Genomic DNA, 230,686 nt, shown 5'->3' with positions numbered 1-230,686 from the left:
AGATTTCGGCTTTTCCTTCACAGGGAAATCCATAGAAACACTGGCTGCAAAATAAGATTTGTCATCAGAAGCTTTCTGCAGCAAAACACTGAAAGATTGATTTGCTTTTGGAATGGCTACTTTAAGACTTTCATTTGGGGTAAAGTTTTCTTTACTAATCTCAGCAACCCATTGATTTCCTTGTTTCTGAAAAGCAAAACTTCCATCCGGTTTCTCCGTGATTTTGGGAGTTATGAGACTTTCATTAACCAACACTTTCAGATTAAATTTTGGAATGCTAACTGCATTGGCAAAACTTAAAAAATAGTGATAATCTGAAGCAGAATTTTTTAGTTCCTGATGATAGGTAATCTTAATGGTTCTGCTGCCTTGCGCAGGAATCGGATAAATTCTTGTACGGAAATTATTTCCTCCTACTTTTTCAATAATCCCGGGATCTATATTTCTTTTTTCAATACTTTCAAATACCTCCTTAGCCCGTTCTTTAGGAACAGGAACTGCATCTCTTAATTTTCCGTTGATATCTAAAGCGTAGCCGCTTATGCTCACTCCTTCAGGTAACGGAATCGTAAGTTTGCCTTCTAAAATTCTGTCCCCCGGATTGTAAAATGTGTAAATGGCTGTTGTTGTGGCAAGATTCCCCAAAATTTTGGTTTCAATTTTTGCTTCCTGCAGAATGACCGGATGTTTTTTTAGATTTTCTACATCCAGAGTTGGGATTTGAGAAAAAACTGCACTAAATACCATTAATGCACATATAGTAAAAAGTTTATTCATATTAAAAAAAGTGATTTTTTATTTGATTACAAAGGAGAAAAACTAATAAATTCTTAAGAGGTTCTAATTAGAAAGTTCGAATATGTTTAGCAACAATTCCAAAATTAAAACCCTGTACCTCATCTACTCCGCTGAAATTGACCGCAATCAACTGACCACATTCATTAAATACCGGTGCGCCGCTGGCACCATGTGTCGAAGTGATGCTGTATTGAATTTTATTCCCGTCTGATTCTTTACTTATTTTACCATCATAAAGCTGCACTTTTATACCTGAATTTGTCTTTGCCAAATCCATCCCTAAAGGATAGCCCACCATTATTGCTTTTTGTCCCGGATTTAAAGAAGCGTCATCATCGACTGCATTGTCAAGATTGATGATGTTTACAACACTTTCCGGGGTTTTATGATCTGTTAGTCGTACAATGCCTAAATCAATATTGGTGTCTTCTGAAATTTTTTCGATCTCGCAACTAAGCCATTGGTCATCCGAATCATGAAGTGCTACCGCAATATCTACCGTTTTTACATATACCTCAATATCTTCTTTCGATACATATTCTTTAACCGGAATAGCAGCTGCAATATCTGTTGTTACTGTTGTTGTATCTTCTTGTGTATCATTTGAACTAACAAATTCTTCACCCGCTGGCTCTTGGCTTGTTTCTTCACTTTCGCCTTCACCTTCATAATCACCTTCGCTTTCACTTTCGTCATAAGCAGATGCAACTTTCCAGTTTGTTTCTATAAAACTTTGATACTCCTCTTCTGAAACATCAGTAGTAAGAATTGAAGCAATTTTCAATCCTAGATTTCTTATAGTAGTATTTGTTTTTTCCTGCTCTTCATTTGATGAATTCCATGGCTGTAAAACATGGCTGTTAGTCAGTATTTTTCCATCTCTGTCTACGAAAAAACCTGTTCCGAAAACCGTTTCTTCTTTTGCATCCTCAGTAGTAAGCTGAATTTCTTTTCCTTTAATTTTTGCAAAATAACCATAACTGTGTTTTATCAGAACAACTGCTCCTTTATATTCGTCGTAGATTTTTGTATCTGAGTCTAAACAAATAGTGGCAGGTGGCTTTTTAAAATATTTAAAACCAAGAAAAGTTGCTGTTGAGAGAATGATTATCGAAGCGAAAATAATTTTGTAAAGATTTCTTTTTTTATTATTGCCGTCATGTAAATCATTGTTGGTTCCGATTTTTCTAATTTTCATTTGTAAACAGGTGATTTTTATTAATATTTTTCTAGAGTGTCAATTGACAAAATTATTGATATTTGCCGTTTTTTACGGTCCGAAGGTAGTAATTTAATTGTTAAATTACATTGATAAAAATACTATTGTACACCTGATTTTTCGATTTCAACACCATTACTATCTGTAAAAACATTTGGGCTACTCTTTATGTTAAATAATTAGATCAAAAGATAATCTCTTAGGTTACAATCATAATTACCATCAGAAAATCGCAGACAACTGCCTGGCAAATATTGATGAATCTCACGGGAGAAAAGACTGGGAATGGAAACATTCTTTTGATTCGAAATCGTTGACTATGATTGAAAATTTGAGTTAAATCTTCATTGCCCTAAAATAAAAAAGTCCCGCTTATTAATTTAAACGGGACTTTTTTATTTTCTAATTTGAAGATTATTTCACTTCAAAAACATTATTGGCAGGCTTTATATCAGCCATTAATCCGCTTGGATCTATTGTGATTTTTTTGATTGCCGTTTTGTTTTTATCAATTGTAAAACTGTAATTTGATTGTGCCCAGGCCCAGTCGTCCAAAACGGTTCTTTTTTCGTTTGGATTTGGATTCGGTTTAATGAAATTCATCATTCGTAACGGAATATAGAACGTTTCAGAAGTACCATCTGTATAATCCACTTTTAAATCAATTGGCATTGGCATTCTTCCGATTCTTTCCAAAGTAACCGTTGTTTTTCCTGAATTATCAGCAACTTCTTTTATTCCGTAATCAATCGTATTGGTTGTTTGTGCCCAATCTGTCAAATACCAGTCTAATTCTGCCCCGGAAACTCTTTCAGCAGATCTTTTGATATCATTTGGAGTTGGGTGTTTGAATTTAAAATCGTTGAAATATCTTTTTAAAGTTGCATCTACATTCTCTTTTCCAATTACATATTCTAATTGTGATAAAAAGATACTTCCTTTAACATACGATGAAATGCTGTAAGGACGATTTTCATCATAACGATCACCGTGTGTAGTTTGAGGCTGTTCTTTACCGGAATTCACCAATTGATAGTATGCCGCATAATTTCCTTTAAACGGATTTTCTACTTTTTTATCTCCGGCTAATTCATTCAAAGCACTGTCTTCGATGTAAGTTGTAAAACCTTCGTCCATCCACGGGTGTTTTGATTCGTTTGAAGCTAAGATGTGCTGAAACCAGGAATGACCCAATTCGTGCGTAGCTGTTCCAAGAATACCTTCAAGAGTTCCGTTTCCTAACATCAAAGTACACATAGCATACTCCATTCCGCCATCTCCGCCCTGAATGAATGAATATTGTTTGTAAGGATATTGACCCACTCTGTGGTTGTAATAATCCATCACTTTTACCATTAAAGGCTCTAACTGTTTCCAGTTTTCTGTCGTTTTTGGATTGTTTTTGTAGAAGAAATGCAAATCGACATCATTTGGTCCTTTTACAATATCATGCGTATATTCTTTGTCAGCTGCCCAGGTAAAATCGTGAACGTTTGGTGCGATAAAATGCCATGTTAGAGTCTTAGTTTTTTTTGGATAAACCACTTTTACGCCTTCATCTTCGTAACCGTGACCAATTGAGTTTTTATCCTGTAAATATCCTGACCCTCCAATCGTGTAGTCTTTGTCAATAGTGATTTTTACATCAAAATTACCCCAAACGCCGTGAAATTCTCTTGCAATGTAAGGATCTGCATGCCAGCCTTCAAAATCAAATTCGGCTAATTTTGGATACCATTGCGACATTGAAAGTTCAACTCCTTCAGAATTATTTCTTCCTGAACGGCGAACCTGAACCGGAACTTGTCCGTCAAAATCTAATGTAAAAGTGGATTTAGAACTTGGTAAAATTGGCTTAGCCAAAGTTACTTCTAAAATGGTTCCTGAAACTCTTGTCTGAGCAACAGCACCATCTTGTTTGAAGTTGGTAATTTTTAAGAATCCGATTTCGTTTGGTTTCAAAGATTCAATACGGCTTTGTTTTACCTCTTTTCCGTCAGCTCCTTTTATTTTAGTTACCATTCTTCCGTCCGGATCTTTTATAAAATGCAAACGGGCATCCATTTCGCTTCCAGGCTGAAAAGCATTAAAAAATAAATGATAGTATACTTTTTTTAAAGTATCCGAAGAATTATTGGAGTAAACCAATTCTTGTTTTCCTTTATATTGATAGTTTTTAACATCCATCGTTACTTCCATTTTATAATCGGCATGTTGCTGCCAGTAAGAAGTACTTTGAGCAAAAGAAGTATGGAAACTTAAACTTAAAAAATATAGTAAAATAATTTTTTTCATTTGAATTGCTGTGGTATTTAAAAAATTACAAGTTTACAAAAAAAGATTTTCTGTAAACTTGTAATTTAAGTTTTTAAAATTTTAGCTTTTATTTTTTAGACATTTTTTCGGCCAATAGTAAAGCATTATAAGCATTGACCATTTTAGCCGTTTTTGATGATTCAGCAGATGAAACTGCAACAGGCTCCTGATTTGGATCTGAATTTTCACCTAATACAACCTTAACAGGAAGAGCAACTCCGGAATCCATCAAAATTTGTTTTACCTGTGAAGCTTTTAATTTAGGATAATAAGAACGAATTAAAGTCGCAACTCCTGCAGCATTTGGAGATGCCATTGAAGTCCCCTGCAAATACTTATATTTATTGTTTGGAACTGTAGCGTAAATTTCTTCACCCGGTGCAAAAACATCAACATTTAATTTTCCGAAGTTAGAGAAATTAGCAACTACATTTTGTCCATAAGCCTTATTAATCGCTCCAATTGTTATTAGATTATCTGCAAATTCTTTGATATTATCTTCAGAATCATTAGGATAATTAATGTTTTGCTTTTCATCGATATTATAACCGTCATTACCCGCAGCATGAACAATTAAAACGTCTTTTTTCTTTGCATATTTTATTGCATCGTATACCCATTTTTTATGTGGAGAAAAGCTTTTTCCGAAACTTCCGTTAATTACTTTTGCTCCATTGTCTACAGCATAACGAATTGCCAAAGCAATATCTTTGTCATATTCATCTCCATCCGGAACCGCTCTTACGGTCAGAATTTCAACGTTATTGGCAACACCATCTCCACCTAAATTATTACCACGAACCTGCGCAATAATACCTGCAACGTGAGTTCCGTGTAATGCCTCTTCCTTATCTGGTCCAAACACAATATTATTTCCGTATTTAGTGCTTTTTATATCTTCTGCATTATCCCCTAAAGGTTTTCTTCCGTCAAAATCTTTATTTAAATTAAAATTCAGTTCGTTATAAACATGCTCTCTGTAATCTTCTAATTCTGCTTCAGGATCAAAAGTTGGTCCTGCATTTGTAAAAATCTGAGTCATTACCATTTTACTTCTCGTCACTTTTGGATCTGTTGAAGTAATAGTTGCTAAATCCTCAACCTTGTAAGTTGTTTTATTTAGCTCTTTCTTAATTGTATTGTGAACATCTAATAAAAAGTCAACCTGTTCCTTATCTTTTAAAGCTTTCTCATACTTTTCAGTATACTGTGCCAAAGCATCTTTATATTGTTGAGAACCGTCGTCTCCTTTTTTAACAATACGTGTCATTTCAAGGTTTTCCTTCACAACATCTCCCAGAAAATTCCATCCGTGAATATCATCAATATACCCATTTTTATCATCATCGATTCCGTTGCCCGGAATTTCCTTTGGATTTGTCCAGATCATTCCCTGCAAATCTTCATGCTCGATATCAACTCCTGAATCTACGACCCCAACAATTACTTTTTTACCTGTTTTTCCTTGTAGTAATTCAGCATATGCCTTGTCTACACTCATTCCAGGAATAGAATCTTTGATTAAATCAAGATGACTCCATCTTTTTAATTCATTTTCAGTAACCGGTGCTTTTTTAACAATAACTAAAGGAGCGGTAATAAATTCTTTTTGAGTTGAGACTTGCGCTTGTAAAGTGGCCCCGCAACTTGCTAAAACAAGTACTGCCCAAGCAGATAAATTAAGAGGTTTTATAGGACTCATGTATTTAATTTAATGTAAAGTTAAAGATGGGACTAAATTATACTTTTTTGTTACAAAAAAACAAACCGTTAACACTGTGTTATGAAATTTATACCTCAAAATATATTTTACGTACTAATAAAATTACAAATGAATAATATTCCATAAAATATTCGACGATTTCGATTCATTTTATTGTTCGATTTGAGCACAAAAAATTTCTAAATGATTTTAATAATTGCAATAAAAACGGGAGGTGTGAATAAGTAAGATATTTTATATAAAATCAATAAAATTGTGAGATAAATTTTATACTATTGCACCACTTTAATTTTAAAAATTTTATATGAAAACAAAATTACTCCTTGTATGTGTTTTATGCACATTTAATTTATTCGCCCAAACTAATTTAGTACCAAATGGAGGTTTTGAAACCTGGACCAACAGCACGACTTTGTCAAACTGGTCAACAGAAAACAATGTTTCTCAAAACACTCAATATTATTCAGAGGGAACAAAAAGTGCAAAATTAACTATTGCAAACAGCAGTACCAGGCCAAAAATTTTGGCTCAGGTCCCTATGTTAGCTGGTACAACGTATACCGTAAAATATAAATACAAATATCTTAGTTCCAACTATAACGGATTACATCCTATAAGCTTAAAAATGGAGAAAGCCGGAAGTGCATCGTATCTTTCCAGTAATTCTTTTGCCTCAAACAATGACTGGACACAAAAAGAAACTACTTTTACACCAGACCAAAACATATCTTATGATTTGAGTATTTCTGTAACTACATTTGACAGTGAAGGATTTGACGTTTTAATTGATGATGTTCAAGTGTATGTTGAAGGAAGTTTAGGTCTTGAAGATTCTGTTTTTGATAAAGCAGCACTCTATCCAAACCCTACCAAAGATCAAGTCAATATCACAAATATAGCATTAGAAAAAGCAACTGTTTATAATGTATCAGGACAATTAGTAAAATCATTTACACTAAACCCTGACAACACTAATAATACAATTAGCTTATCGGGTTTACCATCAGGAATATACTTTGTATATTTAACAAATAAAAATGCTGCTACTGTTAAAAAAGTAATAGTGGAATAGTTATAAAATAAATAAACTAAAAATCCCGTTTCATAACCTGACAACGGGATTTTTTTATGCATCTGTTTTTTCTGTAAATAACATTCATAGTTTTATTGTTTATCAAACTTTCATTTGTTTACCATTATGACAACAAATTCAAAGAACGGATCATCAAAAACGATTACGCTTTTCAAACCATTTTTTGGTTGGAAATTAAATTAAAAAAACTTCTTTAAATGAACCAATTCCTTAATTACTTACCATTATAAACTAATTGCCCTTGGTATTGATTCCGGTAGCCCCGATCATCAGGTACTGACTGACAATATTGATAAATTAACTGATCTTGATATTTCAAATAGCGCAATTACTGATTTGACAGGTATTCAGAATTTTGTCTCATTAACAAGTTTAAACTGCCACAATAATCAATTAACATCATTAGATGTATCTAAAAACATTGCTTTGCAAAAATTAGTCTGTTCTTCTAACCAATTAACATCTTTGAATACTTCCATGAATGTAGCCTTGGAAAATCTTGAGTGCAATTCAAACCCTCTTACCTCATTAGATACAGCTGCTAATACAGTTTTGAAATATTTATCTTTCTCCCATAGCAATTTAACATCATTAGATATCTCTAAAAATATTACTTTAGAAAGTTTAACTTGTATTTCCAATCAATTAACATCATTAGATGTTTCTAAAAATATTGCTTTAGAAAGTTTAACTTGTACTTCCAATCAATTAACATCATTAAATGTTTCTAAAAATACCGCTTTAGGATATTTATCTTGTTGGAGTAATCAATTAACATCATTAGATGTATCAAAAAACACCGCTTTGAAACATTTATCTTGTTCGATTAACCAATTAACATCACTAGATGTATCAAAAAACACCGCTTTGGAATTTTTATCTTGTTCGGTTAACCAATTGACAACATTAGATCTTTCTATGAATATTAATATTAAGGAAATACAATGTGAACAAAATCAATTAATCAACTTAAATTTAAAAAACGGCAACAACACTATTTTAAACTATATGGATTGCTCCTCAAATCCTAATTTAAGTTGTATTCAGGTAGATGATGTATCGTATTCAAATACTAGCTGGTCTTTAAATAAAAATTCTACAACAACTTATAGCTTAAGTTGTCCGTCGTTAGGAATAGCAGAAACAGTTTTTGACAAAATAGCTGTTTACCCTAATCCTGTCAAAGGAGAGTTGCATATTGACAATAGTACTGTTGAAAAAGCAACTGTATATGATACACTGGGAAAACTAATAACAACAACTAAGTTTACTAATGGTTCAAATAATAACACTATTAATTTAGCAGGATTCCGAAGTGGTCTTTATTATCTTTATTTGGAAAACGAAGGAGCAACTATAGTTAAAAAAATTATAGTAGAATAAAACCAAAAGTCATTTTAAAATTAAAACCATATTTTCAGTAGTTTGAAAATATGGTTTTTATGTTTTATAAGACATCCTCGCAGGTAAAAACGTCTTTTAATCTCACTCCTTTTTCAGTATGTTCTACCGTAATAATTTGATTATGTGCATCATGTTCTAAAAACAAATAATAATTTTTATCAGCAGCAGCATTTAGCAATTTTGATTTCTCCGGCATTGTCAATAAGGGCCTTGTATCATATCCCATAACGTAAGGCAACGGAATATGTCCGGCAGTCGCTAACAAATCGGCGCAAAATACTATCGTTTTATCCTTATATTGAATATATGGAATCATTTGTTTTTCGGTGTGACCATCAACGTAGTAAATATCAAAGCCTAATTCTTTTGAGAAACCAAAATCACTTTGAGGTCTTTCAACAAAATTTAATTGCCCGCTTTCCTGCATCGGCAAAATATTCTCTGCCAAAAAAGAAGCTTTTTCACGGGCATTCGGTTTTGTTGCCCATTCCCAATGATTTTCATTTGTCCAGAATTTGGCATTTTTAAAAGCAGGTTCGTAACCGTTTTTATCAGAATTCCATTGTATACTTCCTCCACAATGATCAAAATGCAGGTGTGTCATGAAAACATCGGTAATATCGTCCCTATGAAAACCATATTTTAAAAGAGAACTATCCAGAGAGTGAGTTCCCCAAAGCGAATAATAACCAAAAAATTTGTCTGATTGTTTGTCTCCCATTCCGGTATCAATTAAAATCAGACGTTTTTCATCTTCGATAAGCAGACAACGAGCCGCAATATCAATTAAATTATTAGCATCGGCAGGGTTGGTTTTATTCCAGATTGTTTTAGGTACAACGCCAAACATTGCACCACCGTCTAATTTAAAATTTCCTGATTCTATTGGATAAAGTTTCATGAATTTGAATTCTAAGATTTAGACAAAGCTAAGAAATCCAATTTTTATTACTAAAGATCAATTCGAAACTTAAACAAATAATTATTTTAATGTAATAGAAGTACTGGCAATGATTTCATTTTTATCAAAGAAATTAATAAAATAAGTGCCTTTTGTAAATCCATTTCCGTCTGAATTTAAGACTCCATAAACATTTACTGGTTGTCCCTGGAAATCTATTGCAACTATAAAGCTATAAACCAAAGCTTTGCCATTACTAAATTCAATTAGCTTATCGGCGCCTAAAACAGCATTTTTCTGATCTAAAACCTGAACATAATAAGCTCTTTTACCTGTCTTGGCTACAGGATTTCCCGAAATGGAGAAACTAGCCTTTAGTTTACTGGTGCTTTTTGCTTTGTCAGTTTCCAGTTCTTCTCCAGATTTTTTTTCGTGAAGCGCTATAACTTTAAAGTTATTTAATTCTAATTTTGAAGCTGATTTTAAAGTTGATTCCAGTTTTTTTCGCTGTAATGCCAATGTATCATTTTTGATTCTTTGCTGATACATAGCTGAATTTTGATTTTCAATCTCTGTCAACAGGTTTTTATTTTGGGCTTTGAGGTTTTTGATTTCAGAAACTTTTGACTGTAACGAAATATTCAAAGTAGAAAGTTGTTTTCGGTAAACTTGCAGTTGTGAAGAGGAAGGATTTTTTGAAGCCTTTATAATTTCCATTAAATTTTCAACATTTTTCTTTTCAAGTTCTAATTCTTGTGACAGAGCTGTTTTTTCTATTAAAGCCTCATCATAAGCTATCTTTAAAGTATTTAAGGAGTCTAATATGCTTTTTTGGGCAAATGATTTTTGATCAATTTCAGTCATATTTTTATTCTCAGCAGAATTAAATAAGCTAAAAGTATTCGTTGAAGTATTACTAAAAATATAAAATGTGATTCCAAATCCAAAGACAAATAATACTGCAATAATCGCTTTTATTGCCCCACTCTTATTGTATTTATTCATAAAGCTATTTTAATTTTCTGCAAAAATAGCGATATTTTACTACTAAAAGTAAGTACAAGTACGCTTTTTATATAATTAATACAAACAACCCGTTGGGTGAAATTAAAAATTAAGTGTCAGGCTGAGCGGAGTCGAAGCCCTTTCGTGTTCAAAAGCCTTCGACTCCGCTCTGGATGACATCAATTCCTTAAGTTATAAATGATGTTTTACTCCCGATTTTATACTTTTTATAATCAAATCAATCTTTTTAATCAATTTCACCCAACAGGTTATAAAAAATTATAACCTATTAAAAAAACATCTTGTATATCATAATGAAACTCACTAACATCCTATCAAAATAATTTATATCTATTTTAACATTTGTTATAATAATGTGAAGCGTTATGGAAAAAGGTTTTTAAGTCGTATCTTTGCAAATAATTTCATTTCGACATTGAAATTCAGTATTTTAAAAAGGGTAATTTTTTTAAAAAAACTCTGATTGAAAAATGAAAAGATAACAAACATAAAAACAATGATAAAAGTTTCTGATACAGCCAAAAAGAAAATCATCGATTTGATGAATGACGATGGTTTTGATGCTTCACATGACTATGTACGTGTAGGTGTAAAAAGCGGTGGATGCTCTGGTTTGTCATATGATTTAAAATTTGACAAAACCAAAGGAGATGACGATAAAGTTTTCGTAGACAATGACATACAAATTGCTGTTGAAAAAAAATCATTTCTCTATCTCGCCGGGACAATTCTTGAATTTTCTGGTGGATTAAACGGAAAAGGTTTTGTTTTCAATAATCCAAATGCAAGTAGAACATGCGGGTGCGGGGAATCATTCTCACTATAATTAATAAAGAATAACAAGACTAATAAAGAATAATTATTTGATTTTTTTAAAAATTATATCTTTAAATCTTTACATCAAAAATGAGTAAATACACAGAAGACGATTTAAAAATCGAACTCGAAACTAAAGAATACGAATACGGATTTTATACTAATATAGAGTCAGAGACTTTTCCTATTGGCTTAAATGAAGATATTGTAAGGGCTATTTCTCTTAAAAAAGAAGAGCCAGAATGGATGACCGAATGGCGCATTGAGGCTTTTCGTGCCTGGAAAGAAATGATTGAACCGGAATGGGCTAATGTCCGTTATGAAAAACCTGATTTTCAAGCCATTTCTTATTATTCAGCTCCAAAACAAGTAGATCCTAACAAAACTTTGGATGATGTTGATCCGGAACTTCTTGAAATGTACAAAAAGTTAGGAATTTCTGTAGATGAACAAAAAATGATGAACAATGTCGCAATGGACATTGTAGTCGATTCTGTTTCTGTAGCTACAACTTTCAAGAAAACATTAGGAGAAAAAGGAATTATCTTCTGTCCAATTTCTGAAGCTATCAAAGAACATCCTGAATTAGTAAAAAAATATTTAGGAACTGTTGTACCTCAAAAAGACAACTTCTACGCAGCATTAAACTCAGCGGTTTTCTCTGACGGAAGTTTCTGTTATATTCCAAAAGGCGTTCGCTGCCCAATGGAACTTTCAACTTATTTTAGAATCAATCAGGCCGGAACCGGACAATTCGAAAGAACTTTGGTTATTGCTGATGAAGGAAGCTATGTTTCGTATCTTGAAGGCTGTACAGCACCGAGCCGTGATGAAAACCAATTACACGCTGCTGTAGTTGAATTAATCGCTTTGGATGATGCTGAAATTAAATATTCTACAGTTCAAAACTGGTTCCCAGGAAATAAAGAAGGAAAAGGTGGAGTTTACAACTTCGTAACCAAAAGAGGTTTATGCGAAACAAACGCTAAAATTTCATGGACTCAGGTTGAAACGGGTTCTGCCGTAACCTGGAAATACCCTTCTTGTGTATTAAAAGGAGATAATTCGGTAGGAGAATTTTATTCTATCGCTGTTACCAATAACTACCAACAAGCAGATACCGGAACAAAAATGATCCATTTAGGAAAAAACACTAAATCGACTATTATTTCTAAAGGTATTTCGGCAGGGAAATCACAAAATAGCTACCGTGGTTTAGTACAAATCAGCCCAAGAGCTGAGAATGCACGTAACTTTTCACAATGTGATTCTCTTTTAATGGGGAACAATTGCGGAGCACATACTTTCCCTTATATCGAAAGTAAAAATCCATCGGCAAAAATTGAGCACGAAGCAACGACAAGTAAAATTGGAGAAGATCAGGTTTTTTATTGCAACCAAAGAGGTATTCCGACTGAAAAAGCGATTGCCTTAATTGTAAACGGTTTCAGTAAAGATGTTTTGAACAAACTTCCTATGGAATTTGCGGTTGAAGCTCAAAAACTATTAGAGATTTCTTTAGAAGGATCTGTTGGATAATTTGAAGATGGAAAATAAAAAAGTCATCATATTAGGTTCGTCAAGAAAAAACGGAAACACAACAAAAATTGTGGATGAAATTTCTAAAGAAAATAACCTTGATGTAGTGAATTTAAGTGATTATACTATATCCTATTATGATTACGAAAGCAAAAATATAGGGGATGATTTTCTTCCTTTAATTAAGAAGAATTCTCGAACAGTACGACACTTTAATTTTTGCAACGCCCATTTATTGGTATAATATGAGCGGCATTATGAAGGTCTTTTTCGACAGGATTTCAGATTTAATCCGAATTGAAAAAGAAACCGGAAGAAAGCTAAGAGGAAAAAAAATTGGAGTGATTACAAATTCACACGATAATGTAATTGAAGATAGTTTTTACATTCCGTTTCAAAAATCAGCCGATTATTTAGGCATGGAATATTTAGGACACGCGCATTTTAATGCCAATATCCTAAACCAACAAACAAAAATAGAATTGACATTTATATAAAATAAAAAACAATGTTATCAATAAAAAACCTTCACGCCGCGATTGGTGATAAAGAAATCCTGAAAGGAATCAACATAGAAGTAAAAGCTGGTGAAGTACACGCCATCATGGGACCAAACGGTTCTGGAAAAAGTACACTTTCTGCAGTTATTGCAGGAAACGAAAACTACGAAGTTACAGACGGAGAAGTTATTCTGGACGGAGAAGATCTTGCAGATTTAGCTCCTGAAGAAAGAGCACATAAAGGTGTTTTTCTTTCGTTTCAATATCCGGTAGAAATTCCTGGAGTTAGTGTAACTAACTTCATGAAAACGGCTATCAACGAAACTCGTAAAGCAAACGGACAGGAAGAAATGCCGGCTAACGAAATGCTGAAAGTTATTCGTGAGAAATCTGAATTGTTAGAAATTGACCGTAAATTTTTATCTCGTTCTTTAAATGAAGGTTTTTCCGGAGGAGAGAAAAAAAGAAACGAGATTTTTCAAATGGCAATGTTAGAGCCAAAATTAGCAATCCTTGACGAAACAGATTCTGGTCTTGATATCGACGCTTTAAGAATTGTAGCTAACGGGGTGAACAAATTAAAAAGCGACAAAAACGCTATTATTGTTATCACACACTACCAACGTTTGTTAGATTATATCGTTCCGGATTTCGTTCACGTTCTTTACAACGGAAGAATCGTAAAATCTGGCGGAAAAGAACTAGCATACGAATTAGAAGAAAAAGGATACGACTGGATTAAAGCAGAAAATTAATTCTGAGTCGTAAAGTTTTAAAGTCTAAAGTCATAAAGTCCAAAAACTAAATGAGTAAGTTCCGATCTTTTGAAGAAATAAATTCCTGGCAAAAATCTCGAATCTTCAATAAGAAAATATATTTGATTACTGAAAATTGTAATTTCAAAAAAGACTTTGATTTTGTTAGACAAATAAGACGTGCATCACTTTCTATATCATCAAATATTGCAGAAGGTTTTGAGAGAAATACAGACAAAGAGTTTATTTACTTTTTATATGTAGCCAAAGCATCTGCAGGAGAAGTTAGATCTCAATTATATTTAGCTTTTGATTTAGAATACATTATAAAAGAAGAATTTGAAATGCTTTTAGAATCGATAACCGAAATTTCGAAACTAATAAGTGGTTTTATTAAATATTTAAGTCAAAAATTATAAAGTCAAAAGTTGAAAAATTTTACACATTCAGCTTTCTTTATGAGTTATCACAAAATAGTCGACAATCTAAAGTCTTTCGACTTTCGACTTTCGACTTTAAGACTAAAAAAGAACAATGGATTTAAAAGAAAAATTAGTATCGTCTTTTATGGCTTTTGAAGAGCGTGTCGATGTACATTCAGATTTACATGACATACGTACAAATGCCTTAAAAAACTTCGAAAATAAAGGTTTCCCAACCAAAAAAGAAGAAGCCTGGAAATACACATCGCTAAATGCCATCTTAAAAAATGACTTTACGGTTTTTCCAAAGCAGGAAAATGCAATCGAATTCAATCAGGTAAAAAAATACTTTTTACACGAAATTGACACTTATAAATTAGTTTTTATAGATGGTGTTTTCAGTTCGCATTTGTCTTCTACAACACACGACGGAATTGATGTTTGTCTGATGTCATCGGCATTGACCAAACCAAAATATAAAATGGTAATTGATACCTACTTCAATCAAATTGCAAGCAAAGATGACAGTTTGACTTCATTGAATACTGCTTTTGCAATTGAAGGTGCCTTTATCAATATTCCAAAGAAAAAAGTAGCAGATAAGCCAATTGAGATCATGTATTTCTCAACAGGAAATGAAGCTGCTTTAATGGTTCAGCCAAGAAATTTGATTATTGTGGGTGAAAATTCACATGTTCAAATTATCGAGCGTCACCAAAGTCTGAATGAAAATCCGGTTTTAACCAATTCGGTTACAGAGATTTTCGCTCAAAAACGTGCCATTGTCGATTATTATAAAATTCAAAACGATAATAGCGAAGCAAACTTAGTAGACAATACTTATGTTTCTCAGCAACAAGAAAGTCATGCTTATGTTCATACGTTTTCATTTGGAGGAAACTTAACTCGTAACAACTTAAACTTTTACCATTTCGGAGAAAGATTAACGAGTACGCTTAACGGAATTTCTATCCTTAATGACAAACAACACGTAGATCATTATACTTTGGTAAACCACGCACAGCCAAACTGCGAAAGTTTCCAGGATTATAAAGGAATTTTCTCTGATCGTTCGACAGGAGTTTTCAACGGAAAAATTTTAGTTAACCAAATAGCTCAAAAAACAAATGCTTTCCAAAAGAGCAATAATATTTTATTGAGCGACAAAGCAACAATCAATGCAAAACCTCAGTTAGAGATTTTTGCTGATGATGTAAAATGCTCTCACGGATGTACGATTGGACAGCTTGACGAAACCGCAATGTTCTACATGCAGTCTCGCGGAATTCCACAAAAAGAAGCTAAAGCTTTATTAATGTACGCATTCTCAAATGCTGTTATTGAAAGCATTAAAATACCTGAATTAAAGCAAAGAATCACTAAAATCATTGCTACGAAATTAGGCGTGAATTTAGGATTTGATTTGTAAAAATTCTGATTCTATAAAATACAAAACCGACAAGTTAAAATTTGTCGGTTTTTTTTACACCAATTACTTCAAAACAAATCCTTAAATTATTTACAATTCAAAACTTTTCCCTTGTTCAGGAAAAATAAATTTCAATCCTAAATCATTCTGAGTTTTCAACTGTTCCTTAATTTTTATAATATTTTTTGCAGGTGGTTTTAAATGTGTAATTATTATTTTAAATCCGTTTAAAGAATTTTCCCCAGTTAATTCCTCTAATTTATGAAGCTCATCCGTCAGATATTTTGGTGTAAGATGCCCAAATAAAAACTGATCAGGCTGCTCATTCGGGAAAGAGACTTCTATAAAAATGCCTTTTAATTCTTTACTTCGGATTAATGGAGCAACCGCTGTCCATAACTCTTTTAAATTATTGTTTTTTTCTACTGCATCCGGACCTGTATCACCAAGATATAAAATGTAATTATTATTGTTTCTAATTAAAAAAGCAGTGCTTTCGTAGGGGTTTACATGGCTTAACGGAAAAGACTTTACCGTCATCGCCGTATTGGTAATTGGAATTTCTTCTCCTATATTTAAAGTCTGAAAATGATAGCGTTTGATGTGAAAACCAGGTCCCTCATCGCCAAAATTAGCCCAGGTCTGATCATTAAAATAATGGTTTTCCATCATCTCCATACATTTTTTTGTAGCATAAACTGTTTTTGAAGAATCTGCCGGGGAGTTAATTATCAAACCCGAAACATGGTCTAAATGAGCATGAGAAATTAAATATCCTTTAATATATTTTCGTAAAACTTCACTTGCTGAAACCTTGAATATCTTATTCTCAATAGCTTTTTCTATTCCTGAATTAATAGTTCCGGCATCCAGACAAATGTAATCTTTCGTATTAGAAGGTGCCAATAAATAGGCAGAAAGGTTTTTTTCATCAATTCCGCCCTTAACTCCCAAAGGAACAACCTGAAAAGATGACTTTTGAACTTTTTGGGAAAATGAATTAACTGATAGTAAAATCAAACAACCCAAAAGCATTTTTATAATTTTCATACCCATATTTTTATGATTACAAATTTCATCAATTAAGATGAATTTAGTTGCTTGTATTTTCGAAAATCCTGTAAAATAACGCTAAATTTACTTTGCACTCCAATGATAAAATTCAATCTTAAAACAATATCTTTACGTAAAAATATAACATTTTAAACTAAAAAAGTTACAATGACAACGATAGCGTCTCAATTTGGAATAAATGAAGCTCTAGAAAAATTGGGCATCAAATTTATAAATGAAGGAACCTCAACGGGTCTGGAAAATTTTTCATCCGGAGAAATTTTAGACAGCTATTCTCCAGTTGACGGAAAATTAATTGCATCTGTAAAAATGTCCACAGCTGAAGATTATGAAAAAGTTATGCAATCAGCAACTGAAGCTTTCAAAACATTTCGTTTGATTCCGGCACCACAACGCGGAGAAATTGTGCGCCAATTTGGAGAAAAATTACGCCAAAACAAAGAAGCTCTTGGAAAATTAGTTTCGTATGAAATGGGTAAATCATTACAGGAAGGTTATGGCGAGGTACAGGAAATGATTGATATTTGTGACTTTGCTGTAGGTTTATCACGCCAATTACACGGATTAACGATGCATTCCGAAAGACCCGGCCACCGTATGTACGAACAATATCATTCATTAGGAATTGTAGGAATCATTTCAGCATTTAATTTTCCGGTGGCTGTTTGGTCCTGGAATACTGCCCTGGCATGGATTTCCGGAGATGTTTGTGTGTGGAAACCTTCTGAAAAAACACCTCTTTGCGGAATTGCCTGCCAAAATATAATTGCTCAGGTTATCAAAGAAAATAATTTACCGGAAGGCATTTCATGTCTCATAAACGGTGATTATACTATTGGAGAATTAATGACAGCTGATAATAGAATTCCGTTAATTTCTGCAACCGGATCAACCCGAATGGGAAAAATAGTAGCTCAGGCTGTTGCCGGACGTTTAGGTAAATCATTATTAGAATTAGGAGGAAACAATGCTATTATTGTTACTCCCGATGCAGATATCAAGATGACCGTAATCGGAGCTGTTTTTGGTGCTGTTGGAACTGCCGGACAGCGTTGTACCTCAACCAGAAGATTAATTATTCACGAAAGTATTTATGACAAAGTAAAAGAAGCCCTTATTGCTGCCTATAAACAATTACGTATCGGAAATCCGCTTGACGAAAACAATCATGTAGGACCATTAATTGATATTCATGCTGTCGAAATGTATGCTAAAGCCCTGAACAGAGTTGTTGCAGAAGGCGGAACAATTTTAGTTGAAGGCGGTGTGCTTTCCGGCGAGGGTTATGAAAGCGGCTGTTATGTAAAACCCGCAATTGCCGAGGCAGAAAACTCCTTTGAAATAGTACAACATGAAACCTTTGCTCCAGTTTTATACCTCATAAAATATTCGGGTGAAGTTGATAATGCTATCGAAAAACAAAATGGCGTAGCTCAGGGACTATCCTCTGCAATTATGACAAACAACTTACGCGAAGCAGAACGATTTTTATCTGTTACAGGCTCTGATTGCGGAATTGCAAATGTAAACATAGGAACCTCCGGTGCCGAAATTGGAGGTGCTTTTGGAGGAGAAAAAGAAACGGGAGGCGGAAGAGAATCCGGTTCTGATGCCTGGAAAATCTATATGAGACGCCAGACAAATACAATTAATTATACCACAAGCCTGCCATTGGCACAGGGCATTAAATTTGATTTATAGTATTTAATTAAATCATAAAAGGCTTCCAAATTTCGGAAGCCTTTTACTTTTAAAAAATAATGGTTAGTTAGTTATTATTTCTTAATTATAATTTTTGTCGTCAAACTGTTTTCGGTATAAACTTTTACCAAATAACTGCCATTGGCAAGATGACTCATGTCAATTGTGTTATTATTTCCTGCTTGTGAATTTACCAGTGCCCCCGTCAAATTATACACTTCTACTTTTTGAATCGCTTTATCTGAATCGATATTCAACTCGTTTGAAACCGGATTTGGATATAAAGTTAGTTTAGCAGAAGCAACTTCTTCTTCTACTGAACCATGAGATGACATACGCGCCGTAGTGTTATATGTCGCACTAATGTAATACAGATTTGCTACAGAACCCTTTGTTATCGTATTTGCTCCTGCAGGAAGAGAAACTGTAACCACTCCTGATGTTGCCGTATAAGAGACATTATTAACTTTTATTGTTCCTGTAAAGTTAGAATCGAATACCAATGTTAATGTTGAAGCAGCAGTCGTTGTATAAGTTATAGCTGTACTGGACTCAATTTTTAAACGAGCTGTTAATGTTAATCCAGCATAACTTACTGAGCCCGAGGTAGAATTCATATTTCCGGTAATCGTGTAAAACGAACTTGTTTTTCCGGAAACTGTAAAATTATGTATTTGATTTCCTGAAGCAGTACCTGTAACAGTAATAGTACCTGATCCGTTTGCCGCTGTACCTGTTCCGGTCGTAACAATTGAATAAGACAAAGTTCCTGTTGGTGTTCCCGTTATGGTGATTGTTTTTGCTGTACTGTTTTTTACAAAAGTAATACCTGATGCAGGCAATCCCGTTACAGTGGCATCTGTTGCACTTCCTCCCCAGGTAAAAACTATTGAACTAATTGCTGTACCGCTTGTCACAGTTTGGTTGTTATTAGTCGTTGACGTAAGCGTCTGATTGCTGACAACACTTGTTTCACCCTGTACTGAAACTAATGTTCCTGCATAATTTGTAAGAGCCGATTTTAATGCTGTAATTACTGTAGAAGATACATCATCAACCGAATTATCAAAAGTCCATTTTAAATCTCCTCCGGAAACACGGCCTGAATACTGTGTTATTTTAGTTTGTGCTACCGCAGGCTGGTCTATTACCAGATTTTTAATGTATAATGCGGCATTGGTATCAAAGTTATTATAACTATTCCCTCCCAGTTTTGATTTTATACTGCTGCTAATAACTTCGCCTCTGGTTGCGGTTTCTATAGCATCAAACTCTACAGGATAATTAGTGGCATTATACGGAACGTAACGTGTCTGACCAGTCATAGTATTGTTGAATGCTTTAATTGTCCCACCGGCTTCGCCAGAAAAAGTCCCCGCAGTATCATAAAAGATATCTGTTCCTTGTTTAGACGTAAGCATAGGATATTTACAATTTCGGAAAACATTTCCTTCCATGAATAAAGAAGAACCCAATGTTGATCCGGCTCCATATTTTGAATTTCCATCATAATAATTGTTATAAATATGTGCAGAATAATAACGAACTCTTGGATGTCGAGAATCAGAATGATCAAACCAGTTATGGTGATACGTAATATATAAACCTGTTGTGGTTCCTTCACTCAAACCTAAAAGACTCGCTTTTCCACTATCCCAAAAATGATTATAGGACAATGTAATGTATGTTGATGACTTATTATCTAATGCGCCATCACCTTTTATCTGGTCAGCATCACTACCTGCATCTCCATAGAATAAATCGCAGTTATGAACCCAGATGTGATCATTGTCCTGTTGCATTCCAACATTATCTCCTGCTGTACTATTACAATTCATAAATCCAATATTACTAACTTCAATATTGGAGGCAGACTTAAGGCGTACTCCCCAGCCATTGGCAACTGCATCATTACCAATACCTTCTAAAGTCACATAACTTGATACATTATTGGCATTTTCGATAACGACATCTCCGCCTTCCATGACCGACATATCAGTAATATTTCCTAATAAGCGAATGATAAACGGACGAGTATCTTTCCCTTTTTTAATGGCATACAAAATATTTTGCAGACCTACACACGGATTTGCACTTGCTCCGGTAATATCAATTGAAATTGTATTCTTTGTATTTTGTGAAATGTATAGAATCACCGCTCCATCTTTAGGAGTACCATCGACTTTATATCCTCCGGGAACGCGGCCGCCATCAAAAGCAAAACCATTGCGATCCTGAGCTAATACCGTCAAAGAACCCGTTGTAGTCCCTGTTCCTTCAACTCCGGAAATAACCGGTTTTACTTTTACCGTATAAGTTCCTGCTTTTAGCCCTGGAATATCGGCACGATAATAAGCCCCATAGCTACGAATTAATTGATTATCAATTTTTTGGTCTATAAAACCGTTTCCGGTATAATAAACATTATAGGTTTGTGCATTACTTACGGGTTGCCATTTTACAAAAGCCGATTCAAGCCAGCCAACCGCTTCATTAATTTGCTGTGACCGTGTTTGTAGAGAAACAAACAAAATGGTCAATAAAAATAATTTTTTTCTCATGTGGTTTTGGTTAATTGATAGTTATAAAGTGTTTTTTATTTTTATCGACATACCATTTCAAAAAATGTAATCGATTACTCAAAAGTATATAAAATCTAATTATTCATAATATTTTTGTAATAAAAAAACATATTAAATAAAAATTATTACAGTTAAATAAATTAAATGTAATTTGTTGCATAAAATGTAATAAATTACATACATTAAAAAATCCTTATTTTACAATACTTAACAAACCATGCAAATTTTCTTTTTAACAAATAATAACTCAAATAATGCTTTTTGTTTTATAAATTTAAATCTGTTAAACATTTAAATTTGTATAAGAAAAATATTATTATTTATAATTTCAGAAGCTAAAAATCTATTCTTAAACTATGCTCAGACTCATTCTAAAAATATATTAAGTTATAAACAAAAAAGGCTTCCAATTGGAAGCCTTTACTGAAATTTAATTTTCAATTATTTTTTGATGATTTTTTTAACAACAACTCCTTCATCTGTAAATACTTTTACCAAATAATTGCCCGTAGCTAAATTACTTACATCTACAGAATCAACTTCACTGATAATACTTTTTACCACAGTTCCTGATAAACTATAAATAACAACGCTGCTCACTTTTTGATTCTCTGAAGAAATATACAATTGCCCTGAAACAGGATTTGGATACAAGAATAATTTAGAAGCTTCAACACTATCACCTAAACCCAATGTTGCATAAGATGTTTTGATGTAATATAAATTTGGATTTGAAGTAGACCCTTTGACAATTGTGTGCGTACCTGCAGGAATTGATGGTATAGTCGCAATTCCATTTACTATATTGTAATTATTTGAGTCAAGTTTAATATTTCCATTATAGGTTGGGTCAAATATTAAGATTAAAGTGGATACAGCAGTCGTTGTATAAGTGATGCTTGTTGCGGATTCAATTTTCAAACGTGCTGTTAAATTTTCACCATCATAAGACGTAGATCCAGCAGTACTATTCATGTTAGCTGTTGATCCAAAAGTATAAAATGAGCTAGTTTTTCCTGTTTTTGTAAAATTATGTATTTGATTCCCAGAAACAACTGCATTCACCGTAATAGTCCCAGATACCGCAACAGGAGTTCCCACACTACCCGAAGTAATTGCAGTAAAAGTAGCAGAACCAGTAGCGGTTGGTGTTCCAGATATTGTAATGGTTTTAGCAGCAACATCTTTTGTCGCTGTAAGACCACCATTCAATCCGCTAACATCAGAATCAGTAGCATCTCCACTCCAGGTTAGCACTATAGGAGCTATAGCAGAACCAACTGTTATTGTTTGGTTATTGTTACTTGTAGAAGTAAGCACTTGGCTGCTTGGAGGCAACATTGTGATTGTTCCTGAATCTGAAGCAGAAGTTCCGGTACTTCCGATAGTACTAACTGTATATTCCATAGTTTCAGTAGGGATTCCTGAAAGAGTTAATGTTTTTGCAGTAGTATTTTTTGTTGCTGTGATTCCATTAGGCAATCCCGTTGCAGCTGCATCCGTAGCGTCACCACCCCACGTAAATACAATATTAGTTATTGCAGTGCCACTTGATACTGTTTGATTGTTGTTGTTAGTAGTAGCAACTAAGGTTTGATTTCCCGGAACTGCAACTTCACCCTGAACTGCCACCATTGCCGAAGTATAATTAGTAAGAGCCGTTTTTAACGCTGTAATTACAAGTGAGGATTTATCATCAACCGAATTATCAAATGTCCATTTTAAATCACCGCCAGATACACGTCCGGCATATTGCATCACTTTTGTTTTTGCATCAGCAGGCGATTCAATTACCAGGTTTTTTACATATAATGATGCATTTGTATCAAAATTATTATACGTATTAGCGCCTGATTTTGATGTAACTGTAGCAGGAACAACTTCTCCTCTTGTTGTTGCCAAATAAGCATCAAAATCAGTTGTAGAACTAATTTTACCAGCAATATTATATAAAGGATTTGGATCTGCATAAGCCACAAAACGCATGCTATTAGTTCCTAAATCAATATCAAATGTATTATTAAATGCTTTTATACTACCTCCTGCTTCTCCTGAAAATGTTCCCATTGTACCTGCGTTATTTACCTGATTCGCAGAATCCCAAACATCAGTACCCTGAAGCGATGTCATCATGGGATTCTTACTATTACGATAATAATTCCCTTCAATAAACAAAGAAGATCCTAACGTTGAACCCGAACCATATTTAGAATTTCCATCAAAATAGTTATTATAGATGTGTGCAGAATAGTAACGAACACGAGGGTGTCGGGAATCAGAATGATCAAACCAATTGTGATGATAAGTAATATAATATCCGGTTGTAGTTCCTTCACTTAAACCTAAAAGACTTGCTTTCCCACTATCCCAAAAATGATTGTATGATAATGTGATATAAGTTGAATTTTTATTATCTAATGCACCATCCCCTTTAATCTGATCGGCATCACTACCGGCATTTCCATAAAACAAATCATTATTATGAACCCAAATATGATCATTGTCCTGTTGCATTCCAATATTATCTCCCGCAGTGCTATTACAGTTCATAAAGCCAAGATTACGAACTTCAATGTTAGAAGCCGATTTAAGACGAACTCCCATTCCGTTTACTACAGCATCATTTCCTACACCTTCCAATGTAAGGAAACTACTGGCATTGTTGTTATTTTCTATTGTAATATCACCACCTTCCATTACAGTCATATCTGTAATGTTTCCAATTAAACGAATAATAAAAGGACGTGTATCTTTTCCTTTTTTAATCCCGTATAAAATATTTTGTAAGCCAACACAAGGATTTGCACTTGCTCCTGTAATATTCATCGAAATTGTATTTTTTGTGTTTTGAGTAATATAAAGAATCTGAGCTCCAGCTTTAGGCGTTCCATCTGAATTATATCCTCCCGGAATACGACCACCATCAAAAGCAAAACCATTGCGATCATGAGCCAAAACAGTTAAAGAGGATGTTGTTGTGCCCGTTCCTTCAACATTAGCCGTAACAGGTTTTACCGTCAAGGTGTACGTACCAGCTGCAATACCAGGGATATCTGCACGAAAATAACTACCATAACTCCGAATAAGAGGCCCATCAATCTTTTTGTTTGTTTCTCCGCCACCTGTATAATAAACATTATAACTGTCTGCTCCTGCAACAGCAGACCATTCAACAAAAGCAGACTCCAGCCATCCTGATGATTTTGTAATAGTTTGCGCCTCAATTTTTACCGAGATAAAAAGTAAAGCCATGTAAAGTAAAATTCTTTTCATAATTGTGGTTTAGTTAGATAGATAATTTAAGTAGTTTAAGAGATCAAAAAACACTATTAAATGTAATCGATTACACGAAAATAAATAAAATTCTCTAATTCAAAAAAAAATTATAATAAAAATGTATATAATTAAAAAAATACAATTAATAAATATAAATACCATATCTATAACGTTATAGTCAAAACTAAATGAAAAAGCCCGTAAATAAAGTCATCCCTAATAAAAACTGAATTTTATTTTAAAAATCCATTTGGAAAATGAAAAAATTCAAACAACAGAATATTCCTATTTATAATTTCGTCTTAAAGCAAATCAATTAAATCATCGTTTTATTATTTAATTCTAAATCTAACCTGTCTAAGTTTTTGGAATTAAAAAAGGCGACAATTTGAAATTTCAAATTGTCGCCTTTTTATAAGAAAGCTGCTTTTATATTATTCCTTATAAATTAAAGGATGCTCCCAAACTAAAAGTAAACTGATTATTTAAGTGATCAAACATATCATTATCATCACTATATTTTGCAATTGGAAACCCAAGTTCAGTAAAAACACCAAATCCTTCAGTAAAAAGGTAACGGCCTCCTACGTGACCTCCAAAATTTTTAAGCCCTAAACTTAGTCCGGGATAAATGTCTAATTTTTCATCGACATTAAAAACATTTCCAATATTAGCATTTATTCTGAATTTTGCATCGAAACGATCTTTAAAATCTGGTTTTACATTATTATATGGAGTTTCACTACCATTATAAAATCCTGAAAATTCGTTTACTCCCAATAAATAAGAACCAACAAAACCATAAGAAAAATTTTCAGCCAAACCAAAATCAACTGAGCCCTGAATTCCTGAACCTCCATCCTGAATATTCGCACCTACATTAACTTTTATATCTCCTTTTCCTTTAAAAGCTTGTTGCGCTTGTGTAATTCCGAATAATGTCAGAAATAATAATGTGATAACTTTTTTCATAAACCTTAAATATTTTTTATTAGCAAAAATAGAATTTTACAACTTAATTTCTTCCTCTTTCATTAGAATACAATTCGTTTAAAGGCTCACTTTGCCAAAATTCTTTTGTATCCACATTCATTATTGTCAAAGGTCCTTTGAAAGCCGCCCCGGTATCTATATTCCAAACGCATGCTTTATTAACCGGAACTGTTTCTCCAATACGGCTAACCGGAGTATGACCTATAAAAATTTCCTTATATAAGGTAAATCTTTTGGGATAATATAAATCTTCTTTATTCATATTTGGATCTACCGAAAGAGCTGTTTCCCATAAAGTTCTGTCCCAATAAAATAATTTAGGGAAATATTCATAAGCAACACCATTTAAATTCGTAAAACCTGCATGTACGAATAATCGATTTTCTTCATCGAGATGATAATCCTGCAGTGATTCTAAAAATTTTATATGCACCTCTTTTTGTTTTTCATTTAATTTTGCATAAGCCAAAACTGTGGCTTCTCCTCCATGCTGATACCATAGTTCATTGTTTTTAGCATTTTTAAGCCATTCTAATAATAACTCATCATGATTACCTCTAATACAAATACAGTTTTGTTTACTTTGAAGATGAATCAAATAATCAATTACCTGTGGAGACTGACTCCAGCCATCAACATAATCTCCAAGAAATATTAAGGTGTCTTTTTCAGTAACTTCAGCTTTTTTCATCACTTGTTCAAGGGCAAGTAAACCACCATGAACGTCGCCAATAACAAATGTTCTCATTTTTAATTATTTAATCCGGAATACAAAAATATAGAAAATGATCTGCTTTAAACATTAACTCGTCAATCTAATTTATATTGCTAATATAAACGTAAATCCCGAGAACCTTATAAATTTGTTTTAGGTTCCCGGGATAATTTAGAATTTTATAAAAAAATTAAACGCCAAGTTTTTTTGCAATTTCTATTGGAATTCCTCCTTTATTTACCATTAAGGCTGTTGTTTTATATTTTACAAAATTTTTAGTTACGAAAAGGAAACCTCTATAGTCGTTTGTTTCCCCCCATGAATTTTTCACAATATAGTATTCCTTTCCGGTTTGATCTTTTGCCAGACCAATAATATGCATACCATGATCATCTGTAGTCTGGTAATTATCAAAAGCTTCCTGACGCATTTCAGGTGTAATTTCCGGTTCTGCTTTTGGGCCATTGAACATATCAGCTTTTTCATCTGCCGTCATGTCATCAAATTTTTTAGCAGAAACATAAGCAACACCGTTTTTCCAGCTAAAACTTTTTTCACTCACATCAGTTGCCCACGCTACTGTATAACCCTTCTTTAAAGCATTGTCAATAACATCAGTCATATCATTTACTTTAATATTGTAAACCTGATCAAAAGACCAGTTGTCCGGTACAGCCAAAAGTGTTTTTTGATAATAAGGAGCTGTAGTAAATGATGACATCTCAACATATTCATCTGGATTAATTCCTACCACTTCTTTTGCAAAACTTTGGGGTGTATAGTTTTTTCCTTTGTATGCAAAATTATCCGGAACTTTTCCTAAGTAAGAATCAATAACAGCGGCATACGCTTTTTCCCAGCTTGGCGTCAGCTGACCATTTGGATTTTTAACAACAGCCGTCAAGACTCCTTCAATAAGAGCTGCCATTTCTCCAAATTTATTTTTATCAGTTCCATAGTTTAGCCCTGTGTAAACTTCTCTTGGAACTGTTCCGTATTTTTTATACATGTTAATTACATCATGCAAAGATCCTCCGTCACCCAAAGTAACAGCTCCATGCATGCGTACATAATTTTTTCCTTTTTCAACATATACATTTCTTGCAGAAAAAATCTGAGACAATTCAACCGGCTGTTTTCCTAAACGAATCATTTCAGATTCCAGAAAAGAATTTGTAGAATAACTCCAGCAAGTCCCTGAAGAACCTTGTAATTTTACCGAAGTCGTTCCTAAATTAATCACTTCAGTGAACTTAAAATTTTCTTTGCTTTTATCACTTGCATTAAGCTTTAGTGAATTTACTAAAATGTCTTGTGCGAAACCGCCACTGACACCTGCCAAAAAAACAGACGCAGCAAAAACTGATTTCATCGTAATTTTATACATAATCAAATGATTTAAATAGTTGACTCATTAGTAGCCCTTATTTTATTTTTGTTACAAATCAATTAAATATTAAGTAAAAAAACTATTATTTTTCAGTTAATATTTATACAATGTTTTTATTAAGCAGCCAAACCTTACAAATTCTTCAAAAAGCAACCATTAATCAAAAAAGTCCTTTTTTAATATTTTAATTTCTTAATAAATAGTATTTTTAGTTTTTAAATACCATCAAAAGTCCACGAATGTACGAGCTCGAAAAGGAGAAATATTTAGGCAATACGAAAAACATTTTCAACACCACACAAGGTATTTCAGTGGTCGAAACTGAGTATCAAAATAAAGTTTACGAAGGTTGGCATTCACATAATAATGCACATATTACACTTTTTCTGAAAGGCGGAACAACCGAAAAACGAAAAAATTTTAGTGAAACAGTAGGTTCGGGCTCATTATTATTTTATCACAGTGATGAACTACATCTAAATCAAAATACTCTTTTTCCGTCCAGGAATATTAATATCGAAATTGAAGAAAATTTTCTTAAAAACCTTCAATTAACTGAAAACATTCTCGAAAAAGCAATTCAGAATTCTGTACTTACAAAATTTTTAATTTTAAAAATTTTTAAGGAAACAATCACTGCGGATGCATTTTCCAGCGATAGTATTACGATGTTATTTTCTCAATTATCGAATACTCATAAGCATTTAGACAGATATGAAAAAAGTCCGTATTGGGTAAAAAGCCTAAATGAATTATTAAACGATTGCTGGAATGAGAATCCAAACCTTCATGATCTGGCACAGGTTTTACAACTAAATCCGATTACGATATCCAAACATTTTCCAAAATATTTTGGGTGCACGCTGGGTGAATATATGCGACGAATCAAAATAAACCGTTCACTTTCACTTATACAGTTAAACCAAAGCAATTTAACTGAAATTAGCTTAGAATGTGGGTTTGCTGATCAAAGCCATTTTATCAGAACCTTCAAAAACCTAACCGGATTTTTACCAAAGCAATTCCAAAAACTATAAGGCAGGCAAATTTCATTCTATTTTTTGGTTAAGCATCGATCTACATTTGCTTCAAATTAATACTTAAACCAAATCGAAATGGAAACCCTTACTACAAAACAAAAAATATTTAAATCACCTGTAACCAAGATGATTCTTGCATTACTTGTTTTTATGACAGTTGTTATTATCGGACAGCAGATTGCTTCAAAATTACTTGCCCTGACTCCACTAGACAAAGACTATAGAAACCTTTTAAAGGGACTTTTTGTTTCGACATCATGTGTGTTAAGCTATATTCTTTTCTTTAAAAAATACGAAAAAAGAACTGTAACAGAATTTGCTTCAAAAGGAATTGCAAAAAATCTTATCATTGGAATTTCGGTTGGCTTTATACTGCAATCGTTAACTATTTTAGTAATTTACCTAAACGGAAGTTATAGTGTTACGGCTGTAAACCCGGTTTCATTTATCCTGATTCCTTTTGCCATTATGTTTACAGTGGCTATTATAGAAGAAATATTGGTTCGCGGAATTATATTTAGAATTTTAGAAGAAAAACTGGGAAGCTATATTTCGCTTACCATTTCATCAGTTCTGTTTGGTGTTTTTCATCTGGCAAATCCTCACGGAACTTTGCTTTCGGGAATATGCATAACCACCGCAGGTTTTTTATTTGGAGCTGCTTATATTTACAGTCGTAGTTTATGGCTGCCAATTGCTTTACACTTTGCCTGGAACTTTACACAGTCGGGAATATTTGGCGCCATTACATCAGGAAACGAAAAAACAAATAGCTTACTTGAATCCAAAATACAAGGTGCTGAATATATTACAGGTGGGGAATTTGGTCCTGAAGGATCAATTCAGGCTATTGCCTTCTGTGTGGTTGCAACAATAGTATTTTTAATTTTAATTCATAAAGAAAATAAAATTATTAAACCCTCCTGGAAAAGATAGCACTTATAATTCATATCTCACAAATTACCTATGAACCCCAGATAATTAAAAATTATCTGGGAGTTTTTATTTCATCATGTCTAATTTTTTTTCCTAACAAAAAAATCCACCCGATAACCGGATGGATTTTAAATATCTATTTTGAAAAAAATTATTCTATTTCAGAAACTCTCATGGTATTTACCATTCCTTTATCTTTGATTGGCATAGCAGCAAGATTAATTAAATAATCTCCCTTTACAGCATAACCTTTTTCTACAGCAATTTGATTTACATCAGTTACTGTATCATCAGTACTATTTTCATTATCATAGAAAAATGATTTAACTCCCCATAATAAATTCAATTGTGTTAGAATTCTTCTGTTTGAAGTAAACACTAAAATATGTGCCGATGATGGTCTCCAGGCCGAAATTTGAAAAGCAGTGTAACCACTATTTGTCAATGTACAAATTGCTTTTGCCTGAATTGTATTAGCCATTAAAGCCGCTTGTTGGCAAATTGTTTTAGTAATAAAACGTTTTGTTTTTATTTGTGGTGTGTTTTGTGGAACATGAATAAGCGGAGAGTTTTCAACAGCTTCACAAATTTGAGTCATTTTTTGAATTACCTGTACAGGATAGTTTCCTGTAGCAGTTTCTCCTGACAGCATCACCGCATCAGCTCCATCCATTACAGAGTTTGCAACGTCATTTACCTCTGCTCTTGTTGGTGTTAAGCTTGTAATCATTGTTTCCATCATTTGAGTAGCAACGATAACAGGAATTCTGGCAGTTTTAGCTCTTCGGATTAAGTCTTTTTGAACTAATGGTACTTCATGCGCAGGAAGTTCAACTCCTAAATCTCCACGAGCCACCATTAAAGCATCACAATATGCTACAATTCTATCCATGTTCTCTAAAGCTTCCGGCATTTCAATTTTAGCAACGATCGGAATTTTAACATCTGAATGTTTAGCAATTAATTCCTGTAAGTCTTGTAAATCACGAGGCGTTTTTACAAACGAAAGCGCAATCCAGTCTACTTTTTGCTCAATAGCAAAAATAGCATCTGCAATATCTTTTTCTGTTAATGCCGGTAAAGAAATCTTTGTATTTGGAAGATTAACTCCTTTTTTAGATTTTAATTCTCCACCCTGAATAACTTTAGCAACAACTTCTGTTTTTTTATCCGTTGAAACGATCTCAAAAATAAGTTTACCATCATCAAGTAAAATACGCTCTCCTTCATTCACATCATTTGGAAAGTTTTGATACTTCATAAATACTCTTTGAGCATTTCCTACAATATCTTCTGCAGTTGTAAAAGTGATTAAATCACCATCGTTAACTGTAGTTCCTTCTTCCATTACTCCTACTCTAAGTTTAGGCCCCTGCAAATCTCCTAATATTGCAGTAGTATAACCAAACTCTTCATTTAAGCCTCTAATAATATTAATTTTCTCTTTTACACCTTCATAATCAGCATGCGAAAAGTTAACTCTAAATACATTTACACCTGCGTCGATCATATCTTTAATGATCTCTTTCGTTCCACATGCAGGTCCAAGTGTGGCTACAATTTTGGTTTTTTTGTTTGTAAGCATTTTTTTTAAAAAATTAAATTGTTTTTTGATTTTATTTTATTGATATCTACAGCATAAATAGCTGCGATACTCTCAATTGTATTTAGCTTTTGCTGTATTTCTGAAAAGTTTATAGCCTCACCGCTATTATCTATTTTCAGGAAAAAATCTACTTTTTTGAATTCAGGAAGTAAATGAATTGTTGTTGAAACCTCACTATTTTCATTGGAAAACAAATTCTGAAAATCATTCGTACTCACTGAAATGATTTCATTTTTATTCTGAATCAAATTCCATGAAAGGGCTTTGTCGGTGTCATAATAATAGAATCTGGAAAAATTTGTCTCGCCCTCCTTAGTCTGAGCATGAATCTCGTTTTTGCTCTTACTTAAGTTTATCGGAAGCTTTTTATTAATAAAATAAGCCAATCTATAATCTTCTAAAGAAGTATGGATCGCCATTAAATAATAATCAATTTCGTCAAATTCGTCTAAATCTAATCTATGAATAGCCATTTCATAAAATATCAAGCTGTAAATATACTATTTCTATCGTAGCATCAATAGTTAAGAACAGCATGTTTTTGTTAATTTATAAACGAAAACGTTATAGCATTAGGAATATTACACTACTTTTCGTGTTATTTCTTATCCATTTTTTCCTGAAATGCAAAATATGCACGTTGCGAAGCTTTCTCTTCTGCTTTCTTTTTTGAAGTTGCTCTTGCTCTTGCAATTATTTTATCGTCTATACTTAATTTAACGCCAAACAAACGCTGCCCATCAATTCCGTTATCTTCAAAAATATCATAATGAAAGATTCTCTTTTCTTTTTGACACCATTCGATAACCAGACTTTTATAACTAATTACTTTTCCTTCAAGTCGTGCTATATCAACATAGGGTATAATGACTCTTTTTTGAATAAATTTTTCACAAAAAGAGTACCCCCTATCTAAATAAATAGCACCTATAAGTGCTTCAAAAATATTTCCGTGAATATTTTCACCAAAATGCTGAATAGGCACTTTACTCTCAACAAACCTTACTAAATTTAAATCTTTTCCCAGTTCGTTCAAGTGTTCCCTGCTTACAATCTTAGAGCGCATTTTAGTCAAATAACCCTCATCACCGTTTGGTGCTTTATTAAACAAATGTGCAGCAATAACAGAACTTAACATAGCATCACCTAAAAATTCAAGTCTCTCGTAATTAATTGGATTACCTAATTCATCTAATTTATTAGAAGAGCGATGTGTAAATGCTTTCTTGTAAAATTCCATAGTAATTGGCTGAAAACCAAGAATTTTCTGAATAGTGTCAAAAAAAATCCCGTCTTCTTGAGAACGGGATTTTGAAAATATTTTTTTGATAATATTCATAGACAAGACTAGTCAACTAATTTTTTAAACAACACACAAGCATTGTGTCCACCAAAACCAAAAGTGTTACTCATTGCAACATTAACTTCTCTTTTTTGAGGTTTGTTTAAGGTAAGATTCAATGAAGGATCAATATTTTCGTCTACGACAGTATGATTAATCGTTGGGGGAACAATACTGTGCTGCATAGCTAAAATCGAAGCAATTGCCTCAATAGCACCAGCTGCACCAAGTAAGTGACCAGTCATTGATTTTGTTGAATTTATATTGATGTTTTTTGCATGGCTTCCAAACACAGCACTGATCGCTTTTAACTCAGCTACATCTCCAAGAGGAGTAGAAGTTCCGTGTGTGTTGATATGATCAACATCTTCCGGGTTCATTCCTGCATCTCTTAAAGTGTTTTTCATTACTGCAATAACTCCAATTCCTTCAGGATGCGGTGCAGTTAAGTGATAAGCATCAGATGACATTCCACCGCCGCCTATTTCGCAGTAAATTTTTGCGCCTCTTGCTTTAGCATGTTCGTATTCTTCAAGTACCAATGCTCCTGCTCCTTCCCCTAAAACAAAACCATCTCTGGTAGCATCAAAAGGTCTGGAAGCTGTTTCCGGGCTTTCGTTTCTTGTAGATAAAGCGTGCATGGAACTAAAACCTCCCATACCTGCAATAGTAACTGCTGCTTCTGAACCTCCAGACACAATAACATCACACATTCCTAAACGAATATAGTTGAAAGCGTCAATTAAAGCATTTGCAGAAGAAGCACAAGCTGAAACAGTTGTATAATTAGGCCCCATATAGCCATTACGCATAGAAATATGTGCTGGTGCAATATCGGCAATCATTTTAGGAATAAAGAAAGGATTGAATTTTGGAGTTCCATCCCCTTTTGCATAATACATTACTTCATCCTGAAAAGTTTCCAAACCTCCAATTCCGGCTCCCCAAATAACTCCAACTCTTTGTTTGTCGATATTTTCGTCTGTTAATCCAGCATCTTTAATAGCTTCATCACTGGCCGCAACTGCATATTGAGCAAATTTATCTAATCTGCGCGATTCCTTGCGGTCCATATAATCTTCAATATTGAAGTTTTTTACTTCGCAGGCAAACTTAGTTTTATGTTTCTCTGTATCATAATACGTAATAGGGGCAGCACCGCTAACTCCATTAATAAGTGCATCCCAATATTCCTGGATATTATTTCCAATAGGAGTAAGAGCACCTAGTCCTGTAACAACAACTCGCTTTAATGCCATAAAAATGTATTTTGTGTCTTTAACAAATAAAACCCATGCTTTCTTAACTATAGTATTTACTTAAGAGCCATGGGCATTACAATATAAATATATCTTTTGATTGTATACCAATCTAAATTTAAATTTTAAAAAAAATAATAACACCCGGTTTATACCATATAAACCGGGTGTATATTTATTATTTTTTAGCTTCCTCGATATAAGAAATAGCTTGACCAACAGTAGCAATGTTTTCTGCTTGATCGTCCGGAATTTGAATATCAAATTCTTTTTCGAATTCCATAATAAGCTCAACAGTGTCTAATGAGTCAGCTCCTAAATCATTAGTGAAGCTTGCTTCTGTTACAACTTCGTTTTCGTCAACACCTAATTTGTCTACGATAATCGCTTTTACTCTTGATGCAATGTCTGACATAATCTTTAATTTTAGAATTTAATTTGTTGGCAAAAATAAAAAACTTTATTTTAAAACAACTATTTAGTTAATAAATGTGTTACTAATTTATAAAATTAATTTCAAGAAAGGTCTTTTAATACTATTTATTTTGATTTTTTATTCCGTTTTTTGCATTCTCAAAATAAATTTGATTATGAAAAAAATTGTTGTTTTTGCCTCAGGTTCAGGAAGTAATGCAGAAAATATTATCAAACACTTTAAAGAAACCAAAATTGCAAAGGTCGTTTCTGTCTTTACAAATAATCCAAATGCAAAAGTCATTGAAAGAGCAAAAAATCATCAAATTCCTGTCGAAATCTTCTCAAAAAACGAACTTTTAGAACGAAATGTATTACAAAAAATACAGGAAATCAACCCGGATCTGATCGTTCTGGCTGGATTTTTATTGAAATTCCCTGAAAACATAATTGAACTGTATCCAAATAAAATTATCAATATTCACCCTGCACTTTTACCTAATTATGGAGGGAAAGGTATGTACGGAATACACATACACAGGGCTATAGTCAATAATAAGGAAAAAGAAACAGGGATTTCTATCCATTATGTAAACGAACATTATGACGAAGGTGCCATTATTTTTCAGGCAAATGTTGCCCTAACCGACCAGGATACTCCCGAAACAGTCGCAGAGAAAATCCATGAATTAGAACAAAAACATTTCCCTGAGATTATTCAAAGGTTATTAAGCGAATGAATACCAATCCAAAATAATTACAATACAAAAAATCAATTTTAGATTAGTTTAATCAATCTGAAATCTGAAATACAAAACAATGACTCACGAAGTACACATATATACAGACGGCGCTGCAAAAGGAAATCCCGGTAATGGCGGCTATGGAGTCGTTATGGAATTAGTTGGAACACCCCATAAAAAAGAGTTTTATGAAGGTTTTCGTTTAACAACAAATAACCGAATGGAACTTTTGGCTGTAATTGTTGGTTTAGAAAAACTGAAAAAGCCAAATATGAAAGTCCTTGTGATTTCAGACTCAAAATATGTTGTCGATTCCGTTGAGAAGAAATGGATTTTAGGCTGGGAAAAAAAGAAATTTGCAGGCAGAAAGAATCCAGATTTATGGAAACGGTTTTTAGTTGTTTATCGCAAACATCAGGTTGATTTCAAATGGATTAAAGGCCATAATAATCATCCTCAAAACGAACGCTGTGATCAATTGGCTGTAATGGCATCGATGCAGCCTAAACTTTCTGTAGACACATATTACGAAACCATTGGATCTAAAGAATAAAAAAACGCATCAAATAATTTTTGATGCGTTTTTTCGTTACTTACTTCATTTTTTTATCCTTCTTTATCAATATCTTTTGCTGTTTTAAAGCCAACCAAAAGTCCAATACCGGCCATTACAAAAATAATTGAAGGGTAAACCGCTCCATCATTTAATGAAGTGTAGGTTGTAATTAACAAAGCAATAAAAATTCCGACACCACTGCCTATTAACAAGAAAGCAAGATTTACAACAAAAATTTTCCAGGCAGAACCGCCTTTCCCTCTTCCTTTTAAAAATATACTGGCATCAACACCTTTTTCGATAAGAGCCAGACGTTCTCTGTTTCTTGTTGAGTAAATAAGATAGACAATCCCAAAGATTGTTGCACAAAAACTAAATGGTACTAATATTTCCGGTCCCATAATTTATATTGTTTTAATTGATTGATACTTCATATGACGATATCTTTTAAATTGAGGTTACAGGTTTTGGTGAAAAATTTCAATTTTTAAATTAAAAACTCGAAAACCTACTGATTTTCAGCTAATTTTAAACATCATTAAAAGCATTTAATTTCAAAATACGAGTCGAAATGACAAAACGCATGAACCATTTTATAAATGTAAGTTTTTGTCAAAGTTCAATCCTTAATTATATATGTAAAATATCGAAGTTGAAATTTTGGAAATTTAAAAAACTGGAATTTATTTTTAAAATTCTTGTAACCTCAAAGAACAAATTGTCGTCCTATATAATATGAGTACAATACCTGATCAACATTATATCGATAAAATCCTTCAGGGCGAAACAAGTTCTTTTGCCGTGCTGATTGACCGTTATAAGGATATGATTTTTACATTGGCCCTGAAAATGGTCAAAAACAGAGAAGAAGCAGAAGAAGTTGCTCAGGACACATTTATCAAAATATATAATTCACTGAGTAAATTTAAAGGCGTTTCTAAATTTTCGACCTGGATTTACAAAATAGCATATAACACCTGTTTAGATCGTCTGAAGAAAAGCAAAAAGGATGAAAACAATATTTCGATAGATGAATTTTCGGCACACTTAATTAAAACGATGGACAATGCTTTAAGTGCTTTGGAAGAGAAAGAACGAAAGCAGACGATTCAGAATTGTCTAAATTTATTACCAAGTGACGAGAATTTTCTCCTAACTTTATTTTATTTTGAAGATCAGAATTTAGAAGAAATAGGTAAAATCATGAATATTAATGCTAATAATGTCAAGGTAAAATTATTTAGAAGCCGACAAAAATTAGCTGTAATTTTGAAACAGCAATTAGAACCAGAAATAATAGAATGTTATGAAAGAAAATGATAAAGAAATAGAAAATCTAATTGAGAAAATGATGGCCGAAAACACTTTGGAATCGCCATCTGCCGACTTTACGTCCAATTTAATGTCACATATTCTTGTGGCTGAAAAAGCAAAAATTAAGCCTTATAAACCTTTGATTTCCATTTCAACATGGATTTTTATCGGAATTGCTTTGGCTGTTTTGGTCCTTTATAATATCTTTTTTGCCGGAGCAGAAAATAATATAGAAATTGGAAAATCGTATACCGATAAAATTTCGGCAACTGTTTCCGGGATTCATATTTCTAAAACTACATTGTATGCAATCTTAATTGTTCCTTTTATGATTTTGGTTCAGGTTGGGGTTTTAAAGAATTATTTTAATAAGAAATATCAGGTGTGAATTATTTAAAAGCATCTCCCCTTTTCCTTATGTAATCTTTTCCGATATAGCAATCCACGCTAACATCATATCTATTTAAAAATAACAAATATTTTATTGTCGAATATCCACCAGTCTTTATAACTGATTTATTCAGTTCTAGTTCATCTTTTCTAATTGATGGTTTCGAATATTTTTTTAAAAATTTATCAAATCCTAAATCTGAATATTCTTTTTCTATAACTGGGTTGAGTTTAAAACTTACCAGATAAATTCGCTTTTTAAACAATTCTTTATCCAAAACAAAATTTTTGTTTAGAACTGCGCTTAAAAAATCTTCAAAGGATTTAAATTTTTTAAAATAGTACTCTTTATAAAAAAAGAATAATTCATGATTGTTGGTTTCATAAACTTCATTGTTTTTGTAAAACCATATAAATCCAAGCCCAAATATATGGATGGTAATAATTTCCCATCTTTATATTCCTGCATAACTGATAATTTTTCAATCATATCTTCAGAAAAATTAGGTTCTTTTTTTTCACAAGAAAACAAAAAGCAAAACAGCAATAAAAATAAAATTTTCTTCATCGTTAGGATTCATATATAAACAAATCTAACTAAAAACATTTACAAAATATAAGTTGCATTTTAAATCAGGAAAACATATTTTAAGCTTTCTGAAAAAACAATTTTAAACAATTCATTTACAAGAGTTTTACCTCGAAATCGTTGTCGTTTTTTTATGAAAATTTTGAGATTACAAACCGTTGCAATATTGTAACTTATGAAGTATCTTTGCACCTTAATTCGAAATTCATAAAATGAATAAATTATTGATTGTTGGAACAGTTGCTTTCGACGCGATTGAAACTCCTTTCGGAAAAACAGATAAAATATTAGGTGGTGCTGCAACATACATTGGTTTATCAGCCTCATTTTTCAACCTGCAATCAGCCATAGTTTCTGTAGTTGGCGACGATTTTCCTCAGGAACATTTAGATTTACTGACTTCAAAAAATATCGATATCTCGGGTATCGAAATTGTAAAAGGCGGAAAAACCTTTTTCTGGAGCGGTTTATACCACAACGATCTTAATTCAAGAGACACTTTGGTAACAGAGTTAAATGTTTTAGCTGATTTTCAGCCAAAAGTTCCTCAAAACTTTAAAGATGCTGATGTTGTAATGTTAGGAAACTTACACCCGTTGGTACAAAGCAGTGTTTTGGATCAAATGGACAAAAAACCAAAATTAGTGGTTTTAGACACCATGAACTTTTGGATGGACTGTGCTCTTCCGGAATTACTGGAGGTTATCAAACGTGTTGACGTTATTACAATCAATGACGAAGAAGCAAGACAGCTTTCGGGTGAATATTCATTAGTAAAAGCGGCTGCTAAAATTCAGGAAATGGGACCAAAATACGTAGTGATCAAAAAAGGAGAACACGGTGCGCTTTTATTCCACAACAGAGAAGTGTTCTTTGCGCCGGCTTTACCGCTTGAAGAAGTTTTTGATCCAACCGGAGCGGGAGATACTTTCGCAGGTGGATTTTCAGGATTTATTGCGCAAAGTGAAAACATTTCATTTGGAAACATGAAAAACGCAATTATTTACGGCTCAAATTTAGCTTCGTTCTGCGTAGAGAAATTTGGAACCGAGAGGATGGAAACATTAAGTAAAGCCGAAGTAGCGATTCGATTACAACAATTTAAGTCGTTAACTCAGTTTGACATAGAAATATAATGCTTACGAGCCTCGGTAAAACGGGGCTTTTTTATTACGTTAATACACACAACTTACAACAACACAAATACAAAAACAATGAGCGACGCTTTAAAACACGAATGTGGTATAGCCTTAGTCAGACTTCTTAAACCGCTTGAGTATTACAAAGAAAAATACGGAACTGCTTTTTACGGAATTCAGAAAATGTACCTGATGATGGAAAAACAGCACAACCGTGGTCAGGATGGTGCCGGTTTTGCAAGTATCAAATTAGATGTAGAACCTGGTGAACGTTATATCAGCAGGGTTCGTTCAAACCACTCACAGCCAATCCAGGATGTTTTCAAACAAATCAATGAACGTATTAGTGAGGAACTAAAAGCAAATCCTGAACTGAATGACAATATAAAAGAATTAAAAGCGAACATACCTTATATAGGAGAATTGTTTTTAGGACATGTGCGCTACGGAACTTTCGGCAAAAACAGCATCGAAAGCGTACACCCTTTTTTACGTCAGAGTAACTGGATGCACCGTAATCTGATTTTGGCAGGAAACTTTAATATGACAAATGTTAAAGAACTCTTTCAAAATCTGGTTGAACTTGGACAACATCCAAAAGAAATGGCTGATACCGTTACTGTGATGGAAAAAATTGGTCACTTTTTAGATAAAGAAGTAATGCAATTGTATCAGGACTGTAAAGCAGAAGGATATTCAAAAAGAGAAGCCTCTCCGGTAATTGCAGAACGCCTGGATCTTGCAAAAATACTAACACGCTCAGCTAAAAATTTAGATGGTGGTTACGCAATGGCTGGTTTATTAGGGCACGGAGACGCATTTGTTTTTAGAGATCCGGCGGGTATTCGTCCGGCCTATTTCTATCAGGATGACGAAGTTGTTGTTGTAGCTTCAGAAAGACCTGTTATTCAAACTGTATTTAATGTTCCGTTTGAAAGCGTTAAGGAAATTGAACCTGGAAATGCCTTAATTATAAAGAAAAGCGGAAAAGTTACCATGAATCAAATTCTGGAACCAACCGTTAAAAAGGCTTGTTCTTTTGAAAGAATCTACTTTTCAAGAGGAAGTGATGCTGAAATTTACCAGGAACGTAAAAATTTAGGAAAATTAATTTTGCCTGCAGTTCTTAAAGCAATTGACAGCGATACAGATAACACCGTTTTCTCTTATATTCCAAATACAGCTGAAACCTCTTTTTATGGATTGGTTGAAGCAGCCCAGGATTTCTTAAACCAAAGAAAGAACAATTATATCTTAGAAAACAGAAATACATTAACCGCTGAGACACTTCAGGAACTTTTAGCTGTAAAAATACGTACAGAGAAAGTTGCCATTAAAGATGCGAAACTTAGAACCTTTATTACAGAAGACAGCAGCCGTGACGATTTAGTAGCTCACGTATATGATGTTACATACGGAGTGATTAAGCCAGAAGATAATTTGGTCATTATTGACGATAGTATTGTTCGTGGTACAACATTAAAAATGAGCATCATTAAAATGATGGATCGCTTGAAACCAAAACGTATCGTAATTGTTTCTTCGGCACCACAAATTCGTTACCCTGATTGTTACGGAATTGATATGGCAAAACTGGAAGGCCTTGTTGCTTTTAGAGCGGCTTTGGATTTATTGAAAGAAAGAAATTTATATCATATCGTTGATGAAGTATATGCAAAATGTAAAGCACAGGAAAATTACGCAGATACAGATGTTGTAAATTATGTAACAGCGATTTATGATCAATTTACTCCTGAAGAAGTTTCAGACAGAATTGCCGAGATGTTAAGCTCTCCTGAAATCAATGCCGAAGTAAAAATTATCTTCCAAAAAGTAGAAGACTTACACATTGCCTGTCCGAAAAATCTTGGCGACTGGTATTTCACCGGAGAGTATCCAACTCCAGGCGGAAATCGTGTTGTAAATAGAGCGTTTATTAACTTTTATGAAGGAAAAAACGCAAGAGCATACTAAATAAAAAGTTAAAAAATGCATTTCATCGGATTTTTATGCATTTCATCCTATATTTTTGGGAAAACTGCAATGCTAATATATCTTTGGAGAACCATAACATTAGTAGGTTAAGTTTATGGTAGATTTGGGGCAAAAAAGGTGGGAGCAATCTCACCTTTTTTATTGGGATAAATTTAAATTTTTAGAAACCAATCAGTTAATCGGATATTATTGCATTTAATCAGAAATATTTGAAATAAATAATATAGTACCATACATTTGATCTACCATAAAATTAAGTAGGTTAAGTATATGGTAAATTTGGGGCAAAAAAGGCGGAAGAGATTCCGCCTTTTTTATTTTCTTTTTTAGATAAAAAGAATAAAGATTATAGAATAAAGACTAGACTTATAAATAAAAAAAAGACGAGTACCTTTCGGCACTCGTCTTTTTTTATTCTTTACTTTATTTTCTTATTTATCTAAAGCAAATCTTCTTGCAACTTCTGTCCAATTAATTACACTAAAGAAAGCTTCAATATAATCTGGTCTTCTGTTTTGGTAGTTTAAGTAGTAAGCATGTTCCCAAACGTCCATTCCTAAGATTGGAGTTCCACCGTTACCAGCAACTTCCGGCATTAATGGATTATCTTGATTTGGAGTACCTACAACTTCTAATTTTCCTCCTTTTTGAACTGTTAACCAGGCCCATCCTGAACCGAATTGCGTTGCACCAGCTTTAGCAAATTTCGCTTTAAACTCTTCGAAAGTTCCAAAAGAAGCCTCAATTGCAGCTAACAAATCACCTGTTGGTAATCCGCCACCGTTTGGAGACATAACTGTCCAGAATAAATTGTGGTTGTAAAAACCTCCACCGTTATTACGCACTGCTGCGTTAGATTTATCTAAATTGATTAAGATATTTTCTATTGTTTTTCCTTCTAAATCTGTACCTGCAATTGCAGCGTTAAGATTTGTTGTGTAAGCATTATGATGTTTAGAATGGTGGATCTCCATTGTGCGTGCATCAATATGTGGTTCTAATGCGTCATATGCATAAGGTAATTGTGGTAATTCAAAAGCCATGATATATGATTTTATGATTTATAATAATTTATTCAAATTTATACATTTAACTTTGGAATAGAAAATTCTATTTCGTTATAATTGAATTTAGTTAAGTGATAATTGTTGTTTTTACACTAAAATCGATGTAAAAGCCTTTACTTCCCGTTAAAAGTTGTCATTGTATTTTCTAATCCTGCTGTACCAAAAGATTTGATAATTTCTGAAGCGACTTCGAGCCTTTCAGGTAATTTTGCTTTTTCCTCTTCATCCCAGTCTCCTAAAACGTAGTCAACCTGTTGTCCTTTTTTGAACTGATCGCTAATTCCGAATCTAAAGCGTGTGTATTGTTGTGTATTTAAAACTAAATTAATGTTTTTAAGTCCGTTGTGACCTCCATCGCTTCCTTTCGGCTTGATGCGGATAGTTCCGAAAGACAAGTTTAAATCATCTGTAATTATCAGAACATTTTCTAACGGAATATTTTCTTTGTCGATCCAGTATTTTACTGCTTTTCCGCTCAGGTTCATGTAGGTATTTGGCTTAAGCAGAAAAAAGGTTCTTCCTTTAAATTTATATTCAGCCAACGAACCCAATTTTACAGTTTCGAATGAAAGACTTTCTTTTCTGGCTAAAAAATCCAGGACTTTAAATCCGATATTATGTCTTGTGTTTACGTATTCGGCACCAATATTTCCTAATCCGACAATTAAATATTTTTTACTCACGCTTTTTATATTGTTTTTTTGGTGTTCGTGAACCTCCGGTTTCATATTCTCTTCTGTGTTCTCTTCTTTCGATGTTGATGAAAACAGGTTGTTTATCCATTTTATCATGTTTGCAAAAGTAAGGTTAATTAGGGAATTAGAAAATGTGTCAATTAGATAATTTCTGCTGGTTGTGTTTTAATCACAGAGTCAGCTTAAAAGGTTTCTCGAAGATTTTGCAGATGGAGCAGATTTATTGAATTCTAAAAATTCTATAAGGTCTTGACAAAAAAAGTTTTTCCTGGAATCTCATCATCTTAGAAAATTATGAAAAAGATACTGTCTTGCTAGCCCTGACAGGAGCGGTATCCTTTTTCCGGCTCCTTTAGCCGGGAAAAGATTTAGCGGATGGCAGGAACGTCACGTCTTATAAAAACGAATATTTTCTGCTTCTAAAACAACCCTGGGAAAAAATCTTAGTATCTCAGTATCTTAGAAACTTATAAGCTAAAAAAAAGCACCAACCTTTCGATTGATGCTTTTGTATTGATTTGAAAAAAATTATTTTTTCTTTCCTTTTGCAGGAGCTTTTGCAGCTTTTGCAGCTTCCTGAGCAGCTTTCATAGCAGCACGAGAAATTCTTACCTGAGCTACAACTGTGTTATCCGGGTGCATTACTTTGTATTCCGGAGAACCAACTTTAGTAACATATAATTTGTTACCCATTTCAAGTGGTGTAATGTCAGCTTCAACAAAATCAGGAAGATTTTTAGGCAAAGCTTTAACTTTTAATTTACGAGTGTTTAAACGTAAAACACCACCTGCAAGAACACCTTTAGATGTACCAACGATTTTCACAGGAACTTCCATTGTGATTTCTTTATCATCAAATAATTGGAAGAAGTCGATGTGTAAAATTTTGTCAGATACCGGGTGAACCTGAATATCCTGCAAAATTGCATTGAATGATTTTCCTTTTCCAAGCTCAATCACAACTGTGTGTGCATTTGGAGTGTAAACCAAGTTTTTGAACGCTGCAGCGTCTGCTGAGAAGTGTACTGCCTGATTTCCTCCGTATAACACGCAAGGAACCGCTCCAGCATTACGTAAGGCTTTAGTTGACACTTTGCCCACGCTTTCTCTTTCTGATCCTTTAATTGTAATCGATTTCATTGTAAAAAAAATATAGTTATTAATAAATATTCTGTTTCCTATAATGTATGTGTCGCAATGACTACATTATAAATTTCCCACTAATGGAATTGTTGTGGTGCACCATGTGCATAACTTCGGCAAAAAGAGGTGCACAACTCACCACTCTTATTTTATCTGAATGTCTCTTTAAAGGAATAGAATCTGTTACGATTAATTCGCTTAACTTAGAATTCTCAATTTTTTCGTAGGCTCCTCCTGAAAGAATAGCGTGTGTACAAATTGCTCTAACGCTTAATGCTCCTTTTTCGATCATTAAATCTGCGGCTTTCGCTAATGTTCCACCCGTATCGATCATGTCGTCTACTAATATTACGTTACGCCCTTTTACTTCACCAATCAGTTCCATAGTATCGATAACGTTGGCTGCTTTTCTTTGTTTGTAACAGATTACTACATCTGATTCTAAAAACTTAGAGTAAGCATATGCTCTTTTTGAACCTCCCATATCCGGAGATGCAATAGTTAAATTTTCTAATCCTAAACTTTCTACATAAGGTAAAAAGATGGTTGACGCAAATAAATGATCTACCGGTTTTTCGAAAAACCCCTGAATTTGATCTGCGTGCAAATCCATTGTCATTACTCTTGTTGCTCCGGCAGCATCTAATAGATTAGCTACTAATTTTGCTCCAATCGGAACTCTTGGTTTGTCTTTTCTGTCCTGTCTTGCCCAACCAAAATAAGGCATAACAGCTGTAATGTGTCTTGCTGATGCACGTTTTGCTGCATCAATCATTAGTAACAATTCCATCAAATTATCGGCGGTTGGAAAAGTCGAACACACGATAAAAACGCGTAATCCTCTGATTGACTCTTCGTAAGACGGCTGAAATTCTCCATCACTGTACGTTGACATCGTTACTTTTCCTAACGGAATTCCGTATTGTTCTGCAATTTTTTCTGCAAGATAAACACTTTGTGAACAAGCAAAAATTTTAGCTTCTGGTTCTAGGTGCGACATTATAATTTGTTGTTTTTGCTCCGCTGCTCTTTGTACAATTCGGCTTCACCATTTTCGGTAAAGCAAAATACATATAATTGCCTCGGGTGTAGTTAGTTGTGTGTGCTTCGTTTTAACGAGGTGCAAATTTAGAAAATTTATTGGACACTGAAAGGAAAAATTTAAGTATTTTTAGTAGCACTTTTAATTTTATTTTTTACATTTGCACCGTGTTAAAGGAATAAGCACAGTTATGACTTCATAATTACTTATTCTATTGCGTTAAAATAACTGATTTATTAGTTGTTTTTTCGTCTGCTAAGCCCGGATGGCGGAATTGGTAGACGCGCTGGTCTCAAACACCTGTGGGAAACCGTGCCGGTTCGACTCCGGCTCCGGGTACAAAAACCTCTTCTTAACGGAAGAGGTTTTTTTGGTTTTAATCAACTTCTAACTTACCGTATTTAATCCTTTGGTTTATGAATATGAGGCTTTAAAATTGGATGCTTTGGTTGATTTGGTGGCGTTACCCGCCTTCTTTCATCGGGTGTTCCGTCAGGTGTTTTTGGTTTTGGACCTGGCTTAATTGCTTGAACTTTTTCCATAATAATTTTTTAAATTAATATTTATAACAAATAACTTGATTTAAAATATACTCTTAATATGGAAAACCATAATCTCTTTTTTTCTTTCGATTAAAACTTCAAAAACCATTACTCTTAAACTAAAATTCAGCACTTCAACGACTTTAATAGTACTTCAACGCCAATACAAAAGACAAACAACACATAATCAGTATCTTTATACGTAATTTCACTGCTGTTCTCAACTTTTATTTAATTATCATGAAAGCTTATGCGATACATCTTATAGCAATTGCAGGTGTTTTTTCTTTGAATAGTTTTGGTCAGGTAAATGAGGTAATTACCAATGCAGATATTCGAAAAGCACCCTTAAAGTTTGACGACAAATCCGACGAAGATCTTGTTATAGAATCGTATTGTGTCGAAGAAGTAATCAATCTCGCTGTCGGAAAAAAAAGAATCACGACATACGAAGTCTCAAAACTCGACATGGTCAACACCTACGATTTAGGCCCCAATAACACCAGAACCGTAACAGCTATATACCGAAAAGCACATGTTAAAGCTACCGAACCTGTTGCATCCTCAAAAATAATAACTGTCAAAACCGACAAAACCATTCAGCCGATAAACATTAAGACAACCGTTCCTGCATACAGTAAAGACTCCATAAGCATTAATGTTTTAAACATATACACTAATGTTGTAGACAAAGGATACAAATCAGCAGACATGCTTAAAAAGGTTGCCGATAAATTTTATTTTGAAAATGATTTTGAAGCAGCGGCTAAATACTATTCAGAACTATTTAGTCTTGAAGAAAATTCAGAACCTGTGTATTATTTACGATGTGCAAAATCCCTGAAAGCAATCAATCAACCGGAAAAAGCTGAGGAGATGATTAAATTGTTTGAAAGTAAAAATACAGCTCTTGCAATGTCTAAAAAATAGAATCGGTTCGAAACAAAAAAAGACTATCATTTTCATGATAGTCTTTTAATAAGCTCCCCCTCTTGGGCTCGAACCAACCCCGAAAGCTTTCGGGGCTCTGATTAACAGTCTTTGTATTTTTCGAGTAATTTATTTATGATTTCAGGATATCGCAATAGGTTTTCAATGTAGATTTTGCTTTTCATATTTTTGATGTGCTTTTCAATCGCCAAAGCTTGCGACTTTGATTCGCATTCTATTCTCAGAAAAACAATCCAGTCATCTGCTTTATACGTGAATTTTCGTTCTTGCTCTGAATTCAAGTGAAAATCTAATCTTGTATCAAAATTTGCTGTAAAGCCAGTATAAAATCGACTTAATTTAGCAGAATGAAGAATATAAACGTAATTCATATTTTTAATTTAAAAAAAAAGACTATCATTTTCATGATAGTCTTTTAATAAGCTCCCCCTCTTGGGCTCGAACCAAGGACCCTCTGATTAACAGTCAGATGCTCTAACCAACTGAGCTAAGGAGGAATCACCTTAAAGGTAAATATGTTTGCTAAAAAAAGTTTGCTCCCCCTCTTGGGCTCGAACCAAGGACCCTCTGATTAACAGTCAGATGCTCTAACCAACTGAGCTAAGGAGGAAGTTGTTGCTCTTTTTAGCGAGTGCAAATATAATTGATTTTTTAGTTTCTCAAAAATATTTTAACTCTTTTTAAAAAATATTTTTTCTACTTGACAATTGCCTTGTAAATATCGTTCCCGTTGGCAAACAAAAGCAGTGCTATAAGTATTACGAAACCAACCATTTGGGCATTTTCAAGGAATTTATCACTTGGTTTTTTGCCACTAATAATTTCGTACAATAAAAACATCACATGACCTCCGTCAAGGGCCGGAATTGGCAATAAATTCATTACGCCAAGCATAATCGACAATAAAGCAGTGATTGACCAGAAAGCTTCCCAGCTCCAAGTAGGAGGAAAAATACCAAAAATTGATGCAAAGCCACCAACTTGTTTATACGCTTTTGTTGCCGGATTAAAGATCATTTTCAATTGTTTTCCGTAATCAATTAACTTGTTTTTACCTTTTTCAAGTCCAACCGGAATAGATTCGGCAAAACTGTATTCTTTTGTACTAACTTTATAGTATCCTAATTTCTCTAATGTTTTAATATCTAATTCACCAGGTTTTACTCCTAATAGCCCTGTATTTGATACTGTAAGAGTGATTGGTATTTCTTTTAAGTCACGTAAAATAACTGCCGAAATCTTTTTCCCTTTATTTTTATATAAAATGCTTGTTCTCTGATCAAAATATTTTATCTTTTCTCCATTTAGAGAAAGAATTATGTCTTTTGCTTTTAAATTTTTATTAGGTGAATCCTCTGCTATTTCTGCAACAACAAAAGGAATACGCGCAGCGATTAAAAACCCTTTCTCATGTTTGGATAGCTGATCAACAAAATCAGTCGGCATTTTAATTGTTTGTTGTTGTCCGTTTCTTTCAATTAAGACTTCTTTAGACATGATCACTTTCATGTTGGTATCATTGTCAAGATTTTCAACCTTTTGTCCATCGATAGAAATTATTTTGTCCCCTGTCTTAAATCCAACTTTTTTCAATGCCGGATTTTCAATCCATACACCATCTTTTAAATCAGCATTAGCAATATAGGTATCACCATATACAAATGCCATACCTATATATATAATAAAAGCAAGAATAAAGTTTACTGTAACCCCTCCTAACATAATAATCAAACGCTGCCAAGCCGGTTTCGAACGAAATTCCCAAGGTTGGGGAGGCAGGGCCATTTGCTCTTTGTCCATACTTTCGTCAATCATTCCGGAGATTTTTACATACCCACCAAGCGGAAGCCATCCAATTCCGTAAACGGTTTCGCCTATTTGTTTTTTAAACAAAGAAAATTTTACATCAAAAAACAAATAAAATTTTTCGACTCTGGTTTTAAATAATTTTGCAGGAATAAAATGCCCTAATTCGTGAAGAATAATAAGTAATGATAAACTCAATAGAAATTGAGAGAGCTTGATAACTATATCCATTTTGTATTTTTAGTTCTTAATTTAACGCACAAAAGTAACGTTTCTATTTTAATTTGAGAGCGCAATATAATACATAAGGTTTTAAATGTTTGTTAATTAATAAACATTTGAATTTCTACTTTTACAAAGATGCTTTAACTTTACTTTTTAATCGCTATCGTATTCAATTGGTAGCTTAAAACCATTAAAAGTTACAGATATGGCTTCATTATTATTCTCACCACTTACTATAAAAAATATTACGTTCAAAAACCGAATCGTTATTTCGCCAATGTGCCAATATTCTGCAGTAGACGGATTTGCAAATAATTGGCATTTGGTTCACTTAGGAAGCCGGGCCAGCGGTGGCGCAGGTTTGATTATTCAGGAAGCCACAGCCGTTTCTCCCGAAGCCAGGATTTCTCCTGCAGATTTGGGAATCTGGAAAGACGGGCACATCGAAAAACTAAAAGAAATAAATGATTTTATAGTTTCTCAAAATTCGATCCCCGGAATTCAACTCGCTCATGCAGGACGAAAAGCCAGTGTTTCGGCTCCATGGCTGGGAAATAAAAAGTTAGAGGAATCAAATATAGGTTGGCAAACTGTCGCTCCAAGCGCAATACCCTATCACGAAAATGAACCATTTCTTCCGGAAGCTTTAGATAAAACCGGAATTCAAAAAGTGATTTCTGATTTTAAAAACGCTGCTAAAAGAGCCGTTGAAGCCGGATATCAGGTTATCGAAATCCATGCCGCACATGGTTATTTATTACATCAGTTTTTATCGCCTTTAACGAATGTGAGAACAGATGAATATGGCGGAAATTTCAAAAACAGAAGCCGTTTTACTCTTGAAATCGTTGAAGCCGTTCAGTCAGAATGGCCTTCAGATTTGCCTTTGTTTGTCAGAATTTCAGCTACAGACTGGGCGGAAGGAGGCTGGAATCCTGAAGAATCTGTACAGCTTTCGCAACTATTAAAAGAAAAAGGAGTAGATTTAATCGATGTTTCATCCGGCGGATTGGTTTCACATCAAAAAATTGCTATTGGCCCGGGTTATCAGGTTTCTTTTGCAGAAAAAGTAAAAAAAGAAGCCGATATTTTAACCGGAGCAGTTGGTTTGATTACCGAAGCCAAACAAGCTGAAGAAATTTTAAATAACAGTCAGGCCGATTTAATTTTGTTTGCCAGAGAATCACTAAGAAATCCAAACCTGCCATTAGATTTCGCCGCAGCATTAAACGACAATATTCAATGGCCAAAACAATACGAAAGAGCTAAACTATAAATTTATTAGCCACGCTTTACGAATTATAGTTTTTAAAATAAATTCGTGGATACGTAGCAGAAAAAACATATAACAATGCAAAAAATAAAAACAGCACTATTATCATACGGAATGTCGGGAAAAGTTTTTCACGCTCCTTTTTTAGATCTTCATCCCGGTTTTGAATTATTAGGTTCATGGGAAAGAAGCAAAAAACTGATTCAGGAAGATTATCCAACTGTAAAAAGTTATCCTTCAATTGATGAATTATTGGCAGACGATGTAGATTTGGTTATCGTAAATACACCTGTTGGAACTCATTTTGAATATGCTAAAAAAGTGCTTTTGGCAGGAAAACATGCTGTTGTCGAAAAAGCATTTACCACAACCGTAGCTGAGGCTGAAGAACTGGCTCAAATTGCCAAAGAGAAAGGGTTAAAACTGGCCGTTTTTCAAAACAGAAGATGGGACAGCGATTTTAAAACGATCCAGAAAGTAATTAACGATGGCGTTTTGGGAGATCTGGTTGAAGCCGAATTTCATTTTGACAGATACAATCCGATATTAAGTCCAAAAGCTCACAAAGAAACTGTCAATGACGGAGCCGGAATCCTCAAAGATTTAGGGCCTCATTTAATTGATCAGGCCGTTTGTCTGTTTGGTTCTCCAAAATCTGTTTTTTCAGATATTCGTTATACCAGAGAAAACTCGGTAGTAGATGACTGGATCGATTTGTTATTGATTTATGAAGATTTCAGGGTACGTTTAAAAGCTGGTTTTTTTGTGAGAGAAGCACATCCTGCTTATACCATTCACGGTAAAAAAGGTTCTTTTTTAAAACAGCGTGGCGATGTTCAGGAAGACGAACTCAAAATAGGTAAAAAACCAAACCGTGACTCCTGGGGAACGGAATTAGACGGTTTTGAAGGACTCTTGCACACCGAAATTGATGGAAAACCAATCCGTGAAAAAATCAAAACACTTCAGGGCAATTATTTTGAATATTTTGATGGTGTCTATAATGCGATTGTAAATAATAAACCGGAACCTGTTACCGCTCAGGACGGTGTAAAAGTAATGCAGGTTATTGAAGCCGCGATTGAGAGTAATGTGCAGAAAAAAATTATTGATCTACAATAAATGTTATATAGAAATTATTACCGTACTTAATAGAATTGAAGGTTTTGATCTTAAAAGGGCTTCGACTCCGCTCAGCCTGACAACTGAATTTCAATTAAAACTAACTTGCTAAAAGACCTTTTTGTCATGAAAAACAAAAAAGAATTGTTACCGGAAGAACGTGATCAGCTGCTTAAAACTCTAAAAACCCGTTTTGAGAAAAACATAAACCGTCACCAAAATATGGATTGGGACAAAGTGCAGATAAAACTGGAATCTAATCCTGAAAAATTGTGGTCTCTTAATGAAATGGAGAAAACCGGAGGCGAACCGGATGTTGTAAGCTTTGACGAAAAAACATACGAATACATTTTTTTTGACTGTTCTGCAGAAAGCCCAAAAGGACGCAGAAGTGTTTGTTTTGACAGTGAAGCACAAGAATCAAGAAAAGAATTCAAACCAAAAAACAATGTTATTGACATGGCTGCCGCTATGAGCATTGAACTTTTATCCGAAGAACAATACAGGGAATTACAAAAGCTTGGAAAATTTGACCAAAAAAGTTCCAGCTGGATAAAAACGCCTCCTGAAATTAGAAAACTTGGCGGTGCGCTTTTTTGCGATTATCGTTATGAAACTATTTTTGTGTATCACAACGGAGCTGAATCGTATTATGCTGCAAGAGGTTTTCGGGGAGCACTAAGGGTTTAAATTCACAATTTATAAACAATAACGTTGTATATTTAATAAACAATTCGTTGTTCTTTAACTTTAAAATAGGAATTCCGTACCTTTGTATATACAAATTTAAAATGTATTTCTGTGATAGATTTCAATCCATTAGCCTTATTCCAAACCAAAGGAAAAATCAAAAAAGTCTATCGTGAGGCAAAAGCTTCCTATTTGAATAGAATTCGTTTTGCTGTTGGAATGTTTTATTTTGGAATGGGTTTGAGTTTTGCCACCTGGGCAAGCAGAATTCCGGATATTAAAACGGCTTTGCATTTAAGCGAGGGAGAATTAGGTTCTGTTCTTTTTGCACTTCCGGTCGGACAATTGATTATCATGCCTTTTTCGGGCAAAATGGTAACTAAATTTGGTAGTCACCGCATTTTGATTTTCTCTTTAATCATGTATGTTTTCAGTCTGACCAATTTAGGTCTGGCAGCAAGTGCGCTTCAGCTTTCCTTGGGATTATTCACCTTTGGTATATTTGGAAACTTGGCTAATATTGCCGTGAACACTCAGGGCGTTTATACTGAAACACTTTTCAAAAAAAACATCATGTCATCCTTTCACGGTATGTGGAGTTTTGCCGGATTTACAGGCGCTTTGGTAGGGCTGGGTATGCTGTCACTTCATTTAACTCCTTACCATCATTTTATAATTGTAGGAATTGTTGTTTTGTTGATGGTTGCTTTCAATTTTAAATTTTTGGTTAAAGCAAAAGAAAAAATTAAACCCAAGAAAGAAGGTAAAAAATTATTTACCAAACCAGACAGCTCCTTATTATGGCTCGGAATAATTGGTTTTTGCAGCATGGCAAGTGAAGGCGTTATGTTTGACTGGAGCGGAATTTATTTTAAAGATATCGTAAAAGCTCCGGGTGCTTTGGTAATTTTAGGTTACACTTCATTTATGATTATGATGGCCAGCGGACGCTTTATCGGAGATGCCATGAATAATAAATTTGGCCGAAAACGCGTCATGCAAATTAGTGGCTGCATGATTTCTTTGGGTCTTTTTACGGCTGTCTTCTTTCCTTACATTATACCTTGTACAATTGCTTTTATGATTGTTGGTCTGGGTGTTTCTACTATAGTCCCTACCGTTTACAGCCTTGCAGGTAAAAATCCGACTGTGTCAGCAGGCGAAGCCTTAACGATAGTTTCGAGTGTCAGTTTCCTTGGATTTCTTATGGGTCCTCCTGTTATTGGGTATGTTGCAGAAACCTTAGGGCTTAAATTTTCTTTTGCCTTTATTGGAATCTTTGGTGTTTTGATTGCTTTTATGGTTTCTAAAATAAAAGTATCAGCATAATCCAAATCATTTCTCAAATTTTATAGGACGATAATTCTGCATACAAGTAATTTTTAACAGGAAAAAACAAATAAAAAGTATTTTTGTAGTATCTTTGTAATATAATTCACACTTAACTTTAAAGTTATTAATGTTTGAAAAATTTTAATACCACTAATTCTCTTATTTTCAATCATTTATATTTCCAAACTCAATTTGATTTTTTTGACTAAAATTTCTGAAAATTCAAAGTTTCAGTCAAAAAACTATTTACACCCTTTTCCTTTTACAGGAAAAGGGTTTTTTTTAACAAATTTGGTTTCATGCATAAAAAATTATTGGTTCTTACTTTATTTATAACTTTCAAAATTGCTTCTGCTCAGGAAAAAACTATTTTTTCAGGGCTGGTTATCGATTCTAAAACTCAAAGTCCATTAGAAAACACCGTAGTCAGTGTTCAAAATTCAACATTGATGCAACTCACCAAAAAAGACGGAACATTTGAACTGCATTCAGTTCTTCCTGGTGAGCAATTACTTTTAGTACACACTCAGGGTTATAAAGATTTACTACTAAAAGTTAATTCCAATTTTGGGCAAAAAGTAAATCTCGGAATCTTAGTATTAGAAGAAGATCAAACAGAAAATTTACAAACAACTATTATTTCGCTTTTAGAAAGCGATTTAGAAGAAAATAATACCTCTTCTGAAACTACCTCCGGACTTTTACAATCTTCGAGAGATGCATTTTTACAGGCAGCAGCATTCAACTGGGGTCAGGCAAGATTCAGTGTTCGTGGATTAGACAGTGAAAACGCAACCATGATGCTTAATGGGATGAAAATGAATAAAATTTTTGACGGCAGACCACAATGGAATAACTGGGGTGGATTGAATGATGTACTCAGAAATCAGGACTTTTCAATAGGTGCAGCTCCTTCCGACTATACTTTTGGTGGTATTTTAGGTACTCAGCAAATTTTCACACAGGCATCTGCTTATAGAAAAGGAACCCGGATATCTTTCTCGGGAACCAATACAAATTATAACTGGAGAACCATGCTTACCTATGCTTCAGGAATGAAAACCTCCGGTTGGGCGTATGTCTTTTCTGTTGGAAAACGCTGGGCCGGCGAAGGCTATTTTGAAGGAACAAATTATAATGCGAACTCTTTTTTTATAAGTGTCGAGAAAAAATTAAACCCGCAACATTCTTTAAATTTTACCGGTTTTTACACCCCAAATGTCCGAGGAAAAAATGCTCCTAATACTAACGAAGTAATCAATCTAAAATCTGAGAAATACAATTCTTATTGGGGCTATCAAAATGGTGAAAAAAGAAATGCAAGAGTAAAAAATGTAGAAGAGCCACTATTAATGCTTAATCATTATTTTAAAATAAATGACCACACCAACCTCACTTCGGCTGTTATGTACCAATTCGGAAAAATCGGTAACAGCAATATTGATTATCAAAATGCAGACAGTCCTGACCCAACTTATTACAGGAAATTGCCCAGTTATTTTAGTTCACTTTATGCTGCCGACAATGGAGAATTTTCGGGAGAATTTACTCCTGATTACGAAAATGCGGCAATAAGTAAAACCTTGTTTTTAGAAAATTCGCAGATTAACTGGGATGCAATGTACAAAGCCAATCAAAAAGCTGTCGTTAATGAGGAAGGAATCATTACTGGATATGAACCTTCAAAAAGCCATTATGTTCTTTATGAAGACAGAACCGACGACAAGACTTTAGCATTTAATTCAAACCTTAATACCCAGCTTACAGAAAACATTTTTTTTAGCGGAGGAATACTTTTTAAGAATCTAAAATCACATAATTTTCAGAATCTTCTGGATTTATTAGGTGGTGAATATTTTGAGGATATTGATTTATTTTATATAGGAGACCAATCTCAATCGGATCTAAAAAACCCGGATCGTGAGGTAAAAACCGGTGATACTTATGGCTATAATTTTAATTTTTATGCTACAACGGCAGAAGCTTTTACGCAGTTTCGATTTGTGTACAGAAAAGTCGATTTTTACTTAGGAAATTCTTTTTCAACTTCAAAATACCAGAGAGAAGGTTTATACCAAAACGGCATTTATCCGGACAATTCATTCGGCAAAAGCGAAAAAGCAAATTTTGAAAATTTCGGATTCAAAGGCGGACTTAACTATAAAATTTCAGGAAAACAATGGTTGTTTTTTAGTGGAATGCATCAAACCAAAGCGCCTTCTCTCCGAAATACTTTTTCTAATTCGAGACTAAACAATTCAATTGTAAACGGAATCGAAAACGAAACTATAAGTAGTGCTGATCTCAATTATGTTTACCATTCCCCAAAACTAAAAATGCGTATTTCGGGTTATTATGCATTGATAAAAAATACCACAAAAACATCCTTCTTTTATGCCGAAGGAATTTTTGATGACGGAGCCGGCTATGACAATACAGATGCTTTTGTGAGTCAGACACTGACCAATTTAGACAAGAAAAACATCGGTGCCGAGTTAAGCCTTGAATATCAGGTTTCATCTACTCTTAAAAGTATTTTCTCAGCGGCTTACGGAAGTTACACCTATAGCAGCAATCCAAATGTTTTGATTACCAATGATGCCAATGCAGCGGTTGCAGATACAGAAAACACATTTGATTTTGGTAAATCCTTACTCAAAAATTACAAACAATCCGGTATGCCGCAACAGGCTTTTTCATGTGGAATAGAATATCGTGATCCTAAATTCTGGTGGATTTCTGCTAATCTCAATTACATTACAAACAGTTATGTCGATGTTTCTCCAATTTCAAGAACCTCCCGGTTTTATACCAATCCTGCCAGTGGTTTTAATTTTCCAGAGGCTTCAGAAGAACGGGCAAAAATGCTGTTAAAACAAGAAAAATTAAATCCGGTATCCCTCTTAAATATAACCGGTGGAAAATCCTGGCGCATTTACAATAAAACAATCGGACTTTTTGCCAGTGTTAACAATATACTTGATTTTAGATATAAAACAGGCGGGTTTGAGCAGGCAAGAAATTCAAACTTCAGAGAATTGAATCAGGATGTTTCCAGCGGAACTCCTTCTTTTGGACCCAAATATTTTTATGGCTACGGAAGAACTTATTTTGTCAATATGACTATTAATTTATAATTTAAAAATCCTTTTTTCAAATGAAAAACAGCAATAAAAGTTTCATATCAATATTATTCCTATTCCTTTTTTGTAATTGCAATGATGATGTCAACATTCCAAAATTAGAATGCACGCAGCCTGATTTAATCGTAAACAGAACCGTTGAAAATGTGCTGAAAACGGCAACCATTACTGCTACAAAATATGTTTACGATGATATAATTGAAGCTTATGTAATTTCAAGTGATGAAAACGGAAACTTTTTTAAAATCCTGTATCTTCAGACTCTGGCGACAGACACCAAGCCAGCTGTTGGATTCAGCGTTGCTATAGATGCGACAAACACTTTTATAGATTATCGTGTTGGAAATAAAGTGTACATCAAATTAAAAGACCAGTTTACCGATTTATTTTATGGAGGAATGCGAATTGGAAGTCTATATGAAGGCAATTCAGGAGCCGCTTCGGTAGGAAGAATTTCTCAAAATGATTATAAAAAAGTAGTACATGCTTCTTGTACGATGCTCGATGAAGATCAATTAGTCAATTCAATTTCTATTGAAGAAGCTTTAAACGACAGTAAACTAAACACACTTATTGAGTTGTCTGATGTTCAGTTTTTGGAAGCAGCTATTGGCCGTCATTATTTTGAAGAGGCGAATAATGTTGGAGGATCTACCAACTGGGGACTAAGAGATAAATCCGGAAATCAGATCATTTTCAGAACCAGTAGTTTTGCTGATTTTTCAGACCATTTAGTTCCTGAAGGCAGCGGAAAAGTACGCGGAATTTTAACCAAATATGCTTCCGATTATCAATTAATGATCCGTTCAGAAAAAGATGTTGTTATGGATGGAAAAAGCAATATTCCTTTTTTTACCGAAGATTTTCAAACGGTTACCAATAATGTCAATTTTGCATTACCAGATTGGAGCAATATCGTAGAAAAAGCTTCAAAATTATGGAGAACTATGGTTACCGCCGGAAACGGTTATGCAGAATTTAACACTACAAGCACAACAGCTGCACAAAATATTGCCTGGCTGGTAACGCCAAAAATTAATTTAACTCAATATAAAAATACGGTATTGTCTTTTAGAAGTGCACAACATGACTTAAAAGTCGATTCGGCTTTGAACACTTTAGAAGTTTACATCTCAACCAATTTTGACGGATCAAATGTAACCAAAGCCACCTGGATAAAACTAGACGCAAAAGTAGCATCACTTTCTACACCAACACGCCAGTTTATGAGTTCCGGTGGAATTGATTTATCTGCTTATTCAGGAAATGTAAATATTGCATTTAAATATACAGGATCAGGAAAAGATAAAACTCTTAACGGAGCATTTATGGTGGACGATGTGAAAATGTTTGGAGAAAAAAATTAGCTAATAACTAAACATCAAATAATAATTAATTCAAGTTGGTAGTTAATAGCTTTGTTTAATTGTAATCCAAAAACAAATAAAGTTAGTTAATAAATTTTTTAATCTGTATTTTAAAGAAGCAACCAAAATAATAAACACCCTTAAAATCAATAATAAACCAGTTAAAATTTAGAAAATATAATAGATTACAAAGTACAAATGGTTTATGAATTAATTTTAAAAATTATTTTAATCATAAATTGTTAATTTTTTATAGAATTTTGTATTTTGGTCGTCCCAAATCAATTGAAATACATATGAAAAAAATCTACTTGTTTGCCATCATTGCAATGGTTTCTACCAGTTTATTACACAGTCAGGACAGCCCAGTTCGCTTAAAACAAATTAACATTGTAAAAACAAATTACCAAAATTCTAAAGACGGTGAAATTGTAAACAAAACAGTTCTTTTTAAAGACGGAAAAATTGAAAGCATCACAACTTCAGATGTTATTCAGAAATTCTTTTACAATAAAAATGGATTATTGGATATGACCGTGAAGGATAAAATTGGGAGCGACTGGAAAGAAGTTATTAATTACACTTATAACGCAGATAACAATATTACAAAATTTGTAAACAAGTATCACGAAGGTAATGACTACATAACTAAAACCGTGACCTTTTCATACGATGGAGCAAGAATAAAAGCTATAACAAAGAAAAGTACAAATCACCAGAATATCCTTGAAGATATTGAATATATTGTAGAAAACGGCATTATTGTAAGACGCACCTCACGTGACAGAAATAAGGCCATTATTGGTAAAATTGAATATGTCTATGTAAATGACAACGTATCAAAACATAAGGGGCTTGTTGGAGATAAGATCTCTAAAACGTATACTTTTGATGATAAAAAGTCTGTAGATCAGTTAATCGTTCAGAATTTATTTGGCGATAATTATAAAATTATTGTTCCAATGATTTCATATCATGAAAATGAGTTTAGCTTTGAAACAATATCTTATAATAATGAAGTAAATTTCAGCCCTACTTCTACTGCTTTAGTTGCCGTAAGCAGAAAGTACAAATACAATAAATTAAATTTCCCTATTTCGTGCTCTCAAATTGAAGAAAACGGAATTGTAAAAACAGAAAAAACATTTATTTACGAATAAACACTGTATTTCAGTTTACTTTAAACCATTTAGAGAATTAATTTTCTAAATGGTTTTGTTTTTATACAAGGTCTGCAACAATTTCTTAAATAGAACTTAAAAACAATATTCTATAAGTGTTAGTAGTTTACAAATCATTAAATTTGCAACTTATTCAAAGCTATGTTAGAAAAAGAAGTTATAAATTTTGAGAAAACAGCTATTGTTGGTATTGTAACTCAAAATCAAAGTGAAGAAAAACTTAACGAATATCTGGATGAATTAGAGTTTTTGACTTTTACCGCCGGTGGTGAAGTGATTAAACGCTTTTCGCAAAAAATGGAACGCCCGAATCCTAAAACTTTTGTTGGTACGGGAAAAATAGATGAAATCAATCTTTTTGTAAAAGAAAACAGTATATCAACTTTAATTTTTGATGATGAATTAACGCCATCGCAGCAAAAAAATATTTCTAAAATTATAGATTGTAAAATTCTGGACAGAACCAATCTTATCCTGGATATATTTGCTCAAAGAGCCGAAACATCGTATGCAAGGACGCAAGTAGAACTGGCACAATGTCAATATTTACTACCAAGACTTTCTGGTCTATGGACACACCTTGAGCGTCAAAAAGGGGGTATTGGTATGCGTGGTCCGGGTGAAACTGAGATTGAAACAGACAGACGTATCGTGCGTGACCGAATTTCGCTTTTGAAAGATAAAATCAAAACCATTGACAAACAAATGGGTGTTCAGCGAAGCAATCGTGGTGCGATGGTCAGAGTTGCTCTTGTGGGCTATACCAATGTTGGAAAATCTACCTTGATGAATGCTATTGGTAAAAGCGATGTTTTTGTTGAGAATAAATTGTTCGCAACCTTAGATACTACGGTTCGAAAAGTGGTGATTAAAAACCTGCCATTTTTACTTTCGGACACGGTAGGTTTTATTAGAAAATTGCCAACTCAATTGGTAGATTCTTTTAAAAGCACACTTGATGAAGTTCGTGAAGCCGATTTATTGCTACACATTGTAGACATATCACATCCTGAATTTGAAGATCATATTGCCTCTGTAAATCAGACTTTGCAGGATATTAAAGCACATGAAAAACCGGTTATTATGGTTTTCAATAAAATTGATGCTTACAAACATCTGACGATTGATGAAGATGATTTAATGACTGAAAAGACGCCAAGACATTTTACACTTGAGGAGTGGAAAACAACGTGGATGCATCGTTTAGGCGAAGATAATGCTCTGTTTATTTCGGCTGCCAATAAAGAGAATTTCGAAGAATTCAGGGAAAGGGTTTACGAAGCTGTCCGACAGATTCATATTACGAGATTTCCTTATAATAAATTCCTGTATCCGGATTACAAGGATGCAATTGAGAAGGACGAAGAATAAAAATTCCTTCAATTAAAAGCAAGATTATCCCTTTTGAAAAAATCAAAAGGGATTTTTTGTTTAATACTATCCCCTATTTTATCCATTGTCTTCTAACACCATTTAGACGTACACCCATTTTTTCATAAAAATTATCAAAAAATCAGGAAACCATAAGACTGCTTTTTTTATAATTCTAAATGATACAAATCAAACTCATAATAATTTTGCAGAACCCACATTTACTTCGCTAAAGCAGTTTATATTAAAGATTTCATTTGTTCGATTTCTGCTTACAGAACAAAAAATATATATCTTTTTTTATATAAATATCACTAAAAGTGGGTATTGCTCTACTGACATCATAAGTATATTTTTACAAGTGTATATATTACAAATATTTACATTTTAACAATCTATAAATGGTTAAAAATATTCAACGTGAATCATCTCTCCCAATCTAATATCCTCTCTAAAGTCTGCTTTTTATTATCCTCTTTATTGTTTTTAAGCTGTTTAATCAATTTCAAAATATTTATATACAGTAGTTTCTTTAATTATTTTTCATTTGCAATAGGAAGCGGAGTAATTTTTACAATAGTTCTTATTTGGAAATATCGAACTATAAAGAATAGTACCGGAATTAAAATAACACTGCCATTTGTTCTTTTTTTAGCTTGGGCACTATTTGTCTTTGTGCAAACAGGAATAGCAGTCCAGTCTAAGAATTATCGTATTGCAATACTATTTGTGTTTCTTATTTCTTTTATAATTTTAAGAAAAAACCAGACAATCGTTTTTTATAGAGCTGTTGCCTTTATTGCTGCATTACAAGGCATCTGGTGTATCCTGCAATATTTAGGCAAAATTCCCAGTGAAAATGCCAGCTTTGAAGTTACAGGAAGTTTTGCGAATCCGAATGTGGTAGCCATGTATATGGCATTGTCTCTTCCGGCATTACTCTATTTATGCTTCAAAACGTCTGTTTTGTTTCTAAAAAACATTCATTATCTGATGCTTTTAACCGTATGCATTGGATTATTTCTTTTAGAATGCCGTACAGCATTATTAGGTGGTGCATTTTCCTCCGGACTGTTTCTGATATTCTATTTTGATATACTCAAACGCTATAAAATTAAATACGTTTTATTTGGAATTCTTGCTATAGGAATTTTATGTATCCCTATAGCAAGACAATTATACTTTGATAAAAAGGATTCAGCAGACGGCCGTAAACTTATCTGGACTATTACTTCACAAATGATATTGGATTCTCCTGTAAGAGGATATGGAACAGGAATGTTTGAAAAAGAATACAATCTTAAACAAGCTAAAGCCATACAGGAAGGAAAACTAAATCAAAAAGAGTTAAAAAATGCTTCGTTTGTATTAATGGCTTACAATGATTATTTAGAACAAGGCATAGAAGGCGGTATTCCTGCCATAGTATTGTTTATTACAATGCTAATTTCCTTTTTATATCCATCGAAAAAAAACAACGACATAGTCTTAGAAAGTGGTGCTAATGAAAATCTAAAAATACATTATGCTGCTTATGCCGGTTTTGCTTCCTTTACGTTAATGGCAATTTTTAATTTTACAATCGAAGCTATTCCCGTTATGCTGCTGTTTTGTTGTTACGCAGGAATTTTATGTACTAGCACCAATCAAAAAAAATTAGTTGAATTAAACATTGCACCAAGCAGATTCAAAACAGTACTTCTCATACTTATCTGCATTACTGTTTATATCACTTACAGCCAATTAAACCAGGCTAAAGCACATCGTCAGAATAAAAAAGCACAAGAGTTTCTAATGGCAGGAAATTTTGAGAAAGCTGAAAATTTGCTTTTACCGCTGAGAGAAACTCAGCAAAACTCTGTGAGTTTTTGTATAATTTATGGCAATCTTCTGTATGCGCAGCATAAATATGGAGAAGCTTTATACCAATTTAATTGTGCCAAAAAATTCAGTGCTAATCCTAAGCTTTATGATATGTCTGCCCGATGTCTGCTTAAATTAAAGGATAGAACAGGAGCAATATCAAATTTATATCAGCTTACAACACTTTCTCCAAAAACAATGAAATATAAATTCAATCTGATGCAAGTTTTGAGAACCGACAAACAAATAAAATTAGCCTGTATGATAGCGCGGCAGATTGTGAATATGCAACCTGTTCAACGCAATGAGTTAACTGAAAAATATCAAAAAGAGGCAAATCTATTTTTGAAAAGCTGCCAAAATAATACCGCAAATTCAATTTAAACTTTAAATCCAATCTCAAATTATGGGTAAAATTATAATGATGTTATTGCTTCTTTCGAGCCTGTATGTTCGCAGCCAAAATAACTTACCAAAAAATGTAACAGCAGTTTTAGAAAAAGCCGGCAAAAACCGCGGAGAACTGGAAAAAGTAATACAACGGTACAATCAAAATAAAGCAGACAGCCTGAAGCTAAAAGCCACTTATTTTTTGATTTCGAATATGGACATTCACTCTTCTGTCGATTATTACTGGACAGATGGAAAGGGAAAACGAATACCTTATAACGAAATGGATTATCCTGATTTTGTAAGTGCTGTCAAAGCCTTTGAAGAAATTAAACCCAAATATGAAAATATAAAGCCAGTACCCTATACTTATAAAGACATTGATACTATAAAAACTGATTTCTTAATCAGGAATATCGAAAATGCTTTTGCTGTCTGGAAACAGCCTCAATCCAAAAATATATCGTTCACTGATTTCTGCAATTACATATTACCTTACAGGGTTGGCTCAGAACCTCTGCAGGACTGGCGATCTGTTTATCATGAAAAATTTGGATGGATCCGGGATAGTTTAAAAACACAAAGCACCGAAGATGCACTAAATTATTTTGCAAAAGATATGAGAACATGGTTTGTCAATACGTGGGATCAGGAGCAGCGCAAAGAACCCTTACCTCATCTGGGTCCTATTCAATTACTAAACCGCAAGAAAGGAAATTGTGATGATATTGGTAACTTAATGACTTACACGCTTCGTTCTCAAGGATATTGTGCTTCACTCGAAAGCGTTCCCTATTGGGCAACATCCACAGGCACTCATTTTTTCAATAGTACTTTTTCTTCAGAGGGCGAATTAGTTCCTTTTGATGTTTCTACCGCTAATATAAAAATCGATAATTTTTCAAGAGAACCTTCAAAAGTCATACGCATTACCTATGCAAAACAGCCGGATGTATTGGCTAATATTATAGATCGTGAACAAATACCTCCCGGATTTATGCGAAACAAAAATTACATGGACGTCACGGCAAACTACTGGCAGACCGGCAGTCTGGAAACATCTCTTTTTACCATTCCGTCTCAACCATCTATAGCATACGTATGTGTATTTAACGGTATGAAGTGGAAACCTACCTGGTGGGGGAAAATAAATAAGGGCAAAGCAAAATTTGATAATTTATGTAAAGGAGCCGTTTTTTTACCTGCTTATTTCGTAAACGGAAAAATACAAGCCGCAGCATATCCAATTGCTTCCGGATACCAGCATCAGCTAACACTAAAACCTGATTTGGTAAATACCCGAAATGTAACTATTGAAGAACAGGACAAATACCTCAAATTTCGATTAGACAAAAAATATACCCTGTATTACTGGAATAATAACTGGATTGCGATGGGAGAAAAAACATTTGTAGAAGGAAATTCTTCCTTAGTTTTTGAAAAAGTTCCTAAAAATGCATTATTACTTCTAATTCCCGAATATTCGCAAGGTAAAGAAAGACCTTTTATTATAACTGATAACCAGGAAAGAATCTGGTTCTAATTCAAATAATCATTAACTATTTAACCATCAAACCATGAAAAAAACAATTTTTGGACTAATCATTAGTCTTGCTTTTTTTTCGCATTCAATGAATGCACAAAACAACCAAAAACAACCATTTAAAGATCAGTATTTGCAACAAGCCGAAAAGAATGCAGAAGCAGAAGCAAAAGCCCAGTTGGCCTTAATTACCCATAAGTACAAATTAGATCCTGAAACCTATAAAACACTTTACGAGACGTATTATAATCGTAGAATTGAACTGGAAAAAGCTATGATGTCTTCGGAGAAATCCAAAAAATCACAAAACAATCTTACCCATGTCATTTCAAAATACGATTCGATCTCTAATTATTATTTACAGGCGTTAAAAAATAAAAGCCTTATTGGAGATAAAGTACTACGCGCTGATGACAATTCAAAATTTGCCAGTGCTGTCAGAAGCAGGGAAAAGCTAAAACTGGACAAAACACAAATTGAAAATCTAATCTATCAAAGTAAGCTCATGGCTGAAAAAAAAGCAGAAAACGAATATTTGGATTTAAAAGATTACGAAAGAAAAATATTGCCAACCATTCTTACGGATGAACAATACACACAATTGTTAATCGATCTGAACAAAAAAACCGCCAATGCCTGGGCAAAAGGTTCCTGGCAAAAAATGAAAGAACGCGGAATTGACGAAGGACTTGACAGTACCAAAGTACAAAGTGAACTTTTCAATTACAATTTGGCCAAACTGGTAAAAAAAGAACGTTTTGGCAAGGATGTACCAAAAACAAGCGAAAGCATGCGCAAAATGAATACAACTCTTCCGGAATCCCTTAGAAGATTACAGTCTGATGAAACCCGTAATACTTCCAAAAAATCAGAAGAGACTAAAACCAAATTTGCTTGGTAAATCTAACGACTTTCTTTTAGAAAAAGTTACATACAAAATATATGGATTTCTTAACAATCATTAAAAAAATGATACATGAAAAAAATTATCCAAATAATAGTGCTCCTGTTATCACTACAGCCCTGGGCACAGACTAAAAATAAAGCTGTCATCACCTCACTGGATATGGCCAAAATGCAGCTCAATGAAAACCATACATTTTACAATCCTGAAAAAGGATTTTTTACCTGTAAAAAAGCTGCTGAAGAAGAAGCTATTCCTAAGGCAATGAACATGCTGGCTATTCTTTACAGTGAAGGAGTGGGAACAGCACAAAACCAGGAAACAGCATTGAGCTGGTTTCTTAAAGCTGCAGAAGCCGGCTATGCAAAAGCCTGGTTTAATGTAGGTACCATGCACAGAGAGGGACTGGGAACTCCTCAGGATTTTAAAAAAGCTTTTGAATACTATTCTAAAGGTGCAGCGATAAAAGCTACCACAAGTATGTTTGGCAAAGGCTATATGCTTTACAAAGGTTTAGGCTGCCAGCAGGATTATAACCAGGCGTTTGAATTGTTTAAAGAATCAAGCCAATACGGCAGTCTGGGTTCTATGTACCTTTTGGGAATATGCTATCGGAATGGCTACGGAACACCAAAAGATTTGGCAACCGCAAAACAATGGCTTACCAAAGCAGCCAATTATGGTTATAACCCTGCAGAAAACGAGATGATGGAAGCTGAACCTGAGTTTGCCGATTATAAACAAACGCTAACCTCATATTCAAAGAAAAAAGAAACACATCCGGAAGCTAAAAATCATTTTGAGACTGTTCAACATCAAATAAATAATGCTGAAACCCTAAACGGAAGTTATACCGGATACATTGTTACCTACGACTGGAGCGGCCAGCACATTATTGCTAAAGAACCCTTAACTGTCGATTTGAAATCGCAAAGGGATGGAACTTTTAGCGGTACCTGGACAGAAAACAACAAGAACAGTGTGGAGCTACATGGTAAAATTACCGATACCGAAGTAATGTTTGATAACACAGCTTACAGTAAAATTGATCATTATAGTGCCAAAAAACCGACTACATTTTTATTTAAAGATGCCCGTTTAAAAACTACAAACTATCAGGATACCCATTATTTGTCAGGAAATTTACAATTGTGGTCTGTAAGACAAAACGAACCTGAAAAACCGATATATATCAGTTTGGCCAAAAATAAACAGGATACTGGTGCCCCATCATTAAAAAATGATCCGTTAGTAATCTATCCTAATCCCTTTAACGACAGCTTTTCTTTTAACCTCAGTTTGAACGAAAAAAGTACCGTTGATATTGCTTTGTACTCTATGGCAGGAACTGTTTTATATACTGAAAAACTATCCCTGCCTGCCGGCAATCACACCCATACCATTGCAATAAATGTTGCTGATGGATCCTATGTTTTGAAAGTAAACTACAGTAATAAAAGTAAATCGACAATAGTAATTAAATCTAAATTGTAAAATGAAAAAAATACTGTTTTTAATACTATTTTTGACGGGCATAACGCCTGTTTTCAAAAATAATAGCCTAAATTTGGTTTGCTATCAATCGTATGCACAGGAAGATCCCTGGGGTGAAGAACTGGAAGACGTCATTATTTGCAACGAACCAGACGATATTACAGTTGATGATTATGGCAGTTACACTATAACAGAAACCTGCGTATGGAGCAATATAGATGGCATAGCTACCAACGATTGTGAGTGGAATTGCTCAACAGTTGTTGCTGATAAACCCGATGATGGCTCTGGTGGTAATGATGAACCAGACTGTAATGGAGATCCAGGCGGGTCTGCCTATTTAGCTAATTGTGGTTGTATAGGGGGATCAACAGGAAGAGAATCTTGTAATTCTGATCCTGATCCTGACCCTGGTTCAGGAAGCTCTGGTAACCCTTGCGGAAATCAAATCGTCTGTCCTAATGGTCAACAGCTGAATTACACAACCTGCAACTGCGAATGTACTAGAACATGTCCACCAGGTTATAGGCTAAACTTACTTTCATGTAATTGTGAAAAAGAAACACCCTGCACAACAACCTGTCCTGTTGGTTTTGATCTTATAGATTGCCAATGTAGAGTTAACCCTTGTTTGAATTCTGATTTAAGGCATAAAGAAATTTCTACAGATGTTAAAAACTTAATAGATCAAAGAGAAAAAACGGTTTTTATGAATGGTTCCTATGTTGATGTAAAGTTATTTGAAATACAGGAAATTGAAGATGGTTGGGGAGATATTAATCTTGATAAATACGCATTAAATATAACAAATTTGCCAAATGGTTACCAACCACAAATGTTGTTTGACGAAATTAGAAGAGATTTTTCTGATTTTGTAACTGGCGGTAGTATAGTCGGAACTTCAGTTAAATTGGAACCTTATTCTATCGCAGACGGCAATAAATGGGAATCATCTAATCCAATAGGTGCTGTAATGAATTTTAATAATTTTATGGATACCTCTACTGTAATATGTACAGAATACAACTACGATGAAATGTATTGGACGTTTACAACAGTACACAGTTTAGATCATCAAGGGCACTTTGTTAGTGGACATAGACAGTTTGGTATAGAAACTAATAGTGATGGCAGTTACTCTTTTTATTTGAGAGGAGCCGATCGTTTAGGTCAACTAATAGACTATTCTTTGAATGGATTCGATTCTGGACATGATTTTTTATTTAATAATGCCGCCGATGCTACCTGGAAAAATTTAATGTCAAATCTCGAAAAATTTATTAAATCTAAAACAGGAGCAATAATTAAGCCTTTTGATAAAAACAAGGTTTATGCTGAAAGATTTGAATATAATGAAAATGACTGTCCTGAATAATTAATTAAAAAATATTTATATATGAAAAATATCATTTTATTTCTTTTTATTACAATTAATGTGTTTTCAAAATCAATAGAAACGAAAAATAATTTTAAAGACATAATACAACCACAACCAACGATTGCTGAAGTTTATTACAATAGACTTGAAGTTTCTACCAGATTGCCTTATTTTACTAATAGATTTATTGATCGTAAAGCAAATGAAAGACCCGACGTACCAGTCACTGTTTGGCAAACAATAAAAGACAACTTAGATTATACATCATTTAAAATTTCAGCAATACAAGTGCTTAATAATAATTTTACAAGTACTCAAATGCAACAAACAATAACTAAGTATCAAGACAAACCATATATACCTATTCTTACTTTAAAACTTAGAGAAGAATTACAATTAGCTGGACTAGAATTTGACATTGTAGTGCTAAATCAAATAAATAATATTTTGGTCGCTAATGGTCATCAACCGATACAAAATCAATAAATCATGAGTGAAACTACAGATGATAATTTCGAAGAATTAAATATCTTAAATAAAGTACGTGTTTACAACGTATTTATTTTCGTTTTATTTAAATTGTTTATGTCGTTTAGTGAATTATTTGCACTTGCATATATATTTAATTTTCTGCATCTAGTTTTTAGTTTGATATTTATTATTTTTGAAATAGTTAATATTGTTAAAACCGAAAAAATAAAATATATTTTTACTAATTGGGTCGTATTACTTGGATTAATTATTTTTGTATTTGAAATAGTTATAATAATTTTAGATAAAATCTAAAGATTATCCGATCGTGCGGAAATGATTTCCTTGCGTTCTTCATAAAAGAAGCCGTCTACATTGTTAGACGGTCTTCTCTTTTTAATTTCAAAAGTAAAAAAATCCGAATGATAAACTATGCAATAAATAAAGTTCAGCAAAAGTATATACTATTACTGAGCATGTTTTTAATTTCCTGTACGGGAAAAGATGTTGAGAACATCACAATTAAAGGAACTGTTTTTAATAAACATACTCAAAAGCCTATAAAAAATGAAAACATCGTAATTGAGATAGAATGTTGGAAATATGCAAATAGTCCAGACGAAAGCTATGCAGAGCATGAAAAAAAACATGTTGAGACTGATCATAATGGAAATTATACAGTTAGTTTTAACAAAGGTGCTTTTGTAACTTTTAATTTAGGCACAAACGAACATGGTGGATACTTTGTAAATGCTAGTAATCTCTATATCAACAAAAGTGAAAATATATATAATATTTATTTAATCCCTATTCATTAGACTTACACTGAAAAGTCTATTTAATGAGGCTGTCCAAAAAACAAGGACAGCCTCTTTTGTCAATAACAATGAAGGATTTATTGAGTCTAATCATCGTGTCAATGAAAATACAACTGGTGAAGAACTGGAAGACGTCATTATTTGCAACGAACCAGACGATATTACAGTTAATGATTATGGCAGTTATACTATAACAGAAACTTGCGTACATGGTAATATAGATGGTATAGATACCAACGATTGTGAGTGGAATTGCTCAACAGTTGTTGCTGACAAACCCGATGATGGATCTGGTGGTAATGATGAACCAGACTGCACCGGAGAAATCGGAGGGTCCGCCTATTGGGCTAGTTGTGGTTGTATAGGGGGATCAACAGGTATTGAATCTTGTAATTCTGATCCTGACCCTGACCCTGGACCTGGCAACCCCTGTGGAAGTCAGGTAAGCTGTGATAGTGGTTATCAGTTAAATTACACAACCTGCAACTGTGTATGTACCAGAACATGTCCTACAGGATATAGATTGGTAAACTGTGAATGTGTTAAAATTAATACACCTCCGCCACCTGATCTGGATCCTTGTGCGGAATCAATAAGACAAGCATTTAATGGATTAACTCAACAAGGAAAGTTGGCAGAAATACTTGGCAAATTTAATGGACCAAATGCCAAATATAAAATAAACATAAGTATTGGTTCATTAGGTGGAGATGCAGATTTAGCAAGAACATCAAATAGTGGAATACCTCGAACATATAATATAGTTTTTAATGAAAATTACCCAAACGCAACTTCTTTATCTAAGGCAACTTCTTTAATTCATGAGTATATACATGCTTATTTTAATACACTTTATGATGATTGGAAGAACAATGGGAATATACACGCCTACGATGAATATCCTCCGTTAAAGGCTTTTTATATTGACGGAACTTATTCGAGTCCATATTCAAAAGATGCTCACCACGATGCTATAGCAAGTAGTTTTATAAATTTGATGGCCGCTACGATACAAGAATATAACACTAACATGCCAGTTGCCGTTGGAGCTGCAGACCAATTTTATATAGATATGGCATGGAGTTCTTTACAAGGTACTCCTGCTTATAACAATTCAAACTTGACTGAAGAAGCTAAAGATAGAATAGGCTCCCAAAGAGCAGTTGAAACATATAACAAACCTAGAGGCATATACCCAGTAGTTGGAACCCCTTGTAATAATTAAAAAAATGAAAAAATATTTAATAATACTTAGCATATTCTTTGTCTCTTGTTCTACAATTAAAATTGAAGAGCAAATAGTTCAGGACTTTATTAAAGAAAAGAATTTAAACCGCACACAAAACACAGATGCCTCCTACTTAATTGAAGAAGCAGGTTCGAATGAAAATGTTTTAGAATATTACAAAATAGCATATTTAGATCGGGATTCAATATTTCACAACAGAAGAATTGATTCTTCTCCTCGTAATTTAAAAGTATGGCCAATAAATATCGCTGAAATAGAAGAATTAAAATCAATTTATAAAAACGATACTTTAGGATATCATTGGAAGTTAAAAAACTTCAATTCTCTAGACATTCCAATAATAAAAAGAAAAGAATTCGATTCTAAAATTGCGAATCAAAGTTTTTCTTTAAATACATCAGGAAATGTTATTTCAAAACCTATTATTTCTGAAAATAAAATGTATGCCCTTCTATATTATTATAGTTTTGTACCAATGGCGAGCATCGATAAAAAAATATGTTTAGTTAAAAAAGCAAAGGATAAATGGGTTGTTATAGCTGAATTTTATGATCCTAATGTCTTTAACTAAAAAAAATCGACATCAAATTAGTTGGTGATGACCCTAACGGAAATACTATCATTATAATAAACGATTGCAAATAAACCAAAAAATGAAAATGAAAAAAATATTTTTTATAGTACTAATTGTTTTGGTTTCCTGTAAATCAAAACAAGAAGCCCTAACAAAACAAGATGTCACAATTGCGTCAAAGTGTAAAAATCCAAATCATAAAGAACTGAAAGAATTTCAGGGAGATACTTTAAAATACGTACAGACTAAAATTTTAGACAGAAAAGAATATTACATCGGTAAAAAATTTGAAGTTCTATTAAATGATTTAAACATACCTATTGAAAGATTCATGTACACTCCCAATTTTAATAACATAAAAAAAGTCAGTAATACCATTTTTGAAATTTATGATGGTTTTGAAACCAGTAGAAAATTAGAGAAAGGGGAGATTCCTGTAAACATCATAATAACCTGGCAGACACCACTTAATGCTGATGAAGTAGATAAATTAATAATAGATAGAACCAAACGAGCTGAATGGACTCCTGAAAAAGAAGCGTATTTTAAACAGCAAATTGTAGGTAATGTAGTGAGAACAAACTATAATCTTGAAAATTATAAAAAGAAATAGGCTGATTTTAGAAAAAAAGAAGCCGTTTATCATTTTAGACGGCCTTCTCTTTTTAATTTAAGAAATAAACAATCCGAATGATAAACTATGTAATATAAATGAAAAATTACAGTTGTTTTAAAATCAATATATTTGAAAAAAGCCCACATTTTAATTATCCGCGTTACAAACGCTTTATTTAGTTCACAGCAATAAGCTGGTACTGTTTGCAAACGAGCACGAGATGGATTCATATTACCAGATTCCCTTATAATAAATTCCTGATATTATAGTGCAAAAAAATAATTTATATTTTTATTAAAGTATAAACCAGATACAATATATAAAAACAAAAGGCTGCTGAAAAATTTTCAGCAGCCTTTTTATTATTGCTTTTAAAACTTTTAAAATCCGAAACTAATCCCTAGTCCAAAAACTTGTCTGGTTTGAAACCCCCTGAAAGCATTGTCATCGTAAATGGCCTGGAAAGAAAAATTGGCTGATAGATATTTATTAACTTTCATAATGATATTTAAAGAGTAATCCATATCAACATTCTGTGGATCTTCTAAATAGTTTGAGTAAACATTCAGCGTATTTTCTGCAGTTACGTTGGTCATAATAGCCAGTTTGTAATAAATCGAGGAATAAAAACCTAATTCGTAACGTACACTTTTATTAGCATCAACACCAAAATAAGTTCCATCTACGTAACCAGTTCCTGAAGTGTAAGCATTATCTACAAAAGTGAATTTTGAGGTTAATGGTGCAAAGTTTATTTTTAGATTGGCATCTTTTGACCAGTAAATACCAGGACCAGTAGTCAGATAACCCGGAGACAAAAACTTAGTACTTTCGGTTCTGATTTCTTTTCCGTTACTATCCTGACCATAAATATATCCTGTTGTGAACTGTGTCCTAAAATTCAAAAAATAGGAGTAATACCATTCTCCAAAAGCTTTTTTCCCTACAATAGAGTTAAATTCCAAACGGTCATCTGTCTTTTTTGCGAAATCAGCCGTTTTAGTCTGTAAAAGTCCGTAAGAAGCCAGGATTTTGTTATCCCAGGTTATATCGTCTTTTTTGTAATTGAAGTCGTAATTAATTCCAAGAGTCCCTGAAAAACTGTCTTCTCCTCCTGCAATCCAGTTGTTGAAACTCGATTGATTTAACAACAGTGATACGGTTCCTTTGGTTTTCCAGCCTTCATCTACAACAGTATCGTTTATAATTTTAACTGCTTTTTCGGTATTCTGAATTAATTCTTTTTCGGTGTTTTGTGCCTGAACTAAAGCTAAATTTGCTAAAACGAAGAGTAATACAAGTATCTTTCTCATGGTTGTTTAGTTTAAGTGTATTAACAAATATAGTACTAAAAACGCTAAAGCCCGAGAGTTTATTGGGTTATAAAGAAAGTTATTTCTTAGATTCTTTATATAAGGGTACCGCAGAACATGCCTCTCCATACATAATGCTTCTGGCAAAAGGCTGTAAATATGTTGTTGCCAAAATATAAGCGCGCATAGGTACCGGTTTTTTGGAACAGCCCTTTACAATAACAGGTTTGTTTTTGTATGCCGAATAATCAATTGTTAATAAAATTTCTTCGTACAAACTTCCGTCCAGATCTTCTATAGTTCCATTGACTGTTTTTTTGGCAAAAGGAGCTAATTGTACTGCTACTAAAATTAGAGCCCAGGCAGGTATTATAGCATCTGTACTGCAATGGACAGCCACATACTGATCCTGATATTGTGTCCAGTCATGATTTTTTAGATGTTCCCTAAAGTCTTTTTCTTTAAGTAAAAACCCTTCCAGAAGCCATTGCGAAATGTCAATCTGTACTCGCATTCCTTTGGGATAATAATCTTCCAGATCAAAAACTTCTAAGGCGCTGCTGGCAACTTTATTGATAATTTCTTCCATTTTTTTAGTCTGAAAGTCTAAGGTCGAAAGTCATAAAGTCTTTGTACTTTCAGACTTTATGACTTTCAACTTTACGACTATTTTTTAAAGCATTCCTAATTCTAATTTTGCTTCTTCGCTCATTAAATCTTTACTCCATGGCGGATCAAAAGTAATTTCTACCTCAACATCTTTTATGTGTTCGATTGTTTTTACTTTTTCCTCTACCTCTCTTGGTAAGCTTTCTGCAACCGGGCAGTTTGGAGATGTTAAAGTCATAAGGATTTTCACTTCGTAATCCGTATTCACCATTACATCATAAATCAATCCTAATTCGTAAATATCTACAGGAATCTCAGGATCGTAAATCGTTTTTAAAACTTTTACAATTGATTCTCCTAATTCGTTTGTGTCTATTTCTTGTTCCATTTTATTTGTTTTTTCTTTTTCACCATATAAGTGATATAAGTTCATTTAATTTGGGAGTGTTAAACTTTTTTGCTTATTATGATTTGATAAGTGACTAAGCTTATAATCTCTTCTATGAACTTATATGGTTTAAAAATATTTAGTTTTTGTTTTTTGAATCAAAAGCCAAAGCGTACATTTTGATGTTTTTTATCATTGAAACTAAACCGTTTGCACGTGTTGCAGATAGGTGTTCCTTTAAACCAATTTCGTCTATAAACTCCGTATCTGCTTTTATAATATCTTCTGCTTTTTGATTGGAGAAAGCACGAATCAGAATTGCAATAATTCCTTTGGTTAAAATCGCATCACTGTCTGCTGTGAAAACAATTTTATCATCATTTTGTTCTCCCTGAAGCCACACTTTCGACTGGCAGCCTTTGATTAAATTTTCCTCTGTTTTATATTCTTCTTTGATTAACGGAAGACTTTTTCCTAATTCGATGATGTATTCGTAACGCTGCATCCAATCGTCAAACATCGAAAATTCATCTATTATTTCGTTTTGTATTTCTTTAATTGTCATAATTATTCTTTAACAAAATCAGTCAGCAAATTTACCAGTTTTTCAATTTCCTTTGGTGGAAAACCATTGTCAAAACCCGGTGTCTCGTAGGTTTTCTGATTTTGGGTTATTTTTAGATTCCCAATTGCGGCACCGTCATAAAAACGTTTTTCAGTTGGTGCTTTTAAAGTTGGGATACTTTCTAAATTTATTTTTTCGAATTCCGCTACAATCTGTTTCCATTTTGCATCATCGATTTTATTTTCTACTGCTTGTACATCTCTGCCATTGATAACTGAAACGGACTGATTTTGGACCACTATCTTTTTAAAATAGCCTCTTGACATAGCCGAATATTCAATAACTGTTGACGTCATGTCTGTTTTTTTTTGGCTGGAACATCCCGTTCCGATAAAAATAACGAGGAGCAATAATGATACAATTCTCATAAGATGAATTTTAGCTTAACATGGTTTTTGCTTTTTTAACGGCCTCAACCATTATATCAATTTCTTCTTTCGTATTGTAAAAAGAAAACGAAGCACGAATCGTTCCCGGGATACAAAAGAAATTCATAATTGGCTGCGCACAATGGTGTCCGGTACGAACTGCAATTCCTAATTTATCGATAATAGAACCAATGTCATAAGGATGAATCCCGTCTATATTAAACGAAACTACCGAAGCTTTATTTTTTCCGTTTCCGTAAATTCTCAAACCTTCGATTTCTAACAAACGTTTTGTCGCATGTTCTAACAATTTGTTTTCCTGAAGCTGAATATTTCCAAAACCAATATTGTTTAAATAATCAACAGCCGTTCCTAGAACTATTCCGCCAGCGATATTTGGGGTACCGGCTTCAAATTTATGAGGCAGATCAGCATATGTTGTTTTTTCGAAAGTAACTTCTTTGATCATTTCACCACCACCTTGATATGGAGGCAGTTTGTTTAGCCATTCTTCTTTTCCGAATAAAATTCCGGTTCCGGTTGGCCCGCACATTTTATGCCCTGAAAAAGCGTAAAAGTCACAATCCAAATCCTGAACGTCCGGTTTTAAATGCGGAACAGCCTGTGCTCCGTCAATTAAAACAGCAGCTCCAACGGCATGTGCTTTAGCAATCATCTCCTTCACAGGATTGATTACACCAAGTGCATTCGAAATATGATTTACCGTAACGATTTTAGTTTTCTCAGATAATAAAGATTCATATTCGCTGATGATCAGTTCGCCTTCTTCGTTTATAGGAATCACTTTTAGTACAGCTCCTGTTTTTTCGCATAACATTTGCCAGGGCACAATATTACTGTGATGTTCCAGAGAAGAAACCAAAACTTCGTCTCCCGGTTTTAAAATAGAAGCAAAACCATTAGCTACTAAATTGATTCCGTGTGTTGTCCCCGAAGTAAATAAAACCTCGTGAGAAAATTTGGCATTGATATGATGTTGCAATTTTACCCGTGAAATTTCATAAGCGTCAGTCGCTAACTGGCTTAAAGTATGAACTCCACGGTGAATATTGGCGTTTATTTCCTGATAATATTTCGCTTCAGCATCAATCACGATTTGTGGTTTTTGCGAGGTTGCCCCATTGTCGAAATATATTAATGGTTTTCCGTTTACTTTTTCAGAAAGTATCGGAAAATCAGCTCTTATTTTTTGAATATCCAGCATAATTTATTTAGAAAAATTCTATTTACAAAAGTACTAAATCTAAATTGTTTTATCTGCCAATTCTATCATTTCCTTTTATAGTACTATCAAATTCAAAATTGTAATGCAGATTCCTCAAAAATTAATTCTTTTTTTCAGAGTTTCTTTCCAATAATTTAAAAACCAGCCTGATAAAATCCTGTCTATAAATTATTTATATTGCATTCAAAACAACTGCAAAAAATTATGAAAAAAGTCTTTCGTTTACTTGGCATTCTTCTTCTTTTAATAATTCTTTATTTTGGTTTTACCACTTACCCAAAACTGGATCTGATTTCAGGCTTTTCAGCCAAAAGTATTGCTTCGGGACATTTTTTGGATAACCGTTCGAAAGAGTTAATCGAAAAAACCGACAATGATATTAACCTCATCGACCTGGCAACAAACACAATTGATGATGCCGGAAAATTTGCTACTTCCAATGTCTACGGATTAAAGGAACGAAAAGCCATTTACCGTGAAGGTTTGGGAGCAACTTTAATAAATGATGATTTTGATGTTTCAAAACCCTATTTGCTTCCCAGAAGATTAAAATCTAAAACTTTGCCTTTCCCTTACGGAAACATCGAGCCAAAAGACACTATTTTTTCGAATATTGATTATAACCAATTAAAAAAAACAATCGACAACGCTTTTGACAAATCGGGTGGAAAGTTAAAACGAACCCGTGCCGTAGTTGTCTTGTACAAAAACAAACTGATTGCCGAAAAATACGATACCGGTTTTACGAAAGACAGTAAAATATTAGGCTGGTCAATGACAAAAAGCATTACAAGTTCGGCTTTTGGAGTTTTGGCGAAACAAGGAAAAATAGATATTTATAAACCTGCTCCTGTCGCAGAATGGCAAAATGACGAACGAAAAAACATCACTATCAATGATCTGCTTCACATGAATTCCGGTTTGGAGTGGGAAGAAAATTACAACACCATTTGCGATGCTACCAAAATGCTTTTTCAGGCAGAAGATATGGGGAAAGTCCAACTGGACAAACCCGCTGAATTTAAACCTAACACACATTGGAACTACTCTTCGGGAACGACCAATTTATTATCACTGATTTTAAAAAGACAATTTAAAACCCAACAGGAATATCTTGATTTTTGGTACAGTGCCGTAATCGATAAAATCGGAATGAACTCTATGATTGTGGAACAGGATATGAGCGGAACTTTTGTAGGTTCCTCATACGCATGGGCAACACCTCGCGACTGGTCAAAATTTGGATTGTTATATCTGAATAAAGGCAATTGGAACGGCGAACAAATCCTGGATGAAAGCTGGGTAAAATATACCGCAACACCCACCAATACTTCTGAAGGAAAATATGGAGCACAATTCTGGCTGAATGCTGGCGGAAAATTCCCGGACGCTCCACGCGACATGTTTTACTGCAACGGTTATCAGGGTCAAATGGTTGCGATTATTCCATCAAAAGATATGGTGATTGTGAGAATGGGACTGAAGGAAGATCCTGCTTTTGATTTTAATGGGTTTTTGAAAGGGATTATTGAGAGTGTGAAAAAGTAATTTATATTCTCTTTGTAATTTAATTTTGTACTTTTGTAAACATAAAAAATGACTACAATTATGGAAGAAGATATTCAAGAAACAAATGGTAATTCACTTTCATTTGAAGACTTCAAAAATGAGAATGGAATTACTTATTGGTGGGCTTCTGATTTGATGAAGATGTTAGGCTATCCTAATATGAAATCTTTTCAGAAAGTATTAGATAGAGCGACAAAAGCTTTTGTTTCTTTGAATATTCCTCATTATGAGAATATTATAGCCCAAATGAGAAACATAAACAGTTCTGATATTCAAGATTTTAAACTTTCTAGATTTGCTTGTTATTTAACAGTAATGAATGGTGATCCAAAGAAAGTAGAAGTGGCAGAAGCACAAGTTTATTTTGCTCAACAAACTAGAAAATTTGAACTTCATTTAGAAAATAATCAAGAAATCGAGCGAATTTTAATTCGTGAAGAATTAACTGAGGGAAATAAATCGTTAGCTTCTATTGCTAAACAATCTGGAGTAACTGATTTCGCAAAATTTCAAAATGCAGGTTATATTGGTATGTATAATATGCCGTCCTGGAAGTTAGAACAAAAAAGAGGGGTTAAAAAGGGAAAATTAATGGATCACATGGGTAGAACTGAATTGGCAGCAAATCTATTTAGAACTACGCAAACTGAAGAACGAATAAAAAACAAAGGAATTAAAGGGCAAGTAAATTTAGAACAAACTCACTTTCAAGTTGGAAAAGAAGTTCGAGAAATTATTGTGAAGAACGTTGGAAAAGCTCCTGAAAATTTACCTTTAGGAAAAGAACTTTCGGATGTCAAGAAAGAACTAAAACAAGGGCATCGAAAAATGCTAAAGGAAGATGATTCAAAAAAGAAAAAATAAAATCCAAAAACCGATAGACTTTTTTAAAGTTTATCGGTTTTTGGATTTTATAAATCTTTTAAAAATTATTTTTTAGCCACAAACCTCGGATCAGATTCCATAACGGTTCCGCAATTATCACAGGTTCTTAGTTCTTCTGAATTGTAGAAATGTTCAAAATGAGGGAGAAAATCTTTTTCGATATTGTGCAGTTCAAAAAACACTTCATATAATTTATGGTTACAGTTGTCGCAATGCCAAAGCAATCCGTCTGTGTAGCCCAATCCTGCACGTTTTCGCTCAATTACCAAACCAATAGATCCCTCTGAACGAACTGGAGAATGCGGCACTTTAGCGGGATTCAGATACATATCGCCTGCATTCAGAATCATTTCCTTGCGTTCGCCATCTTCCTGAATCACTACTTTTATATTTCCTTCCAGCTGGTAAAAAAGCTCTTCGGTTTCGTTATAATGATAATCTTTTCTGGCATTTGGGCCTGCGACAATCATCACAATATAATCGCCTGAGTCAACATATAAATTTTTATTTCCAACAGGCGGTTTTAGTAAATGACGGTTTTCGTCTATCCATTTAGTCAGGTTGAAAGGTTTTGATATGGCCATTTTTTTTAAGATTCTGAGTTGCTAAGTTTCTAACAGGCTAAGTTAAGGAAAATTTGTAGAGACGCACTGCAATGTGTTTATGGATCTACATTTCTTTTATCAGATAAATATAAACCGGAAAATGGTCACTGAAACCTACTTCATTTGTACTGTGCCGCAGCGGATATCCTTTGTATTTTCCTGAATTCTGGATAAGATACGGTTTATTGAAAATTCCGGCTTTCCAGAATTTAAACGATGAAAAATCAGGTTTTATAAGTGATTGCGTAATAATGATCTGGTCGAAAATATCCCAGGAATCCCGAAAAGCTGTTGTTCCCATACCGCGTTTTGCCATTTCTTCAAAGGGATTGTAAGTCCCAAATTCGGGAACTTCAGACTTTTTGGCTTTTGCTCCAAAGGCAGTTTTTATACTTTTATTATAAGGACCATCGTTTAAATCGCCCATCGTAATTACTTTTGCGTTTGGATTAATTTGTTGCAGCGAATCGATTATTTTTCGGTTTAATTTCCCGGCTGCTTCACGATATTCACTTGTCGCTTTTTCTCCACCGGAACGCGACGGCCAGTGATTGACGATAATGCTGATTTCTTCTCCTTCTAAAAAACCGGTTATCAAAAGCTGGTCTCGGGTAAAAACACGGTTGTTTTCCTTTTTTATTATTGCCTCTTCATCAGTTGATTCTTCTTTTTTCTCTTCTTCTACATTTTTATTTTTCAATATATATAAAGGTATGTTCGAGAAAGTAGTCGGTTTAAAAAATTTCTTCTGATACAATAAAGCCACATCTATTCCGCGTTTGTCGGGCGAATCAAAATGGATGATTCCGTAATCAAAAGACAATAATCCGGGCTGCTTGACTAAATCTTCCAAAACTCCTCTGTTCTCAATTTCAGAACCTCCAATAAAAACAGGCGCGTTTGGGTTTTCCGGTGTACCAATTTCTGATATTACTTTAGAAAGGTTCTGGAGTTTCTGATTGTATTTTTCTGTTGTCCAGTTTTGTGCTCCGTTTGGTGTCCACTCATCATCATTGGTATAAATATCATCAATAGTGTCAAAAAGATTTTCGAAATTGTAAAAAGCTGCCGTGTGTATAACATATTTTTTAGCCTGACCAAAAGACGTAATTGAAAAAAAGAAAATCAAAAAAAATCTAAGTACTATTATTTGCATAAAAATGTTTTTTTTAATCGCTGAAATTAATCAAATTTTACATTTGTAAGAAATTTCAATTAATTTTATTTTTTTAAATCTCTATCTTTGTTATCAATAAATCAAAAGCCAAAAAGAAAATGAATACAAGCAGATTCCTTCCTATAAACAGCCCTTTTGCTTTTTGTAAATTCGTATTCCTTATTTTTGCTTTACAATCTTTTACCTGTCAATCACAACAAAATATGATAACACCACCTTATTTGCAAAAAGGAGATACTGTAGCTCTTTTGGCAACAGCCCGAAAAAACATCGACGATAATTTAAAACCTACCATAGATTTACTAAAAAGCTGGGGATTAGAAGCCGTAATTGGAAGTTCAATTGGTCTGGATTACCATCAACTGGCAGGAACAGATGAACAGCGTGCTGCCGATTTTCAAAAACAGCTGGATAATCCCAATATTAAGGCGATTTGGTGTGTGCGAGGCGGTTATGGAACTGTCAGAATGCTGGATTTACTGGATTTTACCAAATTTAAACAACATCCAAAATGGGTTGTTGGTTTTAGCGATGTAACAGTTTTACACAATCATTTGAATACGATGGGATACAAATCGATTCACGGCGTAATGCCGGTTACAATTCCGCGTGCGACTCCTGCAGCCATCAGTTCGATGAAATCGGCTTTGTTTGGTGAGCCTTTGTCTTATTCGGTTGCGCCTCATGCTATGAACCGTTTTGGTCAGGGAACAGGTGAATTGGTGGGTGGAAATCTTTCTATCTTATACAGTTTATTAGGATCACCATCGGCAATTGACTGCAAGGACAAGATTCTTTTTATTGAAGATTTAGACGAATACCTCTATCATATTGATCGTATGATGATGAATTTACGTCGAAATGGCTGTATCGAAAACCTAAAAGGAATCATTATTGGCGGTATGACCAAAATGAAAGACAATGAAGTTCCTTGGGGGAAAAATGCACTGGAAATTATTGATGATGTGACCAAAAAATACAATATTCCGGTGATTTTTAATTTTCCGGCCGGACATATTCAGGATAATCGTGCGCTTGTTATGGGAAGTACGATTTCTATTGAAGTGAATGCCTCAGGAAGTACTGTTGTTTTTAAGTAAGGTTATGGATTATGAGTTGTAACTCTATTTAATGACTAAGCCTTAAATCTTAATCTCGAACTGACAATTGAAATAGTATATAAATCTATATGTTAGTAGCAAGTTTACCAAACTATATCTAAAAATGAGGTCGGAATTATATTATGGAAATATTTTAATTGGAAGTATCACTAATACAAAAAGTGATTTTCCAAATCTTTGTGGTCATTTTAATTTGTTATTAAAACCAATAGATATAATTTCTTCACAAATAACTGAATACATTAAATTCTCATCTGAATTACTTGAATTTTATTTAAACACATCCGATATTGATCAAAAAACTGAAGGTATTCTTTTGGAAAAAGAGAAGTTGTATAAAAATCTAATAGACTCAAATGATTGGAAATTAGTTGATTTAAACGGAGAAGAGACAAAAATCCTTATCCCTACTTTTGATAAAGAAGGAATAATAAATTTCAGATTTAATATATAACTGCAAGACAAAGTGCCATCTGATAAAAACGTTTTTTGTAACGACTGCTGGTTTTTAGTGAAATTACCATTATAATTTGTATTTTGTTTTATACTCGTTTTCAAAATTCTTAAACACGGCAAAGCGCTAAAATGGTATCTCTTAACTCAAAAAAATGGCTGAACACAACGAACTAGGAAAAAAAGGTGAAGATCTTGCCGTAGAATATCTGCTTCAAAATGATTATAAAATTTTAGAACGAAACTGGATTTTTCAAAAAGCCGAAATTGATATTATTGCTAAAAAAGATCATTTTTTGGCCGTCATAGAAGTAAAGACAAGATCGAGTTTAGATTATGGTTCTCCTCAGGATTTTGTGAAACCAAAAAAGATTCAGCTTCTCATAAAAGCAGTAAATGCCTACATAAACGATAGGGAAAAGGATTTTGATGATGATTTAGAAATTCGTTTTGACATTATTGCCATCCATAAAACCCAGGAAACATTTGCTATTGAGCATCTTACTGACGCATTTTATCATTTTTAACATATTTTTTTATTGTTATATTTGTAACAAATTGTTTTTTTATTTATCTTTGCGGAGATTTATAACATCAAAAACAACCAAACTAACACAATTACGTTCAAAAAACAATTAAAGATTATGAAAACCGTTTCTTCTATTGTAGAAAATTACATCAAGACCAAGCCATTTTTACTCAATGCTCTTTCTCTTGGAATTATTAATCTGACTTCTTTGTCGCGCAACATCATGACCGAACTGGAAAGCGAATTTGGTAAAGAAGTAAAACAAGGTGCTGTAGTAATGTCCTTAAAAAGACTGACAGAAGAGTTAGATTTTAAACTGAACCACAAAATCAACAAGGTCATTAAAAACATTGGAGAAATTACAGTTCGTTCTGAATTGACAGATTACACTTTTGCAGCTTCTGACACTGTTTTAAACAAACAAGCTGATTTGATTTCTGATATTAATGTGCTGTCTGATATTTTTTATACCTCATCACGTGGCGTAAACGAAACTAATATCGTAGTAAGCAGCAGTATCAACCATTTAGTTGAAAAACATTTTATCCGCGAAAAACTGATTCAAAAATTGGATAACCTGGCTTCAATTACCGTGAAATTACCAAAAGAAAATATTGTAGTTCCCGGGATTTATTATTTCATTTTTCAGCGTTTAGCCTGGGAAGGAATCATTATTAATGAAGTAATTTCTACTTCAAACGAATTTACAATTCTGGTAGGAGAAGAACAAGTTGATGTTGCTTTTAAAGTAATCAAAGACTTAAAAAATTAATTTCTTTTGCCAAAACCCCAATCAAAAAAAAAATAAAAAAAAGACAATATACGAAGAGACTGTTCATACAGTCTCTTTTTTTATGCCGTTTCGCAAGTAGCATTGTGCAGAACCGGAAAATTACATGAATTGGCTATAAAACACAATTGATTCGCTTTTATATGCAGATCTAAAGCTTCCTGCATTTTATCTGCATTTGCAATCTTCACTTTCGGATGTAAACGAACTTCTGTAAAGCGACCACTTCCATCGGCAGTAACTTCGAGTGTTGCTTCGGCATTATCGGTATATTCTAAAACTTCAATTCCGTTTTGGGAACACACATATAAATAAGACATCATGTGGCAGGAAACCAAACTGCTTAAGAGCAAATCCTCAGGATTGTATAATTCGGGATCGCCTTTGAAAGCTTTTGCGGCTGAAACGCCTAAAATTGGTTTTCCTTCGATTTTAATTTGATGGGTTTTGCTGTAGAATCTCTTAGTTGAATCTTCTCTATTTTGATTTAAAGACCATTTTGCCTCAGCTTTGAAAATGTGTTTCATTTTGCCTATTATTAAAAATATTCTCAACGAATTTACACTAATTAAAATGATCTTGACTTAACAGATTCCTGACTTTGACTTCAATACATTATCATTGTTTTGTGTATAAAAGGCTAAGTGCTGCGTTATTTAGATTAAGAAGTTTAATTTCTGTTGATGATACTTTTATAAAATGATATTCATGTGTTATGTCCCCTGTTGTATAAGAGAATTTGTATTCTGTGTTGTTTTTTACAGGCTCGCTTACAAAAGAAGAATTTGGAATCGCTAAGTTGCAGCCATCAACCACACCTTTAAAGCTGATTTGATTTTGGTATACATCCTTTTGAAAGAATTTATAAGTTACGTCACCTTTCCATGCACCTTCAATCCAGGAGGGTGGATTAAAATCCGAATTAGACGAATTCGTTTTTGTCGTGTCATCGGAGTTTGATGAGCAGGAAAATAATAAAATTGAGTAAAAAAGAAAAAATAGTTTTTTCATAGTTTTTGATTTGATATAATTGACCCAAAATTCATTAAAATAACAAGCGTAGATTTGTATATTCACTTCTTCTTCCAAGGTTCTGACAAAAAACTTGTGCAAAAAGATAAGCTACATTCATAACATGAGCATATTTTTGCTATAAGTCGTGTACACACAGAACTTGTCTGCTTTTGAATACAGAGATAAATAGCTAACGCTAAATGTTTTAATTTAAGTAAAAATAGATAATTTACTTGAACTTTACCCTTTTAGATGAATAATATTACAAATATAGTTGTATTCAATCCATAGAGAAATGATCCAGAAATGTTTCTGCTCCAAAATCTAAATGTTCCATCTTCAGAACTGAGAAGTTTAATTGCCTGGATTAGGTACAATTTATAGGCAATTTTTATTTTTTCTTTGACTGAATATCATTTTTTATAGAATCATTCTGTATTTCAGTACTCTCCATTTTATTATTAATCTCACTTTCGTTTATTGTATCGTTGCTTATTACTGCTGGTTCTCCATCTACAGCTGCTTTTCCCATGCAACTTGTTAAAGTAAAAACTAAACTCAATGAAAATAGTGCGATTTTTTTAATTGGTTTTATTTTAATTCGGCTAAATCTGCTTCTTAATTTATCATATTTAATGCTTTCTGCAGTTTCGATTTGATTCAATTTAAAATGCCCACAAATTCTTTCTTCGCCTGAATTTTCAGTGAAATATTTCTGAATTTCCGGGTTGTTCATTTTTGTAAAATCAATTACTGTTTTATTGCAAGAACTACAAAATCTACCGTTTTTATCTGGCGACATTGAATTCCAATTTTCATTACAAGGTTTTGGTATACTTATTTTATTCTCCATATTATTTTAAAAAAACGATTCAATTTCATTTGGCAAAAACTATTCCACTACCAAGTTTGCGGGCACGGATTACAAATTCGCACTATCTGGAACTATACATGAATTTATTTAAGCACTTAATTGTTTTTTAAACTTTATGTAGGTGCATTTTGATTTGTTTCAACTGTTTCCGTTTTTAATGGCTCTTTTTCATTATCAGTTCCTATCAAGTCTCTCGCATACGAATTAGCCTTGCGATATTTCTCAAAAAGTTCCTCAATAACTTTTTCTTCAATTTGTTTTTTTCCATCAACTACTAACTTTGACTGAATATATTTATAAACTAATTCTGCCCTAATGGTTCTCAATTCAAACAAGACAAGTTTGTATGTATTCTTTTTAGCATCTACCTGAAACAGAGTATCAATTGCCGTTACTGCTGTTGTAATGGCGCCTAAAATTAGAACAATTGTCGTATCCTCACTAAAGTTGTTATTCAGTCCGGAAATAACTGTTATTGTTCCGGCAAATAAAATCTGAATGACTCTAATCAAATAGAATAGATAAGTATGTAAATCTGCCTTTTTTTCAATTCTATTTATTTCTCTTTGGATTTGTAAATAGAAAGGGTTGTCTATAGTGTTGTCTTTCATTGTAAATATTTATTTTATTATTATAATTTTATCTCTGACGGTGAAACATAACAGGTAAGATTATGCTTGTATACAAAATAACATCTATACCTGAAAAATGGTTGAATATTAAAAGTAATTTTTCTGAATCCTTCAAATGTAAAAAACAATTACGCAAATTAATCCAGTATAAATACCCAAAAAACAAGACATAAAAAAACCTCGAAATCACAACTTTCGAGGTTTTTTGAATTGAACTAACAAAACTGATTAAACTTATTTTTTAACTGAAAACTTAAACGTTGTTTTCGTTTTATAATTTTCGCCAGGGTTTAAAACTGTCGTTGGAAAGTTTTTCTGGTTTGGAGAATCCGGATAATGTTCTGTTTCTAAACAGAAACCTGTTCTTTGTGCATAAGTTCCGCCGTTACGCATTGGTAAAGTTCCGTCAAGGAAATTTCCGGAATAGAACTGAATTCCAGGTTCGTCTGTGGTCATTTCTAAAACTCTTCCGCTTGCAGGGTGGTAAGCTGTTGCGATAACTGTTTTGCCTTTTTCTGTATTATTTAGTACCCAGCAGTGATCGTAACCTTTTCCTCTTATCAATTGTTCATCTTTAGCATCGATTTCTTTTCCGATTAATTTTGGTTTTCTGAAATCGAATGGCGTATTGGCTACATCCTGTAATTCTCCCGTTGGAATTAAAGTCGCATCTACCGGAACAATTTTATCGGCATTTAAAGTAATCTCGTGATCTAAAATCGTTTTAGAGAAATCCCCCGATAAGTTAAAATACGTATGCTGTGTTAAGTTGACAACGGTCTTTTTATCAGTGGTAGCTTCGTAAAGTACCTCAAGTTCGTTGTTTTTAGTTAACGTATAAGTCACTACAACTTTTAGATTTCCAGGATAGCCTTCTTCCATATCTTTGCTTAAGTAAGATAATTTCAAAACAGCAGCTTCCCCGGATTTCGCTTCTTCTGCTTTCCATACTGCTCTAAAAAAACCTTCCGGTCCTCCGTGCAGCGCATTAGGTCCATTGTTTGTAGCCAGTGTATATTCTTTACCGTCTAATGTAAATTTACCTTTTGCAATTCGGTTTCCGAAACGTCCGATCAATGCACCAAAGAACGGGTTTGGTTTCATGTATTGTTCCAGAGAATTAAATCCGGTTACTACATTTTCAGAAACACCGTCTTTATTTGGCACTTTCAAATCTGTAATAATACCTCCAAAAGTGATGATATCTACTTCCATCCCATTTTGGTTTTTCAGCTTATAGCTTTCAATTTTTTCTCCTTTTGGAGTTGTTCCGTAATCAGATTTTACAATTGTTACAGAATCTTTTGTGTCTTGAGTTGTGGTTGCATCCATTTTTTTATCGCTTTTACATTGAAGAGAAAGTGTTGTCAAACCGATTATTGTAATTCCGAAAGCACAACGTTTTAATACATTCATAATTTTTTTGGTTTAAAGTTGTAAAGTCAAAAGTCTTAAAGTCAAAAATCTAAGGTCGAAGTTACAAAATTTACCAAGGTTTCATTCGTTACATTGGCACTTTTAGACTTTCGACATTAGACTTTTGACTTAGTTTATATTACAATCCGTGTTGAAACGTATGGTAGTACGCTTCGTTGGCATTAATTTTATCTTTGAAATCTCTTATAGTTGTTTTTTCATCAATCACCAATAACTCAATTCCGGCGATATCTGCAAAATCTTCCATGAATTCCGTTGTTACCGACTGGCTGTACACAGTGTGGTGTGCTCCGCCTGCTAAAATCCATGCTGTTGCTGCAATATCAAGGTTTGGTTTACAATCCCATAAAACTCTTGCAACCGGTAATTTTGGTAATTCAGCCATTGGTTTTACGGCTACCACTTCGTTTACAATTAAACGGAAACGGTTCCCCATATCTACTAATGAAACGTTGATTGCTTCTCCTGCAGGTGAGTTGAATACCAAACGGACTGGATCTTCTTTTCCGCCAATTCCTAACGGGTGAACTTCGCAGGAAGCTTTTCCGTCAGCGATAGATGGACAGATTTCCAACATATGTGATCCTAAAACGTATGATTTTTGTGGTGTAAAGTGGTATGTGTAATCTTCCATGAAAGAAGTTCCGCCTTCAAGACCAACGTTCATTACTTTTAATGCTCTAACCATAGCAGCGGTTTTCCAGTCTCCTTCTCCACCAAAACCATAACCATCAGCCATTAATCTTTGAGTTGCAATTCCTGGCAATTGTTTCCATGCTCCCAGATTTTCAAACGTATCTGTAAAAGCTCCAAAACCTCCTTCTTCAAGGAAAGCTCTTAAACCTAATTCAATTTTTGCTGCTTCTACTAATGAACTTCTTTGTGCTCCTCCTTCTTTTAAAGAATCGGTTAAGTTATAAGAAGAGGCATAAACTGCCAATAAATCATTTAATTGCTGCTCTGTAACTTTCTCAATATGTTTGGTCACATCAGAAGAATCAAAACCGTTCACCGACATTCCGAAACGGATTTGAGCTTCAACTTTATCACCTTCCGTAACGGCAACTTCACGCATATTGTCTCCAATACGGGCTACTTTCAGATTTTGAAGTTCATCCCATCCTAAAGCTACTCTTGTCCAGATTCCTAATTTTTTCTGAACTCTTTCGTCTTCCCAGTGTCCTACAACCACTTTGCGTTTTTTACGCATTCTGGACATGATAAAACCAAATTCACGATCTCCGTGAGCTGATTGATTCAGGTTCATGAAATCCATGTCGATAGATCCCCACGGAATTTCAGCATTGTATTGGGTATGCAAGTGGCATAATGGTTTTTTCAAGATGCTTAATCCGCCAATCCACATTTTTGCAGGTGAGAAAGTATGCATCCAGGTGATAAGTCCGATACAGTTTTTAGTAGTGTTTGCTGCCAAACATACATCTAAAATCTGAGCCGGAGATTTTACCACATCCTTATAAACTACTTTTACAGGAATTTGAGACGATTCTCCTAACCCTTTTGCAATTATCTGAGAATGTTCTGCTACTTTTCTTAATGTTTCTTCACCGTATAATTCCTGGCTTCCTACTACAAACCATACTTCTTTTTGAGAAATGTCAATCATTGTTTTTGTTTAATTTTGTTTCACGTTTCAGGTTTCACGTTTGCTTCGCCTTAAAACTTGAATTGTTATGTTTATTATTTTTGTTCTGTCTGTTTCAGGTTTCAAGTTACGTTCCAAAAACTTGAAACTAAAAAAACATGAAACCTGAAACTAAATTTTTTTACTGTCCGTAATACGAATCTTTTCCGTGTTTACGGTTGTAATGTTTCTTTATCAATGAATCTTTGAGTCTAGGTGCATTCGGGTTTATTTGTAAAGTCAAATAGGCCATTTCGGCTACTACTTCCAAAACTTTACTGTTGTAAACCGCTTTTGCTGCATTTTTTCCCCAGGCAAACGGACCGTGGTTTCCAATTAAAACCATTTCAACTTCTTCGTATGAAAGATTTTTTTCTTTGAAACAATCCAAAATCTGAATTCCGGTATTGTGTTCGTAGTTACCTTCGATAAGCGAATCTGCCATTGGCGGCGCGCACGGAATATCAGCTGTTAAGTGATCTGCATGTGTCGTTCCAAAAATTGGAATATCACGTTGCGACTGCGCCCAAGCCACCGAATAGGTCGCATGTGTATGCGCAACACCTCCAATATTCGGCCAATTTTTGTATAAATAAGCATGCGTTTTTGTGTCTGATGACGGACGCATAGTTCCTTCGATAATATTATTGTCAAAATCAACAATCACGATATCTTCAGGTTTTAAATCTTCGTAAGGTACACCGCTTGGCTTAATGGCAAAAACACCATTTTCTCTATCGACCGCGCTTACGTTTCCAAAAGTATATACCACCAGATTCAATGCATTTAACTGCATGTTGGCTTCGTAACATTCCTGTTTTAAATCTTTATAAAGAGAACTCATTTTCTGTAATTTTAATAGATGGATCTGCGAAAGTGCTCAATTGGTCGTATGCCAGAAGTAATTTGTTGTAAGCAGCCACTTTGTCTAGTTCTGGTGTATATTCACTTTCAAAAGGACTTCCCATTTTTTGACTGGCTTCAATTACATTTGGATAAATTCCGGAAGCAACAGCGGCATAAATTGCAGCTCCCAAAGCCGGAGCCTGATCTGACAAGGCTACTTTAATTGGCTTGTTTAAAACGTTTGCCAAAGTCTGCATGATGAAAGGCGATTTACGCGCAACACCACCGATACCGATCACGCTGTCAATTTTTACACCTTCTTCTTCAAAACGATCTACGATTTTTTTAGATCCAAAACAGATTGCGTTTACTAAAGCTTTAAAAATATGAGGCGCTTTTGATCCTAAAGATAAGTTTGAAATGGCGCTTTTTACTTCCTGATTAGCATCCGGAGTTCTGCGTCCGTTGATCCAGTCTAAAGCGGTTGGTACACTTTCAGACAACGGAATCTTTTCAGCTTCTTTCGTCAATTCTACGATTAATTTATCACTGAATTCTTCTCTTAACTGTTCTTTTTGAGCGTCATTTAAAAGAGTTGAAGCACCTAATAATTGTTCTGTTGGCCACATCAGTAATTCTTTGTACCAGGCCAGTAAATCTCCAAAAGCAGATTGTCCTGCTTCAAGACCAACAAATCCTGGAATCACAGATCCGTCAACCTGTCCGCAGATTCCGCGAACGGTTTTAGTCCCTACTTCTTCATAAGAACCAACCAAAATATCACAGGTTGAAGTTCCCATTACGCGAACCAAAGTATTTTCGCCAATTTTAGCTCCTACCGCTCCTGAGTGTGCGTCGAAAGTTCCAACAGCTACAACGGTATCTGTAGAAAGTCCTAAGCGGTCTGCCCATTCTTTGCTTAATTTTCCGGCAACTAAATCAGATGTATAGGTTTCATCGTATAAATTTCCGCGAAGCTGTGCTAAATACGGATGTAATTTTTCTAAGAATTCAGCTGGCGGCAATCCGTTCCAGTCTTCGTGCCACATGGCTTTGTGACCAGCTGCACAACGGCTTCTTTTGAAAGTTTTTAAATCTTTGTCTTCAATTAACAAATACGTCATTAAATCGCAGTGTTCCATCCAGGTGTGCGCTGCATTTCGAACGGCTTCATCTTCTCTTGCAATATGCAGGATTTTTGCCCAAAACCATTCTGATGAATAAATTCCGCCTACATATTTTGTTACGTCTTCTCCTCCCCAACTTACGGCCAGTTCGTTGATTTCGTTTGCTTCACTGATAGCCGTATGATCTTTCCACAACACCATCATTGCATTTGGGTTTTCTTCAAAACCTTTTGTCAAAGCCAATGGAGTTCCGTCTTTTGTAACCGGCACCGGAGAAGATCCTGTAGTATCAATACAGATTCCTTTTATCAAAGATGAATCGACACCGCTTTCTTTTACAACTGTCTGAATCGTAATTTCCAGTCCTTCAATATGATCCAGAGGATGCTGGCGAAACTGATTGATCGATGCATCACAATATTGCTTAATCTTCCATCTTTTGTAATGAGAAACATTAGATGCCAATTCCTGCCCATTTTCAGTATCTATCAGCACCGCACGAACAGAATCTGTTCCGTAATCTAATCCTATAACGTAATTTTTCATCTTCGAAATCATTTTAATGAGACAAATATAATATAATTAATTTATAAGTGTACAAAAAACACTTAATAAAAATAAGCTTATTGTTTTTTACAGATAATGCATCAAAACAATGATTTAAGCTAAAAACAAAAAACAAACGTTAATTATACATTTATTCTGTTGCGATTATTTCATCTTTATTTTAAGAACAGTAGCTGAGTATGCCGGAAATTGTATTGAATTTGGTTTCCTTTCAGCTTAAACTCACTTTCTTTAGGGCTACTTTTGGTTGGCGCTGCCAAAGATTCCTCAACATTCCTATTCGGAGTTTTTAGTTAAATTCGAATATTGGTGTACCATTTTTATCAAATTTTAATTTCATCATTCTCGCATGACGATTAGGATCATATAACGGATCTGCAATAATTTCTTTCAACGGTCTTTTATCTGTCGCAGGCACAACTTTTGGATCACCAACAGCTTTTTCGTAATCCCTTGCATGATAAATCACTAATGGTTCTCCGTTTTCATCTACTGTGAAGGAGTTATGCCCTGGCCCATAAATATGTTTTGCTTCACTGGTTTTTAATACCGGATATCTGGATTTTTTCCAGGAATTTCTATCTAGTAAATCAGTATTTTCATCTGCTTCCATCATTCCCATACTGTAACAGGCACCAGTAGCACTTGCCGAAAAAGTAATGTAAATTTTCCCTTTGTTTTTAATAACTGCAGGACCTTCATTTACCCAAAAACCTATGCGTTCCCAGTCATAATCCGGAGTCGTTAACATGAATTGAACTGTTTTTAGTTTTACGGGTGATTCCATTTCGGCTAAATACAAATTAGAAGCTGCGAACTGCCCGCCGGTTTTTTCTGCCCAACAGAAATAGCGTTTATTTTTATGCTCAAATACAGTTCCGTCCAGAGAAAAATCGGTAAAGCTTTTTGGATCTGCGTCAGCTGCCTGCATTTGCCCAAGTTCAATCCACTTGTCATGTAAAGGATCCTGACCTGTACACTCCAAAACATAAGGTCTTAATTTCCAAATATCGTCTTCTTGGCTTGCTGCAAAATATACGTACCATTTTCCATCTAAATAATGAAGTTCCGGAGCCCAGACATGACGGCTCATGGGGCCACTTTTATGTTTTTCCCATACTCTGAAAGTTTCAGCTTTTTGAAGTTCATCAATAGACTTTGCACGTCTTAACTCTATAGCGTCGTAGGTTGGTACCGATCCTGTAAAATAGTAATATCCATCTGTATGCTTGTAGATAAAAGGATCTGCTCTTTGCAATACAATAGGTTTGTTCGTTAAGGTTGTTTTTGTAGTAGTCACTTGTTCTTTAGACAGCTCTTTTTCTGCTTTTTTATCTGTACAGGAAGCGACACTTACCAAAACAACGGCTGAAAGTGCCAGATTTTTTAATATGTTTGTTTGCATGTTATACTTTTTTGTTTGAATTAATTTATTTGTAAGGAACTCAGACTTTCAATATTTTATTCTTATTTTAAAACAGGCCATAAGTCACTATCCCATTGCATTTCTTTGACTACTAATCTTGGTGTTCCGTTCGTTTTCTTTTCGTAAGCATGATAAAAGATATAATCTTTTCCATCAAACGTATAGGCACTGTTATGGCCTGCGCCAAAATAATTTTCGTCGCCCTGAACCATTAGACTTCCTCCACCCTGGTTTAAAGGTTTTCCCTCTTTATCAACATAAGGTCCTGTGACATTTTTAGATCTTCCTACGACTACTTTATAAGTGCTTTTTTCGCCACGACAACATAAATCCCAGGAAAGGAATTGGTAGTAATAACCATTTTTCTTAAAAATAAAAGGAGCTTCAAGTGCGCCGTCGCCGGGATCAGCATCTGCTAATTCAAAGCTTCTTTTACGTTTCGAAATCGTGTGCCATTCCTGAGGCTGTGCAATCGATTTTAAATCCGGATTTAATTTTACCAGTTTTAGTCCTTCCCAAAAAGAACCAAATGAAAGCCATGGCGTATTGTTTTCATCAAAAATCAAATTCGGGTCAATGGCATTCCACATATCACGATTGGGTTGTGACTGAATTACAATTCCCTGATCGACCCATTTGTAGTTTTTATCAGACGGATCTAATGTTGTATTGGTCGTCACACCAATCGCCGAAGTATTTTTGGCGAAAGCAGAAACCGAATAATACAGATAATACATATTGTTATGAAACGAAATGTCCGGTGCCCAGATATGGTTTTTAAAATCGGCTGCAACACCGTCTGCCCAAACTGGTTTTTCTTTGAAAACCTGTGGCTGTTTATCCCATTTTTTTAAATCTTTTGAACTAAAAACACTGATTCCGTTTCCGGTACAATATAAATAATAAGTGTCTTTTTGTTTGATGACAACCGGATCGTGAACAACAATGTCTTGCGCTATTGCTGCGGATCCTATTAGAATAAACAGGAGCGTGAATACTGATTTTATTTTGGTATACAATTGCATGTTTTTTTTTATTTTACAATTCTTATTTGAGAAATTTTAGACGTTTTTTTGCCGTCTTTAGACTTAATTTTTAAATTAATAATTTGAGTATTGTCTAATTTGAATTGAATTATTTTGTCTTTTTTTGCGATAATCTCCGCAGGTTTTTCATTAATAAAAACATCAAGGTTATCCGTTTTAAAATCTCCTAAAAAACTAATTTCAATAAATTTGCCTTCTAGATTTTTATTTACCATTTGATAGGAAATATACGAGCTGGTATTTCTCCAAAAACCATCTTCCTCATAGCCAGAGTCACTCTTTTCTCCTTTGTAATGATGATCTACCTCAGGCTGTTGTTCTCCACAATTTATTTTATCGACCGTGTTAGCTTCAATAGCCATAGCTTCAATTTCCTGTTGCTTTAACAATGCCTGCTTTTCTTTGTATTCTTCTTGTTTATAGGTTTGAAAATACATCTGATAACGGGCATCGTGTATTTCAAAGAAGGGTTGTAATTCTAATGAATCTAACTTAAAGCGCATATTACCTAAATCTTTAAGTTTTGAAACATAAGTTCCCTCGTCTCCTACCAATGCATAAGCTTTGTCTAACGAAACGTATTTTCCCTGAGCAACATGTCCCATTCGGCTATCATCGGCAAACAAACCATCTAAATTTTCAGTAGAAGTTTTAGCGGCCAATACAATAGGACCATTTACAAATGCTGCCCAATTGGAGCCATCTGGCAACTTTTCTAAATGCGTTGAAGTCTTAAATGTAATGGTTATTTTATCTCCTGATTTCCATTTTCTTGCCAGACTAACATAATTAGCTGGTTTGGCTTGTATTTTTTGCAATTTTCCGTTGACTAAAATTTCGAAATTCGTTGCCCATTTTGGATAACGAATGTTCAAAACAAAAGATTTAGGATTCTTAAGTTTTAAAACAATCTCGCTGTTATTTTCATAAGGAAATTTTGTGGTTTGCTCTAATTCTATTCCTTTTTCTTTCCAGTTTAAAGTGGATGGAATAAAAAGATTTACAAAAATATCATGCTCTGAATGGCTATAAATTAATTCTCCATATTTAGAATGATTTTCAAGACCCGTCCCAACGCAACACCACATGCTGGTTTCTGGCTGCGAGTACACGCGATAATGATTTGGCCGAATTGGAGTAAAATATACAAAGCCACCTCTGTTAGGCTCCTGGCTGGAAAGAATGTGATTGTAAAGTGTACGCTCATAAAAATCAAGGTAACTCAAATCGTTTTTGTCTAAAAACAACGCTTTACTTAAACGTTCCATATTGTAGGAATTACAAGTTTCCGGACCTTGATTTGATTTTAACATTCCGCTAAAATCATCTATAGGATTGAAATGTTCTGCAACGCTATTTCCTCCAAAAGCGACAGTTCTTTTTTCGGTTACATTTTTCCAAAAAAACTGCGCGGCATCGGACCATTGTTTATTATCCGATAACTTTCCAATTTTCTCAAAACCAATAACCTTTGGTATTTGTGTATTCGCATGTAAGCCCGTTAGTTTATCTTCCTTTTTAATTAAGGGATCAAGAATTGCTTTTTGCGAAAGTTTTTCAGCCGTTTCAAGATATTTTTTGTTTTTTGTGATGCTATACAAATCCGCAAAAGATTCATTTATACCACCATGTTCTGTTTTTAAAATTTTTTGGATTTGTTCATCAGAAAGAGGTCGGATTAATTCGATAAACCAATCGCCTAATTTTATTACAATTTCTTTTGCCTTTTCATTACCAGTATAATTGTAGGCATCAATTAAACCTGCAAAAAGTTTATGAATGTTATATATTGGCACCCAGGTATTGTTTAAACCAAAACCACTACCGTCTATATCTCCTTTGTGAATTCTATTCCAAAAGACTTTTCCTTCAGGAATACCTCCAACATAACCAGTTCCATCCTTTTCCTGACAACGAGCTAATTCAGAAATCATATAATCCAAACGGCTTTTAATTTCTTTATTTCCGGTAGAAGCATACATCATTGCTAGTGCGGCTACATAATGACCTCCGATATGTCCGTCAAGGCCTATGTTTTCCCAGTTGCCATATCGATCAGCTTTTACAGGTAAGCCGGCAGCTATTAAATAAGGTGCTAATAGTCGGTCTGGATTTAGGTCTAATAAATATTTAAGATCAACGTTTTGTGCATTTTTGAAAGGACCACTCGTTAGTTTTATCTCTTGCAATTTAAATTCCTGCATCTGTGCGATTGAAGGGAGAGTAATTAAGAGAGCTGCGACTAAACAAAATAATTTAGTCGTTATTTTTTTCAAACTCACTTTAATATTGGAGAAAACCATGTGTTTAAAATATAATTGTTAAAAATGCTTCTTTTGTTAACCATATAAGTGATATAAGTAAATTTAAGTTTTGGTTAACTGAAAACTAAACACTAAACTATTGAATACCTTCAGATGTCATCACCACTCGTTTTATTGTTCCGTCTTTGTTATAAAATAATTTATCAACGCAGACTGATCTTCTAAAACTTCCGCCGTCTGGCTGTGAAGCTCCATTATGATAAATAAAATACGACTGTCCTTTAAAATCGATTATCGACTGATGATTTGTATTGCTGTTTCCGGCCAGTTCATTCAAAATTCCCTTAAATTCCCATGGCCCTGTAATGGATTTGCTCATGGCGTAGGCAATTTTCTCCGGAAACTGATACGCATACGACAAATAATACCAGTTTTTATGTTTGTGAATCCACGGTGCTTCGGTGAAATTGGGTAAATCAATTGTTTGGATTGAGCCGTCTAATTCCAGCATATTTTCTTTTAATTTGGCATAATGACAAATGGTATTTCCCCAAAATAAATACGCCTGACCATTATCATCAATATAAACTGTCGGATCAATATCGTCCCAGCTTATTTTGGTGTGCGTTGTCATATCGTTTGTAATTAAAGCTTTTCCAAGGGCATCTTTAAAAGGTCCTGTTGGGCTGTCAGAAACTGCAACTCCAATTGCTTTTCCATTAATTGTTCCGTGAGTAACGGTTACATACCAATAAAATTTTCCGTTTCTTTCGATTACCTGTGATGCCCATGCATCTCCTTTTGCCCATGGAAAATCGGTTACTTTTAACGGTACGGGATGTGATTCCCATTTTTTCATATCCGAAGAAGAATAAACTACCCATTCATTCATTTTATAAAAATGAAAATCTTTTGGAGCTTCGTCATGACCTGCATACAAATAGACTTTGTCTTTGTAAACCAATGCAGCAGGATCGCCTGTATATTGATCTTTTATAATCGGGTTATTAAATTTTGCCGGATCTATTTGTGCCACTACTGTTGTGCAGGAAACAATTAAAACTAAAAACGACAGGCTTGTAATTAGGTTTTTCATTATAGTTAATTTGCAACATTATTTTTTTGCAAAAGCCCTTCCGGCTATGAAAGGGCAATTGGATTTTTAATTATTTTTTTTTACCCCAAACCGGTAATCCGGCTGTTGTTAATCCTGAATAAGTTATAGTCACTTTTCTGCTAGCTGATTCCCAATCCCAGGCGTCACTTACTTTACATTTTACACCATTTATGGTTAATGTTTTAGCTGTGCTGTCATAGGACCAGGTACCTGTAATAGCCCCGCTCACTTTTTTATCAGCAGTTAAATAAATAGTAACTGATTTTTGAATAACCTCATATTGGTAATTCATTGTAATTTGTTCCCATGTTCCAATAAAAGAAGCCTCTGTTATAGTAGTTTCAGGTACAGCAGCATATCTTTCGGCATCAACTACGGGCCAGCCGTCTTCTGTCCATTTAATAGCTCTTACATGTCCCATCATGATTGCATTTGATACATTAATCCCTGAAACACCTACAGGTAAACGTGCCTGCGAAGCATAATACCATTGTTTGGTATCCGGATTTTGAAAAACAGAACAGTGAGCAAATCCAACCCATCCGGTATGATTATTAAAACTATAAGGATGCGTAAGCATTGGCCAGCAATCTGCTCCGTTCGTTACATTAGCACCGTTGATTCCTAAGAAAGGGCCTGTAATGCTTTTGGAACGACAAACTCTGGTATTGTAAGGGACTTCCAAACCATCATAAGCAAGGAAAAGATAATAGTATTGAGTCTCCGGATTGTATATAATTTCCGGTCCTTCTGAACCCTGCCAACGACTTGTTGAGCTTCGGGATGCTATGCGGGTTCCATAATCACTTAAGGTTTTCAACTGATCCGGTTTTCCGGTTGCCGGATTCAATTTTAATGATGCAATACCCGAATGCCAGGAACCGTAAATCAGGTACTGATCTCCCTGAGGTGTCTCTACAAAAGTTGGGTCGATTGCATTGAATTTGAAATAGGCATTTTCCCAATTTCTGGCTCCTGTATAAGAGTATGGTTTTACACCATCAGGTTCAGAGCATACCACCATCCCCTTATCTACCCATACATTTGTTGCTAAATCATCTGATTCTGCCAATCCGATAAAAGCTCTTTCTGACCATGAAGTTTCGAAACTGGTTCCGGTAATTGGTTCGTCAACAACAATACTATAATACAGTCGGTATTTGCTGCCTACTTTTTTGATATAAGGTGCCCAACAACCATATCTTGGATTTGCTATTGGCGGCAAAGCAGGAACCATTCTGGCCCTTTTATTATTTAACGAATCTTTTACCCAAGCCGGAACTGTAGCCATAGCCGATCCCATATATTCCCAGGTTACAAGATCTTTAGAACGTCTGTAAGGAAAATTTCCATGACCCACATGAGCATTTCCATAAGAAGCATCCGTCTGGTACATATAATAGTATTCTCCACATTTTTCGACTGTAGGATCATGAACGTTAGCCAAATTCCATTGTGCCCTGCTGTTCCACGAAGAAATAGGGCTATAATTATCTGAATACGTTGGTCCCGGGAATGCAGGCGGTGTAACAACCGGAGGTACTACTACCGGTGGATCTGTATCTTCCTTTGCAGGATCATCACTTGAGCAGCTTACTGTAGCAAGCGTCAATAAGAAAAATCCCAGACAAGAAGCAATTTTTAAAATGGAACTTGATTTTTTCATCTTTTTTATCTTTTATTTTCCTTCTAGAACAACAACTGAATAAGGAGGAATAGTGATTTCTAATTTCCCTTTTTTGTTTTCGAAACCTTTAAAAGCTGTTGGAACAATTTTATTTGGTGTATCGAATGAATTGTAATCCTGTAATTTTGCTGATGTAATTATGGTTCCTGTAAAGTTTTTAACTCCCAGGTCTTTCACATCAATCTCTATTTTATTTTTATTTTTTGCATCCACATTTACTAAAGAAATATGAATTGCTCCATTTTTATCTTTTGAAGCCGAAGCCGATACTGCAGGAAGTGTTTCTCCATTCACCGTATATAATGGCGACTGAAAACTTACAGGTAATAGTTTTGCATCCTGATGAACAGCATATATTTTCATTACATGATAAGTAGGTGTAGTAATCATTTTGGCTTTATCAGTTAAGATAACTGCCTGTAAAACGTTAACACATTGTGCTAAATTCGCCATACGAACCCTGTCAGCGTGGTTGTTAAAAATATTAAGGGTTGCTCCTGCTAAAACTGCATCTCTCATGGTATTCTGCTGATATAAAAATCCGGGATTTGTTCCTTTTTCAACTTCGTACCATCCACCCCATTCGTCAACCAGCATGGCTACTTTTTTCTCAGGATCATATTTATCCATTATAGCACCGTGTTTGGTAACCAATTCTTCCATTTTTAGAGCAGATTGCATGGTTTTGAAATATTGTTCTTCGGTAAAATCAACTCCGTCTCCTTTTTTATTCCAGTTGATTACAGCGTAATGATGTACACCAACTCCTCCTAACATATTAAGTGGAATGTTTTTCATTAAAACTTCTGTCCAGTTATAATCGGCACTGTTTGATCCTGATGCAATACGGGTAATGCCTCCGGTATTTTCCCAATCCGACATGAAAGTGGCAAATTTTCTATATTCTCCTGCATAATATTCCGCAGTCATATTTCCTCCGCAGCCCCATGCTTCATTACCTATTCCCCAGAATTTAACTTTCCATGGTTCTGTTCTGCCATTCTTTTTACGCAAATCACTCATCGGACTTTTACCGCTAAAATTGGTATACTGAACCCAGTCAGCCAATTCCTGAACGGTTCCGCTTCCAACATTTCCTGATAAATAAGGCTCAGTTTCAAGAAGCTCACACATATTCAAAAAATCATGTGTTCCAAAACTATTATCTTCTGTTACTCCACCCCACCATTTGTTTACGATAGTTGGTCGTTGTTCCTGAGGTCCGATTCCGTCTTTCCAGTGATACGTATCTGCAAAACAGCCTCCAGGCCATCTTAGGTTTGGAATTTTTAAATCTTTTAAAGCCGCAATAATATCATTTCGAACTCCTTTAGTATTTGGTATTTTTGAAGTGTCACCCACAAAAAAACCTCCGTAAATGCAGCGCCCTAAATGTTCTGCAAAATGCCCGTAGATATTTTTGTTGATAGTTGGAGCCTTGTCATCATTTTTTAATGTGACAATCGTAGTTTCTTTTTGTGCGAAAGTAATTTGATTACAAAATGTAAATACAAATAGAATTAAAAATGCTTTTTTCATGTTATGGTATAGATAGTTATAAAGAGGAAAATTAATCAATTTTCCTCTTTATATTAATTTTTAATAAGAAAGTGTTGGCCATCCTGATGACCATGTGAAGTAAACAATTTCCATTTTTGGATTTCCATTGTCTGCTTTATTGTAATAATGAACAGCCCCTTTTTGCGTTCCTGTAATTCTGGATAAATGTCCCGGTCCGATATAATCCCCTTGTGAAGCTAAAACAGTTGTTCCGCCACCACTTTTTAAAGACACCCCATTTTTGTCTACAAAAGGCCCGAAGGGACTAGTTGAACGGCCAACCACTATGTAATAAGTACTGTTTACACCATTGCAGCAGGTTCCGCGGTTTACGAACATATAGTAATAACTGCCTTCTTTAACAAGGCAAGGAGCTTCCCATGAAGCACTGTTTCCTCCGGCTACAACTGTTCTTGTTCCGGTTGGTTTTCCTGTAGAAGGATTAATCTGAACTACCCCAATTCCGGCATGCCAGGAACCATAGGCCATATAAACATTACTACCATCAACTAAAATAGAAGCATCAATTGCATTTACATCTGATGAAGAATTAGAAGAAACCACAACGCCTCTGTCTGTCCAGGTTGTCCCTGCACTTTGTGAAATTGAAGGAGCAGTTACTAACCCAATAGCAGAAGTTGCCGATCCGAAAGTAGAACATGAATAATACATGTTCCATCTGTTATTGAACCAGGCAACATCCGGTGCCCAAAATGTTTTAGTAAAACCAGGTACATATCCTGTTATCCAGCCTGGAGTTGATGTAAATACAGAGGTTCCCCATGTCCAGTTTGCTAAATCTCTTGAATATGTCATCGGAATATTATCTCCTGTAGTAAAAACATAATAATTGACCCCGCTTTTTACTATTGTGCTTGGGTCGTGTGAAGGCACATTTCCTACTACTGTTTTTGCTGTTAAATTTGTAATCTGAGAATCCTGAGTCACAGAAGCTGCTTCTTCATTTGGAGAAACAACATCTTCATTTTGACAACTTCCTAATAATATTGCTAATAAAACCAAACTTATAATTGTTTTCATTGTGATAATAATTTTAGTTACTGTATAAATTTAACTTCTCTGGTATTCTATTCTTTTAAAAAACATAATATCACATAGCAGTTTAAGCTGCCATATGATACTATGTAATCTCACTAATTCAATAAATATTTAATAACCATCATTTTGGATAGTCCCTGGATTGTAATCTTTTTCTTTTTGTGGTATCGGAAAATATTCTCTTCCTTTTACATAAGAATTGAATTCGTCATCTCTGGATTTTAACCATGCTAATTTTGTAAGGTCTTCTAACCATCCCCAGCGACGAATATCATCAAATCTGTGTCCTTCAAGAGCAAATTCCAAGAAACGCTCATGAGCTATTTGTTCTCTCATCGTTGTCTGTGTCAATCCTGGTTTTGCAGTTGCTAAATTTGGCAAATTAACGCGATCTCTTACTTTTTGAATATAAGTATAGGCTCCAGGTGTATCGCCTGTTTCGTTTAAACATTCTGCATACATAAGTAAAATATCTGCATAGCGTAATATTCTTTCGTTGATTCCGGATTTCCAGCCAAACTCATCTGTTTTGGTTTCTGAATTTTCGTATTTATTACAAAAAAGATCATTTAAATCCCCAGGGCTATTTGCATAATGAGTAGCGAAATCAACACCGTACAATGTAACACCTCCAGGTTTGTTGTACATTATTGTAGCAATTAAACGGGGATCTACCTCATTTGCAACTGTTTTTTCAATTTGAAAATCATTGAATAATGTTCGGGTAGGCTGAACATCTCTCCAGCCAAAACCTCTTGCTCCATAAGTAACAGCTCTTGCGCTTGCAAGATTCCATGTTGGTCCTGGTATACCTCCATGAGGAAAAATATTTGTCCCTCCTAAAGAAGAATCAAATTGAACCTCAAATAACGATTCAGAATTGTTTTCGTTTGCCTCGGTAAAATTATCACGATAGTTTGCTACTAAAGAATATACACCTAAATCAATTACTTGTTTGAAAGTTGTTTTAGCATTTTCAAAATCCTTAGTAAATAAATACGCTTTTCCTAAATATCCTAAAGCAGCTCCTTTTGTAGCACGACCCTTTACTCCTGCATCCAATCCAGTTACATTATTGTATGATGTTGGCAACAAATCAGCTGCCATTTTAAAATCGGCAATTACTTGTGCCCAGCCTTCTGCTTGTGTTTTTTGAGGATAAAAAGCGGCCGGTTCTGTTGGAACAGGTACATTTTTAAACATATTTACTGCATGAAACAAATATAATCCTCTCAAAAAATAAGCTTGTCCCAGTATTCTTTTTTTAAGTTCAGCATCTTCCATTGCAATTCCAGGCACTTTTGAGAGCACTTGATTTGCACGATTAATACCTATATAATAAGTTTCATAAGCCCATCCATAAATGTCAAAATTATAAACATCACTATTAAAACGTCCTACATTTAGCATTGCCCCCCAAGGACTTTCACTTCGTGAATCATCTGCTTTAAGATCTAAACATAATGGAGTACTTCGCTGATACGCACCATCTGTAACTAAAGCTGCATAAGTTGCATTTAAACCTTGCATTGCATCGGCATCTGTTTTCCAAAATGAACCTGTTGTTTCTAAATTAGGATCTGCCTGAACTAAATCTTCGTCGTTTACACAACTCGTTGCCAACACAAAAAGTGAAAGTGACAATGTAGCGTAACTTAATATTTTATATTTCATCTTGTTATATTTTTGTTTATTAACTAAATTAAAATTCAATCTCTACACCCATCGAAATTGTTCTTGGGTTTGGAAATGACCCTCCTTCGTAGGCTCTGGAAAATAATCCGTCACTAATGAAATCCGGATCATAACCTCTGTATTTTGTCAGAGTTAATAAATTTTGACCACTAAGATAAACTCTGGCTTTGTTAATAAATTTAGTATTTGCTAAAGAAATGTTATATCCTATTTGAGAATTTTGCAGTTTTATGTAATCACCGCTTTCGATAAATCGGTTAGAATCTCTACCGTTAGAATTAGGATCACCAATAATAGGTCTTGGTACATTTGTATCTGTGTTTGTTGGTGTCCAAAAATTTAACATATCGGTATGAGCATTAGAATATTGTCCAGCCATTAAGTCACGGTATGTTGAATTAAATATTTTATTTCCAGCGTTACCTTGCCAAAACATAGAAAAATCGAAATTTTTGTAAGAGCAGCTAAAATTTAAACCATAAGTATATTTTGGAATAGCAGATCCCTGAAAAGTTCTGTCTTCATTCGTAATTAAGTTGTTTCCATCTACATCTCTAAATTTAATATCGCCGGCTTTTGCATTATTTTGCGTTGGAGAAGATGCAACTTCTGCATCACTCTGAAAGATACCAATAGCTTCAAAAGCATATAATTCTCCTATTGATCTTCCTACTACTGTCTTTGAAGCGGCGCCATAAATTGGATCATTGTTTTTGTTTAGTTCCAGTACTTCATTTTTAAGTGTAGAAAAATTAGCTCCAACACTATACTTGAAAGCATTATCATTATTAGCATAGGATAAAGAGAACTCCAGTCCTGAATTTTTTACTTTCGCAACGTTTGTTGTAATAGATGCAGGGAAAGTTCCTGAAGATAAAGGTGTTGGTCCTTCTGCTAAAAGATCAGATGTTATTTTTTCATAAAATTCTCCTGTGAATTGTAATTTGTTTTGAAACAGTCCTAATTCTAAAGCCACAGAGCTGGATTTTGATGTTTCCCATTTAATATTTGGATCCTTTGCCGAAACAACAGTTGTTCCTGGTACCATTGTAGAAACACCTGCACTGCTAGTAAAAGAATAAGGGACGAAAGGATTAACCGTTTCAGCATAACTATATGGTCCAAGGGTATTATTACCTAAAATACCATAACCTCCTCTTAATTTAACTAAATTTACCCAAATAGGAAGTTTTATAAATTTCTCACTGCTTAACTTCCAACCAGCAGAAAAAGAATATGCATTTGCTGTATTATTTTTTTCAGCAAAGAGAGAAGATTTATCCTGTCTGAAATTACCCTGAATAAAATAACGATCATCATAACTGTAGTTTACTCTACTTATGTATGATTTTGCTGTTATTTTAGATTCATATTCACGAGTCGTTACCTCATCTGCATTTTCTAAATGTACAATCTCTCCTGTTGCAAATCCTAATCCACTTGAGATATGATTGTAATGATTAAAATTTTCCTGTGTTATACCTGCTAAAAGCTCAATCTTATGTTTATCTATGTTTAAATCATATGTAAGTGTGTTATCCAAAAATGTTCTGGTTTCGCTACCGTTACTGGCATCAAGTATTGCTTTTTCCTCATTTACAACAAAATACCAGCCTAAATCACTTGGGGGATTAAAATATCTGTTTTTGAAGTCTAATCGGTCTGCACTTACATTTACTTTATATTTTAAACCTTTAAGAATTTCTAATTGTGCCCAAATATTTCCAACAAAACGATTTCTTCTGGTTTCGTTTTGCAACAGATTATTAAATCCTATTACGTTTAAAGAAATTGCCCTCTGCGTGTTTGAGTCTGCACCTCCGTAACCTCCAAGTCTATTGGCATCATAGACCGGAATAGTTGGAATTGCTGTTACTAATCCGGATACTGCTGTACCAAAATAAGTGTTGAAGTTTTCCTTATCAGACTGTGTATAGCTAATTTTTGAACCATATTTGAATTTCCCTTTAGTTCCGCTCAAATTCAAATTATAAGCATATCTTTCGTATTGCTGAGGAGATTTAAGATAGCTGTCGTTTTTAAAATAATCCAAATTCAGATTATATGAAAGTGACTCTGCTCCACCTGAAACTGCTAATGAATGATTTTGAATTACACCTGTATCAAAAGCTTCATCCTGCCAGTTAGTATCTACATTATTTATATAATATGGACTAGTTGGATCATTACCAGGTGCAATATTTATTGCCACCCCATTTTGAAGATCTCTGTTTTTTTCTGCTTCATTTGCAATAGTCTGATATCCAACCCTATCTGTTAACGACCATCTTTTAGTTATATCCTGTATGCTCAGGATAGATTTGTATTTGATGCTCATTGCTCCTGATTTTCCTTTTTTGGTAGTAATAATAACTACACCATTTGCACCTCGAACTCCATAAATTGCAGCTGTTGAGGCATCTTTAAGCACTTGCATAGACTCTATATCACCTGTTGCAAAATCATAAGGACTGTCTACAATAACTCCATCAATAACCCAAAGAGGATTGTTATTAGTAAATGAACCAATTCCTCTAATTTTTATATTTACAAAACTACCAGGTTCTCCAGAAGACTGCACTGTAACACCCGCAACCTGACCTTGCAAAACTTTTGCAACATCATATGCTATTACCTTTTTAGCGCTTTCCATATTTACCACACCAATGGCTCCTGTAATGTCTCCTTTCTTTTGAGTACCATATCCTACTACAACTACTTCATTTAACTTATTGGTATCCTCACCTAATACAACATCTACTTTTGATTGATTACCAACTGTTACTTCCTGATTTTGATATCCAATAAATGAAAAAACCAATACATCAGTTGGCGATGCTTTAATAGAATACTGCCCATCAAATCCGGTTGTGGTTGATGTTTGAGTTCCTTTTATCATAATGTTCACTCCCGGCAAAGGCAATTTGTCTTGTCCTGAAGTAACAATTCCGCTAATCTCTTTGCCCTGAGCCGACATAAGATTAACAGAAAATACTAGCATAAATAATGCTACGAGCCATTCTCTTTTTGGCAATAAAAAATTGCAATAGAGAAACATTTTTTTGTTTGTTATCATACTGGTGTTTTTAAGTTAGTTAGTGTATAATTATAAGTGTTAATTTTACATTTGTAAATTTAAATAAAAAAAAAGTGCAAAAACAAATTAATCTAATAAAAAAAGTGAATAAAAAAAATACATATTGCAATTTAAGTGTTAAATCAACATTTAAAATTTGATGGTTTTTTAAAAAAAATGTCTTTTAATCGTTTTATTTGTGTAAAAACTACACTTTTTATCAAAAAGCAAACATTTAATCAAAAAAACAGATGTTAAGAAAAAGTTATAAATAATGTGTTTTGAAAGAATAAAAATTAATTAAGCGAGTATATTTGTAATAAAAAACTTAATTAGTAGCGTTAATTTTTACTTAAAATGTGTTTTATAAGGAATAAAACAATCTCTTTTTAGTACAAAATAGATTTAATTGTACTTTTACACATTTTTAATCTGAATTAAACATAAAATTTCAAGAAATTTTCTAAATGACTTTATTAAGTGTAAAATCGACATTAATAAATTATGAAACATATTGAGAAGTTTATATATTTACCGATAAAATATAAAATATGCTAAACAGTTATAGCTCTGCGGATAAGGTTTTATTAGCAGTAGATTGCATCATTTTTGGATTTGACCACCAGGGTTTAAAAATACTTTTGATTAAAAGAGACTTTGAACCTGAAAAGGGGAAGTGGTCCTTGATGGGAGGATTTTTAAAACGTGATGAGATACTAGACAATGCAGCCATTAGAATTCTGAATACCTATACCGGACTACACGATATTTATATGGAACAGCTGCACGCGTATAGTGAAATAGATCGTGACCCTGTAGACAGAACTATTTCTGTATCTTATTATGCCCTGATTAATATTGAAAACCATAATGAGGAATTGATTAAAAATTATCATGCAGAATGGTTTAGCATAGCTGATGCGCCAAATCTTATTTTTGACCACAATGAAATGGTACAACACGCCATTAGAAGATTACGTTACAGAACTTCAATAAAACCAATTGGCTTTGAATTATTACCGGAAAAATTCACCATGCGACAATTATTAGAATTATACGAAGCAATTTTAAGCAAAGAGCTCGACAAACGTAATTTTATAAGTAAAATCAATTCTTTGGAAATTTTGAATAAACTGGATGAAAAAGACATGCAGTCTTCCAGAAAAGGATCTTATCTGTATACTTTCAATAAAGAAAAATATGAAGAAAAATTACTTAACGATTTTGTCTTAAATTTATAAAAGCGAACCAGAAATTTTAGATAAACTACAAGTATCAAAAAAATAAAACCCTGAAAGCCATAAACTTTCAGGGTTTTTGCATTAAATAAAACTACTATTAAAACTAAACTAATTATTCTCTAATATTTAACTATTTCCTTTTTGGTAATCTGCCAGAAATGTAGCTAAACCAATATCGGTTAAAGGATGTTTCAATAAACCTTCGATTGCACTCAAAGGACCTGTGATAACATCTGATCCTATTTTTGCACAATTAATAATGTGCATTACATTTCGAACAGAGGCTGCTAGTATCTGGGTTTCAAATCCAAAATTGTCATAAATCAGTCTGATTTCTTCAATCAGATTCATTCCGTCTGTTGAAACATCATCCAGTCTTCCAATGAAAGGAGAAACATAAGTCGCCCCGGCCTTTGCCGCCAATAATGCCTGTCCTGATGAAAATACCAAAGTACAATTGGTTCTGATTCCTTTATTCGAAAAATATTTAATGGCTTTTACTCCGTCTTTTATCATCGGGATTTTTACCACGATTTGCGGGTGCAATGCTGCCAGTTTTTCTCCCTCGGCAATCATGCCTTCAAAATCTGTTGAAATTACTTCGGCGCTTACATCTCCGTCAACCAGTTCGCAGATTTTTATGTAATGATCAAGAATATTCTGTGCTCCGGTAATTCCTTCTTTTGCCATTAATGACGGATTTGTGGTAACACCATCTAAAACCCCAAGGTCATTGGCTTCTTTAATATCTTTTAGGTTTGCTGTATCTATAAAAAATTTCATGTCTTCTTTTTATTTTAATGAATTAAAAATTGTTTTCTTTTAAATATTTGCTGATTTCTTCAGCTGCATTTTTACTGGTAAATCCAAATTTCTGATCTAAAACTGAAGCCGGAGCAGAATACCCAAAGTGATCCAGACCAAATACTCTTCCGTTATTTCCAACCAGATTTTCAAGATTAACCGGAAGCCCTGCTGTAAGTCCGAAAACCAATCCGCCATTTGGAATCACGCTTTGCTGATATTCTTTTGATTGTGACCTGAATAATCCTTCAGAAATTATCGAGGCTACATTTATTTTTACCTGCATCGTGCTTTCCAGTTCAGCTGCCGCATCAATTAAAGTTGCCACTTCTGAGCCATTAGCAATTAAAGTGATATCCGGATTTTGAACTGATTTTACTAAATAACCTCCTTTTTTGGCTTCAGAGGCTTCTTCAAATCTTGAATTTCCATTAGTTGGAAGATCCTTAATATCCTGTCTCGAAAGAATCAAACCTGTTGGTGTTTTTTTATTCTCCAACGCCATTTGCCAGGCTACAGAAGTTTCAACAGCATCTGCCGGACGCAAAGCCAGTAAACTCTGATCTCCCGAATGGTTTTTAATTTTTTCCAATAATCGAATTTGTGCTTCCTGCTCAATTGGCTGATGCGTTGGTCCGTCTTCTCCCACGCGGAAAGAATCGTGTGTCCAGACATATTTTACCGGTAATTCCTGAATCGCTGCCAGACGAATTGCCGGTTTCATATAATCTGAAAACACAAAAAATGTAGCTACAACCGGAATTACTCCTCCGTGCAATGCGATTCCGTTGGCAATTGCTGCCATTGTTAATTCGGCTACTCCTGCCTGTAAAAAGCCTCCTTTAAAATTATTTTTCTGCAGAACTGATGATTTTTTTAGAAATCCGTCTGTCTTGTCACTATTCGATAAATCTGCAGAAGATACAATCATGTTCTCAACATTTTCAGCCAGATAACCCAAAACAGCCGCAGAAGCATCACGAGTTGCTGCATTTGCCTTTTGGGCAATACTACCAAAATCAAGATTTGGTAAATCATCCAAGAAAAATTGTTGGATTTTTTGAGCTAAAGCAGGATTTTGATTTTCCCACTCGGTAATTTTTGCCTTTCTGACTGCTGATGCTGCTTTTTTATCGTTTAGAATTCCAGCATAATGTGCTGCAACTTCTTCATAAACCGCAAATGAATCTTCAATATTTGCACCTAAATTCTGTAATGTTTTATTAAAATCAGCTTTGGTTGCACCAATAGGTTTTCCGTGCAGTTCACATTGTCCTTCATACATTGATCCGTCTGCTGTCACACATCCTTTACCCATTATGGTTCTTCCTATAATCAGGGTTGGTTTTTCAGTTTCGTTAGTGGCATCTGTCAGGGCTTTACGAATCTGGTCATGATCATGTCCGTCAATCGTAGTTACCTTCCATCCCCATGATTCGTATTTCATGGCTGTATCTTCTGTCGTAACCTCATCGGTCATTGACGAAAGCTGTACGTCATTAGAGTCATAAAACATAATAAAATTGTTCAGTCCCAAATGTCCTGCAATACGTCCTGCTCCTTGCGAAATTTCTTCCTGAACACCTCCGTCAGTGATGAATCCGTATATTTTATGATCGAATAAATTATCAAATCGTGCTGATAAAAATTTGGCTGCAATGGCTGCCCCTATTCCCATTACATGTCCCTGTCCTAAAGGTCCCGAAGTATTTTCAATTCCACGTTTCACATCAATTTCAGGATGTCCGGGCGTAACAGATCCCCATTGTCTGAAATTCTCTAAATCTGTTTTTTCATAATTCCCAAGCAAATGGTACTGTGCATACATCAAAGCCGAAAGATGTCCTGCATCCATAAAAAAACGATCCCTGAAAATCCATTGCATATCTAATGGATCGTATTTTAAATATTCAGTATATAAAATGTGAAGAAAATCTGCACCTCCCATAGCTCCTCCGGGATGGCCTGAATTTGCTTTTTCTACCATTGAGATCGCTAAAGCACGTATATTATCTGCCGATAACTGGTCTATTTTGTTGTTCATTCTTGGTTATTTTTGTAAAGTTTTTGTGGTTTTTTCAATAGAGTTTTCGACTTGTAAATAGCGGATTTGAAATCAAAATAATTTCAAAAATGATTGGGCAGAAACAAATCAAATAATAAGTGTAAAATTTACATTTACAAATGTATGTAAAATAATTTCACAAAAACAAAAAATATTTTGTTTATTTTTTTTACTAAATTTTTGAGGATTTATTAATCTAACGTAAAATATAATCCCATTTAGACAACAGAAAGAGAGAATACCTTAAAGTTAAATTTGAAAAATATTGCAATAGACTGATGCCAATGTCCAATGTTTTTAAGGCTTTATTCTGATTTGTGAACAATCATTTTAATGTTACCAAAAGCGTATTAATTGACGTCCTGCATTCCTCAAAAAAAAAGGTTCCAATCTGAACTTACAGAACTGGAACCTTCCTAAATCTCATAACTATTTATTTAAAAAATAGCCCCTTTAATTTTTTCCCGAATAGTCTTTTTATAATCTTTAGGGTAGGTTCTGGCTCCCATAAAAATATCGGTCATGGCATTGGATAGAACAGCACCATAATTTTTGGCAACGAAATTGCGCAATCTTTTTTTGCCATAGAAAATTTTGGCCAAAGTGACTCCGGCTTTTATTTCGGGTAAAATACCATTTTCTAATTTTTCGTGATACAGTTCTGATGACTTTACAGGATCAAGTTTACCTTCTATAATGGATTTTGCAGCTAAAACACCGCTTAATATGGCGTTTGAAATTCCTTCGGCAAGTACAGGGTCTGCAAATCCTGCTGAATCGCCAATTAAAAAAACATTTTTACGAACGAAAGTATCTGTTCGTGGAGAAACCGGAATGACAAATCCGTGGGCATCTTCTTTTACAATTTCTGTAATTCCTAATGTTTTTAAATAGTCTGCATAATATTTTTTCAAATCAATCTTCTGGTTCGCTTTTGTCAAAATGCAAACCCCTACAGATAAATGATTTTTTTTCGGAAAACACCATCCATAACCATACGGAATAGCATCTATGTCAAAGCGGACGTTTTTTGATAATCTTTCAAAATCAGCCAAAGGAACTTCAATCTCATATTCTAAAGCCGGGATAACCGTTCGGGTTTCTTCCCATCCTGCCATTTTTGCTATCGGACTTAATGCACCGTCTCCGGCAATAATAAATTTTGCCTGTACATCAGCTTCAGAAGTATGAATGGTTTGAATTTCTCCGAAAGTAATATTGGTAACTTTATGGTTCTGCAAAAGAGTAACACCATTTTCTTTTGATTTTTCGACTATTAGATTATCAAAAGCATCACGCATAATCATGCTAATTATCGGTTTGTCTCTTTTTGTTGTAAGCTTGATATTTGTATTTGAAAAATAAGTATCGACTTCATGGAATTCTTTTTCAATGACAGATGAAATATCAAAAGGAATATTGTTTCTTCCTCTGTGAACTAAACCGCCACCGCATGTTTTATATCTTGGCAGCGTTTCTTTCTCAATTATGACAGTCGTAATTCCGCTTTTCGATAATTCAAAAGCAGCAGAAGCTCCGGCCGGACCGCTTCCAATTATGGCTACATCAAATAATTTCATTGTTTTTTTTCCAAAACTAAAGGAATCATAGTAAAAAACAAAATTTGATTATTTTCTGAACTTAGCTAAAGTCTTGTTTACGGTCTGTATTCAATAAAAAATATTAATTTTTAGTCTTTTTCTTAAACTATTATTGATTACAATAATTTAAAAAAATCTATATATCCAAAATCGATTGAAAACTTAAAGTGAATTTCGCATAATTAGGGAAGACTTGTTTTCTATTTGTTCGTTTTTTCCTTTAAGAACCATATCTGCCAGTATTTTCCCCATGGCCTCAAAATGGGTAGAAATGGTGGTAATTCCGTTTGCAACGACTTTTTTCAAAGAAGTTTCATTATACGAAATAATTCCAAAATCAGTTCCTAATTTAAGGTTATGATTCCGTGCATTTTCAATTACCCCAACCAGGTCACGATCATTTGGAATCACATATAAATCTCCTATTGCGATTTCATGATCGGTAAACTGGGTAATAATTTCGTAATCAAAATGATGTTCTGTACAAAAATTTTCAAATCCGGTTTTCATTCCTAACGGCTCTCGGAAACCCGGGAAAATTAAAATCAGTTTTTTGTATTTGCCCAGTCGTAATTTTCCTTTTAAAAGTCCTTCAAAAATATCTTTTTGATGATTTTGATAAATAGCAGGATACATTTTTAAGTCGGGATTGGTCTGATCCAGGATAATCACTTCGTTTACTGGTAGGGTTTTTATGGTCTCAACTATCCCTGTCAGATTGGTGGGCATAATGATATATCTGGTATAATTGCCGTTTCCGTCATTTATTAATTTTTTGAAGACCGGAACATTGAAATGATGAAAAAAAATATCGACCTGAACGTTGTTTCCAATATTTTTTAAAAACGAATTATAGATGTCTTCTTTGAATATATTAAGCTCGTCAAAAAGTAGAAAAACCCTCTGTTTGATACTGGTTTCAACACTTTTAACGTAATAGCCTTTACCCGGAATGGCGTAAATTATCCCTCTTTTTTTGAGTTCATCATATGCCTGCAGCACGGTATCCCGCGATAAAGAGAAAGCCAGGCAGACCTTGTTGACAGAAGGAAGCCTGTCCCCTTTTTTTAGCTTCTCTTCATCAATTGCTTTTTCAACTGAAAGAATTATCTGTTTATATTTTGGTAAACCCAGATTATTTTGAATCGAAATTATACTCATGAAAAATATTTTTTTTGCAATAATACAAAAAACTGGTAGGTACTGGTATACAATAAGCTAAAATAAATATAATTTTGAATTTTCACTTTTGATAAAAATAACATGAAATTAAAACATATATCGCATTTCCATAATCACTCTAATTGCAAATTATTTGGTTTATCTTCCGATAACGAAGAAATTCATTGTTTTGAACTGATCAATAAAAATGGAATGAAAGTACAGCTTACCAACTATGGTGCAACTGTAACTTCACTAAAAGTCCCTGCATTAGATAGAAGACTGACAGATGTAGTTTTGGGTTTTGATAATGCTAATTCTTATATCGAATCGTATAATTTACCGAGTGCGCCCTATTTTGGCACAACAGTGGGACGTTATGCAGGGCGTATAAATAAAGGACGTTTTACTTTAAATGATAAAATATTTGAACTGGCCGGAAACAATAACGGAAACGCTCTACATGGAGGAAATACCGGTTTTGGTCAAAAGATATGGGATGTTACTGATTTAACAGACCAGTCGGTTACTTTTCATCTGATCAGCGGAAATTTAGAAGAAAATTATCCGGGAGAATTACAGGTTTTTTTAACCTATACTTTAACGGAAGAAAATGAGTTAAAACTTGAATATAAAGCAAGTTCTTCTGAAGACACCATTATAAATCTTACCCATCACAGTTATTTTAATCTGAATGGACATGATTCGGATGTACTGGATCAGGAAATGTTTATTGACGCGGATAAAATGCTGGAAACAAACGATGAGAGTATTCCAACCGGAAAATTCATTGCTCTTGACGGTCACAATTTCGATTTCAGAACTGCAAAAAACTGTCCGGCTTCTATTGACAATTCGTTTGTCATTAATTCAGATGTAGCAATTGCTGCTCAGTTATTGAGTCCGAAAAATAATTTAAAGATGAGCGTTTATACAGATCAGCCCAGCGTTCATATTTATGTGGGCGGAAATTGTTTTGATATTTTGAAAGGAAAAGAAAACGTAAATTACACTCCGGTCAGCGGAATTTGTTTTGAAACCCAAAATTTCCCTGATGCTCCAAATCACAATCATTTCCCTAATTCAGTTTTAAAAAAGGGAGACGAATACCAGCAGACTACCATTTATAAATTTGAAAATATAAAATAGAAATTATACCAAAAACAACTCAGAAAATTAAAAATAATGAACGAGATTTTAATACAGAATACCACTGCTTTTTTTGAGAAATCATTCGGGTCAGCCCCTCAAAAAATTGTACTTTCTCCGGGAAGAATCAATATTATCGGAGAACATATCGATTATAATGACGGTTATGTTTTACCAGCAGCAATTGACAAAATCATCTGTTTTGCTTTTGAAAAAAGCAATTCTAAAACATCCAAAATTATCGCTATCGATCTTAATGAAGAATTTGAAGTTGATCTGACTCAGGAAATTCAGTTAAGCGATGTAGTATGGACCAATTATATCCTTGGCGTTATCAAACAACTGCAGGATAATGGTTTTTCTTTCGAAGGTTTTAACTGCGTCTTCAGCAGTAATATTCCGGTTGGTTCAGGATTATCCTCATCTGCTGCCTTAGAATGCGGAATGATTTTCGGAATCAAAGAACTTTTCGGTTTAAAAATTGAGAAAGTAGATATTGCCTTATTAGGACAAAAAGCAGAGCACTGGGTAGGCATTAATTGCGGTATTATGGATCAGTTTTCAAGCGTTCACGGACTTGAAAACAAGGTGATAAAATTAGACTGCAACACGCTGGAATTTGAATATCACAATGCTGATTTCAAAGATTATTCACTGGTTTTATTTGACAGTAATGTAAAACACTCGCTTTTTACATCTGAATACAACAACAGAAGACTGGAGTGTGAAGAAGGACTTTCAATCATCAAAAACCATTTTCCCGAAATCAAAACGTTTAGGGATTGTACTGAAGAACAGGTTTTAAGCCTTAAGGATAAAATGTCTGAAGTGGTTTTTAAAAGAGTCCATTTTGTAGTTAAAGAAATTTTGCGTGTTACTGAGGCTTGCGAGGCTTTGGATAACGGAAATATTGAGCTTTTAGGACAATTGCTTTTTGATACCCATGACGGATTATCAAAGGATTATGAAGTAAGTTGTGCCGAACTGGATTTTATTGTAGAACAGGCCAAAAAAGAAGAAGCAGTTGTTGGTTCCCGATTAATGGGAGGCGGTTTTGGAGGCTGTGCAATTACTTTAATCAAAAAAGGATATGAAAACAGCGTAAAAGAAGCTTTTACAAGCCTTTATTTTGATACATTTGGAATTGATTTAAAAATTTATGATGTGAAGGTCTCAAACGGAACATCACTTTATACCACAAATTAAGAATGAGAAATTTTGATATTAACGAAGATCCGCACAGACGTTACAATCCATTACTAAACGAATGGGTTTTGGTTTCACCTCATCGTGCAAAAAGACCATGGCAGGGTCAAAATGAAACTATTTCTACCGAAAAATTACCGGAATACGATCCAACCTGTTATTTATGTCCTGGAAATGTTCGCGCCAATGGTGTGAATAATCCAAACTATGAAAGTTCGTTTGTTTTTGAAAATGATTTCGCAGCCATGAAGCAGGACGAAATCATGTTTGAAGACGACATCAGACAAACTTTTTTTAAGGCACAGCCGGAAAGAGGAATTTCAAGAGTAGTATGTTTTTCACCAAGACACGACCTTACTTTACCTGAAATGGAAGTTCCCGGTATCGAAAATATTATCCGCACCTGGCAAAAAGAATATACTGATTTAGGCAATATTGACTATATCAACCACGTTCAGATTTTTGAAAATAAAGGAAGCGTTATGGGATGCAGCAACCCGCACCCACACGGACAAATCTGGGCTCAGTCGTCTTTGCCAACACAGGTTGAAAAAACACAAAATAATTTAAAAAGTTATTTTACTAAAAACAACAGCAACCTGTTACAGGATTATCTTCAGGCCGAATTAAAAAAAGAGGAACGCATCGTGATCGAAAATGATCATTTTGCAGCATTGGTTCCGTTTTGGGCAATCTGGCCATACGAAACGATGATTATCAGCAAAAGACATATTACCAAAATCACTGATTTTACAGCTGATGAAGTTACTGCTTATGCCACTATCCTAAAACAGCTTACGACAAAATACGATAATCTTTTCAGTACTTCATTCCCTTATTCTTCAGGAATTCATCAGGCTCCTACAGACGGCGGAAAACATGAAGAATGGCAATTTCACATGCATTTTTATCCGCCATTATTGCGTTCTGCGACTGTAAAAAAATTCATGGTAGGATATGAAATGTTAGGCGAATCTCAGCGAGATATCACTCCTGAAAAAAGTGCTGCCATTTTAAGAGAGCAATCAGATATACACTATAAAAACAAATAAGATGAAAATAGTTGTTACAGGCGGATTAGGTTTTATTGGTTCTCACACAGTCGTAGAATTACAAAACGAAAATTTCGAGGTAATTGTTATAGACAATCTTTCTAATTCTTCGATTGAAGTTTTAGATGGTATTGAAAGAATTACAGGAAAAAAACCACTTTTTGAACAAATTGATGTAAGAGATAAAGCAGCCGTTGAGGATTTCTTCAAAAAATATAATGATGTTTCAGACGTTATTCATTTTGCAGCTTCAAAAGCTGTGGGCGAAAGTGTTCAGAATCCATTGCTGTATTATGAAAACAATATCAATTCTCTGGTTTACATTCTGCAGGAGTTAAACAAAAAACCCGAAGCAAACTTTATTTTCAGTTCTTCCTGTACCGTTTACGGTCAGGCCGAAAAGATGCCAATTGCAGAATCTACGGCAATCCAGCCGGCAATGTCTCCTTACGGAAACACCAAACAAATTGGCGAAGAAATTATTACTGATGTCACTAAAGTAAGTAATCTGAATGCAATTTTATTGCGCTATTTTAATCCGGTTGGTGCACATGAATCAAACGAAATTGGCGAACTGCCACTTGGCGTTCCGCAAAACTTAGTGCCCTTTATCACCCAGACCGGTGTTGGACTCCGAAAAGAATTAGCGGTTTACGGAAATGACTACCCTACTCCTGACGGAACCTGTGTTCGTGATTATATTCATGTTGTCGATCTGGCAAAGGCACACGTAATTGCAATGCAAAGATTGGTAAACAAAACGAATACCGATAAACTGGAGATTTTCAATTTAGGAACCGGAAAAGGAAGTTCTGTACTTGAGGTAATGCATGCATTCGAAAAAGCAAGCGGTCAAAAATTGCCTTATAAAATTGTAGACAGAAGAGAAGGCGATGTTACCGAGGCGTATGCCAATACCGACAAAGCCAATAATGTTCTGGGCTGGAAAACACAATTGAGTCTTGATGATGCCATTGCCAGCGCCTGGAAATGGGAACAAAAAATCAGACAATAAAAAGTTTAAATAAAAACTGATATTATATCTTTTTGTTATAAATGTAAAAAACACATTTATTTATGTTGACCGTAACTATTTTTACTTTACTTTTGATTTTCGATTTTTATAAAAAAAGCGCCAAATTAAAATACATATCGTATTTTTTTCGGATTAAAAGAATAAATTAATTAGTTTCGTAAGCATAATAAACTATTTTTGACATTTCACATTAAAAACAAACTTTAAAACTATCAAAAATCACTTTATATTAATTTCAAATATTACTAACAAATGAGCTCAAAACTTGCTTTTGCAGATTATGCAGTATTTATTATCTATTTTCTCGTTGTGTCCATTTATGGATACATCATCTATCGCAAACGCGAAAAAAACGAACACGATGCCAAGGCTTACTTCCTTGCTGAAGGAACTCTTACATGGTGGGCGATTGGAGCTTCTTTGATTGCTTCAAACATTTCAGCAGAACAATTTATCGGAATGAGTGGTGAGGGCTTCTTCCTGGGGATTGCAGTTGCTGCTTATGAGTGGATTGCCGCTATTGCTCTTATTATTGTTGCCGTTTGGTTTATCCCGGTATACCTGAAAAATAAGATCTATACGATGCCACAATTCTTAAAAACTCGTTACAACGAATCTACTGCTTTAATTATGGCGGTTTTCTGGTTGTTTTTATATGTTTTTGTAAACCTTACTTCTATTTTATATTTAGGAGCCGTTGCTATTAACGGTTTAGCAGGTGGAGAATATCTGCATGCTATTATGATTGGTTTGGCTGTTTTTGCTTTAATTATCTCTTTGGGAGGTATGAAAGTGGTAGCTTATACAGACGTTATTCAGGTAGCGGTTTTAATTATTGGAGGTTTGGTTACTTCTTATATTGCTTTGACTGTTGTAGCAGAAAGTTTTGGTTTCGGAAAAGACGCTCTTGCCGGTTTCAACTTATTGATGGAAAAAGCTCCTGAGCATTTCAAAATGATTATTCCTGAGCCAACGGCAGCTTCTACTCAAAACGATATTGACAAATACCTGACTTTCCCTGGAATGATGTCCTATTTGGCAGGTATCTGGATCATCAACCTTAACTATTGGGGATGTAACCAGTACATCACGCAAAGAGCATTGGGTGCTGATTTGCAAACTGCCCGTACAGGTATTTTGTTCGCAGGTTTCTTAAAACTATTAATGCCTGTTATCGTAATGTTACCGGGTATTGCAGCTTATGTTTTATACCAAAATGGTGATTTACCACAATTGGTTGGTGGAAAAGACGGAGCTTACTCAGCCATGTTGACATTCTTGCCAACAGGTCTTAAAGGATTATCTGTTGCCGCTTTAACAGCAGCTATCGTAGCTTCATTAGCTGGTAAAGTAAATAGTATTTCTACAATTTATACGTTAGACGTTCACAAAAAATACATTCAAAAAAATGCCAGCGACAGACATCAGGTAAACATTGGTAGATATGCCGTTTTCGCAGCGATGCTTTTGGCTGTTTTATTTACATGGAATGATGTTCTTGGAATTGGTGGTGTTGGTGGATTCACGTACATCCAAAAATATACAGGATTCATTAGCCCTGGAGTATTTGCAATGTTCGTTTTAGGTATGTTCTGGAAAAGAACTACAGGAGCTGCAGCTATTGTAGGTGTAATTTTAGGATTTGTATTATCTGTTTTATTTAATGAATATGCACCTGCATTGTTCGGAAACGAAACTTTATTGTACACAGCTTATAAAAATGCGAAGGGTATCTACGAAATTCCGTTCCACATCTGTATGGGATTATCATTCTTCTTTACAACCCTTGTAATGGTAGCAATGAGTTTTGCAGGACCAAAAGTAAACCCTAAAGCTTTCGAAACAGAGCCTGGAATGTTCTCTGTAAAACCACAAACTACAGTATTGATCGTAATTACTTTATTAGTTATCGTAGCTTTATACGTTAAGTTCTGGTAAAATAATTATATTTAAATAATTACAAAAAAAGACTGCTTTTAAAAGGCAGTCTTTTTTTTACATCATGCAAATAATTTGAGAGAAAAAACATATATTTGGCTACCCAAATGTCAACAACTATATGTCATATATTCCAGAGCCTTCTTATAAGGATTATTTAACCTATACCATTAAAAAAGGCGATACCTTAGTGAGTGTCGCTCATAAGTTAGGCCTTGATACTTATGCTCTTAGAGCTTATCATAATAGATTTTGCCCATTACAGGATTTGATAGAAGCTGATTTTCCATCGCGGCTTGAATACCTTATTTTACCTCCTCCCGAAATAGAACTTTCTGATGAAGAAAGAGAAAAACAGCGTAAAAAAGTAGTTTTTCATGAAGCTCCTTTCAAAATGTCTTTGAATAATGCACAAGTCAGCAACTCGTATGGTGTACTGTATATCATAGAAAACGGATCGGAAACGCATACTATAAAACAGGAAATTAGCGTTGAATGGAAAGCAAAAAACGAAAATGGCTTTTATTTTTTTGAAGTAGACAGAATTGGAAATATCTACATAAACGATACAGCCGCCAGCACTATGGCCGAAGAAATTGCCGAAAAAGCTTCTGCTGCCCTATACCCTTTATTGGTTGTTGTAGACCAAAACGGAAAATGGGTTTACATTAATAACTTTAGCCAGATTGAAGAACGCTGGCAAGAAGCCAAAAAGCAAATCCTGAAATATTATGAAGGAGATTATGTCGAAAAATACCTGTCTATTTACGACAGAAATTTAGAAGACAGCGATAACTTATATCTCTCCCTTTCAAAAGACTGGTTTTTAAATGCCTTTTTTAACGGACTCCATACTGAATACCCACTTTCATTATCGATTCAGAAAGAAATTGATTTTCCTCTTATTGCCAAAACTGAAAATATAAAATATCTGGTCGATCAAAAATTAGACGATCGTCTGGATGTTGATAACTTTTTAGTGATCGACGTTAATGGAAAACTTCATGATGAACGAACCAAAACCGATTTTGAAAACGAATTAAATTTACCTGTAAAAGAATATTCAGAGCAACAAGCTGTTGGCAGCTACAGGGCAAAATATTTTTTAAACCCTGAAGATTATATTCCCGAGAGCATTTTTATATCCTGCAATTTAGAACTCGATGTCCCGCAGAAATACTCGGTTTCGATTGCTAACTTAAACGAGCGTAAAGAAATCAGCGCAACACCGAAACAGGAATTATTTATCGAAGAAACCCAGCCTCAAAAAAAGTGGTGGCAATTTTAAACAACCTAAATTATGAGCGAAAAACATTTTGTAGTCCAGGGGGCTACCTGCAAATGCAAGTTTAGTGAAGACCCATCTAAAACAGATAAAATTAAGGTTAAATCACACAAAAAACATTTTGGAAATGATAAGGAAGGATCAGAAAAACTAATTGCTACTACTAAAGAAATTGGGCAGACTTTAGAAAAAAACACCTTTGGAAAATGCAAAAAACAACCTGCGGGCAATAGTTTTTTGCCCTGTCAGGCGGTAATAACAAAATGGAGCGGTTTTTATGAAAATGTAACCCTTAGCAACCAAGGCAAAATACTCCTGGAAAACAGCAAAGCAACCTGCCCCATGGGAGCTCCGGATTGTATCGAAATTACAGACCACGGACAAACAGCAGAGCCCGGCGAACAAAATTTTAAAAATGCAGAGCCCATGGTGCATAACCTCGTAAACCCAATGGTCGATGTTAGGGATATGCATGCAAAGAAAGCGAAGCATGAAGGTATAAGCGATATTTAATTATTAAAAAATATTTCAAAATGGTAAAAGGTGTTAAAAAAATAAAGTGGAGTGGCATAGGTGTTGTCAAAAAAGATTTGTCTACTCCTAATAAAAAAGTAGTTATTGCTCCAGACCAACAAGTTTTATTTGAAGTAGAAAAATGGTATGAAGCAACGCCTGAAACGGATAAAAAAAAGCACATCACCTGGATTTTTCAGGATCCGAAAACAAAAACGATAGTTTTACAAAAAACATTACCTTCAAGTAACCGATATGGGATAAAGATTCCAAAAAACTTGTGCGGACCATTTGAATATTATCTTGAAGCAAGTCTTTCAGGTAAAAGAGATGCGATAAATAAGACCGGTTTGCTAATAAGCGGTCATTGCCCTGCAAAAATAGTAAGCAGCAAATGGTGTATTACCAACGATGGAAAAGATGTTCGAAAAGAACATTTCTTTAATTATGGAGAAACAGTTTACTTGAATTTAAGAACCGAAGGGCTAAACGGAAACCTTAATTTAAGCGTGGATATTTTTAGAAAATCAGATGATAAGGAACCTATACAAAGATATACAAGTGTTGATGTAATTGATGGTGAAATAAATCTGCAAATCAAAAATACACTTGTTTGGCATACTAAACTTAAAGGCATAAAAGAAACGGAAGAGTTTTATGTAAAAGTTTTTGATCCAACCATAAAATTATATATCCCTAACGATAAAAATGAAACTAAACATGCCTCTTTTTTAAAAATTAATAAAAAAACTGTCCCTCAGGAAATAAAGCCTCCAACCAATATGTCTCCACTAAAAACCGGAGAACCAGATAAAAATGCTGTACGATTTGATCCTTGCAAGTTTGAAACTATAAGTATAACGGAACCTACGAAAACCACGTTGCTTTTTAATAAAGGTAAAAATTTACGCAGCGAAACAAACCCAAAAAAATTAATGCTAAAAACAGTACTGTTCGATTTTAACAAATCTGTACTGACACCTGAAGCAAAAACAATAATATCCAATGTGTTGCAATATGTATTGGGAATACAGAACTTGCGTATTAAGATTGATGGCCACGCTTGCGTTATAGGTAGAGAAGAGTACAACCAAAAATTATCTCAAGAACGTAGTGACGCCGTAAAAAAAGCATTTACTGATAGTGGCTTGGCATCTGACAGAATTATTGCAGTAGGACATGGAGAAGTAAATCCTACTGATGACAAAAAAGGGCGCGATAATATTAAGTATAAAGATGAAGAAAAAAATAAAGAAAATCGACGTGTAGATATTACGTTTGAAAGTTATGGTCATGATGCTCAGACTATACTTTTTGAAACAATAGCACCAAGTATCAAACAAGACGTTACAATAGATATTACTGAATATCAAAATACCGCTTGTCATAAAGAAATAGGTAAACATACAAAAAATATTAAAATTAATTCCCCAGAATATCCAAAGCCGATAGATAAAGTAGCTGATAAATTAAATTTTCCTATAAACTCCAGTATCGATATTAATAATCCTATGCCACTGCAATACATTTGGCCACGTTACAATCTAACTAAAATTGGAAGTGCAGAGAAAAGTATTGATTCAGCCACTAATTATTTTCTTGATGTACATTCGTGCCGTTATTTTTCAAATGATGCTAATCACACAATACATATAAAAGCATATCCCGATATAAAATGGCGTTTAGAGTTTTTTATAAATCTAACCAACGACCTAAGTGTAAAATGGGCAAATCAATCTGATTACAAATTAAAAGAATTGCAAAGTAAAGCAGGAAAAATTGGTGCTGAAAGAAGATGGAAACAAAAAGAAGCGTCAATAGGATTTAGCTTAGTAGCAAAATGGAATAATGACAAACGAAATGAAGAATTAAAGCACAAATACGACACTAAATTTAAAAAATTATATGATGTGTTTAATTCACTAGGTGCCTTATCTGATGGAATTACAAATAAAACCAAAGGAGCTGTTCGTTCTATTTCGCCTGAAGGACTTCCTGTTAGTTTTGTTGTAAAGCCACCTAATTTATCATTTACAGGAGATTGGTTTTTAAGCAACCCAGTAGATAATAAATTAATAATTGGAACAGATCTTAAATTAACCTTAAAAGCAGCACCTTTAATTGGTTTAGAAATTACTATAGATTTGCTTGGCGCAGCAGTTTTTGTCGCTGGTGATATTGTAAGTTTTGGAACAGCAGGACCTCAAGCGTTAAAATTATACAAAGAAATTCAAAAACAATTAAAAAAAGGTATCAATTTCGGCAATGATAAAGTAGGGGTTAAAACTTCTGTTGATATTTATATGGATCTAATAATTACGGGAACTATAGGCATGACCTCCGAATTTAAATTTAATACTGCTGGTAAAGCCAAAGATTCAGTTTTTAAATTAGCTTCTGAAAACAAAATAAAGGTTGAACTTAAAGTGGGCATAAAAATAAAAGGTGAAGCTGTCATAGTAATTGTTAAAGCAAGTGCCTATTTTGAGGTTGCAGGAACAGGAGCAGCTTCTATTACTTTTGGACATGGAATAAATTATGATGATAAAGGTTTATATTATAGACCAAAACTAGGTTTTGACGGTTTAGACATCACATATATTGTTCAAGTAAGTGCGAGCTTAGCAATAAAAATTGCGAAGGATGGTTATAAAATTGACGAGAAAAAAGAAGGAAAACATAAATTTGCAGAGGGTGAATTTATAGGATTTATACCTGCATTTGACGTAATCAAAGAACTAGAAGACTTATTCGACATAAGCGCAAATATTCCATTAATTAAAAACAACTAAAAAAATGAAAAAAGTATTTATCCTATTCTTTATGTGCACAACATTTATTTCTTGCAATTCGCAAACAGATTTAGAAACATTAAAATTTGATAAACCAATTCCTGAAGACATTAAAAAGATTAAAGATGTTGAAAAAGACGATAATGGAACCTATGGACTAAAGTCTTATAGAACTATTGAACTCGATCATTTTAAGTTTGGTGAGATTTCTTTTTCTAAATACGCTGTCCCTAACGGTTATGATGATGCATACAGTGACATTTATGTACATGTAGATAACTTTGAACAAAACAATTATTTAGGTTTTAGCATATCTTTAGCAAACGATCAAGAAGGTATTGCTTTGCTTAATTATTTAAAAAAGAAACTGGGTAAAGCCGAAGAAAGAACAAATGGACTAGATAAGGGCATTACTTTCGTATGGGAACTAAAGGAATCTAAGCAGTGGGTTTTATTAGAGCAAAATACCAAAAACACGAGAGATCGTAAAAAATACGTAAGAACTGAGGTTACAATTGTAAAACAAGGAACTCGAATGCTAAATTCAAAAAATCCGGAATGGCTTACTATTTTGGAAAACTTTAAAGGACCGGACGCGAAGAAAAATTAAGAATAAATTATTTCTATCAAATGAATCAAATATATTACGAATTAGATTGCAGCGCTTTTATGTGTTATTTTGAAGTACACATAAATGATGTATGTGTTTTTTCTTTAAACGTAGATGGGCAAGCCACAATGGATATTCCTATAAATAGTGGTATTTTAGAAAAAGGCGAACAAAATATAGAAATTAGAGTTTTTCCTCTATCTGGAGGCAAGGAACTTCATAAAGAATCCTATGTAAGATACAAAGTGATAGAATATGATGTAAGTTCTGGAGATTTTAAATTTGTTCAGCAATTCGAAAATTTTCAAACTGCTCCTGCTCAGAAAAACATTCCTTTTATAATTCATAAAAGTATTTTTATGGCTAATGTATCCTATAAACTAGATGCATGGCAAAATGGAGTAGATTTAAAAGATGTTGACTTTGATTTAAAAAAAGCTTTAATTAAAGAATACGAAGAAATAATTAATGCGTTGAATAACAAAGATTATAAGTTATTTACAGAAAAATTAGCGAAGAAAGAAAAAAATGCAGCTATCGCAATGTATCTAAATTCAGAGGAATCTAAAAATAGAATTTCAAAAATATTAGGTGAGTTGGAAGATGGCTTTAAAGCAATGCCAATTGATCAGAATGTTTATATTGAATATTCAGCACATAACAGATTAGCAACTTTAAAAAGATTAAATAGGATGCCGGCTTTGTATTTAGAAAATTCTAAAACAAATGAAGAAATCGTTTTAGATGTTCGCTTTTGCGGTATAAAAGGTAGTACTCATTTTGAGATTTTTTAACACCTTTTTTAATGTATTAAATTTTAAGAGGGAACCATACTTTATGAAACTACAGTAAAAACGAGAATTTTACAATAGACATTACAGAATATCAAAACAAGGCATGTCATAAAAATGTACACAAGAAAAATATTATAATAAAATCAACTGAGTTTACTACTAAGAATCAGGTTGCAGATAAATTAGACTTTCCGGTGAGATCTAATTTGTCCGTTCTGAATCCTTTGCAAATGCAATATATCTGGCCAAAAGTTTTTGCAAACGAATATAATATTCATGTGCATTCCTGTCGTTATTTTTCTAATGATGCTAATACGACTATACAGTTAATGGCTTATTCTGATATTAAGTGGGATTTTCATTTCTTTTTAAACCTTAGTAATGAACTAAGTGTAAAGTGGGGAAAACTACCTCCCGGAAAAGATACAGAAATGCGAAAAAAAGCCGGAAAAATTGGTGCTGAAAAGAGATGGAAACAAACAGAAATAGATTTTGGAGTCGTCTTAGAAGCAAATTGGAATAAAATTACCGACGATAAATATGACAATCATTTTGATGCTACCTTCAAACATGAAGCGAAAATTAAACAGTTATATTCTGTCTTTTCATCTTTAAAAGAATTTTCAAAAGGAGTTACTGGTGGTACAAAAGGAATTGCAAAAAAAAGTAATTTACCTTTCGATGTTCAAATGAAACCGCCTAATTTTTGTTTGGGTGCAGTATGGCAATTAGCACGGGGAACCAAAAAAGGAGTTCCTACTAAAGTGTTGGGCATGGAATATAAATTTTATTTTAAAGCTGAACCCCTTATTGCCTTAGTCCTAACGATAGACTTGCTTGACTTGGCAGTACAAACTGCAGGTACCCTTGCCGGAGGTCCAGCCGGTAATGAAGTTGCAAAACTAATATTAGATATAATTCAGGAGTGGGCAGCAAGAGACAGAGAGGTTGGGATTACTTTTTCAATTTTATTTGATTTAATATTAACCGGACAAATTGATGGTAGTGCAGATATGACTATTAATACCGAATCAGATGATAATAAAGGTAATGCAGAATTGAAAACAAAACTCTCTGCTGAAATAAAACTGGAGGTAAAACTAAAAGCCAAAGCAGTATTTCTTGAGGTTACAGCTTATGCCCTTGGTACTGCAAAAGCTTCGGCTAAAGCTTCCATTACTTTTGGACACACTTTACAATACAACCAAACTCAAAAATCTTTATATTACAGACCGGCAATGAATTTTGATACTGTAGAAGGAACCGTTTTAATAAAAGTAGAAGCAGGACTTAGTGCTAAAAAATTAGGTTTGGATCTTAAAGAAGATAAGGTAATAGTAAATAAATCTTATACATTTTGGGATGGATTTGATGTAATTAAACAATTTGAAAAGACAACTGGATATAGTACTAATATAAATTTAATATAAAAAAAATGATAAAAAAAATAATGTTATTGACAATAATTTGCATTTTAATGCAAAGCTGTAATTCACAAGAAAAAGATTTATCGAAAATTACTTTTACTGAAAAATATGATACTTTTTTTGGTGAAATTCCAAATAAGCTAGATAAAGATTATTCAATTATTGATCCACAATTATATAATTCGTACCAATCTGAATCAGAAAAAATACTTTATTTTAATGGAATTGATCTAAGTGGATATCTTGATAAAAAGGGAGAATTTGGTACTAATAACGTTAGGTTTGAATTTTCTAAAAAAGATCATTCTTTGCAATTTTATTATTTAAAATTATATAAAAAAAATAAGATCAGTCAATTAATAGAATCTATAAATGGGAAAATGGGAAAACCTGTTTATATAAGAATGCTTCAATCTAATCCAAAAAAAAACAATCCTGATGCACTATTATGGTCTGACAATACTAGCTATTATTTAATAACCGGAGCAACTCAAAATCAAGTTGATTTTATAGTTTTTGATAAAAAAAATATTATAATTCGAAATAAATGGATCTCAGGGGATTTTCAATATTATGGCGATTATTTAGATTATTTAGAAGAAAAAAACAAAACTAGTAAACAAATTTCTTATTATCAATATGCCAAACTTATGGAAAGCGAAGGAGATGAGCATTATATTAAAAGATATGTTAAACCTTAGTTATATGAGATCAATAATATTATCATTACTGTGTATCGTAATACAAGGCTGCAATTCACAAAAAAAAGATTTATCAAAAATCACATTTACTGAAAAATATGATACTTTTTTTGGCGATATTCCTAACGAATATCGAGAAGGTAGTTCTCTGATAGATTATAATTTGTATGATGTTTATCATACTGAATCTGAGATACTACTTAACTTTAATGGAGTTGACTTAAGCGGATACCGTGATAAAAAAGGAGAATTTGGCACTAACTATGTGAGTTTTGAATTTTCAAAAAAAGATAAAACATTAGCCTGCTACCATATAGCATTATTTTACAATAAAAATATAAACAAATTAATTGAGGCGATAAAATCAAAAATAGGGAAACCTGTGTATGTACCAAGCCCTTTTGAAGGCGATACCTTACCAGATGCTTTTTTGTGGGAGGACAAAACTAGTTTTTATACTCTATCAGGAGTTACCCAAAATCAAGCTAATTTTATCGTTTTTAAAAAAAACGATTTAACAGTTCGAAATCAAATGTTATCCGCTGGTAATTTTCAATATTATGGTGATTATTTATATCATCTGGAAAAAAATAATTTACAAAAAAACGTGTTTAGTTATAAAAACTTTGTTGACTACAATACAAAAGAAGGGAATGATTTCTATATCGATGATTATAGAAAACCGTAAAACAATATGAAAAAAATAATATTATTGGTAGCTGTTTGTATCTTCCAAAGTTGTAATTCCCAAACCCCTAAAAAAGAAAAAGAAGGTAAAAAACCATCGATATCAAAACCTTTTGATTTGGCTAATTTAACTTTAAATGAAGATATAAATGATGTTTTATTGTCTGAGAATCTTTCTCAAAAAGATACAATAAAAAATGATGAAGTAACTTTAATGGGCAATGCAAAACTTGTTTTCAATTCTGACAAATTATTAATTTTCAACAAAATTAAACTTGCTAACAAAAACAATCTAGGCATTAATAATGTCATATTTCACTACGGTAAAATTGATCCGGAAATTGGAGTCCTTAACAATGAAAAAAATAATGTTTTAGGAATGTATCAGATTAATTTATACACAAAAATTGAATCTGATATGCTGGCCGATAATCTCAAAATTTTATTTGGAAAGCCCAAGAATACTTATAGTTTAGGTTCTGTAAATACTTTTTTATGGGTAAATAATAATATGTGTTATTATTATTTTACAAAAGATAATGATGATTTTTATAGAGTCTTGTTTGTTTACAAAAAAAAGGATAAGGAATGGGTAGATTTTATTGGCTCATTAGGCTTTGATAGTGGAAATCTTAAATCAATTAATTAGCTTAATTATGAAAAAATTAATTTTAACACTAAGTCTAGCATTTTGTTTACAGTCTTGCTCTCAAAAACCTAATTTAAGTAAAGAAGAAATAATCTCAGAATTTACAAAAAACACACCCAATCCATCCATTTACAATACCCATCCTCAATACAGGATAGAACAATACAGCAGCAATTGTCGTTGGGAAATCCGACTCAATGATATGCCCCTTTTTTTAGGCGAAATGTCCCATACCAAAAATGGCAGTATTAGCAACAATTCCTTTTGGTTAAATATGAATATACTTCATTCCGGGAAGCAAATTATAACCATCAGAATATATCCTGTTGAAGGACAAAAAACATTGGGTGAGTTTGCTACTTTCAGGCTTATCGGGCTCGATTTTTATCCAGACAAAACTAAAAACAAAACAAACTATCAAAGATTACTAAGTTGGGAGTTGCCTGATAAAGATGTAAAATATTTGCCATTTCTGGTAATTAAAAAAGAGTTTGAAGCAGTTGTACCCTATACAAATGTTGGGTGGGAAAAATCTAAAGATTTAACTGAAATTAAAGATTTAGATAAAATGGTCATTGAGAAAATGAAAGATTTAGAAGAGATTATGAAAGATCAAAATGGCATAGGACATTTAAACCTGACTAAAAAATTTCTTCAGGAAAAATATACTTGTTCCTATTCAAATTCAAAAGAAATAGAGGCAGATTGTAATGAACTTGTCTCAAATTTTAATGCTGACATGAAGGACATTGAAGGAATAGAATGGTATCCTTATACCAATTATGAATTAGTCTTTTTTGGAAATGGCAGAGTAGTAAGCTTAAGAAGGAGAGGCAAATCACTTAATTTTTACGGACCTGCCTATAAAGGCAAATGGAAAGATGATAAGTCAGATGCGGAAATATGGCTGGATAAATTTTATCACATTCCTGAAGGGAGTGATGAACTGGAAATAATTAGATAGATGGATTTTACTGACAAATACTTTCTTTCAGGAATTTTATTGTTTAGCTTTATTGTGTCAATTCCGCAATTTAAGAGCCTGAAAGAAGAAAGTAATTTCCTGGCTAAACTAATTGCATTCTTATTTTTAATTATTAGTCGTTTCATACTGTATCTTTTCACATTAGGCATGACTTTCGGTATTTTTTCTATAGTGAAAAATTATTATAACGGAGATGTTTATGAGGCAACTATAGTTTCTTATCGCAGTTATACGAAACAAGAATCAGATTCTCGAATGAAAAGACGGTATGAGGTTACTTATAATGTTCCTATGTTTGAATTCTTTGTTAATAATGAGAAAATTAGAGTCGAGTCATCAGCCTACACTTCATCATCAGTTCCAATTATTGGGAGTATATTGAAAATTTCGTACTCAAAAGGAGGATTAAGAACGCAAGAACATAAATTTTCTGATTATTTAATTTTCTTTATTGTATTTGTATTTTCCACATTTTTGTGCTTTACTTCATTAATATATACAGCATATTCATTGGGATACCCATTGAAAAATAAAAAAGCAATATTTTTTATAATGGTAAAGACCCATTTTGTTTTACTGCAATTGTTTTTAATGTTTTGTTTGTATTTTATTTATATAAAGCTAATTGTGGTTTCCATATGGGGGGTATTAAGTATTATTATGTTTATCATCTTGAGTTTATTTTTAGCAATCCGTAGGTTTCAAAAAAATTAGATCATTACAAAGCATACGGAAAACTAGTTACTTTGCTACACTCAGCAGATGGAGAAGGAATTATTAGAATGCGAAACAAAGCAATCCAGATGAAAATATACATTTAGATTTTCTTTTTCAAAGAAAAGAAAAAGGACAAAAATTAACTGTAATATAATTATTAAAATAGATATGAAAAATAAATTATTGGCACTTGCTGCTTTTTTTGCATTAATAAGCTGTAAAAAAGAATTTAAAGTAAATGATTCTTTTAGAGAAGAAATACTTTCTAAGGTGCACATACAAAAAGACACTTTAGTCGTCTTTAATACATTATTAGATAGTTTAGATCAAAAAAAGATTTCGTTTTGTGAATATTTCAACTATTCACATTATGCTCTTTCTGATTCATGCACATTGATATTAGATAAAAAATATGAGGTAAGGCTGGGGAATTATTCTCCCGAATATTTTGAAGAACATCATAAAATGTTAAGTAATGCAATTAAAAACTATGAAAAAAGATTAGGAATTGATGAAAACTCAGCTAGAATTGGAGAATATATAGAGGTAACTAACGATATAATAAAAAATTATTGTATAAATCAGGATAAAAAATAGAAGATGATCCTAGTTAATTTTTGATTTTATCGTATTGTAATTATTGTACAAGTCTAATAAAAGAGTCATGAAGATACTAAATGAGCCTGCAGTAAGATTACCACACATTCTGATTGTACATTTTGTACAGAAGAATAATGTCAACAGTACTGTTCGGTTTTAATAATCCTTTCCATTTTTTTGTACACATATTTGAAAATTACATCTCTTCCCTTTTTATTTATAAAAATACTTAAACATCATTTTTAATTCCCCTAAAAACATAATGAATAAATTATTATTAAAAACAATATTTATAATTCTTTCACTATCTGTGTTTTCCTGTACACAGAAAGACGTTTCAAAAAACACTACATTATTTCTGACAACCAATAACGGAAACCTATGCAGCATAGATTTAGCAACCGGAAAATGCAATTGGCAAAACATAAAAAATATAGAAGATACCCGCAGTGACTCCTATTTTAAAATTGACAACAATACCATAATAAAATCCTATGAAAACGGAGAAATAATTGTGTTCAACAAACAGACAGGCGCTATCATAAAAAAATATCAGGAAAATGAGTCTATACCTGAAAGTCCCTCACTTTTTATGTTTTCGCAATACCCGCTTGTGTATGAGAGTAATTTTATTTTTTCTAATTTAAATGGAAAAGTAAAATCTATTAATGCTAATACAATGCAGCCAAATTGGGTATATGATGTAAAAAATAAAGTGTTTGTATCGCCAACTAGTATTGGAGATAAAATTATTGTAAACGCCGGCTATAATCTCTGTGCTGTAAATGCAAAAAACGGACAATTTATTACCAACCTGAAATTTGTTCATCCGTTACCGCATGAGCCAGTAGTAAGTGATGGAGAAATTTTTGTTATCGATGAAAACGGAAATGCTTTTTGTCTTGATCAGGAATTAAACACAAAGTGGCAATTTGAAGTAAATAATTATATAACCGACACACAATACGACGAGAACGCCAATACTAATGTGACTACAGATACCAATATTAACACCTTAACCAATCTTACTGCAGGAGAAAAACTAATCGTACTGGGAGATGCAGAACATATTATTGGTATTGATAAAAAAACCGGACAAATGAAATGGTTAGCGACTATACCAATTATCAATTGGGAGTCACCAGAGGATGTAGCTCAGGTTAGAAAGAACTTACGAGAAGATCAGGATCTCCATAGTATACTGAATGATAAAGTGGGAGTGCTGAAATCATTACAAATAATAGACGAAGAAGTTGTTGCAAATACTTCTTCCTGTATTGCGGTATATGACTCAAACAATGGTAATTTAAAAAGAAAAAAGTTTCTTTTCAACAACGAGATTGTCGGAGCAATAAAAGCTACTAATGATTTTTATTATTATGTACGTAAAGATGGAGTTTTATATAAACTCGACAAAACACTAAAAACAGAAACCATTGTTTATAAAGGAATAAAATACAAACCCGAGGATGAGTATACAAGCCCATATATGCAGATTGAATAAATAATAGTCTTCTCCGATAAGGGTTCCATTTAAAAAAATAATATTTATAATGAATAAACCTTTTGATCAAAAGTAAACAAAAACGCCTCAAACAATTGAGGCGTTTTTGTTTAGTATTATAAGTATAAGGTAAAAATTTACCAGCCCTTAACCGCCCCGCCCTTAAATTCGCGAATCGCTGCCTGCTCCACTTCTGCAGATTGAAAAGCTTGCAGAAACTGTTTTACTTTTTCCTCATTTTTATTGTCTTCTCTGCTCACCACAAGATTTACGTATGGAGAATCTTTATCTTCTACAAACAAAGCATCACGCGATGGAACTAATCCGGCTTGTGAAGCAAAAGTATTGTTGATAATTGCAATAGATACATTTTCATCATCTAAGGCTCTTGGCAATTGAGGCGCTTCTAATTCCAGGATTTTTAGATTTTTTGGATTCTCAATAATATCCGTTACTTTCGGTAATAAGCCTACTCCATCTCGAAGTTTCAATAAACCATTTTTTTGTAAAAGCAATAACGAACGACCTCCGTTTGTTGGATCATTTGGAATAATAATGGTGCTTTCATTTTTTAATTCAGAAAGGTTTTTGATCTTTTTAGAATACGCAGCAATTGGGTAAATAAATGTTTTTCCGATAATCGCCAATTTGTATCCACGTTGTTTAGATTGCTCATCAAGATAAGGTTTATGCTGAAACGCATTTGCATCGATATCTCCCTGGCTTAAAGCTTCATTTGGAATTACGTAATCATTGAAAGAAACCAACTCTACTTCAAGTCCGTATTTTTCTTTTGCTACTTTTTTAGCCGCTTCTGCCACTTTATATTCCGGTCCGGTTGCAACACCCACTTTTATAAAATGAGGGTCGTTATTTTTACTTTTTCCGCAACTAGCAACAACAAGTGATAAGGCTAGAATTCCAGCCGTTTTTAAAAATTTCATCTTAGTAATCATGCTCTGTTTTTTAATTTATAATTGACAATTATCTATGGTCAAATCGTTTCGATAAAGTATCGCCAATAAACTGGATCAGGAATACCAAAAGCACCAGCAAAGCAAGCACTGAATTCATTGTTACGGCATCATAACCAATGTATCCGTATTGATATCCCACTTGTCCTAAACCGCCTGCACCAACGGCACCGCCCATTGCAGAATACCCAACAAGTGTAATTAAAGTGATTGATGCTGCGTTTATTAGAGAAGGCAATGCTTCGGGAAGCAGTACTTTATAAACAATTTGAAATGGTGTCGCTCCCAGAGCTCTCGCTGCTTCAATTAGTCCTGAAGGCAAACCCAAAAGACTGTTTTCAACAAGACGAGCAATAAATGGTGCTGCACCAATACTTAACGGCACTAATGCCGCACTAACTCCTATAGAAGTTCCCACTAAGGCACGCGTAAACGGAATCATCCAGACAATTAATATAATAAATGGAATGGAACGAAAAATATTTACCAAAACCGATAAAGATCGGTTCAAAACGGGTTGATCTAATATTTGATTTTTTCGGGTAAGGAAAAGCAAAATACCTGTTGGAAGTCCTAATGCAAAACCAAAAAAACCAGACACAAATGTCATAACAATGGTTTCCCAGGTTCCTTTTAATAACAATTCAATAATGGAATCAGACATAACCTATAATTTCTGTTTTAATATGTTTTGAAATAAAATATTGGATTGCAGCTTCGTAATTTTCGCTTTTGCCTGAAAGTTCAATTAGCATAACTCCGAAATTAACCTCTCCGGCCTGATCCATTTGAGCGCTGATAATTTTAAAATCGATATCAAATAATCTTGAAACTTCAGAGATAACAGGTTCGTTAACGGATTTTCCGGTCATTTCAAGTCTTAATAACGGATTTAAATTTTCGCCATTTTCCTTTTGCAATTTTTCCTGATAGACAGATGGAATATCAAGGTGCAATGACGAAGAGATAAATTCTCTGGTAAGTTCATGTTTCGGATCTGCAAAAATTTCACCTACACTTCCCTGCTCTATCAATTCTCCGTGACTGATTACGGCAACCTCATCGCAAATTGACTTAACAACTTCCATTTGGTGCGTAATCAACAAAATAGTAATGTTTAAACGGCGGTTAATATCTTTTAGTAAATTTAAAATAGATCGTGTTGTTGCCGGATCTAATGCACTCGTAGCTTCATCACACAAAAGCACTTTTGGGTTGTTTGCTAAAGTTCTTGCAATCGCAACTCTTTGCTTTTGTCCCCCCGAAAGACTTGCAGGATAATCGTTTGCTTTTTCTTCTAAACCCACCAATTGTAGTAATTCTGAAACACGAGTTTTAATAGCTGCTTTTGAAGTTCCGGTAAGTTCTAACGGAAATGCTACATTCTCAAAAACAGTACGCGATGAAAGCAAATTGAAATGTTGAAAAATCATTCCGATTTGTCTTCTCTCAATGGCAAGTTGTGCATTTGACAATTGGATAAGAGATTTTCCATCAACAATAATTTCTCCTGAGGTTGGTCTTTCCAAAAGATTTACACATCGAATTAATGTGCTTTTCCCCGCTCCTGAAGTACCAATTACACCAAATATTTTTCCCTGCGGAACTTTAAGTGACACATCAGATAAAGCAGAAATAATTCTGTTTTTCTGATGAAAAGTCTTCGTTACATTTTTTAATTCAATCATTTTTTATATTCAGGTTTATTTGAGGCATTGAAACTTTAATTGATTCTGTCCTTTATAAAATTTAAAATAAAAAAGCCTTTCAAATTATTATGAAAGGCTTTTGATATAAATACTATATTTTTTATGTCAAAGCCGGATCACTTAATTGCATACTAACAACACAACACATTACCATGTTGTCGTTATAATTAGTATTTTGGTTGTTGTTTCTCATTTCTGTGGCAAATTTAAAGAGATTATTTGAATTATCTGCAAAAAACACAAAACTTTTAATATCCTATCAAAATAATAGACTAGTATGTCGATTATTTCAAGCAGGACAATTGGAATTGTATGACTTAAACTGATATATGTTACAGACTAACTGAAAATAAAAAATAAATCATAATTGTTACTGTCATATTTAGCAAAACATCAAAACTCCTGCTTTTTCTTGTTTTAATTAAAGAATCTGCTTTTATACAAATCAAATTCAAAGCTGAATATGTCAAGCACAATTTCATGGTTTAAATCCGGATGGCATAAATACAAACCCTCTTCTAATACCCGATCCGGAAAAGTATCAGAAAATGAACCACAGATGCTAAGATTATTAATAACCACAAATTTTGAATTATCATTTGTCAGCTTTATTCTGAAATAGCCATACAGATTATCACTGTATTCAACTGACAGAATTTCAAAAATAAAATTCGTTAATAAACCATGTTTGTCTGAGAAGTAACCCATATTTCCTAAACTTTCATTTTTTATTATTTTCATAATTACTGATGATTTTTTAATTTATAACTACGGTAATTTTTTTATTTGAATTAAATATTAATCTTTTGTAATACTGTCTGTCTTGTGTTTTTTGCCAAAAATTTCTTTTCTCCGCAATGTAATCTTCGTTTCTTCGTATAATCTTTTTTGATACAATTCAATGATGGCGTCTTCAATATCGTTATTCGTATTTCTGCCATTAAAAACATGAGTAATGTAAGAATTACTAAACGGCATCCCTTTTTTATTCCATATCGCTTTCTCTGCTAAAAGCTTTTGAACATCTTTTGAGTAGCCTGTTTTAAAGACTTTCTTCATTTTATTCCTTTGTCTGGCTGTAATCATAGATAAGTTTTATTTGAATCATATAATTATTGTATTTTTACTACGTATTTACTACGAAGTAACTATTTCAAATATATATCATTTATTGATATATTGTATCATTTTTAATACAAAAATTTAAAAAAAATGCGAACAGAAGGCGAAAGATTACGCTACTACATTGAAAGCAAGGAAGTTAACCTTAGGCAGTTCTGTATAGAAAATGACATATTATATACCTCTTTACATCCAATTTTGACGAATTCCAGGTCATTGGGAATGAATATTTTGAAGAAAATTATGCAGGTTTATCCTAATTTAAACATAAATTGGGTTTTAACCGGCATGGGCGATATGGAAATTACAGAAGATAATATTTTGCGTGATCCAAATTCAGTTTATCAAAATTCAGATCCCGGATATGTAGCTTTCTTAAAATACTTTGACAAAGAAGCCACTACAGATAAAATTATTGCCCTAATCGAAAAGAAATTAGAGGATAAGAAAAAGAAGTAATACAGAATATTTTGCGAAACGCATTCTACTAAAACAAATTAGTAAAACCACTCAAACTTTTTTGATCACATAAGTAACTATTCCCCAAATAATAAGCTGGTTGTCTTCCGTAACTTTTATGGGGCTGTAATTTGAATTTTCAGGCATGAGATACAAACAATCTTTTTCGACCTGAATGCGTTTTACGGTAAATTCGCCATCAATAAAACAAATCGCAATCTTATTATTTTGTGGTTCCAGGCTTCGGTCGACAACTAAAACATCTTTGTCATTAATCCCTGCATCAATCATAGAATTTCCTTTGACCCTAATGTAAAAAGTAGCCAGCGCATTCTCACTTAACTCCTTATTAAGATCAATACTGGTTTCCATAAAATCTGCAGCCGGCGACGGAAAACCTGCCGAAACGCCTTCAGTATTGTACGGAATCCTGATTTCACTTTCGAAATCAGCCTTAAAGAAGGTCAGTTTTTGTTCTTTTTTTACAGACATTTTACTTCCAATAATTTTTTGAAATCAGTAGTGTATTTAGGCGAGAGATAATTCTGATTCATGTTCCAGGTCAAACTAAGATCCTGTGAAGCCAGTTTAACTTTTCTTTTTCCAATTTTATCATTCAGCTGATCCATCACCTTCATCAAAGCCAGATGTTTTGGGTTTTCTTCTTCAAATAACTGAAACTGCTTTTTATCTTCATCAATCAATTCTGTCACTACAACTCCTGCTTTTTTAAACCTAATACTTTCATTTCCCTTGTGTAATTTCTTCAGTAATTCTACAGCCGCATTTGAAATTGTCAAAGTCGAATTACTGGCATAAGGGAGCGTTACAGCCATATTAAAGTAATATTTAGAACTTTTAATGGTATGTCTGTCAATAACCAGCATTACAATTATAGTATGACAGCACGAATTTTGCCTGCGAAGCTTTTCGGCACAAACAGAGGCAAAAGTAACAATACGCTCACGCAGCAAATCAAAGTCGGAAATTTGTTTGGGAAAACTTCTCGTAGTTGCAATGCTCTTTTTTTGTTCCGGCAAAGGTTCTAAATCCAAAACCGATTTTCCTTCGAGTTCATATTTCAGGCGAAGACCAATAACCCCCATTTCTTTTTTTATCCAGGCTTCGTGTTGTGGCTGAATAAAATCCAGAGCCGTATGAATATTTCGAAATTTGACTTTCTTTTTTGTTCGGTAACCAATACCCCAGACATCTTCAATTTTAGTCCATTTTAAGGCTTTGATTCTTTTTTCATCCGTATCAATTACATAAACGCCTTTTGTTTTATCTTGAAATTCCTTAGCAATTTTATTGGCTAATTTTGACAAAGCCTTAGTTTCGGCAAAGCCAATGCAAACCGGAAGCCCAACCCATTTTTGAATACGGGATTTCATTTGAAGGCCATAATCCTGATAATCTAAAACTCCAACACCATCAAAATTCAGAAAGGCTTCGTCTATACTGTAAATTTCTACATTGGGCGTAAACTGCTCCAGAATTTTCATCACCCGATCACTCAAATCTCCATACAAAGGATAATTCGAAGAGAACAATTTGACGTTTTTTTCTTTTACCAATTCCTTAATCTTGAATGCAGGCACACCCATAGGAACCCCAACAGCTTTAGCTTCATTGCTTCTGGAAATTACGCAGCCGTCGTTGTTGGATAAAATCGCAACCGGTTTTCCGTTGAATTCCGGCTGGAAAACACGTTCGCAGGAAGCATAAAAATTATTACAATCGACTAAAGCATACATCTTGCAAAATTACGCAATAGTGCAATATGCTTTTTGATAAGAAGCGTTAAATTTTATTTTAAGCAATACGCTTATCGTTGAAATAATTTAAGTTTTTTAGAATTAAAATTATTAAACTTATTTCTGCTTAATTGTTTTCAGGAAGAGTGTTTTTACCATACTATTGAATGCAAGTGTAAACACCTTTCCGGGGTTTAAAAAAATCAGAAAAACAAGAAAACTGACAATACGTAATTTTTAAATTCAGAATTAATAAACATAATTATCTGATTACAAAATACTTATATACAGAAAAACCATAAAGAATTGAATTACTGCAAAGCCAGTTTTTGAAAGCTTCGATACCATTAAATTAAAAAAAACAGAATAAAAATTTAATCTTTTAATTTAAATAAAAAACTTACATTTGAATTTTAACTTAAATACATTTTTTATGAAAAAAACAGTACTTGCATTATTGCTTTTTACAGGAATTACATTTGCTCAGGACGTAGATGTTGTAAAAGGAAGCTTTGATTTTTTAAAAGATCAAAAAGAAATCAACGTAGAATTTGATTATAGTGATTTTACTATGATGAAAGACAAAAAAACTGAGGCACAATATGTAGAAGAAAGAACTGCAGAATTAAATGAAAAAACAAAAGGAAACGGAAACATCTGGAAAAAGAAATGGGAATCTGCAAAAGAATTAATCTGGACTCCAAAGTTTTTAGAGCTTGTAAATATCGTATTAAGTAAAGAAAAGAAAGATGTTACTTTTCAGGAAGGATTAAGTACTCCTTACACTTTAATAGTAAAAACAGTTTGGTTATACCCGGGTTGGGATGTAGCAATGATGAAACAGCCTGCAAAAGTTACCACAAATTTAAAATTTGTTGAAACGGCTAACAAATCAAATGTATTATTAGAGATTACAAGTGAAGAGGCTCCAGGAGATCAATGGGGAAATAACTTCAGCAACGAATCAAGACTTGGCGAAGGTTATGCTAAAACAGGTAAATCACTTGCTAAATTACTTTTGAAAAAGGCTTACAAATAAAAAAACAAAAAACCCTGGTTCACACCAGGGTTTTCTTTTTTATTTCTTTTCCATATCAATAAGATAGGCCATATTTTTTATCACATTGTCATGTTTTTTAACAAACGGATTTTCTTCATTCCAGACATAACCTGCTAAAACAGAACAAATTTTTTCTTTAACATCCGGATTTTCAGGCTGATGAAAAAATAAGGTTTGCAGGTTTCCGGTGTACCATTCTTTTACATAAGTAGTAAAAACACCAATACCGCGTTTCATATATTCTGTAAACTCAACTTCCCAGTCAACTTCGATACCTTTTGATTCTTTAAGGTATAGTTTTGCCGCCAGCATTCCTGATTCTGTAGCAAAAGCAACTCCTGATGAAAAAACAGGATCTAAAAACTCAGAACTGTTTCCTGTTAACGCAAAACCATCTCCGTACATTTTTTTTACGGCTCTCGAATAATTCTCCAATTTTACAGGAGTGAATAAAAATTCCGTTCCCTTAAATCTTTTTATATAATAATCTGAAAGCTGAATTGCATTTCGCAGAGCCTCAGCATTGTCTTTGTTTTCAGAAAGCGAATTGATAAAATCTGTCGGTCCTACAACGCCTAAACTGGTGTTTCCGTTCGAAAATGGAATAACCCAAAGCCAAACCTCAGTTTCCAGAATATCAAAAGAAATCATGGTTCCCTCCTCGCCTTCCGGTCTGTTGATATCTTTTACGTGTGCAAAAATTGAAGAATGCGGATCTAATTTAGATGGCGTGTCAAGATCTAAAAGTCTTGGCAATACACGTCCGTATCCACTGGAATCAATAATAAATTTAGCATGGATTTCTTTTAGATTTCCATCCTTATCTTTTACAATCGTTTTAGAATTTTTTCCTTCAAATGAAACTTCCAAAACTTCTGATTCAAATTCTAGATCAATCCCTTTTCTGATCACTTCCTGGGCCATCGTATTATCAAAATCTGCCCTTGGAACCTGCCAGGTCCAGTCCCAGCCCTCACCAAATTTTTTACTGAAATCAAAAACGCAAATTTCTTCGCCACGAATAAAACGTGCTCCCAGCTTCTTTTCAAAATTCATTGCATCCAGGCTTTCAAAAAGCTCTGCTTCAGAAAAATGGTCCATAACCCGCGGAATAAGGCTCTCGCCAACCACAAGTCTCGGAAACTTTGTTTTCTCAACTACTTTTATTTTAACTCCATTCTTATATAGGTACGATGCCGACACACATCCTGATGGTCCCGCACCTATGATTAAAACATCTACAAACTCCTTTGTCATATTTTCGAAATGTTATGATTTATTTAACTTACATTTGCCATCATCAAAATAACTACATTTATTTTGATAAATAAAATTAAATTAGCACAATCAAAACAGGTTTAATGAATACAATTAATGAATATTTAAGTTTAGCAGAATTTGAAGCCATTATCTTTGGTAATAATAAAGTTGTTATCAGCGATATTGTTTTAAACAGAGTCAATGAAAGCTTCAATTTCCTGAAAGAATTTTCAGGAAACAAAGTAATATACGGTGTTAATACAGGCTTCGGACCAATGGCCCAATACCGAATTAAGGAGTCCGATCAGATTCAATTACAATATAATTTAATCCGAAGCCACTCTTCAGGAACAGGAAAACCACTAAGTCCTGCATGTGCAAAAGCAGCAATTTTAGCACGTTTAAACACTCTTTCGTTAGGAAATTCTGGCGTACATCCGTCAGTAATTCATTTAATGGCAGAGCTTATCAACAGAGACATTACGCCTTTAATCTTCGAACACGGTGGTGTAGGTGCCAGTGGCGATTTAGTACAATTGTCACATTTAGCCTTAGTTTTAATTGGCGAAGGTGAGGTTTTTTATAAAGGAAACCGAAGACCAACTCAGGAAGTTTTCGAAATCGAAGGACTAAAACCAATTCAGGTAGAAATCAGAGAAGGATTGGCATTGATTAACGGAACTTCAGTAATGACCGGAATTGGGGTTGTAAATGTACATCACGCCAATAAATTATTAGACTGGTCTTTAAAATGTTCTTGTGCCATAAACGAATTGGTTCAGGCCTATGATGATCATTTCTCTCAGGAATTAAACCAAACCAAACGTCATAAAGGACAGCAGGAAGTAGCGGCAAGAATGAGACAAAATCTTTCTGACAGTACACTGATCCGTAAAAGAGAAGACCACTTATATTCTGGTGAAAATACAGAAGAAATCTTCAAAGAAAAAGTTCAGGAATATTACTCGCTACGTTGTGTGCCTCAAATTTTAGGTCCCGTTTTAGAAACAATAAATAATGTCGCCTCTATATTGGAAGATGAATTTAACTCAGCCAACGACAATCCTATTATAGATGTAAAAAATCAACACGTTTATCACGGAGGAAATTTCCACGGCGATTATATTTCACTTGAAATGGATAAACTAAAAATTGTTATTACCAAATTAACAATGTTGGCAGAACGCCAGTTGAATTATTTACTGAATTCAAAAATCAACGAACTTCTTCCTCCGTTTGTTAATTTAGGAACTTTAGGTTTCAATTTCGGAATGCAGGGTGTTCAGTTTGTGGCGACTTCAACAACAGCAGAAAGCCAAATGTTGTCTAACCCAATGTATGTACACAGTATTCCTAACAACAATGACAATCAGGATATCGTAAGTATGGGAACAAACTCGGCGGTAATTACATCAAAAGTGATCGAAAACTCTTTTGAAGTATTAGCAATCGAAATGATTACAATTGTTCAGGCAATCGATTATTTACAGCAAAAAGATAAAATTTCGTCAGTAACCAGAAAATGGTACAATGATGTTCGAAACATAATTCCTGTATTTAAAGAAGATCAGGTAATGTATCCTTTTGTTCAAAATGTAAAAGATTACCTTATAAACAGTTAAACCATATATTATTAATCTTGAATCTTAAACCCATGAAAAAATCATTGCTTTTTTTATTGTTAGTATCTATTCAGTTTGTTAATAGTCAGGAATTGGCTTTAGTTAAGAAAAATGGCAAATTTGGTTATTTTACTAAAGCAGGAACATTCCAAATAGAACCTAAATATAAGGTTGCCAAAAACTTCTCAGAAGGTCTTGCCGCTGTAGAAGATAATGGAAAATGGGGTTTTATCGATGTAAAAGGAAATTGGGCAATCCCGGCCACTTTTAATGATGTCAAATATTTTAACAGCGGAATCTGTATTGTGTCCAAAGATAAAAACTGGGTTTACATTAATACAAAAGGAGAAATACTAAAAGCACCGGCTTCAGAAAAATTATTTGATTTTGATGGTGGTATAGCTTTTATAAAACAAGAAAACAAAGTAGGGTTAATCAATTCTAAAATGGCGGTTATATTAGAACCCAAATACGATTTGATCAAACCGTTTGAAAATGGATTTGCAAGAGTAAAGAATAATGACAAATGGGGAATTATCAATACAGCCGGAAAAGAAGTCGTTGAACCAATTTATGCCGAAATCGGAAATTATTACAAAACCACAACCTGGGCAAAAAAAGGAGAGGCTTTTGGATTAGTAACCGCCGGAAAATTTATTCCTGTAGACGGTGCAGATAAAATCTGGGATTTTGAGTCACAAGATATAACGTATGCAAGAAAAGGCGGAAAAATTGGTTACATTGACTTAAAAGGAAATTGGACAATTCTACCTATATATGATAAAGTAAAAGCTTTTTCAAAAAATTTAGCTCCGGTATGTGTCGGATCAAAATGGGGATATATCAATTTGAAAGCAGAATTCGTCATTCCGCCAACTTATAAAGATGCTGAAATTTTCAGTAAAAACGGACTGGCTCCGGTAAAGGAAAACAACTGGGGTTTTATTGATGAAAAAGGAAAATTGGTAATCCCAACACAATACGGAATTACCGCCAAGGGTTTTGCAGCATTGTTTACAGATCAGGGTAAAGGCTTTATCGATGGCATTGCAAGAGTACAAAACGAAGGCAAATGGGGTTTTCTTAAACCGGATGGCACGGTTTTAGGTAACCAATGGTTTGAAAATGCAGAACTTTTTACAAATAATAATAAACCAAAAATCTAATTCCGTTTTATTAATAAAAAACGGAATTCAAAAAAAAATATTTTTAATATATGAAATGTGTATTAGTAACGGGCGGTTCACGAGGAATTGGAAGTTCTATTTGTAAAAAATTGGCCACTGAATCCGATTATCATATCCTGATTAACTACCACTCCAATAAAACCGCAGCCGAAGAAACGCTGCAGGAAGTTCAGAAATTAGGAGCAACGGGGGAAATCTTAGGTTTTGATGTTTCGAATTTTGAAGAGGTCCAAAATACGCTAACAAAATGGCAGGAATCAAATCCTGAAGCTATAGTGGAAGCAATTGTAAACAACGCCGGAATCACAAAAGATGGTCTTTTTATGTGGATGACTCCTGAAGACTGGAATGGTGTTGTGAATACAACTGTAAACGGTTTTTTTAATGTTACACAGTTTTTTATGCAAAAAATGTTGCGTAATAAGTATGGTCGAATCGTAAATATGGTTTCGGTTTCAGGTGTAAAAGGAACAGCAGGCCAAACCAATTATTCTGCTGCAAAAGGCGCTATAGTTGCAGCAACAAAAGCATTGGCACAGGAAGTTGCAAAACGCAATATCACTGTAAATGCAGTTGCACCTGGTTTTATCAGAACCGATATGACAAGTCAGTTAGACGAAAAAGAATTACTAAAACTAATTCCGGTAAATCGTTTTGGAGAAGCTGAAGAAGTAGCCGATTTAGTGAGTTTTTTAATCTCAAAAAAAGCAAGTTATATTACAGGTGAAATTATCAACATAAACGGAGGAATATATTCTTAAAAAATTACTTTAAAAGAAGATGAACAGGAGAGTTGTAATTACAGGAATGGGAATTTATTCCTGCATTGGTACCTCATTAGAAGAGGTAAAGGAGTCTTTATACAATGGAAAATCAGGTATTCAGTTTGATCCTGAGCGAAAAGAGTTTGGTTTTCAATCTTCCCTAACAGGAATGGTTCCAAAACCTGATTTAAAAAACGCACTGACCCGCAGACAACGAATGAGCATTGGTGAAGAAACCGAATATGCATATATGGCAACTATCGAAGCCCTAAAAAATGCTAATATTGACGATTCTTTTTTTGATACTCGAGAAGTTGGAATTATGTATGGAAATGATAGTGTCTCAAAAGCTATTATTGATGCTACCGATATTATTCGGGAGAAAAAAGACACTGCTTTAATTGGTTCAGGAGCTATTTTTAAATCGATGAATTCTACAGTAACCATGAATTTATCTACTATTTTTAAACTTCGAGGAATCAATCTGACTATAAGTGCTGCTTGTGCAAGCGGTTCACATTCTATTGGATTAGCATATTTTTTAATAAAAAGTGGTTTTCAGGATATTATTATTTGTGGAGGTGCACAGGAAATTAACAAATATGCAATGAGCAGTTTTGATGGCTTAGGTGTTTTTGCTTCAAGAGAAAACGAACCTACAAAAGCATCAAGGCCTTTTGATGCTGGCCGTGATGGTTTAATTCCGAGTGGCGGAGGAGCAACCTTAATATTAGAAAGCTATGAATCTGCTATAGCCCGTGGTGCCACTATCATTGCAGAAATTGGAGGTTACGGCTTTTCATCAAACGGAGGTCATATTTCTACTCCAAATGTCGAAGGACCCTCAATTGCCATGCAAAGAGCACTTGATGATGCGCAGTTAAAACCAGGCGATATTGATTATATAAATGCTCACGCAACTTCAACTCCTGTAGGGGACGAAAATGAAGCCAAAGCGATTTTTGAAGTTTTTGGTGAGAAAAATCCGTACATAAGTTCTACCAAATCAATGACAGGCCACGAATGTTGGATGGCAGGAGCAAGTGAGGTAATCTATTCTATTATAATGATGCAGCACGATTTTATTGCCCCTAATATCAATTTAGAAAATCCTGATGAAGATGCATTAAAATTAAATTTAGTTAAAACTACGTTAAATAAAAAATTTGATATATTTTTGTCGAATTCCTTCGGGTTTGGAGGAACCAACTCTGCGTTGGTAGTTAAAAAGTTTAAATGAAGATGAACAAAGAAGAGATTATAAAGAGAATTAATGGTTTTTTGGTGGATGAATTTGAAGTTGATAACGACGAGATTCAACCAGATGCCAATTTAAAAGACACACTTGGCCTTGACAGTTTGGATTATGTAGATTTGGTCGTTTCTATCGAAGCAAATTTTGGTGTAAAACTTGTTGAAGTCGATTTTGTAGGAGTGGCTACTTTCGAGAATTTTTATGACCTTATCGACTCTAAACTAAAAGTTAAAGTTGCTTAATGAGTCAATGGGATGGCAAATCTAAAGGAACAGTTTTAGGTTATAGAATATTCGTTTTTTTAATACAAAAGGCAGGTATTAAAGCTGCCTATGTATTACTTTATTTTGTTGCTTCTTATTATTTTTTATTCTTAAAGAAAAGCAACAAAGCGATTTTTTATTATTTTAAAGAGAGACTTCACTATTCTAATTTCAAATCTAAAAAAATGGTTTTCAAAAGTTATTACACTTTTGGTCAGACCATCATTGATAAAATTTCCATTTCGGCAGGAATGCGAAATAAATTTACCTATGAATTTGATGGAATTGAAATTCTAAAAAATTTATTGGCAGAGAAAAAAGGTGGAGTTCTTATAAGTGCCCATGTTGGAAATTTTGAAATTGCCGAACATTTTTTTGGAGAAATCGATCTTGATTTTCAGATTAATCTGGTCACTACTGATTTAGAACATTCCGCTATTAAAAAATATCTGGAAAGTGTTACTCAAAAATCAGCTGTAAAATTCATAATTATCAAAGATGATTTATCTCATATTTTTGAGATAAATGCTGCTTTGGCAAACAATGAATTGGTTTGTTTTACTGGCGATCGCTATTTTGAAGGAACAAAATCACTTTCTGAAAAATTTTTGGGACAGGAAGCAAACTTCCCTGCAGGTCCTTTTTTAATAGCTTCACGATTAAAAGTTCCCGTAGTTTTTGTTTATGTAATGAAAGAACCAAACTTACATTATCATTTATATGCAAGAGAGGCAGCCGTAAAACATCGTGATGAAAAAGGACTCTTAAAAGCTTATGTTGAAAGTGTAGAAAATATTCTGCAAAAATATCCGCTGCAGTGGTTTAATTATTTCGATTTTTGGAAAAATAATTAAATAAAAAACCTCAATTAAAATTACAGACAGCTATTGTTTTTTATAGTTGTAAACTTAAAATAATGTATGGAAGAATTTGACTCGGTTATTATTGGTTCTGGTGTTGGTGGTTTAGGAACTGCAATTTGTCTGGCAAGGGCAGGACAAAAAGTTTTAGTACTCGAACAACATTATGTACCGGGAGGATGGAGTCATAGTTTTACCCTAAAAGGGCAGCGTTTTAGTCCGGGAGTACATTATGTTGGACTGCTGGATGAAGGACAATCAACAAACAAACTTTATCGTGGTCTGGGAATTGCCAATGATATGGTGTTTTTCAGAATGAACAAAAATGCTTTTGAACATTGCCTGATAGGTGATAAAACTTTCGATTTCCCCGCAGGAATAGATAACCTCAAAGAAACGCTTTCGGCACATTTTCCTTCTGAAAAAAAAAATATCAATGAATATCTTACATTAGTTGAAAGAGTAAGTTATGAACTTCAGCTAATTCCAAAATTAAAAGGGTGGTGGCAGAAAATAACCGTTCCTTTTCGAACCAAACACTTTGGAAAATTTGCCCTGTTTCCCTTAAAAAAAGTTATAGGCTGGCATATAAAAAATCCAATGCTAAAAGCTGTGCTGAATATTCAGTGTGGCGATCATGGACTTTCGCCAAACAGAGCCTGCTTTCCTGTACATTGCTCAGTAATGAGTCATTATTTTGATGGCGGATTTTACCCTATGGGCGGTGGAGGCGGAATTGTAAAAGCCATGACCAATGGAATAAAAAGACATGGTGGTGAAGTAAGGGTAGAGCAAAATGTAAAAAAAATAATAATTGAAAATAATAAAGCAATTGGTGTACAATTAGAAAACGGACATCAGATTTTTGCAAAAAATATTATTTCAAATGCTGATCCGTCAATTACCTATCTCAAGCTGATTGGCAAGGAATACTTAAGCAATTCGCTGCTGAAAAAACTGCAAAAAACAAAATATTCAGTTACTTCCCTAATTTTATTTTTAACTCTGGACTTAGATGTAACAAGCTACGGAATTGATTCCGGAAATATGTGGGTCATGAAAGATGAAAATGACGATGCCAATTTTGAGGATTTAATGAGCGACACTATTGCTGACGGAGATTCTTTCCCTGCTCTTTTTATGAGCTGCACAACACTCAAAGATCCCCCAAGTTTTAATGGGCGCTATCATAATTTCGAAATTGTAACGTATGTTAATTATGAACATATCCCTAATTTTTCAGACACAGAAGATTATCACAATGAAGAATACATTGCGTTTAAAGAAAAAGTCACTGAGAAGTTTATGAATAATGTGGAGAAAATTATTCCTGATGCAAAAAAACATGTCATTCAGGCTGAATTAGGAACTCCAAAAACAAATGAATTTTACATTAATTCGACCAATGGAAATGTCTATGGTACTGAAAAAACCTTAAATCAGGTGGGACCATTTTCATTTAAAAACAAATCTGAAATAGAAAATTTGCATCTTTGTGGCGCCTGCACCTTATCTCATGGTGTTACAGGAGCAACTTATTCAGGAATTGCGGCTGCAGCCTCAATTTTAAAATGTACTTCGGATGATTTAATAATTGAAGATGCGGATCAAAAAATACGTATTTATGATGCCGAAGACAAATCAACCTGGCCAGAATGGGTTCATACCAAACGAACTGATAAAATCCGAAAATTCGTTTAAAAATACTTACTTTTGCCACCGACCAAAGCAACCAACCAGATGAAAAATGTTCTCGTTATTTATTATTCACAATCCGGACAATTAAAATCTATTGCACAAAACATTGCAAAACCATTTTTAAATTCCGAAGAAATAAAAGTTACTTTTCATGAAATAAAATTAGAAAAACCATTTCCGTTTCCTTGGGACAAAACTTCTTTTTTTGATGCTTTTCCTGAAACATTTCTACAAATTCCGACAACATTAAAACCTGTTTCCGAAGAAATTCTAAATACAAAATTTGATTTAATTTTATTGCATTATCAGGTTTGGTATTTATCACCATCCATTCCAATGAATTCATTTTTAAAAAGTGATGAAGGTAAAAAAATCCTGAACAATACTCCTGTTGTTACCATTAACGGGTCTCGCAACATGTGGATTATGGCTCAGGAAAAAACTAAGGTTTTATTGCAACAGGCAAATGCCCAATTGATAGGAAATATAGCTCTGGTAGATCGTGTTGGAAACTTAATTAGTGTTATTACTATTGTTGAATGGATGTTTTCAGGTGTAAAGAAAAAATATTTAGGCTTCTTTCCGTTACCCGGAGTATCTGAAAAAGATATTCAGGAATCAACAAAATTTGGAGAAGTAATACTTTCAGAATTTAATCAAAATAATTTAGTTAATTTACAGCCAAAATTGGTAGCTTTGGGCGCTGTTAGAATTAGTTCATATTTAATTAAGGTTGACAAAACTGCAAATAAAATTTTTAACAAATGGTCTAAATTCATTTTTAAAAATCAAAACAACAGAAAGCAACTTCTTAAAATATTTTATATTTATTTATTCTTAGCTATATGGATAATCTCGCCAATAGTATATATATTGCACCTCATTACCTATCCCTTTAAACTAAAAACCATAAAAAGACAAACCCAATATTATCAAGGAGTTTAGAATCCTAATTTAAATTATGTTTGAAGTATATATTACCAAAGCTGCAAAGTATTTGCCAAATGAAGCCGTTTCGAATGATGAAATGGAAAACTATTTAGGACTCATAAATGATACTGCTTCAAAAGCAAGACGTATTATTTTGCGTAATAATAAAATTGCCACACGTTATTATGCTGTTGATAAAAATGGAAACAGTACACATAACAATACGGAACTGACCCGAAATGCCGTTGTACAATTGTTTGATGACAATTTTACATCTCAGGATTTGGAAGTCCTTTCTTGCGGTACTTCATCACCAGACGTTCTGGCTCCTTCGCACGCCGCTATGGTTCACGGTTTATTAAAAAATAAATCAGTTGAGTTGAATTCTTCGTCAGGAATTTGCTGCTCTGGTATGAACGCCTTAAAGTTTGGTTATCTTTCTGTAAAATCGGGAAATTCTAAAAATGCAATTTGCACCGGATCTGAAAAAGTTTCGACATGGCTTGCTGCCCAAAAATACAATCACGAAATCATCAATTTAAAAAACCTTGAAGAGCAGCCAATTATTGCTTTCAAAAAAGATTTTTTACGCTGGATGTTATCTGATGGTGCCGGAGCTTTTTTATTAGAAAATAAACCAAGAGAAGGTGCTGTTTCATTAAAAATTGAATGGATGGAATCTTATTCATATGCATACGAACTTGAAACATGTATGTATGCTGGTGGTGATAAATTAGCAAATGGAGAAATAAAACCATGGAGTGACTTTACTCCTGAACAATGGTTAAACGAGTCTGTATTTGCTGTTAAGCAGGATGTAAAATTGCTGGACGAATTTATTTTACCAAAAGGTGTTGAAAGTATGAGCCATGCAATGACAAAAAATAACATTACAGCAGAACAGGTTGATTATTTTTTACCGCACGTTTCTTCAAACTTTTTTGTTGAAGGATTGAAAAACGGGTTGAATGAAAAAGGAATCGTTCTTACTGATGAAAAATGGTTTATGAACCTTTTAAGAGTTGGAAACGTTGGTTCAGCTTCAATTTATATTGCCCTTGAAGAATTATTGTATTCAGGAAAATTAAAAAAAGGAGATCGTATTTTATTGTCAGTACCGGAAAGCGGAAGGTTCTCATTTGCTTATGCTTATTTAACGGTTTGCTAATGGAAACAACTTTACTTTTAGAAAAAAAATCTGTCGAAAATCTTTTACCGCAAAAGTTTCCTTTTGTAATGGTAGATCGTATGATTTCTTATTCTGAAACATCATTGGTCTCTGGTTTCGAAATTCAAAACGACAATATATTTTTAAAAGACACCTCTTTTTTAGAAGCGGGTCTGATTGAACATATGGCACAGTCAGTCGCACTGCATACCAGTTATCAGTTTTTTTTGAAAAATGAAATAGCACCAACAGGCTATATCGGTTCAATTAAAGATATTGAAATTAAAAAGTTACCCCAAATCAACGATACGATTCAATCGACAGTTTCGATTTTACAGGAGTTTGCCGGAATCACGCTGGTTAACATTGTGACTTTTTTAAATAATGAAGAAATTGCAAACGGGCAAATGAAAACCGTTTTAGCTAAATAAAACCAGATATGAAAGTCGGAATTGACATCCAAAATTACTTGCCTCATCGAGCTCCAATGCTCATGGTCGATTTGATTTTAGATATCGACGCCAACTTTGTAGAAACTATATTCTTAATCAAAGAAGACAATATTTTTGTCGACAAAAACATTTTTCTTGAGGCCGGTTTAATCGAAAATACGGCGCAGACTTGTTCGTCAATTGTGGGTAAAAAATACTTTTTTGATGAAGAAGGCACAGAAGACCAATATGTAAATGTTATAGGTTTTATCAGCGCTTTAAAAAATCTGAAAATACATTCGCTTCCAAAAGTTGGCGATACCATAACCACCAAAGCAACATTAGTTTCAAAATTTGTTGGCGATGGCTATACTTTATGCACAATGAGCTGTCAAAGCCTGCTCGAAGACAAAATACTTTTAGAATGCGAAATCAATTTGTTTATTCAAAAACGATTCCGGTAATAACTTAATTCTAATCGAAAATTAAACCGTCATGGAAAAAGAAAATGTACCTCAGCACGATGGAAATTTAAGCAAAAAAAACCTCAAAGAACTTGTTTATGCTACTGATGAAAATGGCAACTATACAACAGCTCTAAGCACGGGTTGGGAACCAAAAGCCATTGCACTTTCTAATGCCATCGACGATATAAAAGAACGCGCCGAAGAAGCCAGACAAAAAGTCCTGATTGGAGAAGTAAGTCCGATTTGCTATTATATGGAACTCAACAAAATGGATCTTACGATTCTTGCCGGTTATGTTGGAATGTGGAAATGGCGTGTAAAAAGACATTTTAAACCTATCGTTTTTGCCAAACTTAGCGACAAAATTTTACAGAAATATGCCGACGCTTTTGATATTTCAATTGCCGAATTAAAAAACAGTATCACAAAATAATGCAAGTTACTTTTACACATCATCAATCTGCTCATTGCGAAAATGGAGTAGCTTCAAATCTTCTAAAAAACAACGGGCTGAACATCAGTGAACCGATGATTTTTGGAATTGGCTCCGGACTTTTATTTGTGTATTTGCCTTTTATAAAAGTAAATCATGCACCGGCAATCAGTTACAGAACATTGCCAGGACAAATTTTTAATAAAGTAGCAAGCCGATTAAATCTTAAAATAAAAAGACAAAAATTTTCATCTGTTGTAAATGCTAACAAAGCTTTAGAAGAAAATTTAAAAAATAATATTCCAACCGGATTACAAGTTGGTGTTTACAACCTGAGTTATTTTCCGGATGAGTACCGTTTTCATTTCAATGCACATAATTTAGTTGTTTACGGAAAAACCGAAACAGATTATTTGATCAGCGATCCCGTAATGGAAACTGTTACAACATTGACACATGCTGAATTAGATAAAGTACGTTTTGCAAAAGGAGCATTTGCCCCAAGAGGCCAGATGTATTATCCAATTCAGATTCCAAAAGAAGTTGATTTGAAAAGCGCTATTATCAAAGGAATTAAAGATACATGTCGCGTTATGCTGGCACCAATGCCAATTGTTGGTGTTCGTGGTATTAAATTTGTTTCTGGCCGAATCAGAAAATGGCCTGCAAAACATGGTGTCAGAAAAGCAAATCATTATTTGGCACAAATGGTACGCATGCAGGAAGAAATTGGCACCGGAGGCGGTGGTTTCCGATTCATTTATGCCGCTTTTTTACAAGAAGCTTCAGTTGTTTTGGGTAATGAAGAATTGAAAAATCTTTCAAAAGAAATGACTAAAATTGGCGATTCCTGGAGAGATTTTGCCGTAGAAGCTTCCAGAATTTACAAAAACAGAAGCGCTAAAGAAGACGCATATAACGTTATTGCCGATGAGCTTTTGGACATCGCAAATCGCGAAGAAATCTTTTTCAAAAAACTAAAAAAAGCAATCAGCTAACTATATTTTGAATTCCATAATAAAAATAGAATCCCTTTCGAAAAAGTACAAAGACGCAGATATGTTTTCTTTGAACAATGTTTCGCTGGCGATAAACGAAGGTCAGGTTTTTGGTTTATTAGGCCCAAATGGCGCAGGGAAAACCACTTTAATTTCAATGCTTTGCGGATTGATTAAACCCACTTCAGGACATTTTACTATTGATGATCTGGATTATTCGCATCATTCGTCCAAAATCAAAAAAATCATTGGAGTTGTTCCTCAGGAATATGCCCTTTATCCAACATTGACGGCCCGTGAAAATCTGCATTATTTTGGAAGTATGTATGGATTGAAAGGTTCAGACTTAAAAGATAAGGTAATTGACGCTTTAGATCTGTTGGGTCTCCTGAAATTTGCTGATAAACGCATAGAAACCTTTTCGGGCGGAATGAAACGAAGAGTCAATTTGATTGCCGGAATTCTGCACAAACCAAAAGTTTTGTTTTTGGATGAACCTACTGTTGGTGTAGATGTACAATCTAAAAATGCTATTTTGGATTATCTAAAAGCACTCAATCAAAACGGAACGACAATTATTTACACCTCACATCATTTAGCTGAAGCTGAAGATTTTTGCGATACGATTGCCATATTAGACCGGGGAAGAATTTATGCTCAGGGCACTCCGTCAAATTTGATTGGATCTGTCGAAGAAGCCAGAAATCTCGAAGAAGTTTTTATTTCATTAACAGGTAAAGACTTTAGAGATGCTATATAAAATTTGGATGTCAATAATAAAAGAATTTTTACTGCTTAAACGGGATTTAGGCGGTTTGATTATTCTATTCATTATGCCCTTGGTACTTGTAATCACGGTAACCATTATTCAGGACAGTACTTTTAAAACCGTTAGCGACAATAAAATCCAGATTTTATTAGTTGATAATGACAAAGGTTCTGTATCAAAAACGGTTTTTGATAATTTGCAAAAAAATAATTTGTTCACTGTTGTAACACAAATCGATAATGAACCTGTAACAGAAGAAATTGCCAGAGAAAATGTTTACAAAGGAAAGTTTAAACTGGCCATTGTAATTCCGAAAACTCTAAGCATAGACTTGCAGGCTAAAATTGATCAGAATGTACAAAACATTTTGAGCAAAATGGGTATTACAGATTCTGTTGCCAAACCGAAAACAGCAAAAGTATTACAGCAAAAAGAGGTTAAATTATATTTTGATCCCGCAGTTCAGATGAGTTTCAAAACCTCTGTCATGAATGCTATCGATAAAATGATTTCTCAGATTGAAGCAAAGTCAATTTATACGACGTTTCAAAATCAATTGGGCGAAGAAAATGCCCAATTCGAACAAAAAAGTTTTATCACCTTCAAAGAAATAATTCCAAAAGTAAATAACAAAGAAATATTACCTAATTCGGTTCAGCATAATGTTCCGGCCTGGACGCTTTTTGCGATATTTTTTATAGTGATTCCATTGTCCATCAATATTGTAAAAGAAAAATCACAAGGAACATTTGTTCGTTTACTGACCAATCCTGTTTCTAATTTAATTGTCATTATTGGAAAAACCATTACCTATTTACTAATCTGTATGATTCAGTTTTATATGATGGTTGCTGTGGCAATTTTCCTTTTTCCACATATTGGTTTGCCTTCTCTAAATGTCGAAGGTCATTTATTTTTAATGAGTGTTGTTGCTTTATTTTCTGGTTTTGGCGCCATTGGATTCGGAATTTTATTGGGAACTATTGCCAGCACACAGGAACAGTCGGCTCCATTTGGTGCGACGAGTGTAATCATTTTGGCTGCAATTGGCGGTGTTTGGGTTCCTGTTTTTGCCATGCCAAAAATTATGCAGATTATCGCCAAATCATCTCCTATGAATTGGGGATTGGAAGCTTTTTATGATGTGTTATTGCGCAACGTATCTTTCTTTGAAATCATCCCAAAAATAAGTTTGTTATTTTTATTCTTTATCATCACAACTTCCATTGCCTTATTTTATGACAAAAAGAAAAGAACAGTATAACGAAGCCACTTTCTTAACCGTTTCGCACGAAATCAGAATTCGTTTTAACGAAACTGATCCGCTTGGAATCGTTTGGCATGGCAATTATATTACCTATTTTGAAGATGGAAGAGAAGCATTTGGCCGCCAGCACGGACTTACCTATTTGGATATTGGAAATACGGGTTACACCACTCCAATTGTAAAATCAAAGTGCGAACATAAATTGTCTTTGCGTTATGGCGATGTGGTAACGATAGAAACAACTGTTGTTGATACTCCTGCTGCTAAAATGATTTATCGTTTTAAAATAATTGATGCTAAAGGAGAAACAGCCTGCACCGGTGAAACCGTTCAGGTATTTTTAGATAAAGAAGGAAATTTAATGCTGACCAATCCTCCTTTTTATGAAGAATGGAAACGAAAAGTTGGGTTATTAAAATAAACGCAAACGCTCCTTCAAGGTTTTAGAAAACTTGTAGATGTAAATTCCAGACAGACCTACAAGGTTTTGAAAACCTTGAAGGAGAACAAAAATCACAAAATGATAAAAGAAGTATATATAAACGAAACGAATTGTATCACACCTCTAGGTTTTGATGTTGAATCTAACATCGAAGCGATTTTGCGTGGCGATTCAGGAATTCAATTGCACCAGGATATTTCCTTGATGCCGAATCCGTTTTATGCTTCTATTATTTCTGATGAAAAAATAAAAAGTGCTTTTGAAAAAATCAGTACTGAAACCAAATATTCCCGTTTAGAAAAAATGATGATTTTGGCTTTAGAGCCAATTATCAAAAATTCTAAAATAGAGCTAAATTCAAAAACAGCTTTTATCCTTTCAACTACAAAAGGAAATGTTACGGCTTTACAAGATCATTCTGAAGAAAGCTTTAATAACGCACATTTAGATGTTTTAGCAAAAAATGTTGCTCATTTCTTCGGATTTAAAACGCAGCCTATTGTAGTTTCAAATGCCTGTGTTTCGGGCATTTTGGCAGTTTCGATTGCCAAAAGAATGATTCAGTCAGAGCTTTACGACAATATATTTATCATTGCCGGCGACGAAGTTTCAGAATTTGTTTTGTCTGGTTTTAATGCTTTTCAGGCCATGAGCGATTTGCCTTGTAAGCCCTATTCTAAAAACAGAACCGGAGTAAGTTTGGGGGAAGCAGTTGCGGCTGTTTTAATTTCGGCGGAAGCCGGAAATGCTAAAATAAAAGTGATTGGAGACAGTTCAATAAACGATGCAAATCATATCTCTGGCCCTTCAAGAACTGGCGAAGGTTTGTTTCGAAGTATTCAGAATGCGTTGAAAGAAGCTCAAATTGACAGCAATAAATTAGATTATATTTCAGCACACGGAACCGCAACACCGTTTAATGACGAAATGGAAGCGATTGCATTTAACCGTTTAGGGTTACAAAATGTTCCGATAAATAGTTTGAAAGGATTTTATGGTCATACATTAGGTGCTTCAGGATTATTGGAAACAGTAATTGCAATTGAATCGACAAATCAAAATATGCTTTTTGAATCGAAAGGTTTTGATGAAATTGGTGTTAGTGAACCTATCCATGTGATTGAGAGAAATGAAGCAGCAACAATTAATTATTTTTTGAAAACGGCTTCCGGATTTGGAGGGTGTAATACAGCAGTAATCTTTGAAAAAATAATGTAAATGACGAAAACACTAAACTTTATAGTACTCTTTTTTTCGATTATCACTTTTGTTGGATGCAGAAAAAACGCTGATGAAATACAAAGACAATATTTTGTTGATGACTCAAAAAATGTTGAGATTTTGTCTGTTAACTATTGTGTAGATAATTTTGGAAATGTAAGTTCCGTAGCTATTATTCCTGAAAAAACAACTTATAAAAATAAAGAGAAAATAAAAGAGGTTATAGATGATCTTAAAAACATTTATTTCTCTCCGGATAGCGAACAAAGAAATGAGTGTCATGATTATAATTTTATATTTATTAATCCAAAATATGAAAATAACAAACTCGACTCTTCAAAAATTTCCAAATGTTACGAATTAAGAAAAGGCACTTATAAATATGTAGACGGTTCTTTTCCTGAAATTACAATTATACGTAATGATGAATTTCAGATAGAAAAAAATCAAAAGCAAACCTCTAAATTCAAAATTGAGTGGCCAAATGACACAAATTATATTTTAACCTATTTAACAGGCAGTAATAAAAGGCTGGATTTTTTTATTGGCAGAAAAATCTATGTCGAAATTATCGATATTCTTAGTGACGGAAGTTATGTTTACAGAGCTACTTTGACAGATGGCTCACTTGCAACAGGAATTTTAAAAAAAAATAATTCCTGATAATACTTTTTTCAAAAATGACTCAAAACACCTACATACATTCTTATATCAAAATCGAAAACAACGAAATTGTTTTGGACGGAGAGACGATATTCAAAATTGAACCAACCGATTTTGGCGATTTCTCTAAACAAGCTTATCGTAATTTTGAAATGCAGTACCCAAAGTTTTTCAAAATGGATGCTTTGAGCAAATTGGCTTTTTTAGGTGCAGAGTTGCTTTTGAGCCCAATAACTTCTTCTGAAGCAGAAAACAATATCGCTTTGGTTTTGGCCAATAAATCATCAAGTTTAGATACGGATGTGAAATATCAGGAATCTATTTCAGACAAAAAAAACTACTTTCCCAGTCCGGCGGTTTTTGTTTATACGCTTCCAAATATTTGTCTGGGTGAAATAAGTATCCGCCATCAGCTGAAAAGTGAAAATTCTTTCTTTATATTTGAGGCCTTCAATCCTGAATTTATGTCGAATTATTCAAACATTCTTCTAAATTCAAATAAAGCAGATACGGTTCTTTGCGGATGGGTTGAATTTTTTAATGACAGTTACAAAGCTTTTCTTTGCACCATAAGCAGTAAAGAAAACACAAAATATATAAACGAAACGATCAATACTTTATACATTAAATAATCATGGAAGCATTAAAAGCAGAATTAAAAAATAAAATTATTACAACCTTAAATCTTGAAGATATAGCAATTGAAGATATTGCCGATAACGATCCTTTGTTTGGAGACGGTTTAGGTTTAGACTCAATTGACGCACTTGAATTAATCGTAATTTTAGACAAAGATTACGGAATCAAATTAGTTGACCCGAAAGAAGGAAAATCAATTTTCCAGTCAATTGAAACAATGGCGGCTTACATTAATACAAACAGAACGAAATAGATCATTAGATGTTTAGATTTTTAGATTCTTGGATATTTTATTTAAGCAATTTGGAAGTCTGACAATCTTAAAGTCCAATAATCAAACAATCTAAAATGAAAGGTGTCGCAATAACCGGAATGGGAATTATCTCTTCGATTGGAAATTCAGTCGAAGAAAATTATATTTCGCTAATCGAAAATAAAATTGGTGTTTCCCGAATTCAGAATATTCCGACCGTTCATGCCGATATTATTAAAGTTGGAGAAATTAAAAAAACCAATGATGAATTGGTAAATGAATTGCAACTTACACCTGATAATAATTTTTCAAGAACAGCAATGATTGGTGCTTATGCTGCCAAACAAGCTGTTAAAGCTGCCGGAATTACATCGATAAATGAATTTAGAACAGGTCTTATTTCGGCTACCAGTGTTGGCGGAATGGATATGACTGAAAAATATTATTACGATTATTTCAAAGATGCTGAACTTATAAAATATATTAGTTGTCACGACGGCGGCGATGTTGCAGATAAAATTGCTGAGGAATTAGGTTTAAAAGGAATGGTTACAACGATAAGTACGGCTTGCTCATCTGCAGCTAACGCGATTATGTTAGGTGCCCGGTTAATCAAAACCGGAAAACTGGATCGTGTTATTGTTGGCGGAACTGATGCTTTGGCAAAATTCACCATCAATGGTTTCAAAACTTTGATGATTCTATCTGATGATTACAACAAACCTTTTGACAATAACCGTAAAGGTTTGAATCTGGGTGAAGCGGCAGCGTATCTGGTTTTAGAATCAGATGATGTTGTACTTAAACAAAACAAAAAAGTTTTGGCTCGCGTTTCAGGTTACGGAAATGCAAACGACGCTTTTCATCAAACAGCTTCGTCAGAAAACGGCGACGGTGCTTATTTGGCAATGAAAAAAGCCTTTGAAATTTCGGGCTTAAAACCTTCTGAAATTGATTATATCAACGTTCACGGAACCGCAACGCCAAACAATGATTTATCTGAAGGAAGAGCATTACTCCGAATTTATGAAAATGAAAAAGTTCCGGATTTTAGTTCTACAAAACCATTTACGGGTCATACTTTAGCAGCGGCAGCAGCAATTGAAGCCGTTTACAGTGTTTTGGCGATTCAAAATAATGTCATTTATCCTAACTTGAATTTCGAAACTCCAATGGAGGAATTTGATCTGAAACCACAAACTATTTTAAAAAACAAAAATATCGAACACGTTTTATCAAATTCTTTTGGGTTTGGTGGAAATTGTTCAACTCTTATATTTTCTAAAAGCTAATGAAAACATATATAAATGGAATAGGTTGCATTTCGACTCAAAAAACATTTGATACTGTTTTTTTAGAAGAGGCTATACACAATAATGATGAGAATGTTCTTAAAATAGTTTCTCCGGCTTATAAAGATTTTATTTCACCGGCAGCCAGCAGAAGGATGGCAAAAGGTATAAAAAACGGAATCGTAGCTTCGGCAATTGCCATGAAAGACGCGCAAATTGAAAAAGTTGATGCTATTATAACCGGAACCGGATTAGGATGTATAGAAGATTCAGAAAAATTCCTCAAAAATATCCTGGATAATAATGAAGAATTTTTAACTCCAACTTCATTTATTCAGTCAACACATAACACTGTTGGCGCTCAAATCGCTTTATTACAACAATGTAAAGGTTATAATTTTACCTACGTAAACGGAGCCGTTTCGTTTGAATCTGCCCTTTTAGATGCTAAAATGCAAATCGAAGAACAAGAAGCACAATCTGTTTTAGTTGGTGGTATCGATGAGAATGGTGAGTATACAACAGCACTTTTTAAATTATACGGGCGTATCAAACAAGATAATCAACAACCTTATAATCTTTTAGAATCCAAGACAAGCGGGTCAGTTTACGGAGAAGGTGCCAGCTTTTTTGTATTGGAAAATGAACGAAAAGATAACACTTATGCAGAAGTTCTTGATATTGCCATTATAAATACATTGGAAGAAAACGAAGTTGAAAGTGAAATTACTTCTTTTTTAAAGTCAAATCAGTTGGAAATTTCTGATATTGATGCTTTAGTTTTAGGTTTTGATGGAAATATCGATTTTGAAATTTATTATAAAAATCTTGCCGAAAATGCTTTTGCACAAACACCTGTTTTATACTATAAACATTTAAGCGGCGAATACGATACGGCTTCGGCTTTTGCATTATGGATGGCCTCAAAAATTATAAAAACACAGGAAATTCCAGAAATTATAAAAGCCAATTCAGTTGAAAAACCTGCTTATAATACTATTTTGTTATACAATCAATTAAACGGAAAAAATCATAGTTTTACGTTAATCTCAAAATGATAACGCATAAAAACATCTCACTATTTTTTATTTTTTTATTGCTTTTATTGCTTCTTCTGAACCTTTATACAGCAATTAATTTTTGGTGGTTTGCTATTATTGTTTCTATTTGGTTTGTATTTAATCTTGTCGGTTCATCTCTAATATCGTCAAACTATCATGTAAAAGCTTTTTGCAGGAATGCTTTAGAAAAGGAGAAAAAAATTGCCCTTACATTTGATGACGGACCTGGCATTTATACTTTAGAAATTCTTGATCTTCTTAAAAAATATAATGTAAAAGCGACATTTTTTTGCATCGGAAAAAACATTGAAATATATCCTGAAATTGTAAAACAAATTATAGACGAAGGTCATTTGATTGGAAATCATTCCTACGGACATTCTCCTTTTTTTGATTTTTATAATGCGAAAAAAATTATCGGAGAAATTCAAAAAACAGATATACTTTTAGAAAAATTAACTTCAAAAAAAATTAACTTTTTTCGGCCACCCTACGGAGTTACCACCCCATCGATTCGGAGGGCTTTAAAAATAACCGGCCACAAAGTTATTGGCTGGAATATCCGGTCACTTGATGGTGGTACAAAAAATAAAAAATTAATTTTCAACCGAATAATAAAACGGGTTTCTCCCGGCGGAATTGTACTTTTGCACGATACGGCTTCACACTCTGTTTTGGTATTGGAACAGTTTTTGCAATTTTTACAACAAAATAATTACAAAGTGATTTCGACCGAAGAACTTTTGAATCTTAAACCATATGAAGACTAAACTATTTTTACTTACTCTATTTTTCAGCATTTGTCAAACAGCTTTGATAGCTCAGGAACAAAAAATGACTGTTGCAGAAATAGCTTCATTTAAAGAAGATGTAAATGTTGTATCAAAGAAAATAAAAACCCTTAGTACTGATTTTATGCAGTACAAGCATTTGGACTTTTTATCTAAAGATATTGAAACATCCGGAAAAATGATTTTTAAAGAGCCAAATCTGCTTCAATGGCAATATAAAAAACCATACAATTACAGTATCGTTTTCAAAAACGGGAAAATCCTGATTAATGATGAAGGAAAGAAAAGTGCAGTTGATATTGGAAACAGCAAAATCTTTGGCCGCATCAATAAATTAATTGTGGGCAGTGTAAGTGGCAATATGTTTGATGACAAAGAATTTACGATTTCATACTTTAAACTGAAAGGACAAAATCTGGCTAAATTTATTCCAAAAGATGCGACACTAAAAAAATACATCAAACAAATCGAACTTACTTTTGATAAAGAAGAGGCTACCGTTGTGCAAGTAAAACTATTGGAGTCATCAGATGATTATACCAGAATTGTACTTAAAAATAAAGTGATCAATGCAAAAATCGACGATTCAGTATTTACTAATTAACAGCTTTTTGATGCTGGCCCTATTTTCTTGTAGCCCGTTCACAAAAAGTTATACACCAAAAAAATTAGACAGAACATCTTACGAGGTTCCTTATTTTTCAGATTCAAAAACAGATTATGTATATAAAACCAATATTACAGTTTATGGAAATGAATTGTCTGGAATTTTCATCGCCAAAAAAATAAATGATACAACACACCGGATTGTTTTTACGACAGAGTTTGGTAACAAATTGTTTGATTTTGAAATTTCCGAAACAACTTTTAAAATTAATTCGATTGTATCAGAATTAGACCGGAAAATTTTAATTAATACTCTAAAAGAAGATTTCCGTCTATTATTAAAAAAAGAATATTTAATTCAGGAACAATTTGAAAATGATTTTTTTAACATTTATAAATCTGCAGATAAAAACCGTGATAATTACCTGTTTCTGACCAAGAAAGACCAAAAGTTAGAAAAAGTGATTCACTCATCTAAAACAAAAGAAAAATTTACTGTTCTTTTTAATTCAGAAAACAATATTTTTGCTGAAAAAATTCAGATTATTCATCAAAATATAAAGCTAAAAATCGAGTTAAATTATTTTAAATCAGAAAATTAAAATCATTAATAAACTTTAAATCAATTAAAATGAGAAAATCAATCCTAATTGCATTTGTTTTATTTATAGGTATAACAGCACAAGCACAGATAAAAGTAAGTCCGGGAATAAGAGGGGGTGTAAACTTTTCTACATTAACCAATATTGACGACAATAGTACCAAAACAGATTTTTATCTTGGTGGATTAGTAAACATCAAATTCAATAAGTATTTTTCATTGCAGCCCGAATTATCGTATTCAAGACAAGGCGATAAAGTAGAATATTTTGATAATGGCAGTTATAGAGATATAAATTATGAGTTAAATTATATAACAGTTGGAGCCGTTGCTAAGTTTAACTTTAACGGAAGCGGATTTCACGTATTAGCAGGGCCATCTTTAGACTTCAAAATTGATGATAATTACATCAATTCTAATCCTGAAGGTTTTGACCTGGCACTAGTTGGAGGCGTTGGGTATACGTTACCAAACGGATTAACATTTGAAGCAAGAATTAAACAAGGTTTTATTGATATTTACGGTTATGATGGTGTTTATGATGATAATAATAACGGAAATTATGATGAAGTTATTTTAAATCAGGTACTGCAGATTGGTATTAGTTATACATTTAAAGGAAGATAAGAAATATGAAAAAATTAATTGCCATCGTTTTTATTTTATTCATAAACTCAATAAATGCCCAGGTAACATTTAAACCAGGTCTAAGAGCCGGAGCTGCTTTTTCAACGTTTTCAAATACACGTTCATCCTATAAAAGTGATTTTTATATTGGAGGGTTTGGCGAAATTAAATTAACGAGGATTTATGCTTTACAGCCTGAAATTACATATAGCAGACAGGGTTCTAATAACGTTAAAACTTTTGTTGGTTATACTAATGATGGCGAAGAAATTGTGGAATCAAAAAATTTAAACATTGATTATGTTTCGATTGCGATGATCAATAAATTCACTTTTAATGGCTTTCAGGTTCAGGCTGGTCCAACTCTGGATTTTAGAACAAGAGATAATTTACGCTATGAAAAGTCTGATGCTGATTTAGCTCTCGTTGTTGGTTTTGGTTATAAAGTGCCTTTGACAGGATTAACTATTGAAGCTCGTATCAAAAAAGGTTTAATTGATGTTATAGACAGTGATTATTACAGCAGCAATAATAACAGCGATTATTTGTTTGGAGATTATAATACAAATGTGAGTTTTCAATTGGGTGTTTCGTATGCCTTTGGTAAATAAAAAAATATGGTTTTAAAAAATTTTTACAAAATACTTTCAGAAGAAAAAACAGGAGATTCTAAGTACAATTTTACGATTTTGGTCAACGAAAAACATGAAGTTTTCAAAGGCCATTTTCCTGGAAATCCAATTATGCCCGGCGTTTGCATGATTCAGATTATTAAAGAACTTACTGAAACCATTACAAAAGCCAATTTGGTGATTCAAACACTTGCTAATGTAAAGTTCATGGCACTTATTAATCCTCAAATGACTCCCGAATTGCGTTTAGAACTTGATATTGTAACTACCGAAGATGATTTGGTAAAAGTAAAAAACACTACTTATTTTAACGACACCGTTGCTTTGAAACTAAGCAACGTGTATAAAAAAATGTAATTATGAAACTACTGCTAACATTTATACTATGGTTCAATTTTGCAGGAAACCCTGATTTGGCTTCCATTCGCAAAATGTATACTGACGTTTCGAAATCAGAAACCAATGCTAAAGAATTTTTAGACAAACTTGCCGGCATATCTGGCAATGATGACAAAATTTTGGTGGCTTACAAAGCCGCTTCTATTTTGCTGGATTCTAAATTTGAAAAAAAATTAGGCGCAAAAATGGAACGCTTTAAAGAAGGTGCAAAACTTCTTGAATCTACTGTAAAAATTGACCCCAACAATATCGAAATCAGAATGATCCGATTGAGCATTCAGGAAAATGTACCTGCTATTACGGGTTATAAAAAAAATATTAAAGAAGATAAAAAATTCATAACTGACCATTATGATGAGCAAAATAACTCTTTAAAAGAATATCTTAAAAACTTTATATTACAATCTAAAAGTTTCTCTGAAAAAGAGAGGCAATTTTTGAAGTAGGCAAAGAAAATACAATCAATGAAACCTATTTTATTACAGCAGGAGCTACTAAGTTTAACGCATTTTTGTGTAATTGTACCAACATACAACAATCACAAAACGTTAAAAAAAGTGCTGGATTCCGTTTTAGATTACACTACAAATATCATAATTGTTAATGACGGTTCGACTGATGAAACGAGTGAAATTTTAAAATCATATTCTCATCTGATTCAAATTCATCATCCTAAAAACTTAGGAAAAGGAAGGGCTTTGAGAAACGGTTTTCGAAAAGCGATTGAAACAGGTTTTGAATATGCCATTACAATTGATTCTGATGGGCAGCATTTTGCTTCTGACATCCCAAATTTTATTGCTGAAATTCAAGAAACACCTGATTCTTTATTGATTGGCAGCAGGAATATGACGCAGGAAAATGTACCTAAGAAAAGTAGTTTTGGTAATAAATTTTCAAATTTCTGGTTTTGGTTTGAAACCGGGATTAAACTTGATGATACGCAATCAGGTTTCAGATTGTATCCGTTAAAATTAATTCCAAAACAATATTACACCAATAAATTCGAATTTGAAATTGAAGTCATTGTTCGTTCTGCGTGGAAAGGTATTTTGGTAAAAAATATTCCAATTGAGATTTTATATGATCCTGCCGAACGTGTTTCACATTTTCGCCCTTTTAAAGATTTTACCAGAATCAGTATTCTAAATACTGTTCTGGTTTTAAATGCGCTTTTGTATATCAAGCCCAGAGACTTTTTTCGGAAAGCAAAAAAAAAAGGTTTTAAAAGGTTTTTTCTTGAAGACATTTTAGAGAGCAATGATTCTAATTTCAAAAAATCTGCTGCAATTGCATTAGGTATTTTTATCGGCATGTCTCCATTTTGGGGATTTCAAACCGTATTACTTTTTACTTTTGCTGCTTTACTGAGGCTCAATAAAGTCATCGCTTATCTGTCTTCAAATGTTAGTTTTCCTCCTTTTATTCCATTTATTATTTACGGGTCTTTAAAAATGGGAAGTTATTTTGTACCCAATGAAACATCTTTAGTTTTAGACAGTTCACTTACGCTTGACGATATTCAGCAAAATGCAACTCAATATATCGTTGGAAGTCTTATTTTAGCAACTGTTTCTTCGCTAACTGTAGGTCTTTTGAGTTATTTACTTTTAACCTTTTTTAGTTCAACTAAAAACAAAAAATAAACATGCATCACTATTTTTACGCCATTCATTTATTTGTTAACCGAAGAAAATCCCTGTCGGTTTTATTGGCTTTTTTGATGCTTTTTGTCTTTGGCTTTTTTGCTTCTCAAATTAAATTTGAAGAAGATATTACCAAACTTATTCCAACGAACGAGAAATCTGATGTTACGGCAAAAGTACTTAAGCAGCTTAATTTTGCTGATAAGATTACAGTTATTTTCAAGTTAGAAAAAAACGGGACCAGTGAAGATTTAAAAGAAATGGCAACCGTTTTTTCAGATAGTGTTTCTAAATCATGTAAGCCATACATAACGGGTATTCAGGGAAAGGTTGACGAAGAAAACATTCAGGAAACAATTGATTTTGTTTACAACAATCTCCCTCTTTTTCTTGAAAGTAAAGATTATGCCGCTATTCAAAACAAACTCGATAAAGATAGTATTGCAGGAACCGTTCAGGGAAATTATAAATCGATTATCTCTCCTTCGGGATTTGTTACCAAAGATTTTATTTTGCAGGATCCGCTTGGGATTTCTTTTATGGCGCTAAAGAAATTGCAACAGCTAAATGTTGGTGATGACTTTACACTTGATAATGGCTTTGTGATGACCAAAGACAAAAAGAAGTTACTTCTTTTTATTACATCAAATCTGCCATCAAGCGAAACTGAAAAAAATACGGTTTTTGCTGCAAAGCTAAAATCAATTCAGGATAATCTAAATCAGAAATTCAGGACAAAAACTTCAATTAGTTACTTTGGTTCAGCTTTGATAGCAGTTGCCAATGCCAATCAAATTAAAAGCGATATTATCTTAACGACAACAATCGCGATGATAACTTTGATGTTGATCCTGATTTTATTTTACAGAAAAATATTAATCCCATTAATCATTTTTCTTCCAACCGTTTTTGGGGCTCTGTTTGCCATTGCTTTTTTATTTTTTGTAAAAGAACAAATTTCCGCTATTTCACTAGGAATTGGTTCTGTTCTATTAGGAATCACGATTGATTATTCCATACATATCCTTACACATTACAAACACAACAGTGATGTAAAAACGTTATACAAAGACATTACTATGCCTTTGATTATGAGTAGTTCAACCACGGCTGTTGCATTTTTATGTTTGCTGTTTGTGAAATCGGAGGCGCTTAATGACTTAGGAATTTTTGCTGCTGTAATTGTTATGGCTTCTGCATTTTTCTCCCTCTTGATTGTTCCGCATTTATACAAACCGAAAGAAAACAATCTTGAACACAAGAAAAATGTAATCGACAAGCTGGCACATTTTTCATTTCATAATAATAAATTCCTAATTGGATTTTGTGTTCTGATTACGATTATCTGCTGTTTTACTTATAACGATGTTGGTTTTAACAATGATTTATCACAATTGAATTTTGTGCCTAAAGAAATAAAAGCCTCCGAAAAAGATCTTGAAGAGAGCACCAGTTTAACTTCAAAAACGATATATGTTGCATCATACGGAAAAAGTATGGAGGAAGTTTTGCAAAACAACACCCGCCTTTTTTCAGATTTATCTGCAGCAAAACAACAGCATAAAATATTAAATTTCAGTTCGGTTGGCGGTATTATGCTTTCGCAAAAAGAACAACAAGATAAAATTAATAAATGGAATTCTTTTTGGGATGCCAATAAAAAACAACTTTTAAAATCTAATTTAATTTCTGAAGGTTCAAAATTAGGTTTTAAACCTACAACATATACTCTGTTTTTTGACCATTTAGATTTTAATTTCAAACCTATTTCAGCAGCAGATTATCTAAAAATTCAAGCGCTGCAACTACATGAATTTGTAACCGAAAAGAATGGTTTTTTTACGATTTCAACTTTAGTAAAAGTTGCTCCAAAACAACGTGACGCATTTGTAAAATTGGCTGAAACGAAACAAAATCTGATTGCCATAGATCGTCAGCAAATGAATGAAACGTTTTTCAGTACTTTAAAAACCGATTTCAATTCGCTTGTAAATTATTCATTTATTGCCGTAATTCTGATTTTGTTTTTCTTTTTCCGAAGAATCGAATTGGTTATTGTAAGCTGCATTCCTATTGCCTTAACCGGAATTGTAACTGCCGGTATCATGGGTATTTTTAATATTCATATGAATATTTTCAGCATGATTGTCTGTACACTTATTTTTGGTCACGGGGTCGATTTTAGTATTTTCATGACGAGTGCACTCCAAAAAGAATATACAACCGGGAAAAATGAAGTTGCAATTTACAGAACCTCAATAATCTTGGCAGTAATTACTACCATTTTAGGAATTGGTGCCATGATTTTTGCAGAGCATCCGGCATTAAAATCTATTTCGTCAGTTTCATTAATAGGTGTTTTTGCCGCACTCATCATTACCTTTATCTTCTATCCGATTCTGTTTAAATTATTCATTTCGAACCGCCCAAAAAATGGCAATGCTCCATTTCAATTAAGAACCTTCATTCACGGTATAATCTCTTTTTTCTATTATGGATTTGGTGGTGTTTTAATGTCTTTTTTCAGCTTAGTCATTATGCCGATTCTTCCCCTTAATGAAAAAACTAAAATGAAAGGGTTTCGATATGCGATTTCAAAATTTATGAAATCGGTATTATATTCAAATCCGTTTCTTCATAAAAAAGTCATTAATCCCTTTAATGAGAACTTTGAAAAACCGGCTATTATAATTGCAAATCATTCTTCATTTCTAGACATTTTAATATGCGGAATGCTAAGCCCAAACATTATTTTTTTAGTAAATGACTGGGTTTACAACTCCCCTATTTTTGGCGCTACGGTTAGAAAAGCAGGATTTTATCCTGTTTCAGAAGGTCTTGAAGGCGGGGTTGAACATTTACGTCAAAAAATAAACGAAGGATATTCATTAATGATTTTTCCGGAAGGAACCCGTTCAGAAAGTAATGAGATTAAACGCTTTCATAAAGGTGCTTTTTATCTTGCTGAGCAGTTTAATTTAGACATTCTTCCTTTGGTTATTCACGGTGCATCTGAAGCAATTCCAAAAGGTGATTTTGTAATTCATGACACCAATCTTACTGTTTCTGTTTTGGAAAGAATTGCACCTGATAATCTTTCGTACGGAAAAAATTATACGGAAAGAACCAAACAATTGAGTTCGTTTTTTAAAATCGAATTTCAAAAAGTCCGTGAAGAATTAGAAGGTCCGGAATATTTCAAAAAAATGCTTATAAACAGTTATGATTACAAAGAAGCAGAAATTATAAATAGTATAAAAAGCAATTTAAAAACACACCTGGAAATCTATTACCATTTAAACAAGCATATTTCGGCTAAAGCGAAAATATTACATTTGTCTAATGATTATGGGCAATTAGATGTATTATTGGCTTTACAGCAACCCCAACGAAAAATATATTCTTATAATTCAGATGAAGAAAAAACATCTGTTGCAAAAAACAATTATTTCGTTACAAAAAGAAAAATTTATTATCAGGAAAATCTGGAAACAGCTATTCAAAACCAATATGATGTTATTTTGATTTCGGAAGAAAATTACAATAACGATATTGAAAAAATTGTTTATACCTCTTGCAATATAATCTTAGTGAATTGTCAAAGTTTAAAAACTACTTTGATTAACTTAGGTTTTGAATGTGTTTTAGAAGAAAATTCAATAGTCATATTAAAGAAAAATTAGGATGAAAAAGCATTATGACGTTGTAATTGTAGGCAGTGGTTTGGGCGGATTAGTATCTTCTATTATTTTAGCAAAGGAAGGCTATAGTGTATGTGTACTCGAAAAAAATAATCAATACGGGGGAAATCTTCAGACTTTTGTACGTGATAAAACCATTTTTGATACCGGAATTCATTATATCGGAGGATTAAGCGAAGGACAAAATTTGTACAAATACTTTAAGTATATTGGCATTATCGATCATTTAAATTTAAAAAAAATGGACGAAGATGCTTTTGATGTTATTTCGTTTGAAGATGAAAACAAAGAATATCCGCATGCTCAGGGCTATGAGAATTTTGTTGATCAATTGGTAAAACATTTCCCTGAAGAAAAAAAAGCTATTACCAATTATTGCGAAAAAGTGAGATCAACTTGTGATTCTTTTCCACTGTACAACTTACAATGGGAAGGAAAATATGATAGTGAAATCCTGACATTAAATGCCAAAGAAACTATTGATCAGTTTACTCAAAATGAAAAGCTAAAAGCTGTTTTAGCAGGATCAAATTTTTTATATGCCGGAATTGCTGATAAATCGCCTTTTTATGTACATGCTCTTTCTGTAAATTCTTATATACAAAGTTCATGGCGATGTATAAACGGAGGAAGCCAAATCACAAAACAGCTTTTAAAGCAACTTAAAAAACATGGCGGCGAATTTTATAAATACAAGGAAGTTACTAATTTTAGTGTAGAAGACAACAAAGTGACCTCTGCCAAAATGAAAGACGGAACTGAGGTTTCCGGAACCTATTTTATATCGAACATTGAACCTAAAACTACCTTGAAAATGGTAGGGGAAGAAAATTTCAGAAAATCTTTTTATAGCAGGATCCAGAGTCTTGAAGGTGTAATTTCTGCTTTTAGCCTCTATATTGTTTTTAAACCCGGAACTTTTAAGTATATCAATCATAATTTTTATCATTTTAAGAATAGTACAGAAGTCTGGACTGCTCACGAGTATGATGACGATTCGTGGCCAAAAGCATATATGGCTTCTATGAATGCATCAAAAAAAGAAGAAGAATATGCAGACGGCATGACTTTTATCACATACATGAAATATGATGATTTATTACCGTGGGTAAATACTTTTAATACTACTGCAGAAAAAAATGATCGTGGCGAAAGCTATGAAGAATTTAAATCCAGAAAAGCAGCCCGTTTTTTAGAAGAAATTGAAATAAAATTTCCAGGGATTAAAGATTGCATCAAATCTGTACATACCTCTACTCCGCTATCCTATCGTGATTATATAGGCGGGCATAATGGCAATATGTATGGTTATGTAAAAGATTCTAACAATCCGATGAAAACGTTTATAGCTCCAAAAACCAAATTAGATAATTTATATTTAACCGGTCAGGGAATTAACATGCATGGTGTTCTGGGCGTTACTATTGGAGCAGTTGTCACCTGCTCTGAAATTGTTGGAAAAGAATATCTGGTCAACAAAATTAATCAGGAATCTGAATAGAGATATGAAAAACCGAATTTACATCTATTTTCTTGTCGGTTTTTTAATGCTGCTTGTTGCATGCGGAACATCCAAGTCTATGCACCATCGGCCGGATATTACCAATTATAATACTGAAAAACCCTCTGTAATAAAACAATCAGATTCCGTTTTTATTTCTGGAAAAAATTCTTTTTCAAAAAACAAACAAGGCCTTTGGGAATTATATGTAGAAGGTGATCCGTTGGAAATTGGCCTGACAACCGGAGCCTTATCCGATTCACTGCTAAAAAAACAGCAACAGATTTTTTTTTCCAGAATTGAAGATATCATTCCTTCAAAATTTCAACAAGCTTTACTTCGAAGTTTTTTAAAATGGTACAACAGAAAATTATATCAAAATGTACCAAATGAATATCAAACAGAAATTTACGGAGTTTCACAATACACTTCTCATAATTTTGATAACATCGCCAATCAATACCAGCTTAGTTTGTACCTTCATGCTGCACATGATATTGGTCACGCTTTACAGGATTTGGCTTTGGTAGGCTGCTCTTCTTTTGCCGCCTGGGGCGAAAAATCTGAAGATGGTAATTTAATTCTGGGGCGTAATTTTGATTTTTATGTAAATGAGGCTTTTGCCGAAAATAAAATAGTAGCTTTTATAAATCCAAAAGAAGGACATCCCTTTATGATGGTAACCTGGCCCGGAATGGTTGGTGCTGTTTCCGGAATGAATAAAGAAGGTTTGACGATAACCATAAATGCCGGAAAATCTGAAATTCCATTGACTGCCAAGACACCTATTTCGATTCTGACACGTGAGATTTTACAATATGCTAAAAATATTGATGAAGCGATTGCTATTGCAAAAAAAAGAAAAGTATTTGTATCTGAGTCAATTATGATTGGAAGTGCTCAGGATAACAAAGCTATTTTGATTGAGGTTTCACCTGAAAAATTAGGTGTTTTCGATGTTCCGAACAGCAGTCAATTGATTTGTTCAAATCATTTTCAGAGTGAAACTTATAAAAATGACAAACGAAATGAATCGCAAATTATCAATAGCCATTCAAAATATCGCTTTGAAAGAATGCAGGAATTGTTTGTTGCGAATCCAAGAATTAATCCAAAAGTTGCTTCAGAAATTTTACGAAACAAAGAAGGTTTGCAAAACATAGCATTGGGTTATGGTAATGAAAAAGCACTGAATCAATTGATGGCACATCACGGAGTTATTTTTAAGCCGAAAGAAAAATTAGTCTGGGTTTCTTCAAATCCTTATCAGTTAGGCGAATTTGTGTGTTATAATTTAGATTCCGTTTTTAAAAACCCAAAATCGGGCTCTATTATTTCATTTCAAGAAAAAAACCTGAATATTGCCAAAGATCCATTTTTGGGAACTAACGCATTTAAGAACTATAAAAAATTCAGAATCGAAGATCAGAAAATGGATTCCTATTTAAAAAATAAAACGGAAGTTCCGTTAGATTTTATTCAGGATTATCAATCTTTAAACCCTGATTATTGGGTTGTATATTATAAAGCAGGGTTGTATTTTTACCAAAAAAAGAACTTTCTGTTTGCTCAGGAAAACTTTAAAAAAGCATTAACCAAAGAAATCACAACTGTTCCTGATAAAGAAGCAATTGAAAAATATTTAAAAAAAATCAAAAGAAAATTACAATGATTCCAGCAATAGAAAAAAATTCTTTAGAAGAAATTAAAATTTTTCAAGAGCAAAAATTAGCAGAGCTTTTAACTTATATTAGTCAAAATTCTCCTTTCTACAAAAGGCTTTTTGCCGCACAAAATATTGATATTTCGAAAATTAAAACTCTTGAAGATTTACACTATTTACCAGTAACTACAAAAGAAGATTTACAACAATACAACGATGATTTTGTATGTGTCCCACAGCATAAAATTATTGACTATTCTTCGACTTCAGGAACTTTGGGCGATCCTGTAACTTTTGGTTTAACTGATTCTGATCTGGACCGACTGGCCTATAATGAAGCTATTTCATTTGCCTGTGCCGGAATTGCAGAAGGTGATGTCGTACAATTAATGACTACAATCGACCGCAAATTTATGGCTGGGCTGGCTTATTTTTTAGGATTACGAAAACTAAAAGTGGGCGTTATTCGGGTAGGCGCAGGAATCCCGGAATTACAATGGGATTCAATTTTAAAATATAAACCTTCTTACTTAATAACGGTTCCTTCTTTTTTATTAAAGTTAGTTGAATATGCTGAAATTCATGGAATCGATTATCATAATTCGAGTATAAAAGGTGCAATCTGCATAGGAGAACCTCTAAGAAACCAAGATTTTTCGATGAATATTTTATCTAAAAAAATCACTGAAAAATGGAATATAAAGTTGTTTTCGACTTATGCTTCTACCGAAATGAGTACTGCTTTTACAGAATGTGAACATGGTCTGGGCGGTCATCATCATCCTGAATTGATTATTATTGAAGTTTTAGATGAAAATAATAATCCTGTAAAAAATGGCGAAATTGGCGAATTAACTTTTACAACTTTGGGTATAGAAGCGATGCCTTTGCTTCGATTTAAAACCGGAGATATTGTACAATTACATAGTGATGCTTGTACATGCGGAAGAAATACGGTACGTGTTGGCCCGGTTGTTGGGCGCAAAAAACAAATGATAAAATACAAAGGCACAACGCTTTATCCTCCTGCAATGAATGATGTTTTAAGCGATTTTGACAATATAGAAAATCATATTATTGAAATTTCAACAAACGATTTAGGTACTGATGAGATTGTGATAAAAATTGCAGTAAAAAATCAAACACCTGAATTTTTACAGGAAATTAAAGATCACTTCAGAGCTAAATTAAGAGTAACTCCAAAAATTGAATTCGCTTCAAAAGAAACTTTAAATCCTTTAGTTTTTAATCCGATGAGCCGAAAACCAATTCGCTTTTTTGATTACCGATAGTTTTAGGTACAAAGTTACAAAGGCTCAGAGAAACAAAGGTTTAGATTCTGAATGTAAAACCTTTGAGCCTTTGTAAATCTGAACCTTTAACCTCAATTTGGCACAAATTGAACTAAATGTTGTAATTTTGCAAAAAATATTGAAGATGGTCAAGATTGGCAACATAGAATTACCCGAATTTCCTTTATTACTCGCACCAATGGAAGATGTTAGTGATCCGCCGTTTCGCAGATTATGCAAAACGCACGGAGCTGACATGATGTATTCTGAATTTATTTCATCAGAAGGATTAATTCGTGATGCTATCAAAAGTCGGATGAAGCTCGATATTTTTGATTACGAACGTCCCGTGGGAATTCAGATTTTTGGCGGTGATGAAGAAGCAATGGCGCTTTCGTCTAAAATTGTTTCTACCGTAAAACCGGATTTAGTCGATATTAACTTTGGATGTCCGGTAAAAAAAGTAGTCTGCAAAGGTGCCGGAGCCGGTGTTTTGAAAGATGTCGATTTGATGGTTCGTTTGACAAAAGCCGTGATCAGAAGTACTGATTTGCCTGTAACCGTAAAAACACGTTTAGGCTGGGATGAAAGTTCGATTAATATTGACGAAGTTGCCGAAAGATTGCAGGATATTGGTGTTCAGGCTTTAACCATTCATGCCAGGACACGTGCCCAGATGTACAAAGGCCACGCCGACTGGTCGCATATTGCACGTGTAAAAAACAACCCAAGAATTACAATGCCTATTTTTGGAAACGGCGATATCGACAGTCCTGAAAAAGCATTACAATATAAAAACGAATACGGTATTGACGGCATCATGATAGGTCGCGCAGCGATTGGCTATCCGTGGATTTTTAATGAAATCAAACATTTCTTTAAAACAGGCGAGCACTTGCCTGCTCCAACGGTTATTGATCGGGTTGAAGCTGCCAGAAATCATTTGCAATGGTCAATGGACTGGAAGGGAGAACGTCTTGGAATTGTAGAGATGCGTCGTCATTATACGAATTATTTTAAAGGAATCCATTCCTTTAAAGAATACAAACAAAAATTAGTTACGACTGATGAACCTGAAAATTTATTCGAAATTATGAAAGAAATTGAACAGGTTTATGCAGGATATGAATTTGTTTAAAAGCGTAAAAAAGACCTTCGCAACTGAAGGTCTTATATTTTATTTATCATCATAATGAAATCGACATTGTAATATAATACACTTTTGATCAATTCCTTTGGTTCCCGAAACTTTATAAACCAACCGATGCTCTCCATTAATTCTTCTGGACCAAAAACTTTTTAAATCGTGTCTTAAAGGCTCTGGCTTTCCAATTCCTTTAAAAGGATTCTCTCGAACTGATTTAATTAATTCCTTTATTTTTAAAACTGTATCATTATCGTTTTCAATCCAATATTCAAAATCTTCCCATCCATTTTTTGTAAAACAAATATCCATATAAGATCATTATAATTCATCTAAGTTATAAGAAGTCAATTTTCCATTTTCTATTTGTTCAATAGATTCAGATAGTCGTTTTCTGTTTGCCTTAGTTGATAGTAAATGTTGTGTTTCTAATATTGAATTATACTCTTTCATCGAAATTATTACAACCGCATCTTCTTCAGAATTTCTTGGAACTACGATTATTTCTGAGGATTCTGATACTTCATCAAAATAATTTTTGATATTTTTTCTTAATGTTGAGATAGTAATTGCCTTCATAATTAAGTACTTTATATTGTACATTCAAATGTACAATATTTTACATTTGAAAACTCTATTTTCAGAATATTTAACTTTAAATATAAAAGACCTTCTTAGCTGAAGGTCTTTTATATTTTTTATACTTGTACTCGTTTCCACTTTCCTCTTTTATAGAAAAAGATTCCGGCTAAAGTAATCGCAGTTTCTGCAACCGGAATGGCAATAAAAACTCCAGTTGGTCCCATATTAAAATGTTTTGCCAATACATAAGCAAGCGGAATCTGAAACAGCCAAAACCCAAAGAAATTGATTCCGGTTGGTGTCCAGGTATCACCTGCTCCATTAAAAGTATTAATCAAAACCATCCCGATTCCGTAAAAAATAAATCCGATGCTCATCGTACGCAAGGCTTCAGCAGCAATTGTTTTGACCATTTCATCATTCGTAAAAAAAGAGATAATATAGTTGCCAAAAACTAATGTAATAATCATAATCGAAGCCATGAAAATCACGTTGTATTTTGCTGTTGTAAAAACCGATTTTTCAGCACGTTCGATTTGTTTGGCTCCTAAATTCTGTCCGACTAAAGTTGCCGCTGCATTACTCAATCCCCAGGCAGGCAGGATAAAAAACATCATAATCCGAAGTGCGGTCTGATAACCTGCCGACCCATGATCTCCTCCGGTTGTAGCTACCAATTTTGCCAGGAAAATCCAACTGCAGGATGCGATTACAAATTGTAAAATTCCCGGAGCTGCAATTTTTACCAAAGCTTTTATTTGTGTAAAATCCGGAGCGAAGTATGAAATTTTGATTTTTAAAATTCCGTTCCCTGAAAATAAATGATATAATTGATATATTACTCCAATACTTCTTCCGATGGTAGTCGCCAAAGCTGCACCAATTAATCCAAAAGCCGGAATTGGTCCTAAACCGTTAATTAAAATCGGGCATAAAATAATATTGCAAATATTAGCAATCCAAAGACTTTTCATTGCGATTGCAGCATTTCCTGCACCGCGAAATATTCCGTTTATTAAAAACAAAAGCATAATGCATAAACTGGAACCAATCATGATTTGGGTAAACCTGAAACCGTGTTCTGCAGATTCTAATGACGATCCCATAAGTACTAGAATGTCTTTCGCATACATAATTCCGAAAATGCTCAATACACTATTAACGGCAAAAGCAATAATAATGGCCTGCATTCCGGCTTTTGCTGCAGCGACCGGATCTTTCTCTCCAATTCGTCTGGCCACAACTGCTGTCCCTGCCATGCTCATTCCAATGGCAAGAGAATATATAATTGTCAAAACTGATTCGGTTAAACCAACAGTCTGAATCGCAAAACTACTGTGTTCCAAATGCCCTACGAAATACAAATCGACCAATGCAAAAACGGATTCCATCATCATTTCCAAAACCATTGGAATGGCTAACAGAATTACTGCTTTTTTGATGCTTCCGGATGTATAATCAAATGATTCGTCTCCTTTCAGCGCTTGTTTTAATGTGGTAAAAATTTTAGAAAATAGATTTTTCTTTATAACTGTTTCTGTCATGATATTTTAGGATAAATGATAAAATTGGTCCAGATGTATTAATCTGAACTGAAAAAAGTAAAAGCGTAAGTATCCTAAATTATTCTAAAAATAAAATTAGGATTAGGCAGAAACAATCATATGCTGTAGAATTTTTAAGGCAGTAAATATAAGTAATATTTTTGATGAAGAAATACTAATCTAACAGCTTTTTACTCACACGGCTACTGGCAATTAAAGAAGCTACAAAACCAAGAGTAACAATGGTTCCCATTACAATTAGTACATTTTCAAAAGAAAAAACAACGGGATAGGCCAAAGTTGGCGTAATCATAATCAATTCATATTGCTGCTGCAGCAGTACTAAAATCATACCTAAAAAAAGACCAATTATCCCTCCAAAAACACTTAACAAAGTTCCCTGAAGCAAAAATATTTTTCGAAGATAATTGATTTCGGTACCTAAATTAAAAAGGGTTTTTAAGTTTCCTTTCTTTTCTAAAATCATCATAATTAATGCCCCTACCAAATTAAAAAGTGCTACAATTATGACCAGCGTAAAAATCAGGTAGACAACAATATTTTCTGTGTTGAGCATTTTGTATAAGGACTCATTAAGCTGGGCTCTGTTTTTTAGCGTAATTTTATTTTTGAAAATGGTCTGGAGTTGAGAGCGTATTGCTTTCTCATCAGCATTTAATTTCAATTTGAATTCGATACCGGAAATCTGATTCGGTTTATACATTAATAATTCCTGCGTCAAGCCTAAATCTGCAAAAATATATTTAGAATCCAGTTCTTCACTAATGGAATAAATTCCGACAGGGAGTACATCTGTTTTATTGAAAGCTTCTTCGGGATTTTCGATTGCTCCTTTTCCTGGTTTTGGCGCAAATACCTGCAACGGATTTTCAAAGTCCAGAATTCCCATCGAAAAATCCTGTGAAATTCCATATCCAATTACAACCTGATAACTGTCCGGCTTTAGCCATTGACCATTAAAAAGTTTTTTTTTGATATTGTTAACCACAGGATAAAGGCTGTCAACACCTTTTAAATAAGTAACCTGCTGTTTGTCTTTAAATAAAAACAAAACGCGTTCTTCGATAATTTTGGTGTATGAAGCAACTCCTTCTATTTTTTTAATTTGATTTTCCTGAGCAGGCGTAATCAAAAATGACTTTCCGTAGGTGCTGGTCATTTTTAAGTCAGGATCAATTTCATTCGTGAATGAAAGACTGAAAACTTTCAATCCGCTAAAAACGGATAAAACCACAAACAAAGCCATGGTACCAACAATAATTCCGAGACTGGCAATTAAATTGATGATATTTATAGCATTATTTTTACTGATGCTAAAAAGATAACGTTTGGCTATGTAGAGAGGGAAATTCAATTTATGATTTTCTTCTTTTTTCTAAAAGATCACGGTTTTCAATTGGATTTTCTCTGTTGGCTAAAGCATTGTCAATTTTCTCAATATAGTCTAAAGAGTCGTCGATAAAAAATACCAGATTTGGTACACGTCGCAATTGCAAACGCACACGCTGAGATAAATCGTGTTTTATTAAAGTTGAATTTGATTTTATTCCTTCTAAAGTTTCTTGTGCTTTCTCTTGTGGAAAAATACTTAAATACACAGTCGCTACAGATAAATCTGTTGTAACACTTACTTTGGATACCGAAATTACTAAATTATTAATTCCGTTTTTTCTCACTTCACCTTGCAAAATATCAACCAAATCTTTTTGGATGACACCGCCTATTTTTTTCTGTCTGTTTGTTTCCATACTGCAAAAATACTATTTTTAATTTCAATCGTATAATTTCATATTCAACATTCAAATGATTTTTATACGATTAATGCTGCTTTCATCAAATTCTACTATTTGATTCTAAAATTAAAATCTTTTATTTCTATTAAAAGACATGAAAATCATCCGAAATGTTTTTTAGAGAATATCAAATCTCAAAAAAACAAAGCCTTAAAAAAGAAAATTTTCAAAATTAAAACCTCAAAAAACGAATCTGACATAAATTATAAAATTCACATAAAAAAGAAAACTAATCATCTTAAAAAGTTGTATTTTGGATTAAAAAAGTAAATAATTTTCATTAAATTACTTAAAATGGTATTTATTTAATAATTCAAGTATGGCGAAATTAGCACCTAGTTTAAATCATAATGGTTGGGATGAAATGTTTTCTAATAAAGGCGTGCGGGATTCTTATCGTCAGGTTTTTCAAACTTTACAAGGTTTGAATCATAAAACGCTGACAAGTAAACAAAAACAGGCTTCTGATTTATTCATGAATCAGGGAATTACTTTTACGGTCTATAGTGATGATGAAAACGGAATAGAAAGGATATTTCCGTTTGATATTATTCCCAGAATCATCACACAAGAAGACTGGTTGGAAATAGAATCAGGAATCAAACAGCGTTTATTGGCCTTAAATTTATTTTTGGAAGATATTTATAATGAGCAAAACATTATAAAAGACGGGGTTATTCCGGCCGGATTAATTGCTTCCTGTCCGCATTATATTCAGGAAGTTCAGGGTATAAAAGTACCTCATAATATCCATGTGCACATTGCCGGAATCGATTTGATCAGGGGAGCAAAAGGCGAATTTTATGTGTTGGAAGATAATTTACGATGTCCAAGTGGGGTAAGTTATATGCTCGAAAACCGTGAAATTACAAAACGAATTTTTCCGGATATGCTTTCGTCGAATCATGTGAGTATGGTAAGCAATTATCCGATGATTTTTCACAGTATTCTTGTTTCACTTTCACCCCGAAATGTTTCGAATCCAAATGTCGTTTTGCTGACTCCCGGAGTTTATAATTCTGCCTATTATGAGCATAGTTATCTGGCACGCCAAATGGGGATTCCGCTTGTTGAAGGTCGGGACTTGGTAGTTAACAATAGTAAAGTGTACATGAAAACCACTTCGGGCCTACAGCAAGTTGATGTGATTTACAGACGTCTGGATGATGAATATCTGGATCCTTTGGTTTTTAAACCAGACAGTGCGCTTGGTGTTCCGGGATTAATCAGCGCTTATCGTCAGGGAAATGTAGCCTTGGTTAATGCCGTAGGAAACGGAGTCGCAGATGACAAAGCCATTTATGCGTATGTACCCGATATGATCAAATATTATATGAATGAAGAACCTATTTTGAAAAATGTTCCGACGTATCGAATGGAAAATTTAGATGAGCGCGAACATGTTTTTGCCAACATGGAAAACATGGTTGTCAAAGAAACCAATCAGAGTGGTGGTTACGGAATGATTATGGGAAACAAGGCAACTCAGGAAGAAATCGACGAAGCTAAAATTGCGATCATCAACAATCCACGAAATTTTATTGCACAGCCTATTATTCAGCTCAGCACGGTTCCGTGTCTGATTGACGGAGAGCTTAAATTACGTCATGTCGATTTAAGGCCATATGCCTTATGTGGTCCAAAAGGAGTTCAGATTGTTCCGGGCGGTCTAACGCGTGTAGCACTTACTGAAGGTTCTTTGGTTGTAAACTCCTCTCAGGGTGGCGGAAGCAAGGACACCTGGATTATTAAATAATATAAACATTCAAAAAAAATTAAAGATATGCTTAGTAGAGTTGCTGATGGAATGTTTTGGCTTAACCGGTACATGGAAAGAACAGACGGAATGTTACTTACCTTAAACACTTCCTATATTTTATCTTTCGATAAAGAAATTAACGATTCTCAGGGCTACAAACCGCTCTTAGAATATTACACGAGTTTGTCAAAGGCTAAAATTCACTCCATACAATATGACACACCTCATGTTTTGAAATATATAATTTGTGATAACCAGAATGACAATTCGGTAAAAAACTTAGTCATTAAAGCACGAGAAAATGCCAGAGGTTCTCAGGATAAAATTACCAAAGAATTGTGGGAGCACATTAATTCGATGTATCATTTTATGAACTCTCCTGATTTACCCAAAAAACTCGAAACCTCTGATGCCTTAAGCGTAATCACAAAACTGAATAAGGACTTATTGCTCTACAACGGAATCCTTCAGGTAACTATGCCACGTGGTTTAGGCTGGTGTTTTTCGAGTATTGGCAAACATATCGAAAGATGCCTGCAAACTATATCGATGACTCAGGCTTACTTTGCTCCAATCAATTACAATCTAGAGGGCGAAGAAGATCTGATGTATTGGCGAAGATTACTGTTGTCACTTTCGGGATACGAATTATATCTGAAAAGTTACAGTAATATTTCTCATAATCGAAAAGTGATACATCAGGTAATTTTTAATATGGATTTTGCACACTCTGTAATCTATACCCTGGATTTCATTAATACTTACTTGGATTGTTTGTTTAAAGACACGAATTTAAGTGAAGCGCGAACATTGATGAACCAGTTTGGACGGTTGAAAAGTTATATTGAATTTACAGATTATCAACACCTGACCAATCAGGAATTAGAGGATGTTTTGCGAAATACCAAAAACCAGTTAATTCAGTTTTCGACCGATTTTTCAAAATTATTCTTTTCTTACACTTAATAATATGGCGCTTTTTAAAATAGTTCACCTTACAAAATACCAATATAATTATCCTATAAAAGAAAGTATTAACGAAATACGTTTGTTTCCTCATCATTTTGAAAACCAGGAAGTATTGCAATATCAGCTTTTAATTACTCATGCACCTAACGTTGATATCTCTCAGGATTATTATGGAAACCGTGTTGGCAATTTTAATGTGTTAGACACTCATACCGAAATGACCATTGAATCCCGAATGCTGGTCAGGGTAAATCATTCCCTTAAAATTCCCGAAATGGATTCCACTTCCGTGAAAGATATTCAGGCTGAAAAAGAAAAAAGTATTTTATTATTACGCCTTTGCTACATCGATAAAATTGAAAAACAAACAGAAATTGAAAGCATATTAGAAAAAATAGGTATAGAAAATAAATCTATAATTGAAATTGCTCAACAGTGCAATACGTATGTTTTTGAACATTTTATCTATACCAAAGGAATTACCAATATTGAAACTACTGTTGATGAAATTTTAATGCTTAAAAAAGGGGTTTGTCAGGATTTTGCCCATGTGCTATTACATCTTTTACGTACAGCCGGTATTCCGTCACGATATGTGAGTGGTTATATTTGTCCTAATGAAAGTGGGCTTCGAGGTGAGGGCGCTACGCATGCATGGGTAGAAATTTATACCAAAACTCAGGGTTGGCTGGGTTTAGATCCAACTAATAATATCTGGACAATGGACAATCATGTTCGTCTTTCGGTAGGGAGAAATTTTAGCGATTGCACACCCATAAAAGGAACTTTTAAAGGTCTGGCCAGACAAACGCTGTCTGTATGTGTTTCTATTGGATATGAAGACGGGCGGCATTTTGAAGAAATAAATGATGTACAATTACAGGAAGTTTCATCAAGGGTGCAGGAGCAATTAAATTACATGGATCAATTACAGCAACAGCAATGACAATATCAAGTTACAAATTTCAATAGCAAAATCTTAATTAACAAAACAGATAAAAAAAGGAGCTCGATGAAGCTCCTTTTTTTTATCTGTTTTGTAACCATCCTTCAGGGTTATTATTTGATGTGTTTTGAAGAATCAAAAACTTAATGATTGTTTTTCCTGTGTCACCACTTGTTCTTACTTTTCCAATACTTTGTTTAACTTTTACTTTATCACCTTGTTCAACAGATACTGAACTTAGGTTTTGATAAACGGTGAAATAATCTCCATGCTGAATAAAAACAGCTCTGTTTACAGGAGATAATGCTATAACTTTTGACACTACTCCTTCAAATACGGCACGCGCTGTTGCTCCTTGTTCAGTAGTAATTTCTACACCGGAATTATGAACAGTCAATGACGAATACAGTGGATGCGGCTGATCTCCGTAACCAAGAGATATAAATCCTTTTTCTACCGGCCATGGTAATTTTCCTCTGTTTGCCTTAAAGTCAGCTGCTAAAATTTTGCCTTCTGGTGTTAATGCAATTCTATCAGATGAGTAACTTTTAGCTGGAGCTGGTTCGCTGCTTTCAGTGGCTTTACCTTCTGCTATTCGCTTTCTTCTTTCTTCTTCCGCTTTTCTATTTGCTTCAGCAATAGCTGCACGAATCAACTGCTTAATTTTTGCATCAATTGCTTTAGATTCTTTCTGCTTTGCTTTAGTATCAGCAATAATTTTACTCTTGTCTTTTTTAATCGAATTAACTAGCTTTTGTTGTTCTTTCTTTTCAACTTCTAAGCTTTGTTTTTCTTTCTGATTCTCAGCAATTATCTTTTTCTTTACCTGTCGTTGACCATTCAGTTTCGCATTGTAATCAACTAATTCTGCTGTTTTAGATTGAATTTCTAACCCTTGGTTTTTTCTGAAATTGGTGTATTGTTTTAAATATTGTGCTCTTTTATATGCCTGTAAAAAACTCTCCGAAGATAAAATAAACATAGCCCTGCTTTGTTCAGAACGGCTTTTGTATGATTTAAGAATCATTTTAGAATAATCTTCTTTTAATACGGCCAATTCTCTTTTAAGCTTATTTACTTTCAATTGATTAATATACATATCATTGCTTAAAAGTCTTTCTTGTTTCGCTGTAGTATTGATCAACTTCTCTTTCAGTTTGATTTTGTTTTGCTGAATCAAAAAAACATTAACCGCTGATTTTTCTTTTTTCTTTACAGACTGGAGCATTTTTTCATTATCTCGGATTTCCTGCTGAATCTGAGCTTTTCGCTCTTCAAGTTTTTCTTGTTGCGAATCCTGTGCCCACACAAAAGTTGTGGCGCATATAAAAATTAGGCTTAGGAGAAATTTTGGCATCTTTCTGATATCTTTTTGCAAATTTACTTAATTATAATTTTTTTATAGCCACTTGGAACACTATATGGAAAAGAAAGTTCTTCATTAAACGAAATACTATTATAATTTAAATTAATATCTGTTTTACCTTTTGGCTGAATAGCATTAATTTCAATACTGGTTGGAAGCGTCCCCTGATTAAAAACCTTATTATCAGAATATTTAATTTCTAACATCATATTTTCTGAAGCTTGCGAAATCTGTTCTTTTTGCAGCAGATATTTTTCCGGCTCCAAAAAGAAGTTCTTTTTCAGGTTCGTTGCTTTTTCATCTTCTAAACGAATAAGGTTTTCTACAATGGTTTGCGTATATTTTCCTTTTCTTAAATCGTCTAAAGCTTCTCCAACTAATAAATTTTGCACTTTAGTATAATCCAGTTCTGTGCCAAGCCATTTGCTTAAACTTGTAAAATCACCTTCATAATAAGTACCATTTATTTTCTCATAATAACTTACGGCAGTAGGTGTAATCAATGCTTTTGCCATAGTAATCCCCAGAAAACGAACACTTACTAAAATTTGTTCATTGTTCTTGATTTTAATTTCGGCAGTAACATTTTGGCTTTGCTTTTCATCAACATATTTTGCACTTGCCTTGATATATAAAGTAGAAAAATCTAATTTGTTCTCGTAATGCTTCTCTATTGATTTATTATCAATTTTAGTTGGCGTTTCGGTATTATTATTTTGTACAGCAGCCGATTTTGTTTTACAGGAAATCATAAAGATTGCTGCCAACATTATTACTATATATTTTTTCATCTAAATTTTACTTTTTTTGTTTTAATAACTCATTTGCTTTCAAAAAGTATTCCTCTTTTTTCTTAGCATCTCCCAATCCATTGTACGCCTCTCCTAACTGAATATTAAAATTTGCTTCCATCTTTTTATCATCTACTACATAATCAAGTCCCATTTCTAAAACGGTTTTTGCATTCTTAAATTGCTTCAATTGATTATTTCCTAATCCCGCATAATAATAAAATTGCGGCTGACTTGGATATACCTCAATCATGGTCATCGCTCTTTTGGTCATTGGTTCAAATTGTTTAGCGAGGGTATATACTTCAAGCAAAAGCAAATTAGTTTCACGATCTGTATCTGAGCGGGCGCTTAAATTTTTCTCATAATATTTAATAGCATTCTCATATTGACCTTTGTTGTGATAAAATTTTCCAATTTCTTTAGCAACATCTACATTTGGATCATTGTCAAAATAACCGATAGCTTTTTCTAAATCTGAAGCATACTGAGGATTTTTATTCACATAAATCAAAAACTCATTCAGCGTTCTGTGCTTGATTTTCGAGTCAATTTTTGGATTGGATAAAATAAAATTCATTGATTTTATTGCGCTGTCTCCCTCATTTTTATCAATATATCCTTTAAACAAACTTACCTGCGCCCAATCTGATGATGGGACTTCCTTAGCCAATTGTTTTGCAACTTCCAAAGCTTTATCCGTTTCTTCTGATTGTGAATATAAAATAATCAGATTTACATAATTAGATTCTTTTTTGGGATTTTGTTTAATCTGATTGATTAAATTATCAATTTCAACATTCTGATGTTTTCCTTGAGATAAAATCTGCAATTTATATCTTTCGCGATCTTCAGATTTTCCGAACTTATCGTTCATTTCATTAATCGTCAAAAGCGCTTTGTCAAATTGATTAGTAATCATGTACAACGAAATCAGATCATCTTTATATTCTTCGTCAAAAGGAATAATTTTCTGAATCGTTTCAATTGCTAAAGAATAATTTTTGGTTTCATAACTTACATCATAAATCCCCAACCAGTACCATTTGTTTTTTGGATCTAATTGTGTCGCTTTTTCAAACGAATTTTGAGCCGCTTGGTAATCCTTTAGCTTTAAATAATTTTTACCTAATTCAAAATAAGCAACCGCATCATTGGGTTTTAGTTTAATGCATTTTTCTAACGAAACAATTGCTTTGTCATAATTTTCAATTCCTTTCTGTTTTAATGATTCATAAAAAGAGTCCTGGTATTCATCTGTAGCCATAGCAGTATCTTCCGGTTCAGTCTGTGCTGAAACCAAAGCCGAACTGCCAAGAAAAACGATAAATAAAAATACTACAACCCTTCTTTTCATCCTTTACATAATTTCATTAAAAATTACTATCTTATTCTAAAACAGAATAATCACCAATACTGATACTGGTAAACTTACCATCATAACTAACATGGTTTCCAATCATTGCATTATTCAAATCAGCATTTTTTATATGAGAATTTGTCTGAATCAAACTATTTTTGATTGTACTGTTTTCAACACGTGTTCCTTTTCCTAATGATACATTTGGCCCCACTGTTGCATTTTTCAAGACTACGTTTTCTCCAATATAACAAGGCGGAATAATGGTTGAGTTTTCTAAAGTTACATCATAATCAACTAAATGTTCTCCATCATTATGCAAAAACCCTAACATTCTGGTATTGGTTTCGACTGTTACGTCTTTGTTTCCGCAATCCATCCACTCGTCAACGCTTCCGGTTTTAAAAATTTTTCCGTTAGCCATCATTGCCTTAATACCGTCATTGATTTGATATTCTCCACCATTTTGAATATTATTATCCAAAACCCCCTGAAGTTCTTTTTTCAAATCGCCAACTTCTTTAAAATAATAAATTCCTATAACTGCTAAATCACTTACGAAGTCTTTTGGTTTTTCTACCAATTCAATAATTTCATTATTAGCGTTTAATTTTACAACGCCAAATGCTTCTGGCTGATCTACTTGTTTTACCCAAATTACAGCATCAGCAGCCGGATCCAATTCAAAATCGGCTCTGATTAAAGTGTCTGCATACGCAATTACTGCCGGTCCTGACAAAGAATCTTTAGCACACATAATTGCGTGTCCGGTTCCTAAAGGCAAATCCTGACGATAAATAGATGCTTTGGCGCCTAAACTTCCTGCCAGTTCTTCCAGGCTTTCAACTAAATCCTGTCCAAAAAAAGCTTGATCACCTAATATGAAGGCAACTTCTTCGATTGGTTCTTTTAAAATTTTAGCAATATCTTCGACCAAACGGTGTACGATTGATTTTCCGGCAACTGGAATTAATGGTTTTGGAACAGTTAAAGTATGTGGACGAAGCCTTGACCCGCGACCCGCCATTGGAACTATTATTTTCATATTTTTTTATTGAGATTAAAGATTGAAAAAAAGGCCGTTGAATCCTTAAATTATCAAAACTTTAAATTATTAAATTTCTATTTTACTCCTGTGCTTCCAAACCCGCCTTCACCTCTTGAAGTCTCAGATAATTGCTGAACTTCAATCCATTCAGCTCTTTCGTGTTTGGCTATAATCAATTGTGCAATTCGCTCACCGTTTTCGATTACAAAATCTTCATTAGATAAATTTACTAAAATTACCCCTATTTCTCCTCTGTAATCTGCATCAACAGTACCTGGAGAATTTAAAACGGTAACACCCTTTTTTGCAGCCAAACCACTTCTGGGACGAACTTGTGCTTCGTAACCTATTGGCAATTCAATAAAAAGTCCTGTTTTAACTATTGTTCTTGCTAATGGTTTTAGCGTTATTGATTCTGTTAAATTAGCACGCAAATCCATTCCTGCCGAAGCAATTGTTTCGTAATTAGGTAAATCGTGCTGTGATTTATTGATAATTTGTATGTTCATTTTAGTCTAAAAAATTAAAAAGTAAATTACTTTCTATTCATAATTCCTTTGATGGTCTCTTTTTCGTTATGATAAACAAAATACATGAAGCAAAGTAATAACGGAATTCCAACAAAATAATTTCCATCGAATCCATAAAAAGAAATCGCTGAAAACACAATTGAAATTCCTAAATATGCTCCAATTTTATTCATATCATACGGTATTGGATAGTATTTATTTCCTAAAACATAAGAAATCAGCATCATACTTCCATAAGCTGAAATTGTTGCAATCGCTGATCCGTAATAACTGTATTTTGGAATTAAAAAATAATTTAAAAGTAATGTTATAACTGCTCCAACAATAGAAATGTAAGCTCCTATTTTCGTCTTATCTGTTAACTTATACCAAACAGATAAATTGTTGTAAATTCCTAAGAAAAAATTTGCCAGAATAATTAACGGAACTACTTTCATAGCTTCCCAATAGGATTTATTATCAAGCAAAAGAAGTTTTAAAAGATCAGCAAAAACGATTACACCCAATAAAATGAGAGATCCCAAAATCACAAAATATTTAGTAATAACTGCATAGGTTTGCGGAGCATTTTCATTTTTTGCATGACTGAAAAAGAAAGGTTCTATACCGAGTCTGAAAGCTGTTGCAAACAAAACCATAAACAATCCTAATTTATAACAGGCAGAATAGGCACCTACTTCTGACTTTGCTAAATTTTCTGGTAATAAATAACCCAGTAAAATTTTATCAAAATGTTCGTTAACAGCAAATGCAATTCCGGCAACCAAAATTGGCAAACCATATTGCATCATTTTTTTCCAAAGTACTGGATCAAATCTTCTTCCAAGTGAAAGATAATTCGGCGAAAGCACAATAAATGTTGCCAAACTCGCCAAAAGATTTGCGATAAATATATAAGCTATTTGAAAATTTTCAACATATAAATTATCCCACACAGAATTTGGATTTTCAGTTGCAAGTTTTGGTAAATACAATAAGAAAAATACATTTAGTAGAAGGTTTATGATAACGTTTCCAATTTTAATAGCAGCATAAATCATTGGTCTCTGATTAGCTCTAAGTTTAGAAAAGGGTACTATAACCAAAGCATCCAATACTAATATCCAAACAGAATAGGTAACAAATTGTGTATCAACTTCAGCTAAATTGGCCAAAGTATTTCTAAAGATTAAAGCTGCAAACAAAAAACCAATTGAAGTCCAAAATATTGATATTGTAGCTGTTGCAATTACATTTTTTTTATCATCCTCAGCACTGTAAAATCTAAAAAAAGCGGTTTCCATCCCGTAAGAAAGTATTACGTTAAAGAAAACCATCCAGGATAATACAATCGAAACTTCACCATATTCAGCAGTTGGTAAAATACCAGTATATAACCTAACCAATAGAAAGCTTAGCATACGGGGCAATACTGTAGCTAATCCATAAATAGCTGTTTGTTTGAATAGATTTTTATATAATCCCAAAATAAAAAATAATAAGGTTTGCAAAAACAAAAATAACCAATTCTTTGGTTTATTAATGGTTTTAAAGGTTCAATAAAAACACTTTTACACTAATTTATTACTTTAATCTTTTTTATATTCTTAAAACAGAATTAAAATTAGGAGAACATTTACAATTCTATTAGATGTTGTCCGGTAAAATTTCATGCAACGAATCCAAACAATTACAGATCTAATTGAAAACTAACTACTTTTAATAAAATCTGAATTGTCAATTCTATTAATATCAAAAAATAAGTCATTCCTGATTTATCATTATTTAATTTTCTTGTAGCTTTTTTGAAAAAATCTCTTAACGTGTGAAATATATAAAAAATAACTAAAAATTATGTAACCTTTTTTTTATACTCTGTTCTTAAATTTGCTAAACAGGGATTGAGTAAAGCTAAATACAACCCTTATAAAAAAGAAAGCACTGGGACTAATAAAGCTAGTTTGTTCCCATAAAAGACAAAGCAATTGCAGATAATAATCTGTCCAGTAATTTTATAAAATGGTAGTGATTCTCACTTTTTTGGGGAAATTGAGAATCACCATTTTATAAGTAATATTAGAAAAATAAAATTTTAAATATATTAAAAGAGCCAGCTGTTAAATACTGGCTCTTTTTTCTTTTATTGTATCATCAATAATTTCAATTTCTGATTAACATATCCCAAATAGTTTAAAAAAAACAGCCAGTTTACTATTGGGTGAGTTTTTTTTCGTCCAATATCTTTACAAAATGAAATCCTCGTGGTGCAAAACCTTGGTTGTAATAAAAACGATGTGCCGGGAAATTACCTGTAAAAGCGTCCAAAACAATACTGCTACAACCTAAGCCAATTGCTTTTTTTTCAATATAATCCGTTAACAGCTTTCCTATTCCTTTAGATCTAAATTCGGGATGCACCACAAAATTATCTATTTCAAGATATTTACCTGTCCATAGTTTCGTTCCTGACCAACAGCCTGTAATTCCAAGACAAACATTATCTTCAAAAACGGCAATCTGAATATAATTATGTGTTATCATTTCTGATAAAAATGTTTCATATTTTTCTAATGAAAGTTTTGGATAAAGAAATCTGATTGTTTCGATTTGAACTAACATTTCTTTGATTGTTGTAAGTTCTTTTATTTCTAAATTCATTATAAATGTGATATGATTGTTCAATAATACGTTTTCTAATCTTTTCATTATCATCCTTAATTAGCTATAAATGTAACAAATAATGGTTTAGGTAATTAAATGCAGCGTTTTAAAAAATAAAGTTAAAAATCACTAAATGTGGGTATTGTGACATTAAGAATATAATTAAATATTTGTAATAATAAAAAGCAAATGTTTTTTATTAAAAAAATTGTAATAAACACAGGGAGTAATACAGCTGATATGTGACCCTTTAAAAAAACAGAGCTTTGGGGTGTATAAAGCTAATTGGCTCCCATAAAAAATCAAAGCATAGGGATTGAGCGTAGCTGATTTGTAACCCTTAAAAAACAGAGCATTGTAACCCTTAAAAAAACGGAGCATTGGGATTTAAAGCTATATTGTTCCCACAAAAACAAAGCAAGGGATTGAGCGTAGCTGAGTGTAACCCTTAAAAAAACGAAGCACTGGGATTTAAAGCTAATATTGTTCCCACAAAAACAAAGCAAGGGATTGAGTACAGCTGATATGTAACCCTTAAAAAAACGGAGCACTGGGATTTAAAGCTATATTGTTCCCACAAAAACAAAGCAAGGGATTGATAGAGCTGATATGTAACCCTTAAAAAAAAACAGAGCATTGGGATCTTATAAAGCTAGTTTGTTCCCATGAAAGACAAAGCAAAGTGGTATTTCCACTGACAATCTTTAAAATGGAACTGATTCTTGGGGAAAGAATTCTCAGGAATCACCATTTTAAAATTTGATTTAAGAATTATGGGGAATTCTTAAAACACAAAAAAAGAGCCTGCATTTGATTGCAGGCTCTTTTTTGTATTTATAATTTGAATCTAATTATCCATTCAAGGCTTCAGCACCACCAACGATCTCAAGGATTTCGTTTGTAATAGCAGCCTGACGAGCTTTGTTATATGTTAATTTCAATTGATTTCTTAATTCAGTTGCGTTGTCAGTTGCTTTGTGCATTGCTGTCATACGAGCTCCGTGTTCAGAAGCAAATGAATCACGAATACCTTTATATAATTGTGTTTTTAATGATTTTGGAATCAAAGTTAACACGATTTCTTCTTTTGAAGGCTCGAAAATATAATCCCCTGTAGAAACCACTACATCAGATTTAATTGGAGCTAATGGCAAAAATTGCTCAACCTGAACAATTTGAGTTGCAGCATTTTTAAACTGATTGTAAACTAATTCAATTCTATCGTATTCTCCTGATAAGAATTTTTCAGTTAATTTATCAGCAATTGCAGCAACATTTTCAAAAGTTAAATGATCAAAGATTGCATTATGATGACCGTGAACTTTATGAGATTTAGCTAAAACATCATTTCCTTTTTTTCCAATAGGAAAAACGTCAACTTGTTTTCCTGCGTAAAACTGAGTACGGTTTTTAATCTCTTTAATTACATTGGTATTGAATGCACCACATAAACCTCTATTTGAAGTTATAGCAACAAGCAATACTTTTTTTACTTCACGCTGTGTCGTGTAATCTCCTCCAACTTCACCATCAAGTGTAGCAGAAAGGTTTTGCAGCAACTCTGTTAATTTCTCGGCATAAGGGCGCATTGCAGTGATTGCATCTTGTGCTTTCTTAAGCTTAGCAGCAGAAACCATTTTCATAGCCGATGTAATCTGCATCGTCGATGAAACGGAAGTAATTCTATTACGGATTTCCTTTAAATTTGCCATGTATTATAGTTGTTGGTTGTCAGTTGTTAGTTGATTGTTATTGGAATTATCCCAGCAACAATCAACCAACAACCATCAACTAAAATTAGTTATATTTTGCTGAAATTTCTTTTGCTGCTTTTTCAATAACATCTGTAATGTTGTCATCTAATTTACCAGCTTTCAACGCGTTAAGCGTATCTTTGTGTTTACTGTTTAAGTAAGCTAAGAAATCAACTTCAAATTCTTTTACTTTATTTACAGGAACGTTTCTTAATAAGTTTTTAGAACCTGCATAAATAATAGCGACTTGATTTTCTACAGTATAAGGATCATTTAAGCCTTGTTTCAAGATCTCAACGTTTCTTTTTCCTTTTTCAATTACATTTAAAGTAACAGAATCTAAGTCAGAACCAAATTTAGCGAAAGCTTCTAATTCACGGAATTGAGCCTGGTCTAATTTTAAAGTTCCAGAAACTTTTTTCATTGATTTAATTTGGGCATTACCTCCAACACGAGATACTGAGATACCTACGTTGATAGCAGGACGAACCCCAGAGTTGAACAAATCTCCATCAAGGAAAATCTGACCATCTGTAATCGAAATTACGTTTGTTGGAATATATGCAGAAACGTCACCGGCCTGAGTTTCGATAATTGGCAATGCAGTTAATGAACCACCACCTTTTACGATAGACTTGATAGAATCTGGTAAATCGTTCATGCTTTTAGCGATACCATCATCAGCAATTACTTTACAAGCACGCTCTAATAAACGAGAGTGTAAGTAGAATACGTCACCTGGATATGCCTCACGTCCCGGTGGTCTTCTTAACAAAAGAGAAACCTCACGGTAAGCAACAGCTTGTTTAGATAAATCATCATAAACAATAAGAGCCGGACGACCAGAATCTCTAAAGTACTCTCCAATTGCAGCACCCGCGAAAGGAGCATAAACTTGCATCGGAGCCGGGTCAGAAGCATTAGCTGCAACGATAACTGTATAAGCCATTGCACCTTTTTCTTCTAACATTTTAGCGATTCCTGCTACAGTTGAAGCTTTTTGTCCAATTGCAACATATATACAGAATACAGGTTTTCCTGCATCGTAAAATTCTTTTTGATTTAAGATTGTATCGATACAAACAGTTGATTTACCTGTTTGACGGTCACCAATTACAAGCTCACGTTGTCCACGACCAACCGGAATCATAGCATCAACTGCTTTTACTCCTGTTTGTAATGGCTCTGTTACCGGCTGACGGAAAATAACTCCAGGAGCTTTTCTTTCTAATGGCATTTCGTATAAAGTTCCTCCAATTGGTCCTTTACCGTCAATCGGAAGACCAAGAGTATTAACTACACGTCCAACCATTTGCTCACCTACTTTAAGAGAAGCGATACGTTGTGTTCTTTTTGCAGTTGATCCTTCTTTGATTCCTGTTGATGGTCCTAAAAGTACCACACCAACATTGTCTTCTTCAAGATTCAATACAATAGCTTCAAGTCCGTTTTCAAATTCAACTAACTCACCATATTGTACATTAGATAACCCGTAAATACGAGCAATACCGTCTCCAACCTGAAGTACTGTTCCTACTTCCTCTAGCGTAGCACCAGATTCAAAACCTTCTACTTGCTTTCTTAATATTGCTGAAATTTCAGCAGGTTTGATTTCCGCCATCTTAATTTATAATTTAGACACTTTTATGTGTAATAAAACTAATTACTTAACTCTCTCTTTAAAACTTGTAATCTGTTTGCAACAGAAGCATTGTATTGCTGATCTCCAATTCTCAAAACAAATCCTCCAATAATTGCTGGATCTACAATGTTTTCTATTGTTATTTTTTTATCTGATAATGTTGCAATTTTATCTAAAACTTTTGCTTCCAAAGCAGAATCCATTGGGATTGCTGTCGTAACTTTTGCTACTTCAATGCCATTACTCTGATCAAATAATTTATTGTATTCTAAAGCTATTGCTTCTAGAATTTCAAATCTTTTGTTTTCAAATAACAGATGAAATAAACCTTTGGTTACTCCATTTGTATTTGCAAACACTTCTAAAAGAGCACTTTCCTTAATTTCAACTTTTGTTGTTGGATTCAGAATAAATGTACTCAATTCTATATTAGTGCCAATTGCCAAAGCAATAGACTTCATGTCATTATTGACAATTTCGGCAACACCTTTAGAGTTTGCCAAGTCCAAAATTGCTTTTGCGTAACGAATTGCTGCTCTTGTACTTGCCATAATCTTAGTTTAGCTTTACGTCACCTAACATTTTCTCAACTAATTTAGCCTGAGAATCTTTGTTAGATAATTCTTCTTTCAATAATTTTTCAGCGATTTCAAGAGACAATGAAGATACTTGAGATTTTAAATCTGCCATTGCTGCATTTTTTTCTACTTGAATAGCATGTTTTGCCTGCTCGATCATTTTTAAACCTTGCTCTTGTGCTTCTTTTTTAGAATCAGCAATGATTTGCTCTTTCATTTCACGAGCTTCTTTTAATAAAGCATCGCGTTCCATTCTTGCTTCCTGAAGAATACGTTCGTTATCTGCAGTTAAATTTTGCATTTCTCTACGAGCTGCTTCTGCAGATGCCAAAGCATTGTTGATAGATTCTTCACGGCTTTTTACAGCTCCTAAAATAGGTTTCCAGGCAAATTTTGCCAAAAGAATGAAGAAAACAATAAAGATAATTGTTGTCCAAAAAATTAAACTTTCTGGTGAAGTTAATTGCATAACATTATATATTTAAAATTGTTTTGTCTTTTTTAAAAAAACTTCCTGAAGCCAACCGCTGCAGGAAGTTTTGGATTTTAATTATTTTGCGATTAACGCAACAACTACTGCGAAAAGTGCAACACCCTCAATAAGTGCAGCAGCAATAATCATAGCAGTCTGGATTTTTCCAGCAGCTTCTGGCTGACGAGCAATAGCGTCCATTGCAGAACCACCAATTTTTCCAATACCAAGACCTGCTCCGATTACAGCTAATCCAGCTCCGATTCCAGCTAATACCATAATAATAAATTTATATAGTTAATAATTAATAAAACTCTAATTAATGATGATCGTGCTCTTCTACTGCCTGACCAATAAATAATGCTGAAAGCAATGTAAACACATACGCTTGTAAAGCAGCAACTAACATTTCTAAAACACTCATGAATAAAACAAATGCTCCAGAAACTGGCCCGATAGCAACTGTTTTAAAAATAAAGATCAAAGAAACTAAACTCAAAATAATAATGTGACCAGCTGTAATGTTTGCGAATAAACGAATCATTAAAGCAAAAGGTTTTGTAAGCATTCCTATAATTTCTACAGGAATCATAATTGGTGCCAACCACACAGGAACTCCAGGTGTATTGAAAATATGTCCCCAATAGTTTTTGTTTCCGCTTAAAGTTGTAACAACGAAAGTAATAAATGCCATTACGAAAGTAAAGTAGATATTTCCTGTAAGATTAGAACTGAATGGAAAAAAAGGAATTAAACCGATAAGGTTGTTAACCCAGATAAAGAAAAAGATAGTCAAAAGATACGGCATATATTTCGCGTATTTTTTTGTACCTATATTTGGTATTGCAATTTCGTCTCTTACAAAAGTTACAAGAGGCTCTAAGAAACCTGCTAATCCTTTTGGTGCATTTTGATTTTTCTTGTATGATCTTGCTACTGCAAAAAACACTAAAAACAAAATGATTGCAGACATTAACATTGAGAATACATTCTTTGTAATTGAAAAATCCAAAGGTCTCGCGTCAAATGCAAAAGCTCCATTGTCTCTTTCTTCTTCTGCCATTTGCCCAAATTTGTCAGCATAAAAAATAACTTCTTTATAACGAACTAATTTTTGACCGTTAACATCAATAACATGATGCCCTAAATTATCGTGATGAAATTTTTCTGATGAAAAAATCTCCAATCCATTTTTAGTCCATAAAATAACAGGTAAGCTAAAAGAAATTGGGTGACCGTCCCAATCAGCAATATGGAAATCATGAGAATCTCCAATGTGTGAATTAATCAATTCACTCGCATTAAATTCTTTTTCTATTTCGTGTCCAACACCTTCTACATGACTGCTTGTTTCTCCATGATGCTCCTCTGTTACCGCAGTATTTTCGTGTTCAACAGAAGCACTGTCAACAGTAGTTGAAGCGAAATTGATCGACGAAGTAAATGCGAATAAGGCAACTAGTAAGTACTGAACTGGTTTATTTGAACTTATCATTATTAAATCTGTATCTAATTTTAGGTTTCAAAAATTTTTTGCAAAGGTACATATAAAATTGAAAATCGAAAATATATCGATATAATTTTTAATATTTCATTTTTAAATTACGATTTACTTAATAATGAAGTAATTAACTTTTATTAATTAATCGAATTGTAAAATAGGTTTCAAAAAGCAAAAATAAAAAATAAGGGATAAAAAACGAGCTGACATCTGTAATTGGATTTTTCACATCCGATTTTATAAACGGAATTAAAAAAAGAACAGCTGCCATCATTCTAAAAAGACTCGCTCCAAGAAAAGTAAATCCGGTATAAGTCGGAAACGTTTTGTTTACATAAATCAGCAATAAATACACAGCGAAAGTAGCAACAACATTGAACATATAAATACTCCAGGCAGAATAAAAAAAATTAAATTGTGAGGATAAGGATTGCATCACTAAATATTGCGACGCAAACAATACAATTGAAAAAGGAACAAAGTACTTAATAAAATCTACAGTTCTACTCATTATTTGTTTAAATTTTTAACTTGTCTTATGACATTATAAAGAGCCAAAAAAACAGAGAACAAAGATAAAATTATTGTCCATACAGAAGATCCGTTTGAATATTTTTTATCAAACCACATCCCAAGATAAGAAAATGCAAAAATAATAATACCCATTTGAAATGGAATATTAATAAATGCCAGCCATTTATTTCTTCTATTATTATTCGGTTCCTCTTCCATCTTCCAACATAATTACTTGATTCGCTTGTGTCAACATTGTACAAGTAGCTGTAAAATCTGCTCCTGGCTCTATAGAAAGTTTTCCAACCGCAACTTCTCCATGAATTTTTGCAGTAGCTTTTATATTAAGGACTTCTAAAACTTTTAGTTTGCCCTGAAATTCTCCTTCAATATCAGCATTATGGCAAATAATATCGCCTTTTATAATTCCTGATGATCCGATAACGAGTTTGCCCTGTGACGTAAAATTTCCAATCAATTCTCCATCCAGCCTAAAATCAGCTTTAGAAACAATATCACCAATAATAGAAGTTCCTTCAACAATTCTGTTGGTTTTTCCTAAAAGCTCTGTGCCGCTTTTTTTTGCTTTTTCAAACATAATTATGGAGTTTTAGGTGATAAATAAGTCTGAAGATTTTTCTTCATCTGAACTATTTTATAATTATCACTTGATATAATAATTGCAGGATGTGTTATTTTATACTTATTATCTTCACGAAAAAGCTCCGAAAGATCTTTTGCATAAGCTTCTGACTTAATACCGTGAATTACAAAAAAACTTTCTGTCCTGTTATATCTATCTAAAGAAGTTGTTAGTCTTTCGAAATTTTCAACTAATAAAAAAACTTTAATAGCTTCTTCGATTTTTTTAGCGGTTTTGGTGTCACTGTTAGAAACCAGATATACAATTTTCCAGTTTTTTGCATCAACTGTGGTAAAATCAAGTTTTTCTAAGCCTGGAATTTGTTTTTCTAAAATTTCTCGGGCACTTTTACCTTCGTCACTATTTGGATAATTATCCGCTACTGTTTCCAGACCTTTTTTGTAGGCTTCCAAACCGTTTGCTTTTGCCAAAGTATTTGCTTTTAGCAATTCAAATTTAGAAACAATTTCATCACCTGAAAATTGGTTAATCAAATTATCAATATTATCTAAAACAAGATCATATTGTTCATCTGTAAATAATTTATACCATTTTTCATATTCTTTTTCGGGTGATAAGTTACCACTTTCAGGATTTGTATTGCCTAAAATTTGGGCATATCTCGAGTTTGGATAATTATTAGTAATATCAAACTTTATCCTTTCGGCTCTTGCGGGATTTGTAATTTGATAAATTTTATATAAATTATACATCGATGGAAGAATCCATTTTTCTTCAGGATTATTAAGCAGCAATCGCTCAAATTTATTGCTGGCCAAATCGTACTCCTTAAATTTTTCCTTATAAATTAATCCTAATTGGTAGTAGGCAAAATTGCGCTCTTTACCAATACTATCCATAGCAATCTGAGTTGTTGGAAGTTGTTTTTCGTAAAATTCTGTTGTGTACTTTTCGATAACGATTACCTCTTTCAAAGCATCTATCGAATCCTGTTTCCTATTCATTTCATCCTTAAGGGCTGTATCTTCATTTGATCTTGAAGCAGATAATCTCCAGTTTCCTGATAATGCTCTGTTGCCCCACATTTTTTTGAATTGCAATTTTCCGTAAGCTACCGTTGATGGGTTGTAGAAATAGAAAGTACTTGAAACATCATTTTCTATTGGCGGATTGAAACCTCCGGGTATACCAACAGGCGAATTATTTCCTGTTGATTGAGTATTTACGACTTCCTGAGCACTGTTAGAATTAGTGTTTTGTTCAATATTCGCTAATCGTTCTTTTTCTTTTTCTTCTAAGATTCGTTTCGCTTCATCTTTCTTTTTTAATTCTGCTATATAATTTTCAAAATATAATTTTCTCTCCGGATCCGAAAAGCTTTTTACCTCAATAATACTGTCATTTCGTTTTGCTATCGCTTCATATTTGATAACATTGTCCAAATTTTTTCGGTTTTTCTCAATAAAGGCAAACTCTCTTGTTTTAGGGTTTAATTTTATTAATGTGCTGTCATAATATTTGGCAGCCATTGTATAATCTGTATTCTTAAAATACATATTACCGATATTTCTGTAAGTCGATGCTATCAAATAAGAGTCTTTCGATTTTCTTGACAATGATTTATTATAAAATTCCAAAGCATTTTCCTGCTGCTTCTTTTTATCATAAAAAACCCCTATTTCATAAAACAGAACATCATAGTATGGTCGGTTTTCGCGGTCAGCAACTAACTTGTTATAAGTCTTTAAAAACAGAGTATCATTACCGCTTTCATAATCATACATCTGCGCTTTTTTAGCATACGCCTGCATCATATATTTTCTATCGGCTTTTCGATTCATATCGATTACGCCATTGTAAAAATAAACAGCACTGTCTTTTTTTTCTGCTTGCTGATACATCTGACCTAAAATAAAACGATAGCGTGCTTTGTCTTCATTTATTTTAGAAAACTTTTCGGCAATTTTAAGTTTGATAACGGCACTGTCTTTTTCTTCTAAATGTAAATATGCCTCTGCCAATAATGCATTTGCATCAGAAAATGTTTGTTTATCTAAATCTGTTTTTTTCAATAACAGTTTGATGTTTTTTATAACAATTGCGTCATTTCCTAAACGCATATTGGTTTTTTCACGCCAAATTTTTGCGGTATAAATATTACTGCTATTTGGATATTTGTATAAAATATAATTGAATGCTTCAAGCGCCGGAATGAAACGCTGATCATAATAACGTGCTTTTCCAAGCATTAAATAAGCCTCATCAATCTGACTGTTTTTTTCTCTTCCGCCAATATTCATTGAATGCTTCTGAATCGCTTTTGTTGCTTTTGTTTCAGCCAGTTCAAAATCGGGGTTTTTGGTTTTTTCCTTTTCAGAAATACTTTCATCGATTTGCATTTTTTCGATTGGAAGCATTTCCCAAAAATTATCCTGATCGTTATTTTGAATGGTTTTCAATCCTTTATCCAACGCTATTCCGCCATTATACAAAATGTTGTATTTGGTACTCAAAGCATGTGAGTTTCTAGCCAAAAAAGTATCTCTTTTGGTAGAACAGGCTATCAAAAAAAACAAAAAAACAAAAGGAAAACTATATTTCAGCGTATTCTTTTTCAATAGAAAAGAGTTTAGATCATTTAACTTCTAAAAAGGATTTTTAGTATAATGACTGGTAAAAATACGCTTCTTTTTGAAATATAGAAATTTATACCGCAAAAAACGATTCCAACTCTTGTAAGGTTTCTTTTGAGGTCTGAATATCTTTTACAATTTCTCCTTTATTCAAAGCTACAATTCTATCGCAAACCTCAACCGTATGCTGTAAATCGTGACTGGAAACGAGAACTGTAACGTTTGGATTTTCAGCTAATTCTTTAATGATTTTTTTTAACCGGCTTACTGTAGTTGGATCTAAATTGGCAAAAGGCTCGTCCAGAATAATTACTTCGGGATTACCAATAAGCGTTGCTATAATTCCAACTTTTTTCTGGTTTCCTTTTGATAAATCACGCAGGTACTTTTTATTTTTTAAAATTTCTCCGTTAAAAAATTCCTCGTGCTGGGCTAATAAAGCATCGACATCAGCTTTATTCTGATGACGCAAATCTCCGATAAAATAAAAATATTCTTCGGGTGTTAAATATCCAATAAGGAAACTTTCGTCCAAAAATGAACCTGTAAAAGATTTCCAGTTTTCACTTGTGTTTACCTGAATATTATTACTGCTAATACTTCCTGTTGAAGGCTGAATCAGATCTAGTAATAAACTGAAAAAAGTAGTTTTTCCTGCTCCGTTATTTCCCACTAAGCCAAAACTTTGCCCTTTTGGAATTTCAAGATTGTTTATGTTTAAAACTGTTGTTCCGTTATATGTTTTTGAAAGTTGGTTTACTTGTATCATGGTAATTTTAGATTTTTGAATTAAGATTATTTAATTGTCAATTAAAACTAATTATCTAATTGAAACATTTTCAAATTGGCTAATTAGTTCTTCTGTTTGTAAGCGCTGATCGTGCTGTATTTTTCGATTTTATATCTTTTTTCAATTATAGAAAAAACAGTATTTCTAAACACAAAACCTAAAACTCCTGCACCTGCAACCAGCAGCAATCCAAGGGTTTTGTTTCCTAAATATAGTCCGGTCCCATAAAGTCCTAATGGTAATAATAATTTTGGCAGTGTCAATAACATAGCGTTTATATTGAATGCCTTTTTATCTCCAAATGCACCTCCGGCATTACTTAAGTCAATTGGTGTTTTTGTAAATGCCCCGCCCAGAAGCACCAAATGCGAGTTGACTCCGATATTGTAAATTGCACCAACCACAATCGTCAGATAAACTTCCCATCCATAAAAAAGGTAAAATGATGCTAAAATGGTCGAAACAAAAGTAGCAATGACAACCAGCCACCATTTTGAGGTGATGTATCCCCGATAGGGAATATTCTGTGTCATCATGAGCTGATAATATGAACTGTCCCAACTTGGTACAAACTGACCAAAGACAAACATAAATCCGCCTGAAACAAATATTCCCGCAAAAATATGCATGATTTCCGGTTGATTCGTATTTCCAAAAAAGATCAATCCGTAAAATAAAAAGAGAATACTCATAAAAATTGTAGTTTTGGATCTTTTGTTTCTTTTAATGAGTTTTATATCATTTTTTAGAAATGTCCCTAAAGTTCCAAATTGATTTAACCAGACAAGGTTTTCAGTTGTAGCAATATCTTCTTTTTTAGAAAGGCCGGCATCTAAAAATAAATTGTTCTTAAAATATTTGAATGTAAAAATATACAAGCCAATTAATACCAAAACCGGAATTAAAAATAATCCTTTAGCATCATAAAATGACTGAAAAACTGGTCCGGTAAAAAACGTAATATCAAAGAATTTATAATATTGTGCAGCACCTAAAGCCAATGTGAGTACGATAAAAACAACGAATAATTTATCGATATTACTCAAAATAATATTCAAAAAATTGTTGATGTATACTAGGGAAAAAGCAGCTATCAGCCAAAAAAGAATTCCCAAAACATCATAGCCTTCAATAATAAGTACTACCGAAAAAGGAACAAAAAAGAGAGCATGTGCCCAATTAAAAAATGATATTGCTGTTTTACCTAATGAAAAATGGACAATCGTTGGTTTTTTGAAAGGCAGAACCAGTAATGGCTTGATATTTAATACCGGAATTGCCTGCATTAACAATCGAACTACTAAATCGAATAAAAAATAATAAATCAAAAATTTATTGACTGTGAGTAAGGGTTCGAGATTCATTTTCTTTAGGATGTAAAATGCTCCTATTCCCATTCCGACAAAAATGATGGAAAAATAGACCATTAAAAAACCTATCAGGATTTTCATTGCTAAATTAGCACCAAACGATGCCGATCTTGTAAAGGCTTTCCATTCGAGATAAATAAACTTTTTAATCATGGTTATTTGGTTTAAGTTTCGTAGTATGTAATCAAATGTAAGAAAACGTTACAAAATATTTTGAAGCTGATAAACTTCTTACCAAATTACAAACCGTGAGCTGAAATTTTAGATTAAAAATCTCTGAACGAATACGTAAAATCAAATGTTACAAAATCTTAGCTTGCAAAACTCTTTTCAAATTGTTTCTTTATTTTGAAATGTTTTGCTACTAGTCGAAAACTATTCAAATTATAAAATATAAAAATTATAACCAGAAAGATTGAATAACTGTCACTATAGTTGTTTTCTAAAGATGGTAAAATAGGAAAAGCTCCCAGAATAAATCCAAAAAAATAAACAATTGTTAAATAAAATCTACGCTTAAATATTTCTGAAAAAGTGGTTTTAAATTGATGTTTTTTCAGCATAATTCTTCCTGTTACTGTTATTATAAAAACAATACACAGTAAAGCTTTCAAAGCTATTATTGTAAAATTTGCGCTATCATCTGTAAACATTAAATCAAAATTTAATGCTTTCTGAATCATAAAAATTACTAATAAACAAAATCCTGCCTTATATTCATCTATAGTAAATTGTAAAAATCTATCCATAAAAATTTTGGCCCCTGAATAATTTCCAAGCCAAACGCCATAGGTTTTTAGTTTAAATTGCTCTTTCCAATTTTTGAAAACTTCTTTAAAAGCAATTTCAAAATCAGTTGCATTTTTGGTCATTTCATACTCGATTTCAGAAGCAATATGGTCTGTCATCTCTAATTTTATATCCTCATAAATAATTCCGTTTAACACTAAGGCTTCGTCTATTTTTGCAATTTGTTCGAGGGTTAATTTCATGTTTCCAAAAATTAAAATTCAAGTTTAGGATTTACTAAAGTTTGCATGTTTTTGATAAAATTCTCCAATTCTGTCAATCTGTTGATGGTTTCCTTTTGCCCTGATTCTGTCAGCTTGTAGTATTTTCTCATACGATTATCTACTTTTTCGATTTCAACATCCAGCAAACCATCGGCTTCTAATTTATGAAGAGCCGGGTACAAAGCACCTTCGGTAATATTAAGTTCACCATTTGTAATCAATTTTACTTTTTGGGTAATTTCGTAACCATACATCTTACCATTTTCTTCTAGTAATTTCATTATTATGGTGTTAAGACTACCTTTATATAATTGTGAGTTTTTCATTTTTATCTTAAATTTGACAAACAAATATACATAAGAAACTTATACATTTATAACTTATGTATGTTAAATTCAGCCTTTTTGTTTTCAGGAAACATTTTGTCTTTAGTATATTTGCATAAAATATCATATCATGCCTTCATTCTTAAAACTCATAATTAAAGAGGTAAAACGCGAAACTATTGATGCTGTTTCAATCCTTTTTAATGTTCCCGAAGAACTAAAACCAGATTATAAATTTATTGCCGGACAATATATAAATTTAAAATTAACTCTTGATAATCAGGAAATTCGTCGTGCTTATTCTATTTGCTCAGGACCTGAAAGCGGCGAATTGAGAATTGCTATAAAAGCAGTTAAAAATGGTTTGTTTTCGCAATTTGCCAATACCAGATTAAAAGCCGGAGATGTTCTTGAAGTGGGTCATCCTGAAGGAAAATTTACTTTTGAACCAGATGCTGAAAGACAAAAAAACTACGCAGCTTTTGTTGCCGGAAGCGGAATTACTCCTGTACTTTCTATCATAAAATCTGTTTTAAAAAGTGAACCAAAAAGTACTTTTGTATTGGTTTATGGAAACAAAACTCCTGAAGAAACTATTTTTCACCAGGAATTACACGACTTGCAGCTAAAATATGTAGGACGTTTTTTCATACATTATGTATTTAGTCAGGCTAAAGCTGAAAATGCTTTGTTTGGAAGAATCGACAAATCGGCGGTAAATTTTGTGCTGAACAATAAACACAAGGAACTGGAATTTGATAAGTTTTATTTGTGTGGTCCGGAAGAAATGATCAATACGGTTTCCGGAATTTTAAAAGAGAAAAACGTAAAAGACTCTGCTATTAAGTTTGAGCTTTTTACTACCTCATCTCAAGAACACGAAATAAAAACTTCCTTAGAAGGACATACAAAAATTACTGTTTTGGTTGATGATGACGAAGTTACTTTCGAAATGTCTCAAAAACAAACTATTCTGGACGCAGCCTTAAAACAAGGAATTGATGCTCCGTATTCTTGTCAGGGCGGAATTTGCAGTAGCTGTCTTTGCCGCATAACTCAAGGGAGTGCCGAAATGACAAAAAACTCAATCTTAACCGATAAGGAAATTGCTGACGGTTTAGTACTTAGCTGTCAGGCGCATCCAACTTCTGAAACTATTTATGTGGATTTTGATGATGTCTAGAAGGTAAAATCACAAATGGTAAAATCCCAAAATCCAATTTAAAGTTAGATTTTGGGATTTTTTTTGATTTTACATCTTTTTCAAAAATTCATTTATCAATTTTCAATAAATTACAAAGTGATTTCATACATTTAGCCCTTTAATTATACTATCTATGAAACCCTTTCTGTTTTTATTATGCTCCTTATACTCTGCTATTTGTTTCTCACAAACTGATTATAAAGCCTTTAACGATAAATATGAAGAATTTGCTTTTTATGCAAAGCCTAATAAAACAAATAAACTCTCCAAATATTTTGAAAAACAAATCAGTTCCAAATTAGTTAATGGCTACGATACTTACAAGACTAATGATAATATAACAAGCCTGAAAACTATTTCTTTAACTTTTAGATTTGACGAACAAAATAAAATAAAAAACATCATTGTAAATTCGCCTTATTCAGAATTAAATAAATGCATTCAGGAAGCTTTTAAGAATTATGATATTGAGGATTTAAATATTTCTGAAAAAAGCCCTCTTAATACATACGTATTACAAATACTTTCTTCAGAAGGTGATAAAATGGTAATTAATTGCAGCACTCATGTAGTATATGACAGAATTCCTATTGTTAAAGATTGCGAATCGTGTAAAGATAAATATAAACTATACAATTGTCTTAATAAACAAATTTCAGAACATGTTGCCAATACAATATCTCCTATTGAAATTAAGAAATCGAAACAATTAGGAATGATAAATTTAGAGGTCAAATTCTTAATTAATGAGCAAGGAATTATTGAACAAATAGATTGCAAAGCACCAACAGATAGTTTGACAAAGGAATTAAATCGAGTAGTTGGCTTATTTCCAAAAGTTAAGATTCCGGCGACTCGTAATGGTAAACCAATACATTTTATTTACAAAACAACAGTGAGTCTTCAAATAGATACTAATGATGAAAAATACAAAGAAGAAAGTTTAAAATACAAAGAAGAAAATTTAAAATTAATCGATACCTTATTAAATCTAAATAGTGAATTAGCCATTCATTTTAAAAACTATTTAAACCCAGAAGAACTTACAAAAGTTGTTTTTCCTTCAGGACAACGAGATATTTATTTAAGTTTTAATTTTAATAAAAATGGAAACCCAATAAATATTAAAACAAATTCGAATTTACCAGAGCTTAATAACAGACTTATTGAAATCTTTAAAAAATATTCATTCGAAAAATTAAATATTAGATCTACAAATATTTTAGAGTCTTACAGATATCCCATTATCGTTAAAAGATTTGATACTAAAACTATTAAAAGTACAGATAAGCCAACCGTTTTTATTCCACCAATATTTGATAAAAATTGTGGGAAATCCAAAAGCCCGGAAGAATTATCCGATTGTTTAGATCAAAATATTAAAGAAATAGTTGTTGGAAACTTTAAAAATAATATACGGCATAAAACTACATTAACAGGTATCATTCGAATTAGTTGTCATTTTCAAATAGATGCCAATGGTAATATTATAAACGTAAAAGCAACAGCTCCTAACCCATTAATCTGCAATGAACTTGAGCAAATAATTAAAAATATTCCCGCTGTATATAAACCTGCTTTTTTAAATGGAAAGGCTATAAAAACAAGTCACAATTATTCTTATCGTTTTAACAATGGAAAAATTGATGAATTTAAAAATCTAATTAGAACTTATTATAAAAGATGAGACAAAATTAATTAGTTTTTATTTATTTCCCAGGAATCTCATAAAACAATTCCTGGTTATAACAGGGTTTTATTTTTATTAGATTATTTTTTTAACTCTCTTTTAATTTTAGCAACAACTACCTCTGGCAATATTGACCTCATCGCATCATGATAACCCTCAACAATTTTATTTCCGTAAACAGAAGTTGGCAGTTTTGGATATTGGTTTCGATCTGAAGTTAATGCATTTTCCAAACTTTGGTTGAATGGTAAAAATCCGGCATATGGATGTGTGGCTCCCCAAAGTGTGACCACTTTTATACCCAACATTGCTGCAATATGGGCGTTTCCAGAATCCATAGAAAGCATGACATCCAGATTGCTTATCAATTGTAATTCCTGTTGGAATTTAATTTTACCTGCCACATTTATTACATTTTCAAACGGCTCTGAAAGTGAGTCCAGGATTTCGATTTCTTTTTTTCCTCCACCAAAAAGCAGGATTTTATTGTTTGGATTTTGTGCAAGTGCTGAAACAACTTCCTTCATTAAATCCAGAGGATAAACTTTAGAATCATATTGGGCAAAAGGTGCAATTCCGATTAGTTTTTGATAATTTTCTCCAATTAAATCTGTAATTTCTGCACTTAAAACAGCTTTTTCAGGGAAATCAGGATTTGATAAATCTAATGGAAAACCCAGTTCTTCAAACACTTTGGCATGCCTTTCAAACATCGTTGGCAATTGTTTGAAAATCTTCTTTTCTGCGCGGGTTAATTCTTTTTTTCCTTCACGTCCTTTATCAACAGTTGCTCTTTTTTTTCCGCTTAAAGCAAAAAGCAAACTCACAACCTTAGATCGTAAAACATTGTGAAGATCCGCAAAAGCATCGATTTGAAGCTGTTTCAAATCTCTGAATAATCTCAAAAGTCCGGGAAATCCTTTGTGTCTTTCTTTTTCATCAAAAGCAAAAAACTCCAGATTCAGAATTCCGTCAAAAAAAGGTTTAAAAAAAGGACGCGAAATAACGGTCAGTTTTACCGTTGGATATTGTTTTACAAACGCTCGTAAAACAGGAACCGTCATGGCGACATCTCCCATTGCGGATAGTCTCATGACGGCTATATGCTTGATTCTGTTGTTTGACAACTCTGCCAAATTATTTTTTATTTTGATATAAAACTGGATTCAAATCATCGTCGTTGTACATTTTCATTTGTTTGTACACTTTCATAAATTTCTCTCCATTTTCGATATCAGTAAGTAATTCTTCAATTGCTGTAGACAAGTCTGTTCTTTGCTCCAAAAGAATATTCAATTTTTCCTGACATTTATCTCTGTGTTCCTGTGTAGCTTCTGCACGAGTTGCTTCTTCGTTCATATGATAAATTTTCAATGCTAAAATTGACAATCTGTCAAAAGCCCAGGCAGGACTTTCAGAATTAATTTTTGCCCCGTCTTTTGCTTTGATATGACTGTATTTTTGCAAAAAGTAACTATCAATATATTCCACCATATCAGTACGTTCCTGATTAGAAGCATCAATTTTTCTTTTTAAAGTCAAAGCTGCTACAGGGTCAATTTGCGGATCACGTATAATATCTTCGTAATGCCATTGTACAGTATCTATCCAGTTTTTTAAATATAATAAATGCTCAAATTTGTCTTTAGGAAACGGATTGTTTATTGGTTGATCAACGCTGTCAAATTGATGATAATCTTTGATGCTTTGTTCGAAAACAGTATATGCTAATTTTGAAAACATGTCTTTATTTTTTAGAGTTACAAAGATACTTTTTATACTTTTATAGTACGATAAAAACCAATAATTTTTCGTCCCGGTATTCTTTACCGCTAATCATTCTAAAAACCTATTATGAAAATTCATAACATCTCTGAAAATAATAGTGTTCTAAATCACTTTTTAGGACAAATCAGAAACATAAATATTCAGAACGACAGTATGCGTTTTCGACGAAATATAGAACGAATAGGCGAAATTATGGCCTATGAACTGAGTAAAAATCTTTCCTATAAAAATGTCGAAATACAAACCCCTCTTGGTATCAAAAAAACTACTGAAATTGAAAATGATTTAGTCTTATGTTCTATTTTGAGAGCCGGACTACCACTTCATAATGGTTTTTTAAATTATTTTGACCATGCTGAAAACAGCTTTGTTTCTGCTTCCAGATATCATCCTAATAATGATGCTGAATTTGAAATTTTAGTCGAATATCAGGCACTCTCAAACTTAAACGATAAAACTGTCCTGCTTCTTGACCCAATGCTGGCTACAGGTCAATCTATAGTCGCAGTTCATGAAAAATTAGTTCAAAATGCTGTTCCAAAAGAGATTCATATTGTAGTCGTTATTGCCGCTCCGGAAGGAGTTGCATATCTTGAAAAAAAGCTTCCTGACAATTGTCATTTGTGGATTGCTGCCTTAGACGAAAAATTAAACGAGAAAAATTATATTGTTCCCGGACTTGGTGATGCCGGTGATCTTGCTTATGGAAATAAATTATAATTGAGAGAAAAAAGTAAACAAACTACAACAAATAAGTACATAAAACACAATTTCTTTATTTAGTTTTTGCTGCATATATTCAATATGGCTCGAGGCCATAATAGTCAACGGCGTAATACTAAACAATAATAAATCATTGCTTTTGTCTGGTGAAAGAATGAAAACAAAGACAGCAATAAAAAAACAAGCTACCACTTTTTTGTATGAAGTATGTACAATTTGAGGTCTGTCTGATAAGGTTGTTAACATTGAAACTACAAAAAACAAAACTACTGCAACATAGATTGAGAATGCACCATTTTCATAATTATTTTTAAAATACTCAATTCTTAAATCGAAAACTGCCCTATCCTGAATAAATTTTATGGCATCAAAATTAAACATTAAGGATGTCGTTAAAAATAATAATGCAACTCCTATAAGAGCAATAAAAGGTAAAATCCAATTTCTATAATCCCGGGATACATGAAAAATTATCGATATAAAAACCAATATCAGGAAAAGAACACACCAAAATTGAAATAACGAAGCCACTAAAATCCAAAAAGAAGCATCAAATATTTTTTCTTTTGAAGCCTTAAGCGATTGTAAAGAAATTAATCTTCGAAGTGCCAGCAAAATAAAAAAGTTAGCATATAATACATTTGGATTATTAAATATTGTTGGAAAAAACAATAAAAACAACAAATAGAAAAGTATAGCGTAACCATTGTCTTTACTGAGTCCGTTCTTTTTTACGATAAAATTTATCAGAAAAAAAGAAGCTAAAATAAAGCACAATAAACTTATTTTTTGAAACGCCAAAAAATAAGAACTCATCCATAATGGTCCCTGAATTTGAAACATAAAAAAGAAAACCAGTATCAAAATTACGACCAAAGAATAATTTAATGGCGTAGATTTTTTAAAAACACTTGTTATCATAAGGATATTTTATACTTTTGTGACTGTAAATATAATACTTGTTTAAAAAGGAAAACCAACAAGTTGAAAAAGATTCTTTTTGAATTTTGATTCAATGCGTTAAAAACAATAATAACATATAATTTTATAAATTATGACAGCTTTTTTCGAAGGAATTCAATACTTATTCGTTAACATTTTGTTTGCTCCTCTTGACTTTTTACGTCGTTTGGAATTAATTACATGGTTTGGTGCAAACACTATCAACTGGATTTTCATGATCATCTGTTCATGCGCAATCGTTTATTGGATTAAACAATTACGTATTTTTGATGATGCCGGGACAGAAAACCAAGATACAACAGCTCATTCATTTTTAAAATAAAAACCAAACCCTTTAATTAAAAAGGGCTTGTTGAATATTTTTAAAGTAAGTCGAAGCCGATATCTTTTCTAAAATACATCTTATCAAAGCTTAGTTTATCTATGTTTTGGTAAGATTTTTTTATGGCCTCCTGAAAATTATCTCCGTATGATGTTACTGCAATTACACGTCCTCCATTAGTAACGACATTTTCGCCATCTAATTTTGTTCCTGCATGAAAAACTATCGAATCTGTAATATTTTCTAAACCTGTAATCACTTTTCCTTTTTCGAAATCTTCAGGATATCCGCCAGAAACTACCATTACAGTTGTAGCACTTCTTGGATCAACTTCTAAATTAAAATCTCCTAATTTTTGATCTGCAACAGATAAAAACAATTCAACTAAATCAGATTTTAATCTCGGAACCACAACTTCCGTTTCAGGATCTCCCATTCTTACGTTGTATTCAATAACGATTGGTTCGTTTTTCACGTTGATTAAACCAATAAATACAAAACCTTTGTATTCGATTCCGTCTTTTTGGAAGCCTTCGATGGTTGGTTTTACGATACGGGTTTCAATTTTTTCCATTAAAACGGCATCCACATAAGGAACCGGAGAAACGGCTCCCATTCCGCCTGTGTTTAAACCTGTATCTCCTTCTCCAATTCGTTTGTAATCTTTTGCTGTTGGAAGAATTTTATAGTTTTTACCATCCGTTAAAACGAAACAGCTTAATTCGATTCCATCCAAAAATTCTTCTATAACTACTTTTGAACTTGCTGCTCCAAATTTAGCATGCACGAGCATGTTACGTAATTCTGTTTTTGCTCCTTCTAAATCCTGAATAATCAAAACCCCTTTTCCTGCTGCTAAACCATCTGCTTTTAAAACGTAAGGAGGTTGCAAAGTTTCCAAAAACTCGCATCCTTTCTCCACTGTTTCGGCAGTAAAACTGTCATAAGCAGCTGTTGGAATGTTATGTTTCATCAGGAATTCTTTTGCAAATTCCTTGCTTCCTTCTAATTGCGCCCCCAATTGAGATGGCCCAATAACCGGAATATTTTTTAAACTTTCGTCATTTTTGAAATAGTCGTAAATACCTTTTACCAACGGATCTTCAGGTCCTACAACTACTAAACTTATATTTTCTTTAAGTACTAAAGCTTTTACTGCTTCAAAATCTGTTGCAGATATTGCTACATTTTCAGCAATCGCAGCAGTTCCTGCATTTCCAGGTACTACAAAAAGTTTTTCGCAAAGCGGGCTCTGAGTCATTTTCCATGCAAATGCATGCTCTCTTCCGCCTGATCCCAATAATAAAATTGTCATGGTGTAGTTGTATTTAGTTGTGGTGCAAAAATACTTGCTTTTGTACGTAAAAAATAATTAAATCTTTAAAAAGTTGTTCGTTCCGCACTGTTAGTAAATCCTAAACATTATTTTTGATGAAAATATGCTGAAAAAATGATTCGCCTTTTTGATATTTCTCTTCAATTAAATGGTTTTCCAATAAAGAAAGCCAAAGCCGAATTGGATAAAATTATTCATTTTTCTGAAGAAGAATTTGCTTCGTTTCTGGAAAATAAAAAAGCAGAAATTGTTGATTTTCATCTCAAAAATAACTCTTTTTACGCAGCATTAGCCGGAAATACAATTGCTGAAAATTGGAAAAACCTTCCTGTTTTAAACAAACAAAATTTACAAAAACCTCTTGAAGAAAGACTTTCAAAAGGGTATTCTAAAAAAAACATTTACCTCAACAAAACTTCCGGATCGAGCGGAACTCCTTTTGTTTTTGCTAAAGATAAATATTCGCATGCTTTGACCTGGGCTTCAAATATGATGCGTTTTGGTTGGTTCGGTATTGATTTTAATCAATCGTATCAGGCTCGATTTTACGGAATTCCAATGGGTTTTATCGGATATCAAAAAGAACGTTTCAAAGATTTTTTAACCCATCGTTTTCGTTTCCCGGTTTTTGATTTATCTGATGCAGTTCTGGAAAAATTTCTGCAGAAATTCAAAACCAAAAAATTCGATTACCTCAACGGATATACCAGTTCTATCGTTTTATTTGCTAAATATCTGGAACAAAAAAATATGGTTTTAAACGAAATTTGTCCAACTCTGAAAGCTTGCTTTGTTACTTCAGAAATGCTTTTTGAATCGGATAAAAAACTTCTCGAAAGACAATTCGGCATTCCAATTATCAGTGAATATGGTGCCTCTGAACTGGATTTGATTGCTTTTGAAAATCCTCAGGGAGAATGGCAGGTAAATGCTGAAACATTATTTGTCGAAATTTTAGATGAAAATAATAATCCTGTTCCACATGGAACAGAAGGTAAAATTGTGATTACTTCACTCTTCAATAAAGCAAATCCATTCATAAGATATGAAATTGGCGACATTGGAATTTTGGATGAAAAGAGCACTCCTCAAAAACCAATTCTAAAAAAGCTCATTGGAAGAACCAATGATGTTGCCATTTTGCCAAGCGGTAAAAAATCCCCGGGATTGACATTTTATTATGTAACCAAAAGCATTATCGAAGATGATGGAAATGTAAAAGAATTTATCATCAAACAAACCAAATTAGATACTTTTGAAATTGAATATGTTTCTGAAAAAGAATTAGTTTCAGAACAAATTCAAAAAATAAAAGAAGCCATTGATTTATATCTGGAACCAAATCTAAACTTCACTTTTACCAGAAAAACTGTTTTAGAAAGAACCAATCGAGGCAAACTAAAACAATTCAAATCTTTTTTATAATATAAATAAAATCTTACATTTGTTTTTAATTTAAAAACTTATGGCTGATCAATCTTTACTCTCTGAAGAAACAATTTCTAATAAAATATACTTTATTCGCGGACACAAAGTGATGCTGGATAGCGATTTGGCTTCCCTTTATGATGTCGAAACTAAAAGACTAAATGAACAGGTTAAAAGAAATTTATCTTGATTTCCTGAAGACTTCATGTTTCAACTAACTGAAAATGAATACAATTCTTCAAGGTCGCAAATTGCGACCTTGAAGAATGGAAGAGGTTCAAATTTAAAATACCTTCCTTATGCCTTTGCCGAACATGGGATATTAATGCTTTCAAGTGTATTAAAAAGCGACAAAGCCATTCAAACCAATATACAAATCATGAGAATTTTTACAAAAGTAAGACAAATGCTTTTGGACACAACTGAAATTAAAGTTGATATTCTTCAGATTCAAAAGAAGTTAGAAAATCATGATAAAAATATAGAATTGGTATTTTCTTATTTAGATGAATTAACTGAAAAGAAAGAAAATGAAGAGGAAAGAGTAAAAATTGGATATAAAAAAGTAATTCTTTAAGGTTATAAATGTGTACTTAAAACTAAATCTTCTTTATATATCGGCGTTTTACAATCAACTGCGTATACAAAAACCTTATCATCAGCAAAACAGCAAACACAAAATTATATCCGTGGAATTGGCTGTAAACCCCAAAGTTATGTTTGATTAATTTGAATTTTGAAGAGGAAACAGAATCCTTTCTAATTCTATAAAAAGCCAGAGATTCCGGGACAGGTTTTGCCGTTTTTATTTGTTTTAAAATCGTAAGCCATATTCTCCAATCTTGCCTTTTTTGGGACGTTTCCAAAATAATTTTGCCAAAATAATCTGTGTCGTAAATGGCTGTCAAATTGCCAACATAGTTGCAGAAAAACAACTGTTTGTAAGTTAATGGATTTGGTGATTCAACTCTTCTGTTTAAATCATTTCCCATTTCATCAATAGAATCATAAAAACTAAATGTGAATGGCAGATTATTTGTTTTTAAAAACTGAATCTGTTTTTCTAACTTCTCAGGAAACCACAAATCATCGGCATCTAAGTAGGCAATATATTTCCCTGTTGCTTTTTCTAAAGCGGTGTTTCGGGCAAAACCATTTCCACGATTTTCCGGTAATTTATAGAGTTTTATTCGGCTGTCTTTTTGAGCAAATTCTTCAATTATGTAAATTGTGTGATCAGTTGATGCATCATCGGCCAAAATCATTTCCCAGTTTTGATAACTTTGATTCAGTACAGACTGCAGCGTTTCCCGAATATATTTTTCGGCATTATATGTGGGTGTTATGATAGAAACTAACTCACTCATCAATATGCTTTTTCATCACCTTTAATGATATGGTAAATCGTAATTACAATAATTTTCAAGTCTAATAAAATAGACCAGTTTTCGATATAAAAAATATCATATTTTACCCTGTTTATAATATCATAATCAGATTCGATTTCTCCACGAAAACCTTTTACCTGTGCTAAGCCTGTAATTCCGGGTTTTATAAAATGGCGCACCATAAATTTATCTACTTTAAGTATATATTCCTGATTATAGCTTACCATGTGCGGTCTTGGTCCGACTACTGACATCTCTCCCCGTAAAACATTAAAAAACTGTGGTAGCTCATCAATACTGGTTTTTCTAATAAACTTTCCAATTTTAGTAACTCTGGGGTCGTTTTTAGAAACCTGATTTGTATAGGTTTCATTGGTTATTTCCATTGATCGAAATTTATAACAATTGAATTCCTTGTTATTGAGTCCGTTACGCCTTTGTCTGAGTAAAATTGGTCCCTTAGATTCCAGTTTAATTAAAACTCCTAAAATTGGAAGAATCCATGAAAGAACACCCAAAATAATTACTATTGAAAAAGTAACATCGAAAGTTCGTTTCATTATTTTATACAAATTTTCATCTAGTCGAATACTCCTAAGTGCAATTACAGGAATATAATCATAATATTGTAAGATGAAATTTCTAAAAAATATTTGATTCCCATCAGGAATAAACTTTAATGTCTTCAAATTACTGTCAGCAAAATCAATAAGTGCATTCATCTGATCCTGAGATAATCCAATAATAGAACAATACATTTCGTCCATATTTTTATTCATCACGAATTCAAACATTTCTTCAATATGCTCATCTTTTACTTCTTCAAATTCAAAAACATGAATCAGTTCATATCCATAATCAGGATTCTCTGTAAAAAAATATTTTAAAGGCGAAATACTTGCTTTATTACCTAACAACACAACTCTCCTGTGATTTCCACCAAAAACAACGCGATAAGTCTGTAGGAAATAATAGATTGAAAACTTAATAAATAAGATAAGAATAAATATAAACCATAAATAAAACAACAACGTTCTAAAACTGGTTTGCTTAGCATAAAAGAAGGCAAGTGCAAAAACTACAAAACCAAATAAGCAGGCTTGTTTTAAAGCACAATTTAAAATTGCAATTACTTTTGTATAACGATATACTTCGTAAAAACCTAAATCAGAAGCAATACCAATCCAACCGACATTTAATACGATTAAAAATAAAATTTGATTTTCAGGAAAATGCGCTATATAAACCGCAAAAAAATTGATAATAAGCAAATCAATCAAATAGGAGAATGGCCGAATATAGCCTGAATATTTTCCTGTTTTTGTCCGCATTTATTTTATATAATTTGAAAAATCTTTATGCTCTTCTTTTGAAAGTTCTTCTTTTGAAAGTGATTTAAAATAATCATACGTAATTTTCATTCCTTCTGCGCGGTTTACTTTGGCTTCCCATCCTAATAATTCTTTTGCTTTTGTAGTGTCCGGCTGGCGTTGCAGAGGGTCATTAATAGGTAATGGATGGTAAACTACTTTTTGGTTTGTCCCGGTAAGTTTTATAATTTCTTCAGCAAAATCCTTAATAGTTATTTCATCCGGATTCCCAATATTAACCGGATATACATAATCTGAATGCAATAATCTGTATATTCCTTCAACCTGATCGTCTACATAACAAAACGAACGGGTTTGCATACCATCTCCAAAAATCGTTAAATCTTCTCCACGAAGTGCCTGACCAATAAAAGCCGGAATTACGCGGCCATCATTAAGACGCATTCTTGGTCCGTAAGTATTAAAAATACGAACGATTCTGGTTTCAACACCATGAAAAGTGTGGTAAGCCATTGTTATGGATTCCTGAAAACGTTTTGCTTCATCATAAACTCCGCGAGGTCCAATAGTGTTTACGTTTCCGTAATATTCTTCTGTTTGCGGATGGACTAAAGGGTCTCCATATACTTCAGAAGTAGAGGCAATTAAAATTCTTGCTTTTTTTACACGAGCCAAACCTAATAAATTATGAGTTCCTAATGATCCTACTTTTAAGGTTTGAATTGGAATTTTTAAATAATCAATTGGGCTTGCAGGCGAAGCAAAATGCAAAATATAGTCTAATTCGCCCGGAATATGTACAAATTTTGTAATGTCGTGATGGTAAAACTCAAAATGTTCTAACTTAAACAGATGTTCAATATTTTTAAGATCTCCTGTAATCAGGTTATCCATTCCAATAACATAATAGCCTTCTTTGATAAACCGATCACACAAATGTGATCCTAAAAATCCTGCAGCACCTGTAATAAGTATTCTTTTCATATTGATTTGTTTCCAAAAGCAAATTTACTTTTTTCAATTTTATAAAAATAAATTTAGCATTTATCTTTTTTCTATTATTGACTAAACTTTTGAATGTTGATTATTTATTATTAAAAATTTGTTCCAGAATTTTAATCGTAATTAGATAAGTTGGCTTTACTCCTGTAGTTCCTAATCCACCTGAAGCCAGTGTACTTCCTGTTTCCAACGGATTATCCGAAGCATAATAAGCATAACGAACTTTGATATCATGAGGGACACTTTTTCTAATTTTTGATGCCGACTGAATGGCCTTTTGGTAATAAGAGCCTTCCATTTCCAGACCAATAACACCCCAGGTCGATTCGTGGAAAAACTTAAGCAAATCTCTGTTTTGCAATGAAGTTCCTAAAACGGTAACCATTGCTCCTTCATAAACAGCAATATCGTTTCCTTCGAACATAGCGCCGGTTAATTCATTTTCGAAGAAATAATTATCTGCAGTTCCTTCATTTATATGTGCTGACGGAATCATGATATCTCCTTTTCCACCTTCCAGAATTCCGGCTTTACCCATAATCGAAACAGATTTTACGTTCAGTAAGGTTTCTTTTTTAAATGGTTTTAAAAGTTCATCGATAGTTTCATATGCCTGTTCGCCAAAAGCATAATCCATTACTATTAAAACAGGTTTTTCTTCGTCAATGTTTGCATAAGAAAATGCGGTTTTAGACCAGTCAATTTTGGCTGTATCAAAAATCTGTACATCAATATTTGTCCCTGATGTGTCAGGTAGTGAAATCATTCCGTTTTTTAAAGCTAATTCTTCAACCTGACTTCTAATTTCTTTTGATCCCGAACTGCTCAATTCTTCATAAATAAAGAAATCTGATTTGCCTTTATACTTTGCTGTTAACAAAGGTGTTGCAAAAATTGAATTCATTACGCTGTGCATATTCGCACTAATTACATGAATAGGACGTTTTAAAAGATTATTTGCTTTTAAAACTTCCTTAATATTTGTTGCCCAGATTTCTCCGTGAATATGGTGACCCAAACGCTCGCGTAAAACCGGACTAAAAGTTATTGTTCGTTTATTGTTTTCAATAATTTCTTCGATAGCTAATTTTCCAAGCCAATAAATTACATGAAGGAAACGATCCGGTGCATTTTCTGACCCAAAAGCGTCATAAATATCTAAAACTTCTTCGAATGTTCTGGCTAAAATATTGGCCACATGCGATATTGCTTTTTCCCTTTCTACCAGAGGCAGTTTTTTGGTTTGCATTACAGCTTGTTCTAATTTTAACCAGTCACGCGAAACTTCACCTCCGTCATCTAATAAAACCCTGTTTTTAATTTTATGAGATTCGATGAAAATAAAAGTTAAATGCGTTAAAATATCATAAATATCAGAGCGGCCTCGTGTGATTTCAACATTCATCTGTTCCTCATCAATGCGGTAGCAATTTCTTCTTCTTTTTGGAGGAACAATGGGCTGAAAATGTGATTTTGAATATCCTTCATCTGAAGTTAAATTAATAAAACGGCATTGCTCAATTCCTATTGGAAGACGTTCTATAACATATAAAAGCCCATTTAGTTCAACTTTTTCTTCACCAATATTTCCATAAATTTCAGGGCGTAAAGCCAATAATGATTCCCGCAGGCTATCGCCTGACACACCCATTGGCTTATAAAAACCACGATTGAATAAATGGCGCATTGTAATGTACATTTTTTCGATCGCTGCAGATGATTCCTGCGCTCTTGATCTTGATATATGTTTAGTTTCTTTCATGTTTTTTTATTTTTAAAATCCTCTTTAAAAAGAAGACTATTCAGGAACATAATGTAAGGAAAGTTATGAATTATCTGTTTAATTCATTCAAAATAGTTTTTATCAAATTGTTAGAAGAACTGTTTCTCTATTTCAAATTATCCGCTATATCCCTATTATTTGATAACCTTGGCAATTTATTCTGTCCGCCTAATTTTCCCTGCGATTTCATGTATTCCTGAAATCCGTTTTTAGAAACTTTGGTTATAACTACTTTCTGCAAAACATTTCCTGTAATTAAATCATCGTAATAAATGTTTTGTTTTCGCATCGAATCGTCGATTGCTTCTGCAAAAGATAGTATATTTTCCGGTTCATTTTCAAATTCTATAAGCCACTCGTGATAAGGCAATCCTTTTGATGGATTAATTTGTGGTGCTACTGTAAATTCGTTAATGACAATTTTGGTTCCTGCTGTCGCTTCTTTCATGGCATTTTCGACTTCGTTTGCAATAACATGTTCTCCAAAAGCAGAAATATAATGCTTGATTCTGCCTGACACAATTACGCGATGCGGAAATAAAGTCGTAAATTTAACGGTATCGCCAATATTATAACGCCAAAGCCCTGCATTTGTAGAAATAATCAAAACATAATTTACATCTATTTCTACTTCACCAACGGTATGACTTTTTGGGTTTTCTTCAAAAAATTCATCTGCTTTTATAAACTCATAGAAAATTCCGGAGTTAAGTAACAAGAGCATTCCTTTTTCTTTTTGAGAATCCTGATAGGCAAAAAATCCTTCAGAAGCAGGAAATAGCTCAATACTGTCTACTTTTCTGCCAATCATATTTTCAAATTTAGCCCGATAAGGCTCATAATTTACTCCTCCATAAATAAACAGGTTAAAGTTCTTAAATATATCACCTATTTTCTTTCCACCGCTTTTTTGCTGTAATCGCTCAAAATACATTTGTACCCATGATGGAATTCCGGAAATTACAGACATATCTTCTTTTATTGTTTCATCAACAATAGCATCAACTTTGCTTTCCCAGTCTTCAATGCAATTGGTTTCCCATGATGGCATTCTGTTTTTCTGCAGGTATTTCGGTACAAAATGAGCAACAATTCCTGAAAGTCTTCCAAAATTTATTCCGTGCTTTTCAGTCAAAATTGGACTTCCCTGCAAAAAGATCATTTTACCATCAACAAAATCTGCATTTCCTGTTTCGTTGATATAATGCAAAATAGCATTACGTGCCGCATTGATATGAGAAGGCATTGATTCCCTGGTTAGCGGAATATATTTGGCTCCGGATGTTGTTCCGGAAGTTTTGGCAAAATAAATAGGTTTTCCCTTCCAAAGAATATTTTCCTTACCTAATTTTACTTTTTCGATATACGATTTTAAATCTTCATAATCCCGAATTGGAACGTTCTTTTGAAAATCTGTAATTGTTTTTATAGTATCAAAATGATGATCTTTTCCAAATTCGGTTGCTTTGGCCTTCTCAATCAAAATTTTAAAAACTTTCAGCTGAGTTTCAACCGGTTTATTAGACCATACCCTTGTTTGATTGTATATTTTTCGTGCAAATATTTTTGCTGCTATAGATTTAATTGACATTTTGTGTGTATTATTTCTTTTTGTTTGCTTTATTACCGCCCGACTCCTTCTCTATTTTGGAAACTTCTTCTCTAAGTTTAATTTCTTCTTCAGAAGCCTTCATATTGGTTATCTGTATTTCCTCAGATTCAGCTAAAATAGAGTCTTTGTTGAACTTTGCATATTCTAATTCACCTGTCAATACTTTTTGAATCGATTTGATATAGGCTTCATTTTTCTTTAATGAAGTTGTTAATGAATCAGACTTTATAGCTAATTCTAAAGCATTTTTTTTTAACTGTGTTGACGAATATCCGGGTATAAATTCACGCAAAGGAGTGAATGCAATGATAAAAGTAGTAATGAGAATTAAGAATATTCCGCCTAAAGAAAAAACAACAAAAACATTCATTAAAGTAAGTCTGAACGAAAAAATTTCTTCAAATGTATTTTCATTCAAAATTACCAATCGGTTTTTTACGAACAATTTTTTTCTGAAGTTCTTTTTTTTCTTGGTCATTGCGGATGTTTATACTCGCAAATATAACAATTATTACATTTGGTGGTATCTGTCAAATTTGATACAATACTTCTTATTTTTTTATTTTATAAAATATTTAACGCTCTTCAAAATAAACATTTTAGTCTAAAAACTATTCTGATACGTATATTCTATATACATTTGCAACAAAAATTTATAAATTGCTTCGGCATTAATTTTACTATTATGGGAAGATTTGGCGTTACAGAAATCCTTATTATATTGGCAGTTGTTTTATTACTTTTTGGAGGTAAAAAAATTCCGGAATTAATGAAAGGACTAGGAAGCGGAATTAAAGAATTTAAAAACGCAGCCAAAGACGATCAACCTACTGCTAAAAAAGAAGAAGAAGAAGTTAAATAAAACTCTGTAAGAGAGTATTTTGAATCCCAACTGAAATCATAATGGTTTTAGTTGGGATTTTTTATGTCCAATTTTTAAATTACTTATATTCAAAAGCTTGCATTCTTGAAGGATTTTTCCTGAAAATAAAAATTTGCAAACGAAAATAATTAGTAATTATTATAATTTAATAAATAAAACGCATAAATAATTTATCCATATTGATGTTTTTATTATTTTTACCATAATTTTTTACTAATAAAACATTTATTATGATTGATTTAACACGTAGAAATTTTATCAAAAATGTTGGATTTATAGGGGCTACAACTCTTTTTTGCGGCAGTTCACTCCTTGCTCAGAATACCTTCGGATCTTTTTCGGATTTCGGCAATGAAAACGAAAATATTTTATCCCAATTCTCAAAATCATCTTGTACTGATGTTTTTTTATCAGATTCTGCACTTTTAGAATGTTATAAAAATGCAGCCTTCGGATTGGAAAAAACCGGATACAAACTTTCAGGAAATTTTTGTTACAACTCAGCTGATAATCAACTAAAAATGTTTCCGATGCATCTTCTCGTAGATGGCTCCGGAAAATTAGACGATGTTTTATTATGTCTTGGTAAAAACTCAAACGGAGAATGGAATTCTTTAAGATCATTATCGGGATTTGATTTGGAAGCCATTTCTATGGCTATGAAAGAATTAAGTAAAAAAAATAATGCTGCTGATTTGACACAGTATTTATTACCGGCTCCTGTAAAACAAGTAAACCCGTATGGTTTTGAAACCAAAAGAGGAAGTGTATTTTTAAAAACCCACCTTTCAGATAATCATACTTCAATAGAAATGGTTGTAACTGAAGGATCTCATGTTGTGTTTCAAAAAGAAATAATATCCCGACATAACTTTACTGTGAATTCAATTTTGGTTTAACAAAAATTCAAAAAATAACATCTAAAATATCTCATTATGGCAGAACCATTTTTAGCTGAAACCCGAATTATGTCATTTAATTTTGCTCCTAAAGGATGGGCAATGTGTAATGGACAATTTTTACCTATAAACCAAAATCAGGCGTTATTCTCTTTGTTAGGAACATCTTTTGGCGGCAACGGACAAACTACTTTTGCTCTGCCTGATTTACGAGGTAGAACCCCAATTCATTTTGGGAATAATTTTATGCTCGGTCAAAGAGGGGGCGAAGAGGCCCATACATTAACTATTAATGAACTGCCGGCACATCAACATAATTTAAACAATACCAATCAGGCTGTAAGTACAAATGTTCCTAATTCTGGCACAAGTATGTTAGGCAACACGGCTCCGAATCAGGTTTACAACACAGCCGGCCAAAATCTGGCAGCTATGAACCCTGCTTCTGTTTCTAATGTAGGCGGCAGTCAGCCCCACCTGAATATGCAGCCTTTTCTAACATTGAATTTTTGTATCGCCTTACAAGGAATATTTCCTTCCCAGAATTAATAATAACATTTAAAAAGTAACTATTATGGCGCAACCTTATGTTGGTGAAATCAGAATGTTTGCAGGAAATTTTGCTCCTGCCGGTTGGATGTTTTGTGAAGGACAATTATTGCCTATTTCAGAAAACGAAGTTTTATTTCAATTAATTGGAACTACTTATGGTGGTGATGGACAAAGCACTTTTGCATTGCCTGATTTACGAGGAAGAATACCTATTCATAATAATAGTGGCTCTGGTACTACTTACATCATAGGAGAAACAGGCGGTGTTGAAGAAATAACGCTCACAACCCAGCAAATACCTTCGCATAATCATGCTATAACAGCTACAACAGATTTGGCTAATAGTGCCAGTCCTGCAGAGGCTTACCTGAGTACAACTGCTACAGGAAATAAAATATATTCGACTGCTGCCCCAACAATAGCATTAAATCCTTCAGAGATAAGTCCTGTTGGCGGTAGTCAGCCTCATACTAATTTTCAGCCTTATTTGTGCGTTGATTTTATTATTTCACTATTTGGAATTTTTCCTAGTCAAACTTAATTAATTTAATAACCTAAAATATTCTCAATATGGCAGATCCATTTGTAGCAGAAATACGCATTTTCGGATTTAATTTTGCGCCAAAAGGTTGGGCTTTTTGTAATGGACAAATTTTGCCCCTTTCACAAAATACAGCACTTTTTTCGTTGTTAGGAACCACATATGGAGGTGATGGAAAATCTAATTTTGCACTTCCTGATATGCAGGAAAGAACACCTATGCATCCTGGTCAGGGCCCAGGACTATCATTACATGATTTGGGTGAAATGGGGGGCAGTGCAACCGTAACACTGTTAGAGTCAGAAATACCTGGTCACACCCATACTTTATCTGTATCTAATTTAAATTCTCAGGCAACAACTCCTTCTAATACAAGTTTAGGGCGTGGTAATCCGGTAAAGGTTTACATAACGGCGGGGCCTTTAGTAAAAATGGGCGATAACGCTATTACTGTAACCGGAGGAAGTCAGCCGCACAATAACATGATGCCTTATCTGTCAATGAATTTTTGTATTGCACTTCAGGGAATCTTTCCTCCAAGAGGTTAATAAATGATTGACATTGAATTTAAGTATAAAAGATATAAGCCTTCGAGCTATACTGGAACGTGATTTACCCGTTTTGTGTAAAATTTACGGGAGTACCAGAACAGAAGAATTAGATAAAGGTACCAATTGGAACCAGGAACAAAAACAATTTTTTATTGAACAACAGTTTTTTGCACAGCATGAATATTATCAAAATAATTATACCGGTGCAAAATTTTATATAATTGAAAAAGAAAATACTGTAATTGGAAGGCTATATATTGATTTCTTTTTTGAAAAAAAAGGTTTTAGAATTATAGACATTACTTTATTACCTGACTGGAGAAAAAAAGATATTGGAAGTGCTATTTTAAATGAAATTATTAAAAAAGCTGCCGAAAATAAAATGAAAGTGAGTATTCACGTAGAAAGTTTTAATCCAGCTATGAATTTATATAAAAGATTGGGATTCATAAAAATAAGTGAAACAAACGGTGTTTACCATTTAATGGAATGGAGTCCTGAATAGACAATAAGTAATAAATAGAAGGAATGGATATAGCTTTACTTACTTTAAACGATTTTGACACATTGATTAATACTGTATTTACATTTCGTATTTCAGACGAAATCCTGCTTAATGCAGAATTGATCGAAGTAACAAAACTGAATAATTTTTCGCCTTTAGAAAGAAATCCATTTTCAATTGTGTTTCGTACTGAACAAAAAAATGAATATTACGAACAAGGCATTTTTACCATTTTACATCCTGAAAAAGGCGATTTACAATTATTTCTCAGTCCATTAGGCTTTGATGATATTGGGATGAAATACGAAGCTGTCTTTTCTTAATTATGCTAACTCATTAAACTAAAAAAAATGAAAAAAAACAAACTCTTAATTATCATAATACTGCTGGGATTCCTAACGTTTGGGATGAAATATAGCGGTTTTATTAATGAAAACTTTGTTACTCCATTAGCAAAACAGTTGATAAAAACTGAAAAGGAATCTGTAAATAAGACAGCTGAAAGTAAAAAAAAATTATTTTCAAAGAAACAAAAAGTAACTGCTAGTACAGCGGCAGCAACTCTTTCTGTAACCAATGCTGTAGCGGTAAATGGAGGCGGAAATGCCGTACCCGGCTCACAATTAGATTTTACAGTAACCATTACAAACAGTGGTGCAGATGATGCATTAGGAACAACTTTTCAGGATATTCTGGATGCAAATCTAACATATGTTCCAGGCTCACTAAAAGTGACCCCTATTGCAGTAAATGATTCGTATAACTGTATTGGAAATGTAGGTATTACTGTAAATGCAGCCGGAGGAGTTCTGGCAAATGATGTTAGCCCCGACGGAACAGCTACAACAGTAACTGTTTTGGCAAATCCGACTAATGGAACTGTATCATTAGCATCAAATGGTTCTTTTACCTATAATTCAAATGCAGGTTATTATGGTTCAGATAGTTTTACTTATACGTTAACAAACACCAACGGAAAAACAAGTACTGCTTCTGTAAACATTGTAATCACTGAACCCATACATTTTATAAACAGTTCAGCCGCTACTAATGGAAACGGTACTTTGGCAAATCCATTTAAAACAGTTGATAATGCTGCCAGTGCAACAACCGGCTCTATTTTTATTTATACAGGTACCGGAAGCAGCGGTAATGCATTGACATTATCAAACAATCAAAAGCTTATTGGTCAGGGGGCTACAGCCAGTTTAATATCAATTTTAGGTATTACTGTACCACCTTACAGCAATCCGTTGCCATCAACTGGCGGAACAAACCCTACTTTTTCAGTTTTAAATCTTAAATTAAATAATGATGTTGAAGGAATTACACTTTCCGGAACAACAGCAACCATAGCCGGAACAAGCGTTGGTACTTTAAAAGTAAGAGATGTCAGCATTAATGGCGGAACTGCAATTGCTGTAAACATTGGTGGCGGAGGTGCGCTGGATTGTATTTTCAAAAGTATTTCAGTGAATGGTGCTACAAAAGGAATATCTGTATCAAATTCTACGGGAAGTTTTCAGGTTCTTGGTACCGGAACAACTGCAGGATCAGGAGGAACTATTCAAAATATAGCAAATAGAGGGGCTGAGTTTATTTCTTGTACAAACGTTACGCTTAAAAATATTAATTTTTTAAATTCAAATACATCTGGAACTTGCAGTACTCCGGCTGTTGATAACTCCAATTGTAATGGTGCAATTCATTTAAAAACAGTTACAGGAGTTACATTAGATAATATTTCAATTACGGGTACTAATAATTCAACAGGTATAAACATAAATAATGTCACTACTTTTTCACTTGCCAATAGTACTCTAACCGGTTGCGGAAGCAATACAGGGGATTCTGAAGTGGGTGGTATTTATGCGTTGAACCTTGGAGGAACCAGCTCTATAACAAACACAAACGTTAATGATTCATGGGGAAGAGGTTTTTACGGATACAATGGAATCCTGTCAACAAATCCAACTCTAAACCTAAGCGTTACCGGATGTCAGTTTAAAAATTCATTCAACAAGACAAACGGCGCCAGTAATTTTATCTTTCAGGGTTACGGGACATCCAATAATACTCTAACTCTTAAAGGAAATGATTTCTCTAACGCTAAAACATATGGATTACAATTAGATTTTGGCGGTGGTTCCACAAATAATATTCAGGTAGGAGGGAATCTTTTAGCAGATGGAAATACCATAAATGCTGCAGTTTCCAGCCCCGGCAGTAATGGTTTGCAATTGCAGTCTACAGGAACATCTACTGTAAACTACAATGTAATTAACAACACCATAAAATCAAGTTTTAATGGAAGCTTTACCTGCAACATTGGTAATCAGGGCACCGGAACTATGAAAGGCCGAATTAATAATAATACTATTGATGGAGGCGGAACAGCCTCTGTATCAAATGGTATCTCTGTTGCTGCTTATGGAAATGCCAAACATATTACAGAAATAGTAAATAATACAATTACCAACATCAGTAACAATGGTATTCTTTCTGAAGCGAACGATAATGGCTCCGTTGGTAATGCCCGTATGGATGCTACAATAAAAAATAATAATATTAGTATGGTAACCAATGCTTATGCACACGTTTCGGTAATTGCTATTGGAAGTATTGCTTCAAGTACTTTGCTAAGTGCTGCTAATATTAGTAACAATACAACGAATAATCCTGTTACAAACTTAGTGGCTACTTTTGATGTTTTAGCGCAAGGTACAAATAGCCAGATTATTTTACAGGGGACCTCTCCATATGCCAATGGTTCAGGTGATAGAACTGCAGCTCTTACAACATTTTGGAATGCTAACAATACCGGACCAAGAACCGCTATAGATGAAGTAGGCGGAGGAACAATATTATCTGGAACAGCTTTAGTTCCTGACAATCCATCAGCTTCAAAATTCTCTACTGCTCCCGTAATAGAAGAATCAACTCCGGTAACGGTAAATCAAAATAACAACGAAGTCAGTACTTTAACTGCTAAAAATAACAATACTTCAAAAATAACATCCGGAGAAACACTTTCTGTAGGACCATTTACTCTAGCAGCCGGAAAAAGTACAATAATTACATTTAGTGCAACTGTAAATGCGGCCAATTCATTACCGGCAAACACTTGTGCTGTAACAAACCAGGCATCTGTAAGTGGATCTAATTTTTCAACCGTAAATTCTAATATTACGACTACATCAATTAAACCGGAAAATGCAACATTTACAAATACCACAGAAAACATTCCTTGTTTGGGAACGGCGACTGTAACTTTAAATGCTACGTGTCCATTAGGAACTACTCCTACCTGGTATACCTCATTATCAGGTGGAACCAGTTTTGCAACGGGTGCATCAGTGACCGCTACCCCTACAGCAAACAATACCACATATTGTGTTGCTTGTGAAGCCGCTTATTGTGCTAGTGATATACTATTGGTAAAAACCGTTACCGGAACTCCGTCAACCTCATCATCGCAAACAATTTCTGCTTGTGATAGTTATTTCTGGTCAGAAAATGGTATTACTTATACAACATCCGGAACCTATACCAAAACTGTTGGTTGTGATACAAAAATTTTGAATTTAACTATAAGTTACTCATCCGCTATTAATACTGCAGTTACAGTAAATTCAGGTATTTTAACAGCTACTCAATCCGGGGCAACCTATCAATGGTATCAATGTCCGAATACTTTACTTTCGGGTGAAACGAACCAATCTTACACTCCATTGGCAAATGGTGATTATAAAGTTGATATTACTCTTGCAGATTGTACAGTAACTTCAAGTTGTATTACCATAAGCAATCTGGCTGTTGGCGATTTTGAACCAAATGAATTTAAAATTTATCCTAACCCAAGCAAAGGAATTGTAAATATTGTTACTCCTTATCAAGGAAATTATATTATCACAGATGCCTTAGGAAAAACCATAAAAACATTTGAATTACATGAAAATATAGTAAATACTTTAAATTTAGAAAACGTATCTGATGGAACTTATTTTATTAAAAATAGCACTGACAGTAACGTAAAAACTCAAAAATTACTCATAAAGAAATAGAATAAATTTAGTTTTTCAGGAACCCGAAATTATAATTATGATTTCGGGTTTTTTTATTTATATAAAAAATCTTACTTTTATCATCCCTAAATTTATATAAAAATGAAAAACCTATTTCTATTGGTGAGTTTTTTTCTATGTGTAGAAAATTATTCACAGGCAACAAAACCTTTCCCTGCCAATATTACTTTTAATAATGGCTTAATGGCAACGACAAAAAATAGTCAGGATGCCTCAAATAATTATGATACCTGGAAATCCAACTTTACAGTGGCCTGTACAAACGGAAGATGGAGAGTAAAATTTAATTCCACGGAAACTGTTTCAGAAGGAATTGCTTATGGAATGCTGTTAAGCGTTTACAAAGGCGATAAAGATCTTTTCGACGGTCTCTGGCTATACTATAAAGATAATGTTAATGCCAATGGTGTAATGAATTGGAGAATCAATGGGTGTTCAGGAATCAATGGTGCCAACGGTGCTACAGATGCCGAATTAGATGCTGCATTTGCATTGATTGTTGCCGATTATCAATGGGGAAGCATCGGAACTATAAATTATAAAAATGATGCAAAAACATTGATTGCAGCTATTAAAACCCATGAAGTTGAAGCCAATACATTTGTACTAAAACCCGGAGATGCTTTCGGTGGAAGTTCAATTACCAATCCTTCTTATTTTTCTCCTGCCTATTATCGTGCTTTTGGCGTTTTTACCAATGATACCGTTTTTTGGAATGCAGTTGCCTCCAAAGCTTATGATATCATCAACAATAACTTAACTCAAAATAATGCTTTAGGCGGACTGGTTTCTGACTGGTGTAACGCTTCTGGAAATTCTTTACAATCTGGTAATTATACTTATGATGCATGCAGAACACCATGGCGAATTGCAGTTGACTATTTATGGTATGGGACGCCCGATGCCAAAACCTATGCTAAAAAATCCTCAGATTTTGTTCGGATAAATGTTGGCGGATCTGCAAATATCAAAGATGGATACAACCAAAATGGAAATCAAATTGGACAATACCACAATGCCCCTTTTGTTGGTGCATTTGCTTGTGCCGCAATGGCTGGAGAAAATCAGGGTCACTTAGATGCATCTTATGCTGATTTAAAAAGCATAAACGAGCCAGACAATTACTTTAATCATACCTTAAAAACGCTGTATTCGTTTTTATTAACCGGTAATTTTTATTTGCCTCCGAGCGCAACTTTATCCAATAATGATTTTGATATTGAAGAATCTACAGTTTCGCTTTACCCAAATCCGAGTGCAGATAAATTTACTGTTCTGGCTCCTGAAAATTCATTAATTACAGTTTTCACTCAGCAGGGAAACCTTATTTCAGAACAAAAAACAACCTCTGAAAATACTGATATTAATTTAGCTAACCAATCATCAGGTTTGTATCTGATAAAAATCACAAGCGGTGCTAAAAGTGTCACCAAAAAAGTCATCATAAAATAACTTATAAACTAAAAACTCCCAAACTACATTGTAATTTGGGAGTTTTTTTATTGTTAAGATTCTTACTTACACTTATTTCTTTCAAAAATACGAATCAGCTGCTCTAATGCTGTTTTAGTTTTAAAATCTTCTTTTTCAATAGCGTTTATCAATTTTTGACATCCTGCAAACGCCTCTTTTGACATTTTTTTGATATTTGAACCGGTTTCCGTATGAACAGCGATGCCGGCATTTGATTTTAAAAACCCAAAATACAATTCATCGCTTTTTTTCTTACCAAAAAAATAGGTTGTATCTCCTGACTGACCTGAAGTTTTGCCTTTTACAGCATTATATTGCATCGTTCCAGCAAAATCAACACAACCAATTTTGATATCTCTGTCATAGAGAATGTAAAACCATTTTTTCTCTTTTGATTTAGAAAACTTTCCGGAAAATGCACCAGCAGAGGTTAAATAGAATCTTTCGGCTAAAAACTCATTCTCACCATCTGTATATTCTATTTTTTTGATAACATCACTTGCAATTTTTTCCTTTTTTGCTTTTTCATCTGTTTTGAAAATTACTTTAGAATCGCCATTTTCGACCATTTCGGCCAAACCTGCTTTTTTGGTTCCGTCTTCCATATACAAAACTGCCTGAATAAATTTAGCATGACCAATGGTCGAAAATAGAACTGTAATTGCAATTAAAATTGTTTTTTTCATAGGTGTGTTTTTTAAAATTTAGGGTTAATACAAATATATTCTTTTTTAAAATTATTTAAAAACTGTACTTTTAAAATTACAATACCATCATCAGTTGAATTCTCTTAATGTCTCATCAACTTTTACCTCAATAGCTTATCTAAAATATTATCTTTGAAAAAATTTATTTTATGAAAAAAAAATTACTCCTTTTTTTAATGACATTGCCTAGTGTAACGGCATTGGCTCAAGTCGGGCTTGAGCAGCATATTATAGTA

218 protein-coding genes, 3 tRNA genes and 1 pseudogene (2 of these 222 only partly in view) are annotated in these 230,686 nt (G+C 33.4%); 119 read left to right on the top strand and 103 right to left on the bottom strand.

Going from position 1 to position 230,686, the window contains the following annotated elements:
• From JE46_RS04410 to JE46_RS04395, 4 genes are all read right to left on the bottom strand, one after another.
• Positions 1-777, bottom strand: partial view of a VIT domain-containing protein gene (locus JE46_RS04410; RefSeq protein WP_031454053.1) — the start only. 2,052 nt of this gene lie to the left of the window's left edge; 777 of the gene's 2,829 nt are visible here — the first part of the coding sequence; its start codon is at positions 775-777; the stop codon falls past the left edge of the window.
• A 67-nt stretch (positions 778-844) separates the two neighbouring features.
• Positions 845-1,996, bottom strand: a complete 1,152-nt coding sequence (locus JE46_RS04405) for a S1 family peptidase (RefSeq protein ID WP_031454052.1) — start codon at positions 1,994-1,996, stop codon at positions 845-847.
• A 435-nt stretch (positions 1,997-2,431) separates the two neighbouring features.
• Positions 2,432-4,312 carry a M1 family metallopeptidase gene (locus JE46_RS04400; protein ID WP_031454051.1) on the bottom strand — a complete coding sequence of 627 codons (1,881 nt, stop codon included), beginning with the start codon at positions 4,310-4,312 and terminating at the stop codon, positions 2,432-2,434.
• A gap of 88 nt (positions 4,313-4,400) precedes the next feature.
• Positions 4,401-6,035, bottom strand: coding sequence for a S8 family peptidase (locus JE46_RS04395; protein ID WP_031454050.1), 1,635 nt, complete (start codon positions 6,033-6,035; stop codon positions 4,401-4,403).
• 325 nt (positions 6,036-6,360) lie between these two features.
• Between JE46_RS04395 and JE46_RS24465 the strand changes: the two genes are divergently transcribed.
• On the top strand, positions 6,361-7,128 hold the full coding sequence (locus tag JE46_RS24465; protein ID WP_031454049.1) for a T9SS type A sorting domain-containing protein: 768 nt from the start codon (positions 6,361-6,363) through the stop codon (positions 7,126-7,128).
• 447 nt (positions 7,129-7,575) lie between these two features.
• Entirely contained in the window at positions 7,576-8,532 is a 957-nt protein-coding gene (locus JE46_RS04385) for a T9SS type A sorting domain-containing protein (protein WP_157505875.1), read from the top strand.
• Positions 8,533-8,596: 64 nt separating this feature from the next.
• Here the strand turns inward: JE46_RS04385 and JE46_RS04380 are convergent, their stop codons facing one another.
• Together JE46_RS04380 and JE46_RS04375 are read right to left on the bottom strand one after the other, a co-directional pair.
• Positions 8,597-9,454 (bottom strand): MBL fold metallo-hydrolase, encoded by an 858-nt coding sequence (locus tag JE46_RS04380; RefSeq protein WP_031454047.1) that lies wholly within the window; start codon positions 9,452-9,454, stop codon positions 8,597-8,599.
• 81 nt (positions 9,455-9,535) lie between these two features.
• The gene (locus JE46_RS04375; protein ID WP_031454046.1) at positions 9,536-10,459 is read right to left on the bottom strand and encodes a hypothetical protein; all 924 of its coding nucleotides are present in this window, start codon (positions 10,457-10,459) and stop codon (positions 9,536-9,538) included.
• Between the two features lie 517 nt (positions 10,460-10,976).
• On the opposite strand from JE46_RS04375, the gene JE46_RS04370 reads away from it, so the two are divergent.
• The 7 genes from JE46_RS04370 (at position 10,977) to sufD (ending at position 15,941) form a co-directional block, all read left to right on the top strand.
• Positions 10,977-11,306 carry a HesB/IscA family protein gene (locus JE46_RS04370; protein WP_031454045.1) on the top strand — a complete coding sequence of 110 codons (330 nt, stop codon included), beginning with the start codon at positions 10,977-10,979 and terminating at the stop codon, positions 11,304-11,306.
• Positions 11,307-11,386: 80 nt separating this feature from the next.
• Positions 11,387-12,835, top strand: a complete 1,449-nt coding sequence (sufB, locus tag JE46_RS04365) for a Fe-S cluster assembly protein SufB (protein WP_031454044.1) — start codon at positions 11,387-11,389, stop codon at positions 12,833-12,835.
• Between the two features lie 7 nt (positions 12,836-12,842).
• Positions 12,843-13,079 (top strand): NAD(P)H-dependent oxidoreductase, encoded by a 237-nt coding sequence (locus JE46_RS24460; protein ID WP_236010635.1) that lies wholly within the window; start codon positions 12,843-12,845, stop codon positions 13,077-13,079.
• A gap of 1 nt (position 13,080) precedes the next feature.
• The gene (locus tag JE46_RS24455; RefSeq protein WP_236010634.1) at positions 13,081-13,332 is read left to right on the top strand and encodes a hypothetical protein; all 252 of its coding nucleotides are present in this window, start codon (positions 13,081-13,083) and stop codon (positions 13,330-13,332) included.
• An 11-nt stretch (positions 13,333-13,343) separates the two neighbouring features.
• Positions 13,344-14,090, top strand: coding sequence for a Fe-S cluster assembly ATPase SufC (sufC, locus tag JE46_RS04355; protein ID WP_008466070.1), 747 nt, complete (start codon positions 13,344-13,346; stop codon positions 14,088-14,090).
• A 50-nt stretch (positions 14,091-14,140) separates the two neighbouring features.
• Positions 14,141-14,509, top strand: coding sequence for a four helix bundle protein (locus JE46_RS04350; protein WP_031454043.1), 369 nt, complete (start codon positions 14,141-14,143; stop codon positions 14,507-14,509).
• A gap of 115 nt (positions 14,510-14,624) precedes the next feature.
• Positions 14,625-15,941 carry a Fe-S cluster assembly protein SufD gene (gene sufD, locus JE46_RS04345; protein WP_031454042.1) on the top strand — a complete coding sequence of 439 codons (1,317 nt, stop codon included), beginning with the start codon at positions 14,625-14,627 and terminating at the stop codon, positions 15,939-15,941.
• Between the two features lie 90 nt (positions 15,942-16,031).
• Here the strand turns inward: sufD and JE46_RS04340 are convergent, their stop codons facing one another.
• On the bottom strand, positions 16,032-16,991 hold the full coding sequence (locus tag JE46_RS04340; RefSeq protein WP_031454041.1) for an MBL fold metallo-hydrolase: 960 nt from the start codon (positions 16,989-16,991) through the stop codon (positions 16,032-16,034).
• A 171-nt stretch (positions 16,992-17,162) separates the two neighbouring features.
• On the opposite strand from JE46_RS04340, the gene amaB reads away from it, so the two are divergent.
• The gene (amaB, locus tag JE46_RS04335; RefSeq protein WP_031454040.1) at positions 17,163-18,716 is read left to right on the top strand and encodes an L-piperidine-6-carboxylate dehydrogenase; all 1,554 of its coding nucleotides are present in this window, start codon (positions 17,163-17,165) and stop codon (positions 18,714-18,716) included.
• 74 nt (positions 18,717-18,790) lie between these two features.
• Here the strand turns inward: amaB and JE46_RS04330 are convergent, their stop codons facing one another.
• The 5 genes from JE46_RS04330 to JE46_RS04310 all read right to left on the bottom strand — a co-directional run bounded on the left by JE46_RS04330 (position 18,791) and on the right by JE46_RS04310 (position 27,669).
• A complete protein-coding gene (locus tag JE46_RS04330) occupies positions 18,791-21,277 on the bottom strand; it encodes a pectate lyase family protein (protein WP_031454039.1) in 2,487 nt (828 codons plus the stop codon).
• Between the two features lie 462 nt (positions 21,278-21,739).
• Complete coding sequence (locus JE46_RS04325) at positions 21,740-24,571, bottom strand: pectate lyase family protein (protein ID WP_031454038.1); 2,832 nt, start codon at positions 24,569-24,571, stop codon at positions 21,740-21,742.
• A gap of 444 nt (positions 24,572-25,015) precedes the next feature.
• On the bottom strand, positions 25,016-25,546 hold the full coding sequence (locus JE46_RS04320) for a DUF6646 family protein (RefSeq protein ID WP_031454037.1): 531 nt from the start codon (positions 25,544-25,546) through the stop codon (positions 25,016-25,018).
• Positions 25,547-25,589: 43 nt separating this feature from the next.
• Positions 25,590-26,315 (bottom strand): metallophosphoesterase family protein, encoded by a 726-nt coding sequence (locus tag JE46_RS04315; RefSeq protein ID WP_031454036.1) that lies wholly within the window; start codon positions 26,313-26,315, stop codon positions 25,590-25,592.
• Positions 26,316-26,472: 157 nt separating this feature from the next.
• A complete protein-coding gene (locus JE46_RS04310; RefSeq protein WP_031454035.1) occupies positions 26,473-27,669 on the bottom strand; it encodes a C1 family peptidase in 1,197 nt (398 codons plus the stop codon).
• Positions 27,670-27,911: 242 nt separating this feature from the next.
• Here JE46_RS04310 and JE46_RS04305 point away from each other — a divergent pair, with 242 nt between their 5' ends.
• Positions 27,912-28,709 carry an AraC family transcriptional regulator gene (locus JE46_RS04305; RefSeq protein ID WP_031454034.1) on the top strand — a complete coding sequence of 266 codons (798 nt, stop codon included), beginning with the start codon at positions 27,912-27,914 and terminating at the stop codon, positions 28,707-28,709.
• A gap of 78 nt (positions 28,710-28,787) precedes the next feature.
• Entirely contained in the window at positions 28,788-29,648 is an 861-nt protein-coding gene (locus JE46_RS04300; protein ID WP_031454033.1) for a CPBP family intramembrane glutamic endopeptidase, read from the top strand.
• Between the two features lie 151 nt (positions 29,649-29,799).
• Here the strand turns inward: JE46_RS04300 and pyk are convergent, their stop codons facing one another.
• The 5 genes from pyk to JE46_RS04275 all read right to left on the bottom strand — a co-directional run bounded on the left by pyk (position 29,800) and on the right by JE46_RS04275 (position 34,270).
• Entirely contained in the window at positions 29,800-31,233 is a 1,434-nt protein-coding gene (gene pyk, locus JE46_RS04295) for a pyruvate kinase (protein ID WP_031454032.1), read from the bottom strand.
• 5 nt (positions 31,234-31,238) lie between these two features.
• Positions 31,239-31,727, bottom strand: coding sequence for an IPExxxVDY family protein (locus tag JE46_RS04290; RefSeq protein ID WP_031454031.1), 489 nt, complete (start codon positions 31,725-31,727; stop codon positions 31,239-31,241).
• Between the two features lie 125 nt (positions 31,728-31,852).
• A complete protein-coding gene (gene rnc, locus JE46_RS04285; RefSeq protein WP_031454030.1) occupies positions 31,853-32,593 on the bottom strand; it encodes a ribonuclease III in 741 nt (246 codons plus the stop codon).
• Between the two features lie 8 nt (positions 32,594-32,601).
• Positions 32,602-33,855, bottom strand: a complete 1,254-nt coding sequence (fabF, locus tag JE46_RS04280; RefSeq protein ID WP_031454029.1) for a beta-ketoacyl-ACP synthase II — start codon at positions 33,853-33,855, stop codon at positions 32,602-32,604.
• Positions 33,856-34,033: 178 nt separating this feature from the next.
• Positions 34,034-34,270: an acyl carrier protein gene (locus JE46_RS04275; protein WP_007137004.1), complete on the bottom strand. Its 237-nt coding sequence runs from the start codon at positions 34,268-34,270 to the stop codon at positions 34,034-34,036.
• Between the two features lie 175 nt (positions 34,271-34,445).
• Between JE46_RS04275 and purN the strand changes: the two genes are divergently transcribed.
• Both purN and rnhA read left to right on the top strand, forming a co-directional pair.
• A complete protein-coding gene (gene purN, locus JE46_RS04270; protein ID WP_031454028.1) occupies positions 34,446-35,009 on the top strand; it encodes a phosphoribosylglycinamide formyltransferase in 564 nt (187 codons plus the stop codon).
• 79 nt (positions 35,010-35,088) lie between these two features.
• Positions 35,089-35,565 carry a ribonuclease HI gene (gene rnhA / locus JE46_RS04265; protein ID WP_031454027.1) on the top strand — a complete coding sequence of 159 codons (477 nt, stop codon included), beginning with the start codon at positions 35,089-35,091 and terminating at the stop codon, positions 35,563-35,565.
• Between the two features lie 53 nt (positions 35,566-35,618).
• On the opposite strand, the gene JE46_RS04260 is transcribed toward rnhA, so the two are convergent.
• Positions 35,619-35,969 carry a DUF6249 domain-containing protein gene (locus tag JE46_RS04260; protein WP_031454026.1) on the bottom strand — a complete coding sequence of 117 codons (351 nt, stop codon included), beginning with the start codon at positions 35,967-35,969 and terminating at the stop codon, positions 35,619-35,621.
• 334 nt (positions 35,970-36,303) lie between these two features.
• Here JE46_RS04260 and JE46_RS04255 point away from each other — a divergent pair, with 334 nt between their 5' ends.
• Together JE46_RS04255 and JE46_RS04250 are read left to right on the top strand one after the other, a co-directional pair.
• Entirely contained in the window at positions 36,304-36,888 is a 585-nt protein-coding gene (locus JE46_RS04255; protein WP_031454025.1) for an RNA polymerase sigma factor, read from the top strand.
• On the top strand, positions 36,875-37,270 hold the full coding sequence (locus JE46_RS04250) for a hypothetical protein (RefSeq protein WP_031454024.1): 396 nt from the start codon (positions 36,875-36,877) through the stop codon (positions 37,268-37,270). Before JE46_RS04255 ends, JE46_RS04250 begins: the two co-directional genes overlap by 14 nt.
• A gap of 1 nt (position 37,271) precedes the next feature.
• On the opposite strand, the gene JE46_RS04245 is transcribed toward JE46_RS04250, so the two are convergent.
• On the bottom strand, positions 37,272-37,550 hold the full coding sequence (locus JE46_RS04245) for a hypothetical protein (RefSeq protein ID WP_031454023.1): 279 nt from the start codon (positions 37,548-37,550) through the stop codon (positions 37,272-37,274).
• A gap of 26 nt (positions 37,551-37,576) precedes the next feature.
• A complete protein-coding gene (locus JE46_RS04240) occupies positions 37,577-37,840 on the bottom strand; it encodes a hypothetical protein (RefSeq protein ID WP_031454022.1) in 264 nt (87 codons plus the stop codon).
• Positions 37,841-38,073: 233 nt separating this feature from the next.
• On the opposite strand from JE46_RS04240, the gene JE46_RS04235 reads away from it, so the two are divergent.
• Positions 38,074-38,997, top strand: a complete 924-nt coding sequence (locus JE46_RS04235) for a PfkB family carbohydrate kinase (protein ID WP_031454021.1) — start codon at positions 38,074-38,076, stop codon at positions 38,995-38,997.
• A 78-nt stretch (positions 38,998-39,075) separates the two neighbouring features.
• On the top strand, positions 39,076-40,974 hold the full coding sequence (locus tag JE46_RS04230) for an amidophosphoribosyltransferase (protein ID WP_031454020.1): 1,899 nt from the start codon (positions 39,076-39,078) through the stop codon (positions 40,972-40,974).
• Positions 40,975-41,426: 452 nt separating this feature from the next.
• Here JE46_RS04230 and JE46_RS04225 read toward each other — a convergent pair whose 3' ends face one another.
• The 4 genes from JE46_RS04225 to JE46_RS04210 form a co-directional block, all read right to left on the bottom strand.
• Positions 41,427-42,038, bottom strand: coding sequence for a superoxide dismutase (locus JE46_RS04225; RefSeq protein WP_031454019.1), 612 nt, complete (start codon positions 42,036-42,038; stop codon positions 41,427-41,429).
• 137 nt (positions 42,039-42,175) lie between these two features.
• Positions 42,176-42,853 carry an aminoacyl-tRNA hydrolase gene (gene pth, locus JE46_RS04220; protein WP_031454018.1) on the bottom strand — a complete coding sequence of 226 codons (678 nt, stop codon included), beginning with the start codon at positions 42,851-42,853 and terminating at the stop codon, positions 42,176-42,178.
• A gap of 432 nt (positions 42,854-43,285) precedes the next feature.
• Entirely contained in the window at positions 43,286-43,897 is a 612-nt protein-coding gene (locus JE46_RS04215) for a 50S ribosomal protein L25/general stress protein Ctc (protein ID WP_031454017.1), read from the bottom strand.
• Positions 43,898-43,958: 61 nt separating this feature from the next.
• Positions 43,959-44,900: a ribose-phosphate pyrophosphokinase gene (locus JE46_RS04210; protein ID WP_031454016.1), complete on the bottom strand. Its 942-nt coding sequence runs from the start codon at positions 44,898-44,900 to the stop codon at positions 43,959-43,961.
• Positions 44,901-45,201: 301 nt separating this feature from the next.
• Between JE46_RS04210 and JE46_RS04205 the strand changes: the two genes are divergently transcribed.
• Positions 45,202-45,281: transfer RNA gene (locus JE46_RS04205), tRNA-Leu, on the top strand.
• 62 nt (positions 45,282-45,343) lie between these two features.
• Here JE46_RS04205 and JE46_RS24230 read toward each other — a convergent pair.
• Positions 45,344-45,484 carry a hypothetical protein gene (locus JE46_RS24230; RefSeq protein ID WP_167343417.1) on the bottom strand — a complete coding sequence of 47 codons (141 nt, stop codon included), beginning with the start codon at positions 45,482-45,484 and terminating at the stop codon, positions 45,344-45,346.
• A 240-nt stretch (positions 45,485-45,724) separates the two neighbouring features.
• On the opposite strand from JE46_RS24230, the gene JE46_RS04200 reads away from it, so the two are divergent.
• Entirely contained in the window at positions 45,725-46,414 is a 690-nt protein-coding gene (locus JE46_RS04200) for a hypothetical protein (protein WP_031454015.1), read from the top strand.
• A 101-nt stretch (positions 46,415-46,515) separates the two neighbouring features.
• Here the strand turns inward: JE46_RS04200 and JE46_RS04195 are convergent, their stop codons facing one another.
• From JE46_RS04195 to rseP, 4 genes are all read right to left on the bottom strand, one after another.
• A complete protein-coding gene (locus tag JE46_RS04195; protein ID WP_031454014.1) occupies positions 46,516-46,806 on the bottom strand; it encodes a GIY-YIG nuclease family protein in 291 nt (96 codons plus the stop codon).
• 52 nt (positions 46,807-46,858) lie between these two features.
• A tRNA-Asn gene (locus JE46_RS04190) sits at positions 46,859-46,932 on the bottom strand.
• A gap of 39 nt (positions 46,933-46,971) precedes the next feature.
• A tRNA-Asn gene (locus JE46_RS04185) sits at positions 46,972-47,045 on the bottom strand.
• Positions 47,046-47,131: 86 nt separating this feature from the next.
• On the bottom strand, positions 47,132-48,472 hold the full coding sequence (gene rseP / locus JE46_RS04180) for an RIP metalloprotease RseP (RefSeq protein WP_031454013.1): 1,341 nt from the start codon (positions 48,470-48,472) through the stop codon (positions 47,132-47,134).
• 199 nt (positions 48,473-48,671) lie between these two features.
• Between rseP and JE46_RS04175 the strand changes: the two genes are divergently transcribed.
• The 19 genes from JE46_RS04175 to JE46_RS04085 all read left to right on the top strand — a co-directional run bounded on the left by JE46_RS04175 (position 48,672) and on the right by JE46_RS04085 (position 71,242).
• Entirely contained in the window at positions 48,672-49,742 is a 1,071-nt protein-coding gene (locus JE46_RS04175) for an NADH:flavin oxidoreductase/NADH oxidase (protein ID WP_031454012.1), read from the top strand.
• A 75-nt stretch (positions 49,743-49,817) separates the two neighbouring features.
• Positions 49,818-50,861, top strand: coding sequence for a Gfo/Idh/MocA family oxidoreductase (locus JE46_RS04170; RefSeq protein ID WP_031454011.1), 1,044 nt, complete (start codon positions 49,818-49,820; stop codon positions 50,859-50,861).
• A gap of 126 nt (positions 50,862-50,987) precedes the next feature.
• Positions 50,988-51,551 carry a DUF4256 domain-containing protein gene (locus JE46_RS04165; protein ID WP_031454010.1) on the top strand — a complete coding sequence of 188 codons (564 nt, stop codon included), beginning with the start codon at positions 50,988-50,990 and terminating at the stop codon, positions 51,549-51,551.
• Between the two features lie 111 nt (positions 51,552-51,662).
• Positions 51,663-52,880, top strand: a complete 1,218-nt coding sequence (locus tag JE46_RS04160) for an MFS transporter (protein ID WP_031454009.1) — start codon at positions 51,663-51,665, stop codon at positions 52,878-52,880.
• A 302-nt stretch (positions 52,881-53,182) separates the two neighbouring features.
• Positions 53,183-56,020, top strand: coding sequence for a carboxypeptidase-like regulatory domain-containing protein (locus JE46_RS04155; RefSeq protein WP_031454008.1), 2,838 nt, complete (start codon positions 53,183-53,185; stop codon positions 56,018-56,020).
• 20 nt (positions 56,021-56,040) lie between these two features.
• Positions 56,041-57,393 (top strand): DUF5689 domain-containing protein, encoded by a 1,353-nt coding sequence (locus JE46_RS04150; protein ID WP_031454007.1) that lies wholly within the window; start codon positions 56,041-56,043, stop codon positions 57,391-57,393.
• A 296-nt stretch (positions 57,394-57,689) separates the two neighbouring features.
• Positions 57,690-58,553, top strand: coding sequence for a hypothetical protein (locus JE46_RS04145; protein ID WP_031454006.1), 864 nt, complete (start codon positions 57,690-57,692; stop codon positions 58,551-58,553).
• Between the two features lie 162 nt (positions 58,554-58,715).
• A complete protein-coding gene (gene hflX, locus JE46_RS04140; RefSeq protein WP_031454005.1) occupies positions 58,716-59,945 on the top strand; it encodes a GTPase HflX in 1,230 nt (409 codons plus the stop codon).
• A gap of 675 nt (positions 59,946-60,620) precedes the next feature.
• Entirely contained in the window at positions 60,621-62,192 is a 1,572-nt protein-coding gene (locus JE46_RS04135) for an O-antigen ligase family protein (RefSeq protein WP_157505874.1), read from the top strand.
• Between the two features lie 22 nt (positions 62,193-62,214).
• Positions 62,215-63,741, top strand: coding sequence for a hypothetical protein (locus JE46_RS04130; protein ID WP_051872820.1), 1,527 nt, complete (start codon positions 62,215-62,217; stop codon positions 63,739-63,741).
• 34 nt (positions 63,742-63,775) lie between these two features.
• Positions 63,776-64,642 (top strand): hypothetical protein, encoded by an 867-nt coding sequence (locus tag JE46_RS04125; protein ID WP_031454002.1) that lies wholly within the window; start codon positions 63,776-63,778, stop codon positions 64,640-64,642.
• Between the two features lie 75 nt (positions 64,643-64,717).
• Entirely contained in the window at positions 64,718-66,139 is a 1,422-nt protein-coding gene (locus JE46_RS04120; RefSeq protein WP_031454001.1) for a tetratricopeptide repeat protein, read from the top strand.
• Between the two features lie 73 nt (positions 66,140-66,212).
• Positions 66,213-67,514: a hypothetical protein gene (locus JE46_RS04115; RefSeq protein WP_157505873.1), complete on the top strand. Its 1,302-nt coding sequence runs from the start codon at positions 66,213-66,215 to the stop codon at positions 67,512-67,514.
• Between the two features lie 21 nt (positions 67,515-67,535).
• Positions 67,536-68,003 carry a hypothetical protein gene (locus tag JE46_RS04110; RefSeq protein ID WP_031453999.1) on the top strand — a complete coding sequence of 156 codons (468 nt, stop codon included), beginning with the start codon at positions 67,536-67,538 and terminating at the stop codon, positions 68,001-68,003.
• A gap of 3 nt (positions 68,004-68,006) precedes the next feature.
• Positions 68,007-68,303, top strand: coding sequence for a hypothetical protein (locus JE46_RS04105; protein WP_031453998.1), 297 nt, complete (start codon positions 68,007-68,009; stop codon positions 68,301-68,303).
• Between the two features lie 107 nt (positions 68,304-68,410).
• Positions 68,411-68,806 carry a hypothetical protein gene (locus JE46_RS04100; RefSeq protein ID WP_031453997.1) on the top strand — a complete coding sequence of 132 codons (396 nt, stop codon included), beginning with the start codon at positions 68,411-68,413 and terminating at the stop codon, positions 68,804-68,806.
• A 631-nt stretch (positions 68,807-69,437) separates the two neighbouring features.
• A complete protein-coding gene (locus JE46_RS04095; RefSeq protein WP_167343416.1) occupies positions 69,438-70,031 on the top strand; it encodes a hypothetical protein in 594 nt (197 codons plus the stop codon).
• Positions 70,032-70,035: 4 nt separating this feature from the next.
• The gene (locus tag JE46_RS04090; RefSeq protein WP_031453995.1) at positions 70,036-70,626 is read left to right on the top strand and encodes a hypothetical protein; all 591 of its coding nucleotides are present in this window, start codon (positions 70,036-70,038) and stop codon (positions 70,624-70,626) included.
• Positions 70,627-70,714: 88 nt separating this feature from the next.
• Positions 70,715-71,242 (top strand): hypothetical protein, encoded by a 528-nt coding sequence (locus JE46_RS04085; protein ID WP_157505872.1) that lies wholly within the window; start codon positions 70,715-70,717, stop codon positions 71,240-71,242.
• A gap of 383 nt (positions 71,243-71,625) precedes the next feature.
• Here the strand turns inward: JE46_RS04085 and JE46_RS04080 are convergent, their stop codons facing one another.
• The 6 genes from JE46_RS04080 to JE46_RS04055 form a co-directional block, all read right to left on the bottom strand.
• Positions 71,626-72,558, bottom strand: a complete 933-nt coding sequence (locus JE46_RS04080; RefSeq protein WP_031453993.1) for a DUF3078 domain-containing protein — start codon at positions 72,556-72,558, stop codon at positions 71,626-71,628.
• Positions 72,559-72,637: 79 nt separating this feature from the next.
• Positions 72,638-73,147 carry a DUF2480 family protein gene (locus tag JE46_RS04075; RefSeq protein WP_031453992.1) on the bottom strand — a complete coding sequence of 170 codons (510 nt, stop codon included), beginning with the start codon at positions 73,145-73,147 and terminating at the stop codon, positions 72,638-72,640.
• A gap of 84 nt (positions 73,148-73,231) precedes the next feature.
• On the bottom strand, positions 73,232-73,555 hold the full coding sequence (locus tag JE46_RS04070; RefSeq protein WP_031453991.1) for an SUF system Fe-S cluster assembly protein: 324 nt from the start codon (positions 73,553-73,555) through the stop codon (positions 73,232-73,234).
• 139 nt (positions 73,556-73,694) lie between these two features.
• Complete coding sequence (locus JE46_RS04065; protein WP_031453990.1) at positions 73,695-74,120, bottom strand: SufE family protein; 426 nt, start codon at positions 74,118-74,120, stop codon at positions 73,695-73,697.
• A 2-nt stretch (positions 74,121-74,122) separates the two neighbouring features.
• Positions 74,123-74,548: a hypothetical protein gene (locus tag JE46_RS04060; RefSeq protein ID WP_031453989.1), complete on the bottom strand. Its 426-nt coding sequence runs from the start codon at positions 74,546-74,548 to the stop codon at positions 74,123-74,125.
• Positions 74,549-74,558: 10 nt separating this feature from the next.
• Complete coding sequence (locus JE46_RS04055) at positions 74,559-75,773, bottom strand: aminotransferase class V-fold PLP-dependent enzyme (RefSeq protein ID WP_031453988.1); 1,215 nt, start codon at positions 75,771-75,773, stop codon at positions 74,559-74,561.
• Positions 75,774-75,998: 225 nt separating this feature from the next.
• On the opposite strand from JE46_RS04055, the gene JE46_RS04050 reads away from it, so the two are divergent.
• Together JE46_RS04050 and JE46_RS04045 are read left to right on the top strand one after the other, a co-directional pair.
• On the top strand, positions 75,999-77,342 hold the full coding sequence (locus JE46_RS04050) for a serine hydrolase domain-containing protein (RefSeq protein ID WP_031453987.1): 1,344 nt from the start codon (positions 75,999-76,001) through the stop codon (positions 77,340-77,342).
• Between the two features lie 60 nt (positions 77,343-77,402).
• Positions 77,403-78,227, top strand: coding sequence for a BRO family protein (locus JE46_RS04045; RefSeq protein ID WP_031453986.1), 825 nt, complete (start codon positions 77,403-77,405; stop codon positions 78,225-78,227).
• A 65-nt stretch (positions 78,228-78,292) separates the two neighbouring features.
• On the opposite strand, the gene JE46_RS04040 is transcribed toward JE46_RS04045, so the two are convergent.
• Positions 78,293-78,832 (bottom strand): 3-hydroxyanthranilate 3,4-dioxygenase, encoded by a 540-nt coding sequence (locus JE46_RS04040; protein ID WP_031453985.1) that lies wholly within the window; start codon positions 78,830-78,832, stop codon positions 78,293-78,295.
• 85 nt (positions 78,833-78,917) lie between these two features.
• The gene (locus JE46_RS04035; RefSeq protein WP_031453984.1) at positions 78,918-80,009 is read right to left on the bottom strand and encodes an endonuclease/exonuclease/phosphatase family protein; all 1,092 of its coding nucleotides are present in this window, start codon (positions 80,007-80,009) and stop codon (positions 78,918-78,920) included.
• Between the two features lie 119 nt (positions 80,010-80,128).
• Between JE46_RS04035 and JE46_RS04030 the strand changes: the two genes are divergently transcribed.
• The 4 genes from JE46_RS04030 (at position 80,129) to JE46_RS04015 (ending at position 82,905) form a co-directional block, all read left to right on the top strand.
• Complete coding sequence (locus JE46_RS04030) at positions 80,129-81,130, top strand: S66 peptidase family protein (RefSeq protein WP_394332076.1); 1,002 nt, start codon at positions 80,129-80,131, stop codon at positions 81,128-81,130.
• Between the two features lie 124 nt (positions 81,131-81,254).
• The gene (locus tag JE46_RS04025) at positions 81,255-81,605 is read left to right on the top strand and encodes a hypothetical protein (protein ID WP_031453982.1); all 351 of its coding nucleotides are present in this window, start codon (positions 81,255-81,257) and stop codon (positions 81,603-81,605) included.
• A gap of 154 nt (positions 81,606-81,759) precedes the next feature.
• Entirely contained in the window at positions 81,760-82,131 is a 372-nt protein-coding gene (locus JE46_RS04020) for a YraN family protein (protein ID WP_031453981.1), read from the top strand.
• A 117-nt stretch (positions 82,132-82,248) separates the two neighbouring features.
• Positions 82,249-82,905: an aspartate kinase gene (locus tag JE46_RS04015; RefSeq protein WP_025570960.1), complete on the top strand. Its 657-nt coding sequence runs from the start codon at positions 82,249-82,251 to the stop codon at positions 82,903-82,905.
• A gap of 80 nt (positions 82,906-82,985) precedes the next feature.
• On the opposite strand, the gene JE46_RS04010 is transcribed toward JE46_RS04015, so the two are convergent.
• The 17 genes from JE46_RS04010 to JE46_RS03930 form a co-directional block, all read right to left on the bottom strand.
• Positions 82,986-83,450 carry an OsmC family protein gene (locus JE46_RS04010; RefSeq protein WP_031453980.1) on the bottom strand — a complete coding sequence of 155 codons (465 nt, stop codon included), beginning with the start codon at positions 83,448-83,450 and terminating at the stop codon, positions 82,986-82,988.
• A gap of 91 nt (positions 83,451-83,541) precedes the next feature.
• Positions 83,542-83,934 (bottom strand): hypothetical protein, encoded by a 393-nt coding sequence (locus JE46_RS04005; RefSeq protein WP_157505871.1) that lies wholly within the window; start codon positions 83,932-83,934, stop codon positions 83,542-83,544.
• Between the two features lie 394 nt (positions 83,935-84,328).
• On the bottom strand, positions 84,329-84,790 hold the full coding sequence (locus JE46_RS04000) for a hypothetical protein (protein WP_031453978.1): 462 nt from the start codon (positions 84,788-84,790) through the stop codon (positions 84,329-84,331).
• Positions 84,791-84,924: 134 nt separating this feature from the next.
• Positions 84,925-85,422 carry an SLATT domain-containing protein gene (locus JE46_RS03995; protein ID WP_031453977.1) on the bottom strand — a complete coding sequence of 166 codons (498 nt, stop codon included), beginning with the start codon at positions 85,420-85,422 and terminating at the stop codon, positions 84,925-84,927.
• A 255-nt stretch (positions 85,423-85,677) separates the two neighbouring features.
• Complete coding sequence (locus JE46_RS03990) at positions 85,678-86,859, bottom strand: aldose epimerase family protein (protein ID WP_031453976.1); 1,182 nt, start codon at positions 86,857-86,859, stop codon at positions 85,678-85,680.
• 139 nt (positions 86,860-86,998) lie between these two features.
• Entirely contained in the window at positions 86,999-88,507 is a 1,509-nt protein-coding gene (gene araA, locus JE46_RS03985) for an L-arabinose isomerase (RefSeq protein ID WP_031453975.1), read from the bottom strand.
• A 160-nt stretch (positions 88,508-88,667) separates the two neighbouring features.
• A complete protein-coding gene (locus JE46_RS03980) occupies positions 88,668-89,369 on the bottom strand; it encodes an L-ribulose-5-phosphate 4-epimerase (RefSeq protein WP_031453974.1) in 702 nt (233 codons plus the stop codon).
• The gene (locus tag JE46_RS03975) at positions 89,353-91,044 is read right to left on the bottom strand and encodes a ribulokinase (protein ID WP_031453973.1); all 1,692 of its coding nucleotides are present in this window, start codon (positions 91,042-91,044) and stop codon (positions 89,353-89,355) included. Before JE46_RS03975 ends, JE46_RS03980 begins: the two co-directional genes overlap by 17 nt.
• A gap of 310 nt (positions 91,045-91,354) precedes the next feature.
• Complete coding sequence (locus JE46_RS03970) at positions 91,355-92,470, bottom strand: glycoside hydrolase family 43 protein (RefSeq protein ID WP_083480843.1); 1,116 nt, start codon at positions 92,468-92,470, stop codon at positions 91,355-91,357.
• A 62-nt stretch (positions 92,471-92,532) separates the two neighbouring features.
• A complete protein-coding gene (locus tag JE46_RS03965; protein ID WP_031453971.1) occupies positions 92,533-93,516 on the bottom strand; it encodes an arabinan endo-1,5-alpha-L-arabinosidase in 984 nt (327 codons plus the stop codon).
• An 8-nt stretch (positions 93,517-93,524) separates the two neighbouring features.
• Positions 93,525-95,741 carry a glycoside hydrolase family 127 protein gene (locus JE46_RS03960; RefSeq protein ID WP_236010632.1) on the bottom strand — a complete coding sequence of 739 codons (2,217 nt, stop codon included), beginning with the start codon at positions 95,739-95,741 and terminating at the stop codon, positions 93,525-93,527.
• 196 nt (positions 95,742-95,937) lie between these two features.
• On the bottom strand, positions 95,938-96,897 hold the full coding sequence (locus tag JE46_RS03955; protein WP_031453969.1) for a glycoside hydrolase family 43 protein: 960 nt from the start codon (positions 96,895-96,897) through the stop codon (positions 95,938-95,940).
• A 70-nt stretch (positions 96,898-96,967) separates the two neighbouring features.
• Positions 96,968-98,584 (bottom strand): arabinan endo-1,5-alpha-L-arabinosidase, encoded by a 1,617-nt coding sequence (locus JE46_RS03950; RefSeq protein WP_031453968.1) that lies wholly within the window; start codon positions 98,582-98,584, stop codon positions 96,968-96,970.
• A 12-nt stretch (positions 98,585-98,596) separates the two neighbouring features.
• Positions 98,597-100,144, bottom strand: a complete 1,548-nt coding sequence (locus JE46_RS03945; protein WP_031453967.1) for an alpha-N-arabinofuranosidase — start codon at positions 100,142-100,144, stop codon at positions 98,597-98,599.
• A gap of 60 nt (positions 100,145-100,204) precedes the next feature.
• The gene (locus tag JE46_RS03940; protein ID WP_051872819.1) at positions 100,205-101,206 is read right to left on the bottom strand and encodes an arabinan endo-1,5-alpha-L-arabinosidase; all 1,002 of its coding nucleotides are present in this window, start codon (positions 101,204-101,206) and stop codon (positions 100,205-100,207) included.
• Between the two features lie 129 nt (positions 101,207-101,335).
• Positions 101,336-102,898, bottom strand: a complete 1,563-nt coding sequence (locus JE46_RS03935; protein ID WP_035136422.1) for a RagB/SusD family nutrient uptake outer membrane protein — start codon at positions 102,896-102,898, stop codon at positions 101,336-101,338.
• Positions 102,899-102,926: 28 nt separating this feature from the next.
• The gene (locus JE46_RS03930) at positions 102,927-105,995 is read right to left on the bottom strand and encodes a SusC/RagA family TonB-linked outer membrane protein (protein WP_083480842.1); all 3,069 of its coding nucleotides are present in this window, start codon (positions 105,993-105,995) and stop codon (positions 102,927-102,929) included.
• Positions 105,996-106,546: 551 nt separating this feature from the next.
• Here JE46_RS03930 and JE46_RS03925 point away from each other — a divergent pair.
• The gene (locus JE46_RS03925) at positions 106,547-107,236 is read left to right on the top strand and encodes an NUDIX hydrolase (protein ID WP_031453963.1); all 690 of its coding nucleotides are present in this window, start codon (positions 106,547-106,549) and stop codon (positions 107,234-107,236) included.
• Between the two features lie 126 nt (positions 107,237-107,362).
• Here JE46_RS03925 and fsa read toward each other — a convergent pair whose 3' ends face one another.
• From fsa to JE46_RS03905, 4 genes are all read right to left on the bottom strand, one after another.
• A complete protein-coding gene (gene fsa, locus JE46_RS03920; RefSeq protein ID WP_031453962.1) occupies positions 107,363-108,019 on the bottom strand; it encodes a fructose-6-phosphate aldolase in 657 nt (218 codons plus the stop codon).
• A gap of 22 nt (positions 108,020-108,041) precedes the next feature.
• Complete coding sequence (locus tag JE46_RS03915; protein WP_031453961.1) at positions 108,042-110,084, bottom strand: transketolase family protein; 2,043 nt, start codon at positions 110,082-110,084, stop codon at positions 108,042-108,044.
• A gap of 458 nt (positions 110,085-110,542) precedes the next feature.
• Entirely contained in the window at positions 110,543-111,685 is a 1,143-nt protein-coding gene (locus JE46_RS03910; protein ID WP_031453960.1) for a geranylgeranyl reductase family protein, read from the bottom strand.
• Positions 111,686-111,868: 183 nt separating this feature from the next.
• Positions 111,869-112,867: a GntR family transcriptional regulator gene (locus JE46_RS03905; protein WP_031453959.1), complete on the bottom strand. Its 999-nt coding sequence runs from the start codon at positions 112,865-112,867 to the stop codon at positions 111,869-111,871.
• A 102-nt stretch (positions 112,868-112,969) separates the two neighbouring features.
• Between JE46_RS03905 and JE46_RS03900 the strand changes: the two genes are divergently transcribed.
• From JE46_RS03900 to JE46_RS03815, 17 genes are all read left to right on the top strand, one after another.
• Complete coding sequence (locus JE46_RS03900) at positions 112,970-114,016, top strand: aldose epimerase family protein (RefSeq protein ID WP_031453958.1); 1,047 nt, start codon at positions 112,970-112,972, stop codon at positions 114,014-114,016.
• Positions 114,017-114,052: 36 nt separating this feature from the next.
• A complete protein-coding gene (gene galK, locus JE46_RS03895) occupies positions 114,053-115,222 on the top strand; it encodes a galactokinase (protein WP_031453957.1) in 1,170 nt (389 codons plus the stop codon).
• A 2-nt stretch (positions 115,223-115,224) separates the two neighbouring features.
• Positions 115,225-116,274, top strand: coding sequence for a UDP-glucose--hexose-1-phosphate uridylyltransferase (locus JE46_RS03890; protein ID WP_031453956.1), 1,050 nt, complete (start codon positions 115,225-115,227; stop codon positions 116,272-116,274).
• A gap of 1 nt (position 116,275) precedes the next feature.
• A complete protein-coding gene (gene galE, locus JE46_RS03885; RefSeq protein ID WP_031453955.1) occupies positions 116,276-117,289 on the top strand; it encodes a UDP-glucose 4-epimerase GalE in 1,014 nt (337 codons plus the stop codon).
• 273 nt (positions 117,290-117,562) lie between these two features.
• Positions 117,563-119,248: a sodium/sugar symporter gene (locus JE46_RS03880; protein ID WP_031453954.1), complete on the top strand. Its 1,686-nt coding sequence runs from the start codon at positions 117,563-117,565 to the stop codon at positions 119,246-119,248.
• 121 nt (positions 119,249-119,369) lie between these two features.
• Complete coding sequence (locus JE46_RS03875; protein ID WP_051872818.1) at positions 119,370-120,536, top strand: hypothetical protein; 1,167 nt, start codon at positions 119,370-119,372, stop codon at positions 120,534-120,536.
• Between the two features lie 12 nt (positions 120,537-120,548).
• Positions 120,549-121,046, top strand: a complete 498-nt coding sequence (locus JE46_RS03870) for a DUF4280 domain-containing protein (RefSeq protein WP_031453952.1) — start codon at positions 120,549-120,551, stop codon at positions 121,044-121,046.
• 20 nt (positions 121,047-121,066) lie between these two features.
• The gene (locus JE46_RS03865; protein WP_031453951.1) at positions 121,067-123,838 is read left to right on the top strand and encodes an OmpA family protein; all 2,772 of its coding nucleotides are present in this window, start codon (positions 121,067-121,069) and stop codon (positions 123,836-123,838) included.
• A 4-nt stretch (positions 123,839-123,842) separates the two neighbouring features.
• Positions 123,843-124,448 carry a hypothetical protein gene (locus tag JE46_RS03860; protein ID WP_157505869.1) on the top strand — a complete coding sequence of 202 codons (606 nt, stop codon included), beginning with the start codon at positions 123,843-123,845 and terminating at the stop codon, positions 124,446-124,448.
• A gap of 20 nt (positions 124,449-124,468) precedes the next feature.
• Complete coding sequence (locus JE46_RS03855; protein ID WP_157505867.1) at positions 124,469-125,242, top strand: hypothetical protein; 774 nt, start codon at positions 124,469-124,471, stop codon at positions 125,240-125,242.
• Positions 125,243-125,472: 230 nt separating this feature from the next.
• Entirely contained in the window at positions 125,473-126,672 is a 1,200-nt protein-coding gene (locus JE46_RS03850) for a hypothetical protein (RefSeq protein ID WP_031453948.1), read from the top strand.
• Between the two features lie 5 nt (positions 126,673-126,677).
• Positions 126,678-127,370 carry a hypothetical protein gene (locus tag JE46_RS03845; protein ID WP_157505865.1) on the top strand — a complete coding sequence of 231 codons (693 nt, stop codon included), beginning with the start codon at positions 126,678-126,680 and terminating at the stop codon, positions 127,368-127,370.
• Positions 127,371-127,374: 4 nt separating this feature from the next.
• On the top strand, positions 127,375-128,058 hold the full coding sequence (locus JE46_RS03840; RefSeq protein ID WP_157505863.1) for a hypothetical protein: 684 nt from the start codon (positions 127,375-127,377) through the stop codon (positions 128,056-128,058).
• 6 nt (positions 128,059-128,064) lie between these two features.
• Positions 128,065-128,706, top strand: coding sequence for a hypothetical protein (locus JE46_RS03835; RefSeq protein ID WP_031453945.1), 642 nt, complete (start codon positions 128,065-128,067; stop codon positions 128,704-128,706).
• A 7-nt stretch (positions 128,707-128,713) separates the two neighbouring features.
• Complete coding sequence (locus tag JE46_RS03830; RefSeq protein WP_031453944.1) at positions 128,714-129,670, top strand: hypothetical protein; 957 nt, start codon at positions 128,714-128,716, stop codon at positions 129,668-129,670.
• A gap of 906 nt (positions 129,671-130,576) precedes the next feature.
• Positions 130,577-131,005, top strand: a complete 429-nt coding sequence (locus JE46_RS03820; protein ID WP_031453942.1) for a hypothetical protein — start codon at positions 130,577-130,579, stop codon at positions 131,003-131,005.
• A 265-nt stretch (positions 131,006-131,270) separates the two neighbouring features.
• Positions 131,271-132,512: an outer membrane protein assembly factor BamB family protein gene (locus JE46_RS03815; RefSeq protein WP_031453941.1), complete on the top strand. Its 1,242-nt coding sequence runs from the start codon at positions 131,271-131,273 to the stop codon at positions 132,510-132,512.
• Between the two features lie 137 nt (positions 132,513-132,649).
• Here the strand turns inward: JE46_RS03815 and metQ are convergent, their stop codons facing one another.
• The 5 genes from metQ to JE46_RS03790 form a co-directional block, all read right to left on the bottom strand.
• Positions 132,650-133,468, bottom strand: coding sequence for a methionine ABC transporter substrate-binding lipoprotein MetQ (gene metQ / locus JE46_RS03810; protein WP_157505861.1), 819 nt, complete (start codon positions 133,466-133,468; stop codon positions 132,650-132,652).
• 28 nt (positions 133,469-133,496) lie between these two features.
• Positions 133,497-134,150, bottom strand: a complete 654-nt coding sequence (metI, locus tag JE46_RS03805; RefSeq protein WP_031453939.1) for a methionine ABC transporter permease MetI — start codon at positions 134,148-134,150, stop codon at positions 133,497-133,499.
• Complete coding sequence (metN, locus tag JE46_RS03800) at positions 134,143-135,174, bottom strand: methionine ABC transporter ATP-binding protein MetN (RefSeq protein ID WP_031453938.1); 1,032 nt, start codon at positions 135,172-135,174, stop codon at positions 134,143-134,145. The genes metI and metN overlap by 8 nt, the downstream gene beginning before the upstream one ends.
• Positions 135,175-135,612: 438 nt before the next feature.
• Positions 135,613-135,936 (bottom strand): hypothetical protein, encoded by a 324-nt coding sequence (locus JE46_RS03795; RefSeq protein ID WP_031453937.1) that lies wholly within the window; start codon positions 135,934-135,936, stop codon positions 135,613-135,615.
• Positions 135,937-135,993: 57 nt separating this feature from the next.
• Positions 135,994-136,254, bottom strand: a complete 261-nt coding sequence (locus JE46_RS03790; protein ID WP_167343415.1) for a hypothetical protein — start codon at positions 136,252-136,254, stop codon at positions 135,994-135,996.
• Positions 136,255-136,407: 153 nt separating this feature from the next.
• Between JE46_RS03790 and JE46_RS23990 the strand changes: the two genes are divergently transcribed.
• Positions 136,408-136,776 carry a hypothetical protein gene (locus JE46_RS23990; protein ID WP_157505859.1) on the top strand — a complete coding sequence of 123 codons (369 nt, stop codon included), beginning with the start codon at positions 136,408-136,410 and terminating at the stop codon, positions 136,774-136,776.
• 51 nt (positions 136,777-136,827) lie between these two features.
• Here the strand turns inward: JE46_RS23990 and JE46_RS03780 are convergent, their stop codons facing one another.
• On the bottom strand, positions 136,828-137,268 hold the full coding sequence (locus JE46_RS03780) for a LexA family protein (RefSeq protein ID WP_031453934.1): 441 nt from the start codon (positions 137,266-137,268) through the stop codon (positions 136,828-136,830).
• Positions 137,259-138,533: a Y-family DNA polymerase gene (locus JE46_RS03775; protein WP_031453933.1), complete on the bottom strand. Its 1,275-nt coding sequence runs from the start codon at positions 138,531-138,533 to the stop codon at positions 137,259-137,261. The genes JE46_RS03780 and JE46_RS03775 overlap by 10 nt, the downstream gene beginning before the upstream one ends.
• 433 nt (positions 138,534-138,966) lie before the next feature.
• On the opposite strand from JE46_RS03775, the gene JE46_RS03770 reads away from it, so the two are divergent.
• Positions 138,967-139,572 (top strand): hypothetical protein, encoded by a 606-nt coding sequence (locus JE46_RS03770; RefSeq protein WP_031453932.1) that lies wholly within the window; start codon positions 138,967-138,969, stop codon positions 139,570-139,572.
• A 39-nt stretch (positions 139,573-139,611) separates the two neighbouring features.
• Here the strand turns inward: JE46_RS03770 and JE46_RS03765 are convergent, their stop codons facing one another.
• Positions 139,612-140,850, bottom strand: a complete 1,239-nt coding sequence (locus JE46_RS03765; RefSeq protein ID WP_031453931.1) for an NAD(P)/FAD-dependent oxidoreductase — start codon at positions 140,848-140,850, stop codon at positions 139,612-139,614.
• A 104-nt stretch (positions 140,851-140,954) separates the two neighbouring features.
• Between JE46_RS03765 and JE46_RS03760 the strand changes: the two genes are divergently transcribed.
• The 35 genes from JE46_RS03760 to dusB all read left to right on the top strand — a co-directional run bounded on the left by JE46_RS03760 (position 140,955) and on the right by dusB (position 175,133).
• On the top strand, positions 140,955-142,475 hold the full coding sequence (locus JE46_RS03760; RefSeq protein ID WP_031453930.1) for an HAL/PAL/TAL family ammonia-lyase: 1,521 nt from the start codon (positions 140,955-140,957) through the stop codon (positions 142,473-142,475).
• Positions 142,476-142,507: 32 nt separating this feature from the next.
• The gene (locus tag JE46_RS03755) at positions 142,508-143,641 is read left to right on the top strand and encodes a WG repeat-containing protein (RefSeq protein ID WP_031453929.1); all 1,134 of its coding nucleotides are present in this window, start codon (positions 142,508-142,510) and stop codon (positions 143,639-143,641) included.
• 50 nt (positions 143,642-143,691) lie between these two features.
• Positions 143,692-144,423 carry a 3-oxoacyl-ACP reductase FabG gene (gene fabG, locus JE46_RS03750; RefSeq protein ID WP_031453928.1) on the top strand — a complete coding sequence of 244 codons (732 nt, stop codon included), beginning with the start codon at positions 143,692-143,694 and terminating at the stop codon, positions 144,421-144,423.
• 19 nt (positions 144,424-144,442) lie between these two features.
• Positions 144,443-145,666 carry a beta-ketoacyl-[acyl-carrier-protein] synthase family protein gene (locus tag JE46_RS03745; protein ID WP_031453927.1) on the top strand — a complete coding sequence of 408 codons (1,224 nt, stop codon included), beginning with the start codon at positions 144,443-144,445 and terminating at the stop codon, positions 145,664-145,666.
• Between the two features lie 2 nt (positions 145,667-145,668).
• Complete coding sequence (locus JE46_RS03740) at positions 145,669-145,923, top strand: acyl carrier protein (RefSeq protein ID WP_031453926.1); 255 nt, start codon at positions 145,669-145,671, stop codon at positions 145,921-145,923.
• On the top strand, positions 145,923-146,798 hold the full coding sequence (locus JE46_RS03735; RefSeq protein ID WP_031453925.1) for an LpxL/LpxP family acyltransferase: 876 nt from the start codon (positions 145,923-145,925) through the stop codon (positions 146,796-146,798). The genes JE46_RS03740 and JE46_RS03735 overlap by 1 nt, the downstream gene beginning before the upstream one ends.
• A gap of 66 nt (positions 146,799-146,864) precedes the next feature.
• The gene (locus tag JE46_RS03730; protein WP_031453924.1) at positions 146,865-148,505 is read left to right on the top strand and encodes a phytoene desaturase family protein; all 1,641 of its coding nucleotides are present in this window, start codon (positions 146,865-146,867) and stop codon (positions 148,503-148,505) included.
• 39 nt (positions 148,506-148,544) lie between these two features.
• The gene (locus JE46_RS03725) at positions 148,545-149,447 is read left to right on the top strand and encodes an NADPH-dependent FMN reductase family protein (RefSeq protein ID WP_031453923.1); all 903 of its coding nucleotides are present in this window, start codon (positions 148,545-148,547) and stop codon (positions 149,445-149,447) included.
• A gap of 16 nt (positions 149,448-149,463) precedes the next feature.
• A complete protein-coding gene (locus tag JE46_RS03720; RefSeq protein WP_031453922.1) occupies positions 149,464-150,600 on the top strand; it encodes a beta-ketoacyl-ACP synthase III in 1,137 nt (378 codons plus the stop codon).
• Positions 150,600-151,031, top strand: a complete 432-nt coding sequence (locus JE46_RS03715; RefSeq protein WP_031453921.1) for a hypothetical protein — start codon at positions 150,600-150,602, stop codon at positions 151,029-151,031. Before JE46_RS03720 ends, JE46_RS03715 begins: the two co-directional genes overlap by 1 nt.
• An 8-nt stretch (positions 151,032-151,039) precedes the next feature.
• Complete coding sequence (locus JE46_RS03710) at positions 151,040-151,495, top strand: ABC transporter permease (protein WP_031453920.1); 456 nt, start codon at positions 151,040-151,042, stop codon at positions 151,493-151,495.
• Positions 151,496-151,526: 31 nt separating this feature from the next.
• Positions 151,527-151,931 (top strand): hypothetical protein, encoded by a 405-nt coding sequence (locus tag JE46_RS03705; RefSeq protein WP_031453919.1) that lies wholly within the window; start codon positions 151,527-151,529, stop codon positions 151,929-151,931.
• On the top strand, positions 151,931-152,929 hold the full coding sequence (locus tag JE46_RS03700) for a BtrH N-terminal domain-containing protein (protein ID WP_031453918.1): 999 nt from the start codon (positions 151,931-151,933) through the stop codon (positions 152,927-152,929). The genes JE46_RS03705 and JE46_RS03700 overlap by 1 nt, the downstream gene beginning before the upstream one ends.
• 61 nt (positions 152,930-152,990) lie before the next feature.
• A complete protein-coding gene (locus tag JE46_RS03695; protein ID WP_035136437.1) occupies positions 152,991-153,689 on the top strand; it encodes an ABC transporter ATP-binding protein in 699 nt (232 codons plus the stop codon).
• Positions 153,690-153,696: 7 nt separating this feature from the next.
• Positions 153,697-154,962, top strand: coding sequence for an ABC transporter permease (locus JE46_RS03690; protein ID WP_157505855.1), 1,266 nt, complete (start codon positions 153,697-153,699; stop codon positions 154,960-154,962).
• Positions 154,937-155,386: an acyl-CoA thioesterase gene (locus JE46_RS03685; RefSeq protein ID WP_031453915.1), complete on the top strand. Its 450-nt coding sequence runs from the start codon at positions 154,937-154,939 to the stop codon at positions 155,384-155,386. Before JE46_RS03690 ends, JE46_RS03685 begins: the two co-directional genes overlap by 26 nt.
• 99 nt (positions 155,387-155,485) lie before the next feature.
• The gene (locus JE46_RS03680; protein ID WP_031453914.1) at positions 155,486-156,625 is read left to right on the top strand and encodes a beta-ketoacyl-[acyl-carrier-protein] synthase family protein; all 1,140 of its coding nucleotides are present in this window, start codon (positions 155,486-155,488) and stop codon (positions 156,623-156,625) included.
• The gene (locus JE46_RS03675; RefSeq protein ID WP_051872817.1) at positions 156,626-157,291 is read left to right on the top strand and encodes a hypothetical protein; all 666 of its coding nucleotides are present in this window, start codon (positions 156,626-156,628) and stop codon (positions 157,289-157,291) included.
• Between the two features lie 17 nt (positions 157,292-157,308).
• Entirely contained in the window at positions 157,309-157,923 is a 615-nt protein-coding gene (locus tag JE46_RS03670) for a beta-ketoacyl-[acyl-carrier-protein] synthase family protein (protein WP_031453912.1), read from the top strand.
• A 2-nt stretch (positions 157,924-157,925) separates the two neighbouring features.
• Positions 157,926-158,183 (top strand): phosphopantetheine-binding protein, encoded by a 258-nt coding sequence (locus JE46_RS03665; RefSeq protein WP_031453911.1) that lies wholly within the window; start codon positions 157,926-157,928, stop codon positions 158,181-158,183.
• Positions 158,184-158,278: 95 nt separating this feature from the next.
• Positions 158,279-159,475, top strand: coding sequence for a beta-ketoacyl-[acyl-carrier-protein] synthase family protein (locus tag JE46_RS03660; RefSeq protein WP_031453910.1), 1,197 nt, complete (start codon positions 158,279-158,281; stop codon positions 159,473-159,475).
• A complete protein-coding gene (locus JE46_RS03655; protein ID WP_031453909.1) occupies positions 159,475-160,533 on the top strand; it encodes a beta-ketoacyl synthase N-terminal-like domain-containing protein in 1,059 nt (352 codons plus the stop codon). Before JE46_RS03660 ends, JE46_RS03655 begins: the two co-directional genes overlap by 1 nt.
• A complete protein-coding gene (locus JE46_RS03650; protein ID WP_031453908.1) occupies positions 160,530-161,306 on the top strand; it encodes a polysaccharide deacetylase family protein in 777 nt (258 codons plus the stop codon). Before JE46_RS03655 ends, JE46_RS03650 begins: the two co-directional genes overlap by 4 nt.
• Positions 161,296-161,931, top strand: coding sequence for a LolA family protein (locus tag JE46_RS03645; RefSeq protein ID WP_031453907.1), 636 nt, complete (start codon positions 161,296-161,298; stop codon positions 161,929-161,931). Before JE46_RS03650 ends, JE46_RS03645 begins: the two co-directional genes overlap by 11 nt.
• The gene (locus JE46_RS03640) at positions 161,897-162,535 is read left to right on the top strand and encodes a hypothetical protein (protein WP_031453906.1); all 639 of its coding nucleotides are present in this window, start codon (positions 161,897-161,899) and stop codon (positions 162,533-162,535) included. Before JE46_RS03645 ends, JE46_RS03640 begins: the two co-directional genes overlap by 35 nt.
• Before the next feature lie 29 nt (positions 162,536-162,564).
• A complete protein-coding gene (locus JE46_RS03635) occupies positions 162,565-163,161 on the top strand; it encodes a porin family protein (protein ID WP_031453905.1) in 597 nt (198 codons plus the stop codon).
• A 5-nt stretch (positions 163,162-163,166) separates the two neighbouring features.
• The gene (locus JE46_RS03630; protein WP_031453904.1) at positions 163,167-163,772 is read left to right on the top strand and encodes an outer membrane beta-barrel protein; all 606 of its coding nucleotides are present in this window, start codon (positions 163,167-163,169) and stop codon (positions 163,770-163,772) included.
• A gap of 6 nt (positions 163,773-163,778) precedes the next feature.
• The gene (locus tag JE46_RS03625; protein ID WP_031453903.1) at positions 163,779-164,150 is read left to right on the top strand and encodes a hotdog family protein; all 372 of its coding nucleotides are present in this window, start codon (positions 163,779-163,781) and stop codon (positions 164,148-164,150) included.
• A gap of 2 nt (positions 164,151-164,152) precedes the next feature.
• Positions 164,153-164,638, top strand: coding sequence for a hypothetical protein (locus JE46_RS03620; protein WP_031453902.1), 486 nt, complete (start codon positions 164,153-164,155; stop codon positions 164,636-164,638).
• 18 nt (positions 164,639-164,656) lie between these two features.
• On the top strand, positions 164,657-165,838 hold the full coding sequence (locus JE46_RS03615; RefSeq protein ID WP_031453901.1) for a DUF2062 domain-containing protein: 1,182 nt from the start codon (positions 164,657-164,659) through the stop codon (positions 165,836-165,838).
• A gap of 2 nt (positions 165,839-165,840) precedes the next feature.
• The gene (locus JE46_RS03610) at positions 165,841-169,521 is read left to right on the top strand and encodes a 1-acyl-sn-glycerol-3-phosphate acyltransferase (RefSeq protein WP_031453900.1); all 3,681 of its coding nucleotides are present in this window, start codon (positions 165,841-165,843) and stop codon (positions 169,519-169,521) included.
• Position 169,522: 1 nt separating this feature from the next.
• Complete coding sequence (locus JE46_RS03605) at positions 169,523-171,040, top strand: phytoene desaturase family protein (protein ID WP_031453899.1); 1,518 nt, start codon at positions 169,523-169,525, stop codon at positions 171,038-171,040.
• A 4-nt stretch (positions 171,041-171,044) separates the two neighbouring features.
• A complete protein-coding gene (locus JE46_RS03600) occupies positions 171,045-172,712 on the top strand; it encodes an acyl-CoA--6-aminopenicillanic acid acyl-transferase (protein ID WP_031453898.1) in 1,668 nt (555 codons plus the stop codon).
• A complete protein-coding gene (locus JE46_RS03595; protein ID WP_031453897.1) occupies positions 172,709-173,995 on the top strand; it encodes a phenylacetate--CoA ligase family protein in 1,287 nt (428 codons plus the stop codon). The genes JE46_RS03600 and JE46_RS03595 overlap by 4 nt, the downstream gene beginning before the upstream one ends.
• 145 nt (positions 173,996-174,140) lie before the next feature.
• Positions 174,141-175,133: a tRNA dihydrouridine synthase DusB gene (dusB, locus tag JE46_RS03590; protein ID WP_031453896.1), complete on the top strand. Its 993-nt coding sequence runs from the start codon at positions 174,141-174,143 to the stop codon at positions 175,131-175,133.
• 39 nt (positions 175,134-175,172) lie between these two features.
• On the opposite strand, the gene JE46_RS03585 is transcribed toward dusB, so the two are convergent.
• The 5 genes from JE46_RS03585 to rbfA form a co-directional block, all read right to left on the bottom strand.
• Positions 175,173-175,451, bottom strand: a complete 279-nt coding sequence (locus JE46_RS03585; protein ID WP_031453895.1) for a Txe/YoeB family addiction module toxin — start codon at positions 175,449-175,451, stop codon at positions 175,173-175,175.
• A 9-nt stretch (positions 175,452-175,460) separates the two neighbouring features.
• Positions 175,461-175,718, bottom strand: a complete 258-nt coding sequence (locus JE46_RS03580) for a type II toxin-antitoxin system Phd/YefM family antitoxin (RefSeq protein WP_031453894.1) — start codon at positions 175,716-175,718, stop codon at positions 175,461-175,463.
• A 119-nt stretch (positions 175,719-175,837) separates the two neighbouring features.
• The gene (locus JE46_RS03575; RefSeq protein WP_031453893.1) at positions 175,838-177,265 is read right to left on the bottom strand and encodes an MATE family efflux transporter; all 1,428 of its coding nucleotides are present in this window, start codon (positions 177,263-177,265) and stop codon (positions 175,838-175,840) included.
• 175 nt (positions 177,266-177,440) lie between these two features.
• Positions 177,441-178,640, bottom strand: a complete 1,200-nt coding sequence (locus JE46_RS03570; RefSeq protein WP_031453892.1) for an ABC transporter permease — start codon at positions 178,638-178,640, stop codon at positions 177,441-177,443.
• Position 178,641: 1 nt separating this feature from the next.
• Positions 178,642-179,034: a 30S ribosome-binding factor RbfA gene (rbfA, locus tag JE46_RS03565; protein ID WP_031453891.1), complete on the bottom strand. Its 393-nt coding sequence runs from the start codon at positions 179,032-179,034 to the stop codon at positions 178,642-178,644.
• Positions 179,035-179,398: 364 nt separating this feature from the next.
• On the opposite strand from rbfA, the gene JE46_RS03555 reads away from it, so the two are divergent.
• From JE46_RS03555 to JE46_RS03545, 3 genes are read left to right on the top strand one after another with little or no spacing between them, the layout of a single operon-like run.
• A complete protein-coding gene (locus tag JE46_RS03555; protein ID WP_031453889.1) occupies positions 179,399-180,835 on the top strand; it encodes a circularly permuted type 2 ATP-grasp protein in 1,437 nt (478 codons plus the stop codon).
• A gap of 27 nt (positions 180,836-180,862) precedes the next feature.
• Complete coding sequence (locus tag JE46_RS03550) at positions 180,863-181,804, top strand: alpha-E domain-containing protein (protein ID WP_031453888.1); 942 nt, start codon at positions 180,863-180,865, stop codon at positions 181,802-181,804.
• 4 nt (positions 181,805-181,808) lie between these two features.
• Positions 181,809-182,753, top strand: a complete 945-nt coding sequence (locus tag JE46_RS03545) for a transglutaminase family protein (RefSeq protein ID WP_031453887.1) — start codon at positions 181,809-181,811, stop codon at positions 182,751-182,753.
• A gap of 82 nt (positions 182,754-182,835) precedes the next feature.
• Here the strand turns inward: JE46_RS03545 and JE46_RS03540 are convergent, their stop codons facing one another.
• From JE46_RS03540 to JE46_RS03435, 21 genes are all read right to left on the bottom strand, one after another.
• Complete coding sequence (locus JE46_RS03540) at positions 182,836-184,110, bottom strand: murein hydrolase activator EnvC family protein (RefSeq protein WP_031453886.1); 1,275 nt, start codon at positions 184,108-184,110, stop codon at positions 182,836-182,838.
• A 23-nt stretch (positions 184,111-184,133) separates the two neighbouring features.
• Positions 184,134-184,910, bottom strand: coding sequence for a DUF4292 domain-containing protein (locus tag JE46_RS03535; protein WP_031453885.1), 777 nt, complete (start codon positions 184,908-184,910; stop codon positions 184,134-184,136).
• A 7-nt stretch (positions 184,911-184,917) separates the two neighbouring features.
• The gene (locus JE46_RS03530) at positions 184,918-186,267 is read right to left on the bottom strand and encodes a tetratricopeptide repeat protein (protein ID WP_031453884.1); all 1,350 of its coding nucleotides are present in this window, start codon (positions 186,265-186,267) and stop codon (positions 184,918-184,920) included.
• 31 nt (positions 186,268-186,298) lie between these two features.
• Entirely contained in the window at positions 186,299-187,315 is a 1,017-nt protein-coding gene (locus JE46_RS03525; protein ID WP_031453883.1) for a sugar phosphate nucleotidyltransferase, read from the bottom strand.
• Positions 187,316-187,392: 77 nt separating this feature from the next.
• The gene (gene dut, locus JE46_RS03520) at positions 187,393-187,827 is read right to left on the bottom strand and encodes a dUTP diphosphatase (protein ID WP_031453882.1); all 435 of its coding nucleotides are present in this window, start codon (positions 187,825-187,827) and stop codon (positions 187,393-187,395) included.
• Between the two features lie 26 nt (positions 187,828-187,853).
• Complete coding sequence (locus tag JE46_RS03515) at positions 187,854-189,314, bottom strand: lipopolysaccharide biosynthesis protein (RefSeq protein ID WP_031453881.1); 1,461 nt, start codon at positions 189,312-189,314, stop codon at positions 187,854-187,856.
• A gap of 724 nt (positions 189,315-190,038) precedes the next feature.
• On the bottom strand, positions 190,039-190,485 hold the full coding sequence (locus JE46_RS03510) for a GNAT family N-acetyltransferase (protein ID WP_031453880.1): 447 nt from the start codon (positions 190,483-190,485) through the stop codon (positions 190,039-190,041).
• Between the two features lie 854 nt (positions 190,486-191,339).
• The gene (gene atpG, locus JE46_RS03500; RefSeq protein ID WP_031453878.1) at positions 191,340-192,200 is read right to left on the bottom strand and encodes an ATP synthase F1 subunit gamma; all 861 of its coding nucleotides are present in this window, start codon (positions 192,198-192,200) and stop codon (positions 191,340-191,342) included.
• An 85-nt stretch (positions 192,201-192,285) separates the two neighbouring features.
• Entirely contained in the window at positions 192,286-193,863 is a 1,578-nt protein-coding gene (gene atpA / locus JE46_RS03495; protein ID WP_031453877.1) for a F0F1 ATP synthase subunit alpha, read from the bottom strand.
• A gap of 38 nt (positions 193,864-193,901) precedes the next feature.
• Positions 193,902-194,435: an ATP synthase F1 subunit delta gene (atpH, locus tag JE46_RS03490; RefSeq protein ID WP_031453876.1), complete on the bottom strand. Its 534-nt coding sequence runs from the start codon at positions 194,433-194,435 to the stop codon at positions 193,902-193,904.
• 4 nt (positions 194,436-194,439) lie between these two features.
• On the bottom strand, positions 194,440-194,931 hold the full coding sequence (locus tag JE46_RS03485) for a F0F1 ATP synthase subunit B (RefSeq protein ID WP_031453875.1): 492 nt from the start codon (positions 194,929-194,931) through the stop codon (positions 194,440-194,442).
• Positions 194,932-195,012: 81 nt separating this feature from the next.
• Positions 195,013-195,213 carry an ATP synthase F0 subunit C gene (atpE, locus tag JE46_RS03480; RefSeq protein ID WP_031453874.1) on the bottom strand — a complete coding sequence of 67 codons (201 nt, stop codon included), beginning with the start codon at positions 195,211-195,213 and terminating at the stop codon, positions 195,013-195,015.
• Between the two features lie 40 nt (positions 195,214-195,253).
• Entirely contained in the window at positions 195,254-196,429 is a 1,176-nt protein-coding gene (gene atpB, locus JE46_RS03475; protein WP_083480841.1) for a F0F1 ATP synthase subunit A, read from the bottom strand.
• Positions 196,430-196,562: 133 nt separating this feature from the next.
• Positions 196,563-196,946 carry a hypothetical protein gene (locus tag JE46_RS03470; RefSeq protein ID WP_031453872.1) on the bottom strand — a complete coding sequence of 128 codons (384 nt, stop codon included), beginning with the start codon at positions 196,944-196,946 and terminating at the stop codon, positions 196,563-196,565.
• The gene (locus tag JE46_RS03465) at positions 196,946-197,167 is read right to left on the bottom strand and encodes an AtpZ/AtpI family protein (RefSeq protein WP_031453871.1); all 222 of its coding nucleotides are present in this window, start codon (positions 197,165-197,167) and stop codon (positions 196,946-196,948) included. The genes JE46_RS03470 and JE46_RS03465 overlap by 1 nt, the downstream gene beginning before the upstream one ends.
• A complete protein-coding gene (locus JE46_RS03460) occupies positions 197,148-197,546 on the bottom strand; it encodes a bactofilin family protein (protein WP_031453870.1) in 399 nt (132 codons plus the stop codon). The genes JE46_RS03465 and JE46_RS03460 overlap by 20 nt, the downstream gene beginning before the upstream one ends.
• A gap of 2 nt (positions 197,547-197,548) precedes the next feature.
• The gene (gene porW / locus JE46_RS03455; RefSeq protein WP_031453869.1) at positions 197,549-200,170 is read right to left on the bottom strand and encodes a type IX secretion system periplasmic lipoprotein PorW/SprE; all 2,622 of its coding nucleotides are present in this window, start codon (positions 200,168-200,170) and stop codon (positions 197,549-197,551) included.
• 88 nt (positions 200,171-200,258) lie between these two features.
• Positions 200,259-200,954, bottom strand: a complete 696-nt coding sequence (locus JE46_RS03450; RefSeq protein WP_031453868.1) for an ABC transporter ATP-binding protein — start codon at positions 200,952-200,954, stop codon at positions 200,259-200,261.
• Between the two features lie 83 nt (positions 200,955-201,037).
• Positions 201,038-202,498, bottom strand: a complete 1,461-nt coding sequence (locus tag JE46_RS03445) for a DUF5687 family protein (protein WP_031453867.1) — start codon at positions 202,496-202,498, stop codon at positions 201,038-201,040.
• 158 nt (positions 202,499-202,656) lie between these two features.
• Positions 202,657-203,337: a hypothetical protein gene (locus JE46_RS03440; RefSeq protein WP_031453866.1), complete on the bottom strand. Its 681-nt coding sequence runs from the start codon at positions 203,335-203,337 to the stop codon at positions 202,657-202,659.
• An 11-nt stretch (positions 203,338-203,348) separates the two neighbouring features.
• Positions 203,349-203,684, bottom strand: coding sequence for a PadR family transcriptional regulator (locus tag JE46_RS03435; RefSeq protein ID WP_031453865.1), 336 nt, complete (start codon positions 203,682-203,684; stop codon positions 203,349-203,351).
• 130 nt (positions 203,685-203,814) lie between these two features.
• Between JE46_RS03435 and JE46_RS03430 the strand changes: the two genes are divergently transcribed.
• Together JE46_RS03430 and JE46_RS03425 are read left to right on the top strand one after the other, a co-directional pair.
• Entirely contained in the window at positions 203,815-204,867 is a 1,053-nt protein-coding gene (locus JE46_RS03430) for a ferredoxin--NADP reductase (protein WP_031453864.1), read from the top strand.
• Positions 204,868-205,021: 154 nt separating this feature from the next.
• A complete protein-coding gene (locus JE46_RS03425) occupies positions 205,022-206,575 on the top strand; it encodes a hypothetical protein (protein ID WP_031453863.1) in 1,554 nt (517 codons plus the stop codon).
• Positions 206,576-206,658: 83 nt separating this feature from the next.
• Here JE46_RS03425 and JE46_RS03420 read toward each other — a convergent pair whose 3' ends face one another.
• Both JE46_RS03420 and JE46_RS03415 read right to left on the bottom strand, forming a co-directional pair.
• Positions 206,659-207,672 carry a glycosyltransferase family 9 protein gene (locus tag JE46_RS03420; protein ID WP_031453862.1) on the bottom strand — a complete coding sequence of 338 codons (1,014 nt, stop codon included), beginning with the start codon at positions 207,670-207,672 and terminating at the stop codon, positions 206,659-206,661.
• Between the two features lie 43 nt (positions 207,673-207,715).
• Positions 207,716-208,321, bottom strand: coding sequence for a DUF4254 domain-containing protein (locus JE46_RS03415; protein ID WP_031453861.1), 606 nt, complete (start codon positions 208,319-208,321; stop codon positions 207,716-207,718).
• 111 nt (positions 208,322-208,432) lie between these two features.
• Here JE46_RS03415 and upp point away from each other — a divergent pair, with 111 nt between their 5' ends.
• The gene (gene upp, locus JE46_RS03410) at positions 208,433-209,086 is read left to right on the top strand and encodes a uracil phosphoribosyltransferase (protein WP_031453860.1); all 654 of its coding nucleotides are present in this window, start codon (positions 208,433-208,435) and stop codon (positions 209,084-209,086) included.
• On the opposite strand, the gene JE46_RS03405 is transcribed toward upp, so the two are convergent.
• Positions 209,081-210,010: a DUF6427 family protein gene (locus JE46_RS03405; protein WP_031453859.1), complete on the bottom strand. Its 930-nt coding sequence runs from the start codon at positions 210,008-210,010 to the stop codon at positions 209,081-209,083. The two genes, upp and JE46_RS03405, sit on opposite strands and share 6 nt — an antisense overlap.
• Before the next feature lie 133 nt (positions 210,011-210,143).
• On the opposite strand from JE46_RS03405, the gene JE46_RS03400 reads away from it, so the two are divergent.
• Positions 210,144-210,374, top strand: coding sequence for a DUF6341 family protein (locus JE46_RS03400; protein ID WP_031453858.1), 231 nt, complete (start codon positions 210,144-210,146; stop codon positions 210,372-210,374).
• 40 nt (positions 210,375-210,414) lie between these two features.
• Here JE46_RS03400 and purD read toward each other — a convergent pair whose 3' ends face one another.
• Entirely contained in the window at positions 210,415-211,689 is a 1,275-nt protein-coding gene (gene purD, locus JE46_RS03395; RefSeq protein WP_031453857.1) for a phosphoribosylamine--glycine ligase, read from the bottom strand.
• A gap of 135 nt (positions 211,690-211,824) precedes the next feature.
• Between purD and JE46_RS03390 the strand changes: the two genes are divergently transcribed.
• Both JE46_RS03390 and JE46_RS03385 read left to right on the top strand, forming a co-directional pair.
• On the top strand, positions 211,825-213,135 hold the full coding sequence (locus JE46_RS03390; protein ID WP_031453856.1) for a phenylacetate--CoA ligase family protein: 1,311 nt from the start codon (positions 211,825-211,827) through the stop codon (positions 213,133-213,135).
• A 40-nt stretch (positions 213,136-213,175) separates the two neighbouring features.
• Positions 213,176-213,715 (top strand): annotated as a pseudogene (locus JE46_RS03385) (ORF6N domain-containing protein).
• A 22-nt stretch (positions 213,716-213,737) separates the two neighbouring features.
• Here the strand turns inward: JE46_RS03385 and JE46_RS03380 are convergent.
• The 6 genes from JE46_RS03380 to JE46_RS03355 all read right to left on the bottom strand — a co-directional run bounded on the left by JE46_RS03380 (position 213,738) and on the right by JE46_RS03355 (position 220,732).
• A complete protein-coding gene (locus JE46_RS03380) occupies positions 213,738-214,505 on the bottom strand; it encodes a glycosyltransferase family 2 protein (protein WP_031453855.1) in 768 nt (255 codons plus the stop codon).
• On the bottom strand, positions 214,505-215,857 hold the full coding sequence (locus JE46_RS03375) for an exopolysaccharide biosynthesis polyprenyl glycosylphosphotransferase (protein ID WP_031453854.1): 1,353 nt from the start codon (positions 215,855-215,857) through the stop codon (positions 214,505-214,507). The genes JE46_RS03380 and JE46_RS03375 overlap by 1 nt, the downstream gene beginning before the upstream one ends.
• Entirely contained in the window at positions 215,858-216,841 is a 984-nt protein-coding gene (locus tag JE46_RS03370; RefSeq protein ID WP_031453853.1) for a UDP-glucuronic acid decarboxylase family protein, read from the bottom strand.
• A 100-nt stretch (positions 216,842-216,941) separates the two neighbouring features.
• On the bottom strand, positions 216,942-218,621 hold the full coding sequence (locus JE46_RS03365; RefSeq protein WP_031453852.1) for a DUF6909 family protein: 1,680 nt from the start codon (positions 218,619-218,621) through the stop codon (positions 216,942-216,944).
• Between the two features lie 127 nt (positions 218,622-218,748).
• Entirely contained in the window at positions 218,749-220,233 is a 1,485-nt protein-coding gene (locus JE46_RS03360; protein ID WP_031453851.1) for a GH3 auxin-responsive promoter family protein, read from the bottom strand.
• Between the two features lie 10 nt (positions 220,234-220,243).
• Positions 220,244-220,732, bottom strand: coding sequence for a hypothetical protein (locus JE46_RS03355; protein ID WP_031453850.1), 489 nt, complete (start codon positions 220,730-220,732; stop codon positions 220,244-220,246).
• A 207-nt stretch (positions 220,733-220,939) separates the two neighbouring features.
• On the opposite strand from JE46_RS03355, the gene tatA reads away from it, so the two are divergent.
• The 9 genes from tatA to JE46_RS03310 all read left to right on the top strand — a co-directional run bounded on the left by tatA (position 220,940) and on the right by JE46_RS03310 (position 229,722).
• Positions 220,940-221,116, top strand: coding sequence for a twin-arginine translocase TatA/TatE family subunit (gene tatA / locus JE46_RS03350; protein WP_031453849.1), 177 nt, complete (start codon positions 220,940-220,942; stop codon positions 221,114-221,116).
• A gap of 251 nt (positions 221,117-221,367) precedes the next feature.
• A complete protein-coding gene (locus tag JE46_RS03345) occupies positions 221,368-222,036 on the top strand; it encodes a hypothetical protein (protein ID WP_031453848.1) in 669 nt (222 codons plus the stop codon).
• A gap of 36 nt (positions 222,037-222,072) precedes the next feature.
• Positions 222,073-222,585: a phage tail protein gene (locus JE46_RS03340; protein WP_031453847.1), complete on the top strand. Its 513-nt coding sequence runs from the start codon at positions 222,073-222,075 to the stop codon at positions 222,583-222,585.
• Positions 222,586-222,610: 25 nt separating this feature from the next.
• Positions 222,611-223,129 (top strand): phage tail protein, encoded by a 519-nt coding sequence (locus JE46_RS03335; protein ID WP_031453846.1) that lies wholly within the window; start codon positions 222,611-222,613, stop codon positions 223,127-223,129.
• A 29-nt stretch (positions 223,130-223,158) separates the two neighbouring features.
• Entirely contained in the window at positions 223,159-223,677 is a 519-nt protein-coding gene (locus tag JE46_RS03330; RefSeq protein WP_031453845.1) for a phage tail protein, read from the top strand.
• A 13-nt stretch (positions 223,678-223,690) separates the two neighbouring features.
• Positions 223,691-224,185, top strand: a complete 495-nt coding sequence (locus JE46_RS03325) for a GNAT family N-acetyltransferase (protein WP_031453844.1) — start codon at positions 223,691-223,693, stop codon at positions 224,183-224,185.
• A 23-nt stretch (positions 224,186-224,208) separates the two neighbouring features.
• Positions 224,209-224,508 carry a DUF6916 family protein gene (locus tag JE46_RS03320; protein ID WP_031453843.1) on the top strand — a complete coding sequence of 100 codons (300 nt, stop codon included), beginning with the start codon at positions 224,209-224,211 and terminating at the stop codon, positions 224,506-224,508.
• 27 nt (positions 224,509-224,535) lie between these two features.
• Complete coding sequence (locus tag JE46_RS03315; RefSeq protein WP_031453842.1) at positions 224,536-228,249, top strand: Ig-like domain-containing protein; 3,714 nt, start codon at positions 224,536-224,538, stop codon at positions 228,247-228,249.
• Between the two features lie 102 nt (positions 228,250-228,351).
• On the top strand, positions 228,352-229,722 hold the full coding sequence (locus JE46_RS03310; RefSeq protein WP_031453841.1) for a glycosyl hydrolase family 8: 1,371 nt from the start codon (positions 228,352-228,354) through the stop codon (positions 229,720-229,722).
• A gap of 62 nt (positions 229,723-229,784) precedes the next feature.
• On the opposite strand, the gene JE46_RS03305 is transcribed toward JE46_RS03310, so the two are convergent.
• Positions 229,785-230,429, bottom strand: coding sequence for a hypothetical protein (locus JE46_RS03305; protein ID WP_031453840.1), 645 nt, complete (start codon positions 230,427-230,429; stop codon positions 229,785-229,787).
• 170 nt (positions 230,430-230,599) lie between these two features.
• On the opposite strand from JE46_RS03305, the gene JE46_RS03300 reads away from it, so the two are divergent.
• Positions 230,600-230,686, top strand: partial view of a T9SS type A sorting domain-containing protein gene (locus JE46_RS03300; RefSeq protein ID WP_031453839.1) — the 5' portion only. It continues 2,412 nt past the right edge of the window; the window shows 87 of its 2,499 coding nt (coding positions 1-87); the start codon lies at positions 230,600-230,602; its stop codon lies off the right edge, out of view.

Source organism: Flavobacterium chungangense LMG 26729 (genome assembly GCF_000735715.2).
Taxonomy (GTDB): Bacteria; Bacteroidota; Bacteroidia; order Flavobacteriales; family Flavobacteriaceae; genus Flavobacterium; species Flavobacterium chungangense.
The sequence above is the reverse complement of the archived record's forward strand: the minus strand, read 5'-3'. Positions and strand labels throughout refer to the sequence as shown.

Excerpts from the sequence above, each read along its gene's own strand:
- fabG (WP_031453928.1), top strand. The coding sequence starts at position 143,692 with ATGAAATGTGTATTAGTAACGGGCGGTTCACGAGGAATTGGAAGTTCT.
- JE46_RS03360 (WP_031453851.1), bottom strand. The coding sequence starts at position 220,233 with ATGTCAATTAAATCTATAGCAGCAAAAATATTTGCACGAAAAATATAC.
- JE46_RS03680 (WP_031453914.1), top strand. The coding sequence starts at position 155,486 with ATGATAAAAGAAGTATATATAAACGAAACGAATTGTATCACACCTCTA.
- JE46_RS04070 (WP_031453991.1), bottom strand. The coding sequence starts at position 73,555 with ATGGAACAAGAAATAGACACAAACGAATTAGGAGAATCAATTGTAAAA.
- JE46_RS03305 (WP_031453840.1), bottom strand. The coding sequence starts at position 230,429 with ATGAAAAAAACAATTTTAATTGCAATTACAGTTCTATTTTCGACCATT.
- JE46_RS03835 (WP_031453945.1), top strand. The coding sequence starts at position 128,065 with ATGAAAAAAATAATATTATTGGTAGCTGTTTGTATCTTCCAAAGTTGT.
- JE46_RS03995 (WP_031453977.1), bottom strand. The coding sequence starts at position 85,422 with ATGAAAGACAACACTATAGACAACCCTTTCTATTTACAAATCCAAAGA.
- JE46_RS03710 (WP_031453920.1), top strand. The coding sequence starts at position 151,040 with ATGAAAGTCGGAATTGACATCCAAAATTACTTGCCTCATCGAGCTCCA.
- JE46_RS03380 (WP_031453855.1), bottom strand. The coding sequence starts at position 214,505 with ATGAGTGAGTTAGTTTCTATCATAACACCCACATATAATGCCGAAAAA.
- JE46_RS03620 (WP_031453902.1), top strand. The coding sequence starts at position 164,153 with ATGAAACTACTGCTAACATTTATACTATGGTTCAATTTTGCAGGAAAC.
- JE46_RS03705 (WP_031453919.1), top strand. The coding sequence starts at position 151,527 with ATGGAAAAAGAAAATGTACCTCAGCACGATGGAAATTTAAGCAAAAAA.
- JE46_RS03990 (WP_031453976.1), bottom strand. The coding sequence starts at position 86,859 with ATGAATGTATTAAAACGTTGTGCTTTCGGAATTACAATAATCGGTTTG.
- JE46_RS03765 (WP_031453931.1), bottom strand. The coding sequence starts at position 140,850 with ATGACAAAGGAGTTTGTAGATGTTTTAATCATAGGTGCGGGACCATCA.
- purD (WP_031453857.1), bottom strand. The coding sequence starts at position 211,689 with ATGACAATTTTATTATTGGGATCAGGCGGAAGAGAGCATGCATTTGCA.
- JE46_RS04305 (WP_031454034.1), top strand. The coding sequence starts at position 27,912 with ATGTACGAGCTCGAAAAGGAGAAATATTTAGGCAATACGAAAAACATT.
- rbfA (WP_031453891.1), bottom strand. The coding sequence starts at position 179,034 with ATGGAAACAAACAGACAGAAAAAAATAGGCGGTGTCATCCAAAAAGAT.
- JE46_RS03540 (WP_031453886.1), bottom strand. The coding sequence starts at position 184,110 with ATGCCAAAATTTCTCCTAAGCCTAATTTTTATATGCGCCACAACTTTT.
- JE46_RS03550 (WP_031453888.1), top strand. The coding sequence starts at position 180,863 with ATGCTTAGTAGAGTTGCTGATGGAATGTTTTGGCTTAACCGGTACATG.
- JE46_RS03535 (WP_031453885.1), bottom strand. The coding sequence starts at position 184,910 with ATGAAAAAATATATAGTAATAATGTTGGCAGCAATCTTTATGATTTCC.
- sufC (WP_008466070.1), top strand. The coding sequence starts at position 13,344 with ATGTTATCAATAAAAAACCTTCACGCCGCGATTGGTGATAAAGAAATC.
- JE46_RS03715 (WP_031453921.1), top strand. The coding sequence starts at position 150,600 with ATGGAAACAACTTTACTTTTAGAAAAAAAATCTGTCGAAAATCTTTTA.
- rnhA (WP_031454027.1), top strand. The coding sequence starts at position 35,089 with ATGACTCACGAAGTACACATATATACAGACGGCGCTGCAAAAGGAAAT.
- JE46_RS04165 (WP_031454010.1), top strand. The coding sequence starts at position 50,988 with ATGAAAAACAAAAAAGAATTGTTACCGGAAGAACGTGATCAGCTGCTT.
- fabF (WP_031454029.1), bottom strand. The coding sequence starts at position 33,855 with ATGGCATTAAAGCGAGTTGTTGTTACAGGACTAGGTGCTCTTACTCCT.
- JE46_RS03635 (WP_031453905.1), top strand. The coding sequence starts at position 162,565 with ATGAGAAAATCAATCCTAATTGCATTTGTTTTATTTATAGGTATAACA.
- JE46_RS03685 (WP_031453915.1), top strand. The coding sequence starts at position 154,937 with ATGACAAAAAGAAAAGAACAGTATAACGAAGCCACTTTCTTAACCGTT.
- JE46_RS03745 (WP_031453927.1), top strand. The coding sequence starts at position 144,443 with ATGAACAGGAGAGTTGTAATTACAGGAATGGGAATTTATTCCTGCATT.
- JE46_RS04030 (WP_394332076.1), top strand. The coding sequence starts at position 80,129 with ATGAATACAAGCAGATTCCTTCCTATAAACAGCCCTTTTGCTTTTTGT.
- JE46_RS03695 (WP_035136437.1), top strand. The coding sequence starts at position 152,991 with ATGTTTTCTTTGAACAATGTTTCGCTGGCGATAAACGAAGGTCAGGTT.
- galK (WP_031453957.1), top strand. The coding sequence starts at position 114,053 with ATGAACGAGATTTTAATACAGAATACCACTGCTTTTTTTGAGAAATCA.
- JE46_RS03815 (WP_031453941.1), top strand. The coding sequence starts at position 131,271 with ATGAATAAATTATTATTAAAAACAATATTTATAATTCTTTCACTATCT.
- araA (WP_031453975.1), bottom strand. The coding sequence starts at position 88,507 with ATGATTGACATTTCTCAAAAAGAAGTATGGTTTGTAGTAGGAAGCCAG.
- JE46_RS04065 (WP_031453990.1), bottom strand. The coding sequence starts at position 74,120 with ATGACAATTAAAGAAATACAAAACGAAATAATAGATGAATTTTCGATG.
- JE46_RS03595 (WP_031453897.1), top strand. The coding sequence starts at position 172,709 with ATGATTCCAGCAATAGAAAAAAATTCTTTAGAAGAAATTAAAATTTTT.
- JE46_RS04025 (WP_031453982.1), top strand. The coding sequence starts at position 81,255 with ATGAGGTCGGAATTATATTATGGAAATATTTTAATTGGAAGTATCACT.
- JE46_RS03365 (WP_031453852.1), bottom strand. The coding sequence starts at position 218,621 with ATGAAAGAAACTAAACATATATCAAGATCAAGAGCGCAGGAATCATCT.
- JE46_RS04105 (WP_031453998.1), top strand. The coding sequence starts at position 68,007 with ATGAGTGAAACTACAGATGATAATTTCGAAGAATTAAATATCTTAAAT.
- JE46_RS04040 (WP_031453985.1), bottom strand. The coding sequence starts at position 78,832 with ATGGCCATATCAAAACCTTTCAACCTGACTAAATGGATAGACGAAAAC.
- JE46_RS03430 (WP_031453864.1), top strand. The coding sequence starts at position 203,815 with ATGCCTTCATTCTTAAAACTCATAATTAAAGAGGTAAAACGCGAAACT.
- JE46_RS04395 (WP_031454050.1), bottom strand. The coding sequence starts at position 6,035 with ATGAGTCCTATAAAACCTCTTAATTTATCTGCTTGGGCAGTACTTGTT.
- JE46_RS04400 (WP_031454051.1), bottom strand. The coding sequence starts at position 4,312 with ATGAAAAAAATTATTTTACTATATTTTTTAAGTTTAAGTTTCCATACT.
- JE46_RS04380 (WP_031454047.1), bottom strand. The coding sequence starts at position 9,454 with ATGAAACTTTATCCAATAGAATCAGGAAATTTTAAATTAGACGGTGGT.
- JE46_RS03650 (WP_031453908.1), top strand. The coding sequence starts at position 160,530 with ATGATAACGCATAAAAACATCTCACTATTTTTTATTTTTTTATTGCTT.
- atpB (WP_083480841.1), bottom strand. The coding sequence starts at position 196,429 with ATGATAAGTTCAAATAAACCAGTTCAGTACTTACTAGTTGCCTTATTC.
- JE46_RS04125 (WP_031454002.1), top strand. The coding sequence starts at position 63,776 with ATGAAAAAAACAATTTTTGGACTAATCATTAGTCTTGCTTTTTTTTCG.
- JE46_RS03660 (WP_031453910.1), top strand. The coding sequence starts at position 158,279 with ATGAAAGGTGTCGCAATAACCGGAATGGGAATTATCTCTTCGATTGGA.
- JE46_RS03510 (WP_031453880.1), bottom strand. The coding sequence starts at position 190,485 with ATGAATTTAGAAATAAAAGAACTTACAACAATCAAAGAAATGTTAGTT.
- JE46_RS03945 (WP_031453967.1), bottom strand. The coding sequence starts at position 100,144 with ATGAAAAAAGCATTTTTAATTCTATTTGTATTTACATTTTGTAATCAA.
- atpA (WP_031453877.1), bottom strand. The coding sequence starts at position 193,863 with ATGGCGGAAATCAAACCTGCTGAAATTTCAGCAATATTAAGAAAGCAA.
- JE46_RS03330 (WP_031453845.1), top strand. The coding sequence starts at position 223,159 with ATGGCAGATCCATTTGTAGCAGAAATACGCATTTTCGGATTTAATTTT.
- JE46_RS03965 (WP_031453971.1), bottom strand. The coding sequence starts at position 93,516 with ATGCAATTGTATACCAAAATAAAATCAGTATTCACGCTCCTGTTTATT.
- JE46_RS03690 (WP_157505855.1), top strand. The coding sequence starts at position 153,697 with ATGTCAATAATAAAAGAATTTTTACTGCTTAAACGGGATTTAGGCGGT.
- JE46_RS04090 (WP_031453995.1), top strand. The coding sequence starts at position 70,036 with ATGAAAAAATATTTAATAATACTTAGCATATTCTTTGTCTCTTGTTCT.
- JE46_RS04100 (WP_031453997.1), top strand. The coding sequence starts at position 68,411 with ATGATAAACTATGCAATAAATAAAGTTCAGCAAAAGTATATACTATTA.
- JE46_RS04370 (WP_031454045.1), top strand. The coding sequence starts at position 10,977 with ATGATAAAAGTTTCTGATACAGCCAAAAAGAAAATCATCGATTTGATG.
- JE46_RS03855 (WP_157505867.1), top strand. The coding sequence starts at position 124,469 with ATGAATCAAATATATTACGAATTAGATTGCAGCGCTTTTATGTGTTAT.
- pyk (WP_031454032.1), bottom strand. The coding sequence starts at position 31,233 with ATGCTTACAAACAAAAAAACCAAAATTGTAGCCACACTTGGACCTGCA.
- JE46_RS03950 (WP_031453968.1), bottom strand. The coding sequence starts at position 98,584 with ATGAAAAAATCAAGTTCCATTTTAAAAATTGCTTCTTGTCTGGGATTT.
- JE46_RS04225 (WP_031454019.1), bottom strand. The coding sequence starts at position 42,038 with ATGGCTTTTGAATTACCACAATTACCTTATGCATATGACGCATTAGAA.
- dut (WP_031453882.1), bottom strand. The coding sequence starts at position 187,827 with ATGAACATACAAATTATCAATAAATCACAGCACGATTTACCTAATTAC.
- JE46_RS03345 (WP_031453848.1), top strand. The coding sequence starts at position 221,368 with ATGATTGATTTAACACGTAGAAATTTTATCAAAAATGTTGGATTTATA.
- atpE (WP_031453874.1), bottom strand. The coding sequence starts at position 195,213 with ATGGTATTAGCTGGAATCGGAGCTGGATTAGCTGTAATCGGAGCAGGT.
- JE46_RS03435 (WP_031453865.1), bottom strand. The coding sequence starts at position 203,684 with ATGAAAAACTCACAATTATATAAAGGTAGTCTTAACACCATAATAATG.
- JE46_RS03390 (WP_031453856.1), top strand. The coding sequence starts at position 211,825 with ATGATTCGCCTTTTTGATATTTCTCTTCAATTAAATGGTTTTCCAATA.
- JE46_RS03960 (WP_236010632.1), bottom strand. The coding sequence starts at position 95,741 with ATGCAGGAATTTAAATTGCAAGAGATAAAACTAACGAGTGGTCCTTTC.
- JE46_RS03605 (WP_031453899.1), top strand. The coding sequence starts at position 169,523 with ATGAAAAAGCATTATGACGTTGTAATTGTAGGCAGTGGTTTGGGCGGA.
- JE46_RS03370 (WP_031453853.1), bottom strand. The coding sequence starts at position 216,841 with ATGAAAAGAATACTTATTACAGGTGCTGCAGGATTTTTAGGATCACAT.
- JE46_RS23990 (WP_157505859.1), top strand. The coding sequence starts at position 136,408 with ATGCGAACAGAAGGCGAAAGATTACGCTACTACATTGAAAGCAAGGAA.
- JE46_RS03610 (WP_031453900.1), top strand. The coding sequence starts at position 165,841 with ATGCATCACTATTTTTACGCCATTCATTTATTTGTTAACCGAAGAAAA.
- JE46_RS03630 (WP_031453904.1), top strand. The coding sequence starts at position 163,167 with ATGAAAAAATTAATTGCCATCGTTTTTATTTTATTCATAAACTCAATA.
- JE46_RS04075 (WP_031453992.1), bottom strand. The coding sequence starts at position 73,147 with ATGGAAGAAATTATCAATAAAGTTGCCAGCAGCGCCTTAGAAGTTTTT.
- metI (WP_031453939.1), bottom strand. The coding sequence starts at position 134,150 with ATGTCTGATTCCATTATTGAATTGTTATTAAAAGGAACCTGGGAAACC.
- JE46_RS03445 (WP_031453867.1), bottom strand. The coding sequence starts at position 202,498 with ATGATTAAAAAGTTTATTTATCTCGAATGGAAAGCCTTTACAAGATCG.
- JE46_RS04350 (WP_031454043.1), top strand. The coding sequence starts at position 14,141 with ATGAGTAAGTTCCGATCTTTTGAAGAAATAAATTCCTGGCAAAAATCT.
- JE46_RS03320 (WP_031453843.1), top strand. The coding sequence starts at position 224,209 with ATGGATATAGCTTTACTTACTTTAAACGATTTTGACACATTGATTAAT.
- JE46_RS04110 (WP_031453999.1), top strand. The coding sequence starts at position 67,536 with ATGAAAAATATCATTTTATTTCTTTTTATTACAATTAATGTGTTTTCA.
- JE46_RS03975 (WP_031453973.1), bottom strand. The coding sequence starts at position 91,044 with ATGAAAAATTACGTTATAGGATTAGATTACGGAACAGATTCTGTTCGT.
- JE46_RS03525 (WP_031453883.1), bottom strand. The coding sequence starts at position 187,315 with ATGAAAATAATAGTTCCAATGGCGGGTCGCGGGTCAAGGCTTCGTCCA.
- JE46_RS04055 (WP_031453988.1), bottom strand. The coding sequence starts at position 75,773 with ATGCTGGATATTCAAAAAATAAGAGCTGATTTTCCGATACTTTCTGAA.
- JE46_RS04320 (WP_031454037.1), bottom strand. The coding sequence starts at position 25,546 with ATGAAAAAAGTTATCACATTATTATTTCTGACATTATTCGGAATTACA.
- JE46_RS04085 (WP_157505872.1), top strand. The coding sequence starts at position 70,715 with ATGAAAAAAATATTTTTTATAGTACTAATTGTTTTGGTTTCCTGTAAA.
- JE46_RS03820 (WP_031453942.1), top strand. The coding sequence starts at position 130,577 with ATGAAAAATAAATTATTGGCACTTGCTGCTTTTTTTGCATTAATAAGC.
- JE46_RS04010 (WP_031453980.1), bottom strand. The coding sequence starts at position 83,450 with ATGAAACACATTTTCAAAGCTGAGGCAAAATGGTCTTTAAATCAAAAT.
- JE46_RS03645 (WP_031453907.1), top strand. The coding sequence starts at position 161,296 with ATGAAGACTAAACTATTTTTACTTACTCTATTTTTCAGCATTTGTCAA.
- JE46_RS04315 (WP_031454036.1), bottom strand. The coding sequence starts at position 26,315 with ATGAGAACATTTGTTATTGGCGACGTTCATGGTGGTTTACTTGCCCTT.
- JE46_RS03780 (WP_031453934.1), bottom strand. The coding sequence starts at position 137,268 with ATGTCTGTAAAAAAAGAACAAAAACTGACCTTCTTTAAGGCTGATTTC.
- JE46_RS24230 (WP_167343417.1), bottom strand. The coding sequence starts at position 45,484 with ATGGAAAAAGTTCAAGCAATTAAGCCAGGTCCAAAACCAAAAACACCT.
- JE46_RS04210 (WP_031454016.1), bottom strand. The coding sequence starts at position 44,900 with ATGTCGCACCTAGAACCAGAAGCTAAAATTTTTGCTTGTTCACAAAGT.
- JE46_RS04050 (WP_031453987.1), top strand. The coding sequence starts at position 75,999 with ATGAAAAAAGTCTTTCGTTTACTTGGCATTCTTCTTCTTTTAATAATT.
- JE46_RS03900 (WP_031453958.1), top strand. The coding sequence starts at position 112,970 with ATGAAATTAAAACATATATCGCATTTCCATAATCACTCTAATTGCAAA.
- JE46_RS03355 (WP_031453850.1), bottom strand. The coding sequence starts at position 220,732 with ATGACCAAGAAAAAAAAGAACTTCAGAAAAAAATTGTTCGTAAAAAAC.
- atpH (WP_031453876.1), bottom strand. The coding sequence starts at position 194,435 with ATGGCAAGTACAAGAGCAGCAATTCGTTACGCAAAAGCAATTTTGGAC.
- JE46_RS03640 (WP_031453906.1), top strand. The coding sequence starts at position 161,897 with ATGCAAAAATCGACGATTCAGTATTTACTAATTAACAGCTTTTTGATG.
- JE46_RS03840 (WP_157505863.1), top strand. The coding sequence starts at position 127,375 with ATGAGATCAATAATATTATCATTACTGTGTATCGTAATACAAGGCTGC.
- JE46_RS03600 (WP_031453898.1), top strand. The coding sequence starts at position 171,045 with ATGAAAAACCGAATTTACATCTATTTTCTTGTCGGTTTTTTAATGCTG.
- JE46_RS03450 (WP_031453868.1), bottom strand. The coding sequence starts at position 200,954 with ATGATACAAGTAAACCAACTTTCAAAAACATATAACGGAACAACAGTT.
- JE46_RS04080 (WP_031453993.1), bottom strand. The coding sequence starts at position 72,558 with ATGAGAAAGATACTTGTATTACTCTTCGTTTTAGCAAATTTAGCTTTA.
- rnc (WP_031454030.1), bottom strand. The coding sequence starts at position 32,593 with ATGAATATTATCAAAAAAATATTTTCAAAATCCCGTTCTCAAGAAGAC.
- JE46_RS03575 (WP_031453893.1), bottom strand. The coding sequence starts at position 177,265 with ATGACAGAAACAGTTATAAAGAAAAATCTATTTTCTAAAATTTTTACC.
- JE46_RS03465 (WP_031453871.1), bottom strand. The coding sequence starts at position 197,167 with ATGGAAGAGGAACCGAATAATAATAGAAGAAATAAATGGCTGGCATTT.
- JE46_RS03375 (WP_031453854.1), bottom strand. The coding sequence starts at position 215,857 with ATGCGGACAAAAACAGGAAAATATTCAGGCTATATTCGGCCATTCTCC.
- JE46_RS04120 (WP_031454001.1), top strand. The coding sequence starts at position 64,718 with ATGAAAAAAATTATCCAAATAATAGTGCTCCTGTTATCACTACAGCCC.
- JE46_RS03485 (WP_031453875.1), bottom strand. The coding sequence starts at position 194,931 with ATGCAATTAACTTCACCAGAAAGTTTAATTTTTTGGACAACAATTATC.
- JE46_RS03755 (WP_031453929.1), top strand. The coding sequence starts at position 142,508 with ATGAAAAAATCATTGCTTTTTTTATTGTTAGTATCTATTCAGTTTGTT.
- JE46_RS03940 (WP_051872819.1), bottom strand. The coding sequence starts at position 101,206 with ATGAAAACAATTATAAGTTTGGTTTTATTAGCAATATTATTAGGAAGT.
- metN (WP_031453938.1), bottom strand. The coding sequence starts at position 135,174 with ATGATTGAATTAAAAAATGTAACGAAGACTTTTCATCAGAAAAACAGA.
- JE46_RS04005 (WP_157505871.1), bottom strand. The coding sequence starts at position 83,934 with ATGAAAAAACTATTTTTTCTTTTTTACTCAATTTTATTATTTTCCTGC.
- JE46_RS03775 (WP_031453933.1), bottom strand. The coding sequence starts at position 138,533 with ATGTATGCTTTAGTCGATTGTAATAATTTTTATGCTTCCTGCGAACGT.
- pth (WP_031454018.1), bottom strand. The coding sequence starts at position 42,853 with ATGATAAAATGGATAAACAACCTGTTTTCATCAACATCGAAAGAAGAG.
- JE46_RS03625 (WP_031453903.1), top strand. The coding sequence starts at position 163,779 with ATGGTTTTAAAAAATTTTTACAAAATACTTTCAGAAGAAAAAACAGGA.
- JE46_RS04170 (WP_031454011.1), top strand. The coding sequence starts at position 49,818 with ATGCAAAAAATAAAAACAGCACTATTATCATACGGAATGTCGGGAAAA.
- JE46_RS03665 (WP_031453911.1), top strand. The coding sequence starts at position 157,926 with ATGGAAGCATTAAAAGCAGAATTAAAAAATAAAATTATTACAACCTTA.
- JE46_RS04290 (WP_031454031.1), bottom strand. The coding sequence starts at position 31,727 with ATGGCTATTCATAGATTAGATTTAGACGAATTTGACGAAATTGATTAT.
- JE46_RS04000 (WP_031453978.1), bottom strand. The coding sequence starts at position 84,790 with ATGGAGAATAAAATAAGTATACCAAAACCTTGTAATGAAAATTGGAAT.
- JE46_RS03530 (WP_031453884.1), bottom strand. The coding sequence starts at position 186,267 with ATGAAAAGAAGGGTTGTAGTATTTTTATTTATCGTTTTTCTTGGCAGT.
- JE46_RS04255 (WP_031454025.1), top strand. The coding sequence starts at position 36,304 with ATGAGTACAATACCTGATCAACATTATATCGATAAAATCCTTCAGGGC.
- JE46_RS03730 (WP_031453924.1), top strand. The coding sequence starts at position 146,865 with ATGGAAGAATTTGACTCGGTTATTATTGGTTCTGGTGTTGGTGGTTTA.
- JE46_RS04155 (WP_031454008.1), top strand. The coding sequence starts at position 53,183 with ATGCATAAAAAATTATTGGTTCTTACTTTATTTATAACTTTCAAAATT.
- rseP (WP_031454013.1), bottom strand. The coding sequence starts at position 48,472 with ATGGATATAGTTATCAAGCTCTCTCAATTTCTATTGAGTTTATCATTA.
- JE46_RS03340 (WP_031453847.1), top strand. The coding sequence starts at position 222,073 with ATGGCAGAACCATTTTTAGCTGAAACCCGAATTATGTCATTTAATTTT.
- JE46_RS03955 (WP_031453969.1), bottom strand. The coding sequence starts at position 96,897 with ATGAAAAACCTAATTACAAGCCTGTCGTTTTTAGTTTTAATTGTTTCC.
- JE46_RS04235 (WP_031454021.1), top strand. The coding sequence starts at position 38,074 with ATGAATAAATTATTGATTGTTGGAACAGTTGCTTTCGACGCGATTGAA.
- JE46_RS03425 (WP_031453863.1), top strand. The coding sequence starts at position 205,022 with ATGAAACCCTTTCTGTTTTTATTATGCTCCTTATACTCTGCTATTTGT.
- JE46_RS03870 (WP_031453952.1), top strand. The coding sequence starts at position 120,549 with ATGAGCGAAAAACATTTTGTAGTCCAGGGGGCTACCTGCAAATGCAAG.
- JE46_RS04230 (WP_031454020.1), top strand. The coding sequence starts at position 39,076 with ATGAGCGACGCTTTAAAACACGAATGTGGTATAGCCTTAGTCAGACTT.
- JE46_RS03930 (WP_083480842.1), bottom strand. The coding sequence starts at position 105,995 with ATGATAACAAACAAAAAAATGTTTCTCTATTGCAATTTTTTATTGCCA.
- JE46_RS03760 (WP_031453930.1), top strand. The coding sequence starts at position 140,955 with ATGAATACAATTAATGAATATTTAAGTTTAGCAGAATTTGAAGCCATT.
- JE46_RS03555 (WP_031453889.1), top strand. The coding sequence starts at position 179,399 with ATGGCGAAATTAGCACCTAGTTTAAATCATAATGGTTGGGATGAAATG.
- JE46_RS03580 (WP_031453894.1), bottom strand. The coding sequence starts at position 175,718 with ATGAAGGCAATTACTATCTCAACATTAAGAAAAAATATCAAAAATTAT.
- JE46_RS04325 (WP_031454038.1), bottom strand. The coding sequence starts at position 24,571 with ATGAAAAGAATTTTACTTTACATGGCTTTACTTTTTATCTCGGTAAAA.
- JE46_RS03980 (WP_031453974.1), bottom strand. The coding sequence starts at position 89,369 with ATGAGTTCTCTTTATAAAGATTTAAAACAGGAATGTTACGAAGCCAAC.
- JE46_RS03700 (WP_031453918.1), top strand. The coding sequence starts at position 151,931 with ATGCAAGTTACTTTTACACATCATCAATCTGCTCATTGCGAAAATGGA.
- JE46_RS03420 (WP_031453862.1), bottom strand. The coding sequence starts at position 207,672 with ATGAGACTATCCGCAATGGGAGATGTCGCCATGACGGTTCCTGTTTTA.
- JE46_RS03740 (WP_031453926.1), top strand. The coding sequence starts at position 145,669 with ATGAACAAAGAAGAGATTATAAAGAGAATTAATGGTTTTTTGGTGGAT.
- JE46_RS03850 (WP_031453948.1), top strand. The coding sequence starts at position 125,473 with ATGCAATATATCTGGCCAAAAGTTTTTGCAAACGAATATAATATTCAT.
- amaB (WP_031454040.1), top strand. The coding sequence starts at position 17,163 with ATGACAACGATAGCGTCTCAATTTGGAATAAATGAAGCTCTAGAAAAA.
- JE46_RS04330 (WP_031454039.1), bottom strand. The coding sequence starts at position 21,277 with ATGAGAAAAAAATTATTTTTATTGACCATTTTGTTTGTTTCTCTACAA.
- JE46_RS03315 (WP_031453842.1), top strand. The coding sequence starts at position 224,536 with ATGAAAAAAAACAAACTCTTAATTATCATAATACTGCTGGGATTCCTA.
- galE (WP_031453955.1), top strand. The coding sequence starts at position 116,276 with ATGAAAATAGTTGTTACAGGCGGATTAGGTTTTATTGGTTCTCACACA.
- JE46_RS04375 (WP_031454046.1), bottom strand. The coding sequence starts at position 10,459 with ATGAATAAATACAATAAGAGTGGGGCAATAAAAGCGATTATTGCAGTA.
- JE46_RS03905 (WP_031453959.1), bottom strand. The coding sequence starts at position 112,867 with ATGAGTATAATTTCGATTCAAAATAATCTGGGTTTACCAAAATATAAA.
- JE46_RS04300 (WP_031454033.1), top strand. The coding sequence starts at position 28,788 with ATGGAAACCCTTACTACAAAACAAAAAATATTTAAATCACCTGTAACC.
- JE46_RS03310 (WP_031453841.1), top strand. The coding sequence starts at position 228,352 with ATGAAAAACCTATTTCTATTGGTGAGTTTTTTTCTATGTGTAGAAAAT.
- JE46_RS04195 (WP_031454014.1), bottom strand. The coding sequence starts at position 46,806 with ATGAATTACGTTTATATTCTTCATTCTGCTAAATTAAGTCGATTTTAT.
- JE46_RS03735 (WP_031453925.1), top strand. The coding sequence starts at position 145,923 with ATGAGTCAATGGGATGGCAAATCTAAAGGAACAGTTTTAGGTTATAGA.
- JE46_RS24460 (WP_236010635.1), top strand. The coding sequence starts at position 12,843 with ATGGAAAATAAAAAAGTCATCATATTAGGTTCGTCAAGAAAAAACGGA.
- JE46_RS04015 (WP_025570960.1), top strand. The coding sequence starts at position 82,249 with ATGAAAACCGTTTCTTCTATTGTAGAAAATTACATCAAGACCAAGCCA.
- JE46_RS03830 (WP_031453944.1), top strand. The coding sequence starts at position 128,714 with ATGAAAAAATTAATTTTAACACTAAGTCTAGCATTTTGTTTACAGTCT.
- JE46_RS04275 (WP_007137004.1), bottom strand. The coding sequence starts at position 34,270 with ATGTCAGACATTGCATCAAGAGTAAAAGCGATTATCGTAGACAAATTA.
- JE46_RS03860 (WP_157505869.1), top strand. The coding sequence starts at position 123,843 with ATGAAAAAAGTATTTATCCTATTCTTTATGTGCACAACATTTATTTCT.
- JE46_RS04200 (WP_031454015.1), top strand. The coding sequence starts at position 45,725 with ATGAAAGCTTATGCGATACATCTTATAGCAATTGCAGGTGTTTTTTCT.
- JE46_RS04150 (WP_031454007.1), top strand. The coding sequence starts at position 56,041 with ATGAAAAACAGCAATAAAAGTTTCATATCAATATTATTCCTATTCCTT.
- JE46_RS04175 (WP_031454012.1), top strand. The coding sequence starts at position 48,672 with ATGGCTTCATTATTATTCTCACCACTTACTATAAAAAATATTACGTTC.
- JE46_RS24465 (WP_031454049.1), top strand. The coding sequence starts at position 6,361 with ATGAAAACAAAATTACTCCTTGTATGTGTTTTATGCACATTTAATTTA.
- JE46_RS04340 (WP_031454041.1), bottom strand. The coding sequence starts at position 16,991 with ATGAAAATTATAAAAATGCTTTTGGGTTGTTTGATTTTACTATCAGTT.
- JE46_RS03970 (WP_083480843.1), bottom strand. The coding sequence starts at position 92,470 with ATGCAAACAAACATATTAAAAAATCTGGCACTTTCAGCCGTTGTTTTG.
- JE46_RS03935 (WP_035136422.1), bottom strand. The coding sequence starts at position 102,898 with ATGAAATATAAAATATTAAGTTACGCTACATTGTCACTTTCACTTTTT.
- atpG (WP_031453878.1), bottom strand. The coding sequence starts at position 192,200 with ATGGCAAATTTAAAGGAAATCCGTAATAGAATTACTTCCGTTTCATCG.
- JE46_RS04020 (WP_031453981.1), top strand. The coding sequence starts at position 81,760 with ATGGCTGAACACAACGAACTAGGAAAAAAAGGTGAAGATCTTGCCGTA.
- JE46_RS03415 (WP_031453861.1), bottom strand. The coding sequence starts at position 208,321 with ATGTTTTCAAAATTAGCATATACTGTTTTCGAACAAAGCATCAAAGAT.
- JE46_RS03795 (WP_031453937.1), bottom strand. The coding sequence starts at position 135,936 with ATGAAAATAATAAAAAATGAAAGTTTAGGAAATATGGGTTACTTCTCA.
- JE46_RS03865 (WP_031453951.1), top strand. The coding sequence starts at position 121,067 with ATGGTAAAAGGTGTTAAAAAAATAAAGTGGAGTGGCATAGGTGTTGTC.
- JE46_RS03405 (WP_031453859.1), bottom strand. The coding sequence starts at position 210,010 with ATGATAACAAGTGTTTTTAAAAAATCTACGCCATTAAATTATTCTTTG.
- JE46_RS03770 (WP_031453932.1), top strand. The coding sequence starts at position 138,967 with ATGAAAAAAACAGTACTTGCATTATTGCTTTTTACAGGAATTACATTT.
- sufB (WP_031454044.1), top strand. The coding sequence starts at position 11,387 with ATGAGTAAATACACAGAAGACGATTTAAAAATCGAACTCGAAACTAAA.
- JE46_RS03670 (WP_031453912.1), top strand. The coding sequence starts at position 157,309 with ATGACTCAAAACACCTACATACATTCTTATATCAAAATCGAAAACAAC.
- JE46_RS03845 (WP_157505865.1), top strand. The coding sequence starts at position 126,678 with ATGATAAAAAAAATAATGTTATTGACAATAATTTGCATTTTAATGCAA.
- JE46_RS03400 (WP_031453858.1), top strand. The coding sequence starts at position 210,144 with ATGACAGCTTTTTTCGAAGGAATTCAATACTTATTCGTTAACATTTTG.
- JE46_RS03675 (WP_051872817.1), top strand. The coding sequence starts at position 156,626 with ATGACGAAAACACTAAACTTTATAGTACTCTTTTTTTCGATTATCACT.
- dusB (WP_031453896.1), top strand. The coding sequence starts at position 174,141 with ATGGTCAAGATTGGCAACATAGAATTACCCGAATTTCCTTTATTACTC.
- JE46_RS03545 (WP_031453887.1), top strand. The coding sequence starts at position 181,809 with ATGGCGCTTTTTAAAATAGTTCACCTTACAAAATACCAATATAATTAT.
- upp (WP_031453860.1), top strand. The coding sequence starts at position 208,433 with ATGAAAATTCATAACATCTCTGAAAATAATAGTGTTCTAAATCACTTT.
- JE46_RS03470 (WP_031453872.1), bottom strand. The coding sequence starts at position 196,946 with ATGAGTAGAACTGTAGATTTTATTAAGTACTTTGTTCCTTTTTCAATT.
- JE46_RS03335 (WP_031453846.1), top strand. The coding sequence starts at position 222,611 with ATGGCGCAACCTTATGTTGGTGAAATCAGAATGTTTGCAGGAAATTTT.
- JE46_RS03720 (WP_031453922.1), top strand. The coding sequence starts at position 149,464 with ATGTTTGAAGTATATATTACCAAAGCTGCAAAGTATTTGCCAAATGAA.
- JE46_RS04130 (WP_051872820.1), top strand. The coding sequence starts at position 62,215 with ATGGGTAAAATTATAATGATGTTATTGCTTCTTTCGAGCCTGTATGTT.
- JE46_RS03615 (WP_031453901.1), top strand. The coding sequence starts at position 164,657 with ATGAAACCTATTTTATTACAGCAGGAGCTACTAAGTTTAACGCATTTT.
- JE46_RS03910 (WP_031453960.1), bottom strand. The coding sequence starts at position 111,685 with ATGAAATTATTTGATGTAGCCATAATTGGAAGCGGTCCGGCCGGAGCT.
- JE46_RS24455 (WP_236010634.1), top strand. The coding sequence starts at position 13,081 with ATGAGCGGCATTATGAAGGTCTTTTTCGACAGGATTTCAGATTTAATC.
- JE46_RS03915 (WP_031453961.1), bottom strand. The coding sequence starts at position 110,084 with ATGAACAACAAAATAGACCAGTTATCGGCAGATAATATACGTGCTTTA.
- JE46_RS04035 (WP_031453984.1), bottom strand. The coding sequence starts at position 80,009 with ATGCAAATAATAGTACTTAGATTTTTTTTGATTTTCTTTTTTTCAATT.
- hflX (WP_031454005.1), top strand. The coding sequence starts at position 58,716 with ATGTTAGAAAAAGAAGTTATAAATTTTGAGAAAACAGCTATTGTTGGT.
- JE46_RS04045 (WP_031453986.1), top strand. The coding sequence starts at position 77,403 with ATGGAAGAAGATATTCAAGAAACAAATGGTAATTCACTTTCATTTGAA.
- sufD (WP_031454042.1), top strand. The coding sequence starts at position 14,625 with ATGGATTTAAAAGAAAAATTAGTATCGTCTTTTATGGCTTTTGAAGAG.
- JE46_RS03585 (WP_031453895.1), bottom strand. The coding sequence starts at position 175,451 with ATGGATATTTGTTTTACAAAAAATGGATGGGAAGATTTTGAATATTGG.
- metQ (WP_157505861.1), bottom strand. The coding sequence starts at position 133,468 with ATGATTACTAAGATGAAATTTTTAAAAACGGCTGGAATTCTAGCCTTA.
- fsa (WP_031453962.1), bottom strand. The coding sequence starts at position 108,019 with ATGAAATTTTTTATAGATACAGCAAACCTAAAAGATATTAAAGAAGCC.
- JE46_RS04260 (WP_031454026.1), bottom strand. The coding sequence starts at position 35,969 with ATGGGACCGGAAATATTAGTACCATTTAGTTTTTGTGCAACAATCTTT.
- JE46_RS04060 (WP_031453989.1), bottom strand. The coding sequence starts at position 74,548 with ATGAGAATTGTATCATTATTGCTCCTCGTTATTTTTATCGGAACGGGA.
- JE46_RS03925 (WP_031453963.1), top strand. The coding sequence starts at position 106,547 with ATGCTAAACAGTTATAGCTCTGCGGATAAGGTTTTATTAGCAGTAGAT.
- JE46_RS03790 (WP_167343415.1), bottom strand. The coding sequence starts at position 136,254 with ATGAAGAAAGTCTTTAAAACAGGCTACTCAAAAGATGTTCAAAAGCTT.
- JE46_RS04240 (WP_031454022.1), bottom strand. The coding sequence starts at position 37,840 with ATGAAGAAAATTTTATTTTTATTGCTGTTTTGCTTTTTGTTTTCTTGT.
- JE46_RS03890 (WP_031453956.1), top strand. The coding sequence starts at position 115,225 with ATGAGAAATTTTGATATTAACGAAGATCCGCACAGACGTTACAATCCA.
- JE46_RS03875 (WP_051872818.1), top strand. The coding sequence starts at position 119,370 with ATGTCATATATTCCAGAGCCTTCTTATAAGGATTATTTAACCTATACC.
- JE46_RS03725 (WP_031453923.1), top strand. The coding sequence starts at position 148,545 with ATGAAAAATGTTCTCGTTATTTATTATTCACAATCCGGACAATTAAAA.
- JE46_RS03460 (WP_031453870.1), bottom strand. The coding sequence starts at position 197,546 with ATGTTTGAAAAAGCAAAAAAAAGCGGCACAGAGCTTTTAGGAAAAACC.
- tatA (WP_031453849.1), top strand. The coding sequence starts at position 220,940 with ATGGGAAGATTTGGCGTTACAGAAATCCTTATTATATTGGCAGTTGTT.
- JE46_RS03440 (WP_031453866.1), bottom strand. The coding sequence starts at position 203,337 with ATGAAATTAACCCTCGAACAAATTGCAAAAATAGACGAAGCCTTAGTG.
- JE46_RS04215 (WP_031454017.1), bottom strand. The coding sequence starts at position 43,897 with ATGAAATCGATTACAATTAAAGGATCAGAAAGAGAAAGCGTGGGCAAA.
- JE46_RS04405 (WP_031454052.1), bottom strand. The coding sequence starts at position 1,996 with ATGAAAATTAGAAAAATCGGAACCAACAATGATTTACATGACGGCAAT.
- JE46_RS04145 (WP_031454006.1), top strand. The coding sequence starts at position 57,690 with ATGAAAAAAATCTACTTGTTTGCCATCATTGCAATGGTTTCTACCAGT.
- JE46_RS04250 (WP_031454024.1), top strand. The coding sequence starts at position 36,875 with ATGAAAGAAAATGATAAAGAAATAGAAAATCTAATTGAGAAAATGATG.
- JE46_RS03655 (WP_031453909.1), top strand. The coding sequence starts at position 159,475 with ATGAAAACATATATAAATGGAATAGGTTGCATTTCGACTCAAAAAACA.
- JE46_RS04310 (WP_031454035.1), bottom strand. The coding sequence starts at position 27,669 with ATGTATAAAATTACGATGAAATCAGTTTTTGCTGCGTCTGTTTTTTTG.
- purN (WP_031454028.1), top strand. The coding sequence starts at position 34,446 with ATGAAAAAAATTGTTGTTTTTGCCTCAGGTTCAGGAAGTAATGCAGAA.
- JE46_RS03880 (WP_031453954.1), top strand. The coding sequence starts at position 117,563 with ATGAGCTCAAAACTTGCTTTTGCAGATTATGCAGTATTTATTATCTAT.